This window comes from Enterobacter cloacae complex sp. HYC080_NIDB, assembly GCF_056673325.1.
In genome coordinates this window covers 2985455-3216140 of sequence record NZ_CP114212.1, presented here as the reverse complement: position 1 = coordinate 3216140, position 230686 = coordinate 2985455, and the positions used below count along the sequence as shown (strand labels likewise).

Here is a 230686-nt window from a genome sequence, read left to right as displayed (position 1 = left end):
TCCGGGCCGCGATGGCGCATCAGGCGGGACAGTTCGAGTGCTTTTTTACGCAGTTCGCCCGCGTCAGTTTTAATATCCAGTACGCCAAAAATTGAACACATAACCTTCTCCGTTAACCCTGTTGCTTTGTAATGTTGCTTGCTTATGAAAATGCCGCAAAGGGCGAAGGGGCGCAAGAGATTTACGGGCGAAAACGGAAATAGTGCAATGGTGATTGCGGAATAGTGAAAAAAGAGTACGCCATGAACACTTTTATTGATGATTATGCAATAAAGTGCGCTTTTTGTTAGATATGGTTTTATTTGTAAGGGCTAAAAATGAAAAACCACGCCCTGAGCGTGGTTTGGTATCAGATAATGTCAATTTCATCGACGGAGGGGTAAATCCAGCTTGGTCGGAACGGCATCGAATCAATGTCATCAAGCTGCGAGACGCCGGACAGCACCAGAATGGTTTCCAGACCCGCCTGGAAGCCGGCCAGAATATCCGTACGCAGGTTATCGCCGACAATAACCGTTTCTTCTGAGTGGGCCTGCATTTTATTGAGCGCGGCGCGGATGATCCACGGGCTTGGTTTGCCGACATAGAATGGCTTGCGCCCGGAGATTTTTTCAATACCGGCACACAGCGCGCCACAGGCCGGATAAAAACCTCGACCGTGGGTATCCGGGTTTGTGGCAATGAAGCGCGCGCCGTTGGCAACGAAGAACGAGGCTTTATGCATCATCTCCCAGTTATAGGAGCGCGTTTCACCCACAATCACGAAGTCCGGATTGACATCGGTAATCGTAAAGCCCGCTTTATACAGCTCGTGGATCAGCGCGCCTTCGCCGACCACGTACGCTTTTTTGCCTTCCTGACGTTTCAGAAAATCCGCCGTTGCCATCGCCGAGGTATAAAACACACTGTCCGGGACGTCGACGCCCGCCGTCGCAAAGCGGTTTGCCAGATCCTGACCGGTCTGAGAAGGGTAGTTCGTGAGAAGAACCAGAGGCATTCCTTTGTCGATGATGCGGTGAAGAAACTCCGCAGCACCTGGTACGGCAACGTTGTCGTGCATCAGCACGCCGTCGATATCACAAATTACATTCTTAATGGTCATGGACGTTCCGACATCAAAAAAAGAAGGCGTTACTATAAGGTCCGATCAACTTTCCAGCAAATGCTGCAGCAGAATACCGTTGAGCATGGCGCGTTTCACCAGCGCAAAAGCGCCAATTGCCGAGCGATGGTCAAGTTTTGAACGAACCACAGGGAGATTCTGGCGGAATGCTTTCAGCGCCTGGGTGTTAATACAGCCTTCAATCGCGGGGAGCAGCACCTTTTCTGCTTCAACAATTTCTCCGGCTATCACCACTTTCTGTGGGTTAAACAGGTTAATGGCGATGGCGATAGTTTTCCCCAGATGGCGCCCAACCTGCTCGATCACCTCACAGGCCAGTGCATCGCCTTTATTGGCGGCTTTGCAGATGGTGCCTATCTTGCAATCAGCCAGCGTGACGCGACTCTGGTAACCTTGTTCAAGCAGATGGCGAACGCGCTGCTCAATGGCCGTGTTGGCGGCAATGGTTTCAAGGCAGCCGAAGTTACCGCAGTGGCAGCGTTCGCCCAGCGGCTCGACCTGAATGTGGCCGATCTCGCCGACGTTACCGTTGCGACCAATAAAAATCCGACCGTTAGAAATAATACCTGCGCCTGTCCCGCGGTGGACACGCACCAGAATAGAGTCTTCGCAGTCCTGACTCGCACCAAAGTAGTGCTCTGCCAGTGCCAGAGAACGAATATCGTGGCCGACAAAACAGGTCACTTTGAAGCGTTTTTCCAGCGCATCGACCAGCGCCCAGTTTTCCACCTGAATGTGCGGCATGTAGCGAATCACGCCGCTTTCCGGGTCGACCAGTCCGGGTAAAATCACTGAAATTGCAATGAGCTCGCGGATCTTACGCTGACAGCTCTTAATAAAGTGCGCGATGGTATTCAGCAGCGCGTGCTCCAGCGTCTCCTGGGTGCGCTCGGGAAGGGGATAGTGCTCTTCCGCAATTGCTTTGCTGCTCAGATCGTAGAGCGTGAGCGTGGTGTCATGACGGCCGAGCCGAACGCCAATCGCCTGAAAATTGCGGGTTTCGGTAATAATGGAGATAGCGCGGCGGCCCCCGGTAGAGGCCTGCTGATCGACTTCTTTGATCAAACCGCGCTCAATAAGCTGGCGGGTAATTTTTGTCACGCTGGCGGGAGCAAGCTGGCTTTGTTCGGCTATCTGAATTCGAGAGATTGGCCCGTGTTGGTCAATCAGGCGATATACCGCCGCACTGTTAAGTTGTTTAACGAGATCGACATTACCGATTTGAGCTTGTCCGCCTGGTGTCATACTTTTACTTACTCAGTGACGACCTCGTTACCATTAACGATGGTCTTAATAATTTTATAATCGTGTGTGAATGCCGTCAGGTTTGCAACCATACCCGGTGCAATTCCGCCAAGCTGTTTATCCACGCCGATTGCGCGAGCCGGATAAAGGGTAGCCATACGCAGGACTTCATCAAGCGCAATCCCACAGTGCTCAACCAGGTTACGCACCCCTTCAATCATGGTTAAAGAGGAACCGCTCAGCGTACCGTTTTCATCCACACACAGTCCATTGCGGTAGTATATTGTTTTACCGGCAAAAATGAACTGCTCAATATTTGCACCTGCTGGTGCAGTGGCATCGGTAACCAGGCAAAGCTTGTCACCTTTCAGGCGCTTGGCATTACGAATGTTGGTGTAATCCACGTGCATACCATCAGCAATAATGCCGCAGTAGACGTCTGGCTCGTCCAGAATCGCCCCGACCAGACCCGGTTCGCGACCGGTGATATAAGGCATGGCGTTGTAAAGGTGCGTGGCGAAGGTAATGCCCGCGCGGAAGCCCGCTTTGGCTTCTTTCAGCGTGGCGTTTGAGTGTCCTGCTGAAACCACAATCCCGGCGGCAGCCAGTTTGCTGATCACGTCAGTGCCGGTCATCTCTGGTGCCAGCGTCACTTTAGCGATCACATCGGCGTTCGCACACATGTAGTCGACCAGTTCAGCGTCAGGCTTGCGCACGTAATCCGGGTTATGGGTGCCTTTTTTCACGATATTCAGCCATGGCCCTTCCAGGTGCAGACCGAGCGCCTGATTAGGGTGTTTGGCGAGGTATTCGCGCATCACGCGGATACCCTGTTTCATCAGGTCATCACTGCTGGTGATGAGCGTTGGCAGATAGCTGGTGCAGCCCGATTTCTCGTTGGCTTTCTGCATGATTTCCAGCGTTTCAACCGTCACCGCGTCGGCAGTGTCATTGAATTGCACACCGCCGCAGCCGTTCAGCTGTACGTCGATGAAACCGGGGGAGATTACTGCTCCATTGAGTGAGCGCTGTTCAATCCCTGGCGGCAGTTCTGCCTGCGGACAAACACGTTCAATCAGGCCATTGGCGATAACAATCGCATGGTCATCCAGAATTTCGTGGCCGGTATAAATCCGACCGTGGGTTAAAGCGTACATAACGACCCCCGGTTAAAAAAAGCGGCCGCCTCTTAGAGGAGAGGCGGTTAATCAATTACAGACCTTTGATGTTCTCGGCTTCTAACTCGTTGAAGTATTTCAGCGTTTTCACTTTCAGCTCCATCGTGGACGGTTCGTCGCAGACGATGACTGATTTTGGATGCAGCTGCAGGCAGCTGATGGTCCACATGTGGTTAACGTTGCCTTCAACGGCAGCCTGGAGTGCCTGCGCTTTCACGCCACCCAGCACCAGAATCATCACTTCTTCGGCATCCAGCAGGGTGCCTACGCCAACGGTCAGGGCGTATTTTGGAACCTGGTTCACATCACCGTCAAAGAAGCGGGAGTTTGCCACGCGGGTGTCATGGGTCAGCGTTTTAATACGCGTGCGGGAAGCCAGGGACGATGCCGGCTCGTTAAACGCGATATGACCATCGTTGCCCACGCCGCCCATAAACAGGTGGATTTTACCGTAAGAACGGATTTTTTCTTCGTACTGACGGCATTCTGCGTCAATATCAGGCGCATTTCCATTCAGCAGGTTAATATTTTCCGCTGGGATATCAACGTGATCAAAGAAATTCCGGTGCATAAAGCTATGGTAGCTTTCCGGGTGGTCTTTTGGCAGGCCGACATATTCATCCATATTGAAGGTCACAACATGTTTGAAGCTAACCTGGCCCGCTTTGTGCATTTCAACCAGGGCTTTATACGCCGTCAGCGGAGTACCGCCGGTTGGCAGGCCAAGAACGAAAGGACGATCGGCGGTAGGCTTGAAGGCATTAATGCGGTTAACGATATGGCGAGCGGCCCATTTACCGACTTGTTCAGCAGTTGCCAGGGGAATCAGTCTCATTGTTCACCTCAAGAGTTAAAGTAGAAGAGTGGGCGGATGGCTACCGGAACCTGATACTTAAGCGTAACCTGGAACCTTTCAGGCTGGATCAATCCGTCTTGATTTTTTGAATGATAAAATAAGTTTTCGCTGTTAGCCAGTGAAAGGGAGGGCTTAATACGATATTTGGTGACAAAAATCACAAAAAATGGGTGTTTAATTTGCGATACGAATTAATTTTTCACACACTCACACTGCCAGTGAATTATCGACGGTACTTATCGTTAGCAACACAATAAAAACATAGTTAATGCGCGAGCCTGGAAAGGGTCTCGTAGGGGGAATAGGATGAATATTTTAGGTTTTTTCCAGCGCCTCGGTAGGGCTTTGCAGCTCCCTATCGCCGTGCTACCGGTTGCAGCGCTGCTGCTGCGATTCGGGCAACCCGATCTTCTCAACGTGCCGTTTATCGCCCAGGCTGGCGGCGCAATCTTTGACAACCTGGCGCTGATTTTCGCCATCGGCGTTGCTTCCAGCTGGTCTAAAGACAGTGCGGGGGCCGCAGCGCTGGCAGGGGCGGTCGGTTACTTCATCCTGACGAAAGCGATGGTAACGATTAACCCGGAAATCAACATGGGCGTACTGGCGGGTATCATTACCGGTCTGGTCGGCGGTGCGGTATATAACCGCTGGGCAAACATCAAGCTGCCAGACTTCCTCAGCTTCTTTGGTGGCAAACGCTTCGTGCCAATCGCGACCGGCTTCTTCTGTCTGGTTCTGGCCGCGATCTTTGGCTACGTTTGGCCGCCAGTGCAGCATGCTATCCATGCGGGCGGCGAGTGGATCGTCTCTGCGGGTGCGATGGGTGCGGGCATCTTCGGCTTCATTAACCGTCTGTTGATCCCAACCGGTCTGCATCAGGTTCTGAACACCATCGCCTGGTTCCAGATTGGTGAGTTTACCAATGCGGCGGGTACCGTTTTCCACGGCGACATTAACCGCTTCTACGCGGGTGATGGCACCGCGGGCATGTTTATGTCCGGCTTCTTCCCAATCATGATGTTTGGTCTGCCGGGCGCTGCGCTGGCCATGTACCTGGCTGCGCCGAAAGCGCGTCGTCCAATGGTCGGCGGTATGCTGCTGTCAGTCGCCATTACTGCATTCCTGACCGGTGTGACCGAGCCTCTGGAATTCCTGTTCATGTTCCTGGCTCCGCTGCTGTACCTGATGCACGCGGTGTTAACCGGTATCAGCCTGTTCGTGGCGACTCTGCTGGGCATCCATGCGGGCTTCTCCTTCTCTGCAGGCGCGATCGACTACGTGCTGATGTACAACCTGCCAGCGGCAAGCAAGAACGTCTGGATGCTGGTGGTGATGGGGGCGGCCTTCTTCGTTATCTACTTCGTTCTGTTCAGCGCGGTTATTCGTATGTTTAACCTCAAAACGCCGGGCCGCGAAGATACCACTGATGACGTCGTGACCAGTGAAGCCAACAGCAATACCGAAGAAGGTTTAACTCAGCTGGCAACCAGCTACATTGCCGCAGTCGGCGGTACCGACAACCTGAAAGCCATTGATGCCTGTATTACCCGTCTGCGTCTGACCGTGGGTGACTCCGCTCGCGTAAGCGATGCAATGTGTAAACGCCTTGGCGCATCTGGCGTCGTTAAACTAAACAAACAAACTATCCAGGTTATCGTGGGCGCCAAAGCGGAATCCATCGGTGACGAAATGAAGAAAGTGGTTGCGCGTGGCCCGGTCGCAGCGGCAGCAGCTGACAGCGCACCTGCGGCAACGGCGACTCCGGCCGCGAAGCCACAGGCCGTGCCTAACGCCGTGACGGTGGCGGCTCTGGTCTCTCCGGTAACGGGTGAGGTCGTTGACCTTGAACAAGTGCCTGACGAAGCGTTCGCCAGTAAAGCGGTAGGCGACGGCGTGGCGGTGAAACCAACGGACAAAACCGTCGTCTCTCCTGCTGCGGGTACTATCGTGAAGATTTTCAACACCAACCACGCGTTCTGCCTCGAAACCGAAAATGGCGCGGAGATTGTTGTCCACATGGGCATCGATACCGTTGCGCTGGAAGGTAAAGGCTTTACTCGTCTGGTGGAAGAGGGCGCTGAAGTGGTGGCCGGGCAGCCGATTCTGGAGATGGATCTGGACTTCCTGAACGCCAATGCACGCTCCATGATCAGTCCGGTTGTTTGCAGCAACATCGACGACTTCAGTGGCCTGGTTATTCAGGCAAAAGGTCAGGTGGTTGCAGGTCAAACGCCGCTGTATGAGATTAAAGGCAAGTAATCGCTCCTGAGTAGAGTCATGCCTTAAGCGGCGGGGGATATCCTCCGCCGCTTTTTTTTGCAGCAAATGCCCCCATTATTTTCATCTGATACGTATTTTCCGTAACTAAGGGTTGTCACTACGTCCGGCTTATAAGATCATATGCCGTTATACGTTGTTTACGCTTTGAGGAATCCACGATGAGTGAGGCTGAAGCCCGCCCGAGTAACTTTATTCGTCAGATCATCGATGAAGATCTGGCCAGTGGTAAGCACACCACGGTGCATACCCGCTTCCCGCCGGAGCCGAACGGCTACCTGCATATTGGTCATGCGAAATCCATCTGCCTGAACTTTGGCATTGCGCAAGACTATCAGGGGCAGTGCAACCTGCGTTTCGATGACACCAACCCAGTAAAAGAAGACATCGAATACGTTGAGTCCATCAAGAACGACGTGCAATGGCTGGGCTTCAACTGGTCTGGCGATATCTGCTACTCCTCTGACTATTTTGATCAGCTGTACGCTTACGCGGTTGAGCTGATCAACAAAGGTCTGGCGTACGTCGATGAACTGTCCGCGGATGAAATCCGTGAATACCGCGGTACGCTGACGCAACCTGGCAAAAACAGTCCGTTCCGCGATCGCAGCGTGGAAGAGAACCTGGCGCTGTTTGAAAAAATGCGTGCGGGTGGTTTTGAAGAAGGCAAAGCCTGTCTGCGTGCCAAAATCGACATGGCTTCTCCGTTCATCGTGATGCGCGATCCGGTGCTGTACCGCATTAAGTTTGCTGAACACCACCAGACCGGTAACAAGTGGTGCATCTACCCGATGTACGACTTCACCCACTGCATCAGCGATGCGCTGGAAGGCATTACCCACTCGCTGTGTACGCTTGAGTTCCAGGACAACCGTCGCCTGTACGACTGGGTGCTGGATAACATCACCATCCCTGTGCATCCGCGTCAGTACGAGTTCTCTCGTCTGAATCTGGAATACACCGTGATGTCCAAGCGTAAGCTGAACCTGCTGGTGACTGACAAGCACGTTGAGGGCTGGGACGACCCGCGTATGCCGACCATTTCTGGTCTGCGTCGTCGTGGCTACACCGCTGCATCTATTCGTGAGTTCTGCAAGCGCATCGGCGTGACCAAGCAGGACAACACCATTGAAATGGCGTCGCTGGAGTCCTGCATTCGTGAAGACCTCAACGAAAATGCCCCGCGCGCGATGGCAGTTATCGACCCGGTAAAACTGGTTATCGAAAACTATCCTCAGGGTGCGAGTGAACTGGTTGCCATGCCTAACCATCCGAACAAACCGGAAATGGGAAGCCGTGACGTACCGTTCAGCGGTGAAATCTGGATCGACCGCGCTGACTTCCGTGAAGAAGCCAACAAGCAGTACAAGCGTCTGGTGCTGGGTAAAGAAGTCCGTCTGCGTAACGCCTACGTGATCAAAGCCGAGCGCGTAGAGAAAGATGCAGAAGGGAATATCACCACCATCTTCTGTTCATACGATGCCGAAACGCTGAGCAAAGATCCTGCCGATGGTCGCAAGGTGAAAGGCGTTATCCACTGGGTAAGCGCTTCTCACGCGCTGCCGGTAGAAATCCGTCTGTACGATCGTCTTTTCAGCGTGCCTAACCCGGGTGCGGCGGAAGACTTCCTGGCGACGATCAACCCGGAATCTCTGGTGATCAAACAGGGTTATGCTGAGCCATCGCTGAAAACAGCTGAAGCAGGTAAAGCGTTCCAGTTCGAGCGTGAAGGTTACTTCTGCCTGGACAGCCGTTACAGCACTGCGGAAAAACCGGTATTTAACCGTACCGTCGGTCTGCGTGACACCTGGACCAAGAGCGGCGAATAATAACGCCGCTCTGGTCAATGAGAAACAAACGCCGCTTATTGCGGCGTTTTTTTTATTAATGATCATATCGTTAAAGTGGCGTTGTAAAAATGTCCGCCGTTATTTTTGGTCAATGTGGTGCTACTTATTTTTTTTAAAAAAGTTTGTCTGTTTTTGAAAATGGCAAATTTCGCAAAATACGCGATTTCTAATGTTCTAATACCCTGAAATACGCTGCTATACCCCCGCCAAATCACGCTTCCGGCCAAATGTTACAAAGCACTACCAATTATGTGCACTTCGTCATAATCCTGACTTTTGCCTGATGAAAAGCATTGATAATTCGCGTCGCGAAAAATAACCTAAAGACGGTAGTTAATTCGAGGGTATTTATAACTACCCCTGACCGCCTGGTCTTTTTTATTTTCGCCGTTTTAGGCGCTTTAATTCGTCAAAGAGGAATAATCTATGCGTACGTTCAGTGGCAAACGTAGTGCGCTGGCGCTGGCTATTGCCGGTGTGACAGCAATGTCTGGCCTGGTTGTTACACCTGAGGCGAAAGCTGCGGGTTTCATCGACGATTCTACCCTCACGGGCGGCATCTATTACTGGCAGCGTGAACGTGACCGTAAAGACGTCGCCGAAGACAAATATAAAACCAACCTTTCTCACTCCACCTGGAACGCCAACCTGGACTTCCAGTCAGGCTATGCCGCAGATATGTTCGGCCTGGATATCGCTGCATTCACCGCGATCGAAATGGCGGAAAACGGCGACAGCGGCCACCCTAACGAAATTGCCTTCTCCTCCAGCAACAAAGCTTACGATGAAGACTGGTCCGGTGATAAGAGTGGTATCAGCCTGTACAAGGCCGCAGCGAAATTTAAATACGGCCCGGTCTGGGCGCGTGGAGGGTATATTCAGCCAACCGGCCAGACGCTGTTAGCACCACACTGGAGCTTCATGCCAGGTACCTATCAGGGTGCAGAAGCCGGGGCGAACTTTGACTATGGTGATGCGGGTGCGTTGAGCTTCTCCTATATGTGGACCAACGAGTATAAGGCTCCATGGCACATTGAAATGGACAAGTTCTACCAGAACGATAAGAAAACCAAAGTCGATTATCTCCACTCGCTGGGCGCGAAATACGACTTTAAAAACGATCTGGTACTGGAAGCCGCATTTGGTCAGGCGGAAGGCTATATCGATCAGTATTTTGCTAAAGCCAGCTACAAATTTGATATCGCAGGAAGTCCGCTGAGCACCAGCTACCAGTTCTATGGTACGCGTGACAAGGTCAGCGATGGCGGCGTCAACGACATTTATGACGGCACCGCGTGGCTGCAGGCGCTGACTTTCGGCTATAAAGTGGGCCAGGTTGATTTACGCCTGGAAGGGACATGGGTGAAGGCGGAAGGGCAGCAGGGCTACTTCCTGCAACGTATGACGCCAACTTACGCGTCATCTAACGGTCGTCTGGATATCTGGTGGGATAACCGCTCAGACTTCAACGCCGATGGTGAAAAAGCGGTCTTCTTCGGCGCAATGTATGATCTGAAAAACTGGAACCTGCCGGGTTGGGCAGTGGGCGCTTCTTACGCTTACGCCTGGGACGCAAAACCTGGCGACATGGCCACGCCGGATGCGTACTACGATCCAAACTATCGCCTGAAAGAGTCCTCCTACAGCCTGGATGCTATCTATACCCTGCAGGATGGGCGCGCGAAGGGCACGATGTTCAAACTGCACTTCACTCAGTATGACAACCACTCCGATATCCCGAGCTATGCGGGCGGTTACGGCAACATCTTCCAGGATGAACGTGACGTGAAATTCATGGTTATTGCCCCATTCACCATCTTCTGATGAATCTTCCGGCGGGTTAAGGCCCGCCGGACCGGAGACTGCACATGATGAAAAAAATCGTAATTGTCGCGATGCTTGCATCGGGGCTGGTGGCCTGCGCTCAGCCTCAGGCACCGAAGGAAGATTCCAGGCTGAAGGAGGCTTACAGCGCCTGTATTAATACCGCACAAGGCTCGCCGGAGAAAATTGAAGCCTGTCAGAGCGTACTGAATGTGCTGAAGAAAGAGAAGGCGCATGAGCAATTCGCGACGCAGGAGAATATTCGTGTGATGGATTATCAGGCCTGTATCCAGGCGCGTAAAACGGGTAACGATCAGGAAGTCGCGAAGCGTTGCGATAAGATCTGGAACGAGATACGCAATAACAATAATTAAGTTGCTTTACGCCCGGTGGCGCTGCGCTTACCGGGCCTACAAAGGCGTCATAGTCCGTAGGCCCAGGCGCAGCGCCACCGGGCTTTTTAAGGCAAAAAAAAGCCAGCCTTACGGCTGGCTCAGAGTATGAACGTGACTTATTTTGCGTCGTGCGCGTGTTCATTTTCGCGGCAATCACCTTCAGCGCAGTGACCATACAGGTACAGGCTGTGGTTGGTCAGGCGGATGCCATGACGAGCGGCGATTTCACGCTGACGCGATTCGATGGAATCATCGCTGAATTCAATGACCTTGCCGCAATCGAGGCAGATCAGGTGATCGTGGTGATGCTGCTGGGTCAGTTCGAATACAGATTTACCGCCTTCGAAATTATGACGGGTAACAATGCCCGCGTCATCAAACTGGTTCAGCACGCGATAAACGGTGGCCAGACCAATCTCTTCACCCATGTCGATAAGACGTTTATAGAGGTCTTCCGCACTGACATGGTGGTTGTCTGGACCCTGAAGCACTTCGAGGATTTTTAACCGAGGAAGCGTTACTTTCAGGCCAGCCTTCTTTAATGCGGTATTGTTGTCAGTCATGCGGAATCTGTCCTGTTGCTAAACGATTCACTTCTGAAAGAAGTGACAGAAAATGCACCTTGGATATTGCGTCTCATTATAGAACTGCCACGGCTAAATGAAAACTGCAAGTCTCAGGCAAAGTATGCTTATAAAAATGGGGTATCACCGACAAACTTGTGAAATGAAAACCACATTTTACCAGGGAAACATTGTACAGGTCTGAGCGAAAAAGTTAAAAGTTTGTAGCAATTAATTTAATCGGTTTTACCTGGAAAACGGGCGCAACCGCCGTTGCGCCGCGAAAATCAGGCGTTGAGAATATCGTCCAGGTGCAGTTCTTCACGGATCTGCTTAACCCACTTCTCTACGCGCTCAGCGGTCAGCTCAGGCTGACGGTCTTCGTCGATGGCCAGACCCACGAAGTGATCGTCATCGGCAAGACCTTTGGAGGCTTCAAAGTGGTAACCGGCAGTGGGCCAGTGACCGACAATAACGGCGCCGTTCGGCTCAATGATGTCGCGGATGGTGCCCAGCGCGTCGCAGAAGTACTCGGCATAGTCTTCCTGATCGCCACAGCCAAACAGGGCAACCAGCTTGCCGTTGAAGTCCACCTCTTCCAGCGTTGGGAAGAAATCATCCCAGTCGCACTGTGCTTCACCGTAGTACCAGGTTGGAATACCCAGCAGCAGAATGTCGTAGCCCTCGAGATCTTCTTTGCTGCTCTTGGCGATGTCATGCACATCAGCAACGTCTTTACCGAGCTGTTTCTGAATGTTTTTTGCGATATTTTCGGTATTGCCGGTATCACTGCCGAAGAAAATGCCGATGATTGCCATGAGTAAAATAACCTCTTGAAACTTAATGGTATGGTGGCGCAATTCGGCCACGGATAAGGGCAATAATAGCAGAACAGGCAACCCTGCGGAAACCGCTATCGCGCAGGACTGCACTCTGTGCTACATGAAAAGGGTAAAAAAGGGGTTTTTCAGACTTATGCCTGGCTGCGCAATGTCTCAAGCTGGGCGATCAGCATCTCTTCAATGAGCTCGCTGCGGCTGATATTACGCGCTTCCGCCAGCTCGTTAAGCGCATCGACAGCGTCAGCGTTGAGCTTCAATTCGACACGCTTAAGCCCACGATTTTTATCGCGTTTAAGCTGGTTGCGTTTATTAATACGCAGCTGTTCGTCGCGCGAAAGCGGATTCGTTTTCGGTCGTCCCGGTCGACGCTCATTCGCGAACAGATCTAGTGTCGTACGGTCCGTTTGTTCTTTGGCCATGATTCTGAGACTTCGGGGGAAACACGCCGCCCTGCTAATGCCCGGGCGATAAGCGCGCCATCATACATCAGCAAAAACGGCACGCCAACGACTGGAAGCCCGTCGTCTTCCAGTCGCTCTCTTTTTAATCAATTTGCCGTATCAGTGAGATAGCGACGAATGGCGCGCAGGACTGCTTCAGGTTTTTCCGCATGTACCCAATGCCCGGCACCGGCAATTACATGGGCGCGCGCCTGCGGGAATTGTGCCAGCAGCGTGTCGCGGTAAGCATCAGTAACGTAAGGCGAGTTACCGCCACGAATGAAGAGGGTAGGATGCGGCCAGGCGGGGACGGCCTCCCAGCCAACGATGTTATTATACTGGTCCCACAGCACCGGGACGTTAAAACGCCATTGCCCCTCAACAAACGACTTCAGCAGGAATTGCACCACGCCTTCTTCATCAAGATGCTCACGCATCACGGCTGCTGCCTGCTGACGGGTGGAAACGCCGGCCTCCGTCACCGCATTAATTGCCGCGAAGATCTCATCGTGACGGCGAACGTCGTAATCCACTGGGGCGACATCAATCACCACCAGCCCGGAAATTCGCTCAGGTGCCAGTGCTGTGAGCGCCATGACCGCTTTACCACCCATCGAATGCCCGATGAGGGTCACTTTCTGCAGGTTGTGGGCGTCGAGCGTATCCAGGAGATCCTGCGCCATTGCCGCGTAGGTCATCTCGTCTGCGCGCCCGGAAAGTCCGTGGTTGCGCATATCGACCTGTAAAATATCGTGATCGGTAACCAGATCGCGCGCCAGCACGCCCAGGTTATCCAGGCTGCCAAAAAGTCCATGAACCAGTACGATGGGAGAATTATTGTTCGGCGATTGTGCAGTTTGCGCTCGGGTATTCAATTTCATGGCAAAGTTCTTTTTTTACGTTTGTCAGGTTAGGGTATCATGTTGACCATTCTGCCGCCCGGCCGCAAGGTTCCAGTTTAATCTGACTTTTGCCGCCAACCTGGTTTGACGCTATCCGCTGTTGGGATTTGACCTTATAATCCCAATGACTTGTATTCAGATAAGATATCGCACTGGATTAAGATGAAAACAATCGAAGTTGATGACGAACTCTATCAGTATATTGCCAGCCAAACGCGGCATATCGGGGAGAGCGCGTCCGACATTTTACGGCGCATGCTTAAAATTTCCGCCGCTTCACAGCCTGCTACCCCAGTCACCAAAGATGTCGTGTCTCAGCCGAGCGTTGTTGCACAAGCAAAGCCTGCCGTGACGCCGGTAAAAGATAAAGTACGCGCGATGCGCGAGCTGCTGCTGTCCGACGAGTATGCGGAGCAGAAAAAGGCGGTTAACCGCTTTATGCTGGTGCTGTCTACACTTTACTCCCTGGATAACAAAGCGTTTGCTGAAGCGACCGAGTCGCTGCACGGTCGTACTCGCGTCTATTTCGCGGGTGACGAGCAAACGCTGCTGCAAAATGGCAACCAAACCAAACCTAAACATGTCCCTGGCACCCCATACTGGGTGATCACCAATACCAATACGGGCCGCAAGTGCAGCATGATTGAACACATCATGCAGTCCATGCAGTTCCCGGCGGAATTGATTGAAAAGGTTTGCGGTACAATTTAACCCTTGCATCAGAAGGACCCGGTAATGGCAAATCACAGCCGTGCAGGCCAACCTGCACAACAAAGCGATTTGATTAACGTCGCTCAGCTGACCGCGCAGTATTACGTGCTGAAACCGGTCGTGGGCAACGCAGAACACGCAGTGAAGTTTGGTACATCTGGTCACCGCGGTAGCGCGGCACGCCATAGCTTTAACGAACCGCACATTCTGGCCATTGCTCAGGCCATTGCGGAAGAGCGCGCTAAAAACGGCGTTACCGGTCCGTGCTACGTGGGGAAAGATACCCATGCGCTGTCTGAACCGGCGTTCATCTCTGTGCTGGAAGTGCTGGCGGCAAACGGCGTCGACGTGATTGTGCAGGAGAATAACGGCTTCACGCCAACGCCGGCGGTGTCTAACGCTATCCTGGTGCACAACAAAAAAGGTGGTGCGCTGGCTGACGGGATTGTTATCACGCCATCCCACAACCCGCCGGAAGACGGGGGCATTAAATACAACCCGCCTAACGGTGGCCCGGCAGATACTAACGTCACCAAAGTGGTAGAAGACCGCGCAAACGCGCTGTTGGCTGACGGTCTGAAAGGCGTGAAACGCATCTCTCTGGATGCGGCAATGGCGTCCGGTCACGTAAAAGAGCAGGATCTGGTTCAGCCGTTCGTGGAAGGGCTGGCGGATATCGTCGATATGGCGGCGATTCAGAAAGCAGGCCTGAAGCTAGGCGTGGACCCGCTGGGCGGCTCCGGTATCGAGTACTGGAAACGCATTGCCGAGCATTACAAGCTGGATCTGACCATCGTGAACGATCACGTCGATCAGACCTTCCGCTTTATGCACCTGGATAAAGACGGCGCGATCCGTATGGACTGCTCCTCCGAGTGTGCGATGGCGGGCCTGCTGGCGCTGCGCGACAAATTCGATCTGGCGTTTGCGAACGACCCGGATTATGACCGTCACGGTATCGTCACCCCTGCCGGGCTGATGAACCCGAACCACTATCTGGCTGTGGCGATCAACTACCTGTTCCAGCATCGTCCGCAGTGGGGCAAAGAGGTGGCTGTTGGTAAAACGCTGGTCTCTTCCGCGATGATCGACCGCGTGGTCGACGCGCTGGGCCGCAAGCTGGTGGAAGTGCCGGTGGGCTTCAAATGGTTTGTTGACGGTCTGCACGACGGCAGCTTCGGCTTCGGTGGTGAAGAGAGCGCCGGGGCATCCTTCCTGCGTTTCGACGGCACGCCATGGTCAACCGATAAAGACGGTATCATCATGTGCCTGCTGGCGGCGGAGATCACCGCGGTCACCGGTAAGAACCCGCAGGAACATTACAACGACCTGGCGGCACGTTTTGGTGCGCCAAGCTACAACCGTATTCAGGCGAGCGCGACCTCAGCCCAGAAAGCGGCGCTGTCTAAACTCTCTCCGGAGATGGTCAGTGCTAACACCTTGGCAGGTGATCCGATCACCGCGCGTCTGACGGCTGCACCGGGTAACGGCGCGTCTATCGGGGGGCTGAAAGTAATGACCGACAACGGCTGGTTCGCTGCACGTCCATCCGGTACGGAAGACGCGTATAAAATCTATTGCGAAAGCTTCCTCGGCGCTGAGCACCGTCAGCAGATTGAGAAAGAAGCCGTAGAGATTGTCAGCGAAGTGCTGAAGAACGCGTAAGTGCGTTATCGGTGCGGGCTGATGCCCTCACCCCGGCCCTCTCCCACGGGGAGAGGGAGAAAACAATAAAAACGGCAACCCTCGGGCTGCCGTTTTGTTTTTACCTAACTATGCTTATTCTTCAATTCAAACCGTGGTGACACCAGACCGTACAGCGTCCAGCCCATAAAGGTCACCATTGCCCCATAGAGCATCGCTTCCTGACCGGAAGAGTAGAGCGCATAGAAGCTGTAAATCGCCCCAATGAGCGCCACGATATTCGCCGCTCGTGCTTTACGCGGATCCACCCTCGCGACCTTCTGAATAATCACCAGCGCGGCCATCGATAGAATGTACGGAATGATGTTCGTCACCACCGCCAGGTTGACCAGCACGTTGAACTGGCTGTTCAGCGACGGGCTAATGGTCATCAGCGACAATCCACTCTGGAAAATCACGATGGCCAGCATGCCCTGCACCGGTGCGTCCGCTTTGGTGACGCGGGAGAAGATTTTGGGGAAATAACCTTCGTCAGCCGAGGATTTAAACACCTGCGCGATGGTGAACTGCCAGCCGAGAAGCGAACCGCAGCAGGACATCACCATCAGACCCATAATCACCTTCCCGACTTCCGGGGTGAACATCTGGGCGAAAGCCAGCCCGAACGGTGCCGTGGAGTTAGCCAGATCCATATTCGGCACAATCCCGGCAATCACGTTGGTTGAGACGATATAGATCACCGCCGCCCCCAGCGTTCCGCCAAGTACCGCAATTGGCACGTTCTTTTCCGGGTTCTCAACCACTTCCGCATTCGCGCAGGCCGATTCCAGTCCGAGGAAAGCCCACAGCGTCATGGCGATAGAAGAGCCCACGGCGGTAAAGAACGGCACATGATGTGGGTTCCAGGAGTTGGCGTAGAGCGTAGGACTAAACCAGAACCAGCCGATGATGCATAAACCGACGACCGGGATAATCACGCCCCAGACGGTGATGCTGCTCAGTTGTCCGGTGATACGCGCGCCGCCGAAGTTCGCCACGGTGCAGATCCACAGCACCCCGATGGTCGCCAGCCCAATTTGTACCGGGGTGAGCGTGGCGCCAAACAGTTCCGTCCCGTAACCCACGGCGGAAATGGCAATCGCCACGTTGGCGATCAGCAGCGATACACCATAGGTATAGTTGGCCATAAAGTTGCCGGACTTACCAAAAGCGTATTCCGCATAGCCGCCCATCCCGCCGGACTTGCGGCTGAACATCCCGCATTTGGCGAATGCCCACGCCAGCGCCATTGACCCCACCGCCGTCACCAGCCAGGAGATAATCGAAATGGTGCCCACTTCGGCAAGCTTGGTGGGCAGCATGATGATCCCGGACCCCATCATGTTGACCATGGTGAGGATGGTCAGCTGCACCACGCCCATCTTATTGGATTTACTCATAATGTCTCTCCTTTCAGCAGCGCGGGCTGAGCAGCGGGTTGTTTGATGACGTTACAGCGAACCTGTTTGCGACCCTCACACTCTTCAACGTATACGCCCTGCAGCTCAGGCGCGAAGCCTGGTAGCAGGTTGATACCGTCTTCCAGCGCGGCAAAGTAGCGCAGCACGGAGCCGCCCCAGACTTCGCCCGGGACAACGCACAGCACCCCAGGCGGATAAGGCAGGGCGCCTTCAGCGGCAATGCGGCCTTCCGCGTCGCGCAGGGAGACCAGTTCGACTTCACCCCGCAGATACGCATAGTTCGCCTCCTGCGGGTTCATCATCACGCGCGGGAAGTGAGACTTGCGGAACATCTCTTTTTGCAGTTGCTTCACGTTATGGCGGGCATAGAGATCGTGCATTTCCTGGCAAATCTGGCGCAGCGTGTAATCCGCGTAACGTTCCGGATGTTGTTTGTAGAGAGAAGGCAGGACCTCTTTCAGCGGAACATCGCTCTCGAGCAGTTTTTCGAAGCGCACCAGCTGCGCCACCAGCTGCTGCAGTTTGCCCATATCTTCCGCAGGGGTGAGCAGGAACAGGAGCGAGTTGAGATCGCATTTCTCCGGCACGATGCCGTTTTCACGCAGGAAGTTGGCGAGGATGGTGGCGGGCACGCCGAAATCCTCATACTCGCCGGTGCGGGCGTTAATACCTGGCGTGGTCAGCAGGAGCTTGCACGGGTCGATAAAGTACTGGTGCTCGGCATAGCCCTCAAAAGCGTGCCAGTTTTCACCCGGTACGAAGTGGAAGAAGCGCAGATCGGTGGCAATTTCCGCTGTGTCGAAGCTTTCCCACGGACGGCCATCCACCGTCTCCGGCACAAACGGACGAAGGTACTGGCAGTTCTCCAGGATCAGTTTGCGCGCTTCAATACCGTTAACCACGCAGTCCATCCACATGTTGCGACCGCTCTGACCTTCATGCATACGGGCGTTAATATCCAGCGCAGCAAACAGAGGGTAGAACGGGCTGGTTGAGGCGTGCATCATAAAAGCATTATTCAGCCGCTTGTGGGGTACATAGCGCTGCTGGCCTTTGATATGGCTGTCCTTTTTGTGGATCTGCGAGGTCTGCGAGAAGCCTGCCTGCTGTTTATGTACCGACTGGGTGACCAGAATTCCCGGGTCGTTTTCGTTCAGCTCCAGCAGCAGCGGCGAGCAATCTGCCATCATCGGGATAAACTGCTCGTAACCTACCCAGGCCGAGTCGAACAGGATGTAATCACACAGATGCCCAATCTTATCCACCACCTGACGGGCGTTATAGATGGTGCCATCGTAGGTACCCAGCTGGATCACCGCCAGACGGAACGGGCGTGCATCGCGTGCACGACCTGGCGCCACCTCGGCTACCAACTCGCGCAGGTAGCTTTCCTCAAAGCAGTGCGCGTCAATACCACCAATAAAGCCGTACGGGTTGCGCGCGGTTTCCAGATAGACCGGTGTCGCGCCAGCCTGAAGAAGAGCGCCGTGATGGTTCGATTTGTGGTTATTACGGTCAAACAGCACCAGGTCGCCAGGGGTGAGCAGGGCGTTAAGGACCACTTTGTTGGATGAGGAGGTCCCATTCAGCACAAAGTAGGTCTTATCGGCATTAAAGACCTTTGCGGCATGTTGCTGCGCAATGCACGGCGCGCCTTCGTGGATCAGCAGATCGCCCATTGCCACGTCGGCGTTACACAGGTCGGAACGGAAAAGCGTTTCACCAAAGAAATCGACAAACTGATTGCCCGCAGGATGACGGCGGAAGAATTGCCCCCCCTGATGCCCCGGGCAGTCAAATGCGCTGTTACCCTGTTTCACGTAGTCTACAAGGGCACGGAAAAACGGCGGTCGCAGCTGGGTTTCGTACTTCTGGGCCGCCGCTTCCAGCTGGCGGCCATAAAAATCGTTGCTGGTGTCTGAATGCTCAAATACGCCGTGAATGCGCGATAAATAATCTGCCGGAATGATCTCTTCTTTATGCGTTGCGACAAAGACGGGAATGCCAAATCCGGTGGCTTCTATTTCTTCCAGTATGCCGCTGGAAATATCGCTAACGGCCAAAACAATGGCCGCGACGTCGATATAATCAGAAGCGCGGACATCCACAAGCTCACGCTGGGTGGTAAAGCAGTCCGGACATGCACGGCTGGCCGCGATTTTTAAACTTTTCATCTTTCTCTCTTTATTTTAGGTAATAAGCGTCCTTCGATTTCTTGTCAGAAAGAAATCGATAATTTTCCGGAAAAAAAGCAAGGTGTGGCCGCTGATTAAAATCAGTAAATTGCTTTTTGATGATTGAAATTCAGTCCGCCCGGTTGCAGATGAGTCTGAATTAAGTGGAATGAGCGCACGACTTCACAGGCAATGGCCTGTAAAATAAGGTATTTCAGGATAACCTGTAAGCGAGTGCGCCAGAAGTCGAAGGACTACCGGGCATTAAAGAGGTGAAAGTCAAAGCAGTTTCGGTGGGCAAACATCATGATATGTGTTGTCCGCCTTATATGGGGCATTAAGCGATTGTTGTTTTCCATGTTTCATTTTCCTTTCAGTAATTGAAAGCATGGTCATTTTATCCAGGAAAAAGGGATTAACTGTGAATCAGATCACCCTTAACCGATTATTTCAGAAATAATTAGTCGTTTTTGATGAATAACGCAGATCAAAATGCTGATTTGTTGTTGAAGTGTTAATGATTGGTTTTGTTAATGTTTTAAACGAGAAAAAATAATCCATGGAATAATGTATTGATTATTTTTTTAATATTGATCGGGAGGGTTTTTGATTATTTAGAAAATAATATGAATAGTTATTCAAAGCATAAATCGATAACCGATACCGGTTTCAGTTAATAAATGGCGAGGGCGAGCGGGATCGACTTCCAGTTTCTGACGAAGGTGACCCATATATATGCGCAAATAGTGACTATGTTCCACCGCGTTGGGTCCCCACACCTGACTCAACAGCTGGCGCTGTGTGAGAACCTTGCCGTGGTTATTAAGCAGCACGGCGAGCAGGCGGAATTCGATGGGGGTAAGATGGATTTCCTCTTCACCGCGCACAATGCGCCGTGCGGCGAGGTCAACCCGAATATCACCAAACGTGTAGGTTGTGTCGGCAGGCGTGGTGGCGCTATGACGACGCAGCGCCACACGCAGGCGAGCCTGCAATTCGCCAATGCCAAAGGGTTTAATCAGATAGTCATCGGCGCCGGCATCCAGCGCGGCGATTTTATCCGTCTCTTCAGTACGGGCAGAGAGCACGAGAATCGGCATCTGGCTCCACTGACGAACCTCACGAATAAAATCGATGCCGTCGCCATCCGGCAGCCCAAGATCGAGGATCACCAGGTCCGGCTTGCGGGTGGCGGCTTCAATTAAACCCCGTTGAAGCGTACCCGCATCGTGAACGCGCAGACCGTCTCCTTCCAGCGCAGCGCGCAGAAAACGGCTAATGGCGATCTCATCTTCGACAATCAGAACGTTAATCACAAATCCTCGGGTAATTCATTCAGTTCTGGCGGGGTTTCCAGAGGAAGTGTAACACAAAAACGCGCGCCGCCTTCCGGACGATTCTCTGCGGAAATGGTTCCGCCATGGACGTCAACGATCGCCTGACAAATCGCCAGCCCGAGCCCAACGCCCGGAATGGCCGACTCCTTGTTCCCGCGCGCGAATTTTTCGAAAATAGCCAGCTCCTGCCCGGCAGGAATGCCCGGTCCGGTATCCCAGACGTCAAGGTGAAGCGTGCCATCCTCTACCATCGCATCCACGCCAATCCGGGCACTTGAGCCGGCATATTTACCGGCATTTTCCAGCAGATTGATCAGCACCCGTTCAAACAAGGGGCCATCGACGTGAATTAAGGTCAGGGGTTCAGGCATGTTCAGCGCGATATGCCGCCCACCGAGGCCGGGCTCCAGCATTTTCAGCGCGCTGCCTACCACTTCTTCCAGCGTGAGCCACTCTTTTTTGAGGTTAAATCCGCCCGACTGAATGCGCGCCATATCGAGCAGGTTATTCACCAGACGGGTGGTATTCAGCACGTGCTGGCGGATTTCGCTGGCCTGAAGGGCGTGTTTAGACCCTTCCGCGGCCAGGTCCAGCGTCAGGATTTCTGACTGACCAAACAGAACGGTCAGCGGGGTCCGCAGGTCGTGAGACAGCGCCGCCAGCAGCGAGTTACGAATGCTTTCACGCTCGCTGGCCAGTCGGGCCTGTTCTTCACTGGCGGTAAGCGCCAGCCGTTCCAGCGCGCTGGCAACCAGCAGCGTAAAAGTCTCCAGCAGCCGCTGCTGCTCGGGGATCATCAGCTGACGCAAGTTTGAGGGCTCAACAATCACCAGCCCCTGATTTTTATCGGCGCTGCGTAGCGGCAGAATTTGATAGGGCACGCCGGGCAGGGTGTCGGTCCCTGCGCCCGCAGGTAACCCTTTATCAAAGCTCCAGCGCGCGATGGCTTCGTCCCAGGGCGTCATGCCGGAGGCCGAGGTTAGCGGGCGCAGCTTACCGTGTTCGTCCGGGAGTAAAATCAGGTTGCTGGCATGAAACGTCGAGCGAATAAACTGCTCGCTGGTCTGCACAATATCCAGCGGGGTCCGACCCACCGCCAGCGATTTCGACATTTCATACAGATGCCGCGTGCGCTGTTCGCGGTAGCGGGCGATGCGCGCCTGGTAGCGCACGCCCGCCGTCAGATTGCCGATCACCAGCCCGACGGTGAGCATCACGGCAAAGGTCAGGATGTACTGTACGTCCGACACAGCGAGCGTCCCGCGAGGGGCAATAAAGAACAGATCAAAGCTGATGACGTTAATCACCGTTGCCAGCACCGACGGCCAGCGTCCGTAAAAGAGCGCCACCACCACCACGCCAAGGAGGTAGATCATCACCAGGTTGGCCGCGTCGAAGGCAATCAGCCATTTGCTGGCAATGATCGTGATCAGGGCGCAGAGCACGACGGCCACCAGGCAGCCGCGAAGCTGAATGCGCCATTTATCACTGAAAGTACGGCTGTCCGGGGCGCGGCTGGGAAGGGGGGTGGGTTTATCATCCAGCGCCACGATCACCAGGTCCAGATCCGGCGCGCGGCGGGCCAGTTTGTCGGCAAAGGATTCACGGCTAAACCAGCGACGATGCTGGCGACGGCCAATGACGATTTTCCCCAGGTTATGCTCCCGGGCGTAGCGCAGAATGGCTTTATCTTCCTGAGGATCGGAAAGGGTCGCGGTTTCGGCACCCAGCTCCTGCGCCAGGCGCAGCGAACTCAGAATCGCGCGGCGCTGGTTTTCGGGCAGGGCATGAAGCTGCGGCGTTTCGACATACACCGCATGCCAGACGCTGCCAAATTTGGCGGCCAGACGCGCGGCGGTGCGGACAAGTTTTTCGTTACCGCTGCCGTGCCCCACGCACAGCAGGATGGCATCCCGCGTATGCCAGACGCGTTCCTGGCCCTGCAAATCGCGCCAGGCACGCATCTGATCGTCAACGCGATCGGCAGTACGGCGCAGAGCCAGTTCGCGCAGGGCAATCAGGTTGCCTTTGCGGAAGAAATGTTCGATGGCACGCTCGGCCTGTCCGGCAATATAGACTTTGCCTTCGTGCAGGCGCTGGCGCAAATCATCCGGCGGCAGGTCGACCAGCACCACTTCGTCAGCGGAATCGAAGAAAGGGTCGGGCACCGTCTCGCGCACCTGAATGCCGGTCACGCCGCTGACCACGTCGTTCAGGCTTTCCAGATGCTGCACGTTAACCGTCGTGAAAACATCAATTCCAGCTTCAAGTAATTCTTCCACATCCTGCCAGCGCTTGGGGTGACGCGAGCCTGGCGCATTGCTGTGCGCCAGTTCGTCCATCAGGATAAGCGCCGGACGGCGGGCGAGGGCGGCATCAATATCAAACTCTGTGACTAAACGACCCCGATGGCTGATGCGGCGGGGCGGCTGGGTGGCAAGCCCCTTCAGCAGCGATGCCGTCTCTTTACGTCCGTGGGTTTCAACCACGCCGATGAGTATATCGAGCCCCTGCGCCCGAAGCCGCTGGGCTTCCGTCAGCATGGCGAAGGTTTTCCCGACACCCGCGCAGGCGCCAAAGAAAATTTTCAGTTTGCCGCGATGGGCTTCAGCCGTCTGTTCAAGCAGCCTGTCCGGATCCGGGCGCATGGGCTCGTCGGTCATTTAGTTTTTCCTTAGCGCGTCCAGCGCCAGATTCAGCTCAACAATATTCACTACCGGCATGCCGATATAGCTGACCAGCGGCTTTTGTGTGTGTTCTGCCACCAGCTTGCTCACCTGTTCAACACTCAATTGACGGGCGGCGGCAACGCGCGGGATCTGCCACGCCACCGCTGCCGGCGTCAGGCTATAGTCCAGCCCGCTGGCTGAGGCGGTGACCAGCTCCACGGGAACCTCGCGGCTGGCCTGTGGATTGGCGGCGCGCAGGGCGGCCACGCGCTCGGCGACGGCTTTGTCCAGCGCCGGGTTGCTGCCCGCCAGGTTACTGCCGCCGGATGCCATTGGATTATACGGGCTTTCGGCAGTGGCGGAAGGGCGTCCCTGGAAGTAGCGAGCGTCCGTAAAGCTCTGGCCAATCAGGCGCGAACCGCGGTTTTCACCGTTTTGCATAATCAGCGAGCCGTTAGCCTGATCCTTAAACCACCACTGGCCCAGGGCGGTGGTGACCAGCGGGTAGAGCCCCCCGGTAATCAGCGACAGCAGAATAAACAGAAGTATAGCGGGGCGTAACATCGTCATTTGATTCACCTTTTAAACCAGCCCGAACAGGGTCAACAGCAGATCGATAGCCTTGATACCGATGAAGGGCACCACCAGCCCACCCAGGCCGTAAATCCACAGGTTGCGGCGCAGCATGGCGGCCGCCGTGAGCGGCTTGTAGCTCACGCCTTTCAGCGCCAGCGGGATCAGGAAGACAATAATCAGGGCGTTAAAGATTACCGCGCTCAGAATGGCCGATGCCGGGGAGTGCAGGTGCATTACGTTCAGGGCGTTTAATTGCGGATAGGTCGCAGCAAACGCGGCCGGAATGATGGCGAAATATTTCGCCACATCGTTAGCGATGCTGAACGTGGTCAGCGAGCCGCGCGTCATCAGCATCTGCTTACCAATGTGCACGACTTCAATCAGCTTGGTCGGGTTAGAGTCGAGATCGACCATGTTGCCCGCCTCTTTTGCCGCCTGGGTACCGGAGTTCATTGCCACCGCCACGTCGGCCTGCGCCAGAGCAGGGGCATCGTTGGTCCCGTCACCGGTCATCGCGACCAGACGCCCTTCCGCCTGATACTGACGAATCAAGGCCAGTTTGGCTTCCGGTGTGGCTTCGGAAAGAAAATCATCCACGCCCGCTTCGGCAGCAATCGCCGCGGCGGTCAGACGGTTATCCCCGGTGATCATCACCGTTTTGATCCCCATTTTACGCAGCTGGGCAAAGCGTTCTTTGATGCCGCCTTTGACGATATCCTTCAGGGCAATCACCCCCAGCACGTTTGCGCCTTCAGCCACCACCAGCGGCGTTGCCCCCTGACGGGCCACGCTTTCCACCAGGCTATCCACTTCGGATGGGAAGTGACCGTTATTAGCCTCAATGTGGCGACGGATGGCGTCAACCGAGCCTTTACGGATCATCCGGTCCTGAATATTAATGCCGCTCATCCGGGTCTGTGCCGTGAAGGGCACGAAAGTGGCATGCAGGCTCTGAACGTCGCGCTGGCGCAGGTTAAAGCGCTGTTTGGCAAGAATCACAATGCTGCGACCTTCCGGAGTTTCGTCGGCAAGCGATGAGAGCTGTGCGGCATCTGCCAGCGTTTTTTCATCCACGCCAGGTGCGGGTAAGAAGTCTGATGCCTGACGGTTACCGAGGGTGATGGTCCCGGTTTTATCAAGCAGCAGAACGTCTACATCGCCCGCCGCTTCAACGGCACGTCCGCTGGTGGCAATAACGTTGGCACCGAGCATACGGCTCATACCGGCCACGCCGATGGCCGACAGCAGGCCGCCGATAGTGGTGGGGATCAGACAGACCAGCAGCGCCACCAGCACCGTGATGGTGACCGCCGTACCGCCATAGGCGGAGAACGGCCACAGGGTCGCGGTTGCCAGCAGGAAGACGAGGGTCAACGCGACCAGCAGGATGGTCAGGGCAATCTCGTTGGGGGTTTTACGACGCTGGGCGCCTTCCACCATGGCGATCATCCGGTCAAGGAAGGTTTCACCTGGGTTAACGCTACACTGGATCACCAGCCAGTCGGAGAGTATGCGCGTCCCCCCCGTTACGGAGGCGAAATCGCCGCCGGATTCACGGATAACCGGGGCGGATTCCCCGGTGATGGCGCTTTCGTCCACCGACGCGCCACCTTCAATCACTTCCCCGTCGCACGGGATAATATCGCCAGCTTCGACCAGCACCACATCGCCTTTACGCAGTTCATCCGCCGGAACGTGGTCCATCTGCGCACCGTATTTTGGTTCACGTAACTTGCGTGCGAAGGCGGTCTTTTTTACCCCTTTCAGGCTGTTGGCCTGGGCTTTACTCCGGCCTTCCGCCAGCGCTTCCGCAAAGTTGGCAAACAGCACGGTAAACCACAGCCACAGGCTAATGGCGCTGGTAAACATCGAATTTCCCGGCATGTGGCCCGTTCCCATGGCAATCGCCAGTGCGGTGGTCAGGACGCTTCCCGCCCAGACAATAAACATCACCGGGTTGTGCCACTGCACGCGCGGGCTCAGTTTTTTCACCGCATCCATGAGTGACTGACGAACTAATGACGGTTCGAACAGGGCCAGTTGTTTACGACTCATGACAAATTCTCCGCAAAATCAGCGTAAAGAGAGGTATTCCGCGACCGGGCCTAACGCGAGGGCGGGGATAAAGGTCAGGGCACCAACCAGTAACACGGTGCCTGTGAGCAGGCCGATAAACAGCGCGCCGTGGGTCGGTAATGTTCCGGTGGTGGTCGGTTGAATTTTTTTATTCACCAGCGATCCGGCAATCGCCATGACCGGCACAATGATCCCGAAACGACCCACGAACATGCAGAACGCCAGCAGACAGTTCCAGAACGGTGAGTTGGCACTTAAGCCTGCAAAGGCACTTCCGTTGTTGTTGGCGGCAGAGGAGACGGCATACAGCACTTCGCTAAAGCCGTGAATACCCGGGTTAAAGATGCCGCTGCGTCCGGCCTCGGTCATCAGCGCCAGTGCGGAGCCGAGCAGTACGAGGGCAGGGGTTACCAGAATCGCCAGCGCGGTTAATTTCATCTCGCGAACGTCGATTTTTTTACCGAGGTATTCCGGCGTACGACCAATCATCAGACCGGCAATAAACACCGCCAGCATCACGAACAACAGCATGCCGTAAAGACCTGAACCCACGCCGCCAAATACCACCTCGCCAATCTGCATCAGCCACATTGGGATCATGCCGCCCAGTGCGGTGAAGGAGTCATGCATGGCATTCACCGCCCCGCACGAGGCCGCCGTGGTGACCACCGCATAGAGGCTGCTGGCGAGAATGCCAAAGCGGCTCTCTTTACCTTCCATATTGATATTGCTGTTAGCCCCAAGCTGCATGAAATGGCTATTGCCGTTCCATTCAGCCCACATCACCAGCGCAACGCAGACCACGAAGATTAACGACATGGTCCAGAGCAGGGTGCGCCCCTGACGGCGATCGTTGACGACATCACCAAAGGCAAAGCAGAGTGCGGTGGGGATCAGGAAAATCGCCAGCATCTGCACAAAATTGGTCAGGGCAGTCGGGTTTTCAAACGGATGCGATGAGTTGGCGTTGAAGAAGCCGCCGCCGTTGGTGCCGAGCATCTTGATGGCTTCCTGCGACGCCACGGGCCCCATCGGCAGGAGCTGTTTTGCCCCTTCCAGCGAGGTATAAGGGGTGTATGGCAGCAGGTTTTGCAGGCTACCTTGCTGAATAAAGAACAGCGCGATCAGCAGTGCAATTGGCAGCAATATCCACAACGTGATGCGCGTCAGATCCACCCACGCGTTACCCAGGGTACTGATTTTCTGACGAGCAAACGCGCGCGTCAGCGCGAAGATCACAGTGATACCGCTGGCGGCAGAGAGGAAGTTCTGGACGGTTAACCCAACCATCTGGCTGAAATAGCTGAGCGTGGTTTCACCCGCATAGGACTGCCAGTTGGTGTTGGTGACAAAGCTGACTGCCGTATTCAGCGCAAGATGCCAGGACAGACCCGGTAATTGTTGCGGATTCAGCGGCAGACTCCCCTGCAGCATCAGCAGGGTAAAAAGTGCAATCAGCCCAACAATATTCAGCAGCAGAATGGCAAAAAGATATTCACGCCAGCTCATCTCGCGATCGTCTATTCCCAGTACACGCCAGATCCCTTTTTCAACGCTTCCCGTACCAGGCAGGGGGACGTTGTTGATAAGCCTTGCCAGCCCCATTCCCAGTGGCCTTGCCAGAACGAACAACGCCAGTAAGAAGCTGGCAATAAGCAAAAACGCCTGAGCAGCCATCAGAATGCCTCCGCATTAATCAGGGCATAAACCAGATAACCCAATAACAGGAACACCAGCACGATGCCGGCAATAAGACCTGCACTCACAATCCACCTCCGGGTGACTTTTGTTGTTGGGTTAACGGTAGGATTTATGGCGCAAAGATTTCGCAAAAATGAGGAGAGAGGGTGTAAAAAAAGTATAAAAATGGCAAAGCCCACAATTTAACTATTGGTAAGTAAATTGTTAACTTTTTTGTAACTAAATTACGGCGCGAGTGTAAATATTCACTAAATGAATGAAAATAAGTGGTCGGATGAGTAGTAAAATTACACGCAAAGCGATATTATTTTATCCAGGTCACAGATTTTGAATTTTCCGGATGACGTTTCCGGCCAACTATAGGGGAGAAAATATGGATCTGTATAAAGCGTATCCAGCTCATATTGTGTTCATGCGTCGTACTTTCGCCGTAGTGGCTGGCGTGCTGGCCCTGCCGGTGATGCTGTTCTGGAAAGATCGCGCTCGTTTTTACAGCTATCTGCACCGCGTCTGGGCGAAAACCAGCGAGAAGCCGGTGTGGATGGATCAGGCCGAGAAAGCGACCTGCGACTTCTACTAAAAAAAGAAAGACTACACATAGCAATAAAAAAACCGCCTACAGCAATGTGGCGGTTTTTTTATCCCTCGGGATTCGCGGTCCGTGGGGATGGTCTTGCAGCCCCTACCCGGGATTTTCATCATACCATCCTGTAAGCAGATGACAATCCCTCTAAGTCTTTATAAATTCCTAATTTTATTTGAGTATCTTACCTTAGCAGCGAATGTTAATTATGATGCTACGTCCCTTTCCGCCATCTCGCAAATGGGCATCGGTCCCGGGAAAGGTGTATTTACAGCCGTAAAGCAGCCCGCCTACCCGGGCTTGTGTCCACCGATTTATCACCGGTGGTGAACGGTGGAGCGGTTAGTAGCAGGGACCGCATAATGAAACGCTATTTTTGCATCGCGTTCATTGTCACCAGCTTACTCGTTGTTAAGAGCGATGAACCGAACCAATTTGTCGCTTTTACCACGATAGTGCAGGACAAGTAGCGTTAAGGCCGCCCCGGGCGGCCTTTTTTATTTCATCCCGTCTACACTTCATGGCAAAGTACAGTAAAAGCTCGCCACTTTTTCCTTTGGTGGCGTGCCCTTACGGACATAATGGATATTTGCCTGGAGTTTTATGCCCACCCATCTGGTTTGGTTTCGCGCAGATCTGCGCGTACATGACAACATCGCTCTCGCGGCAGCCTGTCGTTCTGAGGATGCCAGCGTGCTGGCACTGTTCATCGCTACGCCCGAACAGTGGCAGCAGCATGATATGGCACCGCGCCAGGCGGCTTACCTCAAATCACATCTGAACGTTCTGCAACACTCGCTTGCTGAAAAAGGTATTCCGCTGATCTACAAAGAGGTCAGTGATTTTGCCGCGCAGCTTCAGATGCTGCAGGCGATCTGTCAGCAAAACGGCGTCACACACCTTTTTTATAACTATCAGTACGAGCTGAACGAACAGCGGCGGGATCGCCAGCTGGAAAACATGCTGGACGGGGTAGTTTGTGAAGGATTTGATGACAGCGTCATGCTGGCGCCGGGCAGCGTCATGACCGGCAGTCACGAAATGTACAAAGTGTTTACGCCGTTTAAAAATGCGTTTGTTAAACGCCTGAAAGAGGCGCTGCCTGAGTGCGTGGCCGCGCCCGCTGTTCGGGGCGATGCCATAACCGATCTGCCTGAATTAACGTTTAACTATCCCCAACAGACGTTCGACGATCTTCTGTTCCCTGCCAGTGAGAAATCGACGATTGCGAAGCTGCGCCAGTTTTGCAAGCAGGGCGCGGGAGAGTACGACGCGCGCAGGGATTTTCCGGCGGTTGAAGGGACAAGCCGATTATCGGCCTGCCTGGCATTGGGCGTGCTCTCTCCTCGCCAGTGTCTGCATCGTCTCCTGGCCGAGCAGCCGCAGGCGCTGGACGGCGGGACGGGGTCGGTGTGGCTGAACGAACTGATCTGGCGTGAGTTCTATCGCCATCTGATGACTTATCATCCCGATCTCTGCAAGCATCGCCCGTTCATTCCCTGGACCGATAACGTAAAATGGCAGCACGACGAGGCGCGTTTACTGGCCTGGAAAAAGGGGGAGACGGGCTATCCGATTGTTGATGCCGCGATGCGCCAGTTGAATGAAACCGGGTGGATGCACAACCGTCTGCGAATGATTACCGCCAGCTTCCTGGTGAAAGATCTGCTTATCGACTGGCGTGTCGGGGAGCGTTATTTTATTTCTCAGCTGATCGATGGCGATCTGGCAGCGAATAATGGCGGATGGCAGTGGGCGGCCTCTACCGGTACCGATGCGGCTCCCTATTTCCGGATTTTCAATCCGACCACTCAGGGACAAAAATTTGATGCTAACGGCGACTTTATTCGTCGCTGGTTGCCCGCGCTCAGGCATGTTCCTGCGAAAGCGATCCACGACCCGTGGGCATGGGCGGATAAACAGGGCGTAAAGCTCGATTATCCCCGCCCGATTGTTGACCATAAACAGGCGCGCGTCGCCACGCTGGCGGCCTATGAAGCCGCCCGTAAAGCTTAAGAGAGTGATGATGAAAAACAGCGAACTGGAAAGCCTGATTAACGAAAAACTCAATACCGCCGCCTTCAGCGATTACGGCCCGAATGGGCTGCAGGTGGAAGGCCGAGAGACAGTGCAAAAAATCATCACCGGTGTGACGGCAAGCCAGGCATTGCTGGATGAAGCGGTGCGTCAGGAGGCCGATGCGATCATTGTTCACCACGGTTATTTCTGGAAAAACGAATCACCGATTATTCGCGGTATGAAGCGCAACCGCCTGAAAACGCTGTTGGCCAATGACATCAACCTGTACGGCTACCACCTGCCGCTGGATGCACACCCGGAACTGGGGAATAACGTCCAGCTGGCGCAGCTGTTGGGGATCACTGTGATGGGCGAAATCGAGCCGCTGGTTCCGTGGGGAGAGCTGTCGATGCCGGTTCCGGGTCTGGAGCTGGCCTCGTGGATCGAAGCACGTCTCGGGCGTCGTCCGCTGTGGTGTGGCGACACGGGGCCGGATACCGTTAAGCGCGTTGCCTGGTGTACCGGCGGCGGTCAGGGCTTTATCGACAGCGCCGCGCGTTTTGGTGTTGATGCGTTTATTACCGGTGAAGTCTCTGAGCAGACGGTTCACTCAGCCCGTGAACAGGGGCTGCATTTTTACGCGGCAGGCCACCATGCTACCGAGCGTGGCGGTATCCGCGCCCTCAGTGAATGGCTGACGGAAAATACCGATCTGGATGTGACCTTTATTGATATCCCTAATCCCGCCTGATGAGAGGTGCCCGAGTGCAGAGAGCGCGTTGTTATCTTCTGGGTGAAAGCGCAGTTGTACTGGAACTTGAACCGCCGGTCACGCTTGCCACGCAAAAGCGTATCTGGCGGCTGACACAGCGTCTGGTTGACATCCCGGAAGTGGTAGAAACCATTCCTGGCATGAATAACATTACCGTCGTGCTGCGCAACCCGCAGACAAAGGCGCTGGATGCTATTGAACGTCTTCAGCGCTGGTGGGAAGAGAGCGAAGCGCTGGAGCCGGAATCGAGAATGATTGAAATCCCGGTCGTCTATGGCGGCACGGGTGGGCCGGATCTTGGCGTGGTGGCGGATCACTGCGGATTAACGGAGAAGCAGGTTGTTGAGCTGCACAGTTCGGTGGATTACGTGGTCTGGTTTCTCGGGTTTCAACCCGGCTTCCCGTATCTTGGCGGATTATCCCCTCAGCTGCATACGCCGCGCCGGGCCGAGCCACGCCTGAGCGTTCCCGCGGGAACGGTGGCAATTGGCGGCGAACAAACCGGAATTTATCCGCTCACCTCACCGGGCGGCTGGCAGCTTATTGGGCACACCGCCATGCCATTATTTGAACCGGGGCAGGAGGCACCCATTCTCCTTCGTCCTGGCGATACCCTTCGCTTTATCCCGCAGAAGGAGGGGGTATGTTAACGTTACTTCGCGCAGGGCTTTATACCTCGGTACAGGATGCCGGCCGCTTTGGCCTGCGCCAGTCTGGCGTGAGCTACTGCGGTGCGCTTGATCGTCCTTCGCTGGAGATTGCCAACCTGCTGGTGGGTAACGCAGGCAGCACGGCGGCGTTAGAAATTACGCTGGGTCAGTGCGTGATTGAGTTCGGTCAGGAAACCTGGTTTGCGTTGACCGGCGCAGGTTGTGACGCCACGCTGGACGGCAAAGCGGTGTGGACCGGCTGGCGGTTGCGGGCGAAAGCCGGGCAACGTCTGACGCTGAAACGGCCTTTGCACGGGGTGCGCAGTTACCTTGCGGTAGCGGGGGGCATTGACGTGCCGGAGGTGCTGGGATCAGCCAGTACCGATCAGAAAGCGGGCATAGGGGGGCATGAGGGACGTTCGCTGCGCGATGGCGATCGTCTGGCGATTAAGCCGTCAACACGCGATTTCTCGACGACGCAGGGCGTAAAACAGTTGCTGTGGGGGAACGTGATCCGCGCCTTACCGGGGCCGGAATATCAGGAGTTCGATGACGCTTCTAAAGAGTCTTTCTGGCGTTCGCCGTGGAAGATTAGCCCGCAGAGTAACCGCATGGGCTACCGCCTGCAGGGGCAGCCGCTGACCCGCACAACCGACCGGGAGTTGCTCTCCCACGGCTTATTGCCTGGCGTCATTCAGGTTCCGGGCAATGGTCAACCCATTGTGCTGATGAACGATGCGCAGACGACGGGCGGCTATCCGCGCATTGCCTGCATTATTGACGCGGATCGCTACCATCTGGCGCAAATTCCCCTCGGTCAGCCGATCCATTTCGTGCAATGTTCGCTGGAGGAGGCGCTGAAAGCGCGGCAGGATCAGCAGCGTTATCTCGAACAGCTGGCGTGGAGGCTTGATGGTAAAGATTGATTTAAATGCCGATCTGGGGGAGGGGAGCCGCGCCGACGCAGAGCTGATGACGCTGGTCTCTTCGGTTAATATCGCCTGCGGCTTTCACGCGGGTGATGCGCAAACCATGCTGGAGAGCGTGCGCAATGCCATTAAAAACGGCGTGGCGATAGGCGCTCACCCGAGCTTTCCCGACCGGGAGAACTTTGGCCGTACGGCGATGGACCTGCCGCCGGAGACGGTCTACGCTCAAATGCTTTACCAGATTGGCGCGCTGGAGGCGATAGTGCGCGCTGAGAAGGGCGTACTGCGCCACGTGAAGCCGCACGGCATGCTTTACAATCAGGCGGCGAAAGATCCTGCTCTGGCGGACGCCATTGCCCGCGCGGTGCGGGATTGTGACTCTCAGCTGATTCTGGTGGGCCTGGCGGGCAGCGAGCTGATCCGCGCCGGGCAGCGCCTGGGGTTAACCACCCGCCAGGAAGTGTTTGCCGACCGGGGATATCAGCCTGATGGCAGCCTGGTGCCGCGAACGCAGGCCAGGGCGCTCATTACCGACGAAGGTAAAGCGCTGGCGCAGACGCTGGAGATGGTGCGCGCCGGGCGTGTCTTCGCTGTGGATGGTACATCGGCAAACGTTCAGGCCGATACGGTATGCTTACATGGCGACGGCGAGCATGCGCTCCAGTTTGCGCGACGCCTGCGGGCAGCGTTCTCTGATGAGGGTATTCTTGTCAGCGCAGAATAATCATTTAAGGACAATAACATGCCAGAAGGTCCGGAGATCCGCCGCGCGGCGGATAGCCTGGAAGCGGCGATAAAGGGCAAACCGCTGACGGATGTCTGGTTTGCCTTTCCGCAACTCAAACCGTTTGAATCACAGCTGCTGGGGCAGACGGTGACCCATATTGAAACGCGCGGGAAAGCCTTACTCACGCACTTTTCCCATAACCTGACGTTATATAGCCATAACCAGCTTTACGGCGTCTGGCGCGTGGTAAACGCGGATGAACAGCCGCAAACCACCCGTGTGCTGCGGGTCAGGCTGCAAACGGCGGATAAAGCCATCCTGCTTTACAGCGCGTCGGATATCGAAATGTTAACGCCTGAGCAGTTGCTCGTTCATCCGTTCTTGCTGCGCGTCGGGCCGGATGTGCTGGATATGCGCCTGACGGCTGGCGATGTGAAAGCCCGTTTGCTGTCACCCAAATTTCGCAATCGGCAGTTTTCCGGTCTGTTTCTCGACCAGGCCTTTCTGGCCGGGCTCGGCAACTACCTGCGGGTGGAAATCCTTTGGGAAGCCGGGCTGGCGCCGCAGCATAAAGCCTCGCAGCTCAGCGATGAACAGCTGGAAGCGCTGTCCCATGCGCTGCTGGACATACCGCGTTTATCCTACACGACGCGCGGCGTGGTAGATGAGAACAGGCATCACGGGGCGCTGTTCCGGTTTAAGGTGTTTCATCGGGCGGGGAAAAAGTGCGAGCGATGTGGCGCGATTATAGAGAGGACAATGCTTTCCTCAAGACCGTTTTACTGGTGTCCCGGGTGCCAGATGTAAAAAAGCCGGGTGGCGGCTACGCCTTACCCGGCCTACATTTCGCACTTGTAGGCCCGGTAAGCGTGAGCGCCACCGGGCTTGTTTTTAGCGCTTAATATCAGACTTAAAATCACGCTGCTCGTAGCCGGTATACAGCTGACGAGGACGGGCGATTTTCATGCCTTCGCTGTGCATTTCGTTCCAGTGCGCAATCCAGCCTACGGTACGGGCCATGGCGAAGATTACGGTGAACATGGAAGACGGAATACCCATCGCTTTCAGAATGATACCGGAGTAGAAGTCGACGTTCGGGTAGAGTTTCTTCTCGATGAAGTACGGGTCGTTCAGCGCGATGTGTTCCAGCTCCATCGCCACTTCCAGCAGATCATCTTTGGTACCCAGCTCTTTCAGCACTTCGTGGCAGGTTTCACGCATCACGGTGGCGCGTGGGTCATAGTTTTTGTAAACACGGTGACCGAAGCCCATCAGGCGGAAGGAGTCATTCTTGTCTTTCGCGCGACGCACGAATTCAGGAATGTGCTCAACGGTGCTGATCTCTTCCAGCATCTTCAGTGCCGCTTCGTTCGCACCGCCGTGCGCCGGTCCCCACAGGGAGGCGATGCCCGCAGCGATACAGGCGAACGGGTTCGCGCCTGAAGAGCCCGCGGTACGGACGGTAGAGGTGGAAGCGTTCTGTTCGTGGTCAGCGTGCAGGATCAGGATACGGTCCATTGCGCGTTCCAGCACCGGGTTCACTTCGTACTCTTCGCACGGCGTGGAGAACATCATGCGCAGGAAGTTACCGGCGTAGGAGAGGTCGTTACGTGGATACACAAACGGCTGGCCGATGGAGTATTTGTAACACATCGCCGCCATGGTAGGCATTTTGGACAGCAGACGGAACGCCGCGATATCACGGTGACGCGGGTTATTCACGTCAAGGGAGTCGTGGTAGAACGCCGCCAGCGCACCGGTAATCCCGCACATCACTGCCATCGGGTGAGAGTCACGACGGAACGCATGGAACAGACGGGTAATCTGCTCATGGATCATGGTGTGACGGGTGACGGTGGTTTTGAATTCATCGTACTGCGCCTGCGTTGGCTTTTCGCCGTTCAGCAGGATGTAGCACACTTCCAGATAGTTGGATTCGGTGGCTAACTGATCGATGGGGAAGCCGCGATGGAGCAGGATACCTTCGTCACCGTCAATGTAGGTGATTTTGGATTCGCAAGATGCGGTAGAGGTAAATCCAGGGTCAAAGGTAAATACTCCTTTGGAACCCAGCGTACGGATATCAATAACATCCTGACCGAGCGTGCCTTTTAGCACATCCAGTTCAATAGCATCACCACCGTTGAGGGTGAGTTTTGCCTTTGTATCAGCCATTTACGGTCTCCTTAGCGCCTTATGCTTAAGACTGCGCTTTACCGGATTTGCTTTCAGCTGTTAATCACCGTTACCAGATTGTTATTTGGCTTACCGCTCAGCTCACGAGGACAAACCAGGGTACAGAGCTATGGCGCCTTGCAGGTAAACGAATGAAATATCAGTGAAACAACAGCAAATCAGCGTTTTTGCAGTCCGAATTATTCAAACCTGTATATCACTAATAACTGTCCTGATAACTTCGGTCAATACCATCACACTGTTACATAACTATTTGTCAGGTGAAAGAGAGACCTCATAACTTTTGCGCATTATATGCCTTTTCTGATGACGTTTGTAACAATATTGTTTAACATTTGTCAAATCAGATGATTAAAAATTAAAAAGATGTTGTTATCGTGACCCTGATCACTGTTCCAGAGAAAACCCGACAAACTGTATGTAGGTTAATTGTAATGATTTTGTGAACGGCCTATACTGCCGCCAGGTCTCCGGAACACCCTGCAATCCCGAGCCACCCAGCGTTGTAATGTGTCGTTGAAGCATCTGGAAGCATTGTTTTGCATGACGCGCAGTTATAGAAAAGGAACGCTGCTTGACCCGCATCGCAGTCCGGAGGAAGGAAACAATAAGAACAGCATGTGGGCGTTATTCATGATAAGAAATGTGAAAAAACAAAGACCTGTCAATCTGGATCTGAAAACGATCCGGTTCCCCGTAACAGCAATAGCGTCCATTCTGCACCGTGTTTCAGGTGTAATTACGTTTGTGGCGGTCGGCATTCTGCTGTGGTTACTGGGTACCAGCCTCTCCTCCCCTGAAGGATTCCTCCAGGCCTCTGCCATCATGAACAGCTTCTTCGTGAAATTCATCATGTGGGGCATTCTGACCGCGCTGGCGTACCACGTCGTCGTGGGTGTTCGTCATATGCTGATGGACTTTGGCTACCTGGAAGAGACGTTCGAAGCCGGGAAACGCTCCGCTAACATTTCATTTGTGATTACTGTCGTGCTTTCACTTCTCGCAGGAGTTCTCGTATGGTAAGCAACGCCTCCGCATTAGGACGCAACGGCGTACATGACTTCATTCTTGTCCGTGCTACCGCCATCGTTCTCACCCTTTACATCATCTATATGATTGGTTTCTTCGCGACCAGCGGTACGCTGACGTGGGAAATCTGGAGTGGGTTCTTCGGATCCGCCTTCACCAAAGTGTTCACCCTGCTGGCGCTGTTCTCCATCCTTATTCATGCGTGGATTGGTATGTGGCAGGTGTTGACCGATTACGTTAAACCGCTGGCGATTCGCCTTCCTCTGCAGCTGGCCATTGTCGTTGCACTGGTGGTTTACGTTATTTATGGATTCGTTGTGGTGTGGGGTGTGTAATGAAACTGCCAGTCAGAGAATTTGATGCTGTTGTGATTGGTGCCGGTGGCGCAGGTATGCGTGCCGCACTGCAAATTTCCCAGAGCGGCCAGACCTGTGCGCTGCTCTCTAAAGTATTCCCGACCCGTTCCCACACAGTATCCGCGCAGGGCGGTATTACCGTTGCGCTGGGTAACTCCCATGAAGATAACTGGGAATGGCACATGTACGACACGGTAAAAGGTTCCGACTACATCGGCGACCAGGATGCCATCGAATATATGTGTAAGACCGGCCCGGAAGCGATTCTGGAGCTGGACCACATGGGGCTGCCGTTCTCCCGTCTGGAAAACGGCACCATCTATCAGCGTCCGTTTGGCGGCCAGTCGAAAAACTTCGGCGGCGAGCAGGCGGCACGTACCGCAGCGGCGGCTGACCGTACCGGCCACGCACTGCTGCACACCCTGTATCAGCAGAACCTGAAAAACCACACCACCATCTTCTCCGAGTGGTATGCGCTGGATCTGGTGAAAAATGCCGATGGCGCAGTGGTCGGTTGTACCGCGCTGTGTATCGAAACCGGTGAAGTCGTTTACTTCAAAGCCCGCGCAACCGTGCTGGCCACCGGCGGTGCAGGCCGTATTTACCAGTCCACCACCAACGCCCACATCAACACCGGTGACGGTGTCGGCATGGCAATCCGCGCAGGCGTGCCGGTTCAGGATATGGAAATGTGGCAGTTCCACCCAACCGGTATCGCCGGTGCCGGCGTTCTGGTAACAGAAGGCTGCCGTGGTGAAGGCGGCTACCTGCTGAACAAACACGGCGAACGCTTCATGGAGCGTTATGCCCCGAATGCGAAAGACCTGGCGGGTCGTGACGTGGTGGCGCGTTCCATCATGATCGAAATCCGTGAAGGCCGCGGCTGTGATGGCCCATGGGGTCCACACGCGAAGCTGAAACTCGACCATCTGGGTAAAGAGGTGCTGGAATCCCGTCTGCCGGGCATTCTGGAGCTGTCTCGTACCTTCGCACACGTCGACCCGGTGAAAGAGCCAATTCCTGTTATCCCAACCTGCCACTACATGATGGGCGGTATTCCGACCAAAGTGACCGGTCAGGCGTTGACCGTGAACGAGCAGGGCGAAGATGTTGTTATTCCTGGCCTGTTCGCCGTAGGTGAAATTGCCTGCGTATCCGTTCACGGCGCAAACCGTCTCGGCGGCAACTCGCTGCTGGACCTGGTGGTATTCGGCCGTGCAGTCGGTCTGCATCTGCAGGAATCCATTGCCGAGCAGGGCGCGCTGCGTGACGCGACCGACGACGAAATTGATGCCTCTCTTGAGCGCCTCAACCGCTGGAACGGCAACCGTAACGGCGAAGATCCGGTGGAAATCCGTAAAGCACTACAGGAATGCATGCAGCATAACTTCTCGGTATTCCGCGAAGGTGACGCAATGGCCAAAGGTCTTGAGCAGCTGAAAGCGATCCGCGAGCGTCTGAAAAATGCCCGTCTGGATGACACCTCCAGCGAGTTCAACACCCAGCGCGTTGAATGCCTGGAGCTGGATAACCTGATGGAAACCGCATTCGCGACCGCGATGTCGGCAAACTTCCGTACCGAGAGCCGTGGCGCGCATAGCCGCTTCGACTTCCCGGATCGTGATGACGAAAACTGGCTGTGCCATTCCCTGTATCTGCCAGAGTCGGAATCCATGACGCGTCGTAGCGTCAACATGGAACCGAAACTGCGTCCGGCGTTCCCGCCGAAGATTCGTACTTACTAATGCGGAGACAGGATAATGAAACTCGAATTCTCAGTTTATCGTTATAACCCGGATGTTGATGATGCTCCGCGTATGCAGGACTACACCCTGGAAGCGGAAGAAGGTCGCGACATGATGCTGCTGGATGCGTTAATCCAGCTGAAAGAAAAAGATCCGACACTGTCGTTCCGTCGCTCCTGCCGTGAAGGGGTCTGCGGCTCTGATGGCGTGAACATGAACGGCAAAAATGGCCTGGCCTGCATCACGCCAATTTCCGCGTTGCAGCGTCCTGGTCAGAAAATTGTTATCCGTCCTCTGCCAGGCCTGCCGGTCGTGCGTGATTTGGTGGTAGACATGGGGCAATTCTATGCACAATATGAGAAGATTAAGCCTTACTTATTGAATAATGGGCAAAATCCACCCGCTCGCGAGCACTTACAGTCTCCTGAGCAGCGTGAAAAACTCGATGGGTTGTACGAGTGTATTCTCTGCGCATGTTGTTCAACGTCCTGTCCGTCGTTCTGGTGGAACCCGGACAAGTTTATCGGCCCGGCCGGTCTGCTGGCTGCCTATCGCTTCCTGATCGATAGCCGCGACACCGAAACCGAGAGTCGTCTGGAAGGACTGAGTGATGCTTTCAGCGTATTCCGCTGCCATAGCATCATGAACTGCGTCAGTGTATGTCCGAAGGGACTGAACCCGACGCGCGCCATCGGCCATATTAAGTCGATGCTGCTGCAGCGCAGTGCGTAAGTAAAAACGCCGGATGGCGCTGCGCTTATCCTGCCTATGTAACAGTAGGCCCTGTAAGCGTAGCGCCACCGGGCAAATTGCAGAAACCTTTAAAAACTGCCCTGAAGTTTAGACAGTTTCTAAAGGTTCCTTCGCGGGCCAAATGAAAAGAGCTCGCAGGTGAACCCCGGCACGTACACGTGGTGTGCGTGGTAGTTTCTACGGCGAAAGTAAGCATAAAAATGCTTAAGGGATCACGATGCAGAACGGCGCAATGAAAGCCTGGCTGGACTCTTCTTTCCTTTCTGGTGCGAACCAGAGCTGGATTGAACAGCTCTATGAAGACTTCTTAACCGATCCTGACTCAGTGGACGCAAACTGGCGTTCCATGTTCCAGCAGTTGCCTGGCACAGGGGTCAAACCGGATCAATTCCATTCCAAAACACGTGATTATTTCCGTCGTCTGGCGAAGGATGCCTCACGTTACTCTTCTGCGATTTCCGACCCTGACACCAATGCGAAGCAGGTTAAAGTCCTGCAGCTTATCAACGCTTATCGCTTCCGTGGTCACCAGCATGCGAATCTCGATCCGCTGGGACTGTGGCAGCAAGAACGTGTGGCCGATCTCGATCCGGCGTATCACGATCTGACCGAGGCCGATTTCCAGGAAAGCTTTAACGTAGGTTCTTTTGCCATCGGCAAAGACACGATGAAGCTGGGCGAACTCATTGATGCGCTCAAGCAAACCTACTGCGGCTCCATCGGCGCGGAATACATGCACATTACCTCTACCGAAGAGAAACGCTGGATCCAGCAGCGTATCGAATCCGTAGCGGGCCATGCGAATTTCTCAGCAGACGAGAAAAAACGTTTCCTTGGCGAACTGACTGCAGCAGAGGGCCTTGAGCGCTATCTGGGCGCGAAATTCCCGGGCGCAAAACGCTTCTCGCTGGAAGGCGGCGACGCGCTGGTGCCGATGCTGAAAGAGCTGATTCGTCATGCAGGCAAGAGCGGTACCCGTGAAGTGGTACTGGGCATGGCGCACCGTGGTCGTCTGAACGTCCTGGTCAACGTGCTGGGTAAAAAACCGCAGGACCTGTTCGACGAATTCGCGGGCAAACATAAAGAGCACCTCGGCACCGGCGACGTGAAGTACCACATGGGCTTCTCGTCTGATATCGAAACCGAAGGCGGTCTGGTTCACCTGGCGCTGGCGTTTAACCCGTCACACCTGGAGATTGTCAGCCCGGTGGTTATCGGTTCCGTGCGTGCGCGTCTGGATCGTCTGGACGAGCCAAGCAGCAACAAAGTGCTGCCAATCACCATTCACGGTGATGCGGCGGTAACCGGGCAGGGCGTGGTTCAGGAAACCCTGAACATGTCGAAAGCGCGTGGTTATGAAGTGGGCGGTACCGTTCGCATCGTGATCAACAACCAGGTGGGCTTCACCACCTCTAACCCGCTGGATGCCCGCTCTACACCATATTGCACCGACATCGGTAAAATGGTTCAGGCGCCGATCTTCCACGTGAACGCGGACGATCCGGAAGCTGTCGCTTTCGTTACCCGTCTGGCGCTGGACTTCCGTAATACCTTCAAACGCGATGTGTTCATTGACCTCTTCTGCTACCGCCGTCACGGCCACAACGAAGCGGATGAGCCAAGTGCAACCCAGCCGCTGATGTATCAGAAAATCAAAAAACACCCGACGCCACGCAAAATCTATGCTGACAAGCTGGAAAGCGAAAAAGTGGCGACGCTGGAAGATGCGACCGAACTGGTCAACCTCTACCGCGATGCGCTGGATGCGGGTGAATGCGTAGTGAAAGAGCTGCGTCCGATGAACATGCACTCCTTTACCTGGTCGCCGTACCTCAACCACGAGTGGGATGAGAGCTACCCGAACAAGGTTGAGATGAAGCGTCTGCAGGAGCTGGCTAAACGCATCAGCACCGTACCAGACGCTATCGAGATGCAGTCTCGCGTGGCGAAAATCTATGCTGACCGTCAGTCCATGGCAGCAGGTGAGAAGCTGTTTGACTGGGGTGGCGCGGAAACGCTGGCTTATGCAACGCTGGTTGACGAAGGCATTCCTGTGCGTCTGTCCGGCGAAGATGCGGGCCGTGGTACCTTCTTCCACCGTCACGCTGTGGTTCACAATCAGTCTAACGGTTCAACCTATACCCCACTGCAGCACGTCCACAACGGTCAGGGTCAGTTCAAAGTCTGGGACTCCGTACTGTCTGAAGAAGCGGTACTGGCCTTCGAATACGGCTACGCCACCGCTGAACCACGCACCCTGACCATCTGGGAAGCGCAGTTCGGTGACTTCGCCAACGGTGCGCAGGTCGTTATCGACCAGTTCATCTCCTCCGGCGAGCAGAAGTGGGGCCGCATGTGTGGTCTGGTCATGCTGCTGCCGCACGGTTATGAAGGTCAGGGTCCGGAGCACTCCTCCGCGCGTCTGGAACGCTATCTGCAACTTTGCGCTGAGCAGAACATGCAGGTTTGCGTGCCGTCCACTCCGGCTCAGGTCTACCACATGCTGCGTCGTCAGGCACTGCGCGGTATGCGCCGTCCGCTGGTGGTCATGTCTCCGAAATCCCTGCTGCGCCATCCGCTGGCGGTATCCAGCCTGGATGAGCTGGCAAACGGCACCTTCCTGCCAGCCATCGGTGAGATTGACGAGCTGGATCCGCAGGCCGTGAAGCGTGTGGTGATGTGTTCTGGTAAGGTTTATTACGACCTGCTGGAACAGCGCCGTAAGAACGATCAGAAAGATGTCGCCATCGTGCGTATCGAACAGCTTTATCCGTTCCCGCATCAGGCGATGCAGGAAGTGCTGAAACCTTACGCTCACGTTCATGATTTTGTCTGGTGCCAGGAAGAGCCGCTTAACCAGGGCGCATGGTACTGCAGCCAGCATCATTTCCGTGAAGTGATTCCATTTGGGTCCGCCCTGCGTTACGCAGGTCGCCCGGCCTCCGCCTCTCCGGCGGTAGGGTATATGTCCGTTCACCAGAAGCAGCAACAAGATCTGGTCAATGACGCGCTGAACGTCGATTAATTAAAGGATACATAATGAGTAGCGTAGATATTCTTGTTCCCGACCTGCCTGAATCTGTAGCAGATGCGACCGTCGCTACCTGGCACAAAAAACCAGGCGATGCCGTTAAGCGCGATGAAGTGCTGGTAGAAATCGAAACTGACAAAGTGGTACTGGAAGTACCGGCTTCGGCGGATGGCGTACTGGACGCGGTGCTGGAAGATGAAGGTACGACCGTCACCTCTCGTCAGATCCTGGGTCGCCTGCGTGAAGGCAACAGCGCGGGTAAAGAGTCCAGCGCCAAGTCTGAAGAGAAAGCCTCTACGCCGGCTCAGCGCCAGCAGGCTTCTCTGGAAGAACAGTCTAACGACGCCCTCAGCCCGGCGATCCGTCGCCTGCTGGCTGAACATAGCCTTGACCCGGCTGCCATCAAAGGCACCGGTGTGGGTGGCCGTCTGACGCGTGAAGACATCGACAAGCACCTGGCGAAAGCACCTGCTCAGGCAGAAGCGAAAGCCCCTGCGGCAGCGCCAGCAGCAGCTCAGCCTGCTCTGGGTGCCCGCAGCGAAAAACGCGTCCCAATGACGCGCCTGCGTAAGCGTGTAGCCGAGCGTCTGCTGGAAGCGAAAAACTCCACCGCGATGCTGACCACCTTCAACGAAGTGAACATGAAGCCAATCATGGACCTGCGTAAGCAGTACGGTGACGCGTTTGAAAAACGTCACGGTATCCGTCTGGGCTTTATGTCCTTCTACGTGAAGGCTGTCGTTGAAGCGCTGAAACGCTACCCGGAAGTGAACGCGTCCATCGATGGCGATGACGTGGTTTACCACAACTATTTCGACGTCAGCATGGCGGTTTCTACTCCACGTGGTCTGGTCACCCCGGTTCTGCGTGATGTGGATACCCTGGGTATGGCTGACATCGAGAAAAATATCAAAGAGCTGGCTGTTAAAGGCCGCGACGGCAAGCTGACCGTAGACGACCTGACCGGCGGTAACTTCACCATTACCAACGGCGGCGTATTCGGCTCGCTGATGTCTACCCCGATCATTAACCCGCCGCAGAGCGCGATCCTGGGTATGCATGCCATTAAAGATCGTCCGATGGCGGTAGACGGTAAAGTTGAGATCCTGCCAATGATGTACCTGGCGCTCTCTTACGATCACCGCCTGATCGACGGCCGCGAGTCCGTGGGCTTCCTGGTTGCCATTAAAGAGCTGCTGGAAGATCCAACGCGTCTGCTGCTGGACGTCTAGTGACTATTTAGCATCACCTGCCCTGTAGGCCGGATAAGCGTAGCGCCATCCGGCACACAGACCGCGCCGGTCTACAGGTTTGAAGATAACGATTACCCTGAAGGATGGATAGAACACATGAACTTACATGAATATCAGGCCAAACAGCTGTTTGCCCGGTATGGCTTACCGGCTCCGGTGGGTTATGCCTGTACTACCCCGCGTGAAGCAGAAGAAGCCGCATCTAAAATCGGTTCCGGCCCGTGGGTAGTTAAATGTCAGGTTCACGCTGGTGGCCGTGGTAAAGCGGGCGGTGTGAAGGTTGTTAAGAGCAAAGAAGAGATTCGTGCGTTTGCTGAACATTGGCTCGGCAAACGTCTGGTGACCTACCAGACAGATGCAAACGGCCAGCCGGTTAACCAGATCCTGGTTGAAGCAGCGACCGATATCGCTAAAGAGCTGTACCTGGGCGCGGTTGTTGACCGTAGCTCCCGTCGCGTGGTGTTCATGGCGTCTACCGAAGGCGGCGTGGAAATCGAAAAAGTGGCGGAAGAAACCCCACATTTGATCCACAAAGTGGCGATCGATCCGCTGGCAGGCCCAATGCCTTACCAGGGTCGCGAGCTGGCGTTCAAACTGGGTCTGGAAGGCAAGCTGGTTCAGCAGTTCACCAAGATCTTCATGGGTCTGGCGACTATCTTCCTGGAGCGCGACCTGGCGCTGATCGAGATTAACCCGCTGGTGATCACCACCCAGGGCGATCTGATCTGCCTCGACGGCAAACTGGGTGCTGACGGCAACGCGCTGTTCCGCCAGCCGGATCTGCGCGAAATGCGCGACCAGTCTCAGGAAGACCCGCGTGAAGCACAGGCTGCACAGTGGGAGCTGAACTACGTGGCGCTGGACGGCAACATCGGCTGTATGGTCAACGGTGCGGGCCTGGCAATGGGCACCATGGACATCGTTAAGCTGCACGGTGGTGAGCCAGCGAACTTCCTCGACGTGGGCGGTGGCGCAACCAAAGAGCGCGTGACCGAAGCGTTCAAAATCATCCTCTCTGACGACAATGTTAAAGCGGTTCTGGTTAACATCTTCGGCGGCATCGTTCGTTGCGACCTGATCGCCGACGGTATCATTGGTGCGGTAGAAGAAGTGGGTGTTAACGTTCCGGTGGTTGTACGTCTGGAAGGTAACAACGCTGAACTCGGCGCGAAAAAACTGGCTGACAGCGGCCTGAATATTATTGCAGCGAAAAGTCTGACGGATGCAGCTCAGCAGGTTGTTGCCGCAGTGGAGGGGAAATAATGTCAGTTTTAATTAATAAAGATACCAAGGTTATCTGCCAGGGCTTCACCGGTAGCCAGGGGACTTTCCACTCCGAACAGGCGATTGCCTACGGCACGCAGATGGTTGGCGGCGTCACGCCAGGTAAAGGTGGCACCACGCACCTGGGCCTGCCGGTGTTCAACACCGTGCGTGAAGCCGTAGAAGCGACGGGCGCAACCGCGACCGTTATCTACGTTCCGGCACCGTTCTGCAAAGACTCCATTCTGGAAGCGATCGACGCGGGCATCAAACTGATCATCACCATCACTGAAGGTATCCCGACGCTGGATATGCTGACCGTGAAAGTGAAGCTGGATGAAGCCGGCGTGCGCATGATCGGCCCGAACTGCCCAGGCGTCATCACGCCAGGCGAATGCAAAATCGGCATCATGCCGGGTCACATCCACAAGCCGGGCAAAGTGGGCATCGTGTCCCGTTCCGGTACCCTGACCTATGAAGCCGTTAAGCAGACCACCGATTACGGCTTCGGCCAGTCCACCTGTGTGGGCATCGGCGGTGACCCGATCCCGGGCTCTAACTTCATCGACATCCTGAAACTGTTCCAGGAAGATCCACAGACCGAAGCGATCGTGATGATTGGTGAGATCGGTGGTAGCGCGGAAGAAGAAGCGGCTGCTTACATCAAAGAACACGTGACCAAGCCGGTTGTCGGTTACATCGCGGGTGTGACCGCGCCGAAAGGCAAGCGTATGGGTCACGCAGGGGCGATCATCGCCGGTGGTAAAGGTACGGCTGACGAGAAATTCGCAGCGCTCGAAGCCGCAGGCGTGAAAACCGTTCGCAGCCTGGCGGATATCGGCGAAGCACTGAAATCCATCATTAAGTAAGTCCTCTCTGCTCCCCGACAGGGGAGCGTTGAAGTAAAAAAATGTCCGTTTCGACATGGTTGGCCGCTGAAAAGCGGCCTTTTTTATTGCCTGCGTTTGGCAACGAGCGTGAACTTGTAATCGTCGGTATTGAAGAAGTTGCGACTGTATTCAAATACCCGTCCGTCCTTCAGGAAACCGCGGGAGGCTTTTTCCAGGATCGGTTTGGCCGGATCGAGCGCCAGCGCGGCGATCGCCTCCTCTGATGGCATGATCGGCACAAGCTCCTGCTCGCTGCGATCGATAACCATCTTTTTGATCTGCTCGACGTAGTGGTATTTCGAATTTTCCATCACGTCCCAGGTGAGGTCGGGGAACATTGCCAGCGGCATCCATGTCTCTTCCAGGTTAACCGGCTTCTGCTTGATAAAGCGTACGCGCTTCACGTGCCAGACTTTATCCTCCGGATTGATGGCCAGCGTTGCCGCAAGCCGCTCATCGGCTTTCACCACTTCAAAAATTTTAACATCACTGTGCGTATCGACGTTTCGGTCCGCCAGCTTTTCGTAAAAGCCGTTGAGCTGGTAGATATCGTAATTTACGCGTTCCTCTTTTACATAAGAGCCGCTGCCCTGAATGCTTTCGATAATCTGCTCATCAGCCAGCAGTTTCAGGGCCTGCCGGACGGTGACACGGCTAACGCTGAACGTCTCCTGAAGGCTGGACTCCGTCGGGAGCGCGTCACCGGGTTTTAACTCCCCGGCGTTAATTTTCTCGCGAAACGCATCGGCTATCTGCCGGTACATCGGTTTATTACCCATTTGATTGCGCCTGCTTAATACCTTTTCAGGGAATTATGCATTCAACTGATGATTTGTAAATAATACAAATAAAATACAAATTTGCTTATTAGTGAAAGTGATCACATACATGTATTATAAGATCTGCCAGAATCCATCCCAGACAATAACGATCTAAATGTGAGGATCACTATGAACCTGACGACCCTGACCGATCCGCGTGCAGTTTGCGTTCAGGCGCGGTTTTCCTGCCGGGATGAGGCAATCCGTCAGCTTGCGACACGTCTGGTGGCGCTGGGCAAAATTGCTGATGCCGATGCTTTTCTTAAAGAAGTTTTCCATCGGGAATCGCTTGGCCCCACCGCCCTGGGCGAAGGGCTGGCGGTGCCCCACGGTAAATCAGCCGTCGTGAAAGAAGCGGCCTTCGCCGTGGCAACGCTACGCGAACCGCTGGAGTGGGAAGGCGTGGACGGACCGGAAGAGGTTGAGCTGATTTTTCTTCTCGCCATTCCTCCTGCCGAAGCGGGGTCGACACATATTCAGGTACTGACGGAACTGACGTCTCGCCTGGCGGATGACGATCTCCGGGCGCGCGTGATGGCAGCCACCACGGCGGAAGATGTGCTTGCTGCCCTGGAAGCGACCCCTGAAGCGCAAGAGGCCGCCGTTGCGGTGAATGCCCCGACGATCGTTTGCGTTAGCGCCTGTCCGGCTGGAATTGCGCATACCTATATGGCTGCGGAATACCTGGAAAAAGCGGGACGCAGGCTGGGCGTCAACGTGGTGGTCGAAAAGCAGGGGGCGAACGGCATTGAGGGGCGCATCACTGCGCAGCAGTTGAAGGAGGCGAAAGCATGCATTTTTGCCGCAGACGTGGCGATCAAAGAGCGTGAGCGTTTTCAGGGGATCCCCGCGATTTCCGTCCCCGTTGCGGAGCCCCTGCGCCATGCTGAAGCGCTAATTGAGCGCGCGCTGGCGCTACGGCCTTCATCCGATGCGGGTCATGAGTACGTCGATACCGAAACGAAAACGGGCGTAAAAAGTGAGCTCAAACAGGCGCTCCTCAGCGGGATCTCCTTTGCGGTGCCGCTGATCGTCGCTGGCGGTACGGTGCTGGCTGTGTCGGTACTGCTGGCGCAAATCCTGGGCTTGCAGCACTTGTTCGACCAGGAAAACTCGTGGCTGTGGATGTACCGCAAGCTTGGCGGCGGCATGCTCGGAATTTTGATGGTTCCCGTTCTGGCCGCGTATACCGCTTACTCGCTGGCGGATAAACCCGCGCTGACACCGGGATTTGCTGCCGGTCTTGCTGCCAATATGATCGGCTCCGGTTTTCTGGGGGCTATCGTGGGCGGCCTGATCGCGGGTTACCTGATGCGCTGGGTGAAAAATCACATTCGCCTGAGTAGCCGCTATAACGGCTTTTTAACCTTTTATCTCTATCCGGTCATTGGCGTGCTGGGGGCGGGTAGCCTGATGCTGTTTGTGATCGGCGAACCGGTGGCCTGGCTTAATAACACGCTCACCGTCTGGCTTAATGGTCTGTCCGGTGCGAATGCGCTGCTCCTGGGGGCGATCCTCGGCTTTATGTGTTCATTTGATTTGGGCGGGCCGGTCAACAAAGCCTCTTACGCGTTTTGCCTGGGCGCGATGGCGAACGGCGTATACGGTCCCTATGCCATCTTTGCCTCCGTCAAAATGGTCTCGGCCTTTACCGTGACGGCGTCAACGATGCTGGCTCCGGGACTGTTTAAACCGTTTGAAATTGAAACCGGTAAATCAACGTGGCTGCTCGGACTCGCGGGCATTACCGAAGGGGCGATTCCGATGGCGATAGAAGATCCCCTTCGCGTCATTGGCTCCTTTGTGCTCGGCTCCATGGTAACCGGCGCGATTGTTGGGGCGATGGGGATCGGGCTGTCTACCCCGGGGGCGGGTATTTTCTCTCTCTTTTTACTTCACGACGCAGGGCTGACCGGTGTGGTTGCCGCGGCGGGCTGGTTTGGCGCGGCGGTGCTGGGGGCCGCTATCTCCACGTTTGTTCTGCTGCTCTGGCGACGCCAGGCGGTAAAAAAGGGCAACTACGTCACTGAAGACGCCATACGGTAAAAACTCACACACAGGAAACGAAGATGAAAGCTGTATCTCGCGTTCATATCACACCGCATATGCACTGGGACCGTGAGTGGTATTTCACCACCGAAGAGTCACGTATTCTTCTGGTCAATAATATGGAAGAGATCCTGACCCGCCTGGAGCAGGATGACGAGTATAAATATTACGTCCTTGATGGGCAGACGGCGGTGCTGGAGGATTATTTTGCCGTCGTGCCTGAAAACCGCGCGCGCGTGAAGGCCCTGGTCGAGCGCGGAAAACTGATTATCGGCCCCTGGTATACCCAGACTGATACCACCCTCGTCAGCGGCGAGTCGATCGTCCGCAACCTTATGTATGGCATTCGCGACTGTATGGCGTTCGGCGAGCCGATGAAAATCGGCTATCTGCCCGATTCATTTGGTATGTCCGGTCAGCTTCCGCATATTTATAACGGGTTTGGCATAACGCGGACCATGTTCTGGCGCGGCTGCTCGGAACGACACGGAACCGATAAAACGGAATTTCTCTGGCAGAGCCAGGACGGCAGCGAAGTGACGGCACAGGTGCTGCCGCTGGGCTACGCGATTGGTAAGTACTTACCGGAGGACGAAGCGGGGCTGCGAAAGCGGCTCGACAGCTATCTCGAGGTGCTGGAAAGCGCCTCCGTCACCAAAGAGATTTTGCTGCCCAACGGTCACGATCAGATGCCGCTGCAGCAGAATATTTTTGCAGTAATGGACAAGCTGCGAGAAATCTATCCCCAGCGTCAGTTTGTGATGAGCCGGTTCGAAGAGGTATTTGACCACATCGATGCGCACCGCGATGAACTGGCGACGGTAAAAGGGGAGTTTATCGACGGGAAATACATGCGCGTTCACCGGACAATCGGCTCTACGCGCATGGACATCAAAATCGCCCATGCGCGTATTGAGAACAAAATTGTCAATATCCTCGAGCCACTGGCGACCCTTGCCTGGACGCTGGGCTTCGATTACCACCACGGTCTGCTGGAGAAAATGTGGAAAGAGATCCTCAAAAACCACGCTCACGACAGCATCGGTTGCTGCTGCAGCGACAAAGTGCATCGTGAGATTGTCTCCCGCTTCGAACTGGCTGAAGACATGGCAGACAACCTGGTGCGTTTCTATATGCGCAAGATTGTCGACAACATGCCGCAAAGCGATGCCGATAAGCTGGTGATGTTCAACCTGATGCCCTGGCCGCGTGAAGAGGTGATGAACACCACCATCCGACTGCGTGCCAGCCAGTTCCGTTTGCGGGATGATAAAGGTAACGAGATCCCGTATTTCATTCGCAGCGCACGCGAACTCGACCCCGGTCTCATCGACCGACAGATTGTCCATTACGGCAATTACGAACCGTTTATGGAGTTTGATATTCAGCTCAGCCAGATACTGCCGTCGATGGGGTACCGTACGTTGTTTATCGAACCGAACGTGGCCGGGAAGCAGCGCGCAGCGGTGAAAAACACAGAATCCTTCCTTGAAAATGCGTTCTGGCAGGTTGATTTCAATGAAGACGGCACGTTGCGCCTGCGTGACAAAGAAACCGGGCTGATTTATGACCGCGTACTGGAAATCGAAGAGAGTTCGGATGATGGCGATGAGTACGACTACTCGCCTGCCCGGGAAGAGTGGAGGCTCACTTCAGCACAGGGTGAGCATCAGGTTGAGGTGACGCATGAAGGCTGGCAGAGCAGGGCGGTGATCCGTCATCGGATCGCTGTTCCGGCTAATCTGGCCGAACGCACGGCGCGTCAGAGGAACGGTTCTCTCAGCGCTGAGTGTGAAATCACGCTTAGTCACAACAGCAGACGCATTGATGTGGCGGTTCGTCTGGACAATCAGGCTGACGACCACCGCGTTCGCGTGCTGATCCCAACGCCGTTTACAGCCCAGGAGGTGTTAGCGGATACGCAGTTTGGTACGGTCACGCGTGCTGCGCAGGATCCCGCCATGCAAAACTGGCAGGAGGAGGGCTGGAAAGAAGCGCCGGTTCCCGTCTGGAACTTACTCAATTACGCCGTCCTGCAGGAGAAACGAAACGGGCTGGCGCTGTTCACCGAGGGACTGCGCGAATTTGAAGTGGTGGGCGAGGATAAAAAAGCCTTTGCCGTAACCTTGTTGCGTGGCGTGGGGCTACTCGGCAAAGAAGATTTGCTGTTGCGTCCCGGCAGACCATCAGGGATCAAACTGCCCGTTCCTGACTCCCAGGTTCGGGGCGCGTTAAGCTGTCGCTTTAGTCTCTTCAGTTTCAGCGGTACGCCGGAAAATGCGGGTGTCGCGCAGCAGGCTAAATCGTGGTTAACGCCCGTACAGTGCTACAACAAAATTCCCTGGGATGCCATGAAACTGAACCGCGCACCGTTTACCACGCCGGAAAGTTACAGTTTATTAGCGCTTTCGCCAACGGGATGTGTGCTCAGTGCTCTCAAAAAGGCGGAAGATCGTGATGAGCTTATTCTTCGTCTGTTTAACCCGTCAGCGTCCAGCGCATGTGATGCGACGTTATCTGTGAATCCGACGGTGAAACGGTGCTGCGAAACGGACATGAATGAACAGGTGTTAGCGCAGCATGAAGGCGAGGGCATTGCCGGGGTATTCAGGCCTGGACAGTCACGCACCTTTAGCGTGCTTGTCGGCTGAAAACAGTGATAAAAGGCTGCAGCGTTAGCGGCCTTTTTTCATTGAATAATCACACCGTGGTGTTAACTTATGGGGTGATAAAGGTAAATTAAATGTAATTTCTAAGGGTTGCAGAAAAGCAATGGAAAAATAATCTGGCTCGACTACGCTTTATTGTTGGTCGCGCTTGAAAAGGACAATTTCTCTCGCGTTAATAAAAATCACTTCTGTTTATATTTTTTCCTTCTTCGATAACCTATCACATCCTTGTATGTACATATCGTTAACATGGTTTTTACCATTCTCACCGCGATTAAACATGATTAACATTGCTGCTGGTTTTTGATTTAAATCAATGTTTAATCCTTGGAAAAAGGCGTTGAAAAGCGCTAAATTGTTCCCGATCAAAATGGCCGAAAAGTGGTAATTTTGCTATAAATTGATCGCCGTCGAAAAACGTAAATGTGATTCAATAAAAACCTGTTTATTGTAAGGGTTTTGCAGCGTATTATATTTGCGGGATCAATTTGAGTTTTTTATTAACCTATTTGTAACCTGACGTCATCGTTTTTATCCTTCTTCAGGGTAATAACGACGACCAGGATGCGAATAATTTGTATTGGGGCATGCGTGTGGATCTCTTCTGACGGGGTTCACTCTCGGAGTCTTCATGCGATGAGCAAGGAGTCATAATGTTAGACGTAGTCGAACTGTCGCGCTTACAGTTTGCCTTGACCGCGATGTACCACTTCCTGTTTGTGCCGCTGACGCTCGGTATGGCGTTCCTGCTGGCCATTATGGAAACGGTTTACGTCCTCTCCGGCAAACAGATTTATAAAGATATGACCAAGTTCTGGGGCAAGTTGTTTGGTATCAACTTCGCACTGGGCGTGGCCACCGGTCTGACCATGGAGTTCCAGTTCGGGACTAACTGGTCATATTATTCCCACTATGTAGGGGACATCTTCGGTGCGCCGCTGGCCATTGAAGGTCTGATGGCCTTCTTCCTCGAATCCACCTTTGTAGGTCTGTTCTTCTTCGGCTGGGACCGTCTGGGTAAAGTTCAGCATATGGCCGTCACCTGGCTGGTGGCATTAGGTTCGAACCTGTCCGCGCTGTGGATCCTGGTGGCGAACGGCTGGATGCAGAACCCCATCGCGTCTGATTTCAACTTCGAGACCATGCGTATGGAGATGGTCAGCTTTGCCGAGCTGGTCCTGAACCCGGTTGCACAGGTGAAATTCGTTCACACCGTGGCTTCTGGTTACGTGTGCGGCGCGATGTTCATTCTGGGCATCAGCTCTTACTACATGCTGCGCGGTCGTGACTTCGCCTTTGCTAAGCGCTCCTTTGCTATCGCTGCAAGCTTCGGTATGGCTGCCATCCTCTCTGTTATCGTTCTGGGTGATGAATCCGGTTACGAAATGGGTGACGTGCAGAAAACCAAACTGGCTGCAATCGAAGCTGAATGGGAAACTCAACCCGCGCCTGCTGCCTTTACGCTGTTCGGTATTCCCGATCAGGACGCGCAGGAAAACCGCTTCGCGATTCAGATCCCTTACGCGCTGGGTATCATCGCCACCCGTTCTGTTGATAAGCAGGTCACTGGTCTGAAAGAGCTGATGGTTCAGCACGAAGAGCGTATCCGTAACGGTATGAAAGCCTACTCGCTGCTGGAACAGCTGCGTGCCGGTTCGACCGATCAGGCGGTACGTGACCAGTTCAACGACGTGAAGAAAGATCTGGGTTACGGTCTACTGCTGAAACGCTATACCCCGAACGTTTCTGATGCGACGGAAGCGCAGATCCAGATGGCGACCAAAGACTCCATTCCGCGTGTTGCGCCACTGTACTTCGCATTCCGTATCATGGTGGGCTGCGGCATCATCATGCTGCTGATCATTGCGGCTTCCTTCTGGTCCGTCATTCGTAACCGCATCGGCGAGAAAAAATGGCTGCTGCGCACGGCGCTGTACGGTATTCCACTACCGTGGATCGCTATCGAATCCGGCTGGTTTGTTGCGGAGTATGGCCGTCAGCCATGGGCCATTGGTGAGGTACTGCCAACGGCGGTAGCGAACTCTTCCCTGACTGCAGGCGACCTGATCTTCTCCATGCTGCTGATTTGCGGTCTGTACACCCTGTTCCTGGTGGCTGAACTGTTCCTGATGTTCAAGTTCGCGCGCCTTGGCCCAAGCAGCCTGAAAACCGGTCGCTATCACTACGAGCAGTCCACTGCGACTACTCAGCCGGCACGCTAAGACAGGAGTCATCAAATGATCGATTATGAAGTATTGCGTTTTATCTGGTGGCTGCTGATTGGCGTTCTGCTGATCGGTTTCGCTGTCACCGATGGTTTCGACATGGGGGTGGGGATGCTCACTCGTTTCCTCGGTCGTAATGACACCGAGCGTCGAATCATGATCAACTCCATCGCCCCGCACTGGGACGGTAACCAGGTGTGGCTGATCACCGCAGGCGGCGCGCTGTTTGCTGCCTGGCCGATGGTCTACGCGGCTGCGTTCTCCGGCTTCTATGTGGCGATGATTCTGGTGCTGGCCTCTTTATTCTTCCGTCCGGTCGGTTTCGACTACCGTTCCAAGATTGAAGACACCCGCTGGCGCAACATGTGGGACTGGGGCATCTTCATTGGTAGCTTCGTTCCACCGCTAGTGATCGGCGTGGCGTTCGGTAACCTGTTGCAGGGTGTACCGTTCCACCTGGACGAATACATGCGTCTTTACTACACCGGTAACTTCTTCCAGTTGCTGAATCCATTTGGTCTGCTGGCGGGTGTGGTGAGCGTAGCGATGATCATCACGCAGGGCGCAACATACCTGCAGATGCGTACTGTGGGTGAACTGCACCTGCGTTCCCGTGCGACGGCTCAGGTTGCTGCACTGGTGACGCTGGTTTGCTTCGCACTGGCAGGCGTATGGGTGGTGTACGGTATTGATGGTTATGTCGTGACGTCTGCGATCAACCATACGGCACCGTCTAACCCGCTGACCAAAGAAGTGACGCGTCAGGCTGGCGCATGGCTGGTGAACTTTAATAACATGCCTGCGCTGTGGGCGATCCCGGCTCTGGGGGTACTGCTGCCGCTGCTGACCATGCTGACGTCTCGTCTGGAGAAAGGCGCGCTGGCGTTCCTGTTCTCCTCGCTGACCCTGGCGTGCATCATCCTGACGGCGGGTATTGCCATGTTCCCATTCGTCATGCCATCCAGCACCATGCTGAATGCTAGCCTGACCATGTGGGATGCAACCTCCAGCCATATGACGCTGAACTTAATGACTTACGTTGCTTGCGTGTTCGTTCCGATTGTTCTGGCTTACACCATCTGGTGTTACTGGAAAATGTTCGGTCGTATCACCAAAGAACATATCGAAAGCAACACCCACTCTATGTACTAAGTAAGGAGCTGAATATGTGGTATTCGCATGGATTTTAGGGACGCTTCTTGCCTGTGCTTTTGGTGTCATCACCGCCCTGGCGCTTGAGCATGTTGAAGCGACGAAAGCGGGTGAAGAAAAACACTGATGAATATTATCGCGACGCTTTACGCGGTAATGGATAAGCGCCCGTTACGGGCGCTTTCTTTAGTGATGGCATTACTGCTGGCAGGCTGCATCTTCTGGGACCCGTCGCGTTTCGCGGCAAAAACCAGCGAACTGGAAATCTGGCATGGCTTCCTCATTATGTGGGCAGTGTGTGCTGGGGTGATCCACGGCGTGGGCTTTCGTCCGAAAGCGGTACACTGGCAGGGCATTTTCTGCCCGCTGATTGCCGATCTGGTTCTCCTCGCCGGTTTGATTTTCTTCTTCTTCTGAATAAGAAATGTCCTATAACGATATGGGCTTACCCGAGCCCATAAAAATTTACTCTCCGTTTACTTTCTCCCATTCCAAACCATCTTTCCCGCGCGTATAGTAGCGAAGTTTGAAAGCTCCAACTTTTCTTGTATTACTGGGATGTAAAGTGAATACAACGCTGTTTCGATGGCCGGTTCGTGTCTATTACGAAGATACCGATGCCGGTGGTGTGGTTTACCACGCCAGCTACGTTGCTTTTTATGAACGGGCACGCACAGAGATGCTGCGCCATCATCACTTTAGTCAACAGGTGCTGTTGGCTGAGCGAGTTGCCTTCGTGGTACGCAAGATGACGCTTGAGTATTTTGCGCCTGCCAGACTCGACGACATGCTCGAAGTCCAAACTGAAATTACATCAATGCGCGGGACCTCACTGGTTTTCACGCAGCGGATAGTCAACGCAGAGAACACCGTACTGAACTCAGCTGAAGTACTGATTGTTTGTGTTGATCCAACCATAATGAAGCCTCGTGCGCTTCCTAAGTCTATTGTCGCGGAGTTTAAGCAGTGACTGACATGAATATCCTTGATTTGTTCCTGAAGGCAAGCCTTCTGGTTAAACTTATCATGTTGATTTTGATTGGTTTTTCAATCGCATCCTGGGCCATCATCATCCAGAGAACGCGTATCCTCAATGCTGCTGGCCGTGAAGCGGAAGCGTTTGAAGATAAGTTCTGGTCGGGTATTGAGCTTTCTCGCCTGTATCAGGAGAGCCAGGGGCGCCGTGAAAACCTGACCGGCTCCGAACAAATTTTCTATAGCGGCTTCAAAGAGTTTGCTCGCCTGCATCGCGCAAATAACCATGCGCCGGAAGCGGTTGTGGAAGGCGCTTCTCGTGCGATGCGTATCTCCATGAACCGTGAGCTGGAAAATCTTGAAACGCACATTCCTTTCCTCGGTACTGTCGGCTCCATCAGCCCGTATATCGGCCTGTTTGGTACAGTATGGGGGATCATGCACGCCTTTATCGCGCTGGGTGCGGTGAAGCAGGCGACGTTGCAGATGGTTGCACCGGGTATCGCTGAAGCACTGATTGCGACCGCTATCGGTCTGTTTGCGGCAATCCCGGCGGTAATGGCTTACAACCGCCTGAACCAGCGCGTGAACAAACTGGAACTGAACTACGACAACTTTATGGAAGAGTTCACTGCGATTCTGCACCGTCAGGCGTTTACCAGCACCGAGAGCAACAAGGGGTAAACCATGGCCAGATCGCGTGGACGAGGTCGTCGCGAGCTCAAGTCCGAAATCAATATCGTTCCACTGCTGGACGTCCTGTTGGTATTGCTGCTGATCTTCATGGCAACAGCGCCAATCATAACCCAGAGCGTGGAGGTGGATCTGCCGGATGCGACAGAATCACAGGCGGTGAGCACCAATGACGATCCTCCGGTCATCATTGAAGTTTCCGGCGTAGGGCAGTACAGCGTGGTGGTAGAAAAAGATCGTATGGATCAGCTTCCACCGGAGCAGGTGATAGCTGAGGCGCAGCGTCGCCTGGAGTCAAATCCGAAAACGGTCTTCTTAATCGGTGGCGCGAAAGACGTACCCTACGATGAAATTATTAAAGCGCTGAACTTGCTACATAGTGCGGGTGTTAAGTCAGTTGGCTTAATGACTCAACCTATTTGATCATCCGCGTAGTTTTTGGGAACCGATAGTGTCAAAGGCAACCGAACAGAACGACAAGCTTAAGCGAGCGATAATCGTCTCCGCAGTGCTGCACGTGATTCTTTTTGCAGCGCTGATCTGGAGTTCGTTCGATGAGCATATTGATGCATCAGGCGGCGGTGGAGGGTCTTCCATCGATGCCGTTATGGTGGATCCCGGTGCGGTAGTGCAAAACTATAATCGCCAACAGCAGCAGAAGGCGAGTGCAAAACGGGCTGAAGAACAGCGTGAAAAACAGGCGCAACAGCAAGCGGAAGAGCTGCGTGAAAAGCAGGCCGCGGAGCAGGAACGTCTGAAGCAGCTTGAGAAAGAACGTTTGCAGGCGCAGGAAGCGGCGAAAGAGCAGGCGGAACAGCAGAAGCAAGCTGAAGAGGCCGCGAAAAAAGCGCAGGAGCAGCAAAAGCAGGCGGAAGAAGCGGCCGCTAAAGCCGCAGCGGATGCCAAAGCGAAGGCTGATGCCCAGGCAAAATTAGCGGCTGAAGCAGCGAAGAAAGCGGCTGCCGATGCCCAGAAAAAAGCTGAAGCCGAAGCCGCGAAGAAAGCCGCTGCTGATGCTCAGAAGAAAGCCGAAGCCGAAGCGGCGAAGAAAGCGGCTGCTGACGCTCAGAAGAAAGCTGAAGCCGAAGCGGCGAAGAAAGCCGCTCAGGAAGCAGAGAAGAAAGCAGCGGCTGACGCTGCGAAGAAAGCGGCTGCTGCCGAGAAGGCCGCGGCTGAAAAAGCGGCTGCGGCTGAAAAAGCTGCAGCAGATAAAAAAGCGGCTGCCGAGAAAGCTGCAGCAGATAAAAAAGCGGCTGCCGATAAGAAAGCTGCGGCTGAAAAAGCCGCTGCCAAAAAGGCCGCTGCTGATAAAGCGGCTGCGGCTGCCGGCGTCGACGATTTACTGGGCGACCTGAGTTCAGGTAAGAACGCACCAAAAGCGGGTGGCGGGGCGAAAGGGAACGGTCAGCCGTCTAAAGACAGCGGGACCTCCGGCGCCAACGGCGGGGCAACGGGTGCAGATATCAGCGCTTATGCGAAGCAGATTCAGGTGGCGATCCAAAGCCGTCTGTTTGATGCGGGCCTGTATCAGGGCAAACAGTGCGTGCTGCATATCAATCTTGCCCCAGATGGACGGTTGAAAAGCGTCACTTCTGAAGGGGGCGATCCTGCGCTTTGCCAGGCAGCGTTAGCTGCAGCAAGATCGGCGAACATTCCTAAACCGCCGAGTGAGGCTGTTTACGATAAGATAAAAGATGCCAAACTAGACTTTAAGCTGTGATCGTCTTTCCTTTGTGAAGTATAGAAAACCGACTATTGTCATAGCCAGGATCGTGTAGTTTTGTCTATTTGAGTTTGTTAACATTCTGCTAAATTATCGTGGGTAAGGTTACCCGGATAAGGGAGATATGATGAAGCAGGCATTACGTGTAGCATTTAGTTTTTTAATGCTGTGGGCAGCTGTGCTGCACGCAGAAGTACGTATCGAGATCACCCAGGGGGTGGACTCGGCACGCCCAATCGGTGTTGTTCCGTTCCAGTGGGCCGGTCCTGGCGCTGCACCTGAAGATGCCGGTGGCATCGTGGCGGCTGACCTGCGTAACAGCGGTAAATTCAACCCGTTAGATCGTTCTCGTCTGCCTCAGCAGCCGGGCAGTGCACAGGAAGTACAGCCTGCTGCATGGTCTGCGCTGGGTATTGATGCGGTCGTTGTGGGTCAGGTTACCCCTAACCCGGACGGCTCTTACAACGTGGCCTGGCAGCTGGTAGATACCGGCGGTGCACCGGGTACCGTTCTGGCACAGAACTCCTACAAGGTCACTAAACAGTACCTGCGCTACGCGGCTCACGCGGCCAGCGATGCGGTATTCGAAAAACTGACCGGCATTAAAGGTGCGTTCCGTACCCGTATTGCTTATGTGGTGCAGACCAACGGCGGTCAGTTCCCGTATGAGCTGCGCGTCTCTGACTACGACGGCTACAACCAGTTCCTGGTGAAACGTTCTTCCCAGCCGCTGATGTCTCCAGCCTGGTCTCCGGACGGTTCTAAACTGGCATACGTGACTTTCGAGAGCGGTCGTTCTGCGCTGGTTATCCAGACGCTGGCTAACGGTGCTGTGCGTCAGGTAGCGTCGTTCCCACGTCACAACGGTGCGCCTTCCTTCTCTCCGGACGGCTCTAAACTGGCCTTTGCGCTGTCTAAAACCGGTAGCCTGAACCTGTATGTGATGGATATTGGCTCTGGCCAGATCCGCCAGGTGACCGATGGTCGCAGCAACAACACCGAACCTTCATGGTTCCCGGACAGTCAAAACCTGGCGTTTACCTCTGACCAGGCTGGCCGTCCACAAATCTATAAAGTAAACATCAACGGCGGTGCTCCGCAGCGTATTACCTGGGAAGGTTCGCAGAACCAGAACGCAGACGTGAGCAGCGACGGTAAATTCATGGTAATGGTCAGCTCCAACGGTGGGCAGCAGCACATTGCCAAACAAGATCTGGTAGCGGGTGGCGTTCAAGTTCTGTCGTCAACGTTCCTGGATGAAACGCCAAGTCTGGCACCTAACGGCACTATGGTAATCTACAGCTCTTCTCAGGGGATGGGATCTGTGCTGAATCTGGTTTCTACAGATGGGCGTTTCAAAGCGCGTATTCCGGCCACTGATGGACAGGTAAAATCACCTGCCTGGTCGCCGTATCTGTAAATAATAATTAATTGATTACTAAAGGAATCATAGAAATGCAACTGAACAAAGTGCTGAAGGGGCTGATGATCGCTCTGCCTGTAATGGCAATCGCAGCGTGTTCTTCTAACAAGAACGCAAGCAATGACCAGAGCGGCGAAGGCATGATGGGTGCCGGTACCGGTATGGACGCGAACGGCAATGGCAACATGTCTTCTGAAGAGCAGGCGCGTCTTCAGATGCAGCAGCTGCAGCAGAACAACATCGTTTACTTCGATCTGGATAAATACGACATCCGTTCTGACTTCGCTGCGATGCTGGATGCTCACGCTAACTTCCTGCGTAGCAACCCATCTTACAAAGTCACCGTAGAAGGTCATGCGGACGAACGTGGTACCCCAGAGTACAACATCTCCCTGGGTGAACGTCGTGCTAACGCTGTTAAAATGTACCTGCAGGGTAAAGGCGTTTCTGCTGATCAGATCTCCATCGTTTCTTACGGTAAAGAAAAACCTGCAGTACTGGGTCACGACGAAGCGGCTTACTCCAAAAACCGTCGTGCCGTACTGGTTTACTAAGAGAATGGCATGAGCAGTAACTTCAGACATCATCTGTTGAGTCTGTCGTTACTGGTTGGAATAGCGGCCCCCTGGGCCGCTTTTGCTCAGGCACCAATCAGTAGTGTCGGCTCAGGCTCGGTAGAAGACCGGGTCACTCAACTCGAGCGTATTTCTAACGCTCACAGTCAGCTTTTAACCCAACTCCAGCAACAACTTTCCGATAACCAAAACGATATTGACTCACTCCGCGGTCAGATTCAGGAAAGTCAGTATCAGCTTAACCAGGTTGTGGAACGTCAGAAGCAAATCTTGTTGCAGATAGATAGCCTGAGCAGCGGTGGTGGTGCAGCAGCACAACCCGCAGCAGGCGATCAGAGCGGAGCGGCGACATCCGCGCCCGCGCCGTCTGCGGATGCTTCCGCCTCCACAGGCGCGCCTGTACAGAGCGGTGACGCGAATACGGATTACAATGCGGCCATTGCCCTCGTGCAGGATCAATCTCGTCAGGACGACGCGATTGCTGCGTTTCAGAACTTTGTTAAGAAATACCCTGATTCAACCTACCAGCCAAATGCCAATTACTGGCTTGGTCAGTTGAATTACAACAAGGGTAAAAAGGATGATGCGGCGTTTTATTTTGCCTCCGTGGTGAAAAATTACCCGAAATCGCCGAAAGCGCCAGATGCGATGTATAAGGTTGGCGTGATCATGCAGGACAAAGGAGACACTGCGAAAGCCAAAGCGGTTTATCAGCAGGTGGTCGCCAAATTCCCTGGTACCGAAGGTGCCAAACAGGCGCAAAAACGTCTGAATTCGATGGGATGATTATCGCATGACCAGAAATCGCGTTATTTCTGGTCGTGCAGCATGATTCGTAAGCAGTTAAGTGATCTTCATCGAAATTTTTGTTGCGCAGAATTCTTAAATCAGTAATATATGCCGCCGTTGCCACGGGATATCAAACAACGTGAAAACAGCGTAAAAGTGGGTCGTTAGCTCAGTTGGTAGAGCAGTTGACTTTTAATCAATTGGTCGCAGGTTCGAATCCTGCACGACCCACCACTTAAGCAGTTCCGGTAGTACAGAGTGGGTGATTAGCTCAGTTGGTAGAGCATCTCCTTTACACGGAGGGGGTCGGCGGTTCGAGCCCGTCATCACCCACCACTCGGGTCGTTAGCTCAGTTGGTAGAGCAGTTGACTTTTAATCAATTGGTCGCAGGTTCGAATCCTGCACGACCCACCAATTTTAATGTCTTACTCAGATATTAAACGTGAAGGATAACGTTGCTTTCGCAACGGCCCGAAGGGCGAGGCGAAGCCGAGTCATCCTGCACGACCCACCACTTAAACGTGGTACCGAGTAAAAATCTTCGAAGTCAGCACCCGAATGGGTCGTTAGCTCAGTTGGTAGAGCAGTTGACTTTTAATCAATTGGTCGCAGGTTCGAATCCTGCACGACCCACCACTTCGAAGAAAAAATCCCGCAAGGGGTCGTTAGCTCAGTTGGTAGAGCAGTTGACTTTTAATCAATTGGTCGCAGGTTCGAATCCTGCACGACCCACCAATGTAGAAAGGCGCCCTAAAGGCGCCTTTTTGCTATCTGCAATTCTATAAATGCTCCACACCTCTATTCCCGGTGACTTTTCACTCCAGATTCGCTATCTTGTTTAGTATACAAAACACAATTGCCATGCGTTTTGCTATGTCAGGCAAAAGAAAGGCAATATTGTTAAGCCCGTAAAACGAGAAGCCATAATGAGTGTGATGTTTGATCCCGAAGCCGCCATCTATCCGTTTCCGCCAAAACCTGTTCCGCTAAGCCAGGACGAAAAACAGTTCTACCGCGAGAAGATCAAACGTCTTCTGAAAGAGCGAGACGCGGTGATGGTGGCGCATTACTACACCGACCCGGAAATCCAGCAACTGGCGGAAGAGACCGGAGGCTGCATCTCTGACTCTCTGGAGATGGCGCGCTTTGGCGCAAAACATCCTGCTTCCACGCTGCTTGTTGCTGGCGTGCGTTTTATGGGCGAAACGGCGAAAATTCTCAGCCCGGAAAAAAACATTTTGATGCCGACGCTGAATGCCGAGTGTTCGCTCGATCTTGGCTGCCCGATTGACGCGTTCACCGCCTTCTGCGACGCCCATCCTGACCGTACCGTGGTGGTTTATGCCAACACCTCCGCGGCGGTAAAAGCGCGGGCAGACTGGGTCGTGACCTCCAGCATCGCCGTTGAGCTGATTGAGCATCTGGACAGCCTGGGTGAGAAAATTATCTGGGCACCTGACCGACATCTCGGCAATTATGTTCAGAAGCAGACAGGCGCTGACGTCCTCTGCTGGCAGGGGGCCTGTATTGTGCACGACGAATTCAAAACCCAGGCGCTGGCACGCATGAAGGCGCTTTATCCTGACGCCGCCATTCTTGTTCACCCTGAATCCCCCCAGTCCATTGTCGACATGGCGGATGCCGTGGGTTCAACCAGCCAGCTTATCAATGCGGCCAGAACGCTGCCGCACAAGCAGCTCATCGTGGCGACCGATCGCGGTATCTTTTATAAGATGCAGCAGGCCGTGCCGGAGAAAGAGCTCCTTGAAGCCCCAACGGCAGGCGAGGGCGCGACGTGTCGCAGCTGCGCGCATTGCCCGTGGATGGCGATGAACGGTCTGAAAGCGATTGCCGAAGGGCTAGAGACGGGCGGCGCCGCGCATGAAATTCATGTCGATGCTGTGCTGCGCGAAGGTGCGTTAATTCCGCTTAACCGCATGCTGGATTTTGCGGCTACACTACGTACTTAATTCAAAACGTTCCGGGGAAAAGATGGATTTTTTTAGCACGCAGAACATTCTGGTTCATATACCGATTGGTGCAGGTGGCTATGACCTGTCATGGATTGAGGCCGTCGGCACGCTGGCGGGTTTACTCTGCATCTGGCTGGCAAGCCTGGAGAAAATCAGCAATTACGCGTTCGGGCTGATTAACGTTACGCTGTTTGCGATTATCTTCTTCCAGATCCAGCTGTACGCCAGCCTGCTTTTGCAGTTGTTCTTCTTCGCCGCCAATATTTACGGCTGGTACGCATGGTCGCGGCAGAACAGCCAGCAGGAGGCTGAGCTACAGATCCGCTGGCTACCCCTGCCGAAAGCCATTGCCTGGTTTGTCGCTTGCGTGGTTGCTATTGGTTTCATGACCGTTTATATCAACCCGGTGTTTGCCTTCCTGACCCGCGTGGCCGTTTCGGCTATGTCCGGTATCGGCCTGAGCGTAACGATGCCAGAACTTCAGCCGGATGCTTTCCCGTTCTGGGATTCCTGCATGATGGTGCTGTCAATTGCGGCGATGATCCTGATGACCCGTAAATACGTTGAGAACTGGCTGCTGTGGGTCATCATCAACGTTATCAGCGTGGTCATTTTCGCGCTGCAGGGCGTCTATGCGATGTCGCTGGAATATCTGCTGCTGACCTTCATTGCCCTGAATGGCAGCCGTATGTGGATTAAGAGCGCGCGTGAGCGAGGCTCTCACGCGCTTTCCCGCTAATGGTGATGATGATGTGAATGGTCGGGCTGCGCCTCGTTAAGGTGGCAGTCCGGCCCGTTACAGGCCTGATACTCCATCTGGACGGTGGCGTGGCCAATCTCGTAATGATGTTCCAGGAAATGATGAATGCGTTCCAGTAATGCATCGTGATCGTGAGGTGGGATCACCTGAACGTGTAGCGTCATCACCGGTTTTTCACCTACCTGCCAGACATGCACATGATGAACATTGCGCACTTCCGGGACAGAACGGCGCAGGTTACGCTTCAGCTCGTCAATGTCCATGGATGCGGGTGCCCCTTCAAGCAGTTCATTGACGCTCTCCTTCAGCAGATTCCAGGCGCTACGTAAAACCAGACACGATACCAGCACGGAGAGAATCGGGTCGACTGGCGTCCAGCCGGTATAGAGGATCACCAGCGCGGCGACTATCGCCCCGACTGAGCCGAGCAAATCCCCCAGCACATGCAGGGCAGCAGCGCGCACGTTGAGGTTCTTTTCCCCGCTGCCGCGATGCAAAATCCAGAATGCCAGAATATTCGCCAGCAGCCCCGCGACGGCAATCACCATCATTGTCGTTCCGGCTATTGGCTGTGGGTGCGTGAAGCGTTGGATGGCTTCCCAGACGATAAGAATAGTAATGACCACCAGCGCGATGGCGTTAACAAACGCGGCAAGCGTAGTCAGTCTCAACCAGCCGAAGGTATGGCGTGCGTTCGGAGGACGACGAGCAAATTGCACTGCCAGCAGAGCGAAGAGTAGCGCTGCGGCATCGGTCAGCATGTGCCCGGCATCAGCAAGCAACGCCAGCGAGCCGGAGACCAGACCGCCAATGACCTCGATAACCATAAACGTGGCCGTAACGCCGAAGGCCAGCATGAGTCGTTTTACGTTGTCATTTCCGGGAGAAGATGCGTGTGAGTGGGTGTGCGCCATGTCTGCTTTCCTGTTTCGTTATTTTTTAGTGTAGCGTTTTTAACAGGTTACTCCAAAAAGAAAGGAGAGCCTGGGCTCTCCTTTCGCATTTAAAGCACTGACGACTTACTGGGTTGTGCCATCGGTTTTGGTATTGGCATCGTTACCCACTTTGTCGTTAGGGTCGGGACATTTGCCGTCCTTACACATTGAGTTCTTATGAACTTCATCTGAACTCATATTGTCGTGATTCATGGTGCCGGAATCACTGCTGTTCGGATGCAGCATGGTGCCGCCGGTATTGGTGTTGCCGGTATTGATCTGGCTGTTATCGACATAATTTGGGGCGATATTCTGTTTCGCATCAGGGGCGACCTGGCCTGCTTCTGCTGCCGCATTGGCATCACCGTTGCTGTCTGAGGTGCCCGTTTCAGCAGCCAGGACGCTGCCGCTTGCCAGGGTGAGAGTGGCGGTCAGGAAGAGGGTTGCCAGTTTTGTCATTTTCATCATGGTGCTCCTGTTCTTGTCGTTACGCTGGATAACTTTCTCCAACAGTGCATCTTTTTAGAGGCGAAAGATTCGGCCTTACGGACTTACGTCAGTAGGGAATCGCGTTTAGGCGTATAAAATTGGTTGTTACAGTTAAAAAGCTTAGGTTAGATCTCATTTTTCGCTATTTTGTGGCGATTTTTAGGCGAATTCCAGGAATTATCTGCGTGAAGTGTAAAACCGTGTTTACACTTCCTGGTCGACAAGATAGATTGAAAGGATTGCTTTCATTACTAAAGATATGGCAGAGCTGGAAAGAAAATGAATTATCAGAACGACGATTTACGCATTAAAGAGATCAATGAGTTATTACCTCCTGTAGCGCTCCTTGAGAAATTCCCCGCAACTGAAAATGCCGCAAACACGGTTTCTCATGCTCGCAAAGCGATCCATAAGATCCTGAAAGGTAATGACGATCGTCTTCTGGTGGTGATTGGTCCATGCTCTATCCACGATCCTGCTGCGGCAAAAGAGTATGCGGCAAGGCTGCTTCAGCTGCGCGAAGAGCTGAAGGATGAGCTGGAAATCGTCATGCGCGTCTATTTTGAAAAACCGCGTACGACCGTTGGCTGGAAAGGGCTCATTAACGATCCGCACATGGATAACAGCTTCCAGATCAACGACGGTCTGCGTATTGCGCGCAAGCTGCTGCTGGAGATCAACGACAGTGGCCTGCCTGCTGCCGGTGAGTTCCTGGACATGATCACGCCACAATACCTGGCTGATTTGATGAGCTGGGGCGCAATTGGTGCCCGTACCACGGAATCTCAGGTTCACCGCGAACTGGCATCCGGTCTCTCTTGTCCGGTTGGTTTTAAAAACGGCACTGACGGCACCATTAAGGTGGCTATCGACGCCATTAACGCAGCGGGTGCGCCGCACTGCTTCCTGTCCGTGACCAAATGGGGTCATTCCGCCATCGTGAACACCAGCGGTAACGGGGATTGCCATATCATTCTGCGTGGCGGCAAAGAGCCAAACTACAGTGCAAAACATGTGGCCGACGTGAAGGTCGGGCTGGAAAAAGCCGGGCTGCCACCGCAGGTGATGATCGATTTCAGCCATGCCAACTCCAGCAAGCAGTTTAAAAAGCAGATGGACGTCGGGGCTGATGTCTGTCAGCAGATTGCCGGCGGTGAGAAGGCGGTGATTGGCGTGATGATTGAAAGCCATCTGGTCGAAGGTAACCAGAACCTGGAAGGCAGCGAGCCGCTGGTGTACGGCAAGAGCGTCACGGATGCCTGCATCGGCTGGGACGATACCGACACCCTCCTGCGTCAGCTGGCGAACGCGGTGAAAGCACGTCGCGGTTAAGTTCTGAGGCAGAAATAAAAAAGCGCGGAAGGCTCCGCGCTTTTTTTATGTCTGGCGAAAATTACTTCGCTTTACCCTGGTTCGCGACAGCCGCGGCTTTCGCTGCGATTTCATCCGCGTTACCCAGATAGTAGTGTTTGATTGGTTTGAAGTTTTCGTCGAACTCATACACCAGCGGTACGCCAGTTGGGATGTTCAGTTCAAGAATTTCGTCTTCACCCATGTTGTCCAGGTATTTCACCAGCGCACGCAGGGAGTTACCGTGAGCGGCGATGATCACGCGCTCACCGCTTTTCAGGCGTGGCAGAATGGTTTCGTTCCAGTAAGGCACAACGCGGTCGATGGTCAGCGCCAGGCTTTCGGTGGTTGGCAGCTCAGCGTCAGTCAGTTTCGCGTAACGCGGGTCGTGGCCCGGGTAGCGCTCGTCATCTTTGGTCAACTCTGGTGGGGTTACCGCGAAGCCGCGACGCCACTGTTTAACCTGCTCGTCACCGTATTTCTCAGCGGTTTCGGCTTTGTTCAGACCCTGCAGCGCACCGTAGTGGCGCTCGTTCAGTTTCCAGGATTTCTCAACCGGCAGCCAGGCCTGATCCAGTTCGTCGAGCACGTTCCACAGCGTGTGGATGGCACGTTTCAGCACAGAGGTGTAAGCAAAATCAAAGCTGAAGCCTTCTTCCTTCAGCAGTTTACCTGCTGCTTTTGCTTCGCTTACGCCTTTCTCAGACAGATCAACGTCGTACCAACCGGTAAAGCGGTTTTCGTTGTTCCACTGGCTTTCGCCGTGACGCACCAGGACCAGCTTAGTAATAGCCATCTCTTACTCCTCAAGCATTTTTAGAATGATAACAATTCTCATTATATTGCTGTGGCCAGGCCAGCAGCAACGCTTAACCCTAACCATAGCGAAAATAGTCTCCGAGTGTAAGATGCTTGTGAATCCAGGGTTATGATTTTGTCTGCGATCGGCGCTATTTTCAGCAAGGGGAGCAGAAAAAAGCCCTCGATGTGAGGGCCTGTCGTTAAGCGCGCGGAATGAAATGATACTCGGTGACGCTCACGTACTCTTCACCCGGGCGCAGAACGCAATCTGGCTGCGGCCATTCCGGATGATTCGGGCTGTCAGGCAGGAACTCGCTCTCCAGTGCCAGACCCTGCCAGTCGCTGTATTCATTGTGTTCGCGTGCCGTTGTGCCGCCTAGATAGTTACCTGAGTAGAACTGCAGGGCAGGGGCGGTGGTATAAACGGTCATCTGCAGCTTCTCGTCAGCAGACCAGACCTGCGCGGCGGGCTGGCTGAGATCGCCTTTGGCCTGCAACAGGAAAGCGTGGTCGTAGCCTTTCACCTTGCGCTGATCGTCATCACTCAGGAAATCCTGTGCGATAGCTTTCGCATTGCGGAAGTCGAAGCTGGTGTCGTTCACCTGCTTCAGGCCCTGATACGGTATGCCCATTTCGTCAACCGGCAGGTACGCGTCCGCAAGGATTTGCAGCTTGTGGTTGCGCACGTCGCACTGGTTGCCGTCCAGATTAAAGTAGACATGGTTAGTCAGGTTAACCGGACACGGCTTGTCGACCGTGGCACGGTATTCGATGGCGATTCGGTTGTCGTCGGTCAGCGTGAAGCGTGCGGAGGCGATAAGGTTGCCCGGGAAGCCCTGATCGCCATCAGGTGAATCCAGCGAGAACAGCACTTCGCTGTCATTTTGACGGACAATTTTCCAGCGGCGTTTATCAAACCCTTCCGGTCCGCCGTGAAGCTGGTTCTCACCCTGGCTTGGAAGGAGAGGGTACGCCACGCCGTCGAGTTCGAAACGGCTTTTAGCGATGCGGTTGGCATAGCGGCCGACGGACGCTCCCAGAAAAGCCGATTGGTTAACATACTGCTCAGGCGATGCACAGCCGAGCAGCGTTTCACGCACGCTGCCGTCCGGCATCGGTACGCGGGCGGAGAGCAGGGTTGCACCCCAGTCCATCAGCGTAACCACCATCCCCGCGTGGTTGCGCAGGGTTAACAGGCGATACGGCAGACCATCCGGTGCGAGGGTAGGTGTTTCGTTTAGCACTGTCCGGCTCCTTGTGATGCTTTACATACATAGAAGGTTTCTTTAATACCTGTTTTTGCTTCGTACTGTTTCGTCACGGCATCCTGTACGGCAGGGACCAGCTCTTCCGGTACCAGCGCAACGATGCAGCCCCCGAAGCCGCCGCCGGTCATGCGCACGCCGCCTTTATCGCCGATGGTCGCTTTGACGATCTCAACCAGGGTATCAATTTGCGGGACGGTGATTTCAAAGTCATCGCGCATGGAGGCATGCGATTCAGCCATCAGTTCTCCCATGCGTTTCAGGTCGCCTTTCGCCAGCGCGGACGCGGCTTCAACGGTACGGGCGTTCTCCGTCAGCACGTGACGAACGCGTCTGGCGACAACCGGATCCAGCTCATGTGCAACCTTATTGAATTCATCAAGCGTCACGTCGCGCAGGGCGGGCTGCTGGAAGAAGCGTGCACCGGTTTCACACTGCTCGCGGCGGGTGTTGTACTCGCTGCCCACCAACGTGCGCTTAAAATTACTGTTGATAATCACAACAGCCGCGCCTTTGGGCAGCGGAACGGCTTTGGTGCCAAGCGAGCGGCAGTCGATCAGCAGCGCGTGCTCTTTTTTGCCCAGCGCGGAGATCAGCTGGTCCATAATGCCGCAGTTACAGCCCACGAACTGGTTTTCTGCTTCCTGACCGTTAAGGGCGATTTGCGCCCCGTCCAGCGGCAGATGATAAAGCTGCTGGAACACGGTCCCCACGGCGACTTCCAGAGAGGCAGAGGAGCTTAAGCCCGCACCCTGTGGCACGTTGCCGCTGATCACTAAATCCGCACCGCCAAAGTTCTTGTTACGCTTCTGCAGATGCTTCACCACGCCGCGCACATAGTTAGACCACTGCTGGCTGTCGTGCGTCACAATGGGGGCATCAAGGGAAAACTCGTCGGTTTCGTTACCGTAATCCGCCGCTATTACGCGGACGTTACGGTCGTCGCGCTTTGCGCAACTAATAACCGTCTGGTAATCAATGGCACACGGCAGCACAAAACCGTCGTTGTAGTCAGTATGTTCACCGATCAGATTGACGCGGCCAGGCGCCTGAATAACATGGGTGGCAGGGTAGCCAAATTTCTCAGCAAACAGGGATTGTGTTTTATCTTTCAGACTCATTTTTTAGACTCCTGATTCGCGATAGTGGACGTCACTCACGGCACGCAGACGTTCGGCTGCCTGTTCCGCCGTCAGGTCACGCTGGGTTTCCGCCAGCATTTCATAGCCCACCATGAACTTACGTACCGTCGCAGAGCGAAGCAGTGGCGGATAGAAATGGGCATGCAGCTGCCAGTGTTGGTTCTCTTCACCGTTAAACGGTGCGCCGTGCCAGCCCATGGAATACGGGAAAGAGCACTGGAACAGGTTGTCGTAACGGCTGGTCAGTTTCTTCAGCGCCAGCGCAAGGTCGTCGCGCTGTGCGTCGCTGAGATCGGTCATGCGCTGTATGTGCGCTTTCGGCAACAGCAGCGTTTCAAACGGCCAGGCGGCCCAGTAAGGTACGACGGCGAGCCAGTGTTCGGTTTCCACCACGGTACGGCTGCCATCGGCCAGCTCGCGCTGGGTGTAATCAACCAGCATGGGTGAGCCGTTTTCCTCGAAATAGGCTTTTTGCAGGCGGTCTTCGCGTTCGGCTTCGTTAGGCAGGAAGCTGTTCGCCCAGATCTGGCCGTGCGGATGCGGGTTGGAGCAGCCCATCGCCGCACCTTTGTTTTCAAATACCTGCACCCACGGGTAAGTCTGCCCCAGCTCAGCGGTTTGTGCCTGCCAGGTGCCGATCACCTCTTTCAGTGCCTCAGCGCTCAGCTCCGGCAGCGTTTTGCTGTGATCGGGCGAGAAGCAGATCACGCGGCTGGTACCCCGCGCGCTTTCACAGCGCATCAGCGGGTCATGGCTCGCAGGCGCGTCCGGCGTGTCGGTCATTAGCGCAGCAAAATCGTTGGTGAAGACGAAGGTGCCTTTGTAGTCCGGGTTTTTATCTCCGGTGACGCGCGTGTTGCCCGGACACAGGAAGCAATCCGGGTCATGCTGCGGTAGCGTTTGTTTCGCAGGCGTCTCTTGCGCCCCCTGCCAGGGGCGCTTGGCGCGATGCGGAGACACCAAAATCCATTGTCCGCTTAACGGGTTAAAACGACGATGCGGATGATCGACGGGATTAAACGAAGTCATGAAGGATCCTTAGTCCGGATAGCCTTGCGGGTGGCGTGACTGCCAGTGCCAGGTATCCTGTGCCATTTCATCAAGCGTGCGGGTAACACGCCAGTTAAGCTCTTTGTCGGCTTTAGTGGCATCCGCCCAGTAAGCGGGCAGGTCACCATCACGACGCGGTGCGAAGTGGTAGTTCACTGGCTTACCGCAGGCTTTGCTGAAGGCGTTAACCACGTCCAGCACGCTGCTGCCGACCCCGGCGCCGAGGTTGTAAATATGCACGCCCGGTTTATCTGCCAGCAGTTGCATGGCCGCTACGTGACCGTCGGCCAGATCCATCACGTGGATATAGTCGCGCACGCCGGTGCCGTCCTGGGTTGGGTAGTCGTTACCAAAAATCGCCAGCGACTCACGACGGCCTACCGCCACCTGGGCGATATACGGCATCAGGTTGTTCGGGATGCCCTGCGGATCTTCACCCATATCGCCAGACGGATGGGCGCCGACCGGGTTGAAGTAGCGCAGCAAGGCGATGCTCCATTCCGGCTGCGCTTTTTGCAGATCGGTCAGGATCTGTTCCACCATCAGCTTGCTTTTGCCGTACGGGCTTTGTGGCGTGCCTGTCGGGAAACTTTCAACGTAGGGGATTTTTGGCTGATCGCCATAGACGGTGGCGGAGGAGCTGAAGATAAAGTTTTTAACGTTCGCCGCACGCATGGCGGAGATGAGACGCAGGGTACCGTTGACGTTGTTGTCGTAATACTCAAGCGGCTTCGCAACGGATTCACCGACGGCTTTCAGACCGGCGAAGTGGATCACCGCTTCAATGGCGTGGTCGTGAAGGATTTCGGTCATCAGCGCTTCGTTGCGGATGTCGCCTTCCACGAAAGTGGGTTGTTTCCCGCCAAGACGTTCAATCACCGGCAGCACGCTGCGCTTACTATTGCACAGGTTGTCGAGGATGATCACATCGTGACCATTTTGCAGCAGTTGCACACAGGTATGACTTCCGATGTAACCGCTACCACCTGTTACCAGAACTCGCATGATTCGCTCCATTAGGCTTATGGTATGTAATAACCATAGCATAACAGAGACGCTAAAAGTGTGACATGGGATAAAATAGTGGAATCGTTTACACTCGTTTTCAAACTCGCTTTTTCAATCACTCAGACCATTCTAGATCAAAGAGATAGTGTTGTATTGATGCAAGTTATCTGAAAAGAGGAGGGCGGGGCCCTCCACGGTTAGTCGATGTGGCTGAGAAGATAGCGATAGCGCTCGCCGTCCGGAATGAACTCAAGACGATGGGTGATACAGGAAGGGGCATCCTCGGCATGGTGTGAAACAAACAGCAGTTGGGTTTCACCCTCGGCAATGAGAATATCCACAAAGCGACGAATCAGCTGGCGGTTTAGCGGATCCAGACCCTGCAGGGGCTCATCCAGAATTAACAGTGTCGGGTGTTTTACCAGCGCGCGAACGATCAATGCCAGGCGCTGCTGCCCCCATGACAAACTGTGAAACGGCGCGTCGGCCACCCGGCTATCCATCCCCAGAATATCCAGCCACTGCTGGGCCAGCTTGTGCTGCTTGTCCGACACCGCCTGATAAATTCCGATGGAGTCAAAATACCCGGAGAGGATCACGTTACGTACCGTGGTACTGACCCGGTAATCCAGATGCAGGCTGCTGCTGACGTAGCCGATATGTTTTTTAATATCCCAGATGGTTTCACCGCTGCCGCGACGACGGCCAAACAACGTGAGATCGTTGCTATAGCCCTGCGGATGGTCGCCGGTGATGAGGCTCAGCAGCGTGGATTTTCCCGCGCCATTTGGGCCGACAATCTGCCAGTGCTCGCCCGGATTCACCGTCCAGCTAAGATGGTTAAGGATCGGGCGGTCGTCATAAGAGACGATACCATCACGCAGCACGATGCGTGGCTGGTGAGGATCGAGCGCGTGGCGGGCTGACGGGGCATCGGGTTCCGGAAGGGTGATGCCGTCGAGCTGTTCACTGTGCGCGAGCTGGGCGATCAGCGCCTGCTTAAGCAGCGCCGACTTTTCGCCCGTCTCGGTCAGATGGCAGTCGGCCAGCACACCGGCATGCTGGACAAAATCCGGAATCTCATCAAAGCGGTTAAGTACCAGCACAAGGGTATATCCCTGCTGATTAAGCGAGCCCAGCAGATGCGCCAGCTGCGCCCGGGACTGGACGTCAAGGCCGTCGAACGGTTCGTCGAGGATCAGCAGTTCAGGCTCGCTCATCAGCGCCTGGCAAAGCAGGGTTTTCCGCGTTTCGCCGGTAGAAAGATATTTGAAGCGTCGGTTGAGCAGGGCGGTAATGCCGAACTGTTCAGCCAGGCGCTGACAGCGGGCAGGATCTTTCACCTCATCCTGGATAATTTCCGCCGTTGTACGGCCGGTATCTTCTTCTCCAGGACTGAGTAAATCGGTATTGTTGCGCTGCCATTCGTCGCTCACCAGCTTTTGCAGTTGTTCAAAAGAGAGGCGCGTCAGGCGCGTAACCTCGCTCTGGTATTCCCCTTTGAGGAGGGTGAGCTCCCCCGCCAGCGCACGGGCCAGCGCGGATTTACCGCTGCCGTTAGTGCCAACAAACGCCCAGCTTTCACCCGCGCGTATTGTCAAATCAGCAATCGCCAGCGTCCGGGTATCGCTAAGACGAAACGTACCTTGCGAAATATGCAATAATGCCATGATTTATCCCATTTTTTGCAGCAACAGATGTCAGGGATACTCACTGTCAGCGCGGTTGTCAATGCGCTCAGCACAATGTGGCGATAATCACCCGGTCTGCGTTGAAATATGCGGTGACGACAGCACCTTCTTCTAAGCCGTCCGCCTCGCTGCAAGGTACCGTCGCGCAGAGTGATTGTCCGTCCGCCAGCGTCATAAGCACTTCGCATTGCGCCTTGCCCCGTTCAATATGGCTGATTGCGCCCGGTAGCTGGTTATCCGCTGCCTGTGCTGTGTCGGGATTACGCGTGATATTGACCCATGGCGCTTTCAGTAACACCAGCACCTCTTTACCTTCATCCAGGCCAAGGCGCTCTGCACTCTGCGCGGTGATTGCGGCTTTCAGACGCGTTGTTCCATCGGCAAGCAGGATCTCAACATGCTGTTGTATCTGAAGATTATTGCGCGCCGTCACCGTACCAAACCACTGGTTGCGGGCGCTGGTTTGTAACGAGAAGCGGGAAATGGCGGCCAGCAAACTGTCCAGTGGAACGCTATCGTCATCACTCAGAACATCAAACGCTTTTTGCTGGATCTGGCCCAGAAGATCGTAAAGCTGAATCAGGCGCTGACCGTAGCGCGTCACCCTGGCGCCGCCACCGCCCTTACCGCCCGTGGCTCTGTCCACCAGCGGGTGTTCGCTCAGGGTGTTCATTTCATTGATGGCATCCCAGGCGCTTTTATAGCTGATCCCGGCATTCTTTGCCCCCTGGCTAATCGAGCCCGTTTGTTCTATTTGTTTAAGCAGGGCTATACGTCTGGAGTCGGCAAAAAGCTTTTGCTGTAGTCGGAGAGTAAGAAGAATTTCGGCCTGCATAACAGTGTCCTGGCAAAAAGGATATTGTGACCCAAATGGTGCGGGGCGCAAAGGCTACCGCACAAAAGGGGATGTTTTTCTTACTTTTCAGGGTAGAATAAGCCCTTCACAATATCTGGAGAAAACCATGTTAGAGTTGTTGAAAAGTCTGGTATTCGCCGTGATCATGGTGCCAGTAGTGATGGCCATCATCCTCGGTGCCATCTACGGCCTGGGTGAAGTGTTCAACCTCTTTTCGAACATTGGTCACAAAGACCAGGCTAAAAAGCAGCATTGATTCCCTTCAAAACGCCCGGCTAGCCCGGGCGTTTTGCTCTCAAGCTTTTCTCATTTTCTCCGATAGTATTAAGAATCAGTCCAGCTTACCCCTTGAGCGGTACGATATAGCGCTGGGATCTCCATGAAGATATCGTTATATTGTCATCTATATAACGCTATATACAGGAGCTACAAATGGCACGTTCATGGGTACGTCTTTTCGCTGGGGCAACGCTGACGCTTTCACTTGCCGGGCAGGCGCTGGCGGACGACGGAAAAATTACGGTTTTTGCGGCGGCGTCGCTGACCAACGCGCTGCAGGATATTGCGGCGGCGTATAAAAAAGAGAAAAACGTCGATGTTGTCTCCTCTTTCGCCTCTTCATCTACGCTTGCGCGCCAGATAGAAGCGGGGGCACCGGCGGATCTGTTCATTTCAGCCGATCAGAAATGGATGGATTACGCGGCGGAGAAGAAATCAATTGATCCGGCAACCCGCGAAACGCTGCTGGGGAATAGCCTGGTTGTCGTGGCACCAAAAGCCAGCGCGCAGGCGGATATTACCATTAACAAAGAGACCAACTGGATGAGCCTGCTTAACGGTGGCCGTCTGGCGGTGGGCGATCCGGAGCATGTTCCGGCGGGGATCTACGCCAAAGAAGCGCTGCAAAAACTGGGCGCGTGGGAGACATTGTCGCCGAAACTGGCGCCGGCGGAAGATGTACGCGGTGCGCTGGCGCTGGTGGAACGCAACGAAGCCCCGCTGGGGATTGTATATGGCTCTGATGCCGTTGCCAGCAAGGGTGTGAAAGTGGTTGCAACGTTCCCGGAAGACTCCCACAAGAAAGTGGAATATCCTGTCGCGATTGTTGATGGACATATAAACGCGACCGTGACGGCCTTTCGCGATTACCTGAAGGGGCCAGAAGCGTCCGCAATCTTTAAACGTTATGGATTTACGACTCACTGATGATATTGACCGATCCTGAATGGCAGGCTGTTATGCTGAGCCTTAAAGTCTCTTCCCTGGCGGTTGCGCTGAGTTTGCCCTTTGGGATCTTCTTTGCCTGGTTACTGGTGCGCTGCCGGTTTCCCGGCAAGGCGCTGCTCGACAGCGTACTTCATCTCCCGCTCGTTTTACCCCCCGTGGTGGTCGGCTATCTGTTGCTGATTTCGATGGGGCGACGCGGTTTTATCGGCGAGAAGCTCTACGACTGGTTTGGTCTGACGTTCGCCTTTAGCTGGCGCGGTGCGGTACTGGCCGCGGCGGTGATGTCATTTCCGTTGATGGTGAGGGCGATCCGCCTCGCGCTGGAAGGGGTGGACATGAAGCTCGAACAGGCGGCCCGCACGCTGGGTGCCGGGCGCTGGCGCGTCTTTTTCACCATCACGCTCCCGCTTACGCTGCCGGGGATTATAGTTGGCACGGTACTGGCGTTTGCCCGTTCGCTGGGCGAGTTCGGCGCGACCATCACGTTTGTATCGAACATTCCCGGCGAGACGCGAACGATTCCGTCAGCCATGTACACCCTGATTCAAACACCCGGCGGAGAAGGCGCGGCGGCGCGACTGTGCATCATTTCAATCGTCCTGGCCCTGGCTTCGCTGCTGGTGTCTGAATGGCTGGCGCGGCTGAGTCGCGAACGGATGGGGAAATAAGGATGCTGGAACTGAATTTCACCCAGACGCTGGGGAACCACACGCTGACGCTTAACGAGACGCTGCCTGCAAGCGGCATCACCGCCATTTTTGGCGTCTCCGGTGGGGGAAAAACCTCTCTGATTAATGCGATTAGCGGCCTGACACGCCCGCAGTCAGGGCGAATTGTTCTGAATGACCGCGTTCTGAATGACGTGGAGAACAAAATATACCTCTCGCCGGATAAACGTCGCATCGGCTATGTTTTCCAGGACGCGCGCTTGTTCCCGCACTACAGCGTGCGCGGCAACCTGCGCTACGGTATGGCCAAAAGTATGGCCGGGCAGTTTGATAAGCTGGTGACGCTGTTAGGTATTGAGCCTCTGCTCGACAGGCTGCCTTCCTCGCTTTCCGGTGGAGAAAAACAGCGTGTGGCGATTGGCCGTGCCTTGCTGACCGCACCCGAGCTGCTGTTGCTCGACGAACCGCTGGCTTCGCTGGATATTCCGCGTAAACGTGAACTGCTGCCCTACCTGCAGCGCCTGACCCGCGAGATTAACATTCCCATGCTCTACGTCAGCCACTCGCTGGATGAGATCCTCCATCTGGCCGACAAAGTGCTGGTACTGGAAGAGGGCAGCGTAAAGGCCTTTGGCAACCTGGAAGAGGTATGGGGAAGCAGCGTGATGCATCCCTGGCTTCCAAAGGAGCAGCAGAGCAGTATCCTGAAAGTGAGCGTGCTGGAACACCACCCGCATTATGCGATGACCGCGCTGGCGCTGGGCGACCAGCATCTGTGGGTGAGCAAGGTCGACAAGCCGTTACAGTCCGCGCTGCGTATTCGCATTCAGGCATCGGACGTCTCGCTGGTGCTGCAACCGCCGCTGCAAACCAGCATTCGTAATATTCTGCGCGCCAAAGTGGCGGAGTGTTTTGATGATAACGGTCAGGTGGAAGTGAAGCTTGAGGTGGGAAGCAGGACGCTCTGGGCGCGCATCAGCCCGTGGGCCAGGGACGAGTTAGGTATCAAGCCCGGCCTGTGGCTTTACGCGCAAATCAAGAGCGTCTCGATCACTGCCTGATTACAGCAGGTGGGTATAAATATACTGCGCGATGCTATCGGTGGTGTTATCGCCAATCACCACGTTAGCGCGCGCTTTCACCGCGTCATCGGCGTTGCCCATCGCCACGCCGGTACCGGCAGCCTCCAGCATACTGATGTCGTTATAGTTATCGCCAAAGGCAATCACGTTACGCATCGACCCTCCCTGAGATTCTACGTACTGCGTCAGGCGCTTGCCCTTGCTGTTGCCTTTACGGGCAATATCTACCTGATCGTGCCAGGACCATTCACATTCCAGACCCAGGGTCTGTTCAACCTGTTTCGCGAAGGTATTCAGTTTGGTGGTGTCTTCATCCGTCAGGGCGAATTTCCAGATAGCGTCAACATCCTGAGCGGCCTGGCGCAGGGAGGACACCTGGGTAAAGACCGGACGCTGCGCTTCCGGCAGCGAAAGTGCCCAGTTACTGGTGCGCACCACATGGCCGGTAGGGCGCTCGTACAGCATCGCGTTGTCCACATACATCAGGCCATGAATGGCATGCTCATCCAGCAGATCAATCAGTTGCAGCGCCTGAGGAACCGGTAGCGGGTCGGAGGCTAAAACCTTTTTTGCCTGATAATCATACAAATAAGTGCCATTACAACAAATTGCAGGTGTATCTAACGCCAGTGCCTGATAAAAAGGATGAATGGCAACGTGATGTCGACCCGTTACGATAAGGAGTTGATACCCGGCTTCCTGGGCTCGTTTAAGCGCTTCAAGGGAGGAGGGGAGCAGGGTTTTCTGAGGGGTCAGTAATGTTCCGTCTAAATCCAGGGCAATCACACGCGAGGTCATTTGTTCTTCCGGGTTAATGTTGAATTTTAGGTCTCAGGCGATGTTACACCGAGAGTAAATCGCTGCAAAATTCCTGGCTAAAATTCAGCATTCACCGTTAAAAATAATCACTTTCACGCGCAGTGAGGAAAGGAGTATTCATGAAACAAACCGTTTATACCGCCAGTCCTGAAAGTCAGCAGATCCACGTCTGGCGTTTGAATGCAGAAGGTTCGCTCACGCTGGTTCAGGTTGTTGATGTTCCGGGGCAAGTACAGCCAATGGTCGTCAGCCCGGATAAACGTTTTCTCTATGTTGGCGTACGTCCTGAGTTCCGGGTGCTGGCCTACCGCATCTCGCCGGACGACGGTGCGCTGACCTACACTGCCGAAGCGCCGCTGCCAGGCAGCCCGACCCACATCTCGACCGATCGTAAAGGGCGTTTCATCTTTAGCGGCTCTTACAATGCGGGCTGCGTCAGCGTGACCCGCCTTGACGACGGCATTCCGGTCGACACAGTCGACGTGGTGGAAGGACTGGAAGGGTGTCACTCGGCGAATATCTCTCCGGACAACCGCACGCTGTGGGTGCCTGCACTGAAGCAGGATCGCATCTGCCTGTTTACCCTGAGCGACGATGGTCACCTGGTGGCGCAAAACCCGGCTGAAGTGACTACCGTTGAGGGCGCAGGCCCACGCCATATGGTCTTCCACCCGAACCAGCAGTATGCCTATGTGGTAAACGAACTGAACAGTTCGGTAGACGTGTGGGAGCTGAAAGATCCAAACGGTCAGATCGAATGCGTGCAGACGCTGGATATGATGCCGTCTGACTTCTCTGACACCCGCTGGGCGGCGGATATCCACATTACGCCTGACGGCCGTCATCTGTATGCCTGCGACCGTACCTCCAGCCTGATTACCGTCTTCAGCGTCTCCGAAGATGGCAGCGTGCTGGCCATTGAAGGTTTCCAGCCAACGGAAACTCAGCCGCGCGGCTTTAATATCGATCACAGCGGTAAATACCTGATTGCGGCAGGGCAGAAATCCCACCATATCGCGCTGTATGAAATCAAAGGCGTACAGGGTCTGCTGGAAGAAAAAGGACGCTACGCCGTAGGCCAGGGTCCGATGTGGGTCCTGGTCAACGCTCACTAAGTGGCCTGAAACAAAAAACCTCGCGAATGCGAGGTTTTTTTATGCCCGGTGGTAGCCGGGTAGAGCACATCAAAACGTAACCAACCTGATTATCATAATGTTGACTTAAGACGATGTAAAATCATCACCAATGAAGAAAAGACGTTCTCAAGCGGTGGTGCGCAAAAATAATTAATATAATCAATGTGATATTTGGTTTTTCTTTATGGATTCCTAAACTCTTCATAACTGTTTTTATATACAGTAATGGTTTGATATCATTCTGTTCGTTGGTTTGATGTGCTGCAGTTCCGCAATTCAGGATCCTTTTTAAGTCCTGGCTGTCGGGTGGTGCCGACAGTGCCTAAACTGCGGAGCACATCAAAACATAGCCAACACACCTCTGGTGACAGGCAGCGGAAAGGTAAGGCAGAGGAGAAGTGCTCTATACCAAAGGAGTGGCGTATGAGCGGTGTGGAATGGGCAATTCTTTTCCTGCAACTCATGGTTGCGATTATGCAACTATTGGATGCGTATCTTAAGTTTGGTGCCTGACGCATTCAGTCGCAGTAAAAAGGGGGATTAAAATCCCCCTTTTACTCTCATCTTACTGCTTCGGCTCTGCAACCACCTTGCTACCCAGACCGCGGTTGTTGTATTCCCACATGCGGTTGAAGTTCGCGTCGTTCAGATTGCGCTGGACGTTCCCTTTATCATCCACCGCACCGGTATTGCCGGAGAACGGACGTTTGGAGATCGCGGCATCAGCCCACGGCTTCGCCATGTTAAAGCCTTCGTTGATCACGCTGTCGCGGATCACGACCTGACCGTTAGTGGCAGAGTCCACATCCAGGGAGCGACCCAGCTGTGCCACGCCGTCGCCGGCAGCGTTAAAGCGGCTGTTAACGGCCAGGAAGCCGTAGAACAGGTTAGACTGTGTTGCTGGCGCAAACACGTAACCTTCCTGCTGAATGCGCGAGTTCACCACGCGGAAATCGGTGTTTTCAAATACCACCGCGCCGCGACCGGACACCAGATCCACGTCACCTTCAATGTAGCTGTTGGTCACCAGCGTACGGGTCAGGCGGTTGTTCTGCAGCGTGTTCTTAACATCGCTGTTGGTCACAAAGAAGGTATTCTGACGGCCCAGAATGTTGACGTTGTTAATCTGCACCTTATCGCCATCACTACGCAGCGCGACGGCCTGGTGAGTACCGGCATCGACGCTGTCGCCGAGGGTATTTTGAATGGTCAGGTTTTGCAGCTGCAGACCATTATTTTGGGACCAGAATACCGCCGAGCACATCAGGCCAACGGTAGCGGAACGCTTGCTCTGGCAGTTATCAAACATGTACCACGCCGGTTTACCTGGCATATATTTACCGGCCGGGTTCACCAGGCGACGCCAGCTGGTGCTGTCGATTTCGGAATCAATCGCCAGGCCAATTTTCACGTCGATTGCTTTTTCGCCCAGACCGTAAAGGGTTATGCTGCCTGGCGCGGCCGGAACATACACGGTGCCTTCGTATTCGCCCGGCAGGATCGCGATGTACTGGCGAGAGGCGCTGTGTTTGGTAATGGCCGCGTCAACCGCTGCCTGAATGGACGTGTGCGTTACGCCCTGGGCGCCAGCCGGGCCAACCACGAAGTCAGGCTGTTTCGGCAGGTTAATAGAAGACGGTGTCCACGGCGCAGCGTTAGGATCCATCGCTGAGAAGTAGTGGGCACGGTCGAAGTTCTTCGCTTCATCAGCGGACAAAATCGGGCGGGACGCGGTGCCCGGTGCTACCTGCTCAGAAGGCAGCTGATCCGGTGGTGTTGAACTGCATGCGGATAAGGTCACGCCAAAGGCGAGCGCTAACGCCAGACGGGAAATCCTGGAAATGTTCAAGGTGGAGCTCCTGGGTATGCAAGTCTTAAACGGGATAGACGAAATAGCCTGCTTTTTTATACTAAGTTGAGCGAAACGGGAAGATAAAAAGGGTAAAAGTTGCATTTTTTACCCCCGGGAGGCGGGAAAGTCATCACAAATAAATAACATTTTCTACCAGAACGGTTGACAGCAGACGACGGATGAAAATAAATGTCTATACAACCTATGACAAGTGGAATGCCCATGCAGCTTCATCCTGACGATGTAATATGGCGAAATGCGCGACTGGCAACGATGGTTCCCGATGCCTCCGCACCCTATGGTCTGAAAGCGCAACACGCCCTGGTCGTGCGCGGTCAAACCATCCTGGCCGTGATCCCTGAATCTGACATTCCTTCCGGACACCGTCACTGCATTGATCTACAGGGACGTCTGGTGACGCCGGGGCTGATTGATTGCCATACCCATCTGGTGTTTGGCGGCGACCGCGCGGCAGAGTGGGAGCAGCGCCTGAACGGTGTCTCTTATCAAACCATCAGCGCGCAGGGCGGCGGGATTAACGCCACCGTGACGGCGACACGCAACAGTTCGCCGGAAACCCTGTTGAAGCTGGCGCAGCAGCGGCTAGAGCGTCTGATGAATGAAGGCGTGACGACCATAGAAATTAAATCGGGATACGGACTTAACGCGGATGCCGAAGAGAAAATGTTGCTGGTTGCTCGCCAGCTTAGTCTGAGTAATCTGGTCGAGATTAGCCCGACGCTTCTGGCGGCACATGCCGTCCCTGCGGAATACCGACAGGATCCGGATGCCTATCTCACGCTGGTCTGCGAGCAGATCATGCCCGCACTGTGGCAAAAAGCGTTATTTGAAGCGGTAGACGTGTTTTGTGAAAACGTCGGCTTTACCCCGTCGCAAACCGAGCGTCTTTTCCAGGCCGCCACCGCGCTGGGTATTCCGGTGAAAGGGCATGTAGAGCAGCTGTCTAATCAGGGCGGTGCGGCGCTGGTCAGCCAGTATAAAGGGCTGTCAGCGGATCATATCGAATATCTCGACGACGCTGGCATTCAGGCGATGGCGCAAAGCGGTACGGTGGCGGTATTGCTCCCCGGCGCGTTCTATTTCCTTCAGGAGCGCCAGCGTCCGCCGGTTGAACAGCTCAGAAAACAGGGAGTGCCGATGGCGGTGGCCACCGACTATAACCCCGGCACCAGCCCGTTTGCGAGCCTGCACCTGGCGATGAATATGGCCTGCGTCCAGTTTGGCCTGACCCCTGAAGAGGCCTGGGCTGGCGTCACGCGACACGCCGCGCAGGCGCTGGGTCGCGGCGCAACCCACGGGCAATTGCAGGCGGGGTATGTGGCCGATTTTATCGTCTGGGATGCTGACCATCCGGTTGAGATGGTCTATGAACCGGGTCGCAATCCGTTGTATCAGCGTATTTTCCGTGGGGAGGCAGTATGAGGTTATGGCGGCCCGTAGCCGAAACGGTCTGGCAGGGGCGTGACGACAGCGCCGAGGCCAGCAATGCAAAGCGTATTTTTCAGACGATACAGCAGCAGGCGCAGTTTACGCCGCTTTCCTCTGGCATCGCGCTGATCGGGTTTGAATGCGATGCAGGGGTTAAACGCAATCAGGGCAGGCATGGCGCCGTGCAGGCCCCTGATATCCTGCGCAACGCGCTGGCGAATATGGCCAGCCATCAGGGACACGAACGGCTTGCGGATATGGGGTCCGTGTATGTCGAAGGTGATGAACTTGAAGCGGCACAGCGGGTTTTAAGCGATGCGGTGACGGCCTGCCAGCAGTCCGGGATGCGCACGCTGATCTTTGGCGGCGGGCACGAGACCGCCTGGGCGCATGGTCGGGGCATTCTCGATGCCTTCCCGAACGAGCGCGTGACAGTGATTAATCTTGATGCCCATCTCGATCTGCGCAAGGCCGAGCGTGCAACATCCGGTACCCCGTTTCGTCAACTGGCCCATTACTGCGAGGACCACGGTCGGGCGTTTCGCTACGCCTGCTTTGGCGTCAGCCGGGCAGCCAACACGCAGGCACTCTGGGATGAAGCGGAACGCCTGAACGTCACGCTGGTGGAAGACTGGCATTTCAGACGCGATGCGTTATCTGCGCTGGAAAAGGTGCTGGTGCAGGCCGATCGGGTCTACCTGACTATTGACCTCGACGTTCTGCCGGCGAGCGAAATGCCTGCCGTATCCGCCCCTGCGGCGTTAGGGGTACCGGCGCTGGATCTTCTGCCGGTTATCGAACAAATCTGTCGCAGCGGTAAGCTGCAGGCCGCCGATCTGGTAGAGTTTAACCCGCAGTACGACAGGGACGGACAGGGCGCGAAGCTTGCCGCTCGTCTGGCCTGGCAAATTGCTCACTGGTGGGCATAACCCTATTTAAGGAGTCATGATGTTTTCACGCTCGCCCCTGGCGCAGTCGAGCCCTCCTGCGCCTTTCTACGAAAAGGTGAAGCAGGCTATCAGCGAAAAAATTGCTACCGGTGTCTGGCGCCCTCACGATCGTATTCCGTCCGAGGCCGAACTGGTGGCGCAATTTGGATTTAGCCGGATGACCATCAACCGGGCGCTGCGCGAACTGACCGATGAAGGTCTTCTGGTGCGCCTGCAGGGGGTCGGCACCTTCGTGGCGGAGCCCAAAGGTCAGTCGGCGCTGTTTGAAATCCGCAGTATTGCCGATGAGATACACTCGCGAAATCATCAGCACCGCTGCGAGGTGCTGGTGCTCGAAGAGACCGAGGCGAGCGCCGAGCAGGCCGCCGAGCTGAATGTTAAAGAAGGGAGCCGCATCTTCCACTCCGTGATGGTGCATTTTGAGAACGACATTCCGGTACAGATTGAAGATCGCTGCGTTAACGCAGAGCGGATACCGGAGTATCTGAGCCAGGATTACACCCAAACCACGCCGCATGCGTACCTCTCGCTGGTCGCACCGCTGACGGAAGGGGAACACATTGTGGAGGCTGTGCGCGCCACGCCGCAGGAATGTGAACGGTTGCGCATTAAAGAGCACGATCCGTGCCTGCTGATCCGCCGTCGAACCTGGTCATCATCGCAGATTGTCTCCCATGCCAGGCTGCTTTTCCCGGGTAACCGTTACCGGCTGCAGGGCCACTTTATGTCATAAGTTTTATAAGCGTGATCGCTAACGCAATATAACAAAATTGTATCTTTTTTGTTAAATCTGACCTTGTGTGTGCTTGTCTATACAAGTATATCTAAATGCATCATCTGTCCTTTATGAGGAGCACACAATGTCGTCAGGTAAATACCGCCAGCAGGATGTCCGCGCCGCGCGCGGCACCACGCTTACTGCCAAAAGCTGGCTCACCGAAGCCCCGCTGCGCATGTTGATGAATAACCTCGACCCTGAGGTGGCGGAGAACCCCCACGAGCTGGTGGTCTACGGCGGCATAGGCCGCGCCGCGCGTAACTGGGAATGCTATGACGCAATTGTAAAATCCCTGACTCATCTCGAACACGACGAAACCCTGCTGGTGCAGTCCGGCAAGCCGGTCGGCGTATTCAAAACCCATAAAAATGCGCCACGCGTGCTGATCGCCAACTCTAACCTGGTGCCGCACTGGGCGACGTGGGAACACTTCAACGAGCTGGATGCCAAAGGGCTGGCGATGTATGGTCAGATGACCGCCGGGAGCTGGATCTACATTGGCAGCCAGGGGATTGTGCAAGGCACTTACGAAACCTTCGTGGAAGCCGGCCGCCAGCACTATAACGGCTCGCTGAAAGGCCGCTGGGTATTGACTGCCGGTCTCGGCGGTATGGGCGGCGCGCAGCCACTGGCTGCCACGCTTGCTGGCGCCTGCTCGCTTAACATTGAGTGCCAGCAGAGCCGCATTGATTTCCGTCTGCGTACCCGCTACGTCGACGAGCAGGCTGATAACCTCGACGATGCGCTGGCGCGCATCAAAAAATACACCTCGGAAGGCAAAGCGGTGTCGATCGCCCTGTGCGGCAACGCGGCAGAGATTCTGCCTGAACTTGTCGCCCGCGGCGTTCGCCCGGATCTCGTCACCGACCAGACCAGCGCCCATGACCCGCTGCACGGTTACCTGCCAAACGGCTGGACGTGGGAAGAATATCAGCAAAAAGCGGAAACCGACCCGGAAGGCACGGTACTTGCTGCGAAACGTTCGATGGCTGAACACGTCTCCGCGATGCTGGCCTTCAGCAAGATGGGCATTCCGACCTTCGATTACGGCAATAACATCCGTCAGATGGCGAAAGAGATGGGCGTGACGAACGCTTTCGACTTCCCGGGCTTCGTGCCTGCCTATATTCGCCCGCTGTTCTGTCGCGGCATTGGGCCGTTCCGCTGGGTTGCCCTGTCCGGTGACCCGGAGGATATCTACAAAACCGATGCCAAAGTGAAAGAGATCGTCGCGGATGACGAACATCTCCACCACTGGCTGGACATGGCGCGCGAGCGCATTAACTTCCAGGGCCTGCCTGCGCGTATCTGCTGGGTCGGTCTGGAGTGGCGGCAAAAACTGGGTCTGGCCTTCAATGAAATGGTGCGCAGCGGCGAAGTCTCCGCACCGATTGTCATTGGTCGCGACCACCTTGATTCCGGCTCCGTTGCCAGCCCTAACCGTGAAACGGAAGCCATGCGCGACGGCTCGGATGCCGTTTCAGACTGGCCGCTGCTGAATGCCCTGCTCAATACCGCCAGCGGCGCGACCTGGGTCTCGCTGCACCACGGCGGTGGCGTGGGAATGGGCTTCTCACAGCACTCGGGGATGGTTATCGTTTGTGACGGTACCGATGAAGCCGCCGCGCGTATCGCTCGCGTGCTGCACAACGACCCGGCCACCGGCGTGATGCGTCACGCGGACGCGGGTTACGAGATTGCTATTGACTGTGCCAAAGAGCAGGGGCTAAACCTGCCGATGATCCCTGCCACACAAGGAAATCATGAATGAACGCCTTAACACTTACGCCCGGTTCCCTGACGCTTAAACAGCTGCGAAACGTCTGGCGTCAGCCGGTTACGCTCTCGCTTGATGAAAGTGCCCACGCCGCCATTAACGACAGCGTTGCCTGCGTGGAGGCCATTGTTGCCGAAGGGCGCACGGCTTACGGGATCAACACCGGGTTTGGTCTGCTGGCACAAACGCGCATTGCAACGCACGATCTGGAAAACTTACAGCGTTCACTGGTGCTGTCTCACGCGGCGGGGGTCGGCCAGCCGCTCGATGACGAGATTGTCCGTCTGATGATGGTGCTTAAAATCAACAGCCTGGCGCGCGGTTTCTCCGGCATTCGCCTGAGCGTGATCCAGGCGCTGATGGCGCTGGTTAATGCCGACGTCTATCCGTGGATCCCGGCGAAAGGTTCCGTCGGCGCCTCCGGCGATCTTGCGCCGCTGGCGCATATGTCGCTGCTTCTGTTGGGGGAAGGGCAGGCACGCTGGCAGGGCGAATGGCTTCCTGCCAAAGAGGCGCTGAAAAAAGCCGGTTTAGCCCCGATCACCCTGGCGGCGAAGGAGGGGCTGGCGCTGCTGAACGGCACGCAGGCGTCGACCGCCTTCGCGCTGCGCGGCCTGTTTGAAGCGGAGGATCTGTTTGCCTCGGCGGTGGTGTGCGGCGCGCTCACCACCGAAGCCGTGCTGGGTTCGCGTCGTCCATTCGACGCCCGCATCCACGAGGTGCGCGGTCAGCGCGGCCAGATTGACGCCGCCGCCATGTATCGCCACGTGCTCACCGACACCAGCGAAATTGCGGATTCACACCACAACTGTGAAAAAGTGCAGGATCCGTACTCTCTGCGCTGCCAGCCGCAGGTAATGGGCGCGTGCCTGACGCAGCTGCGCCAGGCCGCAGAGGTACTGCTGATAGAGGCCAACGCGGTATCCGATAACCCGCTGGTCTTCGCCCAGGAAAACGAGGTGGTCTCCGGCGGTAACTTCCACGCCGAGCCGGTGGCGATGGCGGCGGATAATATCGCCCTGGCCATTGCCGAAATTGGCGCGTTGTCAGAACGCCGTATCGCGCTGATGATGGATAAACATATGTCGCAGCTGCCACCGTTCCTGGTGCGTAACGGCGGGGTCAACTCGGGCTTTATGATTGCCCAGGTGACGGCTGCCGCGCTGGCGAGTGAAAACAAAGCGCTGTCGCACCCGCACAGCGTCGACAGCCTGCCAACCTCGGCGAACCAGGAGGACCACGTCTCGATGGCCCCGGCTGCCGGACGTCGTCTCTGGGAGATGGCCGCCAACACCCGCGGCGTGCTGGCGGTGGAATGGCTGGCGGCAAGTCAGGGTATTGATTTGCGTGAAGGGCTGAAATCCAGCCCGCTGCTGGAGCAGGCGCGTCAGGCGCTGCGTGAGCATGTATCGCATTACGATGACGACCGCTTCTTTGCGCCGGACATTGATAAAGCGATACAGCTTCTGGAAGAGGGACGGCTGGTAGGGCTGCTACCTTCCGTGCTGTGATTCGTGCCCGGTGGCGCTGCGCTTACCGGGCCTACGAGTGCAAAATGTAGGCTGGGTAAGGCGTAGCCGCCACCCGGCTTTTTTTACGAATACATCGCCGTAATCGACGCGCTACCAAGCGAATGGAAATGCACGTTAAAGCCTACCATCGCGCCACTCGCGCCTTCATCGACCTCAATCTTGTCCACATCCAGCGCATGCACCGTGAAGATATAGCGGTGGGTTTCCCCTTTTGGTGGCGCCGCGCCGCCGTAGCCCGCTTTACCAAAGTCAGTGCGCGTCTGAATAGCGCCTTCCGGCAGGGCGACCAGGCCGGAGCCGGAACCCTGCGGCAGCACGCGCGTGTCGGCAGGCAGGTTTGCTACGATCCAGTGCCACCAACCGGAGCCGGTTGGTGCATCCGGGTCGTAACAGGTCACGACAAAGCTTTTCGTGCCAGCCGGAACCTCATCCCACGCCAGGTGCGGGGAGATATTATCGCCCTGATACCCCATGCCGTTGAAAACGTGGCGTTCCGGCAGCTTTTCGCCGTCGCGCAGATCTTTGCTGATGATTTTCATACGGTTTACCCTCGTTAATCACTCGTTCTCGAAGTGTAACGCATAGGGCTAAATCGTGAAATGCGCGGGTATGTTGACCGCGTCGACTACCGCGGCGGTGAGCTTACGCAGCTGCTCAGCAGTGATGATATACGGCGGCATCAGGTAGATCAGCTTGCCGAAAGGCCGCACCCAGACGCCCTGCTCAACGAAGAAGCGCTGCAGCGCCGCCATATTCACCGGATGCGTGGTTTCAATTACCCCGATGGCACCCAGCACGCGCACGTCCGCCACAAAATGGGCTCCCGAGGCGGCGCTCAGCTCGTCTTTCAGCTGCGCTTCAATCGCCGCGACCTGCGTCTGCCACTCGCCGCTCTCCAGTATGGCGAGGCTTTCACTTGCGACGGCGCAGGCCAGAGGGTTGCCCATAAACGTCGGACCGTGCATAAAGCAGCCCGCGTCGCCGTCGCTGATGGTGTCGGCAACATGACGGGTCGTGAGGGTGGCCGAGAGTGTCATGGTGCCGCCAGTCAGCGCTTTGCCCAGGCATAAAATATCCGGGGCGATACCCGCATGCTCGCAGGCAAACAGCTTCCCGGTGCGGCCAAAGCCGGTGGCGATTTCATCGGCAATCAGCAGAATGCCCTCGCGGTCGCACATCTTGCGAATACGCTTCAGCCATTCCGGATGATACATCCGCATTCCGCCTGCGCCCTGCACAATCGGCTCCAGGATCACGGCGGCGATATCATGACGATGTGCCGCCATGAGTCGCGCGAAGCCAACCATGTCCATCTCGTTCCACTCGCCGTCGAAGCGGCTTTGCGGGGCAGGCGCGAACAGGTTTTCCGGCAGATAACCTTTCCACAGGCTGTGCATGGAGTTATCCGGGTCGCAGACCGACATCGCCCCGAAGGTATCACCATGATAGCCGTTGCGGAACGTGAGGAAGCGCTGGCGCGTTTCGCCTCTGGCGTGCCAGTACTGCAGCGCCATTTTCATCGCCACTTCCACCGCCACGGAGCCGGAATCGGCCAGGAAGACACACTCCAGCGATTCAGGGGTCATTGCCACCAGGCGACGGCACAAATCCACCGCAGGTTGATGGGTGATCCCGCCAAACATGACGTGCGACATCTGGTTAATCTGGGCCTTCATCGCCGTATTCAGGCGCGGGTGGTTATACCCGTGAATGGCCGCCCACCAGGAGGACATCCCGTCGACGAGCTGTTCACCGCTGGCAAGGTGCAGCTCGCAGCCGTGGGCCGAGGCCATCGGATAGACGGGAAGAGGGCGGGTGGTGGAGGTGTAAGGGTGCCAGATATGCTGCTTGTCGAAGGCGAGATCGTCCTGGGTCATAATCGACTTGTAAACCATTTTGAAAAGTTTTAGGTTTACGAGTATAAACCGAACCGAAAATTAACAAAACCCTTTGGAGAAGCCCGATGGCTCACCACGCACGCTGGACGATGTCGCAAGTTACTGAATTATTCAATAAACCTTTCCTTGAGCTGATGTTTGAAGCCCAACAGGTGCATCGTCAGCACTTCGATCCGCGCCATGTTCAGGTCAGCACGCTGCTGTCGATCAAGACCGGCGCCTGTCCTGAAGACTGCAAATATTGCCCACAGAGCGCACGCTATAAAACCGGTCTTGAATCCGAACGCCTGATGGAAGTAGAGCAGGTGCTCGATTCCGCGCGTAAGGCGAAAAACGCCGGCTCGACCCGCTTCTGCATGGGGGCGGCGTGGAAGAACCCGCACGATCGCGATATGCCGTATCTGGAGCAGATGGTGAAAGGGGTGAAGGAGATGGGCCTCGAAGCCTGTATGACGCTCGGAACGCTGAACGAAGAACAGGCGCAGCGCCTCTCGGCGGCAGGACTGGATTACTACAACCATAACCTCGATACCTCGCCGGAGTTTTACGGCAACATCATCACCACGCGCACCTATCAGGAGCGTCTGGATACGCTGGACAAAGTGCGTGACGCGGGGATCAAAGTCTGTTCCGGCGGTATTGTGGGCTTAGGTGAAACGGTGAAAGATCGTGCGGGTCTGCTGCTGCAGCTGGCGAACCTGCCAACGCCGCCGGAAAGCGTCCCGATTAACATGCTGGTGAAGGTCAAAGGCACGCCGCTGGCGGATAACGAGGACGTGGACGCGTTTGATTTTATTCGCACTATCGCGGTGGCGCGCATCATGATGCCGACCTCTTATGTACGCCTTTCTGCGGGCCGTGAGCAGATGAACGAGCAGACCCAGGCAATGTGCTTTATGGCCGGGGCCAACTCCATCTTCTACGGCTGCAAGCTGCTGACCACGCCGAACCCGGAGGAAGACAAAGATGTTCAGCTGTTCCGCAAGCTGGGGCTGAACCCGCATCAGACCGAGGTGCTGACGGGCGATAACGAGCAACAGCAGCAGCTGGAGCAGCAGATTTTCAATGCCGACACCGACCAGTTCTACAACGCGGCAGCAGTATGACCTGGCAGGCACGTATCCAGTCGGCGCTCGACGAGCGTCGGGCGACTGATGCGTTTCGCGTACGCAAGGTGGTCGAAAACGGCGCAGGCCGTTTTCTGACCCGCGACAGTCGGCGTTACCGTAACTTCTCCAGTAACGATTATCTCGGTCTTAGCCAGCATCCGGCTATCGTTCGCGCCTGGCAGCAGGGGGCAGAGCGGTTTGGCGTGGGCAGCGGTGGATCGGGGCACGTTAGCGGCTACACCCCGGCACATCAGGCGCTGGAGGAGGCGCTTGCCGACTGGCTGGGCTACCCGCGCGCGCTGTTGTTTATTTCGGGTTTTGCCGCCAATCAGGCGGTGATTACCGCCCTGATGGGGAAGGACGACCGCATTGTCGCCGACCGCTTAAGCCATGCCTCGCTGCTGGAAGCGGCAAGTTTGAGTCCGGCTCAGCTGCGCCGCTTTGCCCATAACGATGCGGGGCAACTCGCTGCGCTGCTGGATAAACCGTGCGAGGGGCAACAGCTGGTGGTCACAGAAGGGGTATTCAGCATGGACGGCGACAGCGCACCGCTTGCCGTACTGCACGAGGCTGCCAGACAGCAACATGCCTGGCTGCTGGTCGACGATGCCCACGGTATCGGCGTGACGGGTGATGAAGGGCGGGGAAGTGTTCACCAGCAAGGCGTCAGGCCGGAGCTGCTGATAGTCACTTTCGGCAAAGGTTTTGGCGTGAGTGGCGCCGCCGTACTGTGCAGCGAGTCCGTTGCAGACTATCTGCTGCAGTTTGCCCGGCACCTGATCTACAGCACCAGCATGCCACCGGCGCAGGCCGTGGCGTTGTCTGCGTCCCTGGCCGTCATTCGTAGCGCAGAAGGGGAGGAACGTCGCCAGCGGCTGGCAGAGCATATCTGCCGCTTCCGTCAGGGACTGGCGGCGCTTCCTTTCCGCAGTACTGATTCACAAAGTGCCATCCAGCCGGTGATCGTAGGGGAAAACGCGCAGGCGCTCTCCCTGGCACAAACGCTGCGCGATCGGGAGATGTGGGTCACGGCTATTCGTCCACCCACCGTACCGCCGGGCACGGCGCGTCTGCGGCTCACGCTGACGGCGGCGCACGAGACCGAGGATATTGCGGCACTGCTGGAGGCGCTGCATGTTGCCAGTCAATAAGCAGGCCATTGCGGCGGCGTTCGGCCGGGCCGCGCGCAGCTATTCACAGCACGATGAACTGCAGCGCCAGAGCGCACAGGGGCTGATGACGTTGCTCGGCGAGAGGCGCTTTACCCAGGTGCTTGACGCCGGGTGCGGCCCCGGCGGGAATAGCCGACTCTGGCGCGAGGCGGGAAGTCACGTGACGGCCATCGACCTGTCTCCCGCTATGCTGGATGAGGCGCGCCAGCAGCAGGCTGCGCATCGTTATCTGGTGGCGGACATCGAGGCGATTCCGCTGGCGGACGCGCAATTCGATCTGGTCTGGAGCCATCTGGCGGTGCAGTGGTGCAGCAGCCTGCCGCAGGCGTTGAGCGAGCTTTATCGCGTCGCCTGCCCGGGCGGCAAGGTGGCGTTTACCACGCTACTGGAAAGCTCGTTACCTGAGCTCAATCAGGCATGGCAGGCGGTGGATGAACAGCCGCACGCCAACCGCTTTTTGTCATATGAGCAGGTTATGCAGGCCCTGGCAGGCTGGCGCTATCGCAGTACGGTGCAGACCATCACTCTCGATTTTACCGATGCTTTAAGCGCGATGCGCTCGCTGAAGGGCATTGGCGCCACGCATCTGCATGCCGGGCGCGAGAAAAAACCGCTGACCCGGGGCCAGCTGCAGCGCCTTGAGCTGGCCTGGCCGCAGCAGCGGGGCCAGTTCCCGCTCTCTTATCAACTTTTTCATGGGATTATTGAACGTGACTGAACGTTATTTTGTCACCGGGACGGATACGGAAGTGGGCAAGACGGTTGCCAGCGCTGCCCTTTTGCAGGCGGCGCGAAAGCTTGGGAAAAACACCGCCGGGTATAAGCCTGTGGCTTCCGGCAGCGAGATGACGGCGGAGGGGTTACGTAACACCGACGCGCTGGCGCTTCAGCGTAACAGCACGCTCGAACTCGCCTATTCAGCGGTGAACCCGTATACCTTTGCCGAGCCGACCTCGCCGCACATTATCAGCGCCGATGAAGGCCGTCCGATTGATTTTGCCGTGCTCTCTGCCGGGTTACGAACCCTGGAAAGCCAGGCCGACTGGGTGCTGGTGGAAGGTGCAGGCGGGTGGTTTACGCCGCTCTCTCAGAACCAGACGTTTGCTGACTGGGTGCAGGCCGAGCAACTGCCGGTCATACTCGTTGTCGGCGTCAAGCTCGGGTGTATTAACCACGCCATGTTGACGGCGCAGGCCGTTCAGCAGGCAGGGCTGCGTCTCGCGGGCTGGATAGCCAACGACGTGGTCACGCCGGGCAAGCGACACCATGAGTATCTGACGACCCTCAAACGGGTGCTCCCCGCACCATTCCTGGGGGAGATCCCCTGGCTTGCAGACGATGCCGAACAGGCCGAAACCGGTCAGTATCTTGACCTCAGCGTCTTGCTTCCAGCGACATCCAGTGGGCAATAAGCTCATCGTTGAGTTCGTTAACGTGGCCCTGTGCCACGTTACGTCCGCGATAGAGCATGCAAAACCGATCCGCTACCCGGCGGATAAACGACAGCTGCTGTTCTGCTAGCAGCACCGTCATCCCAAGCTCCCGGTTTAGCCGTACCAGCAGTTGTGCAAGCTTATGGGCAAAGCCCTGGCCGGCACCGTGCATAGGTTCATCAAGAATCAACATACGCGGGCGATTGACCAGCGCATTTGCCAGAGCAAGCTGATACTGCGCCTCTGGCGAAAGGGCGTTGCCTCGCGTCTGACGCAGCGCGTAAAGTTCGGGAAAGAGCTTGTACACTTCACTTTTCGCTGCCGGGTCGGATTTATCCATCGCCCGCATGGCAATGTGCAAATTTTCCTCAATCGTCAGCTGAGAAAAAATCCGCCTGTCCTGCGGGACATAGCCAATCCCCGGTCCGGAACGTTGTTCGGCCGTCTGGCTGAGTAAATCACGCGGCGGCGCACCCGCTTCATGCCAGATGATGGTGCCGCTATCCACGGGTACTTTCCCGGTGATGCAATTCATTAGGGTGGTTTTTCCCATCCCTGGCAGGCCAACAACGCCGGTACACATCCCTTGCGGAAAATCTAAATCCACGTTCCATAGCGTATGTTGGCTTCCGTAAAACTGATTCACTGCACGCAGACTCAACATCTTTCTCTCCTTAAAAATGTGTCGGTGACGCTCGGTTTTTGATTGTGCAAAACCCCTGCCAGAAACCGTGAAGTGATTAAAAAAGCGGCTTTTTTAAGAATGTTCCACCACTAAGTGGGGTAAGGAAACCCGGAATTGCACATCGACGGTGCTGGCGGTGTTGAGTCGTGGTGCAGGGGAAAATGGCGGAAATGTGAGCAAGATCCCATCAGGTGGTTATGAATGACGCAACTGTTTATCGACAAAAAATAGCGATAAAAATTTTTTGTTGCCGTCTCGTGGGAAAATCCGGGAATTTGCCGAGCGGCACTCTGCACGGGCTGGAAGCAGTTATCCACTATTCCTGTGGATAACCATGTGCATTAGAGTTAGAAAACACGCGATAAGCGAGAGAAGACGCGGCTTTCGCCCAAATTGACGCGAAACGCGGCTTTAGAAAATATCGTTTAAAATTTAATTGCTTAGATAAAAGCAATTACCGTAATGAAAGTGTCACGCGCTGCCATAAAACTCTCATAACCTGGCTTGACAAATGTTAAAAAAGAAAAAGTTCTGGGGATAACCCACGTTGACTGGTTTTTTATCTCGTCAGAGTCGAAATTTTATCCATTAACGCGCTAATCCTTAAGCCGCTATGCTAAATATCCTGACATGCTACTGGTTTTTCATCCAGTGTTTTTTACTGGCATTCCTGGCAACAACGAGTAAAATTACTCACCTGCCGCTTATAACGTCATCAGGTCGTCGCCCATGAGTAAACCGTTCAAACTGAATTCTGCTTTCCGTCCATCTGGCGATCAGCCTGAGGCGATCCGTCGTCTGGAAGAGGGGCTGGAAGATGGGCTTGCGCACCAGACGCTGCTGGGGGTAACCGGTTCCGGTAAAACGTTCACCATCGCCAACGTGATCGCGGATCTGCAGCGCCCTACGATGGTGCTTGCCCCCAACAAAACCCTCGCGGCACAGCTTTACGGCGAGATGAAAGAGTTCTTCCCGGAGAACGCCGTTGAGTATTTCGTCTCCTACTACGATTACTACCAGCCGGAAGCCTATGTGCCGAGCTCTGACACCTTCATTGAGAAAGATGCCTCAGTGAACGAACACATCGAGCAGATGCGACTGTCGGCGACCAAGGCGCTGCTGGAGCGTCGCGATGTGGTTGTGGTGGCGTCGGTTTCGGCGATTTACGGCCTGGGCGACCCGGACCTCTATCTGAAGATGATGCTCCACCTGACGCAGGGGATGATCATCGATCAGCGTGCGATTTTGCGCCGTCTGGCGGAGTTGCAGTACACCCGTAACGACCAGGCATTTCAGCGCGGAACGTTCCGCGTGCGCGGGGAGGTGATCGACATCTTCCCGGCGGAATCGGACGATATGGCGCTGCGCGTTGAGCTGTTTGATGAAGAGGTTGAACGTTTATCGTTGTTTGACCCGCTAACCGGTCACGTTGAGTCGGTGATCCAGCGTTTTACCATCTACCCTAAAACGCACTACGTGACGCCGCGCGAGCGTATCGTGCAGGCGATGGAAGAGATCAAAGTGGAGCTGGCTGAACGCCGTAAGGTGCTTCTGGCGAACAATAAGCTGCTGGAAGAGCAGCGCCTGAGCCAGCGAACCCAGTTCGATCTGGAGATGATGAACGAGCTCGGCTACTGCTCCGGCATTGAAAACTACTCCCGTTTCCTCTCCGGTCGTGGGCCGGGTGAGCCGCCGCCGACGCTGTTTGACTACCTTCCGGCCGACGGCTTGCTGGTGATAGACGAATCCCACGTCACCATTCCGCAGATTGGCGGGATGTACCGCGGTGACCGCGCGCGTAAAGAGACGCTGGTGGAGTACGGGTTCCGTCTGCCGTCGGCACTGGATAACCGTCCGATGAAGTTTGAAGAGTTTGAGGCGCTGGCGCCACAAACTATTTATGTGTCGGCCACGCCGGGCAACTACGAGCTGGAGAAATCGGGCGATGAGGTGATTGATCAGGTGGTTCGTCCGACCGGGCTGCTGGATCCGATTATCGAAGTGCGTCCGGTGGCGACCCAGGTGGACGATCTGCTTTCTGAGATCCGCAAGCGTGCCGCCATCAACGAGCGTGTGCTGGTGACCACGCTCACTAAGCGTATGGCGGAAGACCTGACCGAGTATCTGGAAGAGCACGGTGAGAAGGTGCGTTATCTGCACTCGGATATCGATACCGTAGAGCGTATGGAGATCATCCGCGATTTGCGTCTGGGTGAGTTTGACGTGCTGGTAGGGATCAACCTGTTGCGAGAGGGGCTGGATATGCCGGAAGTCTCGCTGGTGGCGATTCTGGACGCGGATAAAGAGGGCTTCCTGCGTTCCGAGCGCTCGCTGATCCAGACCATTGGCCGCGCCGCGCGTAACGTCAATGGCAAAGCGATTCTCTACGGCGATAAAATTACCCCGTCAATGGCGAAAGCGATTGGCGAAACCGAACGCCGCCGTGAGAAACAGCAGCGCTATAACGAAGAGCACGGCATTACTCCGCAGGGGCTGAACAAGAAAGTGGTGGATATTCTGGCGCTCGGTCAGAACATTGCGAAGACCAAAGCGAAAGGCCGCGGCAAAGCGCGTTCCGTGGTGGAAGAAGATACCGTCGTACTGACGCCGAAAGCGCTGCAGCAGAAGATCCACGAGCTGGAGGCGCAGATGATGCAGCACGCCCAGAACCTGGAGTTCGAAGAGGCGGCACAGATCCGCGATCAGCTTCATCAGCTGCGGGATTTGTTTATTGCGGCATCGTGAGTCGGTGATGTGTTTTCTCCCTCTCCCTGTGGGAGAGGGCCGGGGTGAGGGCAACAGGCCGCATAAAACGAACCTAACCCAGCGCCTGAATCGCCTTCTCCAGCGCTTCGCGCAGCAGATGGCGGTCGTGGCGGTATTTAATATCGCTGGCCTCCAGCGGCTCCTGAATCACCACCCGCTCGCCGATACCGGAGACATCCACCTTCGGCCCAACCACCACGCCGTCGATGATTTTCTTGCCGACGTACTGCTCCATCAGGCTCAGTTTATCTGCCAGCGACAGGCTTGCCGCCGCCGGGCTCAGTTCACGCCCCAGATTACCGATGTAAACCATCGGAGCAGGGGTGCGACGCAGCGCCTGCGCCAGCTCTTTGACCAGCAGGATCGGCATCAGGCTGGTATAAAAACTGCCCGGGCCAATCAGGATTAAATCCGCTTCGCCAATCGCTTCGACGGCTTCACGCGTCGCCGGTACGCTCGGGTAGGTCATCAGCTCTTTTGGCGGCAGCAGAAGCTGGTCGATATTCACTTCGCCGTACACTTCGTGATCGTCAGCATCAATGGCCATTAAATCCACCGGCTGTTCTGACATCGGGATCAGGAACGCATCCACCTTCAGCAGATTTCGTATCAAATTGATGGCTTCAAGCGGACGCACGCTCAGGTGATCCAGCGCCTTAAGCATTAAATTTCCAAGGTTATGCCCGGAAAGTTCCCCGTTGCCGCCAAAACGGTACTCAAACATCGCTGATGCGACGCTCGGTTCGGTAATCAGCTGGTTGAGACAGTTGCGCATATCCCCCCAGGCGATGCCGCCTTCGGCACGTCTGATCCGCCCGGTTGAGCCGCCATTATCGGTGGTTGTCACTATCCCTGTCAGCCTTGAGCCCAGTGACGACAAAGAGGACATCACCCGGCCCAGACCGTGGCCTCCGCCAAGAGCGACCACTCGGTCAAGATCCGCAAAAGTGCGATTGCGCATACCAATTCCTTATCACGTTTGATCTGCGTAACACTACCTGAACTACCCCTAAAAGACGATGCCTCATACGAAGCAAAATGACGTATATCAATGCGAAAAGAGGGTTTTTAGGTATTCTGTAGCGAAAATGCACGATTGGGTCGTTATATACATAATTATATAGCGAAAGGCGATGATGGCGAAGTGAGAATTTCCGCGCTACTATCGCCATAACCACGTTTTCGAATTTGAAAACATACACTCTAGCCTTTGTGCCTGTGTCGAAAGATATGGCGCTCTGGCCGTGGCGGATCTGCCACCAGGGTACAGAAAGAAATGACTGTGCCTCCCGTATCTGGAAAGGTGTACATGGCTTCACAACTGACTGATGCTTTCGCGCGTAAGTTTTATTACTTACGTCTGTCGATTACCGATGTGTGCAACTTCCGTTGCACCTACTGCCTGCCCGACGGTTACAAACCGGGCAGCGTCACCAATAACGGCTTTCTCTCCGTGGATGAGGTGCGCCGCGTTACGCGCGCGTTCTCCGGGCTTGGCACCGAAAAGGTCAGGCTGACCGGAGGCGAACCTTCTCTGCGCCGTGATTTCCCCGACATCATTGCCGCCGTGCGTGAAAACGAACATATCCGCCAGATTGCGGTGACCACCAACGGTTACCGGATGGCGCGTGATGTGGCGACCTGGCGCGACGCGGGCTTAACCGCCATCAACGTCAGCGTGGACAGCCTCGATGCCCGCCAGTTTCACGCCATTACCGGCCAGGACAAGTTCCGCCAGGTGATGGACGGCATCGACGCGGCATTCGCGGCCGGGTTCGAGAAAGTCAAAGTCAATACGGTGCTGATGCGTGATGTGAACCATCATCAGCTCGATACCTTCCTGGCGTGGATCAAATCCCGTCCCATCCAGCTGCGTTTTATCGAGCTGATGGAAACCGGTGAGGGCAGTGACCTGTTCCGCCGCCATCACATTTCCGGCATGGTGTTGCGCGACGAGCTGCTCAAACGCGGCTGGATCCACCAGATCCGCCAGCGCAGCGACGGCCCGGCGCAGGTCTTCTGCCACCCGGATTACGAGGGTGAGATTGGCCTTATCATGCCCTATGAGAAAGACTTCTGCGCCAGCTGTAACCGTCTGCGCGTCTCCTCCGTGGGCAAGCTCCATCTCTGCCTGTTCGGCGACGGCGGCGTAGATCTGCGCGATCTGCTGGAAGACGATGCTCAACAGGCCGTGCTTGAAGCGCGCATTTCTGAAGCGCTGACGCACAAAAAACAGACCCACTTCTTGCATCAGGGCAACACCGGCATTACTCAGAACCTGTCTTATATTGGCGGGTGATCAGGCTTAAGAAGGAATCAGAAGATGAGTCAGGTAAGCGCAGAATTTATCCCGACACGCATTGCTATTCTTACCGTTTCCGACCGCCGTGGCGAAGAGGATGATACGTCCGGCCACTGGCTGCGCGAGGCGGCCCATGATGCGGGGCATCACATCGTCGATAAAGCGATTGTGAAAGAGAACCGCTACGCCATTCGCGCGCAGGTTTCGCAGTGGATTGCCAGCGATGAAGTGCAGGTGGTATTGATCACCGGCGGCACCGGTTTTACCGCAGGCGATCAGGCGCCTGAAGCGCTGATCCCGCTGTTTGACCGCGAAGTGGAAGGCTTCGGCGAAGTATTCCGCATGCTCTCCTTTGAGGAGATTGGTACCTCCACGCTGCAGTCGCGCGCCGTCGCCGGGGTGGCCAACAACACCCTGATTTTCGCCATGCCGGGCTCGACCAAAGCCTGCCGTACCGCATGGGAAAACATCATCGCCCCGCAGCTGGATGCCCGTACCCGTCCATGTAATTTTCATCCCCATTTAAAGAAATAAGCTATGTCACAACTGACCCACATTAACGCCGCCGGCGAAGCGCATATGGTGGATGTCTCCGCCAAAGCGGAAACGGTGCGCGAGGCGCGCGCGGAAGCGTTCGTTACCATGCAGCCGGCAACGCTGGCGATGATTATCGACGGCAGCCACCACAAGGGTGACGTCTTTGCCACCGCCCGCATCGCCGGTATTCAGGCCGCCAAGCGCACCTGGGACCTCATTCCCCTTTGCCATCCGCTGATGCTTAGCAAGGTGGAAGTGAACCTGCAGGCGCAGCCGGAGCATAATCGGGTGCGCATTGAGTCCCTGTGCCGCTTAACCGGGAAGACCGGCGTTGAGATGGAAGCCCTGACGGCAGCCTCCGTTGCCGCGCTGACCATCTACGACATGTGTAAAGCGGTGCAGAAAGATATGGTGATTGGCCCGGTTCGCCTGCTGGCAAAAAGCGGCGGCAAATCCGGTGATTTTAAGGTGGACAGCCATGATTAAGGTGCTCTTTTTTGCCCAGGTGCGCGAGCTGGTGAATACCGACAGCCTGACGCTGGAGGGCTCTTTTGAAAACGTCGCCGCCCTGCGTGCGCATCTGGCCGCACAGGGCGAACGCTGGGCGCTGGCGCTGGACGAAAGTAAGCTGCTGGCCGCCGTGAACCAGACGCTGGTTGAGTTCAGCCATCCACTAACCGCAGGGGATGAAGTGGCCTTCTTTCCGCCGGTCACAGGGGGTTAAGATGGCTGAGACCCGAATTCTGGTGAGCCCGGCGCGTTTTAACGTGGGGACAGAATATGACTGGCTGGCCGAGCGTGACGAAGACGGCGCGGTCGTGACGTTCACCGGCAAGGTACGCAATCACAACCTCGGTGACAGCGTGAAGGCGCTGACGCTGGAGCACTACCCGGGCATGACGGAGAAATCGCTGGTGGCCATTGTGGAAGAAGCGCGTGGCCGCTGGCCGCTCGGGCGCGTCACGGTGATCCACCGCATCGGCGAGATGTGGCCAGGCGAAGAGATTGTTTTCGTGGGCGTGACCAGCGCGCACCGCGGTAGCGCGTTTGCGGCAGGGGAGTTCATGATGGATTACCTCAAAACTAAAGCGCCGTTCTGGAAGCGGGAAGCGACGCCGGAAGGGGAGCGCTGGGTGGAATCCCGCGATAGTGATAAACAAGCCGCCAGCCGTTGGTAGTCGGTTGACGTGGATGTGTTAATCTTAACGTGTGTGTCTACTTAATCTTAATCAGGAGTGAATCATGGACCGATTTCCGCGTTCCGATTCAATAGTACAGCAGACCCGTAGCGGCCTGCAGACGTATATGGCTCAGGTGTACGGCTGGATGACAGTTGGCCTGCTGCTTACCGCGTTTATCGCGTGGTATGCGGCGAACACGCCTGAACTGATGATGTTTATCTTCTCCAGCAAAATCACCTTCTTTGGGCTGATTATCGCGCAGCTGGCGCTGGTGTTTGTCCTCTCCGGGCTGGTGCAAAAGCTCAGTGCGGGGATGGCGACCACGCTGTTTATGCTCTATTCGGCGCTAACGGGGCTGACGCTTTCCAGTATTTTCATCGTCTACACCTATTCCTCCATTGCCAGCACGTTTGTGGTGACCGGCGGGATGTTCGGCGCGATGAGCCTTTACGGCTACACCACCAAACGTGACCTGAGCGGTTTCGGCAGCATGCTGTTTATGGGGCTGATCGGGATTGTGCTGGCGTCGCTGGTGAACCTGTGGCTGAAGAGTGAAGCGCTGATGTGGGCCGTGACCTACATCGGTGTGGTGGTCTTCGTTGGGCTGACGGCGTATGACACCCAGAAGCTGAAAAACATCGGCGAGCAGATCGACGTGCGCGACAGTTCAAACCTGCGCAAATACTCGATTCTGGGCGCGCTGACGCTCTATCTGGACTTCATCAACCTGTTCCTGATGTTGCTGCGTATTTTCGGCAACCGTCGTTAAGGTTGTTTTGCCGGGTGGCGGCTTCGCCTTACCCGGCCTACGAAACGCGAACCGTAGGTCGGGTAAGGCGAAGCCGCCACCCGACTTATTCACTTCGCTAACATCCTCTCATTCTTCGCCCGTAGTTTCTTCGCCCGACTCTCCAGCACCAGATAACAGACCGTGGCCAGCGCCAGCGGCAGGAAGTAATAGAGCATGCGGTAGGCGAGCAGGGCGGCAATAATCGCTCCCTGAGAAACATGCTCTCCGGCCAGAAGCGCAATGAACACCGCCTCCAGCACCCCAATCCCCGCCGGGATATGCACAATAACCCCGGCGATACTGCTCACCAGCAGCACGCCCAACACGAAGAAGTAATTCACGTCCTCGCCAATCAACAGCCAGATAATTGCTCCCATCGCCATCCAGTTAGCGCTGGATACCGCCATCTGCAGCATGGCAAACTTCCACGACGGCAATACCAGTTTCTGCCCTCTGAGGGTCATATGACGGCGTTTAGCAAACGCGCAGGCCCACAGATAAAAAGCGATAATCAGCAGCAGCACGATGCCGAGAATACGCAGCGTGGCTTCATCGATGTACCAGTGCGCGGGCAGCTGGACCACGCCGATGGTGAAAATCACCCCGCCGAGCAGAATATAGCCCAGCCAGTTAGTGGTGATGCTCAGGGAAAAAATGCGGGTTATAGTCCCGCCCGGCAGCCCGAGACGCGAGTAGAGGCGATAGCGCATGCCAATCCCCCCGACCCAGGTACTCAGCGTCAGGTTGAAGGCGTAGCAAATAAACGACACCAGCATCACCTGGCGTTTAGCCAGCTTGTGGCCGCAGTATGCCCGGCCCAGCAGGTCGTAGCAGCCGTACATCAGGTAGCTCACGATCACCAGCCCTGTCGCGCCCAGCAGCACCATCCGGTTGTAGTTGCGGATAACTTTCCACACCTCCTCCCAGTCAACTTTTTGGGCGTAAACCACCAGCAGCACGGCGACCGCAATAAAGAACACCCAGGTGAGAATTTTTTTCGCCAGCCGCCAGCGCGGATGTGATTTCGACATCAGGGTTTGCCTCCATCTTCCGCTTCAACGCGGTCCTGGGTTTCCATTTCGGGTTGTACCGGCGGGTCCACCTGCGCCAGCTTCGGCGTATGCGCTGGCAGCCAGCCGACCATCGCCGGGAAATGGCGAAGGAAGTGGAACACCACTACGCTGATGCCCAGGTTCCACCAGGTGCGTTTCGGCACCATAGACTCATCCACGCGCACGCAGTCGTTAACAATTAGGGCCTGCAAATTATCCCGCAGGGTCTGATTAAACTGGCGATCGTGGATGATCAGGTTAGCTTCGAGATTTAGCGATAAGCTCAGCGGATCCAGGTTGCTGGAGCCGACGGTGGCCCAGTGATCGTCCATCAGCGCGACTTTGCCATGTAGCGGCCGACGGCGATATTCGTAGATCTGAACGCCGCCTTTGACCAGATAGTTATACAGCAGCCGCGCGCCAACTTTGACTATCGGCATATCCGGCTCGCCCTGCACAATCAGCTTCACCCGTACGCCGCGCCGGGCCGCATTACGCATGGCATGCAGCAGGCGATAGCCCGGGAAAAAGTAGGCGTTAGCAATGATCACTTCGCGCTTCGCGTTGGCGAGCATCTTCAGGTAATGGCGTTCAATATCGTCCCGGTGCTCGCCGTTATCGCGCCAGACGAAAAGGGCCTGCGCTTCGCCGGGCTTGCGGTTCTCCTCCGGGCGATGGCGGCGTTTCCACCAGCGGCGAACGGCCTCTTTCCCCGGCAGGTTCTCCAGTTCGAATAATACGATGTCCTGTACTACCGGGCCCTCAATGCGAATGGCGTAATCCTGTTTTGCTTCCGGGCCGTAGTCGGACATATGTTCAGCTGAGTAGTTAATGCCGCCGACAAACGCCACCGCCTCATCCACCACCACAATTTTGCGGTGCATCCGCCGGAAAAGGTTGGTACGCATGCCAAACAGGCGCGGGCCGGGATCGTAGTAGCGGAACACCACGCCCGCAGCGGTCAGTTCATTCACGAACCCGTCGCTGAGGTCCGGTGAGCCATAGCCGTCCAGCAGCGCTTCAATTTTGACGCCGCGCCGGGCGGCACGCAGCAGTACGCTGTGTAACTGTTTGCCCACGTCGTCCTCGAACCAGATAAAGGTTTCGAGGATCACTCTCTGCTTAGCGTTATCAATCGCCTTAAAGACGGCCGGGTAATACTCGTCGCCGTTGACCAGCAGCGAGATCCGGTTGCCTTCCTGCCAGGAACATTTCATAAGTGGATCTCCGCGCTGAGCGGGGCATGGTCGGACAGATGTCGCCAGTTAAGTAAGGCCAGCGCCGTCGGGCTGCTGGCATGGGCATTTTTCACGTAGATACGGTCCAGGCGCAGCAGGGGAAAGCGCACCGGGAACGTCCGTGCCGGGCGACCATGGGCCCGGGTAAAAATCTCCTCCAGCCCTGCATTGACCTTCAGAGGATGGTTCGCGCGCTGCCGCCAGTCGTTAAAATCACCGGCCACGACCACGGGTTCACCGTCGGGAAGCGCATTGGTCCAGTCAGCCAGCATCTGTAGCTGCGCCTGACGGTGGGCTTCGCGCAGGCCAAGATGCACGCAACCGACATGAATGGGCACCGTGAGTGCCGGTGGCGCGATGCGGCAGTATAGCAGCCCGCGCTTTTCGCTCTCACCCACGGAAACGTCCCGGTTCTCATAATGTTCGATAGGAAAACGTGACAGCACCGCGTTCCCGTGATGGCCTTCCGGATAGACCGCGTTGCGCCCGTAGGCGTAATCACTCCACATCGTGTCGGCCAGAAATTCATAGTGCGGCGTATCGGGCCAGTTCTCGAAATGCATGGGATGCACCTCGTGCGCGCCCATCACCTCCTGCAGGCAGACAATGTCCGCGCTGACGGTGCGAACCGCGTCGCGCAGCTCCGGTAAAATGAAGCGGCGATTAAATGCTGTGAAGCCTTTATGAATGTTTATCGTCAGCACTTTAAGCGAGAAATGCTGCATTTTTTGAGTCATAAGCCCCTTCCTGAGTGACTATCCCAATGAAAATAAAGTGTAGTCGGCGTCACAAAAAGATGCGGCGTTACGGAATTTTCCGTAAAGTGCGGTAGTCTGATTAAGCAGATAAAAATCCTTCAGGAGATAAGCCATGAAGTGGCAACAACGTGTTCGTGTCGCAACGGGGTTAAGTTGCTGGCAGATAATGTTGCATTTACTGGTCGTGGCCGTACTGGTGATGGGCTGGATGAGCGGCACGCTGGTGCGTGTTGGCCTGGGGCTATGCGTCCTCTATGGCGTCACCGTGCTGTCGATGTTGTTCTTACAGCGCCACCATGAAGCGCGCTGGCGCGAGGTGGGTGATGTGCTCGAAGAGCTCACCACCACCTGGTACTTTGGTGCCGCGATGATTGTGCTTTGGCTGCTGTCACGCGTGCTGCAAAACAACCTGCTGCTGGCCCTGGCGGGTCTCGCAATCCTTGCAGGGCCTGCGGTGGTCTCATTGCTCACCAAAGAGAAAAAGCTACGCAATGTTGCGTCTAAACATCGCGTACGCCACTGACCCCGTCGTGGCCGCTATGACCAGTAGCGGCCACAAACTCCCCCAGACAATATCCAGACTCGCATCCTTCAGATAGATCTGCTTGGTAATGTCCGTGAAGTGGCGTATCGGGTTTATCCATGTGATGTCCTGCAGCCACACCGGCATGTTCTCGACAGGGGAAACGTACCCGGAGAGCAAAATCGCTGGCATCATAAAGACAAACACGCCGATAAACGCCTGCTGCTGCGTCGAGCACAGCGCCGAAATTAACAGCCCAAACCCCACCAGCGACAGCCCGTAAATCACCATCGTGAAGTAAAACAGCGCCAGCGAACCGGCAAACGGGATTTGATAGGCCCAAATTCCCACGCCCAGCACGATAGTGGCCTGAAATGTCGCGACAATCAGCGCCGGCACCGCTTTGCCAACAAAGATTTGCCAGGTCGCGAGCGGGGAAACCAGCAGCTGATCCAGCGTACCTTGCTCCCGCTCGCGGGCGACGGACAGGGAGGTGACGATCATCACCCCGATGGTGGTGATCATGGCGATCAGCGACGGCACCACAAACCATTTGTAGTCCAGATTCGGGTTGTACCAGTTACGCACCACCAGCTCGCTGTTGTTGGGCTTCGGTTTGCCGTCCATCAGCTCCTGCTGATAATTCTTCACCACCTGCTGCAGATAGTTGGCCGCAATCTGGGCGCTGTTAGAGTTGCGCCCGTCGAGGATAAGCTGCATCGGCGCGGTCTGGAAGGTATCCAGGTTACGGGAAAAATCTGCCGGGAAGCGCACCAGCAGCAGGGCTTTTTGCGTATCGATGGTCGGCTGGATTTCCTGCGGGCTTTTCAGCAGCAGGATATGGGTAAACGCTTTTGCACGGGCAAAGCGCTGCGTCAGCTCGACGGAATGTTTACCGTTGTCTTCGTTGTAAATGGCGATGGTGGCGTTGGTCACCTCAAGCGTCGCGGCAAAGGGGAACAGCAAAACCTGGATCAGCACCGGCAAAACCAGAATGGCGCGGGTTTGCGGCTCGCGCAGCAGGGATTGCAGCTCTTTTCGTATTAACGTCCATAGTCGGTGAAACATGTTCGCTCCTTAATCCAGACGCCGTTTGGTTTTCAACCACGTCAATCCGATAAACATCACCGCTGACGCCATTAAAAACAGCGTGTTGATAATCAGCACCACCGGAATATTCCCCGCCAGGAACAGGCTTTGCAGCGTGCTCACGAAATAACGCGCCGGAATGATGTAGGTCACGGCGCGGATCACCGCTGGCATACTGTCTATCTGGAAAATAAACCCGGACAGCATGATCGACGGTAAAAAGGCGGCGTTGAGCGCCACCTGCGCGGCGTTAAACTGGTTGCGGGTGATGGTGGAGATGAGCAGCCCCATCCCCAGCGTGCTAAGTAAAAACAGGCTGGTGATAAAGAACAGCACCACCAGCGAGCCGCGGTACGGCACGCCGAGGATAAAGACGGCGACAAGCATGCAGAGCAGCATCGCCAGCATCCCGAGGAAGTAGTAGGGGATGAGCTTGCACAGCAGCAGCTCGACGCGCGTCACTTCTGTGGACAGTAGCGCCTCCATGGTGCCACGCTCCCACTCGCGGGCGATCACCAGCGAGGTCAGGATCGCGCCAATCACCGTCATGATAATCGTCACCGCGCCCGGAATGATAAAGTGCTGGCTGATGGCGGCAGGGTTAAACCAGTAGCGTGTTTGCACGTCGATGAGCGGTTCAAACGTCTCCCCCCGGTCTTCGGCACGCTGCATCTGCCATAGCTGCCAGATCCCCTCCACGTAGCCCTGCACGAAGTTGGCGGTGTTCGGCTCGCTGCCGTCGGTAATCACCTGGATCGGCGCGTCGGCATTCGCCCGCGCCATATTGGCGGCGAAATCCACCGGGATGACCACCAGCCCGCGAATTTTCCCGGCCTGCATCTTCTGGATCAGCGCCTGCCGGCTATCGCTGATGGTGGCGTCAATGTACGGCGAGCCGGTCATTGCGTGGGTGAAGTCCAGCGCCTCTTCGCTCTGCTGTTCCAGCAAAATGCCGACCCGCAGCTTGCTGGAGTCGAGGTTGATGCCGTAGCCAAAGATAAACAGCAGCAGCAGGGGGATCACCACCGCAATCAGCCAGCTACTCGGGTCACGCACGATCTGCCGCGTCTCTTTTATGCATAACGCGCGCACCCGGCGCCAGGAAAGGGCGTTACTGCGCATGGGCATTCTCCTTATCCCAGTCGTGGATGAGGGTGATAAACGCCTGCTCCATGGTCGGGTCTGGCACGGCATCGTCGGCGGCCTGGTTTTTCAGGTCGTCCGGGGTGCCGTGGGCAATCAGCTTGCCGCGATAGACCAGCCCGATGCGGTCGCAGTATTCCGCCTCATCCATAAAGTGGGTGGTCACCATCACCGTCACCCCTTTCTCCACCATGCTGTTGATATGCAGCCAGAACTCGCGGCGGGTGAGGGGATCCACCCCGGAGGTCGGCTCATCGAGGAAAAGAATATCGGGCTCGTGCATCAGCGAGCAGGCCAGCGCGAGGCGTTGCTTAAAGCCGAGGGGCAGTTCGTCGGTGGCGTGGGAGGCAATATTCGTTAACCCGAAGGCATCGCTCATGCGGCGGATTTTCTCGTTCTGCGCGCGCCCGCGCAGGCCGTACACGCCGGAGAAAAAGCGCAGATTCTGCTCGACGGTCAGGTTGCCATACAACGAGAATTTCTGTGCCATATAGCCCAGATGCTGGCGCGCCTTGCCGGAGCTGACTTTGAGATCCATATCCAGCACCAGCGCCTTGCCGGACGTCGGCACCAGCAGGCCACACATCATTTTAAAGGTGGTGGATTTCCCCGCGCCGTTCGGCCCGAGCAGGCCAAAAATCTCGCCGCGTTTTACCGCAAAGTTGACGTTATCGGTGGCGGCGAAATCGCCGAACTTTTTGGTCAGGGATTTGGCTTCAATCACCGTCTCGCCCGGCGTACCTTCAACCGTGTGGAGGATCGCGCCGAGAGGCGATTCCGATGTCCCCGCGCCGCCCAGCAGGTCGATAAACGCATCTTCAAAGCGCGGCGCCGTCTCTGCCATTTCAATTTCAGGCATGCCAGGCGCGCGGCGAATATCCTCGACGGTGGCCTCCTTTTTGAGGATTACGCGCACGGACCGACCCTGAATCATCCCGTCGCTCACCTGCGGCAGTTTCAGCACTCTCTGCAGCAGCCTGCGGTTGGACTCCTGCGGGCTGTGGAGGAGGAAACTGCGTCCGGCCATGCTCTGCGTCAACGTCGTTGGCTCGCCCTGATAAAGCAGCTCGCCTTCGTTCATCAGCAGCACGTCCCGGCACTGTTCCGCTTCGTCGAGGTAGGAGGTGCTCCAGAGGATCAGCATCCCGTCGCCTGCCAGCTCGTGCACCATCTGCCACAGCTCACGGCGGGAGATGGGGTCCACGCCGACGCCGGGCTCGTCCAGCAGCAGGACCTTTGGTTCGCCGACGAGCGTACAGGCCAGCCCCAGCTTTTGCTTCATCCCGCCGGAGAGCTTGCCCGCCAGCCGGTCGGTGAACGGGCCGAGGGAGGTGAACTCAAGCAGGCGGGCGAAGGTTTTCTGCCGGGTTTCGCCGGTCACGCTGCGCAGGTCGGCATACAGGTTCAGGTTTTCCATCACCGTCAGATCTTCATACAGACCAAACTTCTGCGGCATATAGCCGAGCATGGCGTGGAGCGCGCCGTCGTCTTTGATAGGGTCAAGGCCAAGCACGCTGGCTGTGCCTTCATCCGGCTTTAGCAAACCGGCCAGCATCCGCATCAGCGTGGTTTTGCCTGCGCCGTCCGGGCCGACCAGGCCGGTCACATAGCCTTTCTGAATGGTGCAGTTCAGCGGGGCGACCGCCGGTTTGTCCATCCCTGCGAAGCGTTTGACCAAATTGTTGAGCTGGATAACCGCGTCATTCATGTCGTTCCCCGTTGTTCACTTTTACGGTAACAGGCATGCCCTGACGCAGCGCGTCGTCCGCATCGGTGACGATGATGCGCAGACGGTACACCAGGTCGGTACGCAGGTCCGGCGTTTCAACGGTTTTCGGGGTGAATTCGGCGGTGGGGGAGACAAAGCCGACTTTGCCGTGATACGGCTTATCCGGACGACCATCGGTATAGAGCAGCAGCTCGCGGCCCGGCTGCATCTGGCCGAGATTTGGCTCGTCAATGTAGGCGCGCACCCAGACCGGGCGGGTCAGGGAGAGCGTTAATACGGTGCTGCCCGCGCTGAGCATGCTGCCCGGCTCCACGGCACGGGTCATCAGCGTACCGTCAGACGGGGCGATGAGGGTTGTATCATGCAGATCCAGCTCTGCCTGGGCCAGCTGCGCCTGCGCCTGTTCAAGGCTGGCTTTGGCCTGGGCAATGTCCTGCGGGCGGTTACCGGTGGTGTACTGGCTTAATTTATCCTGCGCGGATTTCAGCGTCGCCTGCGCCTGGTCGCGGGATGAACGCGCATTCTCCAGATCGTTGGCTGAAATGGTGCGGCTTTTCCACAGCCCCTGCTGACGGTTATAGAAATTCTGCGCGTAGTCGTAGGCAGCTTTCGCCTGCTTAACGGCAGCGGCGGCCTGGGCGATCTCTTCGTCACGATAACCCGCCAGCATCAGGTCATATTGCGCCTGGGCAACGGAAACGCCGGCTTTGGCCTGCATCAGGGCGTTCTCGTAGGGGGCTTTATCCAGCATGCCCAGCGTTTGCCCGCGTTTAATGGCATCACCTTCGTCAACGCTCAGCGAGGCGAGACGGCCACCCACGCGGAAGCTCATATTCACGGTACGAATATCCACATTACCATACAGCGTCAGGCCCCGGTCCTGATGGCTCTGATACCACAGCCAGCCACCGACGCCCGCGGCAAGCAAAACAACAACCACCAGAATGATGGCGACAGGTTTTTTCATGACTTCAGGCTCCTTTGCGTTAAGCCTTGCAGGATCAGATCGAGATGACAGGTGATGACCTGGCTAATCTGCGCGGCTTTATCCTCATCGAATTGTGTCCAGCCGGTGCGTAACAGGATGGTTTCCCGCCCCAGACGAAAGGCAAGGATTTCACCCAGCAGGGCATGGGTATGCAAAATGGTCACGGTATCGCTGGCGTCCCGCCCGGTATAGGCGGCGATCAGGTGGGTCAGGTGGGTATGCATCGGAGCAATGACCTGATCGTGTACCAGCTGATAGGCAGTTGTAGGGGAGAGCTGCTCGCGGGAGATAAACTTACTCAGGTTGAGCGTATCGTCGTGGGTCAGCAGGCGGATCATATTATGGCAGGCATTCAGGATAAGCCGCCGGATAGCGTCACGATCCGGCGTCGGCTGGCTCAACAGCTCGCTGGCTTCTTCAACGTGCGGACGAAAATGTGTGCCGATAAAATCGGCAATCCACTGGGCGCAGGCGAGGTACAAATCCTCTTTTGAGCCAAAATAGTAGGTGATCGCCGCAATGTTTTGCCCGGCCTGGGCGGCGATATCTCGCGTGGTCGCGTGCAGGCCATACTCGCCAAACTGCGCCAACGCGGCAGCAATCAGCTGGCTTTTGGCCTGTTCACCTTTGGTTGTCGTTGGGGTCGTATTCATGGCGGCATTAAAAATTAATCAATCGATTGATTAAAAATAGCCCCGAATTGCTGAACCGTCGAGCGTTCGTGCTGGGATATTTTATGCGCCACGTCACAAAAGCTGCTACACTCCGCACCTTCACGACATTGTGGTTTTTGTCCTTCCCCTTTTCGTTATATCTCCCTGAAAACTACACCTGTGATGGTCGGGGCGGTTCGGAGTTTTTATGTCTTTTGATTCCCTTGGCCTGAACCCGGAAATTCTGCGTGCCATCGCAGAGCAGGGCTACGTTGAGCCAACCCCCATCCAGCAGCAGGCGATCCCCGCCGTTCTTCAGGGGCGTGACCTGATGGCCAGCGCTCAGACCGGTACCGGTAAAACCGCGGGCTTTACGCTGCCGCTGTTAGAGCTGCTGGTAAAAAACCAGCCGCACGCCAAAGGCCGTCGTCCGGTTCGTGCGCTGATCCTGACCCCAACCCGTGAGCTGGCGGCGCAGATTGGTGAGAACGTGCGTGACTACAGCCGCTATCTCAACATTCGCTCGCTGGTCGTTTTCGGTGGCGTCAGCATTAACCCGCAGATGATGAAGCTGCGCGGCGGCGTGGACGTGCTGGTGGCAACGCCGGGCCGTCTGCTGGATCTCGAACACCAGAACGCGGTGAAGCTCGATCAGATTGAAATTCTGGTGCTGGATGAAGCTGACCGCATGCTGGATATGGGCTTTATCCACGACATCCGTCGCGTGCTGGCCAAGCTGCCTGCGCGTCGTCAGAACCTGCTGTTCTCTGCCACCTTCTCCGACGAGATCAAGGCGCTGGCAGAAAAGCTGCTGCATAATCCGCTGGAAGTGGAAGTGGCGCGTCGCAACACCGCCTCTGAGCAGGTGACGCAGCACGTTCACTTTGTCGATAAAAAGCGTAAGCGGGAGCTGCTCTCCCAGATGATCGGCCAGGGTAACTGGCAGCAGGTGCTGGTCTTTACCCGCACCAAGCACGGTGCGAACCACCTGGCGGAACAGCTCAATAAAGACGGTATCCGCAGTGCCGCCATCCACGGTAACAAGAGCCAGGGTGCGCGTACCCGTGCGCTGGCGGACTTCAAATCTGGCGACATCCGCGTGCTGGTGGCAACCGACATCGCCGCGCGTGGTCTGGACATTGAAGAGCTGCCGCACGTAGTAAACTACGAGCTGCCAAACGTCCCGGAAGATTACGTTCACCGTATCGGTCGTACCGGCCGCGCGGCGGCAACCGGTGAAGCGCTGTCACTGGTCTGCGTCGATGAACACAAGCTGCTGCGCGACATCGAACGTCTGCTGAAGAAAGAGATCCCACGCATCGAAACCCCGGGCTACGAAGTGGATCCGTCCATCAAGGCGGAGCCGATTCAGAACGGTCGCCAGGGCGGCGGTCGTGGTCAGGGCGGCGGTGGTCGCGGTCAGCAGCCGCGTCGTGCTGAAGGCGGCGCGCCGAAATCATCCGGCAAACCCCCGCGTCGCAACAACGACAGCAAACCGGCCGGCGAAAGTCCGTGGCGCAGCGGTGAAGGGAAACCGGCAGGGGAAGGGCAGCGTCGACGCCGCCCGCGTAAACCTGCTAACCCGCAGTAATCTGGAAGCCCGGTCGTAAAGCCGGGCTTTTCTTTTTGCGGCAGCGAAGAGAAAGTGCCACAATAGTGGCTGTTTATACAGTATTTCAGGTTTTTCGATGGCTTTAACCGCGGCGCTGAAAGCGCAAATTGGCGCATGGTACAAGGCGCTACAACAGCAGATCCCCGACTTTATCCCCCGAGCGCCGCAGCGGCAGATGATTGCTGACGTGGCAAAAACGCTTGCCGGGGACGACGGGCGACATCTGGCGATTGAAGCGCCGACCGGCGTCGGGAAAACCCTGTCATATCTCATTCCCGGTATTGCCATCGCGCGGGAAGAGGACAAAACGCTGGTGGTCAGCACCGCCAACGTGGCCCTGCAGGATCAGATTTTCAGCAAAGATTTGCCGCTGCTGCGCAAAATCATCCCCGACCTGCGCTTTACCGCCGCCTTTGGGCGCGGGCGCTACGTGTGCCCACGTAACCTGGCGGCGCTCGCCAGCAGCGAGCCGAATCAACAGGATCTGCTCGCGTTTCTTGATGACGAGCTGACGCCGAACAATAAGGCCGAGCAGGAGCAGTGTGCAAAACTCAAAGCCGAACTCGACGGCTATAAGTGGGACGGCCTTCGGGATCACACCAGCCAGGCCATCAGCGACGACTTATGGCGCAGGCTCAGCACCGACAAAGCAAGCTGTCTGAACCGCAACTGCCACTACTACCGCGAGTGCCCGTTCTTTGTCGCCCGGCGCGAAATTCAGGAGGCGGAGGTGGTTGTCGCCAACCACGCGCTGGTGATGGCCGCGCTGGAGAGTGAGGCGGTGCTACCGGAGCCCAAAAATCTGCTGCTGGTGCTCGACGAAGGCCACCATCTGCCCGACGTGGCTCGGGACGCGCTGGAGATGAGCGCCGAGATCACCGCGCCCTGGTTCCGCCTGCAGCTGGATCTATTCTGCAAGCTGGTGGCAACCTGCATGGAGCAGTTCCGCCCGAAAACCACGCCGCCGCTGGCGGTGCCGGAACGGCTAAGCGAGCATTGTGAAGAGGTTTACGGCCTGATCTCCTCGCTCAATAACATCCTCAACCTTTATCTTCCCGCAGCCCAGGAGGCGGAACATCGCTTTGCGATGGGCGAACTGCCGGAAGAGGTGATGGAAATTTGTCAGCAGCTGGCAAAGCACCTTGAAAAGCTGCGCGGGCTGGCGGAGATGTTCTTAAACGATCTGAGCGAGAAAACCGGCACGCATGACGTGGTGCGTCTGCACCGTATTCTGCTACAGATGAACCGCGCGCTGGGCATGTTCGAAGCGCAGAGCAAACTCTGGCGGCTGGCCTCAATGGCGCAGGCATCAGGCGCGCCGGTCACCAAATGGGCCACCCGCGACGTGCGGGACGGGCAGGTGCATCTCTTCTTCCACTGCGTGGGCATCCGCGTGGCCGATCAGCTGGAAAAACTGATCTGGCGCAGCGTGCCGCACGTGGTGGTGACCTCTGCCACGCTGCGTTCTCTGAACAGTTTTTCTCGTTTGCAGGAGATGAGCGGGCTTAAAGAAAAAGCGGGTGACCGCTTTGTGGCGCTGGACTCGCCGTTTAACCACTGCGAGCAGGGCAAGCTGGTCATTCCGCGCATGACGTTTGAGCCGCTGATCGACAACGAAGAACAGCACATTGCGGAAATGGCGGCCTATTTCCGCGAACAGGTCGAGAGTAAAAAATACCCTGGCATGCTGGTGTTATTCGCCAGTGGACGCGCCATGCAGCGTTTTCTGGAGCACGTCACCGATCTGCGTTTACTCCTGCTGGTGCAGGGTGACCAGCCGCGTTACAGGCTGGTGGAAACCCACCGTAAACGCATTGATAACGGCGAGCGTAGCGTGCTGGTGGGATTGCAGTCTTTCGCGGAAGGTCTTGACCTGAAAGGCGACTACCTGACGCAGGTCCACATTCATAAAATTGCCTTCCCCCCCATCGACAGCCCGGTGGTGATCACCGAGGGCGAATGGCTGAAAAGCCTTAACCGCTATCCGTTTGAGGTGCAGAGTCTGCCTGCGGCATCGTTTAACCTGATTCAGCAGGTGGGGCGTTTGATTCGAAGCCACGGCTGCTGGGGCGAAGTGGTGATCTACGATAAACGTCTGCTGACCAAAAATTATGGACAGCGGCTGCTCAACGCGCTTCCGGTCTTCCCGATTGAACAGCCGTCGGTACCGGAGATAAAAAAACGCCCGGCAAAACAGGCTGCCGGGCGTCGAAAAAGCATCCGTGCTAAGGGGCGCGGTCCTACTGGTAAGTGAAGGTCACCTGAACGACGCTGCTGAACGTGCCTGCGGTAACAGGCATAGCGGTGGCGTAATAGCGTGCGGCCAGCGGGAAGGTAGCGGTATGGTCGTTCTGGTCAATCAGCGCGTTAAAGCTGGCCTGCGGTGCGATGAGGATATGGTCCTGGCTGTCCGCCAGCTCCAGCGCCAGCCCCTTCGCGCTGCCCGTGTTGGCAAACTTGGTTGGGTGGGTAGCATCCGCCTGACCGTAAAAGAAGGCGGTCGCCAGGGCGAGGGATTTAGGACAATGCGTCACCTTCAGGCTGAAGGTTTTCCACGCGCCGGTATCCCCCACGTCGTGGAATTCACTGGAAGCCGCCTGGCCTAAATCAACGGTTAAATCCTTGCTGGCGCTGTCCACGAGGCAGGTGTTGGCATAAATGTTACCGACCATTTGCAGCTGAATATCGTCAGCCCGGGCCAGACAGGTGAGCGTGCTGGCCAGCGCGGCCAGCACAAAAAGACGTTTCTTCATTTTCATCACTTATAGGCCAGAGTAATGGTGGCGACGGCGTTCGCCGGGCCAGGGGTGACTTCATCTGCCACCTGCAAATAGTTCAGCTTGACCGGGATATCCATCGTCTGGTTGGCATAGGCCAGGGTTTCAGTTTGGGTGTAGGTATCGAACGTTGCCAGCTCGTTGTCGATCGCCATTTCAATCCCGACACCCGTTGCCATGCCATCCTCCGGCGTGAGCTTAAGCACCCCCTGATAACCGGGTACGTAGCCGTCGCTGCTGGTGACCTTAAATTCAGGCTGAACGGTGGAGTTACAGTTCACCGTGATGTTGAACTCCTTCGCGGGCATCGCCAGCGTGCCGACCATGTTGAAATCGCTGACCGGGAAATCGCCCATGTTGACGGTCAGGCTTTTTGGCAGTACGGAGCAGGTGACGTTTTCAAGGTTTACGTTACCGGCATAGCTAACATTGTTGGGTGAACCGATGCCTTCGTGACCAAAAACGCCAATGCCAAAAACGGTCTGGCTTTGATTTAGCGTACCGGATTCTACCGCGGTATCCGTTTTTACCAGCTCCAGCGTGACGTTAAAATCGAACGTCTGGTTGCCGTCAGTTGAGACATAGCCAATAGGCGTGCCGCGGGAGTCGCAGGTGACCCCGCCCGCACCGCTGATGCGCTGACCTTTGTCATTCATCAGCGCAATACCAACCCCCTTCACGCCGGATTCATAGACCCCGGAAAGGCCGGGAATTTCCGTGCCGTAGCCGTAGTAGCAGGAGACGATCTCCAGACCCTTATCTGCAGCATTATCACAGTGGCCCGCGACGTGTACCGTCTGTTCGGTGCCGGGGATGGTCGCGCCGACGGGAAGCGTGGTGGAGACGGAAACCGTGGACAGGTTAATGGTCTTTGGCATATCCGGCGACGTACAGGTGGCTTTTGCATGCGGCATAAACAGCGATGCGGTTGCCAGTATGAGTAAGAAAAAGCATTGTTTTACAAGCTGCATAGGTGAACCTGCTCGGTTGATTACTGACACTGCGCGGCAGCGTTAATAATGTCTGTTTTCTCTTTTTCATCCGTGAGCGTGTATTCCGCAACGCAGTGGTCGCTGGCTTCCTGTCCCCATGAGACGGAGAGCTTGCCGCGATCGGGCATTCCGGAAAGATAGGTTTGGCCATCAGTGCCGACGATAAATTCGCTGTCCTTATCCTCGGTGGTGACCGTTGCGCCGAAGGGCAGCGGCTTCCCGTTGTGCGTCAGCGTCATCAGGACGCGATGACCCACGCGGGTATTGAAGCTTGCCCGCACCACCGCACCGCGGGTTGGCGTGACGATCTGCGAAGCGTGCGTCACGTCAGCCTCGTCAGGCAGCGTTTCGGTATCCAGCGAAATCGTGTTGTGGCGATAGGCGGTAACAAACGGCACCACGGTATAGCCGCGGAAGTCAGTTTCCACGCCCGTCTGGTTGGCGATGTGCGTGCCGCTGGCTCCGGGCGCTTTCACCAGCGCGATGGTCTCGCCCAGCGGCTGGCTCAGCGTCAGGCCGTTAGCGTGGGCTATCATGCCCCCCTGCAGACCGACGTTGGTGGTCCGCTGGTATTTGTCCTGGCTGAAACCGCCACTCACTTCCCCGTAGGTGGCTTTATAATCGGCGTTCAGACTGGTAGAGGTACCGTTCTCTGATGAGTCATAGCCTTCCTGCACGTTCCAGTTAAGGTTGTTCTCCTCCAGCGCCGTCCCGTTCAGGCCCAGCGTGTGCGTGGTGCCGTCTTTATTGTTATTCATGTTGTAGGAGGCCCAGGTGTTGCTCATCCAGCGATCCAGCGGTACCGACACGCTCAGCGCGAACAGGTTATCGTTACTGACCGAATCGCCTTCGTCATCACGGCTGTTGGTGTTTTTGTTGAGGCTATAGCTCATGCTGTAGGTGATTCCCTTCCAGCTGTTGTTATAGCTGACGCTCATCGAGGTCATATCCTGACCCTGGTTCCAGTAGGTCTCTTTGACCAGGCTCAGCGTAAACGATCCCCAGCCTTCGCCGAGGGTTTGATCGATGGTGGCCTCGGTACGCGCGCGGCGCTGCTGCGGTGCTGACCAGTCATCGGCGCGGGTATAGGACTCCATGGTGTCTTCGAGGGTGTAAAACCCTTTACTGTTGTAGCGATAGCCAGCCAGAGCGAAGTTTGTGCCCGTACCCGCGAAATCTTTGCTGTAGCGCAGACGCCAGGATTGCCCCTTGCTGGCCTGCTGTTTTTTGAGCAGCGCTTTGGCGCGCGTCACGTCGACAGAAAACGCGCCAAGATCGCCAAAGTTTTTACCGGTGCCCAGCGCCTGTGACTGATAATGGCTGCTTTGCTGCACGCCACCGTAGGCGGTGAATCCGTACGGCAGGCCATAAATGACACTCCCCTGAGCGAAGGGCGTTTTTTCCACGTCTTTGTCATAAGAGCGGTAGCGCCCGGCAGTGACGCTGTATTTCAGATGCTTTTCGCGCTGGAGGACCGGTACGGAGGCGTAGGGCACCACAAAGTGACGTTCGCTGCCGTCCGTCTCTTTCACGGTGACCTGGAGATCGCCGCTGCTGCCGGTGGGATACAGGTCATTAATTTCAAATGCACCCGGCGCAACGGTATTTTGATAAATCACGTAGCCGTTCTGACGTACCACCACCAGCGCATTACTGTGGGCCGTGCCGCGGATGATCGGGGCATAGCCTTTTTCGCTGTCCGGCAGCATATCGTTGTCGGAGTTCAGCTGCGCGCCGGTATATGGAACGCTGTCAAATACGTCTGCCGGGGAGCTGCTTTGGCCTACGGTCAGGTCGCTTTTTAACGCCACGATATCGCGCTGGGCATAGGTGTAGACCGAGTTAAAGGATTGCTCTTCTTCGTGACCGCTGGTGCTGCGACTCCAGGTGGAGTAGTTGCGCAGGCGCCACGCGCCGACGTTCAGGCCCGGACGCAGGTTAACGTACTGGCTGCTGTTGTCCTGCATGCCCTGCTGACGGGCGTGGCTCTGGCTGGCGCTGGCGCTGTAGTTGAGGATGCCCGCCGTGATCCCCTCATCAAATTCTGTTGGGTCAATATAGCCACGGGGAACCTGACCGAGCGCGGACTGCGGAATGCTCAACAGAAGCTGCTGGTTGCTGACGCGAAATGTCGCCGTCGCCGCCGGTATGGCGTGCAAATCCGCGCATGAGCCTTTCACGGCAAGCTGAGGATAGTCGTCAGTTTTAATACCCAGGCTTTTTAAATCGGACAGAGTAAAGCAGGGCTGAAGGGAATTTTCTCCATTATCCTGCTTTTGCAATATAAAGGTCACGTCGCGGGTATCAATTTTATTATTATTGATAAAGATCGTGACCTGATATTTCCCTGGCGCCTGTCCCGGACCTTTTTCATAAATGGAGAGATCGGTTTTTCCCTGCTGTGGATTATCCACATCCAACAACGCTGGATTAAAATAATCATCCGCCCGCGTTTGCTGCGAAAAACCCACGGCCGCTAACCCGCATAGCAGGGTCAGCAGCGTAAGCATCCGATAAACGGAAGGCAATTGCCTTCTTGGGGTTGAAGAATAGGTAATCATAAGGTGCGTTATTGGGTACGGTATTAATGCACGGATGCAGAGAGCGTTTTGCTGATGCTGCCGTAATCAGTAATAATTGACCAGGACACGGTTGAACCGCCGGTATGTGCAGGCAACGCAAAATGGGTTTCGGTTTTTGGTACGGCCCAGGTCGCTTTATCGACCTTATGACCGTTAAGGGTGACCGACTGGAAATTCATATAAAACGGCGTCGGGTTGTTAACCACTAAATCATTGCCCTCGCGGTGCCACTCAAGCTGATCCGCTACCGCTTCCGGTTTACCCTTGACGGAGGCCGGGCGGTACATCAGCTTAATGCGCGTGTTAACCGCAATTTGCAGGGTATTGACCCCAGCCACCTTTTTTGAGGAGGGGATGGCTTTTATATTCAGCCAGAACATCGACTCGCGATCTTCAGGCAAATTTCCGCCGGTACGTACGACGCGCAGAACGTTTTCCTGCTTCGCATCAAGACGAAACAGTGGCGGCGTAATCAGAAAAGGGGCTTTGGCCAGGTCTTTACCGCCAGAATCCGCCCAGGATTGCACCAGATAATCCGTTGCATCTGGGTTTGAAATACCGATAGAGGATTCCTTTTTGCCTCCCTGGTAGACCAGGCGCGTGCCGTTAATAATAACGCCTGCATGTGCCGTTGCAGCTACCAGTAAAAGGGTGCTGAGTAAATAACCGTGACGCATAGTTTTTTCTCAAAATAAGGCGGGACTATCTCTTTTTTGCAAAAGGAAATAGTCCCTGGTGAGCAATATCAGTTATAAATAACCGTGAATGTTGAAACAGAGTTTGCCGGACCCGCGGTAATAGTCGCACCGGTTTGAATATATCGCGCGGCAAACTGCAGATCGTTTACTGCGGTGCCGGAGGCCAGCGGATACTCTTTTGACGGAGTATATAAACTGACGGGCTGTTCAGAAGAGTCGATCAGCTGAATGGCTACGCCGGTTGCGGCATCTGCATCGGGGGTTAACGCCAGGGTGCTGTTGTTATTGGCATCCGGGGTTCCACCGAAGTTGATTGCCGCCGCCGTAACGGTTTCCGGGCAGTTTTTTAACTCAATATCAAACTTCGTGGCGGTGCTGGTGGAGCCGGCACCGGTAAAGACCGTCTTGGAGACTTTGCCTAATGTCACGTTCAACGGGTTACTTAAACCATTCACAACCTGACAGGCGGAATCGATGATTTCGCCCGTAAAGTTGATCTGTCCTTCACCGTCTGTTGCTGCAAAAGCGGATGCCGAGCAGCCAATCACCGACGCGATAAAAAGACCTAACGCAATCTTGTTCATAATAGTTCCTGGTGTGTGGGTAAAAACGTGCCTAAGGTTTTTGCCCGTTGTCCTCAATGATTTCCGTTCGTTATTTAATCAAAGAATGGATGGATAAGAATCTTCTATAGGCATCACAAATAATTGAATCAGTGCTTGCATAATTTTTTTCTTCGGTAAAACAGATGGCTCTGGCGGTGGGGATAAAAAGCTACCGGGCAGGTTTCATCGGGGATATAGTGTTAACAAGGTGACGTTTTCAGGAGAGATACCGTGGATTATCGTAAAATTATCAAAGAGGTAGGGCGTGGAAAAAACCATGCCCGCGACCTGGATCATGAGACAGCGCGTGCGCTTTACACCCGTATGCTCAACGGTGAGGTTCCCGATCTCGAACTCGGCGGCATTCTTATCGCCCTGCGCATTAAGGGAGAAGGTGAAGCGGAGATGCGCGGCTTTTATGAGGCGATGCAGGCGCAAACGCTGCGTCTGACGCCACCGGTGGCAAAACCGATGCCGATCGTCATTCCCAGCTATAACGGCGCGCGCAAGCAGGCCAACCTGACGCCGCTGTTGGCTATTCTGTTACATAAGCTGGGTTTTCCGGTGGTGGTGCACGGGGTGAGTGAAGATCCGACCCGCGTGCTGACAGAAACGATTTTTGAACTGCTGGGGATCGAACCCACTCTCCACGCCGGGCAGGCGCAGGCGAAGCTCGATAGCCATCAGCCGGTCTATATTCCCGTAAAGGCTCTCTGCCCGCCGCTGGAAAAGCAGCTCGCAATGCGCTGGAGAATGGGCGTGCGTAACAGCGCGCATACGCTGGCGAAGCTGGCCACGCCGTTTGCCGAAAATGCCGCGCTGCGCCTTTCCAGCGTTTCGCACCCGGAATACGTGGGGCGCGTGGGGAAATTCTTTGAAGAGATTGGCGGCAACGCGTTGCTGATGCATGGGACGGAAGGCGAGGTCTACGCTAATCCGCAGCGCTGCCCGCAAATAATGCTGATCGACGCGGCTGGGACGCGTATCGCGCTTGAACGTGGGGAAGAGAACAGCGGCGTTATTCTGCCGGAGGCGAAAGATCCCTACATCACCGCGAAGTGGATTGAACAGTGCCTTGCCGGAAATGTACCGGTGCCGCAGTCCATCAAGTTACAGATGGCCTGCTGCCTGCTGGCGACCGGGGAAGTTGACACGGTCGAGGCTGGCATGAAACGGGTTGAGGCGGCATTTTAGGCAAAAAAAAGCCCGTCCAGTGGCGGACGGGCAAGCAAGGGTAACAAACAACAGGGTCAATGAGGGTTGGAGCAGCTCACCAGAGGGTTTGGTGAGGGTACAGCATTCATTCAGGCGATTATTTGTAGATAACCGCAGTACCGCTCAGCTTGTTGTTGGTGTTAGCGGAGGTGATGGTGTATCCGCTTGCACCGGCAGCAGCCGCTTTCTCAGCCAGTTTGGCTTCCAGACCGTCCAGCGTGGTCGCGCCTTCTGCACTCACCACACCGATTTTATTCATGTTCTGCGCCTGAGTAGATGAAACAGGCTCTACAGCGAATGCGCCGAAAGACAGAGCGGACAGGGCAACAGCAGCAACAGCATATTTGATGGTTTTCATAATTAATCTCTCGCAGGTTATTCTGTTAAGGGGACGATGTTCCGTCGATGTGATAAGTATCACGTTTTTTCTGCAGAGATAAAATCGAAGAGAATTGACGTGGTCAATCAAAAAAATTGAATGACAAATAACTTATTGATTATTAATAAATTCAAATTACGGCTTTACACTTCTTGTTGATACGCTTTACAGAAGAAAGATGAATGGCACATTTTGCTACGCGGTTCGCTAAAAAGCGTGAGCGTAAAGGTAATCATTCGGGCGGTTAACTTAGGTAAAGGAAAGTCAGCGTAACTGGCTGTCTTTCGATCCTCTGCGATTATATCCCGAATGTGAAGCGTTCTTTGAATCTTTATCCTGCTGACAGGTTATACATAACCTTACCCCGGGAATGGCTTTTTGCCGCGCCTCAGGAATGGGCTCTCCGCACTCTTCGCATTCCGTTAAACTTTCGCCGCGCGGAATTTCGCCGCGAGCGCGCGCAACCGCATCTTCAATCGTACTGTTGATCTGTTCGTTCACGGCATCATCATTTGCCCAACCGGAAGCCATCTTGCCCTCCTGATATCGGTTTAAGCCATAGCGTTAATATGGGGTTAAAAAATGCACAATCAAGGTGAGAGGGGAGACAAACTGCATCTGGCAGGCAGATGCAGTCGGGTGAAAGGAAACACGTTATTTATAGATAGTCGCTGTGCCGTACATATGGTTATCTCCACCTGCGGAGTTCACCACGAAGCCTTTAGCGCCTTCCTGGCGAGCTTTTTCAGCCAGTTTATCCTGAAGATCGTCAAGGTTGCTTGCGCGGCTTACCGAGACGGTACCTGCCGGGCGCAGCTGGCTGGTGTCCGTGCTTTGGGTCAAGGACTGAACGGCCATAGCGGAGAAAGAGGCGCTCGCCAGGGTACCGGCGAGAAGAGCAAGGGTCAGATACTTTTTCATAATCACATCCTCATGAGGAAACAACAGGTGATTCCCTTTAAGTTTAGAAGCCTGACGAGTGTGATTTAGCGCAAATATTTGATGATGATCTGCTTATTTTTTGAACGATAAAAGCTGACAATCCGCTGACAGATCATAGACATAAAGGTGTTTGATTTATGGCGGTTTTTTAAGGGTTGCAGAGAAAGATTTACCGTAGAGCCAGCACAAGGTATCTTACGCCGCTGTTTAAAGGAGAATGCCATGACTTCCCAAAAGCCGGGATTGCACCCACGAAATCGCCATCGCAGCCGCTACGACATGAACGCACTGTGCCAGAGTTGTCCGGCGCTGCAGGACTATATTGTCGAGACCCCCGCGGGTGAACCGTCGGTTAACTTTGCCGATCCGCTGGCGGTGAAAACCCTGAACAAGGCGCTGCTGGCGCATTTTTACGGTGTGGCGCACTGGGATATCCCGGAAGGCTTTCTCTGTCCTCCTGTTCCGGGCCGTGCTGATTACGTTCATCACCTTGCCGATCTTCTCGCCGACGATCGTGACGGCGCGCTCCCCCAGCAGGCTTCCGTCCTGGATATTGGTACCGGGGCAAACCTGATTTACCCCCTGATTGGCGTGCATGAGTACCACTGGCGCTTTACCGGGAGCGAAATCGGTGCCGAGGCGTTTGCCAGCGCGCAGGCGATAATCAGCGCTAACGCTGGCCTGAGTCGTTCCATTCGTCTGCGTCGCCAGAAGGAGGCGACGTCAATCTTCAACGGCATCATTCACAAAAACGAAAGCTATGACGCCACGATGTGTAATCCGCCATTCCATGATTCGGCGGCAGCGGCCCGTGCAGGCAGCGAGCGCAAACGCCGCAACCTGGGTCAGGCCGAAGATGCCGCGCTGAACTTTGGTGGACAGCAGCAGGAGCTGTGGTGCGAGGGCGGTGAAGTCGCCTTCATCCTGCGGATGATTGCCGAAAGCAAACAGTTTGGTCGCCAGGTGAAATGGTTCACCACGCTGGTTTCCCGCGGAGATAACCTGCCGCCACTCTACCGGGCCCTCACCGAAGCAGGCGCGGTGAAAGTGGTGAAAAAAGAGATGGCGCAGGGCCAGAAGCAGAGCCGCTTTATTGCCTGGTCGTTTATGGATGACAACAAACGCCGCAAATAAGGTGTCCCGCAGGCCGGGTCAGGCGAAGCCGCCACCCGGCAACACGGCTACAATGTCGGCTCCTGCGGAGGTGGCATCGATGCCGGTGAAGGCAACACCTGATACGTCTGCACCGGCATCCGCACGTTTGCCAGATCAAAGTGTTTTTTCACCATGCTGTCGAGCGCAAAGCGCACCGTCCACTGCTTCAGCGGCTGGGTGGTGAACGACACGCGAAGCGTAAATGCCGTATTCGTCAGCCCGACGATCCCGGCAAATGACGGCTCGCCAATTACCAGGCCGCGAATATCCTCCATCTGCATTAACTCTTCAACGGCGTCCCGCAGCGCCTGCTTCGCTTTGTCCGCATCCTCATGACGATCCACATCGTAGTTCGCCACAACGGAGCCAATGCCGCGCACAAAGTTGGCGAAGGTGGTGATCGATGACCACGGAATAATGTGGTATGCCCCGGTATCCTGACGCACGCCCACCGAACGAATCGACATCCGCTCGACCGTGCCGGTCAGCGGCCCGATGGTTACCAGATCGCCGGTGTTCATTCCGTTCTCAAACTGGATAAAAATGCCGGTAATAATATCCTTCACCAGCGTTTGTGACCCGAAGGAGATCGCCAGTCCCAGCGCACCGGCACCTGCCAGCAGCGGAGCGATGTTTACGCCGATTTCCGACAGCACAATCATGATGGTGATGGTACTGATGATCACCGCCAGCGCATTGCGGAAGAGGGTCAACAGCGTGCGCGCACGGGCGCTGGGGAGCGGTCTACCGTGAATATCGGACACCAGACGGTTCTCGATAAGGCTCGCCAGCAGCGTCCAGCCAACGGCGGAGAAAAACAGAATCAGTGCGATACGAATTAAAATATCAACGGTCTTCTCACCTGCGCCGTTATGCAGCCAGTTCCAGAAATCAAACAGGTTCCACGCATTCAGCAGCAGCATAATCGCCACGCAGACGGTCAGAATGCGCGCCACCTTGAGGGAGACTGACATCCAGCCGTTCACGCGTTTTTGCAGTTCCGGATAATTACGCTGTACGTGCGGGGACAGGGTGATGGTTTTCGAAATCCAGCGTGACAACAGCCCCGACACAAATGCCGCGATGCCGATAATCGCCAGGCTTTTGAACGTCGCCCCCATCATAAATTTCAGGCTATTACCCGGGTCGAACAGCGAGAAGAAGCACAGCACTATGAAGTAAGCGCTTGCCAGCCAGTGCCACACCAGCGCGAAGGCGCGAATGAAGAGGCTAAAGAACGACAAAGAACGATCGGCCAGATGCAGCAGACTCTCCGTGATCGCCTTTTTATTGTGGAAGATAAGGTACAGCGACCAGACGGTAATACAGAGCATGATCAACACGTTCGCCAGCGCGCCAAACTGCACGTTCACCTGGTTGGAGATGATCGGCACCGCAACCAGCAGGCCGTAGCCAATCAGGCCGCTGAGCACGCTGAGCCGCACGGCCCAGTATTTCGCGCTGTCATCACTGATATTAAACGGGCGGAGTTCAGGCACGCGCGGGCAAAAGATGACGCGCAGTACCGCTTTAAAAAATTCGATGAGCGCAAACGCGTTCAGAAAGAGCGCCTGCTGGAAGGCAATGGTTTTGTTGCCCGTATTGAGACGGTCCGCCAGCACCTGACCCACAAACAGCGTCAACGCCAGCAGCAGTAAATCAATAATAAAGGCTCCGGCGATCATGGCGGGGAGGTGCAGCCAGCTGTTTTTATGCTGGTTCTTTTTTCGGCCCCAGTAGCCGATCTTGCGGTAAAGCGGCCAGGCACAGAGGCGTACCAGCCAGTAAAAAAGAAATACCGCGCCCGCCAGCATCAAAAACTGGGTGGCGGCGGCGCTAAAGGTTTGCGGGTTAAATGCCTTATGGGGCGATCCCATCAGGTTGCGAAAGAGCTGGGCAAAGCGTGTGGAGAGCGCTTCACCAAAGCGTCGGCTCACGTCGGTGACGTTTTCCAGCACGGTTTTTTGTTCCTCTACCTGCGGCGGGGTGAGGGTGGGAACGGTCTCCTTTGGCGGCGTGGCGGCGGCTTTACGCAGCTGATCGATTAACTCTTTTCGGGAGGCATCGTTTTCAAGCACGTCGGCAAGTGCGCCGTAAGCCGCTTTTTTTTGTTCAACATCCGGTTCCGGGGGCGGCGTACTTTGCTGGGACGCGGTCGTTCCGGTGGTCACGCCGGGGATCGCCACGGCGAGGGATGGCGCACTAAACAGGCTTATCAACAGCAGCAGGAACCACGGCACAGCGTCCTCCGACAAAATATCGTGCAAAATGATAAGTATAGAGGGCGCGGGGAGGAGGGGAGTTTTTGGGAACAATCTGGCGTAAAAAAGCCGGGCAAGCCCGGCTCAGCGTGAAGCGTAAGATCAGGAGACGTGCTGCAGGAACTCCTGCAAACGCTGGCTCGGCGGATTAGCAATCAGTTCCTGCGGGTTACCGTCTTCCGCGATACGACCTTTATCGATAAAGATCAGGCGGGACGCGACTTTCTCCGCAAAGCCGATTTCGTGGGTCACGATAACCATCGTCATCCCTTCCTCTGCCAGGTCCTGCATGACTTTCAGCACTTCGTGGCGCAGCTCCGGGTCGAGTGCGGACGTTGGCTCATCAAACAGCATCATCTTCGGCTTCACTGCCAGCGCGCGGGCAATCGCGACGCGCTGCTGTTGACCACCGGAGAGCTCTGAAGGGTAGTGGTGCGCACGTTCTGCCAGACCCACTTTTGCCAGCAGATCTTTTGCCAGCGCTTCCGCCGCCGCTTTGCTGGCACCGCGCACGCGCAGCGGGCCGAACATCACGTTTTCCAGCGCCGTCAGGTGCGGGAACAGGTAGAACTGCTGGAACACCATGCCCGCTTCCTGACGAATCAGGCGCTCGTCCACTTTCGGGTCATTGACCTTCAGACCGTCGACAATCAGATCGCCGCTGGTGACCTCTTCCAGTTTGTTAATGCAGCGCAGCAAAGTGGATTTACCGGAACCGGACGGCCCGATAATGACCACCACTTCACCCTGGGTAATGTTCAGATCAATATTGTGCAGCACCTGGGTTGGGCCAAAGTGCTTGGAAACGTTTTTAAATTCAATCACAGGATTTTCATCCTTCTTTCAAGACGACGCAGAACGAAGCTCAGAACCAGAGTAATGATCAGGTAGACAACGGCTACCGCACTCCAGATTTCCAGCGCGCGGAAGTTGCCAGCAATGATCTCCTGCCCCTGACGGGTCAGCTCAGCCACGCCGATAACGATGAACAGCGACGTATCTTTAATACTGATGATCCACTGGTTACCCAGCGGTGGCAGCATGCGACGCAGCGCCAGCGGAAGAATGACGTGGCGGATCGTTTCGCGACGCGAAAGGCCCAGCGCCAGACCCGCTTCACTGAAACCTTTATGAATCGACAGCACCGCACCGCGGGTGATTTCCGCAATGTAGGCGCCCGAGTTGATCATAATGGTCACGACGGCTGCGCTGAACGGATCGATACGCAGGTCGGTGAAGGCCATTGGCAGGGCGAAGTAGATGAACATGACCTGCACGACAATCGGGGTGCCGCGGATCACTTCGATGAAAACCAGTGCGATGTGGTTTGCAATCCAGCCGCCGTAGGTGCGGGCGAAACCGGCGACAAGACCGATAATCAACCCGCCCACCAGACCCAGGACCGAAATCCACAGGGTCATTTTAGCGCCTTCAAGCAAGAGTGGAATGGCAGGCCAGATGGCGCTCCAGTCAAACTGCATGATGTATTCCTGTATACCGTGGTGAAAAACGAAAAATGTAGGCCCGGTAAACGTCAGCGCCACCGGGCGTTACAAACCTGATTTCAGGTGAAATTATTTAGGCTCAGTACCGAACCATTTTTTGTAGATTTCGTTATACGTGCCGTTCTCTTTCAGCGTTTTCAGCGCGCCGTTCACTTTCGTGCGCAGATCGTCGCTGCCTTTCGGGAATGCGATACCGTACTGCTGTGCTTCCAGAGAGTCGCCTACCGCTTTGAACTTGCCGTTACCTGCGGTTTTGATGAAGTACAGGATGTTCGGTGTGTCGTGCAGAACAGCGTCAGCACGGTTGGTGCCGAGTTCCATGTACGCGTTGTCGATGTTCGGGAACTGACGCAGGTCTTTGGTTTTAATGTTCGCTTTTGCGTAATCCACGGAACCGGTACCGCCCTTCACGGCGACAACTTTACCGTCGAGGTCTTTCACGCTTTTGACGTCATTGTTATCGGCTTTGACCATGACCAGCAGACCACTTTTGTAGTAACCGTCAGAGAAGTCGATCGCTTTTTTACGCTCTTCGGTGATGGTGATACCCGCCAGGGCCAGATCAACGTTTTTGGTTTGCAGTGCCGGGATGATGCCGCTGAAGTCCATTGGCTTCAGGGTGTAATCCAGTTTGAGTTCTTTTGCGATAGCGGCCCACAAATCAACATCGAAACCAACGTATTTATCACCCTGTTTGAATTCAAACGGAACGAACGCCGTGTCGGTCGCCACAACCAGTTTGTCGGCAGCCTGAGAGGACACCGCAAAAGCCAGGGTAAGTGCAGCCAGTGAAACTTTTAATACAGACTTCATAGCATTTCCTTTTATATCCACGGGGCGATCCCCTGAGAGAACGACAGGCACAATGAAAAAATCGTGCCAACTTTACAAGCTGTTGTTTTGCAAAGGGGATGGAGTCATGCATTGCACAAAAAACGGGGCAATGATGTTGTGTTGCACCATGATGGAGCACCATTTTGGTGCGCGTCGTTTGGCTCAACTGACGGGGAGATATTTAGCGTAAATTCTGACGAAAAAACAATCTTCCATTAACGGTTGTGTGAGGTGATTATTACAATTTATTCACTTTTGCACCGTATCAGGCCAAAAGTGTGCACCATAGATGTGCAAAACCCTCACCGGAAGGCGAGGGTTCGATAGAAAAATCGTATGGATTACTCGATGTTAGATTCGATAAACCACAGGAACTGATCCAGATCGCGGGAGGCGGCGGTGAAGATATCTGCCGTATCCTCATCTTTGGCTTCGCTAATCGCTTTGCGCACGTCATTGGCCACAATCGCGTAACGGTCTGCCAGCTCTTTCAGGTGATCCTGAACGGTATGGATATCCAGCGGGTAGCTTTTCAGTGGCGTTTTACTGTTGATCACCTGCGTGGTACCCAGCGCAACACCACCCAACTGTACGGCACGTTCAGCCATCGTATCGAGGTGTGTCACCAGTGCTGTGCGGAAGCCATCCAGCATTTCATGAATGGCAATAAAGTTTGCACCGCGCATATTCCAGTGGGCCTGTTTGGTGATCAGCGAAAGATCGATGAACTGGATCACCTGGCGATTCAGCAACTCAATGGTCGCTTTTTTGTCGCTATCCGATACATCGTTACGGGTATAAAGCAGATTAGACGCTTTCGTTTTCACCAGTTTAGCGGTACTCATAATCTCATATCCTCTTGATGTTAATGTCCCAGGTAATTACGGAACTAAGTATAGCACCGGATTTTTTCTCTGCGGTCTGGCTGTGCCTATCGGTTTAATAGCAAGAAGGAGTTTGATAATATAATTTATTGATATAAATAGATTATTTTAGAAATGATACAGATCAATCTTAATTGAGGACAGAGAAAACAGGCCTCGCAGGATATTTCGATAATATGACAAAGTATGTAAGAAATTATAACGCCTGACGATCTGGCCTTTATTCTGCATGGCCAGAAAGCCATGCAGAATATATGGCATCAGTTGATGTCGAGTTTCTCAACTTTGGGTTCCGGGCGCATGGTGAGCGTTGACCCCATTGAGGCTGCAATAATAGAGCAGAGTGCCAGCGTCTGGGTAAGCGTCAGCGTTTCGCCAAGGAATACCATTCCGGAGATTGCCGCCAGGGCAGGCTCCATGCTCATCAGGGTGCCAAAAATGCGTGTCGGCAGACGCGTCAGGGCGATCATCTCCAGAGAATAGGGGAGCGCCGTTGAGAGCACTGCGACCGCCAGCCCAATGGGCATAACTGACCATTGCCAGATAGACGCCGTGGCCTGCGCCATACCGATCGGCACAAAAACGATAGCCGCAATCACGGAACCCAGGGCGACCGTTGCCGGGCCATGTTCTTCGCCTGCGCGCTGCCCGGTGAGGATATAAACGGCCCAGCAGGCACCGGCTCCGAGAGCCAGCGCGGCACCCGTAAGATCAATCTCAGTGACATTCTGGCCGAGCGGCAACAGGAACCATAAGCCCAGCACCGCCAATACGACCCAGATAAAATCCACCGGACGACGGGAAGAGAAAAGTGCCACCGCAAGCGGACCGGTAAACTCCAGCGCGACGGCGATCCCGAGGGGGATGGTCTGGATGGAGAGGTAGAACATATAGTTCATCGCCCCAAGGGACAGACCATAAAACAGCAGGGGGAGACGCTGCTCTTTTTTGAAGCGCAGACGCCAGGGTTTGAAAATAGCAACCAGTATCGCCGTGCCCAGCACGATACGCAGGGCCGTCACCCCGGGTGCCCCTACCAGTGGAAAGAGCGATTTTGCCAGCGAGGCACCGCTTTGAATGGACAACATGGCAATGAGTATGACTGCTACCGGCAACCAGACCGACGACGTGCGGGATAACCCAGGCATCCTTTCTCCTGTCAGCTTCTGTCAAATGAAGTAAAGGTTGCAGTGTAAAGGAAATATACAGCGACGGTTGAGACTCTGTTGAAAAAAAAGCCCCATGAAATCCGTAAAATGGTTAACTACTGCTGGATTAATCGTCTTAAAGATTAGGAATAATCTGGATGAATGTAACAGCACAGACGCGCAATATGGGCGTTTTGTAGGAAAAATCGCATGTGATTTGAAAGAGTTAGCTGAGGTTGGAAACGTTCTGTTACAGGAAAGACCTCGTTAGACATCACGAATCACAAAGAGTTTCGCAAAATTTTTTGATATATTTAAAACTTACGGACTTACTTGAAGCACATTTGAGGTGGTTATGAAAAAAATTGCATGTCTTTCAGCACTGGCCGCTGTACTGGCTGTTTCCGCAGGTACCGCTGTAGCGGCTACTTCTACTGTAACCGGTGGTTACGCTCAGAGCGATATGCAGGGCGTAATGAACAAAACTAACGGTTTCAACCTGAAGTATCGTTACGAGCAGGATAACAACCCGCTGGGCGTGATCGGTTCTTTCACCTACACCGAGAAAGATCGTACTGAAAACGGCGCGTACAACAAAGGCCAGTACTACGGTATCACTGCTGGTCCAGCTTACCGTCTGAATGACTGGGCAAGCATCTACGGTGTTGTAGGTGTTGGCTACGGTAAATTCCAGCAGACCGAAAACCAGGGTCTGAACCGCACTGCAAGCACCAGCGACTACGGCTTCTCCTATGGCGCAGGCCTGCAGTTCAACCCAATCCAGGACGTTGCTCTGGACTTCTCCTATGAGCAGAGCCGTATCCGCAACGTTGACGTTGGCACCTGGATCGCGGGCGTAGGTTACCGCTTCTAATCACTCCGGTGATCGAATAAAAAATCCGCCCAATGTGGCGGATTTTTTTTTGTTTGTTCCCTCTCCACGTGGGAGAGGATCAGGGTGATAGCATCAGTCTGACGGCAGAAATCACTTACTCTTAATATCAAAAATATCCGTACCCAGATGGTTATAGTCAACTTTCTGTAACTTGAAGTTGGTAACGTACACTGGGGGCGCTTTCTTGTTGGAGATAAACGGATACGCATTTTTTATCTCTTCGGCTTTAATCCCCGTCCACTGAGAGAAGAACTGCAGGAAATCATTCGCCGAACGGCGCGCTTTAATCACGCGATGCGTTTTATCATCACTCGACAGCACCATAAACGGTACCTGGAAGTTCTGCTGGAACTTGTCGTCATGGGCCAGGTATTGCACTTCTTTGCCACGCTCTTTAAACGCCAGCCCGTGATCCGAGAAATAGACCACAGAGAAACTGTCACCCGTGTTGCGCAGCTGATCGTACAGCTTGCTGAGCAGGTCGTCGGTTTGCGTCATGGTGTAGAGATAACAAGAGGTCTCTTTGGACTGCACGAAATCCGCGTATTTCCCGTCAGTGCGATCGCAGGCCTGCGGGTGTGAGCCCATCAGGTGAAGGACAATCAGCTGAGGCTGGGTGCGTGGTGTGGCAAACACCTGCGCCGTCATTTTCAGCAACGCTTCGTCTTTCGTATTTTTGTCGGCCTCAAAGTCACCGCTCTTCAGGAACTGCACTTCGTCAGCACGCTTCGCAATACTGGCGATGGCCGTATCGTATTCGCCAATTTGCCCCTGATTAGAGAACCACCATGTCTGGAAACCTGCGCGGTTTGCCAGGGTAACAAAATTATCCTGGTACTGGGGTTTGCCCTCTACCACACGGTTCAGCGTCAGGCCCAGCGATTTCTGCGTCGAGCCACTGGCCGCGACATAATCAGTAAACAGGGTGCCATTGACCGAGCTGGCAAACGGCGTGTTATTCCAGTGTCCGCCGAATGCGCCCATTGCGTCGCGACGGGCACTCTCGCCGATCACTACCACGTAGGTATGGTATTTCGGCTTCACCGCCAGCACGTTCCAGGTGTCTTTCTTATTGGAAAGTTCAGCCATGCGGGCCTGCTCGTCGAGCACTTCTCTGTTATTCACGACAACGTCTTTCACGAAGCGGAAAACCGGATAGCCTACGTTAATGAGCCTTAACTTACCGTCCCAGGGAATATTCTGGATGGGGGCGACGAACGCCACGGCAATACTGAATACCAGACAAAGAATTTCGATCTTGCCCCAGGACTTTTTCTCAACTGACTGACGGCGGAGGGCAATAACCCCCAGCGCGAAGATAAAGAGCCCTACCACGTAGCTATACCACGGGAAGATGGTCAGGATCTCCGTCGACTCTTCCATATTGGTCGAGTGCAGCGCGAGCAGGGTATTAAAGTTTGGCGAGCCATAAGCCTGGCCAAACGGGAAATAGAGGGCAGCGACCAGCGAACAGATTCCAATCAGCGTTTTTTGCACGCGCGGAGCGGCCCGCCACAGCACATGCAGAATGCAGGTGAACGCCACCGCATACAGCAGACTGAAGGGATAGCCGAGTGCAAAGTTAATCAGCAATGACTGCAAAAAGTAAAACGCCGTCCACGGGCTTAAGGCCCGGCTACGGGTAACGACAGAATCTATCAGGGTTAAATTCATAGGTCACTATCATGGATAAAAACGCCATGTGCTCACCCTGGCGTCAAGGGTCATAACCTGCCTGACAGTGCGTAGAAAGGGAATGAGGGTCCGCTTCAGCGAGCCGCAAATAGTGCAGGGCTGCAAGAAGATAGTGCGAGCGCAAAATAATAGCAACAGTTGCCCAACAGATGTTTTGCGAAGAGGATTGCAAATCCGTAAAAAAGATCGGGAATAGGGCGGCCGGGAGCCAGTTTACAGCGGGAATGTGACGCAGAGATGAAGCGGCGTACCGCAACGCCGCTTAGTGGGAAGGTTTGTCGTCCTGATGCGGTTTGTTGTTAAACATATCGCACAGCATGTTCAACAGCATCAAGCGCACTTTAAAGGGAGAGTGGGTAAACACGGTCATACACCTCTTGAATTCGTTCATAAGACCTCCTGATTTTTGATCCCTTCGATCCGTGAAGGGTGACTGCATTACATACAGATATAGCACAGGCTATATTGTATAGCTATGGCTATTTCGTTAATTTTTTGTGCTTGCAGAGGGATGGTTTACAATGTGCGCTCTCGATACCGGGCGCTGGAAGCGTCACCCCACTGAGGAAGTACAATGAACCGTCGCGCAGGTAAGCCAACAATCAGAAAAACGACGCAGCTGGTGAATGTTGAAGAACATGTCGAAGGGTTTCGCCAGGTCCGTGAAGCGCACCGTCGTGAACTGATTGATGACTATGTTGAGCTGATTTCCGATCTGATCCGTGAAGTCGGGGAAGCGCGGCAGGTCGATATGGCCGCCAGACTGGGGGTATCACAGCCGACAGTGGCTAAAATGTTAAAACGTCTGGCTTCGGTGGGCTTAATTGAAATGATCCCCTGGCGCGGTGTATTTCTGACGCCGGAAGGGGAGAAGCTTGCACAGGAGAGCCGCGAGCGTCACCAGTTGGTCGAGAACTTTTTACTGGTGCTGGGCGTTAGCCCGGAGATTGCCCGCCGGGATGCGGAAGGAATGGAGCACCACGTAAGTGAAGAGACGCTGGTGAAGTTTCGTGAATTTACCCTTAAATACGGTCCCTCCGCTGAATGAAAATCCCCGGACTGCATGCCCTGGCACGCGATCGTTTCTTCCATCTCTTATTAATCATTGGCGCAGGGTTAAGCCTCTTTGTGCCGTTTGCGCCCCGCGCCTGGGTTGCCGCCATTGACTGGCGCACCATCATTACCCTGAGTGGGTTAATGATGCTGACCAAAGGGGTTGAGCTGAGCGGCTATTTTGACGTGCTGGGCCGTAAAATGGTGCGCCGTTTTGCCACCGAGCGCAGGCTGGCGCTGTTTATGGTCTTCTCCGCTGCGGTGCTGTCGACGTTTCTGACTAACGATGTGGCACTGTTTATCATCGTGCCCCTCACGCTGACGCTACGCAGGCTTTGCGAGATCCCGGTCAGCCGGCTGATCATCTTTGAAGCGCTGGCCGTGAACGCCGGTTCTCTGTTGACCCCTATCGGCAACCCGCAAAATATCCTGCTCTGGGGGCGGTCCGGCCTGTCGTTTGCCGCCTTTACCTGGCAGATGGCCCCGCTGGCACTGGTGATGATGCTGTCGCTACTGGCGGTATGCTGGTTTGCTTTTCCGGATAAAAAACTGCAGTACCATAGCGGAACCGCGGGCCCGCAGTGGCAGCCGCGTCTGGTCTGGAGCTGCCTCGGGTTGTACATCGTCTTTCTCATCGCGCTGGAACTGAAGGTTGAGCTGGCGGGTGTGCTGCTGGTCGCCGCAGGCTTTGTCGTGCTGGCACGCCGGGTGCTGGTGAGCGTGGACTGGACGCTGCTGCTGGTCTTTATGGCGATGTTTATTGATGTGCATCTTCTTATCCAGCTTCCGGTGCTGCAAAACGTGTTGCACAGCGTCAGCACGCTGTCTCAGCCGGGTCTGTGGCTGACGGCCATTGGCCTGTCGCAGTTTATCAGCAACGTGCCTTCCACCATTCTGCTGCTCAACTATGTTCCGCCTGACACCCTTCTGGCCTGGGCGGTGAACATTGGCGGGTTTGGGCTGCTGCCCGGCTCGCTGGCAAACCTCATAGCCCTGCGAATGGCCAGCGATCGTCGTATCTGGTGGCGCTTCCATCTCTGGTCCCTCCCCATGCTGGTGTGGGCTGCGGCGATCGGTTTCGGATTATTCCTTCTCATATAGTGCGCAATTTGTCAGTTTTTCCTGGCAAACGTATAGCAACGTCCTAGCTTTAGTGAACGGCATAGTGTGATGCCGCTCACTGACAGGACCGTTGCTGAACTATGGCTGAAGATCAAAAAACGCCTGCTGACGAGCAGGAAAACAATAATAATGAACGTAAGCGACCGGGCAAAAAACCGTTAATTATCCTCGGCATTGTCGTGGTAGTGATGGTTGTCGTGGCGCTGGTCTGGTGGTTTTTAACCCGTAACGAAGAGACAACTGACGACGCCTTTACCGATGGCGATGTGGTGACGATTGCCCCCAAAACGGCGGGCTATGTCACCGGGCTGCACGTGCGCGATAACCAGCGCGTGAAAAAAGGCGATCTGCTGGTGGTTATCGATCCACGCGATACCACCGCCCAGCGCGATCAGGCTCAGGCTCAGCTTGGACTGGCTATCGCGCAGCTCCATCAGGCCCAGGCGCAGCTGGCGCTCTCAAAAGTGCAGTATCCTGCCCAGCGTGACGAAGCGAAAGCGCAGGTACTGAAAGCGCAGGCCGATCTGGCGAACGCGCAGGCGGAGTACCGTCGTCAACGCGGCGTCGACCCGCGGGCGACCACGCAACAAAGTATTGATTCTGCGAACGCACAGCTGCGCAGCGCGCAGGCTGCACTGGCCAGCGCCCAGGCGCAGCTGGAAGTGGCGGAGCAGGTTCAACTGCAAATTCGCCAGCAGGAAACCAACGTTGAAGCGCGTGAGCGTCAGGTCGAGCAGGCGAAAGCGCAGCTCGAAACGGCCAATCTGAATCTCTCCTACACTGAAGTCCGCGCCCCGTTCGACGGCTTTGTCACCAAACGCAACGTGCAGCCCGGGACGCTGGTGCAGGCGGGCACCGCGCTGTTCTCACTGGTTTCCCCTAACGTATGGGTGGTGGCGAATTTTAAAGAGTCCCAGCTTGAACGCATGAAGCCCGGCGATAAGGTCACCGTCTCCGTGGATGCGTGGCCGGATATGGAACTTGAGGGCCACGTCGACAGTATTCAGCAGGGCAGTGGCTCACGCTTCTCCGCTTTCCCGGCAGAAAATGCCACCGGCAACTTCGTCAAAATTGTGCAGCGCGTGCCGGTGAAAATCGTGATTGATAAGGGACTCGACCCGAATAAACCGCTGCCGCTGGGGCTGTCGGTGGCGCCGAAGGTGACAGTGGAATGACGGATCATAGCCACGACAGCTGGAAACCCGCCAGTAACCCGTGGGCGGTGGCGATTGTTGTCACCCTGGCGGTGTTTATGGAAATTCTGGACACCACCATCGTTAACGTGGCGCTGCCGCACGTCGCGGGTTCGCTCTCCTCCAGCTATGACGAATCGACCTGGGTTTTAACCAGCTATCTGGTGGCGAACGGCATCGTGCTGCCCATCTCGGCGTTTCTAAGTCGGGTGTTTGGCCGCAAGCAGTTCTTCTTAATCTGCATTGTGATGTTCACCGTCTGCTCGTTCCTGTGCGGGATCGCCACCGAGCTGTGGCAGATCATCCTGTTCCGCGTGATGCAGGGCTTCTTTGGCGGCGGGTTGCAGCCTACCCAGCAGTCGGTGCTGCTCGACTACTTCAAGCCGGAGGACCGGGGCAAAGCGTTTGGTCTCTCCTCTATTGCGATTATCGTTGCGCCGGTGCTCGGCCCCACGCTCGGCGGCTGGATCACCGACAACTACTCCTGGCGCTGGGTGTTCTTTATCAACATCCCGGTGGGGATCGTCACGGTACTGGCGATCTATCAGCTGCTGGAAGATCCGCCGTGGGAGAGTAAATCGAAAGAGAAGCTAACCATCGACTGGACGGGGATCGGGCTGATCGCCTTAGGGCTCGGTTGTTTGCAGGTGATGCTGGACCGGGGAGAGGATGAAGACTGGTTCTACTCAAACTTTATCCGCACTTTCGCCGTGCTGACGCTGATCGGTATCATCGGCGCGATCTACTGGCTGGTGTATGCCAGAAAGCCGGTGGTGGATCTCTACTGCCTGAAAGACCGCAACTTCGCGATCTCCAGCCTGTTAATGGCTGGGATGGCGATGATTTTATACGGCAGCTCGGTGGTGATCCCGCAGCTGGCGCAGCAGGATCTGGGCTATACCGCCACCTGGTCCGGGCTGGTGCTGTCGCCCGGCGCGGTGCTGATTGTACTCACCATCCCGCTGGTGCTGAAGCTCATGCCGGTGGTGCAGACGCGCTGGATTATCGCCTTTGGCTTTACCTGCCTGGCGGTGTCGTTCTTCTGGTCGCGCACGCTGACGCCGGATATCGACTTCGAGACCCTGGTGCTGTTCCGCAGCGCTCAGTCGATTGGGCTGGGGTTCCTGTTTGTGCCGCTCACCACGATTGCCTTCATCTCGATACCGAGACGGCTCAACGCCGACGCGGCGGCGCTGTTTACCATGTTCCGCAACGTGGCGGGCTCGATTGGGATTTCGCTCTCGACGGCGGCCATTACCGAGCGCTCGCAGGCCCATAGCGCGCATCTGGCGTATCACGCTTCACCGTTTAACGAGCAGTTTCAGCAGGCGATACGCGAAAGCGCCCAGGCGATCCAGAACTTCACGACTCAGGTGGGTGACCCAACCGGCATTGCCACCGGGCGGATGTACCAGACCATGATCGAGCAGTCGCGCTTCCTGGCCTACATCGACGTCTTCACCCTGCTGAGCGTGATGGCCTTGTTACTGATTCCGTTTTGTTTGTTGCTCTCGCCGGTTAAGAGCGAGGGGAGTGCAGGAGCACATTGATGATACACAGACGTTTATACCCTCTGATGATAATGCTGCTGCTGGCTGGCTGTGCCGTGGGACCGGATTACCAGCCACCCGCGCCGCCGGCCGTCACGCACTGGAACGATAAGGGCGACAGCGGCGTGAAATCGCAAACCATCTCCGCTGCGACCAACCCGCGCTGGTGGAAAACCTTCGGCTCGCCGCAGCTCGATAGCCTCGTTGAACGGGCTATTGCCGGAAACCTGACCCTGCAGCAAACGGTGCTACGCATCGCCGGGGCGCGTGAACAGATTAATCAGGCAGGCGGAGCATTTTTCCCGTCGGTTAACGGCAATCTACAGGCGACGCGCCAACAGCTCGGGCTGGAAGGCGAGCTGAAATCCCACGGCGTGTATGACCAGCTGGATAATGTCGATCCAGCCCTGCGGGGCGCGTTAGGCCCGCTGACGCAGCCGATCAACCTCTACCAGGGCAGTTTCGACGCCCAGTGGGAAATTGACCTGTGGGGCAAGGTGCGCCGTCAGGTGGAAGCCGCGGAAGCCCAGCAGAAGGCGGCTATCGAGCAGCGTAACGACGCGCTGGTGTCGCTGGAAGCGGAAGTGGCGCGGGCGTGGCTACAGCTGCGCGGCGCGCAGAGCATTATCGCCACCCTGAATACCCAGATTGAGAGCGCGCAGCAGACGCTGGATCTCACCGAAAGCCGCCAGCGCGGCGGGCTCTCGCCACAGATGGACGTAGAAAATGCCCGGGCGCAGCTGGGAAATCTGGAAGCGCAACTGCCGCAATATCAGGCGCAGGCGCGGCAGGCGATGAACGGCCTGGCAATCCTCCTCGGCAAGCCGCCGGGCGCTTTGGATGCCGAACTCCAGTCAGCGCAGCCAATGCCTGCGCTGCCGGATATCGTGCAAACGGGCATTCCGTCCACGCTGGCGCGCCGTCGTCCGGACGTGCGTGAGGCGGAGGCGAATCTTCATGCCGCCACGGCGCAAATCGGCGTCTCGGTGGCCGAGCTGTTCCCGAGTTTTACCCTCTCCGGGCAGTTTGGCCTGCGTAACAGCGAAACCAACTGGCTGACCGACTGGAGCAGCCATTTCTACAGCTTCGGTCCGCAGGTTTCTATTCCGATCTTCCAGGGCGGACGACTGGTCTCCAGCGTGAAGGTGGCGCGCGCGCAGCAGGGGGCAGCGGTGCTGGACTATCGGCAGACGGTGCTCACCGCGCTCGGCGATGTTGAAAACGCGCTGGTCAGCTACCGCACCGACCAGCAGCGTGAAGCGGGCCTCGCAAAAACGATCGACGCCCTGCAAAACGCCTTTGACTTAGCCAGCGACAGCTACCGACAGGGCATCGCCAGCTTTATCGACGTACTGGATGCCCAGCGTCAGCTCGCCCAGGCTCAGCAGCAGCGCGCTCAGGCGCAGGTGCAAAGCGCGCTCGATCTGGTGGCGCTCTACAAGGCGCTTGGCGGCGGCTGGGAGCCGTATCAGCAGGTGCAGCTCCCGGATTACAGCGTCTTTGGCGACGCCCCGCGCGGATAAATTCAGAGGATTGGGCAAGAAACGGACAGGAACGCCACATTCGCGATGACAGAGGGGCGGGTATAACTAACTGGCACCCATTCGACATGTGAGGAATGACTTATGCGTTATCAAAAACTGGGCAACACCGGTCTGTTTGTTTCTGAACTCTGCCTCGGGACCATGACCTTCGGCGGGGAAGGCGGCATGTGGGGCAAGATTGGCCAGCTGCAGCAGAGCGAAGCCGAACAGCTGGTGGGCCGCGCGCTGGATGCCGGGATCAACTTTATCGACACCGCCGACGTTTACTCGGAAGGGCGCTCGGAGGAGATCACCGGCCAGGCGCTGAAGAACCTGAAAGTTCCGCGGGAGAACGTGGTGGTCGCGACGAAAGTGTTCGGTGAAACCGGCACCGCGGGCGTGAACTCGCGCGGCAGCTCGCGATATCACATCATCGACAGCGTGAAGGAGAGTCTGCGCCGCCTGCAGCTGGATCATATCGATCTCTACCAACTGCACGGCTTTGACCCTGCCACCCCCATTGAAGAGACGCTCCGTGCGCTGGATACCCTGGTACAGCACGGCCACGTGCGCTATATCGGCGTCTCGAACTGGGCAGCGTGGCAGATTGCCAAAGCGCTTGGCATCTCCGAGCGTCTGGGGCTGGCACGCTTCGCGTCGTTGCAGGCGTATTACACCATCGCCGGGCGCGATCTTGAGCGCGAGCTGGTGCCGATGATGCAGAGCGAAGGCGTCGGGCTGATGGTCTGGAGCCCGCTGGCGGGCGGTCTGCTGAGCGGGAAATACGATCGCAACGGGCAGAGCGAATCGGGCGGGCGCCGTCTGGAGTTTGACTTCCCGCCGGTCAATAAAGATCGCGCCTTCGACTGCGTGGATGTAATGCGCACGATTGCCGAAAGCAAAGGCGTCTCCGTCGCGCAGATCGCGCTGGCGTGGCTGCTTCACCAGAAAGCGGTAACCAGCGTGATCGTGGGCGCGAAACGCGTCGATCAGTTGAATGACAATATCGCCGCAACCGGGATCCGCTTAAGCGAAGACGAGCTTAAACAGCTTGATGCCGTCAGCGCGTTGCCGGGGGAATACCCGGGCTGGATGCTTGAGCGCCAGGGGGAATATCGTCGTAACCAGCTTGCACAGCAATAACCGTCCTCTCCCCGGTGGCGCTTCGCTTACCGGGGCTACTTTCCGTAGTGTGGAGTCATATTAGAGTTATGTCGCTATTCATTTTTGGACAATTAAAGTTATGTCACTAAATATATTAAATATTTGATATATATAGATGTTATATCGAAGATCTTCTTTGAGAATCTTTTTGAACACTATTTTTTAAGAGCGTAAGATCTGGTTGGCAAAAAACGATGTGGATTGTATCTTTCGAGGACTACACTGTTGACCCTTGAAAATGTATCTCTTTATTGGTAAAGGGCATGAAATGTTGTTAAAAGACATAAAACGTCATAAGTCGCCAAAACTGCAGATAAAACCTGTGTAAGTATTTTGCACTTCTAAGCGAGTAAGGTTTAACAGTTTATAATCTGTTATATAAATAAACAGCTTATAGGCTGTTTATTTTTAAGCTGTATGTTTATATATATCAATACAATTGGTTATCACGAATACACAATACAACTTGAAAATTTAGAATCACTTACGCACCGATATGGTCGGTTTTTGCAAAGTCAAAGGACTTTTCAAAAGAGCGCATACAGGACGATTGGGGGTAACACAGCAAACTTGGAGACAAACCCCGAAATTGCAAGCTTTGAGTGTTTGTTTGGATTGTTTGACTTGATTATACACTTCATATTGTCCCCTACCTCGGAAAGCCCAGTAGCTTTCACTTCTCACCACGAAAAACGCCCTTGAATTCATGCGCCAGTTGAAGTACAAATCCGAATTGGTGGGGACGGCTCCTGGTTGCAATTGACCCGTTTATCCCGTCAACGAAACTTTGTGGCGGTTGCGTCTATACGCTGCCGAAACTGGTGCTTAACGTTCGTTCGTGGAATTGCCAGGAATGCGCAGAAACCCATGATCGTGACGTAAATGCCGCGAAAAATAATAAAGCTGCCGAGTTGGCAGTGTTAGTCCACTGAGCGGCTGTAAGCCCTGAAGTAGCTTAGTGGGGATTAGGTTGGTTGCCTTGATATGGGGCTCCTTGCCCTGAAAGGGCTAGGAGCAGTCAAAGTACGGTCGCTCGCTTAACATAACGGGTCATGGTAAATGGATATTAGCCCTGCGGAATATTGTGAAATTATAAATTGTTTTAATCACTTGCTAAGTTATAGAAAACCAGCTGAATATCTTAGACATCAGAGTAAAGCTGTTATCAAAGATGATGATATTTTCGCTGTACAGAAATTTTTACCTGCCAACTATGCAAATTGTTCATTGATGATGGGCGAAACAGTTATAATGAATAGCCTGTTTGCAACGAGCGTAAAGGGCGCGGAAAAAGTCAGAGATATTCAAATGCTCTCGGATCGGCACGGATATACTTTACCCACTACGGTAGCCAGTTTAGCCTTACGGCAGAGTAGGGCAAATCAGGAATGGTATTCACAGTCAGATCCTATCTGGGTCGCTGCACCGTATCCTGCATCAACTTTTGCGCTTTATGAAATTGAATATAAAGGTGAATACGACCGAGTTCATGACTCTGAAAGGATCCTGCTAAATGTTATTCATAGTCTAATCGTGAACAAAGACTTCATCTTTGACCGCGTGATTTTACTAACTGAACGTATCCCATGCGTCAGTTGTACAAAGGTTATTATCGATTTTCTGACCCAACATGATGTTAAGTTGATTCTGGCGTACTGTTACTCCTCGGGGCGGGCATGGTCTGGCCGCGGTTATGAGAGCTTTAGCGAGCAACTAAAAACCGCACCCGATATTTTGGGACGTCTGTCGGTAAAACATATTATCGAGCTTCGGGGCGGAGTAATTGACGTTATAGACAGGACGGTAAATTGACTGCAACTCGCGGTGAATGAATAGACCTGCGAGATCGCGGGCAACAATGCGGGATTCACCGTGGCTAGTGCCTGATGAAGCGTGCCGGGATAAAGGCAAAGGTCGGGGAGCGAAGCCCACGAGCTCGTAAAGATGGAGCCAGTATCGTGACACCAACTGGCTCCAGCGGCGGTTCAACCGGAAGTACCGGATAAATGTTGGGTAACGGACATAGCTTATATCCGAACCCACGAAGGCTAGCCGTAGTTGTTGGACTGTTTTCACGCAAGGTAATCGGCTGGTAAATGCAACCCCAGATGACAAAAGAAATTGACCTATATGCGCTTCTGATGGCCGCGTGGCGACGTAAACCCCTAAAGTACCTACGTTCATTGATGAAAAGCAGGTAACTTTGTAAAATGTTTCAAGATGCCTAAATGGCCTTCAAACCCTGTTTCCGTTGCCCTGCAAAACTTGGTTAATAAGGGTTAACAGCTTGTAGACTGTTATGTGCATTAACAGCTTATAGACTGTTAATGCATTAAGTTTTGTATTCATATTAATCAGTACGGATTGTCATCATGAGCACTCAATACTATTTGAAAACGTTGAATCAGTTACGCCCCGTTCTGGTTGGTTTCCGCAAAGCTAGGGGACTTACTCAAAAAGAGCTTTCTGGACGATTGGGTGTAACACAGCAAACTTATGCTCGTTTGGAAGCAAACCCAGCAACTGCAAGTTTTGAGCGCTTGTATAAAGTGTTTAGTCTGCTGGGGGTTGAGCTCGTCCTTTCCTCAAGGGAACCATTAGCGGATTCAAAGCCTCAACTCATTTCAAAGCAGCAAGATACAGCGCTTCCTGCAAGGCGGGAGTCATGGTGAAATCCTCAATTACTCCTGTAATTCCAGTGCACATTCAGCTTCTAGAGTTTCGGATTTTAATTATACCCAGACAATCCGACCATTTTTAACCCAGAAATGGGATTGACAGCCATCTTTTAACCATACCGAGGGATGTAGTGATAGTAACCGGTTACTGTTCAGACAGTAATCCCATCTGGGCTTGGCTTCATCTATAATAAGTAACTCAATGGTACGTCCACATCCACATGGACATCTCAATCCAATGGACCAATCATCATCACCATCTTTGGCAAGAATTATTGAGCGCAGAGGCATATTTTCGGGTAAGGAATCACCATTGATGATAATTAGCTTTCGTGCTGGGAGTATATATTCTAACTTTCGTATAAAATAATAAATGACTTTATTACATATAGACATTACTTATCCTCCAGTTGTGGAATGCCCAAAAGAGGCCTGACCTGCTCCCCGTTGATTAATACACCGTGATGTTAGTAATGTCTTCATAAGCCACATGAGGACATCCCCATGAAGAAGCGTTTTTCCGACGAACAGATCATATGTATTCTCCGCGAGGCCGAAGCCGGCGTTTCTGCCCGTGAGCTCTGCCGTAAGCACGCCATTTCCGACGCCACCTTTTACACATGGCGTAAGAAGTATGGCGGTATGGAGGTGCCTGAGGTTAAGCGCCTGAAGTCGCTTGAGGAAGAGAACGCCAGACTCAAGAAGCTGCTTGCTGAAGCCATGCTGGATAAGGAGGCGCTTCAGGTGGCTCTTGGGCGAAAGTACTGACGACAGACCAGAAGCGGGAAGCCGTGGAAGTCATGTGCGAGGCTAAGGGTCTGTCGCAACGTCGTGCCTGCGGGCTGGCAGGTCTGTCCCTGTCAACCTGCCGATATTCGGCTCAGCGTCCGGCTGCTGACGCGCAGCTGTCTCTACGCATCACAGAGCTGGCACTTGAACGCCGCCGTTTTGGTTACCGGCGTATCTGGCAGCTTCTGCGACGTGAAGGTCTTTGCGTTAACCACAAGCGGGTTTACCGCATCTATCAACTTAATGGCCTGAGTGTAAAACGCAGACGACGTCGTAAAGGGCTGGCAACAGAACGTCTGCCGCTGCTCCGCCCGATGGCGCCCAATCTGACCTGGTCAATGGATTTCGTCATGGACGCACTGGCCACAGGTCGCAGGATCAAGTGCCTGACCTGCGTGGATGATTTCACAAAGGAATGCCTGACGGTCACTGTTGCCTTCGGGATTTCAGGCGTGCAGGTCACGCGTATTCTGGACAGCATTGCGCTGTTTCGCGGCTATCCGGCTACGATAAGAACCGATCAGGGCCCGGAGTTTACCTGCCGCGCACTCGATCAGTGGGCTTTTGAGCATGGTGTGGAGCTGCGACTTATCCAGCCCGGCAAGCCAACGCAGAACGGATTTATTGAGAGTTTTAACGGACGCTTTCGTGATGAATGCCTGAATGAGCACTGGTTCAGCGATATTGTTCACGCCAGGAAGATCATTAATGACTGGCGACTGGATTATAACGAGTGTCGACCACATTCATCACTGAATTACCTGACGCCGGCTGAATTTGCAGCGGGCTGGCGAAACGGGAAATATGAAGAAAAACCAACCGACATTACTAACTGAAGGTTGTATCTAACTCTGGGGGCAGGTCATGACCGGGAGGGAACTCCCTTAATAAGGACACATCAAGATGATAATCGGGCAGTCCGTTCATCCTGAAAGGAGCAGTAAACCAGCTAATATTGCCACTTTTTATTCTGGTAACCTCTGACCCTGTATATATCTGAAAACATACATTAATGCCCTCCCAGAACACTCTCTCAATTTCTTGTTTTTCGGCATCACGTTTGGAAATGATTTCATCAGGTTTCACTGAATAAGACTTATATTTGATGGTTCCGTCCTGGTTTCTGAATGTCAGAACGAAATCTGTTGTCATGACGGCGGGCACTGCTGGCTTATCTGTGTCGCAGACTTTCCTGCGTAATGCCGGATGGGGGACATTGAGAATGTTGGCTATGTTTTGCGTTAGCGTGACGGGGAGAAGCGGAAACTGTTCGCGAATGTCAATTACTGAATCATTGAATTCTGCAAGGTAATAAAACTCGCTTTCAATCCCGGACAGCGTGTTGTGCTGTCTGAACGTTTTCAAACCGCGTATGGCTGAGCGGATACCCGTTGAGTTTGTAAAATCTTGTGGCCGTATCCAGGGCTGATAGTTTTCCCCGGCTCCAAGGCCAATCCCGTCCCTGAGTGCTTTTTCATAGCTCTCAAACGATGTAAACCGTCTTCCTCTAGTCATACCGATCTCGATAAAATCTAAGGCGAATTAGTTACGACTTTCATCTTTTTTAAGTTTAGTTGCATACGCACAGTTTACAAAGTGAACATGGCAAAGAAAGAGATGAAAAATAATTGATGAATCATACTTATAGTAAAAATAATGACATAACTTATTTATGATAAGATTGATTAGTGACATAACTTCTGCATTAGTGACATAACTTTAATATGACACGACACGTAGGCATTATTTCAATCCATCTCACAAAAAACGATCCTCCCCTTTGATCTCCTTTTCATCTTCGCCTATATGACTAGTCATTAAATTTAAAATGACTAGTCATATAGGGAGAGAGCATGAATACATCGCTGCCAGCCAATTTTTTATGGGGCAACTCGGTCTCCAGCATGCAGACGGAAGGGGCATGGAACGAGGGCGGAAAGGGCATGTCGGTCTACGACATTCGTGAAGCCGGAGAAAATATCTCCGACTGGAAAGTGGCGACCGACTCCTACCACCGCTACAGGGAAGATTTCGACCTGATGCAGGATCTGGGCATGAACTGCTACCGCTTTCAGATCTCATGGAGCCGTGTCTGCCCGCAGGGCGATGGCGCGTTCAACGACGAGGGGATCGCCTTTTACGACCGCTTTATTGACGATCTTATCGCGCGCGGCATCGAGCCGATGATCTGCCTCTATCACTTTGATATGCCGTTGGCGCTGGCGCAGGAGTACAACGGATTTAACGACCGCCGCGTGATGGAGGCCTTTATCCGCTACGGCAAGAAGATGATCGACTGCTTTGGCGACCGGGTGAAGTACTGGCTGACCTTCAACGAGCAGAACATTTTCCATATGCCGGAAGCCTTCCGCATTTCCGGTTACCTGAAAGGGGAGCAAACCCTTCGCGAGCTCTATGAGTTACAGCACCATGCGATGGTGGCGCATATGTCGCTGACCGAGTATCTGCACCAGACCAAACCGGGCCAGCTGATGGGCGGCATGCTGGCGCACCAGCTGATTTACCCGGCCACCTGCAAACCGCGCGATATCTTCTGCGCCCAGCAGTACGATGAATTCCTCAACCAGAACCTGCTGCGCGTTTTTGCGGGTCAGGGTTACAGCCCGGCGGTGATGGCGGTGGTGGAGCAGGAAGGCTTTGGCGATATCTACCGCGACGAAGATTTAGCGCTGCTGGCGCGCACCAAAAACGACTTTATGGCCTTCAGCTATTACGCCAGCAAAACGCTGGACAGCGATGCCATCCCGGAAGGCACGCCGGTCAACTATTACCTGCTACACGGTGAGAAAAATAACCCGTACCTGAAAGCCACCGAGTGGAACTGGCAGATCGACCCTATGGGCTTTCGCACCATCATCACCCGCTACGCCAACGACTGGCGGATGCCGGTCTTCCCGATTGAAAACGGTATTGGCGTGATTGAGTCCTGGGACGGCGTCAACCCGATTGAGGACACCTACCGCATCGATTACCACCGGGCGCATATCGACGCAATGAAAGCGGCGATGTTCGAAGATGGCGCAGAGGTCATCGGCTACCTCGGCTGGGGGTTAATCGACATTCTCAGCTCCCAGGGCGACATGCGTAAGCGCTACGGCGTGGTCTACGTCAACCGAGAAAACCACGACCTGAAAGACCTGAAGCGCGTGCCGAAGAAAAGCTACGCCTGGCTGAAACAGGTCATTCATACCAACGGACGCGAGATGTAAGCCGTACGCTGCCGGGCCGTTTTTGTGACTGATTGATGGGAACTATCCGCTATGTCTGAAACAAAAATCACACCGCATATGCAGTCCTTTGTCGATAAATTTGTTGAGTTCTCGGCGCGCCTGGCAAACCAGGTGCACCTGCGCTCCCTGCGCGATGCCTTCGCCACGGTGATGCCGATTTTCATCCTCGCCGGTCTGGCGGTGCTGGTGAACAACGTGGTGTTCCCGTGGATTTTTGACGGCGACACGCTCACGCAGTTTAAGGTCTGGGGGGAGGCGATAATCAACGGCACGCTGAATATCGCCGCGCTGCTGCTGGCCCCGATGATTGCCTGGTCGCTGGCGCGCAATAAAGATTTCGACAATCCGGTCTCGGCAGTGGTTATCGCCGTCAGCAGTTTTATCATCATGATGCCGATGCGCCTGCAGTTGACGCCCGTCGGCAGTGAGACCACGGTGAACGTCACTCAGGTACTGACGTTCGCCAATATCGGCTCTACCGGGATTTTTGCTGGAGTGCTGATCGGGCTACTCTCAACGGAGCTGTTTATTGCCATTTCGCGGCTCAAGGCGCTGCACATTTCGCTGGGGGAAAATGTGCCTCCGGCGGTGAGTAAATCCTTTACCGCGCTGATCCCAACCATTCTGACATTGTCAGTATTTGCCGTGCTGGCAGCACTGCTGGCAAACGTGCTGCACACGGACCTGATCCATCTCATCACGACCTTTATCCAGCAGCCGCTGCGGCTGATCAACACCAGCCTGCCGGGAACGATTTTTATCTACAGCTTCGGTAACTTCCTGTTCACGCTCGGGATTCATCAGTCGGTGGTCAACAGCGTGGTACTGGAACCGTTCCTGCTGATCAACACCAACGAGAACATGCTGGCCTTTGCCAATGGCCAGCCCATCCCGCATATCATCAACAACATCTTCGTGCCGACGTTTGGCATGGTGGGCGGGACGGGCAGCACCATTTCGCTGCTGATCGCCATCTTTATCTTCTCCCGGCAGAAGTCGGCGAAGCAGGTGGCGCGCCTGTCGCTGGCGCCCGGTTTATTCAACATCAACGAGCCGGTGATTTTTGGCCTGCCGATTGTCTTTAACCTGCCGCTGATGATCCCGTTTGTGCTGTTGCCCGCGATTGGCATTTACGTTGCCTGGCTCTGCACTACGCTGGGGTTAATGTCGCGCTGCGTGGTGATGATCCCGTGGACCACGCCGCCGATTCTGAGCGCCTGGCTGGCCACGGCAGGGGACTGGCGGGCGGTGGTGGTGCAGTTGGCAATCATTGTTTTTGGTGTATTCTTCTACCTGCCTTTCCTCAAGATTGCCGAGCGAGTGGCGTTGAAAAACAGCGGGATAGAAAACTAACTGAAAGGAAGGACGATGGCGGCGAAGTACATCACCATAGCGCGGGAAATTAAAAAACGCATTATCAGCCAGCAGTACGCCGCCAATGAACCACTTCCGGACCAGTTTGCGCTGGCGGCGGAGTTCAGCACCAGCCGGATGACCATCCAGCAGGCGATGCGCCAGCTGATTGTCGAAGGTCTGGTTTATACCCGTCAGGGGCAGGGCACCTTTATCCGCAAAAACTTCCTTCAGCTTTCCCAGTGGGATCTCTCCGGCAGCGACTATTTTGGTGCCACCAAAACCTGGGAACATCTGGGTACGGTCACGAGCCAGGTGGTGCATTTTGAACTGCGCTTCCCGAACGAGAAAGAGCAGGCGTCGCTGATGATTAATGCCGATGCGCCGGTCTATGATTTTATTCGCCTGCGTTTATTAAACGGTGAACCGATGTCGCTGGATTCAACGGTAATGCCGATGACCCTGGTGCCCGGCCTGACGAAAAGCCATCTTGACGGTTCGGTGTTTCAGTATGTTCAGGAGACGCTGGGGCTGAAAATTATGGGGTCATACAGGGTGGTGCGGGCGCTAAAACCCAATGCGCTGGACAGGCAACATCTGGTCTGCGAGGAAACCGATCCGGTGCTGGAGGTGGAGCAGGTCATTTATCTGGAAGATGGCACGCCGCTGGAATATGCCCACTGCCACTATCGGTACGACCACGGCGGGATAGTTATCGTGAATAACGGGTAAAAAAAAGCGGGCATCGAAGCCCGCTTTTTTAATGCTCGTTATTAGTTCAAACGCACCGGCATACCGGAGCGGTTCTGCACGGCCTGGTCAACGATGGTCGTTTCCACGTCAGGCTGAGAGGTCACCGCCTGCACCGCGCTGTTCAGCGTAACAGGGACGACTTCGTTGTTGTTGATCTGGTCTTCGCTGGTAGACAGCGGGTTGTGCACTTCAATGTAACGGCTACCGTCTGGCTCAGTGGTGGCTTTTACCGGTTCGTTAATGAACTGCACGCGCGTACCGACCGGCACGTTTTCGAACAGGAACTTGATGTCGTCGTTACGCAGACGCACGCAGCCGTGGCTTACGCGCAGGCCGATACCGAAGTTGGCGTTGGTGCCGTGAATGGCGTACAGACGGCCAATGTACAGCGCGTACAGACCCATCGGGTTATCCGGGCCGGCTGGCACAACGGCTGGCAGCGGTTCGCCGGCAGCGATGTATTCTGCGTGCATTTTGGCGGTAGGGGTCCAGGTTGGGCCCGCTTTCTTACGCTCAACTTTGGTGGTCCAGTTCATTGGGGTATCTTTACCCAGCTGGCCGATACCGATTGGCAGCACGATAACGGTGTTGGTGCCTTTCGGGTAGTAATACAGACGCATTTCGGCGCTGTTAATGACGATACCTTCATGAACGGTGTCCGGCAGGATCAGCTGCTGAGGAATATTCAGTACGGTACCCGCTTTTGGCAGATACGGGTCAACGCCCGGGTTTGCTTCCAGCATGTTGGACAGGCCCAGCTGGTACTGTGCGGCGAAATACTCCAGCGGCTGAGAGTTACCTTCTGGTACCGTCACCACCTGGTTTTCGCCCACCAGACGGCTTCCGTCTGTCGGCAGGGGATACGTCACCGCAGACGCGGTCTTACAAAAACCTACTACGGCTAACGCCGCCGCAAAAAGCGTTGTTAATTTCATGTTCATGTTGTGCGAGGTATCTAAGCCATTCAGGCGATGAGTTGATAAGTCTGAATCTATGATGGGAGCGCATTATATGTGCATTCCCGCTCGCAGGGAATTCAGATGTGTACGAAATCACATTTTTTTCGATTTTGTTAAAGTTTAGTGGATTGTCGCAACACGGGATCTCAATTCGGAATTGTGGCATAATGCCGTGTTTATCACACTTTTCGCAGGAATCTCCCCGTGTTAGTTACCAGCAACGTCACTATGCAGTTTGGCAGTAAGCCGCTGTTCGAAAACATTTCCGTCAAATTTGGCGGCGGCAACCGTTACGGCCTGATTGGTGCCAACGGTAGCGGAAAATCCACCTTTATGAAGATCCTCGGCGGCGACCTGGAGCCGACGCTTGGCAACGTGTCGCTCGATCCGAACGAGCGCATCGGTAAGCTGCGTCAGGATCAGTTCGCCTTCGAAGAGTTCACCGTGCTGGACACCGTGATCATGGGGCACGCGGAGCTGTGGGAAGTGAAGCAGGAGCGCGATCGCATTTACGCCCTGGCTGAAATGAGCGAAGAGGACGGCTACAAAGTGGCCGAACTGGAAACGCATTACGGCGAGATGGATGGCTATTCAGCTGAAGCGCGTGCGGGCGAGCTACTGCTGGGTGTGGGCATTCCTGTTGAACAGCATTACGGCCCGATGAGTGAAGTCGCGCCAGGCTGGAAGCTGCGTGTCCTGCTGGCGCAGGCGCTGTTCTCTAACCCGGACATCCTGCTTCTCGACGAACCAACGAACAACCTGGACATCGACACCATCCGCTGGCTGGAGCAGACGCTGAACGACCGCGACAGCACCATGATCATCATTTCGCACGACCGTCACTTCCTGAACATGGTCTGTACGCACATGGCGGATCTGGACTACGGCGAGCTGCGCGTGTACCCGGGCAACTACGACGAATACATGACGGCTGCGACCCAGGCGCGTGAACGCCTGCTGGCCGACAACGCCAAGAAGAAAGCGCAGATTGCGGACCTGCAATCCTTCGTCAGCCGCTTCAGCGCGAACGCCTCTAAGTCTCGTCAGGCGACGTCCCGCGCCCGTCAGATCGACAAAATCAAGCTGGAAGAAGTCAAAGCTTCCAGCCGTCAGAACCCGTTCATCCGCTTCGAGCAGGACAAGAAACTGTTCCGTAACGCGCTGGAAGTGGAAGCCCTTACCAAAGGCTTCGATGAAGGTCCGCTGTTTAAAAACTTCAACCTGCTGCTGGAAGTGGGCGAGAAGATTGCCATTCTGGGTGCCAACGGCGTGGGTAAATCCACCATGCTGAAAACCCTGGTTGGTGAACTGCAGCCGGACAACGGCACCGTGAAGTGGTCAGAAAATGCGCAGATTGGTTACTACGCGCAGGACCATGAATATGAGTTCGAAAACGACCTGACCGTGTTTGACTGGATGAGCCAGTGGAAGCAGGAAGGCGACGACGAGCAGGCGGTGCGTAGCATTCTGGGTCGTCTGCTGTTCAGTCAGGACGACATCAAAAAGCCGGCGAAAGTGCTGTCCGGTGGTGAAAAGGGTCGCATGCTGTTCGGCAAGCTGATGATGGAAAAACCCAATATCCTGGTAATGGACGAACCGACTAACCACCTGGATATGGAATCTATCGAATCGCTGAACATGGCGCTGGAGATGTATCAGGGCACGCTGATCTTCGTTTCTCACGACCGTGAATTCGTCAGCTCGCTGGCGACCCGCGTGATCGAAATTACGCCAGAGCGCGTGGTGGACTTCACCGGTAACTACGAAGATTACCTGCGCAGCAAAGGTATCGAGAGTTAAAAAAAGCCGGGTGGCGGCTTCGCCTTACCCGGCCTACGTTCCATTCCCTCTCCCTGTGGGAGAGGGTCAGGGTGAGGGCATCAGGCCGCACTACACCACCCAATCACACCTTTCTTCACCATTCACCAGCAGCTTACGTTTTTCCCCCGCCGGTAACGACACCTTCAGCGCGTTCCACGCCGGACGATAATCACCGCGTGCACTGATGTTCAGGTTGACGGTTGCCCCGTCGCACACCATTTCCCATGCCACCCACAGCGCATTGCCGTTCTGGTAGCCCCAGGACTCGCCGTCATCTTCAAACAGCAGGCCGGACGTGGTGCCGACGCCTTTCACCGGGAACAGCTTCAGCTCGCGGGTATCGTCTTTTTCGGCGCTCACGTGACGGATGCGCTCGCTGAGCGGCAGACCGGCACCGGCGCGCACCAGCAGCGGCAGTTTCTCCAGCGGCGCGTCGAGGACGATCGCTTGTCCGCCAGCGAACCATTCGTGAGTGTAGAAATCGTACCAGCCGGTTTCGTTATCCGGCAGCCAGACGTGGCGTTTACGCTGCCCGGCCTCGACGACGCTGGCGACAAGGAGGTCGCGGCCCAGCAGGAAGTCATCGCACTCTTCGAAGGTCCGCGCGTCGTGCTCGTGGTCGAGGAAGGTCGCGCGCAGCATCGGTTCGTCGTCGGCGTGCGCCTGCCAGAGCAGGGTGTAGAGATAGGGCAGCAGACGGTAGCGCAGCTCAATCGCACCGCGAATAGCGGGGGTCACGCCCGGGTACATCCACGGCTCGTTGACCGTGTGGTCATCGTTCCACGAGTGAATGGTAAAGCGCGGATGCATCACGCCGTTTTGCACCCAGCGCACGAACAGCTCGGCGTCTGGCTTGTCGCCGGAGAAACCGCCGACGTCGTGGCCGACGTTGAACAGCCCGGAGAGGCTCATGCCCAGCCCCATGCGGATGTTATAGCGCAGGGTATCCCAGTGAGTGCGGTTATCGCCGCTCCAGGTCTGGACGTAGCGCTGCATCCCGGCGCAGCCGGAGCGGGAAATGAGATACGGACGTTTTTCCGGCGCGAAACGCTGCTGCGCTTCCAGCGAGGCGCGCATCATCAGCAGCGGCATCACCGGGCGAATGTGTTTGATGGCAATCTCTTTGCCGAAGCCAAAACAGCGTGCTTCCCCGTCCCATACTTCGTATTCGTTGTTATCGTTCCAGGTCGAGTCGATCCCCATCTCCAGCAGCTGCGTGGTCACGCCGTTCTGCCACCACTGCACCGTTTGCGGGTTGGTGAAATCGAGATGTGATCCTTCGTCATCCCAGAAGCTGGAACGTTCAGGTGCATCAGTTTCTGAGTCGGGAATGAACAGGCCACGTTCCGCCACTTCGTTATAGCGGGGATGATCCTGCAGCAGACAAGGCTTGATGTTGGCTGCCAGCTTTAACCCGGCATCGTGGAACGCCTGGCTCATCACCTTCGGCTGCGGCACTTTGTCATGGTTCCAGTTAAAGACGTAGCGCTTGCCGTTAATGGAGGTATAGCCTGAGGAGAGCTGGAACGAGTCGCATGGAATCGCGTGTTCTTCACACAGGCGGATAAAGTTCATCAGCTGGTTTTGCGCGTCCGGCGCGTCGGTATAGTGCATGGTCGAGCCGCTGTAGCCCAGGCTCCATTTCGGTCCGAACAGCGTTTTCCCGGTCAGACGCACGAAGGCTTTGGTGACGTCCAGTACGCGCTTGCCGGTAAAGATGTAGTAATCGATATCGCCCGCTTCTGCCTGCCAGCGCCGATAGGCGGTGTGGTAGTTGTCGATCTCGTTGCCCAGATCCAGCCAGCAGCTGCTCAGGTTATCGTAGAACAGGCCGTAGCTCACGTCGTCGCGACGGGTAAGGGTGAATGGAATGTGCTTGTACAGCGGGTCGGTGCTGGCGGCGTTGTAGCCCATCGCATCCAGGTTGCGCATCTCGTAGCGTTTACCGTTGCGCTGTAGATCGCCCGCTTTCTCGCCCAGCCCGTAGAAACGTTCGTCCTTGCGACGGCTCAGATAGTGCGCCACGCCGTCACCGTGGGCGTTCAGCAGGTACGCACTGGTCGGACGGTCATTGACCAGCGGCTGCCACTCGCCCGCGTCATTGCGGTAGTGCCACTCCAGCCACAGGGGCTGGTGGACGGTCACCCGAAGCTGCTCCGTCGCCACCGTCACGGTATTTTCCTGCCGCGTCAGCGTCCAGGCCGGGCAGGTAAAGCCACTGACATCGTCACGACGGCGACCTTCCCACGGCACGTCTTGCGCCGGGGCGATGCTCCAGGTGCGGTCCAGCGCCAGTTCACCTTTGCGTTTGATCAGCACGCGGAACAGGTTCTCTTCCAGCACATACAGGCACAGGCGGTGCTGGTTATCCACCAGCAGTTCCAGATGGTTTGCCGACTGCGTATCAACGGTCCAGTTTTTCAGGGTTTTCATATGCAATACATCCACTATCAGGCGCGCTTGGCGCGACGTTCAGCAATAAATGCTACCAGGAAGACAGCGCCAATCAGGTCAAAGAAGCCCATGGCAATAAAGAGCGGGTTAAAGCCGATTTTGTCGGCGGTCACACCGATTAACAGCGAGAACAGGAAGCTGGCGATCCACGCCGCCGAGCCGCGCATGCCGTTGACGGTCGCCATCTGGCCCTTATCAAACGACTCCACGACCAGGGCGCTGAGCATGCAGGAGATAATCTGGTGCCCAAAGCCGCCGATGGAGATCAGCACGATGGTGATATACGGGTCGCGGGTAATGGCGACAATGCCCAGAGAAATCATCAGAAACGCGCCGGTGACGGAGCTGGCGACGACGGAGTTAACGCGGGAGCAGCCGAACAGGCGGGTGTACAATCGCGTCAGGTAGCCACTTGCCACGCTGCCGAGGTCAGCAGCGAGGAATGGCAGCCAGGCGAACATCGCAATCTGCTTCAGGTCCATGCCGTGTTCTTTGGCGAGATACAGCGGCACCCAGAAGCTCAACACCGCCCAGGCCGGTTCCGCCATAAAGGCCGGGATGGCGATACCGTAGAAACGTTTGTTTTTCGAGACGGTTTTCAGCGCGGTCAGGAACGGCAGTTTGACCGCAGGCGGTTCGTTATCCTGCTTGATAAATGCCAGCTCATCCTTGCTCAGGTTCGGGTGCTGCTCCGGGTTGTGGTAGAACGCCCACCAGAGGATCACCCACAGCAGCGCCAGCACGCCGGTAAACATAAACGCACCCTGCCAGCCAAACGACGCGTGAGCAAAGTAGATAATAGGCGGGGCCAGCATCGCACCGATGGAGAAGCCCACGCCCGCCCAACCGGCGGCAACAGGACGTTCCGATTTCGGGAACCATTCACCGATGGTTTTGGCGTTCGCCGGGGTTGCGGCGGCCTCAGAGGCCCCCATAAAGAAGCGCAGGATAGCCAGGTGCAGCCAGCTTCCGGCCCCCGCGTGGAAGATACACATCAGCGCCCAGATCCCGGCGCAGACCATAAAGCCAATCTTCAGGCCGATGACGTCAATCAGCCAGCCGCACAGGGGCTGGAAAATGGTGTAGGCGATCTGGAATGCGCCGACGATCCAGGAGTATTGCTCGGTGGTGATCCCGAGGCTCTCTTTCAGTTCCGGCGCGAGGATCCCCAATGAGTTTCGGGTGATGTAGTTAACGGTGACGCCCAGTAAAAACAGCACCAGCACGTACCAGCGCAGGTTCTTGATGACGCGACGGGTTTTGCTTGTCGCAACGGTGTTATTGATGTCCTGACTCATTTTACTCTCCACAAGACGGACGCTAAGGGGACGGAGGTTCAGGTGTCACACAGATTGTTATGCCTTTGATTTCTATCCGTTTAGAATGCTTAAGTTGCTATACAACTAGTATGGAAGTTGTGTGACAAGTTCACCTTAAGGGAGAAAATGAGTGGGCAATAGTGGATTTTGTGCAAAGTTTCTCATAACGGGCGCAAACCCTCTGGCATGATGGTCGTTATGCCCGTTATTACCTGACAGATACGCTATGAAAATTTTTTCATTTCGCAAATGGAGCCAGATCACAAAATGGACAAAAGGCTAAAAATCACCGAAATCGCGGCCCGTACGCAGCTCTCTATCAGTACCGTTTCCCGCGTGCTGGCGGGCAAAGCGAACACCAGCGAAAAAGCGCGTGCAAAGGTGCTGGCGTGCGCACGGGAGCTGGGGGTGATGGATGGCATGGCGGCGGGGCGTCTGCTGCTTAACAGCCTGGTGGTTTTTGCTCCCCAGCGAGCCTTTGACGAGCGGTCCGACATCTTTTACTACCGCGTGATCCAGAGCGTCAGCAAAGGGCTGGCTTCGCACGAGGTTCGGCTACGCTACTGTGCGCTGGAGGAGAACGACAGCGACGCACAGCTTTTTCTGGCACGCATGAACGAGCCGGATACCCAGGCAGCCATTCTGCTCGGTATTGACGATCCGCATATCCACGATCTGGCGGTGGACGTGGGAAAACCCTGCATGCTAATTAACTGCCGTGACCGCCACATGCGTCTGCCTGCCGTAGCGCCGGACCATCGCGCCATTGGCGAGCGGGCGGCGGAATACCTGTTCGAAATGGGACACCGCGACGTGATGAACGTGCTGTGCCTGCGCCGTTACACCATGGAGCTGCGCCTGGCAGGGATCCGCGACGCGTGGCACGCCCATAACCTGACGTTCAGCGACAAGGGCGATCTGCTGGTGGTGCCGAGCTTTAGCGCGCGCGAAACGGAACAGCTGGTTAGCGAGTGGCTTAACCAGCAGAAGGGAAAAGATCTGCCCACCGCGTTTTTGGTCGGCGGCGACTTTATGGCGGCGGGCACCATCAGCGCTTTGCAGAAACAGGGATTGCGGGTACCGCAGGACGTTTCCGTCATGAGCATCGACGGCTTTAATCTGGCGGCGATTCAGGATGTGCCCCTGACGGCAGTGCATGTCCCGCGTGATGAACTGGGAACGGAAGCGGTACATATGCTCCAGCAGCGGCTGATGCGCCCTGACGCGCCGGTGGGAACCTTGCTGCTGAACGGCACGCTGACCGTGCGGGAATCAGTACGGCGGATACGTCAGGGGAAACGACGCACCGCCGTTGAGCGGGAAGGGCTGTACGACAGTTAAACCATACCCAGCGCGCGCTTGCCGTGGATGTTGAGATCGTTCACGGTAAAGCGGTCCAGCCAGCTTTTTTCATAATCTTCACGCGGGAAATCTCCCGGTGACGCACCGGTTTCCAGCGCTTCCTTCACCTTTTTCGCGTAGGCGAGGTTCTTCTCGCACATCGGCGCGGCAGGGATGTACATCACGTTGCCCCAGCCCTGCTGATTTTCCACCGGAGCGACGGAGTGGATCACATCGCAGTGCCACCACACGGAATCCCCTGCGTCCAGCGCCGGTATGCTGGTTAATGCTTCGATGAGCAGCGGGTGCCATTTTTCCGAAATCGGCAGCACGCGGCCCGGCGCGACGCCGCAGAGTTCGTCTTCCGGCACGTCGTCCAGCAGCGGACGCAGCAGAATGTACGCCATCGCTTCCGGGATGGGCACCACGTGCAGCAGTCCCTGGCCGGGGATCATGTCCGACAGCGCCGTCCAGCCCTGGAAAGTACGGAACACCGAACACTTGGTGGTGTTATCCACGGTGTACTCTTCCACTTCGGTGCGGTGCGCGGCGTTCCACGGATCGTACTTATCAATATTGCCGTCAAACACGCGGGCAAACACCTGCTGATAGGCAGGCAGCAGCCAGCGCTCCAGCGCGCCGGAATCGGTGTGCGCGCCCAGCCCTTTAGAGGTGGTGCCCGGTGGGCGGCGGCGAATACGATCCGGATAAATCACGCTGACATCCGGGTCGAACCACTGCTTGCCGTTGCTCTCGAATGTCCATAAACGGTTCAGGAACGACTGCACCTGCGCCATCTCTTCGCTCTGACGCGCCTGCATTTGCGCCTGCGACCAGTAGATCGGGTAAATCTCCGGACGAGAGGCGGTTAAGGTGCCGAAGAAGTTATCGCCCGGCCCTTTATACACCTCGTCAAACTTATTGAGATCGAGATAGTCGAGCATCGACTGATCCCACGCCAGCGCCTGTTCGCGCGGAAAATGACCTTTGATCACCGCGCAGCCCCGACGCTTAACCGCCTCGCGCTGTTCAGCGGTGATTGTGCCGTTTTTCACATCCGCGAACGGGATCGTCGGCCAGACGGGTTGGCCTTTATTCTTGAGGGCGTTGATCTCTGCCACGCGGGTGGCAATGTTGTCGCTGAGCTTGTCGAACACCGCCTGAACATCACCGATCTGGGTGCGTAGCTCGCGCTTCATCTGACGAATTGCCGCTTTGTGGTCCGCTGGCAAAGTTTCACTGGTAAAGGTCATAACTGCCTCGCATCTTTCATTCGAAAGTAAAAATATCTACAAGTGATACTTTAAGTTAAAAATAAGTTAATGCAAGTTTAAAAACTTGACGCAAGCCACAGGTCGGAAAAAGAGTGATAGGCCGGAGCGGGGCTCCGGCGGGAGAGAGATTAGGCGTCGAACGGGGAATGGTTATCGAGCACGGCCTGAATGACGTTCAGCGCGCCCTGGTGGTTGTTGTCGTCGGTGCTGTAGCGGGCGATCTGTTTGATGCTTTCTGCCGCGTTGTTCATCGCAAATGAGTATTTCACCAGCTTCAGCATCTCCGCGTCATTGCCGCTGTCGCCAATGGCCACGCACTGCTGTGGGGAGAGCTCCCAGCGCTTCAGCAGGCGGCTGATGCCGTTGGCTTTATGCAGGCCAGGAATGATCAAGTCCACAAACCCAAAGCCGCTGGTGACCGGTTTCATAATGCCGTCGAGAGAAACATGCAGCGCGTCGATCAGGTTCGGGATATCGCTGTCGGGCAGGTTCAGTGAGAACTTGAACAGCACATCGTCAATCTCGTGATAATCGCTGACGCGCGTTAAGCGATGGTAGTGCTTAGACATCAGCGCCACAAATTCGTCCGGGGCTTTATCGCTGACGTAAGCGCTCTGCAGCCCGCAGGCCACGAAGTTCAGCGCGTTATCTTTCAGCAGTTCGCCAATGACGATCTGCGACTCATGGCGAGTCAGTTCGCCGTGGAAAACGTGTTCCCCGTGATCGAACACCAGCGCGCCGTTTTCCGCCACGAAGGAGATTCGATCTTTTAGCTCAGGGAAGAAGGAGATGAGCTGATAATACTGATTGCCGCTGGCGACAACGAATTCAATACCGCGGGCGTTAAGCTGCTCAAACTGTGCCTGGAAGCGGTCACGATCGTACTGCTTGGCATCATCAAGGAAAGTTCCGTCCATATCGGTGACGATAACTTTTACGGTCATACTGTGCTCCTGGGTCACTGCGTTTTGAAACATTCTAATAACAAGGTGACGGGGAGCACAAATTTAATTTCGAATGAAAGTCAGAAAGCCGGGTGGCGGCTTCGCCTTACCCGGCCTGCGGGGGAGACAATGTAGGCCCGGTAAGCGCAGCGCCACCGGGCGTTTTTTTACAGCGTATGCTCGGTACGCGCAATAATATCGTCCTGTGCATCCGGCGACAGGGCGGTGAAGAACGCCGAGTAGCCCGCTACGCGTACCACTAAATCGCGGTACTGGTCAGGGTGTTTCTTCGCTTCCAGCAGCGTTTCGCGCGAGACGATGTTGTACTGAATATGCCAGCCTTTATGCACCTCGAAGAAAGTGCGCAGCAGCACCATCAGCTTCTGGCGATCGCTGTCGTTTTCCAGCGTCGACGGGTTCAGCTTCTGGTTCAGCAGCACGCCGCCCAGAATCGCCTCGGTAGGGAGTTTACCCACGGAGCCGATGACCGCCGTCGGGCCGAGGTGGTCGGTACCGGACGCCGGGCTTGCCCCTTCCGCCAGCGGGGTATGCGCCTTACGTCCGTCCGGAGTCGCCATCGTTGCCGCGCCAAACGGCACGTTTGCGGAAATGGAGGAGGTGCCCGCGTAGTAGTTACCGCCAATCGGACCACGACCATAGCGCGGGTTGTGGTACTGCTTCAGCTCTTCAATGTAGGTCTGGTAAGCACGCGTCAGCAGCATATCCACGCTGTCGTTGTCGTTACCGTACTTCGGCGCGCCGTTGATCAGACGCTGACGCAGCTGCTCGTGGGTCAACCCGTCGAAATCATCCGCCAGCGCGGCCGCCAGCTGCTGTTGACCGATGACGCCCTGTTCAAACACCAGCTTCTTCACCGCCGCCAGACTGTTGCCGAGGTTGGCGATACCCACCTGCAGGCCGGAAACCCAGTCATACTTCGCGCCGCCCTGCTTGATGCTTTTCGCGCGTTCGATGCAGTCGTCCACCAGCGCCGAGCAGAGAATATCGTGCACGTTCTCTTCCAGCATGGTGTCCACCACGTACTCAATTTCGATGGATTTGCGGGTGTAGTAGCGAATCTGCGTATCCCACGCCGCCATCACCTCCTCGAAGTTATCGAAGTTACCGGCAGAGAGCGCTTTTTCCTGCGGCAAGAATACCTTACCGCTGGTGGCGTCGCGGCCGCCTTCCAGCGCGGCGAGCATCACGCGGGCAAAGTTGATAAAGCTCATGCCGGTGCAGCGATAGCCCCACTTGCCGCCCACGGCGGTTTCGATACAGCCGATGGCCGCGTAGTCATAGGCGTCATCACGTTCAACGCCGAGCTTGATAAATTCCGGGATAACGATTTCATCGTTGTTGAACGCCGGCATCCCGAAGCCGCAGCGGATCACCTGTACGCAGGCGTCAAGGAAGTCGTTGCTCATGCCTGCGTGGTAACGCACGCTCAGGTTCGGCTGAGTGGAGCGCAGGCGACCGCAGGATTCCAGAATCGCGTAGGAGAGCGGGTTGACCGCGTCCATTGGCTCACCGTTGACCAGCTTCTGGCCGCCGATGGTGACGTTCTGGTACAGCGGGCTACCGGCAGAGGCCTTAGAGTGCGAGCCGGAGCGGATCTTGTTCACTTCCAGCAGCTTCAGCCAGCAGCTGTGCAGCAGCTCAATCGCGTGTTCGCGGTCGAGACTCTGGTTCAGCTCCACGTCGCGGCGGTAGAACGGATAGAGATACTGGTCCATACGGGCGAACGACACGGAGTGACCGTTAGACTCAATCTGCAGGATCAGCTGAATGAAATAGCACAGCTGCAGCGCCTGCCAGAAGGTTTTTGGCGGCTCGTGGGCAATCACGTCGCAGTTTTCCGCCATCGCCAGCAGCTCGTCGCGGCGGCTTTCGCGGGTTTCCGTGGCCGCCATTTCGCGTGCCAGAGCGGCAAAACGTTTGATGTGCAGGCTCACCGCGTCCAGCACGATATCGATCGCTTTCAGGAACTGGTCGCCGTGCAGATCGTCCAGCACCGTCAGGTTGATACGCGAGCGGCGCTCGGCGACTTTAGCGCGCAGGCCGTCGAGACCTTTCTCCAGCACCAGCGGGAAGTTCACCGCCAGGTGCGCGTCGCCGGAGGTCATGTTGCCTTCGGCTTTGATAATACCGGTTTCCAGCAGGCCTTTTTGCTCGTCGGTGAACATGCCGTAGCAGCGATCCTGCACCGTCTGGCCGCGCCACCACGGGCAGATCGCATGCAGGACGCGCTTGTTCTCTTCGCTCACCGCAAAGCCCGCGCCCGGACGGTCCGCCAGATCGTCGATCTCTTTTTCAATCCAGGAGACGGTGTATTCCGGGAAGATGGGTGCGGCGCGAACTTCGCTTGCCTGGTTACCGATAATCAGCTCGTCGTGTTTGATCCAGATGGTACGCTCAGCCAGATGATGCGCCAGCGCCAGGGCGCGACGCACCGGGATCGGCTTGTCCATGTGCTGCTGGTACATTTCGGTGTAATGCTGCGCGCGCTCGGTACAGACCGGCGGCTTAACGATATGGACCAGCGCGGTTTTGTGCGCCTTGATGCGCTCGCTGAGGGTGTTGAGATTTAACGTCGTCATAGGTTTATCCTCGTAAGGTCGCGGTTAACCCTTTCTGGCAGGCGTACTGCTGCGCGAAGTCCAGCAGGGCAGGGTTATCCAGCGGTTTGTCAGGGGCAGAGTAGGGTTGGCCAAGCAGGGTGTATTTGTTCATGCCCAGCGTGTGATACGGCAGAAAATGAATATCATCGACGCCAAGTTCATCGGCGGCGAAGTTGGTAATGGCGGTCACGGACGCTTCATCGGCATTGAAGCCCTGAATCAGCGGTACGCGAATGGTGATTTTTTTCCCGGCAGCGGCAAGGCGCTTCAGGTTATCGAGGATCCGTTTGGCCGAGCCGTCCGTCCACTGTTTGAACACCTCAGGATCGACGTGTTTCAGGTCGGCGAGGAACAGATCGACGTACGGTAATGAAGGCTCGATATAGTGCCACGGCACGTGAAGACAGGTTTCAACGGCGGTGTGGATCCCCTGTTCGTGGCTGGCTTTAAACAGCGCGTGCGCCAGCTCCGGTTTCATAAACGGCTCGCCGCCGGAAAGCGTAATACCGCCGCCGCTGCGGTCGTAAAAGGGCTTATCGCGCAGCACGGTCGCCATGATCTCGCCCACCTGCTGTTCTTCACCGCATACGGTCAGCGCCTGCGTCGGGCAGCAGTCGGTAAGGGCGTTGAGCGTCTCTTCACACATTTTTTCACGGTGGATGACGAGACCATTCAGCGCGCGTTCGATACAGCCCGGCGCCGCCTGCTGACACAGGTCGCAGCCGTCAAGGCACAGGCGCGCATCAAACAGCACGTCCCGGCTACGGGAACGGCATTCCGGGTTCTGGCACCAGCGACAGCCCAGCGAGCAGCCTTTCAGGAACACCACGGTACGAATACCGGGGCCATCGTGGGTGGAGTAACGCTGAATATTGAAGATCATGTTTTTACCCTCAAGTTGCATATGAAGATTAAATGACTTTCGAATGAAAGTTATCTTGATGCAGGTCAACTCCTGAGCAGGTTTTCCTGTGATAGGTTAAGCGCAGGCTAATTTTGAGGGTGACATCATGGAACTTTATCTCGACACATCAGACGTTGCGGCAGTCAAAAAGCTGGCGCGTATCTTCCCGCTGGCGGGCGTGACCACCAACCCAAGCATTGTGGCGGCAGGTAAAACGCCGCTGGATGAGCTTCTGCCCGCGCTGCACGACGCGATGGGCGGTAAAGGCCGTCTGTTCGCGCAGGTGATGGCGACGACCGCTGAAGGTATGGTGGAAGACGCGCGTAAGCTGCGCGCGATGATTAACGACCTGGTGGTGAAAGTGCCGGTAACTGCCGAAGGGCTGGCAGCCATCAAGATGCTGAAAGCGGAAGGCATTCCGACGCTGGGTACGGCGGTGTACGGCGCGGCCCAGGGTATGCTCTCTGCGCTGGCAGGAGCAGAGTATGTCGCGCCATACGTGAACCGCGTGGACGCGCAGGGCGGGGACGGTATCCAGACCGTGGTTGAGCTGCAACAGCTGCTGACGCTGCACGCCCCGCAATCAAAAGTGCTGGCCGCGAGCTTTAAAACCCCACGTCAGGCGCTGGACTGCCTGCTGGCAGGATGCGAGTCCATCACGCTGCCGCTGGACGTGGCGCAGCAGTTTATTACCTCTCCTGCGGTAGACGCAGCGATTGTGAAGTTTGAGCAGGACTGGCAGGGGGCGTTTGGTCGGACGTCGATCTGACGGGTGCGGCCTGATGCCCTCACCCCAACCCTCTCCCACAGGGAGAGGGAGCAAACACTTAAACGGCAACCTGAAGGTTGCCGTTTGCTTTAACCTCCACAAACCTCACACCCCGGATTACGCATCAGCTTCATCTCGCGGAACTGGCAGGTCATCGCGTCATATATCACGATTTTTCCTGCGGCAGGCGTACCGTAATGTGCCAGCACTTTAATCGCTTCCATCGCCTGCAGCGACCCAATCACGCCGACGAGCGGCGCCATCACGCCCGCCTCAACGCATGTTAGCGCATTCTCACCAAACAGACGGCTCAGGCAGCGGTAGCAGGGGGCCCCCTCCGCATAGGTGAAGACGCTGATCTGCCCCTCCATGCGGATCGCCGCACCGGAGACCAGCGGGGTTTTGTGGGCAAAACAGCCTGCATTAAGCTGGTTACGAACGGCGACGTTATCGGTGCAGTCGAGCACCAGATCGTGCTGCGCAATCTGCGCAAATAACGCCTCGTCATCCAGCATCGCGTCAAGCAGGGTGAACTGAACGTTGGGGTTGATGCGCGCCAGCGTAGCCCGGGCGGATTCCACTTTTGGCTCGCCAATGGTCGCGTCGCTGTGCAGCGTCTGGCGCTGGAGATTAGACACCGATACGGTATCAAAATCCAGCAGCGTCATCCTGCCCACGCCCGCCGCGGCCAGGTATTGCGCGGCGGCGCAGCCGAGCCCGCCGAGGCCAACAACCAGCACGCTGGCCGCCTTGAGTGCTTCCTGTCCCTCGAAATCAAATCCACGCAGGACAATCTGGCGGTTGTAGCGCATCATCTCCTGGTCGCTCAGTTCCAACGTCATGTCAGCCTCCGAACAGGTGGTTGAAGCGCTCTACCTCAACCCATTCACCCGCTTCCACGTTGCCGCGCTCGCGCTCCAGCACGATAAAGCAGTTGCCCAGGCTGAAGGAGCTGAAAATGTGCGAACCCTGGTGCCCGGTCGTGCTGACTTCCAGCTCACCGTGCGCGTTATGCGCCAGAATGCCGCGCTGGAAATCAAGCCGACCCGGCGATTTTTTCAGGCGCGTCGCGGCGCGCACGCGCAGGCGTTCCGGCAGCGGGCTGGCGGTGTTGCCGGAAAGCTTCGCCAGCAGCGGGATCACCAGCTGGTAAAAGGTGAGTGCCGCTGAGACCGGGTTACCCGGCAGACCGCAGAACCAGCTGTGCGGAAGCTTGCCAAACGCGAACGGTTTGCCCGGTTTGATTGCCAGCTTCCAGAAGGCGATTTCGCCCAGCTCTTCAAGAAGGGTTTTGGTGTAATCCGCTTCTCCCACGGAGACGCCGCCGGAGCTGATGACCACATCGGCGGATTTATCCGCCTCAATAAATGCCGCGCGCAGTTTTTCCGGATCGTCAGGAATGATGCCGAGATTAATCACTTCGCAGCCCAGCTGCTCCAGCATCAGTTGGACTGCCAGCCGGTTGGTGTCGTAAATCTGACCGTCCTGCAGCGGCTGGCCCGGAAGCTGCAGCTCGTCACCGGTGGAGAACACCGCGACGCGCACTTTCCGGATAACGTCAATGTCCGCGATGCCGAGCGAGGCCAGCACCGGCAGCTCCGCCACCGTCAGCTTCTGCCCGGCGGCAAAGACCGTTGCGCCAAGGGTAATGTCCTCGCCGGTACGGCGGATGTTCTGGCCCGCTTTGACGCTGGCGGTAAAACGCACACCGTCGTCCGTCTGTTCAGTTTCTTCCTGCATCACCACGGCATCGCAGCCTGGCGGAACCGGCGCGCCGGTCATGATGCGCACGCAGGTGCCCACAGGCCATTCACCGCTAAACGGCTGACCGGCAAAGGCTTTACCCGCCACCGGCAGGGCGTTGCCCGTCTGGAGGTCCGCCAGGCGTACCGCATAACCGTCCATCGCGGAATTATCGAACCCCGGCACGTTAAGCGGAGAGACGATATCGCGCGCGGCGATTCGGCCAAAACAGCGCACGAGGGGCAGCGTTTCGACGTCTTGCAGCGGCGAAAGTCGGTCAAGCATCTGCGTGAGTGCCGTCTCAAGCGGCATCAGTCCGGCGGTAAAATCCATGGTGGGCTCCTGAGGAGTAACAACGAAAGCGTCCATTATGGCAGAAAAGTGCGGCTAACTGTATGACCCGATGGGTGTACGCTTTACATCACAGTTGCGTCTTTCTATATTCAAAAATCATCTGAAGTTTCATCGACGATAATGATATTTATAGAAAAAGCCGCGAATCAGGCTAACGGGTGATGTGAATGGTTAATGCGGTAATCGCAATTCATGGTGGCGCAGGGGCAATCACCCGTGCACAGCTCAGTCCTGAGCAGGAAAAGCGTTATATTGACGCGCTGTACGCCATTGTTGAAACAGGTCAAAAAATGCTGGAAGCGGGCGAGAGCGCGCTTGATGTGGTCACCGAGGCGGTGCGTCTGCTGGAGGAGTGTCCGCTCTTTAATGCAGGCATCGGTTCAGTCTTTACCCGGGATGAAACCCACGAGCTTGATGCTTGCGTGATGGACGGCGTCACCCTTAAGGCAGGCGCCGTGGCGGGAGTGAGTCGTCTGCGCAATCCGGTGCTGGCAGCGCGTCTGGTAATGGAAGAGAGCCCACACGTGCTGCTGACGGGCTCCGGGGCGGAGGCGTTTGCCTTCGGTCATGGAATGGAACCGGTCTCTCCCGATCTGTTTTCCACGGACGCGCGTTTTCAACAGCTGCTGGAAGCCCGTTCGGCGGGCATGACGCAGCTTGACCATACTGCGCCGCTGGATGAAACCACCAAAATGGGCACGGTTGGCGCGGTGGCGCTTGATAAAGCCGGTAACCTCGCGGCGGCGACCTCCACGGGCGGCATGACCAACAAGCTGCCCGGACGCGTCGGCGACAGCCCGTTGCCGGGCGCTGGCTGCTATGCCAACAACGCCACGGCCGCCGTCTCCTGTACGGGCACCGGCGAAGTCTTTATTCGCGCACTCGCGGCCTACGACATCACCGCTCTGATGGACTACGGCGGTTTAAGCCTGAGCGAGGCCTGCGAGCGTGTGGTAATGGAAAAATTGCCTGCTCTGGGCGGCGTTGGCGGCCTAATTGCCGTGGACCGTGAGGGCAATGTGGCCCTGCCGTTTAACAGCGAAGGGATGTATCGCGCCTGGGGTTACGCCGGTGATGAACCGAGCACGGGCATCTATCGTGAATAAGGGGGCCGCGCGTGCCGCACAGTGAAGAGCTGGACAACGGCGAAGTACTGGCTGTCCATCAGCTGAATATTGCGTTTCAGGAAGAGCGGCAGTTCATCCCCGCAGTAGAAAATTTATCGTTCTCGCTCAGACGCGGCGAGACGCTGGCGATTGTTGGCGAATCCGGTTCCGGTAAATCGGTCACCGCGCTGGCGCTGATGCGTCTGCTGGAACAGACGGGCGGGCAAATCAGCAGCGAGAAGATGCTCCTGCGCCGCCGTAATCGTCAGGTCATTGATTTAAACGAGCTGAGCGGCGCGCAGATGCAGGGCGTGCGCGGGGCAGATATTGCGATGATCTTTCAGGAGCCGATGACTTCGCTTAACCCGGTTTTCCCGGTAGGGGAACAGATTGCCGAGTCCATCCGGCTGCACCAGGGGCTAAGCGGCGATGAGGCGCTCAACGAAGCCAGAAGGATGCTGGAGCTGGTGCGCATTCCCGAGGCGCAGGCCATTCTGGGACGTTACCCGCATCAGCTTTCCGGCGGTATGCGCCAGCGGGTGATGATTGCCATGGCGCTCTCCTGCCGTCCGGCGGTACTGATTGCGGATGAACCGACAACGGCGCTGGACGTGACGATTCAGGCGCAGATCCTGCAGCTTATCAAAGTGCTGCAGCAAGAGATGGAGATGGGGGTAATATTTATCACCCACGATATGGGCGTGGTGGCTGACATCGCCGACCGGGTGCTGGTGATGCACAAGGGCAATGCGGTGGAAACCGGCACGGTCGAACAGATTTTTCATGCCCCTGTGCATCCTTATACTAAAGCGCTGCTGGCGGCGGTGCCGCGTCTTGGCGCGATGAACGGCAGCGACCTGCCGCGTCGTTTTCCGCTGATTTCCCTTGAAGCGACAGGGCAGCAGGAGGATGAACGCGAGCAGGATACCGTGGTGCCGGGCAAACCCATTCTTGAAGTGCGCGACCTGGTGACCCGTTTTCCGCTGCGCAGCGGGATTTTCAATCGCCTGAAGCGCGAAGTCCACGCGGTCGAAAACGTCAGTTTCGATTTATGGCCGGGCGAAACGCTGGCGCTGGTGGGGGAGTCCGGCTGCGGGAAATCCACCACCGGACGCGCACTGCTTCGGCTGGTGGAGACGCAGGAGGGGACAATCACCTTTAACGGCGAACGAATCGACACCCTGCCAGACAACAAATTACAGGCGGTACGCCGGGATATTCAGTTTATTTTCCAGGATCCGTATGCCTCCCTCGACCCGCGCCATACGGTGGGATACTCCATTATGGAGCCGCTGCGGGTGCATAATCTGCTCGACGGCGAAGCAGCGCAGCGTCGCGTGGCCTGGCTGCTGGAGCGCGTCGGCCTCAAGCCGGAACATGCCTGGCGTTATCCGCACGAGTTTTCCGGCGGGCAGCGGCAGCGTATCTGCATTGCCCGTGCGCTGGCGCTTAACCCGAAAGTGGTGATTGCGGATGAATCCGTTTCGGCGCTGGATGTCTCAATTCGGGCGCAAATCATCAACTTATTGCTCGATTTACAGCGGGATATGGGCATCGCTTTCCTGTTTATCTCGCACGATATGGCAGTGGTCGAGCGCATCAGCCATCGCGTGGCGGTGATGTTCATGGGGCAAATCGTGGAGATAGGTCCGCGAAGGGCTGTGTTTGAGAACCCGCAACATCCTTATACTCGCAAGCTTATCGCGGCGGTACCGGTTGCTGACCCCGCGCATCGTCACGGCCAGCGCGTGCTGCTGCAGGATGAAATGCCGAGCAATATTCGCAAACGCGGCGAGGCCGTGGAGCGCGTGACGCTGCGCGAAGTCGGGCCGGGACATTTCGTCGCTCCCCCGCGTCAGGATAATGCGTTTTCGCGGTTATAACTTACAACAGGCAGGAGAACACAATGGTTACTTTTGTAGCGCGTAGATGGTTGTTAGCCGCGAGCGTGACGGCAGCCCTGGCCGCTGCCCCCGCGTTCGCCGCCAAGGACGTGGTGGTTGCCGTCGGCTCCAACTTCACCACGCTGGATCCGTATGACGCCAACGACACGCTCTCCCAGGCGGTGGCGAAATCGTTCTATCAGGGGCTGTTTGGTCTCGACAGAGAGATGAAGCTGAAAAATGTGCTGGCGGAGGGGTACACCGTATCCGACGACGGGCTGGTCTATACCATCAAGCTCCGTTCCGGCGTGAAGTTCCAGGACGGTACCGATTTCAATGCGGAGGCGGTAAAGGTCAACCTCGACCGTGCCAGCAATCCTGAAAACAGCCTCAAGCGCTATAACCTGTATAAAAATATCGCCAGCACCGAGGTAGTTGACCCGGCAACGGTAAAAATCACTCTGAAAGAGCCATTCTCCGCGTTTATCAATATTCTGGCGCATCCGGCGACGGCGATGATCTCGCCCGCCGCGCTGAAAAAGTACGGTAAAGAGATCGGCTTCCACCCGGTGGGAACCGGTCCGTACGAGCTGCTCACCTGGAACCAGACCGATTTTGTGAAGGTGAAGAAATTCCCAGGGTACTGGCAGAAAGGGCTGCCGAAGCTGGACACCATCACCTGGCGTCCGGTGGTGGATAACAATACCCGCGCAGCAATGCTGCAAACGGGTGAGGCGCAGTTTGCTTTCCCCATCCCGTATGAGCAGGCCGCCATTCTGCAGAAAAACAGCAAGCTGGAGCTGGTGGCCAGTCCGTCGATCATGCAGCGCTATATCAGCATGAACGTAACGCAGAAGCCGTTTGATAACCCAAAGGTACGTGAAGCCATCAACTATGCGATTAACCGTCAGGCGCTGGTGAAGGTCGCTTTTGCGGGCTATGCCACCCCGGCGACCGGCGTGCTGCCTCCGGCCATTGCCTATGCGCAAAGCTATCAGCCGTGGCCGTACGATCCGGCTAAAGCGCGCGAGCTGCTCAAAGAGGCGGGCTTCCCGAACGGTTTCAGCACCACGCTGTGGTCGTCGCATAATCACAGTACCGCCCAGAAGGTGCTGCAGTTCACCCAGCAGCAGCTGGCGCAGGTGGGCATCAAGGTGCAGGTCACCGCGATGGATGCCGGTCAGCGGGCCGCCGAGGTCGAGGGGAAAGGGCAGAAAGAGAGCGGCGTGCGGATGTTCTATACCGGTTGGTCGGCGTCGACCGGTGAAGCCGACTGGGCGCTTGCACCGCTGTTTGCTTCGCAAAACTGGCCGCCAAACCTGTTTAACACCGCGTTTTACAGCAATCCGCAGGTGGACAACGATCTGGCCGATGCCCTGAAAACCACTAAACCGGAAGAGAAAGCGCGCCTCTACAAAGACGCCCAGGACCTTATCTGGAAAGAGTCGCCGTGGGTACCGCTGGTGGTGGAGAAACTGGTTTCAGCCCATAACAGAGCGCTGACCGGATTCTACATCATGCCGGATACGGGCTTTAGCTTTGACGATGCGGATTTAAAATAACACTCATGCTGAATTATGTTTGTAAACGCTTGCTTGGGCTTATCCCGACGCTGCTGATTGTGGCGATACTGGTATTTTTGTTTGTGCATATGCTGCCGGGCGATCCGGCGCGTCTGGTTGCCGGGCCGGAAGCAGATGCCGCCGTCATTGAGCTGGTGCGCAAGCAGCTGGGCCTCGATCAGCCACTGTATATGCAGTTTCTTCATTACATTTGCAACGTTCTGCAGGGCGATTTTGGCATCTCGATGGTGTCGCGTCGTCCGGTAGCGGAGGAAATCGCCAGCCGCTTTATGCCCACGTTCTGGCTAACGATTGCCAGTATGAGCTGGGCAGTGGTGTTTGGGCTGGGGGCCGGGATTGTTGCGGCGGTCTGGCGCAACCGCTGGCCTGATAAGCTCGGTATGGCGCTGGCGGTCACCGGTATCTCTTTTCCGGCGTTCGCGCTGGGGATGCTGCTGATGCAAATCTTCTCCGTTGAGCTGGGCTGGCTGCCGACCGTTGGGGCCGATACCTGGAAGCATTACATTCTGCCCTCTATGACGCTGGGGGCTGCCGTCTCGGCGGTAATGGCCCGCTTTACCCGCGCCTCCTTCGTTGACGTGCTGAGTGAAGATTATATTCGCACCGCGCGGGCGAAAGGGGTCAGCGAGAAGTGGGTCATTCTTAAGCACGGGTTTCGTAATGCGATGATCCCGGTGGTGACGATGATGGGGCTGCAGTTTGGCTTTCTGCTGGGCGGCTCTATCGTCGTGGAAAAGGTTTTCAACTGGCCGGGGCTGGGGCGTCTGCTGGTCGATTCGGTCGAGATGCGCGACTACCCGGTAATTCAGGCGGAAGTCCTGCTTTTCTCCCTGGAGTTTATTCTTATCAACTTAGTGGTGGATGTGCTCTACGCCGCCATTAACCCGGCCATCAGGTATAAGTAAAATGCGATTGTTGAACTGGCGACGTCAGGCCGTTTTAAACGCTATGCCGGGGCTGAAACCGGAGCATATCCGCACGCCGTGGTCGGAATTCTGGCGGCGTTTTCGCCGTCAGCCGGTCGCCATGACGGCGGGGCTGTTTGTGCTGCTGCTGATTGCGGTGGCGATCGTTGCGCCCTGGGTGGCGCCGTTTGATGCGGAAAACTATTTTGACTACGACCGCCTGAACGATGGGCCGTCCATGCTCCACTGGTTCGGCGTGGATTCCCTTGGGCGCGATATCTTCAGCCGCGTGCTGGTGGGGGCGCAAATCTCGCTTGCCGCCGGGGTGTTTGCGGTACTGATCGGCGCGGCAATCGGTACCGTGCTGGGTCTCGTCGCCGGATATTACGAAGGCTGGTGGGACCGCATCATCATGCGAATCTGCGACGTGCTGTTTGCCTTTCCGGGTATTCTGTTGGCCATTGCCGTGGTGGCCATTATGGGCAGCGGCATGGCGAACGTGATTATTGCCGTTGCGGTATTTTCGATTCCCGCCTTTGCCCGCCTTGTGCGCGGCAACACGCTGGTGCTTAAACAGCAGACGTTTATCGAGTCCGCCCGCAGCATGGGGGCCAGCGATGCCACCATTCTGTTCAGTCATATTCTGCCGGGAACGGTGTCGTCTATTGTGGTCTATTTCACCATGCGCATCGGCGTGTCGATTATTTCTGCGGCCAGCCTGTCGTTTCTGGGGTTAGGCGCACAGCCACCGACGCCGGAGTGGGGCGCGATGCTGAACGAGGCGAGGGCAGATATGGTGATTGCGCCGCACGTGGCGATCTTCCCGAGTCTGGCGATTTTCCTGACCGTGCTGGCATTTAACCTGCTGGGGGACGGGCTGCGCGACGCGCTGGATCCGAGGATTAAGGGGTAGGGAAGTGGAATGTGCCGGGTGGCGGCTACGCCTTACCCGGCCTGGAAATGAGGTGCAGTACGATTAAACCCGGCTACCCCACAGGTCATATTCGTCCGCGTTTTCAACCTTCACGCGAATAATATCACCCGGCTTAACGCGAGTTTCGCCGTTCAGGTACACCGCGCCGTCGATTTCAGGGGCATCTGCCATGCTGCGGCCAATTGCGCCTTCTTCGTCCACTTCGTCAATGATAACCATGATCTCTCGGCCCACTTTCTCCTGCAGACGTTCAGCAGAGATCTGCTGTTGCAGCTGCATAAAGCGGTTCCAGCGCTCTTCTTTCACCTCTTCCGGCACCTGATCCGCCAGTTCGTTGGCGGTTGCGCCTTCAACCGGGCTGTACTTGAAGCAGCCTACGCGGTCCAGACGCGCTTCTTTCAGGAAATCGAGCAGCATCTGGAAATCTTCTTCGGTTTCACCCGGGAAGCCGACGATGAAGGTTGAGCGCAGGGTCAGATCCGGGCAGATTTCGCGCCACTGTTTAATGCGTGCCAGCTGACGGTCAACGGAGCCAGGACGCTTCATCAGCTTCAGGATACGCGGACTGGCGTGCTGCAGCGGGATGTCGAGATACGGCAGGATTTTGCCTTCCGCCATCAGCGGAATGACGTCGTCAACGTGCGGATATGGGTAGACGTAATGCAGACGCGTCCAGATCCCCAGCTTCGTGAGCTGCTCGCACAGGCCCACCATGCTGGTTTTCACCGGCTCGCCGTTGTGGAAACCGGAACGGTGCTTCACGTCTACGCCGTAAGCAGAGGTATCCTGGGAAATCACCAGCAGTTCTTTCACGCCAGCATCGGCCAGACGTTTAGCTTCCGCCAGCACGTCGCCAATCGGACGGCTCACCAGATCGCCACGCATGGACGGGATGATGCAGAAGGTGCAGCGATGGTTGCAGCCTTCGGAAATTTTCAGGTAAGCGTAGTGACGCGGCGTCAGCTTCACGCCCTGTTCCGGCACCAGGCTCAGGAACGGATTGTGCTTTGGTTTTGGCACGTAGTGATGAACATGTTCCAGCACCTGCTCGTAACTGTGCGGGCCGGTGATCTCCAGTACCTTCGGATGCACTTCACGGATCTGGTCCTCTTTCGCGCCCAGACAGCCGGTCACAATGACTTTGCCGTTTTCCGTCAGGGCTTCACCGATGGCTTCCAGGGACTCCTGAACCGCGCTGTCAATAAACCCGCAGGTGTTCACAATCACCATATCGGCGTTGTCGTAGCTTGGCACCACGTCATAGCCTTCGGTACGAAGTTCGGTAAGGATGCGTTCGGAATCCACCAGGTTTTTCGGGCAGCCGAGGGAGACGAAGCCGATTTTCGGCGGGTGCGTAACATTGCTCATAGGTTAAAAATTGTTCGATTTTTGGAATGGTCAGGCAGGGATTCTACAGAGGTTGGGGGGAAATTTGTACTGAAGAATTGCGCTCGATGCAGGTTTTCGGTGCCAATCGATTTTTCTGGTTAAGAAACGATGTTTTGCTTAGAACAAATACTTGTTGAACGTATGGTTATTGCTTGTAAAATGACCGAGAGGAGTGTTTTTTATAATAAGTAGAGTGACTTATGACAAAACGGCTGGCCAAAATGGGGGATAAGACTTCATACGGGAAGATAGTGTCAGCAACATCTGGGTGTATTGATGGTGTAGACCATCTGGTACTGGATGGGGATAAAGCATTTTGCAACCAATGCAAAGGGAGTTTTCCGATACAGGGGAGTGCAAGTGGCTGGCTGAATCCTGGCGCAAAATGTCATGTTGCGCACTGCGATAAGGTTCTATGCAAGTGTCCTGATAATTATGTATTTGCCTCTTCCAACTTTTTCACTGGTGGAGCAGGGTCCCAATCTGCTTCAAACGTCCATTCAGGCTTAACCAGTGTCTTGCAGGAACTAGCTAAGTCTTCTGTTTCCACGATTACTCCTGTTTACGCTAAATCTCGTCAGCGAGGCGAAGGTTGTACCGACGCAGGAACAGATCAGGAATCCGTTGATAATTTCGGTTATGCAGGCTATTTCCGGGCGAGTCCTCAACCGGAACAAACAGAATCGGAACCCGTCCAACACGCGCAGGCTGCAAAGAAACTCAAACCAGCCGAACCGACTCCACCACCAGAAGATAACCGCGCGTGGTATAAGCGCCTTTTCAGTTCCTCGGATGCCCCCAAAGCGTCTGCGACTGCAGGTATGGCAACAGCAAGGGCCGCGACTACAGCAGGGATCGCCACTGATGCAGCAATTGAGGCCGGATACGCAGCAGTGCAGAAAATTGGAGGAAATCTTTCGACGGCTGGTCGCTGGATAGCCCCGAGTCCTCCAACCGTTTTTCTGTTTGGCATGTTCTACTCGCCAAAGCTCAACAGTGGCGAACAGGACTACATTAATAAAATGCGCCTTGAGCAGGCCGCACGGAATAAAGAAGATGTTCCGACCCGTGTTCGCTTTCGCTGGGAGGCTGACCAGTTCGGCATTATGAGGCCGAAAGGCTTCCATGTAAGCGCCGGAGGCGGACAGGACCGAGTGCCAGTGCGCATGCTTCATAAGAACACCACCACCGGGAACTATGAGTTCTGGGAGGATGGCGCAGATAAGCCGATAGTCGTTTGGACTCCTGACGATCCGGGATATTCTTCCCCGACCAATACCGGCAGCCAGGACAACGTCTATATTCCTCCGAATGTACTGGTTTACCCGGAAAGTGAAATCAACAGCCCGTGGTCAACAGTTACCCCAGCACCGGGAGAACGTTCATTCCGGGATTATATTCTGGTGCATCCAGCAGGGACCTTTGATCCGATTTATGTCTATCTGAATGCGGATCACAAATACCACACTGCACCAAAAGGGACCCCACCATTACCAGCATTCCCTGATGCGAAAAGAGCACCACGTAAGACAGCTATTCAAGGTGGCGGACAACTTCGGGCAAGATGGAAAGATGCCAAAGGTAAAATTTATGAATGGGATTCTCAACATGGCACAGTCGAAGTTTATGACCGTTCGGGCCGCAACCATTTAGGAGAGTTCAATCACATAACAGGTGAGCAAACCAAGCCAGCAGATCCAACCAGAAAGGTAGAAAAGTGATGGTAATCTATTCTGTGGAAGTCTTTGATAAACAAAGCGAAGAATTGGTTTTAGAGGTTGAGATCCCTAAGAGCAAACTGAAAGGAGTTGCTGCTATTATGGGGTGGGGGTCGGATGACGAAGAGGCATTTGTCAAAGGCATCGCAGGGTTCAATGTTAGCCAAAAACAGGCATTGGATTTAGAAAATTTACTCGGCGAAAAATTCTATTCTAAAGACGTTATCGTGCAAATCGCTGGCGGAGAAATATCTTGAAGCGGTCATTTCGTGGCTACACAGAAAGTGAATTCTTGGAGTTTGTTCGTTCAGTCTAAAATGTTGCGGATACTTCAAAATGTGAAGATATCAAAAACATACTGGAGTTTAAGCGCCTGACCCAACATCCTGACGGCTCTGACATCATTTTTTATCCCCGAGATGACCGCGAAGATAGTCCTAAAGGAGTTGTTCAAGAGGTCTAAGGATGACGCAAAGCCAATGTTAAACCGGGCTTTCTTGAGAAATGAGCCTTTGACACTAAGCATTAAATGTTGATTAAAAGCGCCGGGTTTTTATCCCGGCGTTTTTGCGTCAGGGTCAGAACTACCGGGATTTAGAGCCAAGGCAGCAACGTATTATTTTCGCCCTTTAGGCAGCCGAGGGAGACGAAGCCGATTTTCGGCGGGTGCGTAACATTGCTCATAGGTTAAAAATTCATCAATTATGGAGTTATCAGGGCGGGATTTTACAGCGTATCGCGTGGGATTTATACACTCTTTGCAAGCGGGATGTGTCGGGCAGAGGTTGTAACATTGTAAATAATGTTAATCAGTTAAGAATAATTGATCTCAGGCATTAAACTGTACAAAAAATGAACTTATTCTGACTGTGCAACATGGCTGACAGAGGAGGAAATAGCATATCCGTTGACAGACTGAAACGCGATCTGCTTAACAAGCTGATCAACGCCCGAATCGACCTGGCCGCTTATCTGCAGCTCAGGAAGGCCAAAGGCTATATGTCAGTCAGCGAAAGCGAACATCTGCGTGATAATCTGTTTGAACTTTGCAATTTCATGCGTGAAAAAGCACCGATCCTGAGGGCGGAATACGATGAATGCGAGTTAATGGCGCTGCGTCGTGCCGCTGAGGTGCTCTCCATTGCTGGGGTATGTTTGATGAACGGACGCCACGACTGCCCGAATTTTATCGCTGTAAACGCGGAGAAGCTTGAAAACTGCCTGACAACGCTCTCTCTATGCATCATGTGTCTGTCCGAGCATGAGAAGCTTGAACAACACTGAGCCCGGGGGAGGCAACTCCCCCTTCTGATTAAGCTTTTGTAAAAGTGGTAACGCGCCCGGAGGTACTGGCTAATCTTTATGCCATATGCCGAAAAAGGAGCGCGTCATGCCACGGTCCTCGTTGATTTTCCTTCCTGCGTTGTGCTTTTCCTTTTCACTTCTTGCGGCGCCAGAGGCGGTGAAGGTCGAGGTGCTGCAAAACCGACTCGATCACCCCTGGTCGATGGCGTTCCTGCCGGACAATAAAGGGCTTCTGGTCACACTCAAGGGCGGGCAGCTCAAACACTGGCAGGCCGGAAAAGGGCTTTCCGATCCCATTGTTGGCGTTCCGAAGGTCTGGGCGAACGGTCAGGGAGGACTGCTGGACGTGGTGCTGGCGCCGGATTTTGCAACGTCGCGCCGCGTCTGGCTGAGTTACGCCGAAGCAGGGCATGACGGCAAAGCCGGAACGACGGTGGGTTATGGCCGCTTAAGCGACGATCTTTCCCGCATCGAGGCATTCCAGGTCGTGTTCCGCCAGATGCCGAAACTCTCTACCGGTAACCATTTTGGCGGACGGCTGGTGTTTGACGGCAAAGGCTACCTCTTTATCGGACTCGGCGAGAACAACCAGCGCCCGACGGCGCAGGACCTGGACAAGCTGCAGGGGAAAGTGGTGCGCCTGACCGAGGACGGTAAAGTCCCTGCGGATAACCCCTTTGTGAACACCGCCGGCGCACGGCCGGAAATCTGGTCTTATGGCATTCGCAACCCGCAGGGAATGGCGATGAATCCGTGGAGCGACACGCTCTGGCTGAACGAACATGGCCCGCGCGGCGGGGATGAAATCAACATCCCGGAGAAAGGCAAAAATTACGGCTGGCCGCTGGCGACACACGGCATTAATTACAGTGGCCTGAAAATCCCCGAAGCCAAAGGTGAACACGTCGAGGGAACCGAGAAGCCGCTGTTTGTCTGGAAAGTCTCGCCCGCGGTCAGCGGCATGGCGTTCTACAACAGCGACGTTTTTCCGCAGTGGAAAAACAAACTGTTTATTGGGGCGCTAAAGGAGAAAGACGTTATCGTCCTGAGCGTGGAGGGCAACAAGGTCACGGAGGACGGGCGCATCCTGGGCGATCGGGATCAACGTATTCGCGATGTGCGGGTGGGGCCGGACGGGTATCTGTATGTGCTCACCGATGAAACGGACGGGCAACTGCTAAAAGTCAGCCCGTCCGGTGCGTAATCAGGTGACCGGGGTCATCACGACGTTACGGTACGCCGGACGCTCGCTCAGTTGCTTGAGCCAGCGTTCAAGGTGAGGGCGCGGCGTCCAGTTCAGCCCCATATTGGTCAGGTTCCAGACAAACGGCGCCACGGCAATATCCCCCACGCCGAACGTCTCGCCGGAGAACCAGGCGTGCTTCGCCAGTTCGTCATCCATCATGGCAAACAGGTTTTCACAGGCATCCTGAGCGGCATGAATAGCGGGATAGTCGCGCTCGGCCTCGGGGGTTCTCACCAGCCCCATCAGGATCACCCGGTGAACAGGAGAGAACGTCTGGTTTGCCCAGTCCATCCACTTTTCACCCTGGGCGCGCTGCGCCGGGTTTTCAACCCACAGACGGCCAAGACCGTACTGGGCGGCGAGGTAGCGCACAATGGTGTTAGATTCCCAAAGCGTTGCGTCTGTTTCGTCATCGCGCAGCAGCGGCACCAGGCCGTTCGGGTTCATCGCCAGATAGTCGGCCTCTCTGTTTACCCCGTATGCCATGCCAGCCATGATTTGATTAAACGGTAAATCCAGCTCTTCCAGCGTCCAGAGCACTTTCTTCACGTTGGTCGAATTGTTCCTGCCCCACAGCGTAATCATATTTACTCCTGATGAGTTGTGAATCCGGGTCACCTTTTTCGCCATGGTGAGATAAACCTAACAATTACGCAACAGAAGACAAAAAAATCGCCTGAATCAAAGCGTAAATGAATGTTATTGCATAAACTTTAATAACTTTACCCTCGCTGGGTTTCTTTCACCGTTTTAGTGCGCTATTACTCATCGCTTCTTGCGACACGGTGATGTGACGTAATTTTTGAATGGACACTCGGGTGGCATTTATGACGCGAAAAATGACTTCTCTGCGCAGCCTGGCGGCAGGCTCTGCGCTCCTTTTCCTGTTTGCACCAACTCTCTACGCAGCAGAACAGGCTGCGCCCGAAGCGCCACCGGTGGATGCGCGCGCCTGGATCCTGATGGACTATGCCAGCGGGAAAGTGCTGGCGGAAGGCAATGCCGATGAGAAACTCGATCCGGCCAGCCTGACCAAAATCATGACCAGCTATGTGGTCGGCCAGGCCTTGAAAGCCGGTAAGATCAAGCTGGACGATATGGTCACCATCGGAAAGGACGCCTGGGCGACCGGCAACCCCGCGCTGCGCGGGTCATCGGTGATGTTCCTGAAGCCAGGGGATCAGGTGTCCGTTTCCGATCTGAATAAAGGGGTAATTATTCAGTCGGGAAATGACGCGTGTATCGCGCTGGCCGATTATGTGGCCGGCAGTCAGGATTCTTTCATTGGTTTGATGAATGGCTATGCGCAGAAACTCGGCTTAACCAACACGACATTCAAAACGGTTCACGGCCTGGATGCGCCGGGACAGTTCAGTACCGCGCGCGACATGGCGCTGTTGGGGAAAGCGCTGATCCACGACGTACCGGATGAATACGCGATCCACAAAGAGAAAGAGTTTACCTTCAACAAAATTCGCCAGCCGAACCGTAACCGTCTCCTGTGGAGCAGCAACGTTAACGTGGACGGCATGAAGACCGGCACCACGGCGGGCGCGGGCTATAACCTGGTGGCCTCTGCGACGCAGGGCGACATGCGTTTGATCTCGGTTGTGCTGGGCACCAAAACCGACCGCATCCGGTTTAACGAATCAGAAAAACTGCTGACCTGGGGCTTCCGTTTCTATGAAACCGTGACGCCGATTAAACCGGATGCCACGTTCGTCAGCCAGCGCGTCTGGTTTGGGGATAAGAGTGAAGTGAATCTCGGGGCGGGGGAAGCCGGTTCCGTGACCATTCCACGCGGTCAGCTGAAAAACCTGAAGGCCAGCTTTACCCTGACCGACCCGCAGCTCACCGCGCCGTTGAAAAAAGGCCAGGTGGTCGGGACGATTGATTTCCAGTTAAACGGGAAGTCAATTGAACAGCGTCCGCTGATCGTGATGGAAGCGGTAGAAGAGGGTGGCTTCTTCAGCCGGATGTGGGATTTCGTATTGATGAAATTCCACAGCTGGTTTGGCAGCTGGTTCAGCTAATCCATCATACTTTTCTCCCTCTCCCTGTGGGAGAGGGGCGGGGTGAGGGCATCAGACCGCACCCCTCTCAATACATCAACTTCACCTGCTGCGCCTTCGCATGGGCCACAATTTCCTCATCCGGGCGGCAATCGCTGACGATGGCGTCAAACTGCGCCAGCTCGCCCATTCTTGCCGACCGCACCTTACCAAACTTACTGTGATCGACCACCAGCACATGGTATTGCGCGGCGCTTAATGCCCAGTGCTTTACCGGCAGCTCCTCCAGGTTAAAGCAGGTCGCCCCCTGACGCACATTCACGCCCGCGGCGGAATAGAACGCGATGTCCGGACATAAGTTGCTGAGCGTGTCCTGCAGGTTGAGCGGCTTAAAGATAGCGTTGCTGGCGTGAAACTCACCTCCGCAGAGGATCACCCGGCACTCGGGTTTCTCCTGCAGCGCCAGAAAGGTGTTCAGGGAGTAACACACGGCGGTAAAGGGAATACTGCTGTCGATGGCTTCGATAATCCACGGCGTGGTGGTGCCGCAGTCAAAAAACAGCGTCTGGTGCGGCTGTACCAGCGTGGCGGCCAGGCGCGCGGCTTTGCGTTTCTCTTCCACCAGACGCGTTTTCTGATCGCTTATCAGATAATGGCTGGCGCTACGCGGCTCAAGCACAATGTACCCGCCCAGCAGCACCACGGGAGCGCTGTCGCTGTTCAGATCACGACGAATGGTCATCTCTGAGACGCCGAGGAGGTTGGCGGCTTCCTTAAGATGCAGCTTATCACTACGCTTCAGCGCCTGAAGCAGCTGAGCTATGCGGTCATCGCGTCGTGTTTCCATAGTTCCTCAGGATAAAAAAAATGAGCCCCCGCAGGGCGGGGGCTCAGTGTAACCTGTCCGGTTGGGGTTAGTCACGTATCCAGCCTTTGCGGATCGGGAGGGCAAAAATGGCGCGATAAAGGGAAGAGAGCCCCCGGTAGAGCGCTTCACCGAAGAGATACCACAGGATTGCCGCGCTCACGCAGCCAATCAGTCCTACCAGGAAACCGCCGACCATATCCAGCGGCCAGTGGACGCCAAGATACACGCGGGACCAGGCAATCGCCGCGGCTGCCACCATCAGCACCGCACCAGACCACAGGCGATGCCAGAACAGGAAAGCCAGCGCGAAGGTGAAGATAACCGTACCGTGATCGCTCGGGAAGGAGTCATCCGGCGCGTGGTGCAGGAAGGTATAACCGACATGGTCGACAAAAGGACGATCGTGCGGGAACGCATGGCCGAGAATATAACTAACCAGTACGCTGACCCCGAGCGCCATCGCGACTTTGATCACCAGCTGGCGCTGTGCCTTCACCTGGCTGCGAGGGCCCCAGAGCCAGAGGACAGCGGCCAGCACAGGCACGATACTAATCAGATCTTTTGCCAGGAAGGTGGCGAAATCAATCATCCACTCTGGCGAGGCCGGTGTGGCGTTGATCAGATAAAACAGCTGATAATTCAGATTCTCTAGCATAGCGTTATTACTCTTTTGCAAACCGGGTGGAAACCAGCCCGTAGACGGCCACCTGGGAAAACCAAACCCACCACCCGGCCCACAGGTTGTGAGAGAAAAAATGTGCCCCGCGCATCACCTGACCGAAGCCCATCGCCAGACCCAGCAGCACGCCGAGGGCAACAAAGCTCCAGGCGAGACGTGGACGCTCGCGCCAGAAGGCAAAAAACAGCCCCATCACCATAAAACCGCTGGAGGCATGGCCGCCGGGGAAACAGCGCCCCGGCCCGCTGTCTGTCGGGACGGCGCTAAACAGTGGGTAAGACATCGCCTTCCCGCCATACTCCACCAGATCCCACGGGCAGCTGTGGTGGCTAATGCTTTTCAGTACGCCCACTACCAGCGCGCCAAGCCCCATCAGCAGCGCCGCCGTAACCAGCCTGGCGTTACGTTTGTAAGCGCCGTAAAGCAGCGCCACGGCACCTAAGGCGATGGCGATGTACTTCGCCAGACGATGGTTGAGCAAATCCAGCAGGTGGTCTTTCTGCAGCGGGAAGCTCTGCTTCGCCGCGTCATACCAAAAACCGGTGATCCATCTGTCGAGCGCTTCATCGCGCGAAAGCCACGTAAACACCACGGCAAGGACTAACAGCACGAAAAGCTGATAACCATAAAAGCGGGAGGGTAAGCGGTAAAGTCGTTTTGTCTTATTTGTCTGTAAGTTAGACAATTCTGAACGGCTGGAAGTGAGTGCCATAATTTGGGATCGTTGACGAGTAATCGGGCTATCATAAATCTGTCAACTTAAGGAAACCTTAAACGAAGACGATATGTGCTTTATTTCTGTTTATCCTCGATAAATCACTATCTCGGGCTGCGGCATTTCATTACACTCGTCGCGATTTTGTCATTTTAAAGAGATTGCATGTTAAACCGTTCTTCTTCTGGTTCACGTCTGGGTCGTCAGGCGTTGCTTTTCCCCCTGTGTCTGGTGCTCTACGAATTCTCCACCTATATCGGCAACGATATGATCCAGCCCGGCATGCTGGCCGTTGTGGAGCAGTACAACGCGGGAATTGAATGGGTGCCGACCTCCATGACCGCCTATCTGGCTGGCGGCATGTTTTTACAGTGGCTGTTAGGGCCGCTGTCGGATCGTATTGGCCGCCGTCCGGTGATGCTGACCGGCGTGGTGTGGTTTATCGTCACCTGTCTCGCTACGCTGCTGGCGCAAAACATTGAGCAATTTACCCTGCTGCGTTTCCTGCAGGGGGTGAGCCTGTGCTTTATCGGTGCCGTAGGGTATGCCGCCATTCAGGAGTCGTTTGAAGAGGCGGTGTGTATCAAAATTACCGCGCTCATGGCAAACGTGGCGCTGATTGCCCCTTTACTCGGGCCGCTGGTGGGCGCCGCGTGGGTACATGTTGCGCCCTGGGAAGGGATGTTTATCCTCTTTGCGGTTCTCGCTGCTATCGCGTTCTTTGGCCTGCACCGCGCAATGCCGGAAACGGCGACCCGTCTGGGTGAAAAACTCTCGCTCAAGGAGCTGGGCCGGGATTACAAAGAAGTGCTGAAGAATGGCCGCTTTCTGGCGGGGGCGCTGGCGACCGGGTTTGTGAGCCTGCCGCTGCTGGCGTGGATTGCGCAGTCTCCGGTCATTATCATCAGCGGTGAAAAGCTCAGCAGCTACGAGTACGGTCTGCTGCAGGTGCCGATTTTTGGCGCGCTGATTATCGGTAACCTGGTGCTGGCACGTCTGACGTCACGCCGCACCGTGCGTTCACTGATTATTATGGGTGGCTGGCCGATTGCAGCAGGGCTGATTCTTGCCGCGGTGGCGACCGTTGCGTCATCCCACGCTTATCTGTGGATGACGGCGGGGCTCAGCCTTTATGCATTCGGGATTGGCGTGGCGAACGCCGGGCTGGTGCGCCTGACGCTGTTTGCCAGCGAGATGAGTAAAGGCACGGTGTCCGCGGCGATGGGTATGCTGCAGATGCTGATTTTTACCGTCGGTATCGAGGTGAGCAAGCACGCTTACGCGATGGGTGGCAACGGTCTGTTCAGTCTGTTTAACCTCGCCAACGGCGTGCTGTGGGTTGGCCTGATGATGGTGTTCCTGAAGGACAAACGCGTCGGCAACGCCCTGCAACCGTAATCTGTTTATTCCCTCTCCCACAGGGAGAGGGTTAGGGTGAAGGCACCAGACCGCACGATATCAATTAAACGGTGCCTCCCCGTTCAACACCTTCTCAATCACATCCAGCACACCTTCCTCGTTATTATGCGGCGCTTCAAACCGCGCCACTGCTTTAATATGCGGTCTGGCATTCGCCATCGCGAAGCTGAACCCGGACTGACGCAACATCTCCACGTCGTTGCCGCTGTCACCGAAGGCAACCACTTCACTGTCCTCTATGCCCCAGCGCTGTTGCAGGATCCGCAGACCGTTGGCTTTGTGCACGCCGGGGATAATCAGGTCGATACTGCCGTGGCCGGTTGTCACGGGCACCATAATGTCGTTAAGCTTTTCATGCAGCATCGCCTGGATGCGCGGAATTTCATGGTCTGACACGTTCAGCCCAAACTTGAAGAAAATGTCGTTCAGGTTGTCGAAATCACTCACCATTTCGAGCCGGTGATAGTACTTCGCGGCGATATCCTTAAAGTTATCGTCATAGCATTTCAGCGTATAGGCGCTGTTTTTTCCGCAGGCGATAATCTCAATGCCCGGAACGTCGTTTAATACATTCGCGACGGTCTCGAAATGGGCTTTCGACAATTCACCGTTAAAGACATCCTCTCCGGCGCTCACGACCCAGCCGCCGTTCTCAGCGACGAACGCAATTTCATGCGCAATCTCCGGGAAAAAGGAGATCAGCTGGTAGTACTGGTTGCCGCTGGCGACCACGAAGCGAATGCCTTGCGCCTTCATGCGGGCGTACTGCGCCAGAAAGCGCGGGCGGTTATAGGTCTTGGCATCGCTCAGGAATGTGCCATCCATGTCGACGGCGATCAGTTTAACGCTCATATCCCTTCTCCAGTGTCGTTTGTTTCGTTTCCGGCTTTGCCACCGCGCGCGCCACCAGCGCGGCGATGATCACCAACCCTAACACCACCAGCATGGCGCTGCGCAGCCCGTAGTGTTCACCCAGGAAGCCGAGCAGCGGCGGCCCCACCAGGAAGGCGAGGTAGCCCGTTGTCGCCACCACGCTGACGCGCGTCGGGGCATCCGGCCCGGTGTCGCTGGCGGCGGAAATGGTCAGCGGGAAGCCGAGTGACGCCCCCAGTCCCCAGAGGATCACCGAGACGCCGGCAATCCAGTCCACGTCCACAAAGATAATCATCGCAATCCCCAGGCCGCCCAGCAGGGCGCTGGCGCGCACCACCGCCACGCGGCTGTAGCGGTCGATAAACCAGCCGCCGGTGAAGCGCCCGACGGTCATCCCCAGCGTAAACCCGGCGTAAATCAGCGAGCCGGAGGTCGGGCTAAAGCCGTGACCGTCCACCATCAGCAGCGGCAGCCAGTCGTTGGCGGAGCCTTCTGCAAACGCCATCGCCAGTACCACCACGCCGATCAGCATCAGCTGGAAATCGCGGTAGAAGGGGAGTCCTTTTTCGGCTGACGAGCGTTCGTCAGCGGAGTTTTTACCGGTGCCGTCCGGGATGGCCCGGATGCCGGTGAGGATCGGAATGATGCACACCAGCGCCGCCAGCAGGATATGCAGATTGGCGGTCACACCCGTGGCCGTCAGCGCCATTCCCACGCCCGCACCGGCCAGCGTACCGAGGCTATAGAAGCCATGCATCATGGGCAGCACGGTTTTGTTCATCTCACGTTCGACCGCCGCCCCTTCAACGTTGATGGCTACCTCCGCAGAACCGAAGCTGCCGCCAAATACCGTCAGCCCCAGCGCGAACAACACCGGCGAGGCAAACCACAGCGCGATGCTCAATACCACCATCCCGAACACCGCGCAGCACATGGTGGTGCGGATCACAGCTCGCGTACCAAAGCGCTTCACCAGCCATGCGGAACAGAGAATGCCGCTCATGGAACCGATCGACAGGCCGAACAGCACGATGCCCATCTCAGCCGTAGAGACAGACAAAATATCGCGAATGGCGGGCGTGCGCGTGGCCCAGGAGGCCATCAGCAGACCGGGAATAAAGAAGAACATAAACAGCGCCCACATGCGGAGCTGCAGGGTTTTACGGGGAGAGGTCAACGTCATTGGGGTAGCACCAGAAGTACAACAATAGCGACAACACTAGCAAGTTTGTGTACATTTGTACACAAACCACGTGAGGAATTTATGAGCAGACCACCGAACGATCCGCATCGCCGGGAGAAGATCCTGCAGGCAACACTCGATACCATTGCCGAGCACGGTATTCACGCCGTCACGCACCGTAAAATCGCCGCCTGTGCGGGCGTGCCGCTGGGGTCGATGACCTACTATTTCGACGGTATGGAGCCACTGCTGGAGGAAGCGTTCACATGGTTTACGCAACAGATGTCGCAGCAGTATCGGGATTTCTTTGCGGGCGTCACCGGCCCTGAAATGGCGTGCGAGTCCATCACCACCCTGATCCACAGTTCGCAGGTGACGACGCCGCACAACATGGCGCTGATGTACCAGCTTTACGCCTTTATGCACCGCAGCGCGGCGCTCAAAACGGTGATGCAGGACTGGATGAAGATGAGCCAGACTACGCTGGAGCAGTGGTTCGATCCGGTTACCACCCGCGCGCTGGATGCGTTTATCGAAGGGATGACGCTGCACTATGTGACCGACCGGGCGCCGTTAACCCGGGACGAGATTCGGGCGATGGTGGGGAGGATTGCGGGTGAGGGAAACGCTTAGACATCGCTCGTTAAGCCTGGCATTACGTATGCCCACGTTTAGAAAAGCTGGATAACGGGCTTTGGTTATTCTTTGTTGGGGTTTATTTAAGGCAACAAAAAACCCATCAACCTTGAACCAAAACGGCGGGGTTGATGGGCTCCACAAATTGGGGACATCAAAGAAAAGCAGTGGCACTAGTTATGACTGCCCCCTGATAAAAAAGTTCTGCGCGTAACAAAAATTTTTTCATTACGCGCAAACTTCAGAGTTATCCGAGTCCTGGCCAGATGATGATGATCAGCGTACCTGCCAGCGTCAGCAGTACGTTGGCGATAGCGTAGGTGCCTGCATAGCCCAGCGCCGGGATGTTGCTGCGCGCGGTGTCGCTGATAATTTCCATGGCCGGCGCACAGGTACGCGCCCCCATCATTGCTCCGAAGAGCAGGGCGCGGTTCATGCGCAGCACGTAGGCACCAAACAGGAAGCAGATCACCACCGGCACCAGGCTGACGATAAGGCCGGAAACCAGCATCTGCCAGCCCACGGCACCCAGGCTGTGTCCAATGCCGCTGCCGGCGCTTAAGCCGACACCCGCCATAAACACCATCAGACCGAACTCTTTCACCATGTTCAATGCGCCCTGCGGAATGTAACCGAACGTCGGATGGTTCGCTCGCAGGAAGCCCAGCATGATCCCGGCAAACAGCAGACCGGCGGCGTTACCGATTCCGAAACTGAAGTTGCTGAACTGGAAGGTGATCATCCCGATCATCAGGCCCACAATAAAGAAGGCGCAGAAAGCCAGCAGGTCAGTGACCTGGCTGTGAATGGAGATAAAGCCGATGCGGTCGGCAACGGTTTTTACGCGTCGCGCGTCGCCGCTGACCTGCAAAACGTCGCCTTTGTTGAGCACGACGTTGTCGTCGATGGGCATCTCAATCTGGCTGCGGATTACTCGGTTAAGGAAGCAGCCGTGGTCGGTCAGCTTGAGCTGCGCCAGACGACGGCCAACGGCGTTATGGTTTTTCACCACGATCTCTTCGGTGACGATGCGCATGTCGAGCAGATCGCGGTCGAACACCTCTTTGCCGTTTCGGAAGCTTGGGTCGAGACGGGCGTGCGCGTCCGGGTAACCCACCAGCGCGATGTCGTCGCCCATCTGCAGCACCGCGTCACCGTCCGGGTTCGCCAGAATGCCGTTACGGCGGATACGTTCGATGTAGCACCCGGTCTGGCGGTAAATCCCCAGCTCGCGAAGATTTTTCCCATCTGCCCATGCCACCAGCTCAGGTCCGACGCGGTAGGCGCGGATCACCGGGAGGTAGACTTTACGTTTGCTGTCGGTATCAAGCCCGCGCTCACGGGCGATTTGCTGGGCACTGGTCTGCAGATCCTGATGCTGCAGTTTTGGCAGATAGCGCGCGCCGACAATCAGGCTCACCAGACCAATCAGATAGGTCAGGGCATAGCCCAGGCTCAGGTGGTCGAGCGCGGTCGAAAGCTGTGCGCCAGCCATGCCCGAATGGCGCAGGGTATCGCCTGCACCCACCAGCACTGGCGTAGAGGTCATGGAGCCTGCCAGCATACCGGCCGTTAACCCGATATCCCAGCCAAACAGCTTACCCAGTCCTAAGGCGATCAGCAGTGCGCTGCCGACCATCACCAGCGCCAGCATCAGATAATTTTTGCCGTCGCGGAAGAAAATCGAAAAAAAGTTCGGTCCTGCTTCCACGCCAACACAAAAAATAAACAACATAAAACCTAAGTTGAGCGCGTCCGTGTTAATGCTGAAGTGCTGCTGGCCTAATAATAAGGAGACGACTAAAACACCAATGGAATTACCAAGTTGAACCGATCCCAGGCGCAATTTACCCAGGCAAAGACCCAGCGCCAGTACCACAAATAATAACAGGATGTAATTCCCATTTAACAAGTCTGCGACGTTTATATTCACGGAGGCTAACTTCTTGTTTACCAGTAAGTTGTTGAATGAAAGGACTTTTTGGGCTACTGTTTTCTGGGTCAGGGAAAGGCGTTAACGCTCCCTGTTTCCTGCTTTATTCCCTAAAACATTAGCTGGCGTGTAGTTTAATCGCATTAGCTACTGACAGCTACTGATTATCGCATCACCCTGTGCGTACTTTGGCAAGGATTGCCGCATTGCTTTATCTGACTGGGCGTCTACCCGACGAAAGTGTATTTGATAGAGATAAGTCAGGAGGATTGTTTGAATATGAAACGAAACTGGGCGGGGGTGATCAGCTGCTTTTTGCTGTTCACGGTCGTATGCATGTCGCTCGCATTTAATGTGAAGGGCGCATTCAGGGCGTCCGGGCATCCGGAGCTGGGGTTGCTCTTCTTCACGCTACCGGGAGCCGCCGCCAGTTTTCTCTCCCGTAAAGGGGAAGTGGTGAAACCGTTACTGGGGGCGATACTTGCAGCGCCATTATGTCTGCTGCTAATGCGCCTGCTGTATGTTTCAACGCGGAGTTTCTGGCAGGAGCTGGCGTGGTTGCTAAGTGCCATATTCTGGTGTGCCCTTGGCGCGCTCTGCTACTTATTTGTGCGCAGCCTGATTCAGCACCGACGGCACCACAAATAAAAACGCCCTCAGGGTGAGGGCGTCCTTTCATTACTGCTCGGCAAACAGGCCAAGATGTTCTTTGGCGTAGGCTTCAAAGTCGGTGCAACCGCCGATGTGTTTCTGATCGAGGAAGATCTGTGGGACGGTTTCAACCGGCTTACCGACTGTTTTTTCCAGATCGGCTTTGGTGATGCCTTCCGCGTGGATGTCCACATAGCGGAAATTGAAGTCATCGCGTTCTGCGGTCAGTTTCTCAGCCAGCTCTTTTGCGCGCACACAGTAAGGGCACCCTGGACGACCAAAAATTACTGCAAACATTTCTCTCTCCTCAAAAAACAAGCCTGACGGCGAATGACACGTATAGTGCCCCATAACCTGTCGTCATTAAAGAAGGTTTCGCCTGTCGTTATAATACCTATGAGCTATGTTTCGCCAATTACACCGCGCAGATCATTGCCTATACTGGCTGCCATACGTTTTAAGCAAGCAAAGAGAGAGAAGATGACACCCACGATTGACCTGCTCCTTTCCCACCGTTCCATTCGCCACTTCACCGATGAGCCGATCACCGAGGCGCAGCGTACCGCCATTATTAACAGCGCAAGGGCGACCTCCAGCTCCAGTTTCCTGCAGTGCAGCTCCATTATTCGCATTACCGACCCGGCGATGCGTGAACAGCTGGTGACGCTGACCGGCGGGCAGAAGCATGTGGCCCAGGCCGCCGAGTTCTGGGTATTTTGTGCCGACTTTAACCGCCATCTGCAGATTTGCCCTGAAGCGCAACTGGGGCTCGCCGAACAGCTGCTGCTGGGCGTCGTGGATACCGCGCTGATGGCGCAAAACGCCTTTACGGCGGCGGAATCGTTGGGACTAGGCGGGGTCTATATCGGCGGGTTGCGTAACAACATTGAAAGCGTCACCGAACTGCTGAAGCTGCCAAAACATGTACTGCCGCTGTTTGGCCTCTGCCTCGGCTGGCCGGCGGATAATCCGGACCTGAAACGGCGTATTCCTGCGGCAATGCTGGTGCACGAGAACCACTACCAGCCGGTCGATCGTGATGTCCTGAATCACTATGATGAAGAGCTGGCGAATTACTATCTGACGCGTGACAGCAATAACCGCCGCGATACCTGGAGCGACCACATTCGCCGCACCATCATTAAAGAAAATCGCCCGTTTATTCTCGATTATCTGCATAAACAGGGCTGGGCGACGCGATAGTCCATTCTGTATGATATGAAGGCTTTTTCCATGTCTTCAGAGAGGTGCAGGGTGAAAATTGCCATATTGTCCCGGGATGGAACGCTCTATTCATGTAAACGCCTGCGAGAAGCGGCGGCAAAACGCGGACATCAGGTTGAGATCCTTGACCCGATGTCCTGCTATATGAACATCGACCCCGCCGCTTCATCTATACACTACAAAGGCCGCAAGCTGCCGCATTTTGATGCGGTGATCCCGCGTATCGGCTCCCAGATCACCTATTACGGCACCGCCGCGCTGCGCCAGTTTGAGATGCTGGGCAGCTATCCGCTCAATGAATCCGTGGCCATTTCCCGCGCCCGCGACAAGTTGCGCTCGCTGCAGCTGCTCGCCCGTCAGGGGATCGATCTCCCCGTTACCGGAATAGCCCATTCGCCGGACGACACCAGCGATCTGATCGACATGGTGGGCGGCGCGCCTTTAGTGATCAAGCTGGTAGAAGGCACGCAGGGTATCGGCGTGGTGCTGGCGGAGACGCGGCAGGCTGCAGAAAGTGTGGTCGACGCCTTTCGGGGACTGAATGCGCACATTCTGGTGCAGGAGTATATCGAAGAGGCGAAAGGGCGTGATATTCGCTGTTTCGTGGTCGGAAATGAAGTGGTGGCGGCCATTGAGCGTCAGGCCAAAGAGGGCGATTTCCGCTCTAACCTTCACCGCGGCGGCATAGCGAGAGTCGCTGATATTAGCGATCGCGAGCGGGACATTGCCGTAAAAGCCGCGCAAACGTTGGGGCTGGACGTGGCGGGCGTTGATCTCCTGCGGGCGACGCGCGGGCCGCTGGTCATGGAGGTGAATGCCTCACCGGGGCTGGAAGGCGTGGAAAAAACCACGGGGGTCGATATTGCAGATAAAATGATCACATGGATCGAGCGTCATGCCACGCCGGGCTACTGTCTGAAAACGGGCGGTTAAATGGCATTGAACGCACTTTTTGCGTAATCTATGCGAAGTTTTTATTAGAGAGGCTGCACCGCGATGGATTTACAGGTCGTACCAACACTGGATACGTTACGTCAATGGCTCGATGATGCCGGTATTACGTTCTTTGAATGTGATTCCTGCCAGGCGCTGCATCTGCCTCATATGCAAAATTTCGACGGTATTTTTGATGCCAAAATCGATCTGATTAACGACGTGATCCTTTTCTCCGCGCTGGCCGAAGTGAAGCCGTCTGCGCTACTGGCGCTGGCCTCCGACCTGTCGGCCATCAATGCCAGTTCTTTGACGGTGAAAGCATTTCTCGATATACAGGATGATAATCTGCCAAAACTGGTCGTTTGCCAGTCTTTATTCTCCGGGGCAGGGCTCTCCTTTAAGCAGTTCGCCTGGTTTATGCGCTTGAGTGAAGAGCAAATTTCCATGGTCATGATGGAAGCCAATGCACACCATCTGCTGTATAGCGCGGAAGATGATGCAGAGAATAATGATGCATCTCCCAATTTTCTTCACTAAGGCTGCCTGACTTTTGCGCAGTCGCTGCCATGGCGGCTGCATAAGGCCATTTTTTCTGCTGCTTTTAACCTTTCTTTAAAGAATTTTTCACCTTCCCAAAGGCCGTTTCGGCTTATCACGTAGACTAAACCTGCATAAAAAATTGATAAAAGGCGTTTTTTCGTCTGGGCTATAGCCGGAGACACGGGCTACAGTTATTCTTGCGATGCTTCAAAAAGCGAGCGGATCCTGCCGGGTAAAGAGGTTTCTTTTTATTTTGAGCAGAGCGACAAACTATGCATGATTTTTGCATATATCCAGATTGCACAGTTTTAGTTCGTTTGTTAACGAGCTTTCAGAAGGAATAACACTATGATCGCCTTGAATAAAAAATGGTTATCGGGTCTGGTTGCGGGTGCTCTGATGGCCGTCTCTGCCGGCACGCTCGCTGCGGAACAAAAAACGCTGCACGTTTATAACTGGTCTGACTATATTGCGCCGGACACCGTGGCCAATTTTGAGAAAGAGACCGGCATTAAAGTAGTCTACGACGTTTTCGATTCCAACGAAGTGCTGGAAGGAAAACTGATGGCAGGCAGCACCGGGTTTGACCTGGTCGTGCCTTCCGCGAGCTTCCTGGAGCGTCAGCTGACGGCGGGTGTCTTCCAGCCACTGGACAAAAGCAAATTACCGAACTGGAAAAACCTCGATCCAGAAGTCCTGAAGCTGGTGGCTAAGCATGACCCGGATAACAAATACGCCATGCCTTACCTGTGGGCGACCACCGGTATCGGCTACAACGTGGATAAAGTCAAAGCGGCGCTGGGCCCGGACGTCAAGCTGGACAGCTGGGACGTGGTGCTGAAGCCGGAAAACCTTGAGAAGCTGAAAAGCTGTGGCGTCTCTTTCCTGGACGCGCCAGAAGAGATCTTTGCCACCGTGCTGAACTACCTGGGCAAAGATCCGAACAGCAACAAGGCGGATGACTACACCGGTCCGGCGACCGATCTGCTGCTGAAGCTGCGTCCAAACATTCGCTATTTCCACTCTTCCCAGTACATCAACGACCTGGCGAACGGTGACATCTGCGTTGCGATTGGCTGGGCCGGGGACGTGTGGCAGGCGGCGAACCGCGCGAAAGAGGCGAAAAACGGCGTGAATGTGTCCTACTTCATCCCGAAAGAGGGGGCGCTGGCCTTCTTCGACGTCTTCGCGATGCCAGCTGATGCGAAAAACAAAGACGAAGCGTATCAGTTCCTTAACTACCTGATGCGTCCGGACGTGATCGCCCACATCAGCGACCACGTTTATTACGCCAACGGTAACAAGGCTTCCGTGCCGCTGGTGAGTGAAGCGATCCGCAGTAATCCGGCAATTTATCCGCCAGCGGACGTGTTCGCCAAGCTCTTCACCCTGAAAGTACAGGATCCAAAAATTGATCGCGTACGTACCCGTGCGTGGACCAAGGTGAAAAGCGGTAAGTAACCCTTTGTCACAGGCCGGGCAAGCGAAGCGCCCCCGGCAACAGGCGCACCGTTCTGGTGCGCCTGCACCATGATTTGATTTCTGCCGGAGAGCACCCCGTGAATGACGCGATCCCCCGCCCGCAGGCGAAAGTCCGTAAAGCGCTGACCCCGCTTCTTGAAATTCGTAACCTCACCAAATCTTTCGATGGCCAGCATGCCGTGGACGACGTCAGCCTGACTATCTATAAAGGCGAAATATTCGCGCTACTGGGCGCATCGGGCTGTGGCAAATCAACCCTGCTGCGTATGTTAGCCGGTTTTGAACAACCCACGGCCGGGCAAATCATGCTTGATGGCGTGGATCTCTCCAGCGTGCCGCCGTACCAGCGCCCGATTAACATGATGTTCCAGTCCTACGCACTGTTCCCGCACATGACGGTGGAGCAGAACATCGCCTTTGGCCTGAAGCAGGATAAATTGCCAAAAGCCGAAATCACCGCGCGCGTGGCCGAGATGCTGAGTCTGGTCCACATGCAGGAGTTCGCGAAGCGTAAACCGCACCAGCTTTCAGGCGGCCAGCGCCAGCGCGTGGCGCTCGCCAGAAGCCTGGCAAAACGCCCGAAACTGCTGCTGCTCGACGAGCCGATGGGGGCCCTGGATAAAAAACTGCGTGATCGTATGCAGCTGGAAGTGGTGGATATTCTTGAGCGCGTCGGCGTGACCTGCGTGATGGTGACCCACGACCAGGAAGAAGCCATGACCATGGCCGGACGTATTGCGATCATGAACCGCGGGAAGTTTGTGCAAATTGGCGAGCCGGAGGAGATTTATGAGCATCCGACCACCCGCTACAGCGCCGAGTTCATTGGCTCGGTCAACGTCTTCGAAGGGCTACTGAAAGAGCGTCAGGAGGATGGCCTGGTCATTGAATCGCCGGGTCTGCAGCATCCGCTCAAGGTCGATCCTGACAGCGCCGTGGTGGACAACGTGCCGGTCTACGTCGCGCTGCGTCCGGAGAAGATCATGCTCTGTGACGATCCGCCAGCCGATGGCTATAACTTCGCCGTGGGTGAAGTGGTGCACATTGCTTACCTGGGCGATTTGTCTATCTATCACGTGCGTCTGAAAAGCGGTCAGATGCTGAGCGCCCAGCTGCAAAACGAACATCGCTACCGCAAAGGTCAGCCGACCTGGGGCGACGAAGTGCGCCTGTGCTGGGATGCTGACAGTTGTGTCGTGCTGACGGTATAAGGAGCGGCCAATGAGTACACTTGAACCTCCAGCCCGCGCAGCCAGCTGGCTGACGCGCCTTAAGATGAAGCACGGCCGCAAGCTGGTGATTGCCATGCCTTACGTGTGGCTGATCCTGCTGTTCCTGCTGCCATTCCTGATCGTTTTCAAGATCAGCCTGGCGGAGATGGCGCGGGCGATCCCGCCGTATACCGACCTGTGGGAGTGGGCAGACGGGCAGCTGACGCTCACCTTAAACCTCGGTAACTACCTGCAGCTCACCGAGGACCCGCTCTATATTGAAGCCTATCTGCAGTCGCTGCAGGTGGCGGCGATCTCGACGCTCTGCTGTCTGGTGATGGGCTACCCGCTGGCGTGGGCCGTGGCGCACAGTAAACCCTCGACGCGTAATATCCTCCTGCTGCTGGTGATTTTGCCGTCGTGGACCTCATTCCTGATCCGCGTTTACGCCTGGATGGGGATCCTGAAAAACAACGGCGTGTTGAATAACGTCCTGATGTGGCTTGGGGTTATCGATCAGCCGCTGACGATCCTGCACACCAACCTCGCGGTTTATATTGGCATTGTGTATGCCTATCTGCCGTTTATGGTTCTGCCGATCTATACGGCGCTGACGCGGATAGATTACTCGCTGGTGGAAGCCTCGCTTGACCTCGGTGCGCGTCCGCTGAAAACCTTCTTCAGCGTCATTGTCCCGTTGACCAAAGGCGGGATTATCGCCGGGTCGATGCTGGTCTTTATTCCGGCGGTAGGGGAGTTTGTGATCCCGGAGCTGCTCGGCGGGCCGGACAGCATCATGATTGGCCGCGTGCTGTGGCAGGAGTTCTTCAATAACCGCGACTGGCCGGTGGCGTCTGCGGTGGCGATTATCATGTTGCTGCTGTTGATCGTGCCGATCATGTGGTTCCACAAACATCAGCAGAAACAGATGGGAGACCACGGATGAATAACTTACCGGTAGTGCGCTCCCCGTGGCGAATTGCGATCCTGGCGATCGGCTTTACCTTCCTGTATGCGCCAATGCTGATGCTGGTGATCTACTCGTTCAACAGTTCCAAACTGGTGACGGTCTGGGCGGGCTGGTCGACGCGCTGGTACAGTGAGCTGTTCCACGACGATGCAATGATGAGCGCGGTAGGGCTGAGCCTGACCATCGCCGCACTGGCGGCAACGATGGCCTCTGTTCTGGGCACCATCGCCGCGCTGGTGATGGTGCGTTTCGGCCGTTTTCGCGGTTCGAACGGCTTCGCCTTTATGATCACCGCGCCGTTGGTCATGCCGGACGTGATTACCGGCCTTGCGCTGCTGCTGCTGTTCGTGGCGCTGGCGCATGCCATTGGCTGGCCGGCGGATCGCGGCATGCTCACCATCTGGCTGGCGCACGTCACGTTCTGTACCGCCTATGTCGCCGTGGTGATCTCCTCGCGTCTGCGCGAGCTGGATCGCTCGATAGAAGAGGCGGCGATGGATCTCGGCGCGACCCCGCTGAAGGTCTTTTTCATCATTACCCTGCCGATGATCATGCCGGCGGTGATCTCCGGCTGGCTGCTGGCATTTACCCTCTCGCTCGACGATCTGGTGATCGCCAGCTTTGTCTCCGGCCCGGGGGCGACAACGCTACCGATGCTGGTCTTCTCCAGCGTGCGCATGGGGGTTAACCCGGAGATCAACGCCCTGGCCTCTATCATCCTCGGCGTGGTCGGAATTGTCGGATTTATCGCCTGGTATTTGATGGCGCGCGCGGAAAAACAGCGCGTGCGTGATATCCAGCGTGCAAGACGCGGCTGAAGCATTTAAAATTTCCAGTGATGTGCCGCGTATCACGCGGCACTGTTTTTCAGGGAAGTAAAACATTGGGATTATTAAAAAAATCAAGGCTTACGCACGCTCGTCCTAACGTTCCTGCGCTGGTACAGGTGGCGGCGCTCGCCATTATTATGATCCGCTGCCTGGACGTACTGATGATTCTGAATACCCTGGGCGTGCGCGGTATCGGTGAATTCATTCACCGCAGCGTGCAGACGTGGAATCTGACGCTGGTTTTTCTGAGCAGCCTGGTGCTGGTGTTCATTGAGATCTACTGTGCGTTTTCGCTGGTCAAAGGTCGCAACTGGGCGCGCTGGGTCTATCTGCTGACGCAGGTGACCGCCTCCAGCTACCTGTGGGCCGCCTCGCTGGGGTATGGCTATCCCGAACTGTTCAGCATTGCGGGCGGATCAAAACGCGAGATTTTGCACGCGCTGTTTTTGCAAAAACTGCCGGATATGCTGGTGCTGTTCTTCCTGTTCGTGCCTGCGTCCAGTCGACGGTTCTTCCAGTTGCAATAATGTGTATAATCGCAGCCCCCGTTATTCTTAAGGTTTTCATATGCAGTGCGCACTCTATGACGCCGGACGCTGCCGCTCCTGTCAGTGGATAGAACAGCCGGTCTCTCAACAACTCACCGCCAAAATGGCCGACCTGCAACAGCTGCTGGCTGAACACGCGGTGGGGGAGTGGTGCGCACCCATCAGCGGACCGGAGCAGGGCTTTCGCAACAAAGCCAAAATGGTGGTCAGCGGCAGCGTCGAAAAACCGCTGCTGGGGATGCTGCACCGCGACGGCACGCCGGAAGATTTAACCGACTGCCCGCTGTATCCCGCGTCGTTTGAACCCGTCTTTGCCGCACTCAAACCGTTTATTGCGCGGGCAGGGTTAACGCCCTACCACGTCGCCCGAAAGCGCGGCGAGCTGAAATATCTCCTGCTGACGGAAAGCCAGCTAGACGGCGGCATGATGTTGCGTTTTGTGCTGCGCTCGGAAGCGAAGCTGGCGCAGCTTCGTGCGGCGCTGCCGTGGCTGCAGGCGCAACTGCCGCAGCTTAAGGTCATTACGGCAAACATACAGCCGGTGCACATGGCGATTATGGAAGGGGAGAAAGAGATCTTCTTCACTGAACAGCCTGCGCTGGCCGAAAATTTCAACGGCGTACCGCTGTGGATCCGCCCGCAAAGCTTCTTCCAGACCAACCCGACCGTGGCGAGTGCGTTGTATGCCACCGCCCGTGACTGGGTTCGGGCGTTAAACATTCATCATATGTGGGATCTGTTCTGCGGCGTGGGCGGTTTCGGCCTGCACTGCGCCACGCCTGAAATGCAGCTGACCGGGATTGAGATCTCGGCCGAAGCGATTGCCTGCGCGAAACAGTCCGCCGCCGGGCTGGGGTTAACGAATCTCCACTTCCAGGCGCTTGACTCTACCCAGTTCGCCACCGGCCAGGGCAATGTGCCGGAACTGGTGCTGGTCAACCCGCCGCGACGGGGCATCGGAAACGCACTCTGCGATTACCTGAGCCAGATGGCACCGGATTACATCGTCTACTCCAGCTGCAATGCGCAGACCATGGCAAAAGATATCGCCAGCCTGCCGGGCTACCGCATTGAACGCGTTCAGCTTTTCGATATGTTCCCGCATACCGCGCATTACGAAGTGCTGACGTTGTTAACCCGTAGGCCGGGTAAGGCGTAGCCGCCACCCGGCATGAACCCCGCACAATGTTCAACAAAATGTGAACTCTTCCCCCGCTCGAAATCAGGTAAGCTTACGTCATAAGAAATGATTGAAGGCTGACCCATGAAGCACATCCTGCTGGTGGAAGACGACCACGATATCGCGGCGCTTCTGCGACTCAATTTAGAAGACGAAGGCTACGCCATCACCCACGAGCCCGACGGGGGCAACGCCCTGCAGCGCCTGGAAAAACAGCCGTGGGATGCGGTGATCCTCGACCTGATGCTCCCGAACGTTGACGGGCTGGAGATTTGCCGACGCATCCGTCAGATGACGCGCTACCTGCCGGTCATCATCATCAGCGCCCGCAGCAGCGAAACCGACCGTATTACCGGGCTGGAAACCGGTGCCGATGACTATCTGGCTAAGCCGTTTTCGGTGCAGGAGCTGATTGCCCGCATCAAAGCGCTGTTCCGCCGTCAGCAGGCGATGGGGCAGGCACAAACGGACGGGCAAATTCAGGCGCACGGTTTGACGATCGACCCGCTGGCGCGCAGCGTCCTGCTCCACGGACAGGTGGTGGATCTCACCCCGCGCGAATTCGAACTGCTTTACTTCTTTGCCCGCCATCCTGGCGAGGTGTTTTCCCGTCTGGCGCTGCTGGAGCAGGTCTGGGGTTATCAGCACGAAGGCTATGAGCATACCGTCAACACCCATATCAACCGCCTGCGCATCAAGATTGAGAAGGACGCTGCCGAGCCGGAAATCGTTCGCACCGTCTGGGGTAAGGGATACAAATTTGCGGAGCCAACGCCTGATGCGTCGCTTTAGCCTCAGCCAGCGCCTGACGCTGCTGTTCATTCTGCTGATGATGCTCTGCGCCACCGTCGCCTGCGCGGTACAGCTCTACACCAGTACGCAATACGGCAACGCGATGGTGCAGCGGTTGTCGGGCGGACTGGCGCAGCAGATCGTCCAGCGGGAACCGATTCTCGACGCGCAGGGCAGGGTTGACCGCAGTTCGCTGAAACCGCTCTTTGACCGTCTGATGACCTTTAATCCGAGCGTGGAGCTCTATGTTGTCTCACCCGACGGCGATATCCTGGCCGATGCCGCCCCGCCGGGCCATATTCAGCGGCAAAAAATCGATCTGGCACCGGTTCAGACCTTCCTGAGCGGCACCGCCATCCCGGTACTGGGCGACGATCCGCGCAGCCAGAACAAAAAAGTCTTCAGCGCCACGCCGCTGCGTCAGGACGGCGAGCTTAAGGGCTACCTGTACATTATTTTGCAGGGCGAGGAGTCGAATGCGCTGGCGGACATGGCCTGGCATAAGGCGCTGTGGAGCACGGTGCTCTGGTCATTGCTGTGGGTTGCACTGTTCGGCCTGCTGGCGGGATTACTGGTCTGGTACTGGGTGACGCGTCCGGTTAAACGCCTGACGGAAGAGGTCACCGGGCTTGAGCAGGACAGCATTAGCGCAATCAGGCTGCTGGCAGCAGAGCCGCCGGACGTCGCGGCCAATGACGAAGTGGCACGCCTGCGCAACAGTTTTATCGAGCTGGCGCGCAAAATCACCCGCCAGTGGGATCAGCTGGCCGACAGCGATCGCCAGCGCCGGGAGTTTATCGCCAATATTTCGCACGATCTCCGCACGCCGCTGACCTCTCTGCTGGGTTATCTGGAAACGCTGTCGCTGAAATCCACCACGCTGACGCCTCAGGAGCATCAGCAATATCTCGCCACCGCCCTGCGTCAGGGGCAAAAGGTACGCCATCTTTCCCAGCAGTTGTTTGAGCTGGCGCGTCTTGAGCACGGCGGCATTAAACCGCAGCGCGAGCGTTTCGCGATGGGGGAGCTGATTTCCGACGTGGCGCAGAAGTTTGAGCTCACTGCCCGCACGCGAGAGGTCAATCTGCATATTGACGTGCCGGGGCCGTTGCCGCTGGTCAATGCCGATGTATCAATGATCGAGCGCGTGGTGACCAATTTGCTGGATAACGCAATGCGTCATACGCCGACCGGCGGGGACATTCGTCTGGCGGTCTGGCAGGAGAATGAACAGCTTCAGGTCGAAGTGGCTGACAGCGGTACGGGCGTGGATGCGTCGCTGCGCGACGATCTGTTCCAGCGGCCTTCGGCGTTGAACACTCAGGCCTCGCGGGAGAACCGCGGCGGGTTAGGGCTGTTAATCGTCAAACGGATGCTGGAGCTGCACGGCGGTGGAATACGGCTGATGGAGTCGGTGAGTGGGGCGCGGTTCAGGTTCTTTGTGCCGTTGTGAGAATGGCCGGGTGGCGCTGCGCTTATCCGGCCTACAAAACCCCCCTCGTAGGCCGGGTAAAGCGAAGCCGTCACCCGGCAAAACACCTTACTGCGGGAACCACTGCTCGCTGATTTTCTGGTACGTACCGTCAGCTTTAATCGCTTTCAGCGCGCCGTTCAGTTTTGCAAGCAAGGCTTTGTTATCCGGACGTACCGCGATGCCGAGGCCGGTACCGAAGTACTGTGGATCGGTCACTTTCTCGGTCGCCGTGCCCAGCTGCGGGTTGGTTTTCAGCCACTCGTTGACCACGGCGGTATCGCCGAAGACGCCATCAATACGGCCATTTTTCAGGTCGATAATCGCATTCTGATAGCTGTCATAGGCCACGGTTTTCACTTCAGGATGTTTGTCCTGCAGGTATTTCTGGTGCGTGGTGCCGTTTTCCATCCCGATGCGTTTGCCTTTCAGCTCGTCGAAGGACTTATACGCCCCTTTCTTCGCAATCACTACCGCCGAGTTGGCGTAGTACGGGTCGGTGAACGCTACCTGCTTGCTGCGCTCTGGGGTGATGTCCATTCCGGAGATTACCGCATCGTATTTTTTGAACTTCAGCGACGGGATCAGGCTGTCAAAGGCGTGGTTGGTAAAGGTGCAGTCGGCCTGCATCTGTTTGCACAGCGCTTTCGCCAGGTCGATATCGAAACCGACGATCTGGTTGCTGGCATCCAGCGATTCAAACGGCGGATAGGTGGCGGACACGCCAAAATTGATTTTATCCGCTGCGGATGCGCCTGCGGCGAACGTTGCCAGTAATGCGGCCAGAACTAACTTTTTCATGGTAATGCTCCCGTCTGTCTTATTGATGCGCCGTGTCTGCGGCCTGGATGTACAATGCCAGTTAATGAATTTATATGCAATAAAAATGATTAAATATTATTTTTATGGCAAAAAAAAGCGGATAACCAGAAAGTTACCCGCATTGATTAATCACATTTATGCACTTCTTGCCGGGTGGCGCTGCGCTTACCTGGCCTACGATCTGCGCTCAAACGCTAAAGCTTTACGCTCAATCAGGCGCATCATCAGCGTCAACAGGCCGTTCACGACCAGATACACCACGCCCGCCGCGCCGAAGACCATCACGTCATAGGTGCGTCCATACAGCAGCTGTCCGTGGCCCATCACTTCCATCAGGGTGATGGTATAGGCCAGAGAGGTACTCTTGAACACCAGCACCACTTCGTTGGAGTAAGAGGAGAGCGCACGCTTAAAGGCGTACGGCAGCAGGATCGCCAGCGTGTCTTTCTTGCTCATGCCGAGCGCCCCACAGGACTGCCATTGCCCTTCCGGGATGGCACGAATCGCGCCGTAGAACAGCTGGGTGGTATAGGCCGCACTGTTCAGGGAAAGGGCGATTAAGGCGCACAGCCACGGCTCAGAGAGCAGATGCCAGATAACCGGATATTCCTGCAGCGACGGGAACTGTCCCGGGCCGTAGTAAATCAGGAAGATCTGCACCAGCAGCGGCGTACCGGTAAACAGGGTGATGTAGCCGCGCACAATCCATACCAGTACCGGCGTTTTCAACGTCAGGACGATGGTGAAGATGAGCGCCAGGATCAGCGCCACGATAATGGACGCCACGGTCAGCGTCAGGCTGGTGTGCAGCCCTTTCATGAGCTCCGGGAAATATTCAAGCATCAGCCTGGTCTCCGTTCAAAGCGCGTCGCCCGCAGGTCAATACGCTTGAGGATGTACTGACTGAGCAACGTGATCACCAGGTAGATCGCCGCCGCCACAATGTACCAGGTAAAAGGCTCCTGGGTACGGGTGGCGATGCTTTTGGTTTGCAGCATCAAATCGTTAACGCTGATCAGGCTCACCAGCGCGGTATCTTTCAGCAGCACCAGCCACTGGTTACCAAGGCCCGGCAGGGCATGGCGCCACATCTGCGGCATGACCAGACGGAAGAAGATCGCTGATTTCGACATACCCAACGCCTGACCCGACTCCCACTGCCCCTGCGGCACGGCTTTCAGCGCACCGCGCAGGGTTTGCGACGCGTACGCCGAGTAGAGCAGGGAGAGGGCAATCACGCCGCACAGGAACGGGCTGACGTCGAAGTTTTCAATCTGCATCTGCACCGGGATCTGCGCAAAGCCAAGATTGACAGTGAAGCCATCCGACAGCGTAAGCAGCAGCTGCGAGGAGCCGAAATAGATAAACAGGACCACCAGAATTTCCGGTAGTCCACGCAGCACAGTGACCAGCGCGGAGCCTGTCCAGGCGACGGGGAACCATTTCGCGGACTCCCACACCGCAAAGAACATCGCCAGCACCAGGCCGATAATCAGTGCGCAAACGGCAAGGCCGACGGTCATCCCGGCGGCGCTTGCTAAAGGAAAAATTTCATTCATCAGGAATTACTTCTGGAACCATTTTTTGTAGATGGTTTCGTAGGTGCCGTCTTTCTTCACTTTTTCCAGCGCAGCGTTGAACTTCTGCTGCAGCTCAGTGTTGCCCTGACGAACGGCAATCCCCAGACCGGTACCGAAGTAGTCCTTATCGGTCACTTTGTCGCCTACTGGCGCCAGTTTATCGTTCGCTTTCAGCCACTCGGTCACGACCGCGGTGTCGCCAAAGACGCCGTCAATACGACCATTTTGCAGATCCAGCTTCGCATTCTGGTAGCTGTCATACGGAACGGTGGTGATTTCCGGATGCTTATCCATGATGAATTTCTGGTGCGTGGTGCCGTTCTGCACGCCCACTTTTTTGCCTTTCAGCTGATCAACAGAGGTGAATTTCCCTTTCTGACCAATGAACAGCGCCGAGTTGTCGTAGTAAGGGGTCGTAAACAGCACCTGCTTTTCACGCTCAGGGGTGATGTCCATACCGGCCATGACGGCGTCGATACGGCGGAACTTCAGGCTTGGGATCAGGCTGTCAAACGCCTGGTTGCTGAAAGTGCAGGTCGCATCGATCTCTTTACACAGGGCGTTTGCCAGGTCTACGTCGAAGCCAACAATTTTGTTGTTTGCATCAATGGACTCAAACGGAGGGTAAGACGCTTCCGTGGCAAAACGAATGGTCTGGGCTGCGGTAGCGGAAAGGGTAACGCCAGCAAGCAGCACGGCAAGTAATACTTTTTTCATTATATTTCCCCTGACACAATCAATGAGATAAATAGTTTTTGAAGGCATCGGTTTGCGGGTTAGCGAAGCAGCTCGCGTCACCTTGCTCAACGATATACCCATTTTCCATGTAGACCACACGGCTGGCGGTTTTACGCGCCACTTCCACTTCGTGGGTGACGATGACTTGCGTGATATTGGTTTCCGCCAGCTCACGAATAATGCTGACGATCTGAGCGGTGATTTCCGGGTCCAGCGCCGCGGTCGGTTCATCAAACAGCAGAACCGCCGGTTCCATCATCAACGCACGGGCAATCGCCACACGCTGCTGCTGACCACCCGAAAGATGCAGCGGATAACGGTCACTGTAAGGCTTAAGGCGCAGACGCTCCAGCAGCTTTTCGGCACGGCCGATGGCCTGATCCTTACTTAACCCCAGCACGCGGCACGGGGCTTCAATCAGGTTTTGCAGCACCGTCAGATGCGGCCAGAGATTGTATTGCTGGAAGACCATGCCGACGTTTTGACGCAGCTCGCGAATCGCTTTATCAGATGGCGTTTTCGCGAAATCAAAATGGTTACCGGCAATCGCCAGCGTACCTGAACGGGGCATTTCAAGCAGATTAAGGACACGCAAAAGGGAGCTTTTACCTGCACCGCTTGGGCCAAGTAAAACCAGCGTTTCGCCTTCCGGGCAGTTCAGCGTGATGTCAAACAGCGCCTGGTGTGCGCCGTAGAAGCAGTTAATGCCGTTTAGTTTAATACTCATCGGGGCAGTCTTTACTCATCCAGGCAATCTATAGCAATTGAGGCCGCAGATAGTACCGTTGACAGAATAGTTATGCAATATTTCTGCGTTAAAAGTTAAATATAACCCGTATTTCCTCTTAAACATAGCACAAAATAGCGAAGGGCAAAGGCGGCGAGTATAAATGTCGGCATTCCGCGAGAAATGCCGGACATTTTACGGGGGTAACATTTTTATAACTGATGATTTAGCGGTTCTCAATCGACTGGCGCAGCGTGCCTGCCGGGGCATGAACGCTGCCGCCAATGTAGCGTACGTCGTCGACAGCCCAGCACTGACCTTCACGGATCATCAGTACCTCATCCTGCCAGGACTGGGTCCCCTGGGTCAGCTTGACGCGCAGCGGAATGTTTCGCGCATCGGTGTTGGGAATGGTAGAAGCGCTGGCCACTTCCGCACTGTCCGGCAGCGTGGTACGGCTGGAGAACGGATCGGATTTAAGCAGGGTATTATGCTGCGGATCGCGGGTGGCGTCGTTGAGCAGTTTTGCCAGACCGTCGCTCAGGTAAGGGCGCAGGCCGGTGAGATCGTTGCTGCGGTGCTGAATGCGGTAATCATAGAACTGCTGCGCCACGGTGTCCGGGCCGCCGTCGATGCAGGGGCCGCTGCGGGTACCAATATCCTTAAAGGCTGGCGTGACCGTGGTGGTACAGGCGCTGAGCACCAGCGCGCAGGGCACCAAAAGTGTTAAAGCAGAGTAGCGCATGTTGATTTCCTTATTTATTAACTATCCTTTCAATCATAGCGTAACGAACCGATAATGCTGTGCCTAAGGCATTGAACGCTAAAGAAGGAGAGAAACTATGCAGTTTTCAACAACGCCAACCCTGGAAGGGCAAACAATAACCGAGTATTGCGGCGTGGTGACCGGGGAAGCAATTCTCGGTGCCAATATCTTCCGCGACTTTTTTGCTGGCATCCGTGACATCGTGGGTGGACGATCCGGTGCCTACGAAAAAGAGCTGCGTAAAGCGCGAGAAATTGCCTTTAAGGAGCTGGGCGAGCAGGCCAAGGTGCTGGGTGCGGATGCGGTAGTCGGCATTGATATCGACTACGAAACGGTCGGGAAAGATGCCAGCATGCTGATGGTGAGCGTCAGTGGAACGGCGGTGAAAACCCGTCAATGAAGCGTTCGCTCTCCACTCTCCTGCTGGCGCTGTTGCTGGCAGGATGTACATCGGAAAAGGGCATTGTTGATAAAGGCGCGTACGCGCTGGATACCCGCCATCAGGCGCAGGCGGCCTACCCGCGAATAAAGGTGCTGGTGATCCACTACACCGCCGATGATTTTGACACGTCGCTGGCGACCCTAACCGATAAAAACGTCAGCTCTCATTATTTGATCCCCGCAAAGCCGCCAGCACCGGACGGCAAGCCGCGTATCTGGCAACTGGTACCCGAGAGCGAACTGGCCTGGCATGCAGGTATCAGCTTCTGGCGCGGTACCAACCGAATTAATGATACGTCTGTGGGCATTGAACTTGAAAATCGTGGCTGGCAAAAGTCTGCTGGCGTAAAGCATTTTACACCTTTCGAACCCGCGCAGATTGCGGCGCTGGTGCCACTCGCCAAAGACATCATTGCCCGCTACAACATCAGACCTGAGAACGTGGTGGCCCATTCGGACATTGCGCCGCAGCGCAAAGACGATCCCGGTCCGTTGTTCCCGTGGCGACAGCTGGCTCAGCAGGGGATAGGCGCATGGCCCGATCCCGCGCGCGTCGCATTTTATATCAACGGACGACCACGCTTTCAGGCGGTGGATACCGCAGCGTTACTCGATTTGCTTGCGCGCTACGGCTATGACGTACCGGCCAACAGCACCCCAGCGCAGCAAAAACGTATCATCATGGTATTCCAGATGCACTTCAGGCCTGACCTGTGGAACGGCGTCGCAGATGTCGAAACGATGGCCATTGCTGAAGCGCTTTTAGAGAAATACGGGCAGGGGTAATCCTTCGGATACCCCCGAAAGCGCCAATTACTCCTGATTTACTTGAGATTAATCTTAGGTACAAACTCAATTCATTTTTAGTTAATTGACTTAAAATTATCCGCATTTAAGATAGACACATAGCTTGCTAATTAATGCAGCAGATAAATATATCGCATCCATTTTTTTATTTTTCTCCTTGAGCGCATCATCAGGAAAAATATTCTAAGGCTAAGGTTTTTATGCTTTGGTCTGCATTCTAAAAATTAACATCTTAAATCGGGTATAACAATGTTAAGTATTTACGGTAAAAAGTTACGTCCACAGGACGAAATGAATAGTATTATTTCTGCAACCTCAGGTTTTGAAGAGAAAACCTTAAAGAAATGGCAGAAAATATCCACCTCTGATTCACAATATATTCATATTATCGTCAGCGGCGAAGTTGAATTCCGACGTGAATCCGACGAACTGTGTATGTTCACGGTTACCGGCCAGTGCATTTTCGGTCTCTCTTCGATGTACTACGACGCGACCCATATGTACGGCCTCGTTCGGGCCAATACCGTGGTGCGCTCAATTAAAAAAGAGACCTTCGCACAGCTTATGACGGATAACAATTTGTGGCCTCAACTGACCAAAGTTCTCTCCTGGTATATTTGTATGTTGAGCAAACGTGACGATGTTCTGGTTGCCCGCAGTGCGTATTCAGTCGTACGTGAGTTTTTATACGAGATCAATGACCTGATTGTTCATCAGCAACGCGATATTAACGTTTATGATTATATTCAGGAGTACACCAACCTGGCTCGTAGCACCATCATTAAAATTCTTTCCGATCTGAAAAAAGGTCAATATATTGTTGTGGAAAAGGGAAGACTCCTTAACCTGACAGCCTTGCCTGAAAAATATTAACTACTCCAGCCGGTCTCCTTTCTCACTCAAAGGGGACCGGGCATCCACTTTATGATTCACATCCCTCTGCGAATTATCCTGCGTTTCGTCAACCGGCGGCGCGGGAATTTTGCCTTGCGAATAATCTTGCTCTTGTTCTTTTAACGCCTGCTTAAGTAACTCGCTTATAGAAGCGTCATCACTGCCTGTGCTGGCGGAGGCGGCTTCGTGTGCTTCGGTTCCGGGTAACGTATCCCGGGAAGTATCATGGGGCACGTCACCATCAGGTGCCTGCTGCCAGTCGGCATCACCGCTGTTGATGGGCAGATCCTGCATGGCAGGAACATCCGCCTGCACCGGAGCCGGTTTTGGCTGCGGATGCGGATGGGGATGCGGGAACGGCTTGCTCACATACACATAGTGCATATCTGAAAGCTGCGTTTCCGGTTTCGCGGCGCTTGCTTTGACCGGTTCCGGCGCCGGATGGCGCAGGTTCCAGTAAACATGCGCGTACAGCCCTGCCATGATCATGGCGCACAGAGCCACCATTCCTAAAAAGGCATGGCTAACGATGTTTCTCAGACGGGGGAGGCGGTATGAAAACCAGACCGCCTCGCCGGTGGTGTAACTGCGCTGAGCCGCAAGACAGATGGTAGACATTAGGAATGCTTCTCCTGCGTGTTGGCGTCGGGGGTGGCATGCGTGGTCTGGAGCAGTACGCTCGGCGCGGTATGGGTTTCACGCATCAACTGCATCAACGTATCTTCGCCAGGAATGCCATCCACATGCAGATGCATTTTTTGCTGGAATTCGCGGGTGCGTTTCATCATCTCCGCCGTCCAGGTCTGCGAATGGGTTTCTGGCTGGCCAAGCGCCAGGCTCAACTGCTGGTCAAGCCAGCCCATGTCTTTCGTGTCGCTGGCGGCACTGATAGCGTCTTTACCTTCCGGCGTCAGGCGATGCAACTGGGTAAAGTTGCCGGTCGCATGCTGGTTAAACCAGCGGCGACTTACCTGCCAGGTACGGTTATTCATCAGCAGGTCGAGTGACGTATCTCCGACGCGGGCGACCACGGCATAGTTAAGATGATCGCCGGTTTTCAGCTCGCTCACCCACGGATACCCCTCCTGGGCCAGCGCATCGGGTGAGGCATTCCCCTGTTTACACATCAGGTTCACCTTCGCGGCGTTCTGGCACAGGGCATCATCCGCCGAGGCGTCATACCCCCACATCAGGTAGAGCTGGTGCATGGCATCCGGCTGATTAACCATTTCGTTGTCGATGACCGGCACCACCGGTGCCTCAACTTTTGGCGCCTGCTGTTTCCAGCTGACGGGTACCGGGAGTTGAACCGGAAGTTTTCCGGCGATCGACGACGTTAAATACCAGCCGCAGGCGGCGAACAGCACTGAGGCAAAAAGCCCCACGGTTGCCAGGCGCTTACCGTGTTTTTTCGCCGGGAGGATCTCACCTGCCGCCAGCCGTAAATGACGCGGGCTGACCTGGGCTGCACGTTCGGTCCAGGCAGCCAGCATCGACAGATGCGACAGTTCATTCAGTTTGCTGATATTCCCTTTGGTCAGCGCATGCATTTTACGCACGCGTGCCGGGGATAACGGTGCGCTCTCGCACCCGTGTTCTTCACACTGCGCCTGTACATAGCTGAGATATTCCCGGCAGGTAAGGGGACGCAAAGTGTGGCGGGTATGCACATATTCACGCAGTTCAGATTGCTGCATCAGAACAACGTCCCGATCCGCCGCGCCCGTCAGCACCACCGACAGGCGAAACGCCAGCTCCTGGGCACGGGTGAGTAGCATCGCCAGCACCTCGTGACAGCTCTCTTTCATCGCCTCGCAATGGCTAACGATCAGTACCTTCGCCCGGTTTTTATCCGCCTGCCACTGGTGCAGTACGGCATCCACCGCCTGAATCCGGTTCTTGTTCTCTTTGGTTCCCGGGCTGAGCTTGTACAGCAGGCTACTGGCACTCAGTTTTGGAAACGCATTAATAGCAAGCACGTCGGGGTGGGCAGATTTGAGGGCGTCACTGAACTGCCCCAGCAGAGGGGCATCGTCGGAAAAGAGCCCGATAATTCCCGCCTGTTGGGTTTTCTCCTTCAGCAGGTGAAAACATCCTGATGATAAGGCACCAGAAAATCGCCGTTTGAGCGGACGATCTTCCGAAAGGGCGGATTTTTAAAATTAAAGTGCTTCTGATACATAACGACTTACCGTCTCTGATTGGGAATAGCAACAGGACGAGAAAGTAAAGCAACGCCAGGGTGTGGTCAATTTACACACAGGGTAAAAATATCCACTGGACGATGCCTAACATCTGGATTTTATACGGTCAATAGTTTTCTGTATGAAAGTTAGTGGCAAAGTCAGTGGTCGAATTTACAGCAGCTCATTACTATTTCCTCACATGTTAGCGCAGCACGACGCTGCTTATTTTCGCTTTGCTATAGGCCAGATGAAAAATGAGGTTCTCATTTCTGTCACGGTGGATAACCCCCTGTATTATGTTTGCGCTGTTGCTATTTTGCGGCCAACAAGGGTATCTGACGTTTAAAGATTATAAAAAAGTTACAAATAAGTTGGCTAATTCTGATGTGCAGCCGCTGAAAAACGTCGCGAAGAAAAATCCTTCACGCTTTTCACGGCTGCTGTTCGCCAGGATAACGTCGAGATAGCGGCAAAAGCGCCGCTGGCAGCGGAGATCGAAGGTATCGTGCGCAGTGATGATGCCTGGCTCTCCTTCGCCGTCATTAAAACCCCCGGAGGGGCGAGAAGCTACCGGGAGGGCGAGCCGTTGACCGGTTTTACCGACGCGTTTGTTCAGGAAATTAATAAAGATAATGTGGTGGTTAATTATGAAGGTGCTACGCAGGTACTCGCATTAAATAAGCCGGATTATTTTAAGGGCGGCGTTGACAGCGGCCCGGTGACGAAATCGACGAAGGATGCAGGCGCGGAAAGCGTGCATCTGGATGATTATCTGGTGTTAAAACCTCTGATCGAAAAAGGCCAGCTGGAAGGCTACAACATTAATCCAAGGAACGCCTCCGCCTTCTTCAGTCATTCAGGACTGGAAAAGGGGGATGTGGCGGTAAAAGTAAACTCTGTCGATATGACCGATGAAGCAAAGGCAAAAAATATTATTGCCAACTGGTCGAAAATGAAAGAAGCGGAGGTCGTCGTCAGACGTCACGCTCACCTTGAAAATATTCGGATTAATGTTCTAAACAATTAACAAGTGTACAGCCATGAAGAAATTTCCTTGGGCGTGCGTGGCGCTGACCGCATTGTCGTTATATTCAGGTTCGCTGTTCGCGGCGAACTTTAGCGCGAGCTTTAAAAATACCGATATTCGGGAGTTTATCGATACGGTAGGCCGCAATCTTAATAAAACCATTCTTGTCGATCCGTCCGTTCAGGGCACGGTATCCGTAAGAACCTATAACGTGCTGACGGAAGATGAGTATTACCAGTTCTTCCTGAGCGTGCTGGACCTGTACGGCCTGTCGGTGATCCCGATGGACAACGGCATGGTCAAAGTGGTGCGTTCAAGCGTCGCCCGCACCGCCGGGGCGCCGCTGGCGGACAGCAGCAACCCGGGCAAAGGGGATGAAATCATCACCCGCGTCGTGCGCATGGAAAATGTGCCAGTACGCGAGCTTGCTCCGCTGTTGCGCCAGCTCAACGACGCAACCGGCATCGGTAACGTGGTTCACTTTGAGCCGTCCAACGTACTGCTGTTAACCGGTAAAGCCTCGGTGGTGAACCGCCTGGTGGATCTGGTGCAGCGCGTGGATAAAGACGGTGTTCAGCGCCGTGAAATTGTGCCGCTGCGCTTTGCCTCTGCCAAAGAGCTCTCAGACATGTTGAACAACCTCAACAACGAAGAGCAGAAAGGGCAGAACGCCCCGCAGCTGGCCACGAAAGTGGTTGCGGATGACGAGACCAACAGCCTGGTGATCAGCGGCTCGGAAGCGGCGCGCACCCGCACCCGCTCTCTGATTCATGAGCTGGATCGCGAGCAGAACAACGAAGGGAATACCCGCGTGTTCTATCTCAAATACGCCAGCGCCACCAAGGTGGTGCCGGTGCTGACCGGGATTGGCGAACAGCTGAAAGACAAAGCGGGCGCGCCAAAGGCGAAAACCGCCGCCGCGTCCAGCGATCTGAATATTACCGCCGACGAGTCAACCAACTCTCTGGTGATCACCGCGCAGCCTAACGTGATGAACTCCCTGGAGAAGGTGATCGATAAGCTGGATATTCGCCGTCCGCAGGTGCTGGTGGAAGCCATCATTGCGGAAGTACAGGACGGTAACGGCATGGATCTGGGCGTGCAGTGGACCAGCAAGCACGGCGGCGTCCAGTTCGGATCCACCGGCCTGACAATCGGGCAGGTCAAAAATGGCACGATGAAAGGGTTGTCGTATACCGGTCTGGCGACCGGCTTCTTTAACGGTGATTTTGGTGCGCTGATGACTGCGCTCTCCACCGGGTCCAAGAACGACATTCTTTCTACGCCAAGCGTGGTCACGCTGGACGCTGGACAACGCCCAGGTTGAACTGATTGAACCTGGTCGTGCGGCGAACCCGGAGAACGTGAAACGCGTGGAAGGGATCGTGAAAGCCAGCGACTGGGAATATCTCTTCCCGCTGCGCGCGCAGGCGTACACCTACAGCAACTTCCTGAAAGCGGTTGGTAAATTCCCGGCGCTGTGTAAGACCTACAATGACGGTCGCGACAGTGACGCTATCTGCCGTAAAGAGCTGGCAACCATGTTTGCCCACTTTGCTCAGGAAACGGGCGGTCACGAAAGCTGGCGTCCGGAAGCCGAATGGCGTCAGGCCCTGGTTCACGTGCGTGAGATGGGCTGGAGCGAAGGCCAGAAGGGCGGCTATAACGGCGAATGTAACCCGGACGTCTGGCAGGGTCAGACCTGGCCGTGCGGTAAAGATAAAGACGGCGACTTCCTGAGCTACTTCGGTCGCGGTGCGAAGCAGTTGTCCTACAACTACAACTACGGCCCGTTCTCTGAAGCGATGTACGGTGACGTGCGTACGCTGCTCGACAAACCTGAGCTGGTGGCGGATACCTGGCTGAACCTGGCGAGTGCGATCTTCTTCTTCGCCTATCCGCAGCCGCCTAAACCAAGCATGCTGCAGGTTATCGACGGTACATGGCAGCCGAACGATCACGATAAAGCCAACGGTCTGGTCCCTGGCTTCGGCGTGACCACCCAGATCATCAACGGTGGCGTTGAGTGCGGCGGTCCAACTGAAATTGCACAGTCTGAAAACCGTATCAAGTACTACAAAGAGTTCGCGAACTACCTGAAGGTCCCTGTTCCGGCGAACGAAGTGCTGGGCTGCGCGAACATGAAGCAGTTCGACGAAGGCGGTGCTGGCGCGCTGAAGATTTACTGGGAGCAGGACTGGGGATGGAGCGCGGATACGCCAAGCGGCGAAACCTACTCTTGCCAGCTCGTTGGTTACCAGACGCCGTTCAGCGCGTTCAAAGAGGGTGATTACAGCAAGTGCGTGCAGAAGTTCTTTAACGTGAACATCGTTAACGACGACGGTTCCGTTACGCCGGATGAAACCCCGGTAACGCCAACGCCTACGCCGTCAGAAGACGAAACGCCGGCGCCAGCGCCAGTTCCGGATGAAACCCCGGCTGAACCTGCTGTGGTGAATCACGCGCCGGTGGCGCATATCGCGGGTCCAATCGGCGCCGTTGAGGCGGGTGCACATGTCTCTCTGAGCGCGGAAGGTTCTACCGATGCAGACGGCAACGCGCTGACCTACACCTGGCGTTCCCAGGACGGTCAGACCGTAACCGGTCAGGATAAAGCGGTTGTCACCTTTACTGCTCCAGAGTCTGCAACGGCTCAGCAGATTGAAATCAGCCTGACCGTGAGCGACGGTGAGTTGAGCAGCACGACCTCTTATCTGCTGAACGTGAAAGCCAAAGCAGCACCGTCTCAGGACGAAGGCACGTCTGGCGATTACGCGGCGTGGAGCGCGAACAGCAAGTACAAGGCCGGTGATATCGTGAACAACCACGGTAAACTGTTCCAGTGCAAACCGTTCCCGTACAGCGGCTGGTGTAACAACGCCCCGGCATACTATGAACCGGGCGCTGGTCTGGCATGGTCTGATGCCTGGACAGCTCTGTAAAAGCAAACGGCAACCGAAAGGTTGCCGTTTTAGTTTTTGCACCCTTTCCAGCGGTACGGTGCAGTTGTAGGCCCGGTAAGGCGAAGCCGCCACCAGGCAACAGGCTAGCGGTGCAGTTTGCCGTGATCCCGTAACCACGCCGCCGTGCGCACAATCCCTTCATCCAGCGTCACCACCGGCCGATACCCCAGTTCGTTCTCTGCCCGCGAAATATCCAGCGTGAAATCAAAATTGAGTTTAGAGACGCCGTAATGCGTCAGCGCAGGTTCTTTGGCCGCTTTACTGCCAAATCGCTCCATGCTGCGGGCAATCATGTCAAGCATGGGGTAGGGGACAGAACGGATGCGGCAGTCGATCTGCAGTTCATCAATCAGCCGCTGCACAATGCTGCGTAGCGTACAGGGTTCGCCGTTGGTGATGTTATAGGCGCGGCCAGAGATCAGCTTATCGCAGTCCGACTGGCTGGCCAGCCACATGGCGTGGACGGCGTTTTCGTAATAGGTCATATCCACCAGCGCATCGCCACCGCGCGGCAGCAGCACGCTGCCGTAGTGATGCATCATCTGAGCCAGGCGCGGAATAAACACTTTGTCGTGCGGTCCGAACAGGCTCTGCGGACGCAGTACCGTAAAGCGGGTGTGCGGGTTCGACTGCGCCAGCAGGTCGATCACCTCTTCACTGGCCGCCTTGCTGCGCGCAAATTCACAGGCAAAGCGTGCCGGACGGAAATCTTCCTGCACATCGCGATGGTGGTGATAGTCGAAATAGAGCGACGGGGAGGAGATATGAATAAAGTTACGTACCCCCCAGGCAACGGCCCATTCGCCCAGACGGCGGGTGGCCCGCACGTTGGCGAGATCGAAGGCTTCCTGGGTCCCCCACGGAGAGGTAAAACTGGAGCAGTGCCACAGCGTATCGATTCCGGCGAGCATCACCTTCGCCTGCGAGGAGACCAGCTCCGTCAGGTCGGCATGGACGAACTCTGCGCCCATTTTTTGCAGCAGTTTTCCCATCGCCTCGTTGCGACCGGTAGCCCTGACGCTAATGCCCTTGTTGCGCAGAAATTCGACCGCATTTCGGCCTAAGCCGCTGGTCGCCCCGGTAACCAGTACCTTCATATCAATCCACTGTGTTGAAAAAGAATTTCGTGCGCATTCTTTCGTGAATTACGGCGCTATGCAATGGGAAAGGTGAAAGAAAAAGCGTTTTAATGAGTTATTTTCGTTTTTTGTTCTGCCAGTTGCGCAATTCGTTTCGCCATTCCCCGGAAGATAAAAAGATGGGCGGGGATCATGAACAGCCAGTAAAAAAGGCCCGGCATCCCGTGCGGGTGCCACCAGGCGCGGACGTCCAGTTCCCGGCGATCGCCTTTATCCTTGAGGGTGAAGCAGAGTCGCCCCAGCCCCGGCGCTTTCATACCGAACAACAACGCCAGCTGCTTTTCCGGCTCGACGATGATCACTTTCCAGCTGTCGACCGCGTCGCCCACCTCAAGATACGGGCGCGCCGGGCGACCTTTCGCCAGCCTGTGCCCCACCAGCAGATCCATTGTCCCCCGCGTTTGCCAGAGGAGATTGCCGAAGAAATAACGTTCTTTGCCACCAATTTGGTTCACCACTTCCCACAGCGCCTCAAGGCTGGCAGAGGTTTTTACCGTGCAGCCCGCCTGTTTCGGGTAATAACCGTACTCCGGCCGCCAGCGGGCAAAGGCCTGCGCGTCATAACCCCAGTCGCTGGAGTTCACCAGCTGCTCTTCTTCTTTCAGCGTATTGCGTACCGCGTCGTCAAACCGGATCAGATCCTGAGGGATTAAGGCGCGCAGCTCGCGATCGTCCGCCAGCAGATCGTGTTTCAGCCCCTGAATTAGCGCTTTGGCGGTGGTCGGCGGCACGGAGGTGATCACATTTAAAAACCAGACTGAGATCCAGCGGGTCGGGAAGGGGATGGGGATCAGCCAGCGGCGGCGTCCGCTGACGCGCATGAAATGTTCGAACTGCTGCTGATAGCTCAGCACCTCAGGGCCTGCTGCTTCAAGCACACGGTGTTGCTCCGCCGGGTGATCGAGCAATGCCACCAGATAGTGGAGCAAATTCTCCAGCGCAATCGGCGTGGTGCGCGAGCGGACCCAGCGCGGCGGCGTCAGTACCGGCAGGTTGTAGACCATATCGCGCATCACTTCAAAAGCGGCTGAGCCCGCGCCGACGATGATCCCTGCGCGCAGTTCGGTGACGGGGATATTCGCCCCGCGCAGGGTGTCCGCCGTCAGCTGGCGGGCGCGCAGGTGATCGGACTGCTCGCTCTCAGGCGCCTGAAGCGAGCTTAAAAAAATCACCTGCTTCACCGGCGTTTGCAGCAGGGCATCGCGGACGTTCAACGCCACCTGTCGCTCGTGGGCGATAAAATCGCCGCCTTCGCCCATGCTATGGACCAGGTAGTAAAACGTGTCGACCCCTTCCAGCAGCGCGGGAAGCGCCTTCGGCCAGTTGAGGTCAACGTTGTGGCAGGTGACGCCCGGCAGCGCCAGCTTTTGCAGGCGGTCGGTGTTGCGTGCCGCTGCCAGCACCTGATGTCCCCGCTGGCTTAACGCCGTGGTGAGATGCTGACCGATATACCCGCTGGCGCCCAGCACCAGAATGCGTTGCGGCACGTGAGGCTCCTTAGCGCTGTAAAAACGCCTGCCAGTGTTTCACCACCTCTGCCAGCTGTTCGCGGTTCACGTCGAGGTGCATGACCAGACGCATCACCGGAGAGGCGTTGATCAGCACGCCGCGCGCTTTCATAAATTCACCCAGCGCAGCGGCGTGGTCATCGCCCACGCGAATGAACAGCATGTTGGTGTCGTGGCGCATCACGTCCGCTCCGATCTCGCGCAGCTGTGTGGCCATCCATGCGGCGTTATCATGATCGTCTTTCAGGCGCGCCACGTTATTTTTGAGAGCATACAGACCCGCCGCCGCCAGAATACCCGCCTGGCGCATGCCGCCGCCGGTCATCTTACGCCAGCGGTTGGCGCGCTTGATGTAATCCGCATTGCCGACCAGCAGAGAACCCACCGGCGTACCCAGCCCTTTGGAGAGGCAAATGCTGAACGAGTCGCAATATTGCGTAATCTCTTTCAGCTCGCAGCCGTACGCCACTACGGCGTTAAAAATGCGCGCACCGTCAACGTGCAGGCCGAGCTTGCGCTCGCGGGTGAAGTCCCACGCCGCTTTCAGGTACTCGCGGGGCAGCACTTTACCGTTGTGGGTATTTTCCAGACTGAGCAGTTTTGTGCGGGCGAAATGAATATCGTCGGCTTTGATTTTTGCCGCGACCTTATCGAGCGGGAGTGTACCGTCCGGCGCGGCGTCAATCGGCTGCGGCTGGATGCTGCCGAGCACCGCCGCACCGCCGGCTTCGTAGAGATAGTTATGCGCGCCCTGGCCGACAATATACTCTTCGCCGCGCTCGCAGTGGCTGAGCAGCGCCACGAGGTTCGCCTGCGTGCCGGTCGGCAGGAACAGCGCGGCCTCCTTGCCACTCAGCTCTGCCGCATAGCGCTGTAACGCGTTGACCGTCGGGTCATCGCCGTAGACGTCGTCCCCGACCGGGGCGGCCATCATCTCTTCGAGCATGGCACGGCTCGGGCGGGTAACGGTATCACTACGCAAATCAATCATTTCACATCCCTTTATTTTAAGAGGTCACGTGAAATGTTTTACCTGAGCCAGTTGGTTTTTGCCAGTTCGATCACTTCATCACCGCGGCCGCTGATGATGGCGCGCAGCATATAGAGGCTAAAACCTTTCGCCTGTTCTAGCTTGATTTGCGGTGGAATAGCCAGCTCTTCTTTGGCGACTACCACATCCACCAGCACTGGGCCGTCGATAGAGAAGGCGCGCTGCAGGGCTTCATCCACGTCAGACGCTTTTTCCACGCGAATACCGGTGATGCCGCACGCCTCGGCAATGCGCGCGAAGTTGGTGTCATGCAGTTCGGTACCGTCCGTCAGATAGCCACCGGCCTTCATCTCCATCGCCACAAAGCCCAGTACGCTGTTGTTGAAGACTACGATTTTGAGCGGCAGCTTCATCTGTACCACGGAGAGAAAATCACCCATGAGCATGCTAAACCCGCCGTCGCCGCACATGGCCACCACCTGACGTTCCGGTGCCGTCGCTTTTGCGCCCAGCGCCTGCGGCATGGCGTTGGCCATCGAGCCGTGGTTGAACGAACCCAGCAGGCGTCGTTTGCCGTTCATCTTCAGGTAGCGTGCTGCCCAGACGGTTGGCGTGCCGACGTCGCAGGTAAAAATGGCGTCGTCGTCTGCGAAATGGCTGATCTGCTGTGCCAGGTACTGCGGGTGGATGGCTTTGTCGCTCGGTTTGGCGAGATCGTCCAGTCCCTTACGGGCATCGCGGTAGTCACTGAGGGCTTTATCAAGAAACGCGCGATCCGTTTTCTCCTCGAGAAGCGGCAGCAGGGCGGCCAGGGTGGATTTGATATCGCCCACCAGCGCCATATCTACCTTGCTGTGCGCGCCGATGCTGGCCGGATTGATATCAATCTGAATGATTTTGGCATCCGTCGGGTAAAACGCGCGGTAAGGGAACTGGGTACCGAGTAAAATCAGCGTGTCGGCGTTCATCATGGTGTGGAACCCGCTGGAGAAACCGATCAGCCCGGTCATTCCCACATCGTAGGGGTTGTCGTACTCGACGTGCTCTTTGCCGCGCAGGGCGTGAACAATGGGGGCTTTTAGCTTACCCGCGAATTCAAGTAGCTCCTTGTGCGCGCCCGCGCAGCCGCTACCGCACATCAGGGCAATATTGCTGGAGTAACGCAGCAGCTGCGCCAGCTTTTTCAGCTCTTCTTCCGCAGGCGTCACCACAGGCTGCGGGGCGTGATACCAGTGGGTGCTGGCCCCTTCTGGTGCGGCCTTAAGGGCCACATCACCCGGGATAACGACCACCGACACGCCGCGGTTCAGCACCGCCTTGCGCATGGCGATTGCCAGGACCTGCGGGATCTGCTCCGGGGATGAAACCAGTTCGCAATAGTGGCTGCATTCACGGAACAGCTCCTGCGGATGCGTCTCCTGAAAATAGCCGCTACCGATTTCGGAAGAGGGGATATGGGCGGCAATCGCCAGCACCGGCACGTGGTTACGGTGGCAGTCAAACAGACCGTTGATCAGATGCAGGTTACCTGGCCCGCACGAGCCTGCACACACGGCCAGTTCACCGGTGAGCTGCGCTTCGGCTCCCGCGGCAAATGCGGCGACCTCTTCATGGCGGGTCGGCATCCATTCAATGGTTTTCATTTTGTTAAGGCTGTCGCTCAGTCCGTTCAGGGAATCGCCGGTTACGCCCCAGATACGTTTCACGTCAGCCTGTTCCAGGGTTTTCGCTATATATGCAGCCACGGTTAGTTTCATGGGTGTCCTTCTCCTTTTTGTGATATCGCTTACAAGCTTAGAAGAAAGTCGCTGTATTGCCTGCTCAATACCCCTCAATTAACAGGGTTTCCTTGCGCGATAATTCGGCATAATCTGGTGCTGACTCAGGTGAAAACAGGAATCATTTCAAATGGTTAAATCATTGTTAATTGCTGTTAATGAAAAGCTATCGTGCGTCGATCTTGGCAAACTCTTGTTACGACTTGCCGTCGGTGGGTTGATGCTCTTTCACGGTTTGCACAAGTTATTCGGCGGCGTGGGCTTTATCAGCGGCATGCTGGTGGAAAAAGGGTTGCCGGGGTTTATCGCTTATGGCGTGTTGATTGGCGAAGTGGTGGCACCGATGTTGATTATTGTCGGCCTCTTTACGCGACCGGCCGCGCTGATGCTGGCGTTTACGATGATTGTGGCATGGCTGATGGTAGGAATGGGTGAAACGTTCGCCCTCGATAAGGTTGGGGCATGGGCGATTGAAAGCCTGGTGTACTTCTTTATTGGCTCGCTGGCGGTGGCATTTTTAGGGGCAGGGCGGTTTGCGCTGGGGAAAGCACCGGCGTGGCGTTGAGGTTTGGGCTCTGGTATGAAGGAAAGGGTCTATGGACCCTTTTTTATTGGCTGTTTGTAACTTATTGATTTTATTGTGCTGAAATGTATGTGAAGAAAAAAGGGATCGAGACGATTTTTTAGGTTATTTCTTTATCTGACAAAGTGATAGGTGTAGATTGTTCCAGTTCACTGCCGTACAGGCAGCTTAGAAACACTCGCGAGAATGAGCAAGGCGGCAGTCTATGTTCACTGCCGTACAGGCAGCTTAGAAAGAACCACGGATGGATAAGCTCGCCCGGGCCGGGTTCACTGCCGTACAGGCAGCTTAGAAAGGAATACTTTCAGGATTCGAGCCGGGGATCCTGTTCACTGCCGTACAGGCAGCTTAGAAAGTCTTTTGCCCGCATATGCGCGTTTTTATAATGTTCACTGCCGTACACGCAGCAACCATATGTAGTTCGGCACAAACAATGTGCCGCCTGATTATAAGCCCGGTGGCGCTAGCGCTTACCGAGCCTACGACGATCCAGCCCCTACAAGGTAGGCCGGGTAAACGCAGTGCCACCCGGCAAAAACGGGGGCACCGCGTCAGATTATGCGAGGACCAGATCCCCCTGCGGATGGCATGAGCACGCCAGCACGTAACCTTCGGCAATTTCCGCGTCGGAGAGCGTCATGGTACTGGTGACAGTGTACTCACCTGAAACCACTTTCGTCTTACAGCAACCGCATACGCCCGCACGGCAGGCGGCCACTACCGGTACCTTATTGCTTTCGAGTGCCTCCAGCAAAGTCGTTCCCACGCGGCCAAAGAAGGTCTGCGCAGGCTGTAGCTTAGTAAACTGAATCCCGCTGGTTGCCGCCTCTGCTACCGGCGTGAAGAATTGCTCCTTGAAGAAGCGGGTCACGCCAAGCGCCTTCACTTCTTTCTCGACGATATCCATGTAAGGCGCCGGGCCGCAGGTCATCACGGTACGGTGCGCAATATCCGGCACGCTTTGCAGCAGCTCGCGGCTCAGACGGCCGGGCACAAAACCGTGGACCGCATTGTGTTCTGCCACCAGTGTTACCGGATAATTACGCCACTCCTCGGCAAAAATAACATCTTCCGGAGAGCGAACGCTAAAGATCACCTGCACGTCGGCCTGCGGACGGTTTTTCGCCAGCCAGCGGCGCATGGACATAATCGGCGTGACGCCACAGCCCGCCGCCAGCAGCAGGAATTTATCTTCCGCCTTGTCGTCACAGGTGAAATCGCCCTGGGCGTCTGACAGCCAGATATAGTCTCCGCGCTTCACGTCACGGGTCAGCCACTGCGAGCCAGCACCGTCATCAATACGGCGAATGGTAAGCGTGATGTATTCGCTCACGCCCGGCGTTGAGGAGATCGTGTAGGCACGCAGGGTGTCCGCCGAATGGCGGACACTGACCAGCGCATACTGACCGGCACGGTACGGATAGTAATCGTGGCAAATCAGTGAGAGCGTCCACACATCCGGCGTCTCCTGGTGGATGTGATGAACCTGCATCCGCCACGGACATTGTGAGGTTGGCATGGTCATGAATAACTCCTTACGCGCTCAGCAGCTGCTTCATATCATCTTCAACGTTGGTGACGGAGCGCAGGCCGAATTTTTCGTTCAGCACGGCCAGCAGGTCCGGCGTCAGGAAACCTGGCGCGGTCGGGCCGGTCACGATGTTGGTCACGCCCAGAGAGAGCAGGGTCAGCAGGATGACGATCGCTTTCTGCTCAAACCACGAAAGCACCAGCGACAGCGGCAGGTCGTTCACGCCACAGCCCAGTTTTTCCGCCAGGGTAACCGCCAGAATGATGGACGAGTAAGCATCGTTACACTGGCCCGCATCGATCAGGCGCGGCAGACCTTCGATATTGCCGAAGTCCAGCTTGTTGAAACGGTATTTACCGCACGCCAGGGTCAGGATCAGGCAATCGTCCGGTACGCTGGTGGCGAAATCGGTGAAGTAGTTACGCTCACCGCGCGCGCCGTCGCAGCCGCCGACGAGGAAGATGTGGCGCAGCTTTTCACGGCTGACGAGATCGATCAGCGAATCTGCGGCGCCGAGCAGGGTTTCTCGGCCGAAGCCGACGGTGATCAGATGCGGAATTTCGCTGTACGGGAAGCCCGCCATTTGCTGCGCCTGGGCAATAACCGGACCGAAATTGTCGCCTTCGAGGTGGCTCACGCCCGGCCAGCCGACGATGCTGCGGGTCCAGATGCGGTCGTCATACGCGCCCACGGTAGGGTCGATGATGCAGTTAGAGGTCATCACGATAGGGCCAGGGAAGCGGGCGAACTCCACCTGCTGGTTCTGCCAGCCGCTGCCGTAGTTACCGATCAGATGTTTGAATTTACGCAGCTCCGGGTAGCCGTGCGCAGGCAGCATTTCGCCATGGGTATAAACGTTGACGCCAGTGCCTTCAGTCTGCTTCAGCAGGTTGTAAAGATCTTTCAGGTCATGACCGGAGATCAGGATACATTTACCCTCGGTCGCCTTCACGTTGACCTGCGTTGGCGTCGGGTGGCCGTAGGTGCTGGTTTCACCGGCATCCAGAATGCTCATCACGCGGAAGTTCATCTGGCCGATTTCCATTGAGCACTCAAGCAGGGCGTTCATATCGGCAGGCCAGGTACCCAGCCACGCCATGATTTTGTGGTACTGCGCGTAGATATCGTTGTCGTACTGACCGAGAACGTGCGCGTGCTCCATATACGCCGCTGCGCCTTTCAGACCGTACAGGCACAGCAGGCGCAGGCCGAGAATGTTCTCGCCAATCGCTGCTTTGTCTTTATTCGGGGTAAAGTCTGCCGCCTGACGCTGGAGGTCGCCCAGGTCATCACTCGCCAGCTGGAGTTCTGACATCGGGTTGTCCACGCGAGCGTTAGCATCAGCGTTCAGGCACTGCGCTTTCAGCGCTTCACGCAGGGCGATAGCTTCACGGGCATAGCCGACGATGCGAGGGGAATCAAAGTTAACGTTGGTCAGCGTAGAGAAGAATGCGCGCGGCGCGAAGCTGTCGACGTAGTGGTCGACGATGCCGTATTCGCGGGCTTTGAATGCCCATGCGGAAAGGCCTTGCAGGGCAGCAATCAGCAGGTCCTGCAGGTCTGATGTTTCTGCGGTTTTGCCGCACATACCCTGCGCGTAAGAGCAGCCATTGCCTGCCGGGGTACGGATGGTTTGTTCACATTGCACACAAAACATAATCACACCTGTTAAAGTTATATTTGATATACATGTTTAAGGTTATGCCTGTGCCAGAACGGTGAAAAGCGCTTTCTGCTATAAAATAGAGGGAGATTGATTTAGCGCAATTTTGGCGGCAGGCACCCTACCGCCAAAGAAGTATCAGGCAGAGAAGAACGCCATCAGAATGGGAACCAGCAAACTCAAAATAAAGCCGTGCACGATGGCCGCGGGTACCATTTCCAGCCCGCCTGAGCGCTGAAGTACCGGTAGCGTAAAGTCCATCGACGTCGCGCCGCACAGACCCAGTGCGGTAGAGCGACTGCGGCGAACCAGCCCCGGGATCAGCATAATGGCAATCAGCTCACGCGCCAGATCGTTAAAGAAGGCGGCGCTGCCGATCACCGGACCGAATGATTCGGTCAGCAGAATACCGGAAAGGGAGTACCAGCCAAATCCGGAGGCCATTGCCAGGCCGGTTTTCAGCGGCAGATCGAGAATAAAAGCATTCATCACACCCGCCACCATTGAGCTGGCGACAACCATTACGGCAATAATCATTCCCCGACGGTTGAGGACAATCTGTTTCAGGGTCATGCCGTTATTTCGCAGCTGGATACCAATCAGGAACAGCAGGAAGATCAGGGTATATTCACTGGCTTCTGTCGCGTGCTGTAAAAATGCCCATCCGGTGAGACCCAGAAGAAAACCGAGCACCACGACGCCGCAGAGTTTTAATGACTCAAGTGCCATCGCAATACGGGAGGGCAGCTTTTCCTGGTGGTGATGATTTTTCCAGGGAATGGTGCGTTCCAGCCACAGCAGTGCGGCAATATTGCACAGCAAAATAACCGTAACCGTGACGGCTGAATAATGCAAAATGGAGAGTAAATTCGCGGACAGGTTATCCAGGAAGGCCAGGCTGATCCCCATAAAGAAAAGAATGAGGTAAACAATCCCGCTGAGAAAACGGTTGATAAGCCGTAATGCGGATTCCTGACGCAGCGAAATAAGGTAGCCCGCAATCAGGGGCAGCAGAATAATGAGGAGTCCTGAAAACATGAACAGCCGGTCCTTTTGAGTGTCTGTTGAGCGCCAGAGACACTACCCAATAAAGGCTATTCAGTAAAGCGGCAAAAGAAAGCCGGGTGGCGGCTACGCCTTACCCGGCTTGTATGTGCGGCCTGTTGCCCTCACCCCGGCCCTCTCCCACAGGGAGAGGGAGGGAAAGATTAATCGCGTTTTTCCAGCAGGGTGCGATACAGCACGCCGCCCAGAATACCGCCGATAATTGGCATCACCCAGAACAGCCACAGCTGCTCAAGCGCCCAGCCGCCCTGGAAGATGGCGACGGCGGTACTGCGTGCCGGGTTAACGGAGGTGTTGGTGACCGGAATTGAAATCAGGTGGATAAGCGTCAGCGCCAGACCAATAGCAATAGGGGCAAAGCCAGCAGGCACGTGTTTGTCGGTGGCGCCGTGGATCACCAGAAGGAAGCCCGCGGTCAGCACAATTTCAATCACGATGGCAGACAGCATGGAGTAACCGCCCGGCGAGTGCTCGCCAAAGCCGTTTGAGGCGAAGCCGCTGGCGGCCGCGTCAAAGCCGGCCTTACCGCTGGCAATAGCGTACAGAACGCCAGCCGCAATAATACCGCCCACCACCTGCGCCACGATGTAGCCAATGACGTCTTTAGCGGGGAAACGACCGCCCGCCCATAAACCTAACGTCACAGCCGGGTTAAAATGACCACCCGAAATATGCCCCACGGCGAAGGCCATGGTTAATACGGTTAAGCCAAACGCCAGCGCGACGCCGACAAAACCAATGCCTAATTCCGGGAACGCTGCTGCCAGAACGGCGCTACCGCAGCCACCAAATACCAGCCAGAATGTATCAAAACATTCTGCAGCCAATTTTCTAAACATAACCACCTCAAATAATTTCCGCGCGCTTTCCCGCGGGCGGGATATATCGCCATAAAGGGATGACGACTCAAAGAGCCCGTATTTTAGAAACCAACAACATCCCTTCGCCACTTAAATAAATTCGATAAATTTGATTTAAGGCAATGTGATGTCATTCCTTGTTCAAATGAGCGGTAAATAGAGCATAGACCAATTCTTCTCAGGGTGAATGTTATGCTGTCGTGACAAGATTCCTCCCGCTATACTGCTGATAACTTAAAGGAAAAAGTGTTCATTTCGCGGGGGATTTATGCTTCTCGAACGTGTGGAAATTGTCGGGTTTCGCGGTATTAACCGCCTGTCGCTGCAGCTTGAGCAGAACAACGTCCTGATCGGCGAGAACGCGTGGGGTAAGTCCAGCCTGCTCGATGCGCTGACGTTACTGCTTTCCCCCGAAGACGATCTGTATCACTTTGTCCACGACGATTTCTGGTTCCCGCCCGGGGACGTGACGGGACGCGAGAAGCACCTGCATATTATCCTGACGTTCCGTGAATCCGAGCCAGGCCGTCACCGCGTGCGTCGCTTCCGACCGCTGTCACCCTGTTGGGTGCCCTGTGACGATGATTTCCACCGGATTTTCTATCGCCTGGAAGGCGAGATGGCGGAAAACGAAGGGGTCCTGACCCTGCGCGAGTTTCTTGATGAAAAAGCCAACCCGATCCCACTGGACAACATCGACGATTTGGCTCGCCACCTGACCCGCCTGACGCCGGTATTACGGTTGCGTGATGCGCGCTTTATGCGGCGTATCCGTAACGGCACGGTACCGAACATGCCGGAGGTGGAAGTCACCGCCCGCGAGCTGGATTTTCTGGCGCGTGAGCTGGTGTCGCGTCCGCAAAACCTGACCGATGGTCAGATTCGCCAGGGGTTGTCCGCGATGGTACAACTGCTGGAGCACTATTTTTCCGAGCAGGGGACATCGGAGTCGCGCCACCGGCTGATGCGCCGTCGCTCTCATGATGAACAACGCAGCTGGCGCTATCTCGACATCATCAACCGGATGATCGACCGGCCCGGCGGTCGTACCCATCGGGTGATTCTGCTGGGGCTGTTTTCAACACTTTTGCAGGCTAAAGGCACCGTGCGTCTTGACCGGGATGCCCGCCCGTTGCTGCTGGTGGAAGACCCTGAAACGCGGCTTCACCCCATCATGCTCTCGGTGGCCTGGCATCTGCTGAATTTGCTGCCGCTCCAGCGTATTACGACCACCAATTCTGGTGAGCTATTATCCATGACGCCGGTTGAGCATATCTGCCGTCTGGTGCGCGAGTCTTCGCGGGTCTCCGCGTACCGTCTCGGGCCTGGCGGTTTAAATGCCGAAGACGGGCGGCGCATCGCGTTTCATATTCGTTTTAATCGCGCGTCGTCACTTTTTGCCCGCTGTTGGCTGCTGGTGGAAGGGGAAACGGAGACCTGGGTCATCAACGAACTGGCGCGCCAGTGTGGGCACCATTTTGATGCGGAAGGCATTAAGGTGATCGAATTTGCCCAGTCGGGATTAAAACCGCTGATAAAATTTGCCCGCCGGATGGGTATTGAATGGCATGTGCTGGTGGACGGTGACGAGGCGGGTAAAAAGTATGCCTCGACCGTGCGTAGCCTGCTGAATAATGAACGGGAAGAAGAGCGCGACCATTTAACCATGCTCCCCGCGATGGACATGGAGCACTTTATGTATCGTCAGGGGTTTGACGATGTGTTCCACCGCATTGCGATGGTGCCGGTCGATGTTCCGATGAACATGCGCCGCGTGATCGCCAAAGCGATACACCGTTCGTCAAAACCGGATCTCGCGATTGAAGTGGCGACGGAAGCGGGAAGGCGGGGCGTGGAGGCGGTGCCCACTCTGCTGAGGAAGATGTTCTCCCGCGTGCTGTGGCTGGCACGCGGGAGGGCGGATTAACCCCGGGTCGCCTGATTCACCTGCTGAATCAGGCTGTCCAGCAGTTCGTAGCGACGGCGATATTCGGAACGTTTTTTGCTCGCAATCTCTTCCATCGGTTTACGCGGCATGACAAGCGGCAGCATAAAGTTACCGCTATCCTGCTTTTCACCGCCGAGGGAGAGCCAGAAGCTGTCATAATCAGCCAGCAGTTTTCCCTCTTTTTTCTTGCGGTAGCGCCAGCTGCGATAAATATGGGTGTCGTTACTGACGGCAACAATCTGTTCGACCGGGAAAGCGGCGCCGAGCGTCATGGCGGTTTCAACCAGCAGACGTTTCGGGAACAGCCCATGGCAGGCCTTCGTCGCTTTCTGGATCCGCTCATGGGGAACATGCGCTTTTGCGCCCTGCAAACCGCCAATGAACAGCGTCGATTTTCCGGCAAGCGGGCAGAGCGTGAAGGTTATCTCCGCCAGGACTGTATTTTGATCGTCACAGAAGACGAGGGTGGCTTCTCCCTCTTTATCCATAAACGCATCAGCACACAGGCGAACGGCAAAGTGCTGTTCATCTTTACCGGTTAAGGTCAGCAGCGTGGCACCCTGCTTCGAAAGATAGCCCTGCAGTAGCGTCGCCGGAAGCTGGCGGCTCATGGTCTGATAGTGCCAGCTTAGAGACTCCAGCGCGTGCTGACGTTCCATATTCACCGTCAGCCACGGGCGGTGCATCCGGCAGGGCAGCCCCGGCTGAGCTTGTAATATCTGCATCAGACGCGGCTGCTTTGCCAGGCGCGTCAACAGGCGAGAGGTGGTGACGGGAGCCGCAAGCGACCGTAATACGAACTTGCGCCGATAAGCTGGATTCTGCCATGCCAGTCCTGGGGTAAGCTTACCCAAAGCCAGGTTTTTGAAAAGCTGCCAGCCGGAGGCAGGCTGCGTCAGGGGGGAATAAGGCGTATCGACGATGGAAGACATGATAAATCCTGAATCTTTTGGAATATCGCTATTTCAACAAGAGGAATATCAACATCTCGTCAACAAATTAGGACGATTTCGGAGAACAGGGGTTTCGTTAAGGAGTCGTTTAGATAGAATCAACATTTATTATTGCCAGAACATTTATTTGGAATATTTATGAACCTCAAGGGAAAACGCAGAACGCTATTTCTGCTGCTGGCGGTCGTGATTTTAGTCGGTGGATTCTGGTTATGGCAGGTGCTTAACGCACCGGTGCCGCAGTACCGGACACTGATCGTTCGCCCCGGCGAACTGCAGCAAAACGTCCTGGCGACGGGCAAGCTTGATGCATTGCGCAAGGTTGACGTCGGCGCTCAGGTCAGCGGCCAGCTGAAAACGCTGTCGGTAGAGATCGGTGATAAGGTAAAAAAAGGCCAGCTGCTGGGTGTTATCGATCCTGAACAGGCCGAGAACCAGATCCGCGAGGTGGAAGCCACGCTGATGGAGCTGCGCGCCCAGCGTGCTCAGGCGCTGGCTGAACGTAATCTGGCCCAGGTCACGCTGACCCGTCAGCAGGCGCTGGCAAAAACCCAGGCTATCTCGAAGCAGGATTTAGATACTGCCACGACGGAGCTGGCGGTCAAGCAGGCGCAGATTGGCACCATCGACGCACAAATCAAACGCAATCAGGCCTCGCTGGACACGGCGAAAACCAACCTCGACTACACGCAAATCGTTGCGCCGATGGCCGGTGAAGTCACCCAGATCACTACGCTGCAGGGGCAGACGGTAATTGCCGCCCAGCAGGCGCCTAACATTCTGACGCTGGCGGATATGAGCACTATGCTGGTCAAAGCGCAGGTTTCCGAGGCGGATGTGATCCATCTGAAACCGGGGCAGAACGCCTGGTTTACCGTGCTTGGCGACCCGCAGACGCGCTATGAAGGCGTGCTGAAAGACATTCTGCCGACGCCGGAAAAGGTTAACGACGCTATCTTTTACTACGCCCGTTTTGAGGTGCCAAACCCACAGGGCGTGCTGCGTCTGGATATGACTGCCCAGGTGCATATCCAGCTGACCGGCGTGAAGAACGTGCTCACCATTCCGCTCTCCGCGCTGGGCGAATCCGCCGGGGACAATCGCTATAAAGTGAAAGTGCTGCGCAACGGCGAGACGCGCGATCGCGAAGTGGTGATTGGCGCGCGTAATGATACCGATGTGGTGGTGATGAAAGGGCTGGAAGAGGGTGAGGAGGTGGTTGTCAGTGAAAGCCTGCCCGGAGCCGCGAAATGACCGCGCTGCTTGAGCTGAAGGATATCCGTCGCAGCTATCCGTCGGGCGACGGTCCGGTGGAGGTGCTGAAAGGCATCTCCCTGCGCGTGGAAGCGGGCGAGATGGTGGCGATTGTCGGCGCGTCAGGCTCCGGTAAATCGACGCTGATGAACATTCTCGGCTGCCTGGATAAACCCACCAGCGGGACCTATCGCGTGGCCGGGACGGATGTCTCCACGCTCGACGGCGACGCCCTGGCGAAGCTGCGCCGGGAACATTTTGGTTTTATCTTCCAGCGTTACCACCTGCTCTCACACCTGAACGCGGCGCAAAACGTCGAAGTGCCCGCCGTCTATGCAGGCGTGGAGCGGAAGAAACGTCTTGAGCGTGCGAAGACGCTGTTAACGCGTCTCGGGCTGGCTGAACGCGTGGAGTACCAGCCGTCGCAGCTGTCCGGTGGCCAGCAGCAGCGCGTGAGTATTGCCCGCGCGCTGATGAATGGCGGGCAGGTGATCCTCGCGGATGAACCCACCGGGGCGCTCGACAGCCATTCCGGTGAAGAGGTGATGGCGATCCTCCACCAGCTTCGCGATCAGGGGCACACGGTGATCATCGTTACCCACGATCCGCAGGTGGCGGCGCAGGCGGAACGCATTATTGAGATCCACGACGGCGAGCTGGTCAGCAACCCGCCGCCGCGTGCGTCCAGAGCGGCAGCCCCGAAAGAAGCGCTGCCAGCCTCAACCGGCTGGGGACAATTTTCCAGCGGCTTTCGTGAAGCGCTGAACATGGCCTGGCTGGCGATGGCGGCCAACAAAATGCGCACCCTGCTGACCATGCTCGGGATTATCATCGGTATTGCTTCCGTGGTCTCGATTGTGGTGGTGGGCGACGCCGCCAAGCAGCTGGTGCTGGCCGATATTCGCGCCATCGGTACCAATACCATTGATGTCTATCCCGGCAAGGACTTTGGCGACGACGAACCGCAGTATCAGCAGGCGCTAAAGTATGACGATCTGGCAGCGATTCAGAAGCAGCCGTGGGTAAACTCCGCCACGCCAGCCGTTTCGCAAAACCTGCGTCTGCGGGTAGGGAATGTTGACGTTGCCGCCAGCGCCAACGGCGTCAGCGGTGACTACTTCAACGTCTACGGCATGACCTTCAGCGAAGGGGCGACCTTTAATGCCGAACAGCTGGCGGGCAGGGCGCAGGTGGTGGTGCTGGACGCGAACTCACGCAGGCAACTCTTCCCTAATAAAGCCAGTGTGGTCGGTGAAGTGATCCTGGTCGGCAACATGCCTGCTACGGTCATTGGTGTGGCGGAAGAGAAACAGTCGATGTTTGGCAGCAGCAAGATCCTGCGCGTCTGGTTGCCCTACACAACGATTTCCGGGCGGATCATGGGGCAGTCATGGCTCAACTCCATCACCGTGCGCGTGAAGGAGGGCTACGACAGCGCGCTGGCCGAACAGCAGCTTGAGCGTTTGCTCACGTTGCGCCACGGGAAGAAGGATTTCTTCACCTGGAACATGGACGGCCTCTTGAAAACGGCGGAAAAGACCACACGTACTCTTCAGCTGTTCCTCACGCTGGTGGCGGTGATCTCGCTGGTCGTCGGCGGCATCGGGGTGATGAATATCATGCTGGTGTCGGTCACGGAACGTACCCGGGAGATTGGCATCCGCATGGCGGTCGGGGCCAGAGCCAGTGATGTACTGCAACAGTTTCTGATTGAGGCTGTGCTGGTGTGCCTGGTCGGCGGGGCGATGGGGATTGCGCTCTCGATGATGATTGCGTTCGCGCTCCAGCTCTTTTTACCCGGGTGGGAGATTGGTTTCTCGCCGGTCGCCATTATTACCGCATTTTTATGTTCGACCTTTACCGGCATTTTGTTTGGCTGGCTCCCCGCCCGCAACGCGGCGCGGCTGGATCCGGTGGATGCGCTGGCTCGGGAATAACCCGAAAATAAAAATGCCAGCCGATCGGGCTGGCATTTTGACTGCGGGATGTACACAATAAAACAGAGCGCTATGCAACCGTCTCTGCTTCAATGGGTACGATAAGGCTTGCATGATTGCCTTTTGGTCCCTGGTGTACATCGAACCGGACGGACTGCCCGGCTTTGAGCGTTCTGTAACCATCCATCTGAATGGTGGAATAGTGAGCGAAGATATCCTCGCCGCCGCCTTCGGGGCAGATGAAGCCAAACCCTTTGGCGTTGTTGAACCACTTAACAGTACCCATTTCCATGCTTCGACATCCTTCGTAAATCTTATAAGTTAAGATGGAATGAACCGGTGGTGGAGTGGGGGCTGTTCAAAACCTCGCCATCTCACGCTTGTACAATTTAGAGAAACGAAAGACGTCGTCAAGCGTTTGG

General features: G+C 55.7%; 210 protein-coding genes, 5 tRNA genes, 4 pseudogenes and 1 riboswitch (1 of these 220 only partly in view). Of the genes and pseudogenes, 122 read left to right on the top strand and 97 right to left on the bottom strand.

Translation table 11 applies throughout. The annotated features are described in order from the left end of the window. From asnB to nagB, 5 genes are all read right to left on the bottom strand, one after another. On the bottom strand, positions 1-101 hold the 5' end (the start) of the coding sequence (gene asnB / locus O1723_RS15295) for an asparagine synthase B (RefSeq protein ID WP_014883010.1). 1564 nt of this gene lie to the left of the window's left edge; only the first 101 of its 1665 coding nucleotides appear in the window; the start codon lies at positions 99-101; its stop codon lies off the left edge, out of view. Between the two features lie 248 nt (positions 102-349). Further along, on the bottom strand, positions 350-1102 hold the full coding sequence (gene nagD / locus O1723_RS15290) for a ribonucleotide monophosphatase NagD (RefSeq protein WP_008501057.1): 753 nt from the start codon (positions 1100-1102) through the stop codon (positions 350-352). Positions 1103-1147: 45 nt separating this feature from the next. Then, the gene (gene nagC / locus O1723_RS15285; RefSeq protein ID WP_248190742.1) at positions 1148-2368 is read right to left on the bottom strand and encodes a DNA-binding transcriptional regulator NagC; all 1221 of its coding nucleotides are present in this window, start codon (positions 2366-2368) and stop codon (positions 1148-1150) included. Between the two features lie 8 nt (positions 2369-2376). After that, on the bottom strand, positions 2377-3525 hold the full coding sequence (gene nagA / locus O1723_RS15280) for an N-acetylglucosamine-6-phosphate deacetylase (protein ID WP_014883012.1): 1149 nt from the start codon (positions 3523-3525) through the stop codon (positions 2377-2379). A 55-nt stretch (positions 3526-3580) separates the two neighbouring features. Further along, complete coding sequence (gene nagB, locus O1723_RS15275; protein ID WP_008501061.1) at positions 3581-4381, bottom strand: glucosamine-6-phosphate deaminase; 801 nt, start codon at positions 4379-4381, stop codon at positions 3581-3583. Positions 4382-4708: 327 nt separating this feature from the next. On the opposite strand from nagB, the gene nagE reads away from it, so the two are divergent. From nagE to chiQ, 4 genes are all read left to right on the top strand, one after another. Further along, positions 4709-6661 carry a PTS N-acetyl glucosamine transporter subunit IIABC gene (gene nagE / locus O1723_RS15270; RefSeq protein ID WP_014883013.1) on the top strand — a complete coding sequence of 651 codons (1953 nt, stop codon included), beginning with the start codon at positions 4709-4711 and terminating at the stop codon, positions 6659-6661. A gap of 179 nt (positions 6662-6840) precedes the next feature. Continuing rightward, entirely contained in the window at positions 6841-8508 is a 1668-nt protein-coding gene (gene glnS / locus O1723_RS15265) for a glutamine--tRNA ligase (RefSeq protein WP_014883014.1), read from the top strand. A gap of 447 nt (positions 8509-8955) precedes the next feature. Continuing rightward, positions 8956-10353, top strand: coding sequence for a chitoporin ChiP (chiP, locus tag O1723_RS15260; protein ID WP_014883015.1), 1398 nt, complete (start codon positions 8956-8958; stop codon positions 10351-10353). Between the two features lie 47 nt (positions 10354-10400). Then, a complete protein-coding gene (gene chiQ / locus O1723_RS15255) occupies positions 10401-10727 on the top strand; it encodes a ChiQ/YbfN family lipoprotein (RefSeq protein ID WP_014883016.1) in 327 nt (108 codons plus the stop codon). Positions 10728-10864: 137 nt separating this feature from the next. On the opposite strand, the gene fur is transcribed toward chiQ, so the two are convergent. From fur to ybfF, 4 genes are all read right to left on the bottom strand, one after another. After that, on the bottom strand, positions 10865-11311 hold the full coding sequence (gene fur / locus O1723_RS15250; RefSeq protein ID WP_003858655.1) for a ferric iron uptake transcriptional regulator: 447 nt from the start codon (positions 11309-11311) through the stop codon (positions 10865-10867). Positions 11312-11598: 287 nt separating this feature from the next. Beyond that, the gene (fldA, locus tag O1723_RS15245) at positions 11599-12129 is read right to left on the bottom strand and encodes a flavodoxin FldA (RefSeq protein WP_008501067.1); all 531 of its coding nucleotides are present in this window, start codon (positions 12127-12129) and stop codon (positions 11599-11601) included. 155 nt (positions 12130-12284) lie between these two features. Next, positions 12285-12572 carry a LexA regulated protein gene (gene ybfE / locus O1723_RS15240; protein WP_014883017.1) on the bottom strand — a complete coding sequence of 96 codons (288 nt, stop codon included), beginning with the start codon at positions 12570-12572 and terminating at the stop codon, positions 12285-12287. A gap of 128 nt (positions 12573-12700) precedes the next feature. Further along, on the bottom strand, positions 12701-13474 hold the full coding sequence (ybfF, locus tag O1723_RS15235) for an esterase (RefSeq protein WP_014883018.1): 774 nt from the start codon (positions 13472-13474) through the stop codon (positions 12701-12703). 183 nt (positions 13475-13657) lie between these two features. Here ybfF and seqA point away from each other — a divergent pair, with 183 nt between their 5' ends. Both seqA and pgm read left to right on the top strand, forming a co-directional pair. Further along, a complete protein-coding gene (gene seqA / locus O1723_RS15230; protein ID WP_014883019.1) occupies positions 13658-14206 on the top strand; it encodes a replication initiation negative regulator SeqA in 549 nt (182 codons plus the stop codon). Between the two features lie 24 nt (positions 14207-14230). Next, the gene (gene pgm, locus O1723_RS15225; RefSeq protein ID WP_014883020.1) at positions 14231-15871 is read left to right on the top strand and encodes a phosphoglucomutase (alpha-D-glucose-1,6-bisphosphate-dependent); all 1641 of its coding nucleotides are present in this window, start codon (positions 14231-14233) and stop codon (positions 15869-15871) included. A gap of 104 nt (positions 15872-15975) precedes the next feature. Here the strand turns inward: pgm and potE are convergent, their stop codons facing one another. The 9 genes from potE to kdpF form a co-directional block, all read right to left on the bottom strand. Further along, entirely contained in the window at positions 15976-17289 is a 1314-nt protein-coding gene (gene potE, locus O1723_RS15220; protein WP_014883021.1) for a putrescine-ornithine antiporter, read from the bottom strand. Beyond that, the gene (speF, locus tag O1723_RS15215; RefSeq protein ID WP_248190740.1) at positions 17286-19484 is read right to left on the bottom strand and encodes an ornithine decarboxylase SpeF; all 2199 of its coding nucleotides are present in this window, start codon (positions 19482-19484) and stop codon (positions 17286-17288) included. The genes potE and speF overlap by 4 nt, the downstream gene beginning before the upstream one ends. 254 nt (positions 19485-19738) lie before the next feature. After that, positions 19739-19843 carry a leader peptide SpeFL gene (gene speFL / locus O1723_RS15210; RefSeq protein WP_003858645.1) on the bottom strand — a complete coding sequence of 35 codons (105 nt, stop codon included), beginning with the start codon at positions 19841-19843 and terminating at the stop codon, positions 19739-19741. Positions 19844-20122: 279 nt separating this feature from the next. Then, on the bottom strand, positions 20123-20800 hold the full coding sequence (kdpE, locus tag O1723_RS15205) for a two-component system response regulator KdpE (RefSeq protein WP_023336920.1): 678 nt from the start codon (positions 20798-20800) through the stop codon (positions 20123-20125). After that, positions 20797-23484 (bottom strand): two-component system sensor histidine kinase KdpD, encoded by a 2688-nt coding sequence (gene kdpD / locus O1723_RS15200; protein ID WP_023336921.1) that lies wholly within the window; start codon positions 23482-23484, stop codon positions 20797-20799. The genes kdpE and kdpD overlap by 4 nt, the downstream gene beginning before the upstream one ends. Further along, a complete protein-coding gene (gene kdpC, locus O1723_RS15195) occupies positions 23485-24060 on the bottom strand; it encodes a potassium-transporting ATPase subunit KdpC (protein ID WP_023336922.1) in 576 nt (191 codons plus the stop codon). Between the two features lie 12 nt (positions 24061-24072). Next, positions 24073-26121 (bottom strand): potassium-transporting ATPase subunit KdpB, encoded by a 2049-nt coding sequence (gene kdpB / locus O1723_RS15190; RefSeq protein ID WP_248190737.1) that lies wholly within the window; start codon positions 26119-26121, stop codon positions 24073-24075. A gap of 18 nt (positions 26122-26139) precedes the next feature. Then, positions 26140-27819: a potassium-transporting ATPase subunit KdpA gene (gene kdpA / locus O1723_RS15185; protein WP_023336924.1), complete on the bottom strand. Its 1680-nt coding sequence runs from the start codon at positions 27817-27819 to the stop codon at positions 26140-26142. After that, entirely contained in the window at positions 27819-27908 is a 90-nt protein-coding gene (gene kdpF, locus O1723_RS15180) for a K(+)-transporting ATPase subunit F (RefSeq protein WP_014069365.1), read from the bottom strand. The genes kdpA and kdpF overlap by 1 nt, the downstream gene beginning before the upstream one ends. 308 nt (positions 27909-28216) lie before the next feature. Between kdpF and O1723_RS15175 the strand changes: the two genes are divergently transcribed. From O1723_RS15175 to nei, 7 genes are all read left to right on the top strand, one after another. Further along, the gene (locus O1723_RS15175) at positions 28217-28423 is read left to right on the top strand and encodes a YbfA family protein (RefSeq protein ID WP_014883027.1); all 207 of its coding nucleotides are present in this window, start codon (positions 28217-28219) and stop codon (positions 28421-28423) included. 606 nt (positions 28424-29029) lie between these two features. Further along, positions 29030-30442 carry a deoxyribodipyrimidine photo-lyase gene (gene phrB / locus O1723_RS15170; RefSeq protein WP_023336925.1) on the top strand — a complete coding sequence of 471 codons (1413 nt, stop codon included), beginning with the start codon at positions 29030-29032 and terminating at the stop codon, positions 30440-30442. Between the two features lie 10 nt (positions 30443-30452). Then, positions 30453-31196 (top strand): type 2 GTP cyclohydrolase I, encoded by a 744-nt coding sequence (locus O1723_RS15165; protein WP_014883030.1) that lies wholly within the window; start codon positions 30453-30455, stop codon positions 31194-31196. A gap of 14 nt (positions 31197-31210) precedes the next feature. Further along, complete coding sequence (pxpB, locus tag O1723_RS15160) at positions 31211-31867, top strand: 5-oxoprolinase subunit PxpB (RefSeq protein ID WP_023336926.1); 657 nt, start codon at positions 31211-31213, stop codon at positions 31865-31867. Continuing rightward, a complete protein-coding gene (gene pxpC / locus O1723_RS15155) occupies positions 31861-32793 on the top strand; it encodes a 5-oxoprolinase subunit PxpC (RefSeq protein WP_023336927.1) in 933 nt (310 codons plus the stop codon). Before pxpB ends, pxpC begins: the two co-directional genes overlap by 7 nt. Beyond that, the gene (gene pxpA, locus O1723_RS15150) at positions 32780-33520 is read left to right on the top strand and encodes a 5-oxoprolinase subunit PxpA (protein WP_023336928.1); all 741 of its coding nucleotides are present in this window, start codon (positions 32780-32782) and stop codon (positions 33518-33520) included. Before pxpC ends, pxpA begins: the two co-directional genes overlap by 14 nt. 18 nt (positions 33521-33538) lie before the next feature. Continuing rightward, positions 33539-34330, top strand: coding sequence for an endonuclease VIII (gene nei / locus O1723_RS15145; RefSeq protein WP_023336929.1), 792 nt, complete (start codon positions 33539-33541; stop codon positions 34328-34330). An 84-nt stretch (positions 34331-34414) separates the two neighbouring features. Here the strand turns inward: nei and O1723_RS15140 are convergent, their stop codons facing one another. Further along, positions 34415-35698 carry a citrate synthase gene (locus O1723_RS15140; RefSeq protein ID WP_014883035.1) on the bottom strand — a complete coding sequence of 428 codons (1284 nt, stop codon included), beginning with the start codon at positions 35696-35698 and terminating at the stop codon, positions 34415-34417. A gap of 639 nt (positions 35699-36337) precedes the next feature. Here O1723_RS15140 and sdhC point away from each other — a divergent pair. The 8 genes from sdhC to sucD all read left to right on the top strand — a co-directional run bounded on the left by sdhC (position 36338) and on the right by sucD (position 46018). Beyond that, a complete protein-coding gene (gene sdhC / locus O1723_RS15135) occupies positions 36338-36742 on the top strand; it encodes a succinate dehydrogenase cytochrome b556 subunit (RefSeq protein ID WP_020684965.1) in 405 nt (134 codons plus the stop codon). Then, positions 36736-37083: a succinate dehydrogenase membrane anchor subunit gene (sdhD, locus tag O1723_RS15130; protein ID WP_008501088.1), complete on the top strand. Its 348-nt coding sequence runs from the start codon at positions 36736-36738 to the stop codon at positions 37081-37083. Before sdhC ends, sdhD begins: the two co-directional genes overlap by 7 nt. Beyond that, entirely contained in the window at positions 37083-38849 is a 1767-nt protein-coding gene (gene sdhA, locus O1723_RS15125) for a succinate dehydrogenase flavoprotein subunit (RefSeq protein WP_014883036.1), read from the top strand. The genes sdhD and sdhA overlap by 1 nt, the downstream gene beginning before the upstream one ends. Before the next feature lie 15 nt (positions 38850-38864). Further along, positions 38865-39581, top strand: coding sequence for a succinate dehydrogenase iron-sulfur subunit SdhB (sdhB, locus tag O1723_RS15120; protein ID WP_014883037.1), 717 nt, complete (start codon positions 38865-38867; stop codon positions 39579-39581). A gap of 238 nt (positions 39582-39819) precedes the next feature. After that, positions 39820-42627, top strand: a complete 2808-nt coding sequence (sucA, locus tag O1723_RS15115; protein WP_014883038.1) for a 2-oxoglutarate dehydrogenase E1 component — start codon at positions 39820-39822, stop codon at positions 42625-42627. A 14-nt stretch (positions 42628-42641) separates the two neighbouring features. Continuing rightward, positions 42642-43865 (top strand): 2-oxoglutarate dehydrogenase complex dihydrolipoyllysine-residue succinyltransferase, encoded by a 1224-nt coding sequence (gene odhB, locus O1723_RS15110; RefSeq protein ID WP_014883039.1) that lies wholly within the window; start codon positions 42642-42644, stop codon positions 43863-43865. Between the two features lie 117 nt (positions 43866-43982). Continuing rightward, positions 43983-45149 carry an ADP-forming succinate--CoA ligase subunit beta gene (sucC, locus tag O1723_RS15105; protein ID WP_006809579.1) on the top strand — a complete coding sequence of 389 codons (1167 nt, stop codon included), beginning with the start codon at positions 43983-43985 and terminating at the stop codon, positions 45147-45149. After that, positions 45149-46018, top strand: coding sequence for a succinate--CoA ligase subunit alpha (sucD, locus tag O1723_RS15100; RefSeq protein WP_008501094.1), 870 nt, complete (start codon positions 45149-45151; stop codon positions 46016-46018). The genes sucC and sucD overlap by 1 nt, the downstream gene beginning before the upstream one ends. A gap of 83 nt (positions 46019-46101) precedes the next feature. On the opposite strand, the gene O1723_RS15095 is transcribed toward sucD, so the two are convergent. After that, positions 46102-46818, bottom strand: coding sequence for a GntR family transcriptional regulator (locus O1723_RS15095; protein ID WP_248190734.1), 717 nt, complete (start codon positions 46816-46818; stop codon positions 46102-46104). A gap of 171 nt (positions 46819-46989) precedes the next feature. Between O1723_RS15095 and mngA the strand changes: the two genes are divergently transcribed. The 20 genes from mngA (at position 46990) to pnuC (ending at position 63846) form a co-directional block, all read left to right on the top strand. Continuing rightward, positions 46990-48906 carry a PTS 2-O-a-mannosyl-D-glycerate transporter subunit IIABC gene (gene mngA / locus O1723_RS15090; RefSeq protein WP_032665325.1) on the top strand — a complete coding sequence of 639 codons (1917 nt, stop codon included), beginning with the start codon at positions 46990-46992 and terminating at the stop codon, positions 48904-48906. 23 nt (positions 48907-48929) lie between these two features. Next, positions 48930-51560 carry a mannosylglycerate hydrolase gene (gene mngB, locus O1723_RS15085; protein ID WP_023336932.1) on the top strand — a complete coding sequence of 877 codons (2631 nt, stop codon included), beginning with the start codon at positions 48930-48932 and terminating at the stop codon, positions 51558-51560. Between the two features lie 671 nt (positions 51561-52231). Next, the gene (gene cydA, locus O1723_RS15080; RefSeq protein WP_014883043.1) at positions 52232-53800 is read left to right on the top strand and encodes a cytochrome ubiquinol oxidase subunit I; all 1569 of its coding nucleotides are present in this window, start codon (positions 52232-52234) and stop codon (positions 53798-53800) included. 15 nt (positions 53801-53815) lie between these two features. Next, positions 53816-54955: a cytochrome d ubiquinol oxidase subunit II gene (gene cydB / locus O1723_RS15075; protein ID WP_023332425.1), complete on the top strand. Its 1140-nt coding sequence runs from the start codon at positions 53816-53818 to the stop codon at positions 54953-54955. Between the two features lie 16 nt (positions 54956-54971). Continuing rightward, entirely contained in the window at positions 54972-55082 is a 111-nt protein-coding gene (cydX, locus tag O1723_RS15070) for a cytochrome bd-I oxidase subunit CydX (protein WP_479983838.1), read from the top strand. Continuing rightward, positions 55082-55372: a cyd operon protein YbgE gene (ybgE, locus tag O1723_RS15065; RefSeq protein ID WP_010428735.1), complete on the top strand. Its 291-nt coding sequence runs from the start codon at positions 55082-55084 to the stop codon at positions 55370-55372. Before cydX ends, ybgE begins: the two co-directional genes overlap by 1 nt. Before the next feature lie 148 nt (positions 55373-55520). Next, positions 55521-55925 (top strand): tol-pal system-associated acyl-CoA thioesterase, encoded by a 405-nt coding sequence (gene ybgC, locus O1723_RS15060; protein WP_003858593.1) that lies wholly within the window; start codon positions 55521-55523, stop codon positions 55923-55925. Then, positions 55922-56614 carry a Tol-Pal system protein TolQ gene (gene tolQ, locus O1723_RS15055; protein WP_008501101.1) on the top strand — a complete coding sequence of 231 codons (693 nt, stop codon included), beginning with the start codon at positions 55922-55924 and terminating at the stop codon, positions 56612-56614. Before ybgC ends, tolQ begins: the two co-directional genes overlap by 4 nt. 3 nt (positions 56615-56617) lie before the next feature. Continuing rightward, positions 56618-57046 (top strand): colicin uptake protein TolR, encoded by a 429-nt coding sequence (tolR, locus tag O1723_RS15050; protein WP_003858589.1) that lies wholly within the window; start codon positions 56618-56620, stop codon positions 57044-57046. Positions 57047-57074: 28 nt separating this feature from the next. Continuing rightward, positions 57075-58343 (top strand): cell envelope integrity protein TolA, encoded by a 1269-nt coding sequence (tolA, locus tag O1723_RS15045; protein ID WP_014883046.1) that lies wholly within the window; start codon positions 57075-57077, stop codon positions 58341-58343. Positions 58344-58473: 130 nt separating this feature from the next. Then, complete coding sequence (gene tolB, locus O1723_RS15040; protein WP_013097529.1) at positions 58474-59766, top strand: Tol-Pal system beta propeller repeat protein TolB; 1293 nt, start codon at positions 58474-58476, stop codon at positions 59764-59766. Positions 59767-59801: 35 nt separating this feature from the next. Beyond that, on the top strand, positions 59802-60323 hold the full coding sequence (pal, locus tag O1723_RS15035) for a peptidoglycan-associated lipoprotein Pal (RefSeq protein WP_003858578.1): 522 nt from the start codon (positions 59802-59804) through the stop codon (positions 60321-60323). 9 nt (positions 60324-60332) lie between these two features. Continuing rightward, complete coding sequence (gene cpoB / locus O1723_RS15030; RefSeq protein WP_023332428.1) at positions 60333-61130, top strand: cell division protein CpoB; 798 nt, start codon at positions 60333-60335, stop codon at positions 61128-61130. A 161-nt stretch (positions 61131-61291) separates the two neighbouring features. Beyond that, positions 61292-61367, top strand: a tRNA-Lys gene (locus O1723_RS15025). Between the two features lie 26 nt (positions 61368-61393). After that, positions 61394-61469 (top strand) — tRNA-Val (locus O1723_RS15020). A 3-nt stretch (positions 61470-61472) separates the two neighbouring features. Further along, positions 61473-61548, top strand: a tRNA-Lys gene (locus O1723_RS15015). Between the two features lie 146 nt (positions 61549-61694). After that, positions 61695-61770: transfer RNA gene (locus tag O1723_RS15010), tRNA-Lys, on the top strand. 23 nt (positions 61771-61793) lie between these two features. Further along, a tRNA-Lys gene (locus O1723_RS15005) sits at positions 61794-61869 on the top strand. A 191-nt stretch (positions 61870-62060) separates the two neighbouring features. Then, the gene (gene nadA, locus O1723_RS15000) at positions 62061-63104 is read left to right on the top strand and encodes a quinolinate synthase NadA (RefSeq protein WP_248190732.1); all 1044 of its coding nucleotides are present in this window, start codon (positions 62061-62063) and stop codon (positions 63102-63104) included. Between the two features lie 22 nt (positions 63105-63126). Then, complete coding sequence (pnuC, locus tag O1723_RS14995) at positions 63127-63846, top strand: nicotinamide riboside transporter PnuC (protein ID WP_014883049.1); 720 nt, start codon at positions 63127-63129, stop codon at positions 63844-63846. On the opposite strand, the gene zitB is transcribed toward pnuC, so the two are convergent. Together zitB and O1723_RS14985 are read right to left on the bottom strand one after the other, a co-directional pair. Next, entirely contained in the window at positions 63843-64781 is a 939-nt protein-coding gene (zitB, locus tag O1723_RS14990) for a CDF family zinc transporter ZitB (RefSeq protein ID WP_248190730.1), read from the bottom strand. The two genes, pnuC and zitB, sit on opposite strands and share 4 nt — an antisense overlap. A 105-nt stretch (positions 64782-64886) precedes the next feature. Continuing rightward, positions 64887-65267: a YbgS-like family protein gene (locus O1723_RS14985; protein WP_248190757.1), complete on the bottom strand. Its 381-nt coding sequence runs from the start codon at positions 65265-65267 to the stop codon at positions 64887-64889. Positions 65268-65570: 303 nt separating this feature from the next. Here O1723_RS14985 and aroG point away from each other — a divergent pair, with 303 nt between their 5' ends. Continuing rightward, complete coding sequence (gene aroG, locus O1723_RS14980; protein WP_014883052.1) at positions 65571-66623, top strand: 3-deoxy-7-phosphoheptulonate synthase AroG; 1053 nt, start codon at positions 65571-65573, stop codon at positions 66621-66623. Between the two features lie 61 nt (positions 66624-66684). Here the strand turns inward: aroG and gpmA are convergent, their stop codons facing one another. The 7 genes from gpmA to modE form a co-directional block, all read right to left on the bottom strand. Continuing rightward, the gene (gpmA, locus tag O1723_RS14975) at positions 66685-67437 is read right to left on the bottom strand and encodes a 2,3-diphosphoglycerate-dependent phosphoglycerate mutase (RefSeq protein WP_008501111.1); all 753 of its coding nucleotides are present in this window, start codon (positions 67435-67437) and stop codon (positions 66685-66687) included. A 205-nt stretch (positions 67438-67642) separates the two neighbouring features. Continuing rightward, on the bottom strand, positions 67643-68686 hold the full coding sequence (galM, locus tag O1723_RS14970; RefSeq protein ID WP_023336937.1) for a galactose-1-epimerase: 1044 nt from the start codon (positions 68684-68686) through the stop codon (positions 67643-67645). Continuing rightward, positions 68680-69828: a galactokinase gene (gene galK / locus O1723_RS14965; RefSeq protein ID WP_014883054.1), complete on the bottom strand. Its 1149-nt coding sequence runs from the start codon at positions 69826-69828 to the stop codon at positions 68680-68682. Before galK ends, galM begins: the two co-directional genes overlap by 7 nt. Before the next feature lie 3 nt (positions 69829-69831). After that, positions 69832-70878, bottom strand: coding sequence for a galactose-1-phosphate uridylyltransferase (galT, locus tag O1723_RS14960; protein WP_014883055.1), 1047 nt, complete (start codon positions 70876-70878; stop codon positions 69832-69834). A gap of 9 nt (positions 70879-70887) precedes the next feature. Next, positions 70888-71904, bottom strand: coding sequence for a UDP-glucose 4-epimerase GalE (gene galE, locus O1723_RS14955; RefSeq protein WP_014883056.1), 1017 nt, complete (start codon positions 71902-71904; stop codon positions 70888-70890). Between the two features lie 200 nt (positions 71905-72104). Beyond that, positions 72105-73577: a molybdate ABC transporter ATP-binding protein ModF gene (modF, locus tag O1723_RS14950; protein WP_014883057.1), complete on the bottom strand. Its 1473-nt coding sequence runs from the start codon at positions 73575-73577 to the stop codon at positions 72105-72107. A 67-nt stretch (positions 73578-73644) separates the two neighbouring features. Next, positions 73645-74433, bottom strand: coding sequence for a molybdenum-dependent transcriptional regulator (gene modE, locus O1723_RS14945; RefSeq protein ID WP_023336938.1), 789 nt, complete (start codon positions 74431-74433; stop codon positions 73645-73647). 127 nt (positions 74434-74560) lie between these two features. Between modE and O1723_RS14940 the strand changes: the two genes are divergently transcribed. The 4 genes from O1723_RS14940 (at position 74561) to modC (ending at position 77410) form a co-directional block, all read left to right on the top strand. Then, positions 74561-74710, top strand: coding sequence for an AcrZ family multidrug efflux pump-associated protein (locus O1723_RS14940; protein WP_014883059.1), 150 nt, complete (start codon positions 74561-74563; stop codon positions 74708-74710). A gap of 176 nt (positions 74711-74886) precedes the next feature. Then, complete coding sequence (gene modA / locus O1723_RS14935) at positions 74887-75660, top strand: molybdate ABC transporter substrate-binding protein (protein WP_248190728.1); 774 nt, start codon at positions 74887-74889, stop codon at positions 75658-75660. Then, positions 75660-76349 (top strand): molybdate ABC transporter permease subunit, encoded by a 690-nt coding sequence (modB, locus tag O1723_RS14930; RefSeq protein ID WP_014883061.1) that lies wholly within the window; start codon positions 75660-75662, stop codon positions 76347-76349. Before modA ends, modB begins: the two co-directional genes overlap by 1 nt. Positions 76350-76351: 2 nt before the next feature. Further along, positions 76352-77410: a molybdenum ABC transporter ATP-binding protein ModC gene (gene modC / locus O1723_RS14925; protein ID WP_248190727.1), complete on the top strand. Its 1059-nt coding sequence runs from the start codon at positions 76352-76354 to the stop codon at positions 77408-77410. On the opposite strand, the gene O1723_RS14920 is transcribed toward modC, so the two are convergent. Continuing rightward, positions 77411-78229, bottom strand: coding sequence for a pyridoxal phosphatase (locus tag O1723_RS14920; RefSeq protein ID WP_023332438.1), 819 nt, complete (start codon positions 78227-78229; stop codon positions 77411-77413). A gap of 140 nt (positions 78230-78369) precedes the next feature. Between O1723_RS14920 and pgl the strand changes: the two genes are divergently transcribed. Further along, positions 78370-79365 (top strand): 6-phosphogluconolactonase, encoded by a 996-nt coding sequence (pgl, locus tag O1723_RS14915; RefSeq protein WP_023338174.1) that lies wholly within the window; start codon positions 78370-78372, stop codon positions 79363-79365. Between the two features lie 444 nt (positions 79366-79809). Further along, positions 79810-79899 carry a type I toxin-antitoxin system toxin TisB gene (gene tisB / locus O1723_RS14910; protein WP_023332440.1) on the top strand — a complete coding sequence of 30 codons (90 nt, stop codon included), beginning with the start codon at positions 79810-79812 and terminating at the stop codon, positions 79897-79899. A 52-nt stretch (positions 79900-79951) separates the two neighbouring features. Here the strand turns inward: tisB and O1723_RS14905 are convergent, their stop codons facing one another. Then, positions 79952-81235 (bottom strand): putative acyl-CoA thioester hydrolase, encoded by a 1284-nt coding sequence (locus O1723_RS14905; RefSeq protein WP_248190725.1) that lies wholly within the window; start codon positions 81233-81235, stop codon positions 79952-79954. Between the two features lie 225 nt (positions 81236-81460). Here O1723_RS14905 and hutI point away from each other — a divergent pair, with 225 nt between their 5' ends. The 5 genes from hutI (at position 81461) to hutH (ending at position 87703) form a co-directional block, all read left to right on the top strand. Next, positions 81461-82681 (top strand): imidazolonepropionase, encoded by a 1221-nt coding sequence (gene hutI, locus O1723_RS14900; RefSeq protein WP_023336942.1) that lies wholly within the window; start codon positions 81461-81463, stop codon positions 82679-82681. Next, positions 82678-83616 (top strand): formimidoylglutamase, encoded by a 939-nt coding sequence (hutG, locus tag O1723_RS14895; RefSeq protein WP_248190724.1) that lies wholly within the window; start codon positions 82678-82680, stop codon positions 83614-83616. The genes hutI and hutG overlap by 4 nt, the downstream gene beginning before the upstream one ends. A gap of 19 nt (positions 83617-83635) precedes the next feature. After that, on the top strand, positions 83636-84370 hold the full coding sequence (locus O1723_RS14890; protein WP_014883068.1) for a histidine utilization repressor: 735 nt from the start codon (positions 83636-83638) through the stop codon (positions 84368-84370). A gap of 127 nt (positions 84371-84497) precedes the next feature. Beyond that, complete coding sequence (gene hutU / locus O1723_RS14885; RefSeq protein ID WP_014883069.1) at positions 84498-86186, top strand: urocanate hydratase; 1689 nt, start codon at positions 84498-84500, stop codon at positions 86184-86186. Further along, a complete protein-coding gene (gene hutH / locus O1723_RS14880; protein ID WP_014883070.1) occupies positions 86183-87703 on the top strand; it encodes a histidine ammonia-lyase in 1521 nt (506 codons plus the stop codon). Before hutU ends, hutH begins: the two co-directional genes overlap by 4 nt. A gap of 83 nt (positions 87704-87786) precedes the next feature. Here hutH and O1723_RS14875 read toward each other — a convergent pair whose 3' ends face one another. Together O1723_RS14875 and bioA are read right to left on the bottom strand one after the other, a co-directional pair. Then, a complete protein-coding gene (locus tag O1723_RS14875) occupies positions 87787-88263 on the bottom strand; it encodes a kinase inhibitor (protein WP_014883071.1) in 477 nt (158 codons plus the stop codon). Between the two features lie 48 nt (positions 88264-88311). After that, positions 88312-89601: an adenosylmethionine--8-amino-7-oxononanoate transaminase gene (gene bioA, locus O1723_RS14870; RefSeq protein ID WP_014883072.1), complete on the bottom strand. Its 1290-nt coding sequence runs from the start codon at positions 89599-89601 to the stop codon at positions 88312-88314. 86 nt (positions 89602-89687) lie between these two features. On the opposite strand from bioA, the gene bioB reads away from it, so the two are divergent. From bioB to bioD, 4 genes are read left to right on the top strand one after another with little or no spacing between them, the layout of a single operon-like run. Continuing rightward, positions 89688-90728 carry a biotin synthase BioB gene (bioB, locus tag O1723_RS14865; protein ID WP_008501133.1) on the top strand — a complete coding sequence of 347 codons (1041 nt, stop codon included), beginning with the start codon at positions 89688-89690 and terminating at the stop codon, positions 90726-90728. Further along, entirely contained in the window at positions 90725-91882 is a 1158-nt protein-coding gene (bioF, locus tag O1723_RS14860) for an 8-amino-7-oxononanoate synthase (protein ID WP_014883073.1), read from the top strand. The genes bioB and bioF overlap by 4 nt, the downstream gene beginning before the upstream one ends. Then, positions 91866-92621, top strand: coding sequence for a malonyl-ACP O-methyltransferase BioC (bioC, locus tag O1723_RS14855; RefSeq protein WP_014883074.1), 756 nt, complete (start codon positions 91866-91868; stop codon positions 92619-92621). The genes bioF and bioC overlap by 17 nt, the downstream gene beginning before the upstream one ends. Continuing rightward, positions 92614-93315, top strand: a complete 702-nt coding sequence (gene bioD / locus O1723_RS14850; protein WP_032645221.1) for a dethiobiotin synthase — start codon at positions 92614-92616, stop codon at positions 93313-93315. Before bioC ends, bioD begins: the two co-directional genes overlap by 8 nt. Here bioD and O1723_RS14845 read toward each other — a convergent pair. Continuing rightward, complete coding sequence (locus tag O1723_RS14845; protein ID WP_014883076.1) at positions 93278-94000, bottom strand: ABC transporter ATP-binding protein; 723 nt, start codon at positions 93998-94000, stop codon at positions 93278-93280. The genes bioD and O1723_RS14845 overlap by 38 nt on opposite strands. Before the next feature lie 750 nt (positions 94001-94750). Between O1723_RS14845 and uvrB the strand changes: the two genes are divergently transcribed. Then, positions 94751-96766, top strand: a complete 2016-nt coding sequence (gene uvrB, locus O1723_RS14840) for an excinuclease ABC subunit UvrB (RefSeq protein WP_014883077.1) — start codon at positions 94751-94753, stop codon at positions 96764-96766. A 73-nt stretch (positions 96767-96839) separates the two neighbouring features. On the opposite strand, the gene yvcK is transcribed toward uvrB, so the two are convergent. Beyond that, on the bottom strand, positions 96840-97748 hold the full coding sequence (yvcK, locus tag O1723_RS14835) for a uridine diphosphate-N-acetylglucosamine-binding protein YvcK (protein WP_014883078.1): 909 nt from the start codon (positions 97746-97748) through the stop codon (positions 96840-96842). A gap of 226 nt (positions 97749-97974) precedes the next feature. Next, positions 97975-98109, top strand: a riboswitch (molybdenum cofactor riboswitch). On the opposite strand from yvcK, the gene moaA reads away from it, so the two are divergent. From moaA to O1723_RS14805, 6 genes are all read left to right on the top strand, one after another. Then, on the top strand, positions 98097-99086 hold the full coding sequence (gene moaA, locus O1723_RS14830; protein ID WP_023336947.1) for a GTP 3',8-cyclase MoaA: 990 nt from the start codon (positions 98097-98099) through the stop codon (positions 99084-99086). (Overlaps the previous riboswitch by 13 nt.) A gap of 24 nt (positions 99087-99110) precedes the next feature. Next, positions 99111-99623: a molybdenum cofactor biosynthesis protein B gene (gene moaB, locus O1723_RS14825; RefSeq protein WP_023292963.1), complete on the top strand. Its 513-nt coding sequence runs from the start codon at positions 99111-99113 to the stop codon at positions 99621-99623. A 3-nt stretch (positions 99624-99626) separates the two neighbouring features. Next, positions 99627-100112: a cyclic pyranopterin monophosphate synthase MoaC gene (gene moaC, locus O1723_RS14820; RefSeq protein ID WP_023336948.1), complete on the top strand. Its 486-nt coding sequence runs from the start codon at positions 99627-99629 to the stop codon at positions 100110-100112. Beyond that, positions 100105-100350, top strand: coding sequence for a molybdopterin synthase sulfur carrier subunit (moaD, locus tag O1723_RS14815; RefSeq protein WP_014883082.1), 246 nt, complete (start codon positions 100105-100107; stop codon positions 100348-100350). The genes moaC and moaD overlap by 8 nt, the downstream gene beginning before the upstream one ends. Before the next feature lies 1 nt (position 100351). Continuing rightward, positions 100352-100804 (top strand): molybdopterin synthase catalytic subunit MoaE, encoded by a 453-nt coding sequence (gene moaE / locus O1723_RS14810; RefSeq protein WP_023336949.1) that lies wholly within the window; start codon positions 100352-100354, stop codon positions 100802-100804. Positions 100805-100868: 64 nt separating this feature from the next. Further along, positions 100869-101576, top strand: a complete 708-nt coding sequence (locus tag O1723_RS14805; protein WP_014883084.1) for a Bax inhibitor-1/YccA family protein — start codon at positions 100869-100871, stop codon at positions 101574-101576. An 89-nt stretch (positions 101577-101665) separates the two neighbouring features. Here O1723_RS14805 and O1723_RS14800 read toward each other — a convergent pair whose 3' ends face one another. Genes O1723_RS14800 through O1723_RS14790 form a run of 3 tightly spaced genes read right to left on the bottom strand, consistent with a single transcriptional unit; the run spans position 101666 to position 104624 of the window. Continuing rightward, positions 101666-102628 (bottom strand): lysylphosphatidylglycerol synthase transmembrane domain-containing protein, encoded by a 963-nt coding sequence (locus O1723_RS14800; protein ID WP_014883085.1) that lies wholly within the window; start codon positions 102626-102628, stop codon positions 101666-101668. Further along, a complete protein-coding gene (gene clsB, locus O1723_RS14795) occupies positions 102628-103866 on the bottom strand; it encodes a cardiolipin synthase ClsB (RefSeq protein WP_023332453.1) in 1239 nt (412 codons plus the stop codon). Before clsB ends, O1723_RS14800 begins: the two co-directional genes overlap by 1 nt. After that, positions 103863-104624 (bottom strand): endonuclease/exonuclease/phosphatase family protein, encoded by a 762-nt coding sequence (locus tag O1723_RS14790; RefSeq protein ID WP_023332454.1) that lies wholly within the window; start codon positions 104622-104624, stop codon positions 103863-103865. Before O1723_RS14790 ends, clsB begins: the two co-directional genes overlap by 4 nt. 133 nt (positions 104625-104757) lie before the next feature. On the opposite strand from O1723_RS14790, the gene O1723_RS14785 reads away from it, so the two are divergent. Further along, positions 104758-105168, top strand: coding sequence for a YbhQ family protein (locus tag O1723_RS14785; RefSeq protein WP_014883088.1), 411 nt, complete (start codon positions 104758-104760; stop codon positions 105166-105168). Here O1723_RS14785 and O1723_RS14780 read toward each other — a convergent pair. Genes O1723_RS14780 through cecR form a run of 5 tightly spaced genes read right to left on the bottom strand, consistent with a single transcriptional unit; the run spans position 105130 to position 110770 of the window. Beyond that, a complete protein-coding gene (locus O1723_RS14780) occupies positions 105130-106236 on the bottom strand; it encodes an ABC transporter permease (RefSeq protein WP_023332455.1) in 1107 nt (368 codons plus the stop codon). The two genes, O1723_RS14785 and O1723_RS14780, sit on opposite strands and share 39 nt — an antisense overlap. 9 nt (positions 106237-106245) lie before the next feature. Further along, complete coding sequence (locus tag O1723_RS14775; protein WP_014883090.1) at positions 106246-107379, bottom strand: ABC transporter permease; 1134 nt, start codon at positions 107377-107379, stop codon at positions 106246-106248. Then, positions 107369-109108 carry an ATP-binding cassette domain-containing protein gene (locus tag O1723_RS14770; RefSeq protein ID WP_023336950.1) on the bottom strand — a complete coding sequence of 580 codons (1740 nt, stop codon included), beginning with the start codon at positions 109106-109108 and terminating at the stop codon, positions 107369-107371. Before O1723_RS14770 ends, O1723_RS14775 begins: the two co-directional genes overlap by 11 nt. After that, complete coding sequence (hlyD, locus tag O1723_RS14765; RefSeq protein ID WP_023332458.1) at positions 109101-110096, bottom strand: secretion protein HlyD; 996 nt, start codon at positions 110094-110096, stop codon at positions 109101-109103. The genes O1723_RS14770 and hlyD overlap by 8 nt, the downstream gene beginning before the upstream one ends. Beyond that, the gene (gene cecR, locus O1723_RS14760; protein WP_014883093.1) at positions 110093-110770 is read right to left on the bottom strand and encodes a transcriptional regulator CecR; all 678 of its coding nucleotides are present in this window, start codon (positions 110768-110770) and stop codon (positions 110093-110095) included. Before cecR ends, hlyD begins: the two co-directional genes overlap by 4 nt. Before the next feature lie 208 nt (positions 110771-110978). Here cecR and rhlE point away from each other — a divergent pair, with 208 nt between their 5' ends. Next, complete coding sequence (rhlE, locus tag O1723_RS14755; protein ID WP_023332460.1) at positions 110979-112361, top strand: ATP-dependent RNA helicase RhlE; 1383 nt, start codon at positions 110979-110981, stop codon at positions 112359-112361. A 97-nt stretch (positions 112362-112458) separates the two neighbouring features. After that, entirely contained in the window at positions 112459-114636 is a 2178-nt protein-coding gene (gene dinG, locus O1723_RS14750; protein WP_014883095.1) for an ATP-dependent DNA helicase DinG, read from the top strand. On the opposite strand, the gene O1723_RS14745 is transcribed toward dinG, so the two are convergent. The 5 genes from O1723_RS14745 to O1723_RS14725 form a co-directional block, all read right to left on the bottom strand. Further along, a complete protein-coding gene (locus tag O1723_RS14745) occupies positions 114623-115135 on the bottom strand; it encodes a fimbrial protein (RefSeq protein WP_032629171.1) in 513 nt (170 codons plus the stop codon). The two genes, dinG and O1723_RS14745, sit on opposite strands and share 14 nt — an antisense overlap. Before the next feature lie 5 nt (positions 115136-115140). After that, positions 115141-116130 carry a fimbrial protein gene (locus O1723_RS14740; RefSeq protein ID WP_023332463.1) on the bottom strand — a complete coding sequence of 330 codons (990 nt, stop codon included), beginning with the start codon at positions 116128-116130 and terminating at the stop codon, positions 115141-115143. Between the two features lie 20 nt (positions 116131-116150). After that, positions 116151-118661, bottom strand: coding sequence for a fimbria/pilus outer membrane usher protein (locus tag O1723_RS14735; RefSeq protein ID WP_045307504.1), 2511 nt, complete (start codon positions 118659-118661; stop codon positions 116151-116153). A 74-nt stretch (positions 118662-118735) separates the two neighbouring features. Next, complete coding sequence (locus O1723_RS14730; RefSeq protein WP_023332465.1) at positions 118736-119410, bottom strand: fimbrial biogenesis chaperone; 675 nt, start codon at positions 119408-119410, stop codon at positions 118736-118738. Between the two features lie 68 nt (positions 119411-119478). Then, a complete protein-coding gene (locus O1723_RS14725) occupies positions 119479-120015 on the bottom strand; it encodes a fimbrial protein (protein ID WP_023338176.1) in 537 nt (178 codons plus the stop codon). A gap of 252 nt (positions 120016-120267) precedes the next feature. Between O1723_RS14725 and ybiB the strand changes: the two genes are divergently transcribed. Then, positions 120268-121230: a DNA-binding protein YbiB gene (gene ybiB, locus O1723_RS14720; RefSeq protein WP_023332467.1), complete on the top strand. Its 963-nt coding sequence runs from the start codon at positions 120268-120270 to the stop codon at positions 121228-121230. A gap of 118 nt (positions 121231-121348) precedes the next feature. On the opposite strand, the gene ybiJ is transcribed toward ybiB, so the two are convergent. The 3 genes from ybiJ to mcbA all read right to left on the bottom strand — a co-directional run bounded on the left by ybiJ (position 121349) and on the right by mcbA (position 122551). Beyond that, positions 121349-121609: a DUF1471 family protein YbiJ gene (ybiJ, locus tag O1723_RS14715; RefSeq protein WP_023336954.1), complete on the bottom strand. Its 261-nt coding sequence runs from the start codon at positions 121607-121609 to the stop codon at positions 121349-121351. Between the two features lie 285 nt (positions 121610-121894). Continuing rightward, positions 121895-122161, bottom strand: coding sequence for a DksA/TraR family C4-type zinc finger protein (locus tag O1723_RS14710; RefSeq protein ID WP_014883103.1), 267 nt, complete (start codon positions 122159-122161; stop codon positions 121895-121897). 123 nt (positions 122162-122284) lie between these two features. Next, on the bottom strand, positions 122285-122551 hold the full coding sequence (gene mcbA, locus O1723_RS14705; protein WP_014883104.1) for a DUF1471 family periplasmic protein McbA: 267 nt from the start codon (positions 122549-122551) through the stop codon (positions 122285-122287). A gap of 243 nt (positions 122552-122794) precedes the next feature. Here mcbA and rlmF point away from each other — a divergent pair, with 243 nt between their 5' ends. After that, the gene (gene rlmF / locus O1723_RS14700; protein WP_023336955.1) at positions 122795-123706 is read left to right on the top strand and encodes a 23S rRNA (adenine(1618)-N(6))-methyltransferase RlmF; all 912 of its coding nucleotides are present in this window, start codon (positions 122795-122797) and stop codon (positions 123704-123706) included. A 47-nt stretch (positions 123707-123753) separates the two neighbouring features. On the opposite strand, the gene ybiO is transcribed toward rlmF, so the two are convergent. The 6 genes from ybiO to rhtA form a co-directional block, all read right to left on the bottom strand. Next, positions 123754-125967 carry a mechanosensitive channel protein gene (gene ybiO / locus O1723_RS14695; protein ID WP_248190755.1) on the bottom strand — a complete coding sequence of 738 codons (2214 nt, stop codon included), beginning with the start codon at positions 125965-125967 and terminating at the stop codon, positions 123754-123756. A 123-nt stretch (positions 125968-126090) separates the two neighbouring features. Continuing rightward, positions 126091-126813 (bottom strand): glutamine ABC transporter ATP-binding protein GlnQ, encoded by a 723-nt coding sequence (glnQ, locus tag O1723_RS14690; protein ID WP_014883107.1) that lies wholly within the window; start codon positions 126811-126813, stop codon positions 126091-126093. After that, the gene (glnP, locus tag O1723_RS14685; RefSeq protein WP_003858462.1) at positions 126810-127469 is read right to left on the bottom strand and encodes a glutamine ABC transporter permease GlnP; all 660 of its coding nucleotides are present in this window, start codon (positions 127467-127469) and stop codon (positions 126810-126812) included. Before glnP ends, glnQ begins: the two co-directional genes overlap by 4 nt. A 93-nt stretch (positions 127470-127562) precedes the next feature. Beyond that, entirely contained in the window at positions 127563-128306 is a 744-nt protein-coding gene (gene glnH, locus O1723_RS14680; RefSeq protein ID WP_014883108.1) for a glutamine ABC transporter substrate-binding protein GlnH, read from the bottom strand. 362 nt (positions 128307-128668) lie between these two features. Then, positions 128669-129172 (bottom strand): DNA starvation/stationary phase protection protein Dps, encoded by a 504-nt coding sequence (gene dps / locus O1723_RS14675; protein ID WP_023336957.1) that lies wholly within the window; start codon positions 129170-129172, stop codon positions 128669-128671. A gap of 299 nt (positions 129173-129471) precedes the next feature. Then, positions 129472-130359, bottom strand: coding sequence for a threonine/homoserine exporter RhtA (gene rhtA, locus O1723_RS14670; RefSeq protein ID WP_248190719.1), 888 nt, complete (start codon positions 130357-130359; stop codon positions 129472-129474). A 355-nt stretch (positions 130360-130714) separates the two neighbouring features. Here rhtA and ompX point away from each other — a divergent pair, with 355 nt between their 5' ends. Further along, the gene (gene ompX, locus O1723_RS14665; protein WP_014883110.1) at positions 130715-131233 is read left to right on the top strand and encodes an outer membrane protein OmpX; all 519 of its coding nucleotides are present in this window, start codon (positions 130715-130717) and stop codon (positions 131231-131233) included. Positions 131234-131344: 111 nt separating this feature from the next. Here the strand turns inward: ompX and O1723_RS14660 are convergent, their stop codons facing one another. Together O1723_RS14660 and mntS are read right to left on the bottom strand one after the other, a co-directional pair. Next, a complete protein-coding gene (locus O1723_RS14660) occupies positions 131345-132928 on the bottom strand; it encodes a phosphoethanolamine transferase (protein WP_014883111.1) in 1584 nt (527 codons plus the stop codon). A gap of 283 nt (positions 132929-133211) precedes the next feature. After that, complete coding sequence (mntS, locus tag O1723_RS14655) at positions 133212-133340, bottom strand: manganase accumulation protein MntS (RefSeq protein ID WP_014831181.1); 129 nt, start codon at positions 133338-133340, stop codon at positions 133212-133214. A 183-nt stretch (positions 133341-133523) separates the two neighbouring features. Between mntS and mntR the strand changes: the two genes are divergently transcribed. The 10 genes and pseudogenes from mntR to O1723_RS14605 all read left to right on the top strand — a co-directional run bounded on the left by mntR (position 133524) and on the right by O1723_RS14605 (position 143226). Further along, positions 133524-133997: a manganese-binding transcriptional regulator MntR gene (gene mntR / locus O1723_RS14650; RefSeq protein ID WP_014169260.1), complete on the top strand. Its 474-nt coding sequence runs from the start codon at positions 133524-133526 to the stop codon at positions 133995-133997. Then, a complete protein-coding gene (locus tag O1723_RS14645) occupies positions 133994-135103 on the top strand; it encodes an anion transporter (protein ID WP_023332471.1) in 1110 nt (369 codons plus the stop codon). Before mntR ends, O1723_RS14645 begins: the two co-directional genes overlap by 4 nt. A 101-nt stretch (positions 135104-135204) precedes the next feature. After that, entirely contained in the window at positions 135205-136299 is a 1095-nt protein-coding gene (locus tag O1723_RS14640) for an HlyD family secretion protein (RefSeq protein ID WP_014883112.1), read from the top strand. Continuing rightward, positions 136296-137867 carry a DHA2 family efflux MFS transporter permease subunit gene (locus O1723_RS14635; protein ID WP_023336960.1) on the top strand — a complete coding sequence of 524 codons (1572 nt, stop codon included), beginning with the start codon at positions 136296-136298 and terminating at the stop codon, positions 137865-137867. Before O1723_RS14640 ends, O1723_RS14635 begins: the two co-directional genes overlap by 4 nt. Continuing rightward, complete coding sequence (locus O1723_RS14630; RefSeq protein WP_248190717.1) at positions 137867-139390, top strand: efflux transporter outer membrane subunit; 1524 nt, start codon at positions 137867-137869, stop codon at positions 139388-139390. Before O1723_RS14635 ends, O1723_RS14630 begins: the two co-directional genes overlap by 1 nt. A 102-nt stretch (positions 139391-139492) precedes the next feature. Beyond that, complete coding sequence (locus O1723_RS14625; protein ID WP_023336962.1) at positions 139493-140533, top strand: aldo/keto reductase; 1041 nt, start codon at positions 139493-139495, stop codon at positions 140531-140533. Positions 140534-141303: 770 nt separating this feature from the next. After that, positions 141304-141486 carry a zinc ribbon domain-containing protein gene (locus tag O1723_RS14620; RefSeq protein WP_077898079.1) on the top strand — a complete coding sequence of 61 codons (183 nt, stop codon included), beginning with the start codon at positions 141304-141306 and terminating at the stop codon, positions 141484-141486. Between the two features lie 127 nt (positions 141487-141613). Then, the gene (locus O1723_RS14615; protein ID WP_248190714.1) at positions 141614-142366 is read left to right on the top strand and encodes a deaminase domain-containing protein; all 753 of its coding nucleotides are present in this window, start codon (positions 141614-141616) and stop codon (positions 142364-142366) included. Between the two features lie 23 nt (positions 142367-142389). Then, positions 142390-142719: pseudogene (locus tag O1723_RS14610) on the top strand (IS3 family transposase); the annotation flags it as partial. Positions 142720-142926: 207 nt separating this feature from the next. Further along, positions 142927-143226, top strand: coding sequence for a helix-turn-helix transcriptional regulator (locus O1723_RS14605; RefSeq protein ID WP_073528381.1), 300 nt, complete (start codon positions 142927-142929; stop codon positions 143224-143226). Positions 143227-143286: 60 nt separating this feature from the next. Here the strand turns inward: O1723_RS14605 and O1723_RS14600 are convergent, their stop codons facing one another. Then, complete coding sequence (locus O1723_RS14600; protein WP_237765876.1) at positions 143287-143523, bottom strand: ubiquitination-like system serine protease family protein; 237 nt, start codon at positions 143521-143523, stop codon at positions 143287-143289. A 213-nt stretch (positions 143524-143736) separates the two neighbouring features. Between O1723_RS14600 and O1723_RS14595 the strand changes: the two genes are divergently transcribed. Continuing rightward, positions 143737-144857, top strand: a protein-coding gene (locus O1723_RS14595) for an IS3-like element ISKpn34 family transposase (protein WP_100245182.1) whose coding sequence is annotated in 2 segments (ribosomal slippage) — positions 143737-143995 and positions 143995-144857 — 1122 coding nt in all. Because the reading frame shifts where the segments join, the coding sequence is not laid out codon by codon here. On the opposite strand, the gene O1723_RS14590 is transcribed toward O1723_RS14595, so the two are convergent. Beyond that, positions 144850-145536 carry a TnsA endonuclease N-terminal domain-containing protein gene (locus O1723_RS14590; RefSeq protein ID WP_248190763.1) on the bottom strand — a complete coding sequence of 229 codons (687 nt, stop codon included), beginning with the start codon at positions 145534-145536 and terminating at the stop codon, positions 144850-144852. The genes O1723_RS14595 and O1723_RS14590 overlap by 8 nt on opposite strands. 338 nt (positions 145537-145874) lie before the next feature. Here O1723_RS14590 and O1723_RS14585 point away from each other — a divergent pair, with 338 nt between their 5' ends. From O1723_RS14585 to O1723_RS14575, 3 genes are read left to right on the top strand one after another with little or no spacing between them, the layout of a single operon-like run. Further along, on the top strand, positions 145875-147251 hold the full coding sequence (locus tag O1723_RS14585; protein WP_023336963.1) for a glycoside hydrolase family 1 protein: 1377 nt from the start codon (positions 145875-145877) through the stop codon (positions 147249-147251). 51 nt (positions 147252-147302) lie between these two features. After that, positions 147303-148625, top strand: a complete 1323-nt coding sequence (locus tag O1723_RS14580; protein WP_014883117.1) for a PTS sugar transporter subunit IIC — start codon at positions 147303-147305, stop codon at positions 148623-148625. Between the two features lie 15 nt (positions 148626-148640). After that, the gene (locus O1723_RS14575; protein ID WP_014883118.1) at positions 148641-149357 is read left to right on the top strand and encodes a GntR family transcriptional regulator; all 717 of its coding nucleotides are present in this window, start codon (positions 148641-148643) and stop codon (positions 149355-149357) included. 41 nt (positions 149358-149398) lie between these two features. On the opposite strand, the gene ldtB is transcribed toward O1723_RS14575, so the two are convergent. Further along, positions 149399-150319, bottom strand: a complete 921-nt coding sequence (gene ldtB / locus O1723_RS14570) for a L,D-transpeptidase (protein WP_014883119.1) — start codon at positions 150317-150319, stop codon at positions 149399-149401. 222 nt (positions 150320-150541) lie between these two features. Here ldtB and O1723_RS14565 point away from each other — a divergent pair, with 222 nt between their 5' ends. Further along, on the top strand, positions 150542-152137 hold the full coding sequence (locus O1723_RS14565) for an ABC-F family ATPase (RefSeq protein WP_014883120.1): 1596 nt from the start codon (positions 150542-150544) through the stop codon (positions 152135-152137). A gap of 90 nt (positions 152138-152227) precedes the next feature. Here O1723_RS14565 and O1723_RS14560 read toward each other — a convergent pair whose 3' ends face one another. Together O1723_RS14560 and O1723_RS14555 are read right to left on the bottom strand one after the other, a co-directional pair. Beyond that, the gene (locus tag O1723_RS14560; protein WP_248190764.1) at positions 152228-154591 is read right to left on the bottom strand and encodes a glycoside hydrolase family 31 protein; all 2364 of its coding nucleotides are present in this window, start codon (positions 154589-154591) and stop codon (positions 152228-152230) included. A gap of 17 nt (positions 154592-154608) precedes the next feature. Further along, a complete protein-coding gene (locus O1723_RS14555; RefSeq protein ID WP_014883122.1) occupies positions 154609-155910 on the bottom strand; it encodes an MFS transporter in 1302 nt (433 codons plus the stop codon). A gap of 288 nt (positions 155911-156198) precedes the next feature. On the opposite strand from O1723_RS14555, the gene O1723_RS14550 reads away from it, so the two are divergent. Next, on the top strand, positions 156199-157272 hold the full coding sequence (locus O1723_RS14550) for a LacI family DNA-binding transcriptional regulator (protein WP_023336965.1): 1074 nt from the start codon (positions 156199-156201) through the stop codon (positions 157270-157272). Here O1723_RS14550 and O1723_RS14545 read toward each other — a convergent pair. The 4 genes from O1723_RS14545 to O1723_RS14530 form a co-directional block, all read right to left on the bottom strand. Further along, the gene (locus O1723_RS14545; protein WP_023336966.1) at positions 157269-158525 is read right to left on the bottom strand and encodes a DUF1479 domain-containing protein; all 1257 of its coding nucleotides are present in this window, start codon (positions 158523-158525) and stop codon (positions 157269-157271) included. The genes O1723_RS14550 and O1723_RS14545 overlap by 4 nt on opposite strands. A 149-nt stretch (positions 158526-158674) precedes the next feature. Then, positions 158675-159490 (bottom strand): Cof-type HAD-IIB family hydrolase, encoded by an 816-nt coding sequence (locus O1723_RS14540; RefSeq protein ID WP_023336967.1) that lies wholly within the window; start codon positions 159488-159490, stop codon positions 158675-158677. 167 nt (positions 159491-159657) lie between these two features. Beyond that, a complete protein-coding gene (locus tag O1723_RS14535; RefSeq protein WP_023336968.1) occupies positions 159658-162090 on the bottom strand; it encodes a formate C-acetyltransferase/glycerol dehydratase family glycyl radical enzyme in 2433 nt (810 codons plus the stop codon). 4 nt (positions 162091-162094) lie between these two features. Next, positions 162095-162994, bottom strand: a complete 900-nt coding sequence (locus O1723_RS14530) for a glycyl-radical enzyme activating protein (RefSeq protein ID WP_248190767.1) — start codon at positions 162992-162994, stop codon at positions 162095-162097. Between the two features lie 127 nt (positions 162995-163121). On the opposite strand from O1723_RS14530, the gene fsa reads away from it, so the two are divergent. Beyond that, entirely contained in the window at positions 163122-163784 is a 663-nt protein-coding gene (fsa, locus tag O1723_RS14525; protein WP_023336970.1) for a fructose-6-phosphate aldolase, read from the top strand. An 89-nt stretch (positions 163785-163873) separates the two neighbouring features. Here the strand turns inward: fsa and moeB are convergent, their stop codons facing one another. Together moeB and moeA are read right to left on the bottom strand one after the other, a co-directional pair. Further along, positions 163874-164626, bottom strand: a complete 753-nt coding sequence (gene moeB, locus O1723_RS14520) for a molybdopterin-synthase adenylyltransferase MoeB (protein ID WP_248190769.1) — start codon at positions 164624-164626, stop codon at positions 163874-163876. Position 164627: 1 nt separating this feature from the next. After that, positions 164628-165860, bottom strand: a complete 1233-nt coding sequence (moeA, locus tag O1723_RS14515; protein ID WP_023336972.1) for a molybdopterin molybdotransferase MoeA — start codon at positions 165858-165860, stop codon at positions 164628-164630. Between the two features lie 188 nt (positions 165861-166048). Here moeA and iaaA point away from each other — a divergent pair, with 188 nt between their 5' ends. The 5 genes from iaaA to gsiD are packed head-to-tail and all read left to right on the top strand — an operon-like array spanning position 166049 to position 172271. Continuing rightward, positions 166049-166987 carry a beta-aspartyl-peptidase gene (iaaA, locus tag O1723_RS14510; protein ID WP_023336973.1) on the top strand — a complete coding sequence of 313 codons (939 nt, stop codon included), beginning with the start codon at positions 166049-166051 and terminating at the stop codon, positions 166985-166987. Positions 166988-166998: 11 nt separating this feature from the next. Continuing rightward, on the top strand, positions 166999-168870 hold the full coding sequence (gene gsiA / locus O1723_RS14505) for a glutathione ABC transporter ATP-binding protein GsiA (RefSeq protein WP_023338180.1): 1872 nt from the start codon (positions 166999-167001) through the stop codon (positions 168868-168870). Between the two features lie 23 nt (positions 168871-168893). Further along, positions 168894-170432, top strand: a complete 1539-nt coding sequence (gene gsiB, locus O1723_RS14500) for a glutathione ABC transporter substrate-binding protein GsiB (RefSeq protein WP_023336975.1) — start codon at positions 168894-168896, stop codon at positions 170430-170432. Between the two features lie 5 nt (positions 170433-170437). Further along, positions 170438-171358 carry a glutathione ABC transporter permease GsiC gene (gene gsiC, locus O1723_RS14495; RefSeq protein WP_014883134.1) on the top strand — a complete coding sequence of 307 codons (921 nt, stop codon included), beginning with the start codon at positions 170438-170440 and terminating at the stop codon, positions 171356-171358. Between the two features lies 1 nt (position 171359). Next, positions 171360-172271, top strand: a complete 912-nt coding sequence (gene gsiD, locus O1723_RS14490) for a glutathione ABC transporter permease GsiD (RefSeq protein ID WP_014883135.1) — start codon at positions 171360-171362, stop codon at positions 172269-172271. 63 nt (positions 172272-172334) lie between these two features. Here gsiD and rimO read toward each other — a convergent pair whose 3' ends face one another. After that, a complete protein-coding gene (gene rimO / locus O1723_RS14485) occupies positions 172335-173660 on the bottom strand; it encodes a 30S ribosomal protein S12 methylthiotransferase RimO (RefSeq protein WP_023336976.1) in 1326 nt (441 codons plus the stop codon). Positions 173661-173881: 221 nt separating this feature from the next. Between rimO and O1723_RS14480 the strand changes: the two genes are divergently transcribed. The 5 genes from O1723_RS14480 (at position 173882) to O1723_RS14460 (ending at position 177908) form a co-directional block, all read left to right on the top strand. Continuing rightward, positions 173882-175402 carry an S-type pyocin domain-containing protein gene (locus O1723_RS14480; RefSeq protein WP_023338181.1) on the top strand — a complete coding sequence of 507 codons (1521 nt, stop codon included), beginning with the start codon at positions 173882-173884 and terminating at the stop codon, positions 175400-175402. Beyond that, positions 175402-175656 carry a DUF7683 domain-containing protein gene (locus O1723_RS14475; RefSeq protein WP_023336978.1) on the top strand — a complete coding sequence of 85 codons (255 nt, stop codon included), beginning with the start codon at positions 175402-175404 and terminating at the stop codon, positions 175654-175656. Before O1723_RS14480 ends, O1723_RS14475 begins: the two co-directional genes overlap by 1 nt. Before the next feature lie 89 nt (positions 175657-175745). Then, positions 175746-175862, top strand: a complete 117-nt coding sequence (locus O1723_RS14470; RefSeq protein WP_369796275.1) for a bacteriocin immunity protein — start codon at positions 175746-175748, stop codon at positions 175860-175862. A 413-nt stretch (positions 175863-176275) separates the two neighbouring features. Continuing rightward, positions 176276-176683: a biofilm formation regulator BssR gene (bssR, locus tag O1723_RS14465; RefSeq protein WP_249427762.1), complete on the top strand. Its 408-nt coding sequence runs from the start codon at positions 176276-176278 to the stop codon at positions 176681-176683. A 106-nt stretch (positions 176684-176789) separates the two neighbouring features. Beyond that, positions 176790-177908, top strand: a complete 1119-nt coding sequence (locus tag O1723_RS14460) for a PQQ-dependent sugar dehydrogenase (protein WP_023336979.1) — start codon at positions 176790-176792, stop codon at positions 177906-177908. Here the strand turns inward: O1723_RS14460 and O1723_RS14455 are convergent, their stop codons facing one another. After that, positions 177909-178535 carry a glutathione S-transferase family protein gene (locus O1723_RS14455; RefSeq protein WP_023332495.1) on the bottom strand — a complete coding sequence of 209 codons (627 nt, stop codon included), beginning with the start codon at positions 178533-178535 and terminating at the stop codon, positions 177909-177911. A gap of 242 nt (positions 178536-178777) precedes the next feature. Here O1723_RS14455 and dacC point away from each other — a divergent pair, with 242 nt between their 5' ends. After that, positions 178778-179983 (top strand): serine-type D-Ala-D-Ala carboxypeptidase, encoded by a 1206-nt coding sequence (gene dacC / locus O1723_RS14450; RefSeq protein WP_014883140.1) that lies wholly within the window; start codon positions 178778-178780, stop codon positions 179981-179983. 67 nt (positions 179984-180050) lie between these two features. On the opposite strand, the gene deoR is transcribed toward dacC, so the two are convergent. The 3 genes from deoR to O1723_RS14435 form a co-directional block, all read right to left on the bottom strand. After that, positions 180051-180809 (bottom strand): DNA-binding transcriptional repressor DeoR, encoded by a 759-nt coding sequence (deoR, locus tag O1723_RS14445; protein WP_014883141.1) that lies wholly within the window; start codon positions 180807-180809, stop codon positions 180051-180053. Between the two features lie 67 nt (positions 180810-180876). Then, positions 180877-181485, bottom strand: a complete 609-nt coding sequence (gene ybjG, locus O1723_RS14440; protein ID WP_023336980.1) for an undecaprenyl-diphosphate phosphatase — start codon at positions 181483-181485, stop codon at positions 180877-180879. Positions 181486-181492: 7 nt separating this feature from the next. Further along, on the bottom strand, positions 181493-182221 hold the full coding sequence (locus tag O1723_RS14435; protein ID WP_014883143.1) for a phosphatase PAP2 family protein: 729 nt from the start codon (positions 182219-182221) through the stop codon (positions 181493-181495). A 168-nt stretch (positions 182222-182389) separates the two neighbouring features. On the opposite strand from O1723_RS14435, the gene O1723_RS14430 reads away from it, so the two are divergent. Next, positions 182390-183622, top strand: coding sequence for an MFS transporter (locus tag O1723_RS14430; protein ID WP_014883144.1), 1233 nt, complete (start codon positions 182390-182392; stop codon positions 183620-183622). Positions 183623-183682: 60 nt separating this feature from the next. Here O1723_RS14430 and O1723_RS14425 read toward each other — a convergent pair whose 3' ends face one another. Next, positions 183683-184495, bottom strand: a complete 813-nt coding sequence (locus tag O1723_RS14425; RefSeq protein WP_014883145.1) for a Cof-type HAD-IIB family hydrolase — start codon at positions 184493-184495, stop codon at positions 183683-183685. After that, positions 184485-185699: an MFS transporter gene (locus O1723_RS14420; RefSeq protein WP_014883146.1), complete on the bottom strand. Its 1215-nt coding sequence runs from the start codon at positions 185697-185699 to the stop codon at positions 184485-184487. Before O1723_RS14420 ends, O1723_RS14425 begins: the two co-directional genes overlap by 11 nt. An 81-nt stretch (positions 185700-185780) precedes the next feature. Here O1723_RS14420 and O1723_RS14415 point away from each other — a divergent pair, with 81 nt between their 5' ends. Beyond that, positions 185781-186332 carry a TetR/AcrR family transcriptional regulator gene (locus O1723_RS14415; protein WP_014883147.1) on the top strand — a complete coding sequence of 184 codons (552 nt, stop codon included), beginning with the start codon at positions 185781-185783 and terminating at the stop codon, positions 186330-186332. Positions 186333-186582: 250 nt separating this feature from the next. On the opposite strand, the gene O1723_RS14410 is transcribed toward O1723_RS14415, so the two are convergent. Beyond that, entirely contained in the window at positions 186583-188268 is a 1686-nt protein-coding gene (locus tag O1723_RS14410) for an aspartate:alanine antiporter (RefSeq protein ID WP_014169303.1), read from the bottom strand. A 279-nt stretch (positions 188269-188547) separates the two neighbouring features. On the opposite strand from O1723_RS14410, the gene O1723_RS14405 reads away from it, so the two are divergent. Continuing rightward, positions 188548-188916 carry an inner membrane protein YbjM gene (locus tag O1723_RS14405; protein ID WP_014883148.1) on the top strand — a complete coding sequence of 123 codons (369 nt, stop codon included), beginning with the start codon at positions 188548-188550 and terminating at the stop codon, positions 188914-188916. 30 nt (positions 188917-188946) lie between these two features. On the opposite strand, the gene O1723_RS14400 is transcribed toward O1723_RS14405, so the two are convergent. After that, positions 188947-189216, bottom strand: a complete 270-nt coding sequence (locus O1723_RS14400; RefSeq protein ID WP_014883149.1) for a GrxA family glutaredoxin — start codon at positions 189214-189216, stop codon at positions 188947-188949. A gap of 183 nt (positions 189217-189399) precedes the next feature. Here O1723_RS14400 and nfsA point away from each other — a divergent pair, with 183 nt between their 5' ends. The 11 genes from nfsA (at position 189400) to O1723_RS14345 (ending at position 200085) form a co-directional block, all read left to right on the top strand. Then, a complete protein-coding gene (nfsA, locus tag O1723_RS14395) occupies positions 189400-190122 on the top strand; it encodes an oxygen-insensitive NADPH nitroreductase (protein WP_248190771.1) in 723 nt (240 codons plus the stop codon). Positions 190123-190173: 51 nt separating this feature from the next. Then, positions 190174-191076: a 30S ribosomal protein S6--L-glutamate ligase gene (gene rimK, locus O1723_RS14390; protein WP_014883151.1), complete on the top strand. Its 903-nt coding sequence runs from the start codon at positions 190174-190176 to the stop codon at positions 191074-191076. Positions 191077-191139: 63 nt separating this feature from the next. Next, positions 191140-191616, top strand: a complete 477-nt coding sequence (locus O1723_RS14385; protein WP_003858385.1) for a YbjN domain-containing protein — start codon at positions 191140-191142, stop codon at positions 191614-191616. Positions 191617-191967: 351 nt separating this feature from the next. Continuing rightward, positions 191968-193080, top strand: a complete 1113-nt coding sequence (gene potF / locus O1723_RS14380) for a spermidine/putrescine ABC transporter substrate-binding protein PotF (RefSeq protein ID WP_014883152.1) — start codon at positions 191968-191970, stop codon at positions 193078-193080. A gap of 98 nt (positions 193081-193178) precedes the next feature. Further along, positions 193179-194312, top strand: coding sequence for a putrescine ABC transporter ATP-binding subunit PotG (gene potG, locus O1723_RS14375; RefSeq protein ID WP_023336982.1), 1134 nt, complete (start codon positions 193179-193181; stop codon positions 194310-194312). Positions 194313-194322: 10 nt separating this feature from the next. Continuing rightward, positions 194323-195258 carry a putrescine ABC transporter permease PotH gene (gene potH, locus O1723_RS14370; protein WP_014883154.1) on the top strand — a complete coding sequence of 312 codons (936 nt, stop codon included), beginning with the start codon at positions 194323-194325 and terminating at the stop codon, positions 195256-195258. After that, positions 195255-196100, top strand: a complete 846-nt coding sequence (gene potI, locus O1723_RS14365) for a putrescine ABC transporter permease PotI (RefSeq protein ID WP_014883155.1) — start codon at positions 195255-195257, stop codon at positions 196098-196100. The genes potH and potI overlap by 4 nt, the downstream gene beginning before the upstream one ends. Positions 196101-196120: 20 nt before the next feature. Next, entirely contained in the window at positions 196121-196639 is a 519-nt protein-coding gene (locus O1723_RS14360) for a YbjO family protein (protein ID WP_045307505.1), read from the top strand. 40 nt (positions 196640-196679) lie between these two features. Further along, positions 196680-197819, top strand: a complete 1140-nt coding sequence (gene rlmC, locus O1723_RS14355; RefSeq protein ID WP_023336984.1) for a 23S rRNA (uracil(747)-C(5))-methyltransferase RlmC — start codon at positions 196680-196682, stop codon at positions 197817-197819. Positions 197820-197924: 105 nt separating this feature from the next. Beyond that, positions 197925-198632: a response regulator transcription factor gene (locus O1723_RS14350; protein ID WP_023332505.1), complete on the top strand. Its 708-nt coding sequence runs from the start codon at positions 197925-197927 to the stop codon at positions 198630-198632. Then, entirely contained in the window at positions 198616-200085 is a 1470-nt protein-coding gene (locus O1723_RS14345; RefSeq protein WP_032645341.1) for a sensor histidine kinase, read from the top strand. Before O1723_RS14350 ends, O1723_RS14345 begins: the two co-directional genes overlap by 17 nt. A gap of 87 nt (positions 200086-200172) precedes the next feature. Here O1723_RS14345 and artJ read toward each other — a convergent pair whose 3' ends face one another. The 6 genes from artJ to O1723_RS14315 form a co-directional block, all read right to left on the bottom strand. Further along, positions 200173-200904, bottom strand: coding sequence for an arginine ABC transporter substrate-binding protein ArtJ (gene artJ, locus O1723_RS14340; RefSeq protein WP_014883160.1), 732 nt, complete (start codon positions 200902-200904; stop codon positions 200173-200175). A gap of 195 nt (positions 200905-201099) precedes the next feature. Continuing rightward, the gene (artM, locus tag O1723_RS14335; RefSeq protein ID WP_014883161.1) at positions 201100-201768 is read right to left on the bottom strand and encodes an arginine ABC transporter permease ArtM; all 669 of its coding nucleotides are present in this window, start codon (positions 201766-201768) and stop codon (positions 201100-201102) included. After that, complete coding sequence (gene artQ, locus O1723_RS14330) at positions 201768-202484, bottom strand: arginine ABC transporter permease ArtQ (protein ID WP_014883162.1); 717 nt, start codon at positions 202482-202484, stop codon at positions 201768-201770. Before artQ ends, artM begins: the two co-directional genes overlap by 1 nt. Before the next feature lie 6 nt (positions 202485-202490). Further along, complete coding sequence (artI, locus tag O1723_RS14325) at positions 202491-203222, bottom strand: arginine ABC transporter substrate-binding protein ArtI (RefSeq protein WP_008500032.1); 732 nt, start codon at positions 203220-203222, stop codon at positions 202491-202493. Between the two features lie 19 nt (positions 203223-203241). Next, positions 203242-203970, bottom strand: a complete 729-nt coding sequence (artP, locus tag O1723_RS14320; protein WP_014883163.1) for an arginine ABC transporter ATP-binding protein ArtP — start codon at positions 203968-203970, stop codon at positions 203242-203244. 226 nt (positions 203971-204196) lie between these two features. Continuing rightward, the gene (locus tag O1723_RS14315; protein ID WP_014883164.1) at positions 204197-204715 is read right to left on the bottom strand and encodes a lipoprotein; all 519 of its coding nucleotides are present in this window, start codon (positions 204713-204715) and stop codon (positions 204197-204199) included. Between the two features lie 97 nt (positions 204716-204812). Between O1723_RS14315 and O1723_RS14310 the strand changes: the two genes are divergently transcribed. The 3 genes from O1723_RS14310 to O1723_RS14300 all read left to right on the top strand — a co-directional run bounded on the left by O1723_RS14310 (position 204813) and on the right by O1723_RS14300 (position 206857). Then, entirely contained in the window at positions 204813-205136 is a 324-nt protein-coding gene (locus tag O1723_RS14310; protein WP_014883165.1) for a heavy metal-binding domain-containing protein, read from the top strand. Then, positions 205133-205963 carry an N-acetylmuramoyl-L-alanine amidase gene (locus tag O1723_RS14305; RefSeq protein ID WP_014883166.1) on the top strand — a complete coding sequence of 277 codons (831 nt, stop codon included), beginning with the start codon at positions 205133-205135 and terminating at the stop codon, positions 205961-205963. Before O1723_RS14310 ends, O1723_RS14305 begins: the two co-directional genes overlap by 4 nt. Positions 205964-206233: 270 nt before the next feature. After that, positions 206234-206857, top strand: a complete 624-nt coding sequence (locus O1723_RS14300; RefSeq protein WP_014883167.1) for a helix-turn-helix domain-containing protein — start codon at positions 206234-206236, stop codon at positions 206855-206857. Here O1723_RS14300 and O1723_RS14295 read toward each other — a convergent pair whose 3' ends face one another. Together O1723_RS14295 and O1723_RS14290 are read right to left on the bottom strand one after the other, a co-directional pair. Then, positions 206858-207496 (bottom strand): hypothetical protein, encoded by a 639-nt coding sequence (locus O1723_RS14295; protein WP_014883168.1) that lies wholly within the window; start codon positions 207494-207496, stop codon positions 206858-206860. It abuts the gene before it with no gap. Further along, positions 207496-209060, bottom strand: a pseudogene (locus O1723_RS14290) (ExeA family protein). Before O1723_RS14290 ends, O1723_RS14295 begins: the two are co-directional and overlap by 1 nt. Positions 209061-209360: 300 nt before the next feature. On the opposite strand from O1723_RS14290, the pseudogene gspC reads away from it, so the two are divergent. The 3 genes and pseudogenes from gspC to O1723_RS14275 all read left to right on the top strand — a co-directional run bounded on the left by gspC (position 209361) and on the right by O1723_RS14275 (position 213033). After that, a pseudogene (gene gspC / locus O1723_RS14285) lies at positions 209361-210091 on the top strand (type II secretion system protein GspC). Between the two features lie 13 nt (positions 210092-210104). Next, positions 210105-211397 (top strand): annotated as a pseudogene (locus O1723_RS14280) (secretin N-terminal domain-containing protein); the annotation flags it as partial. Continuing rightward, on the top strand, positions 211336-213033 hold the full coding sequence (locus tag O1723_RS14275; RefSeq protein WP_248190801.1) for a glycoside hydrolase family 19 protein: 1698 nt from the start codon (positions 211336-211338) through the stop codon (positions 213031-213033). The pseudogene O1723_RS14280 and the gene O1723_RS14275, both read left to right, overlap by 62 nt. A gap of 104 nt (positions 213034-213137) precedes the next feature. On the opposite strand, the gene O1723_RS14270 is transcribed toward O1723_RS14275, so the two are convergent. From O1723_RS14270 to poxB, 4 genes are all read right to left on the bottom strand, one after another. Continuing rightward, a complete protein-coding gene (locus tag O1723_RS14270) occupies positions 213138-214151 on the bottom strand; it encodes an NAD-dependent epimerase/dehydratase family protein (protein ID WP_023336997.1) in 1014 nt (337 codons plus the stop codon). Positions 214152-214240: 89 nt separating this feature from the next. Then, positions 214241-215680 carry an SDR family oxidoreductase gene (locus tag O1723_RS14265; RefSeq protein ID WP_023336998.1) on the bottom strand — a complete coding sequence of 480 codons (1440 nt, stop codon included), beginning with the start codon at positions 215678-215680 and terminating at the stop codon, positions 214241-214243. Between the two features lie 10 nt (positions 215681-215690). Beyond that, positions 215691-216692, bottom strand: a complete 1002-nt coding sequence (gene ltaE / locus O1723_RS14260; RefSeq protein WP_479983837.1) for a low-specificity L-threonine aldolase — start codon at positions 216690-216692, stop codon at positions 215691-215693. Positions 216693-216730: 38 nt separating this feature from the next. After that, a complete protein-coding gene (poxB, locus tag O1723_RS14255; RefSeq protein ID WP_023337000.1) occupies positions 216731-218449 on the bottom strand; it encodes a ubiquinone-dependent pyruvate dehydrogenase in 1719 nt (572 codons plus the stop codon). 151 nt (positions 218450-218600) lie between these two features. On the opposite strand from poxB, the gene O1723_RS14250 reads away from it, so the two are divergent. Next, entirely contained in the window at positions 218601-219035 is a 435-nt protein-coding gene (locus tag O1723_RS14250; RefSeq protein WP_023337001.1) for a DoxX family protein, read from the top strand. Between the two features lie 574 nt (positions 219036-219609). Here O1723_RS14250 and hcr read toward each other — a convergent pair. The 4 genes from hcr to aqpZ all read right to left on the bottom strand — a co-directional run bounded on the left by hcr (position 219610) and on the right by aqpZ (position 224151). Then, a complete protein-coding gene (gene hcr, locus O1723_RS14245; protein ID WP_023337002.1) occupies positions 219610-220578 on the bottom strand; it encodes an NADH oxidoreductase in 969 nt (322 codons plus the stop codon). 10 nt (positions 220579-220588) lie between these two features. Continuing rightward, complete coding sequence (gene hcp / locus O1723_RS14240; RefSeq protein WP_023337003.1) at positions 220589-222241, bottom strand: hydroxylamine reductase; 1653 nt, start codon at positions 222239-222241, stop codon at positions 220589-220591. A 144-nt stretch (positions 222242-222385) separates the two neighbouring features. Further along, complete coding sequence (locus O1723_RS14235) at positions 222386-223285, bottom strand: LysO family transporter (RefSeq protein WP_248190772.1); 900 nt, start codon at positions 223283-223285, stop codon at positions 222386-222388. A gap of 170 nt (positions 223286-223455) precedes the next feature. Continuing rightward, entirely contained in the window at positions 223456-224151 is a 696-nt protein-coding gene (gene aqpZ, locus O1723_RS14230) for an aquaporin Z (RefSeq protein WP_248190775.1), read from the bottom strand. A 289-nt stretch (positions 224152-224440) separates the two neighbouring features. On the opposite strand from aqpZ, the gene O1723_RS14225 reads away from it, so the two are divergent. Beyond that, entirely contained in the window at positions 224441-226099 is a 1659-nt protein-coding gene (locus O1723_RS14225) for an ATP-dependent endonuclease (protein ID WP_014883194.1), read from the top strand. Here the strand turns inward: O1723_RS14225 and O1723_RS14220 are convergent. Continuing rightward, positions 226096-227052 (bottom strand): VirK/YbjX family protein, encoded by a 957-nt coding sequence (locus O1723_RS14220; protein WP_023337007.1) that lies wholly within the window; start codon positions 227050-227052, stop codon positions 226096-226098. The two genes, O1723_RS14225 and O1723_RS14220, sit on opposite strands and share 4 nt — an antisense overlap. Positions 227053-227211: 159 nt before the next feature. Here O1723_RS14220 and macA point away from each other — a divergent pair, with 159 nt between their 5' ends. Together macA and macB are read left to right on the top strand one after the other, a co-directional pair. Beyond that, entirely contained in the window at positions 227212-228327 is a 1116-nt protein-coding gene (gene macA, locus O1723_RS14215) for a macrolide transporter subunit MacA (RefSeq protein ID WP_023337008.1), read from the top strand. Beyond that, on the top strand, positions 228324-230264 hold the full coding sequence (gene macB, locus O1723_RS14210) for a macrolide ABC transporter ATP-binding protein/permease MacB (RefSeq protein WP_023332529.1): 1941 nt from the start codon (positions 228324-228326) through the stop codon (positions 230262-230264). The genes macA and macB overlap by 4 nt, the downstream gene beginning before the upstream one ends. A gap of 70 nt (positions 230265-230334) precedes the next feature. Here the strand turns inward: macB and cspD are convergent, their stop codons facing one another. Beyond that, entirely contained in the window at positions 230335-230556 is a 222-nt protein-coding gene (cspD, locus tag O1723_RS14205; protein ID WP_008499993.1) for a cold shock-like protein CspD, read from the bottom strand. Positions 230557-230686 lie beyond the last annotated feature (130 nt).

Excerpts from the sequence above, each read along its gene's own strand:
- nagD (WP_008501057.1), bottom strand. The coding sequence starts at position 1,102 with ATGACCATTAAGAATGTAATTTGTGATATCGACGGCGTGCTGATGCAC.
- nagC (WP_248190742.1), bottom strand. The coding sequence starts at position 2,368 with ATGACACCAGGCGGACAAGCTCAAATCGGTAATGTCGATCTCGTTAAA.
- nagA (WP_014883012.1), bottom strand. The coding sequence starts at position 3,525 with ATGTACGCTTTAACCCACGGTCGGATTTATACCGGCCACGAAATTCTG.
- nagB (WP_008501061.1), bottom strand. The coding sequence starts at position 4,381 with ATGAGACTGATTCCCCTGGCAACTGCTGAACAAGTCGGTAAATGGGCC.
- nagE (WP_014883013.1), top strand. The coding sequence starts at position 4,709 with ATGAATATTTTAGGTTTTTTCCAGCGCCTCGGTAGGGCTTTGCAGCTC.
- glnS (WP_014883014.1), top strand. The coding sequence starts at position 6,841 with ATGAGTGAGGCTGAAGCCCGCCCGAGTAACTTTATTCGTCAGATCATC.
- chiP (WP_014883015.1), top strand. The coding sequence starts at position 8,956 with ATGCGTACGTTCAGTGGCAAACGTAGTGCGCTGGCGCTGGCTATTGCC.
- chiQ (WP_014883016.1), top strand. The coding sequence starts at position 10,401 with ATGAAAAAAATCGTAATTGTCGCGATGCTTGCATCGGGGCTGGTGGCC.
- fur (WP_003858655.1), bottom strand. The coding sequence starts at position 11,311 with ATGACTGACAACAATACCGCATTAAAGAAGGCTGGCCTGAAAGTAACG.
- fldA (WP_008501067.1), bottom strand. The coding sequence starts at position 12,129 with ATGGCAATCATCGGCATTTTCTTCGGCAGTGATACCGGCAATACCGAA.
- ybfE (WP_014883017.1), bottom strand. The coding sequence starts at position 12,572 with ATGGCCAAAGAACAAACGGACCGTACGACACTAGATCTGTTCGCGAAT.
- ybfF (WP_014883018.1), bottom strand. The coding sequence starts at position 13,474 with ATGAAATTGAATACCCGAGCGCAAACTGCACAATCGCCGAACAATAAT.
- seqA (WP_014883019.1), top strand. The coding sequence starts at position 13,658 with ATGAAAACAATCGAAGTTGATGACGAACTCTATCAGTATATTGCCAGC.
- pgm (WP_014883020.1), top strand. The coding sequence starts at position 14,231 with ATGGCAAATCACAGCCGTGCAGGCCAACCTGCACAACAAAGCGATTTG.
- potE (WP_014883021.1), bottom strand. The coding sequence starts at position 17,289 with ATGAGTAAATCCAATAAGATGGGCGTGGTGCAGCTGACCATCCTCACC.
- speF (WP_248190740.1), bottom strand. The coding sequence starts at position 19,484 with ATGAAAAGTTTAAAAATCGCGGCCAGCCGTGCATGTCCGGACTGCTTT.
- speFL (WP_003858645.1), bottom strand. The coding sequence starts at position 19,843 with ATGGAAAACAACAATCGCTTAATGCCCCATATAAGGCGGACAACACAT.
- kdpD (WP_023336921.1), bottom strand. The coding sequence starts at position 23,484 with ATGACCGACGAGCCCATGCGCCCGGATCCGGACAGGCTGCTTGAACAG.
- kdpC (WP_023336922.1), bottom strand. The coding sequence starts at position 24,060 with ATGACGATGTTACGCCCCGCTATACTTCTGTTTATTCTGCTGTCGCTG.
- kdpB (WP_248190737.1), bottom strand. The coding sequence starts at position 26,121 with ATGAGTCGTAAACAACTGGCCCTGTTCGAACCGTCATTAGTTCGTCAG.
- kdpA (WP_023336924.1), bottom strand. The coding sequence starts at position 27,819 with ATGGCTGCTCAGGCGTTTTTGCTTATTGCCAGCTTCTTACTGGCGTTG.
- O1723_RS15175 (WP_014883027.1), top strand. The coding sequence starts at position 28,217 with ATGGATCTGTATAAAGCGTATCCAGCTCATATTGTGTTCATGCGTCGT.
- phrB (WP_023336925.1), top strand. The coding sequence starts at position 29,030 with ATGCCCACCCATCTGGTTTGGTTTCGCGCAGATCTGCGCGTACATGAC.
- O1723_RS15165 (WP_014883030.1), top strand. The coding sequence starts at position 30,453 with ATGAAAAACAGCGAACTGGAAAGCCTGATTAACGAAAAACTCAATACC.
- pxpC (WP_023336927.1), top strand. The coding sequence starts at position 31,861 with ATGTTAACGTTACTTCGCGCAGGGCTTTATACCTCGGTACAGGATGCC.
- pxpA (WP_023336928.1), top strand. The coding sequence starts at position 32,780 with ATGGTAAAGATTGATTTAAATGCCGATCTGGGGGAGGGGAGCCGCGCC.
- nei (WP_023336929.1), top strand. The coding sequence starts at position 33,539 with ATGCCAGAAGGTCCGGAGATCCGCCGCGCGGCGGATAGCCTGGAAGCG.
- O1723_RS15140 (WP_014883035.1), bottom strand. The coding sequence starts at position 35,698 with ATGGCTGATACAAAGGCAAAACTCACCCTCAACGGTGGTGATGCTATT.
- sdhC (WP_020684965.1), top strand. The coding sequence starts at position 36,338 with ATGTGGGCGTTATTCATGATAAGAAATGTGAAAAAACAAAGACCTGTC.
- sdhD (WP_008501088.1), top strand. The coding sequence starts at position 36,736 with ATGGTAAGCAACGCCTCCGCATTAGGACGCAACGGCGTACATGACTTC.
- sdhA (WP_014883036.1), top strand. The coding sequence starts at position 37,083 with ATGAAACTGCCAGTCAGAGAATTTGATGCTGTTGTGATTGGTGCCGGT.
- sdhB (WP_014883037.1), top strand. The coding sequence starts at position 38,865 with ATGAAACTCGAATTCTCAGTTTATCGTTATAACCCGGATGTTGATGAT.
- sucA (WP_014883038.1), top strand. The coding sequence starts at position 39,820 with ATGCAGAACGGCGCAATGAAAGCCTGGCTGGACTCTTCTTTCCTTTCT.
- odhB (WP_014883039.1), top strand. The coding sequence starts at position 42,642 with ATGAGTAGCGTAGATATTCTTGTTCCCGACCTGCCTGAATCTGTAGCA.
- sucC (WP_006809579.1), top strand. The coding sequence starts at position 43,983 with ATGAACTTACATGAATATCAGGCCAAACAGCTGTTTGCCCGGTATGGC.
- sucD (WP_008501094.1), top strand. The coding sequence starts at position 45,149 with ATGTCAGTTTTAATTAATAAAGATACCAAGGTTATCTGCCAGGGCTTC.
- O1723_RS15095 (WP_248190734.1), bottom strand. The coding sequence starts at position 46,818 with ATGGGTAATAAACCGATGTACCGGCAGATAGCCGATGCGTTTCGCGAG.
- mngA (WP_032665325.1), top strand. The coding sequence starts at position 46,990 with ATGAACCTGACGACCCTGACCGATCCGCGTGCAGTTTGCGTTCAGGCG.
- mngB (WP_023336932.1), top strand. The coding sequence starts at position 48,930 with ATGAAAGCTGTATCTCGCGTTCATATCACACCGCATATGCACTGGGAC.
- cydA (WP_014883043.1), top strand. The coding sequence starts at position 52,232 with ATGTTAGACGTAGTCGAACTGTCGCGCTTACAGTTTGCCTTGACCGCG.
- cydB (WP_023332425.1), top strand. The coding sequence starts at position 53,816 with ATGATCGATTATGAAGTATTGCGTTTTATCTGGTGGCTGCTGATTGGC.
- ybgE (WP_010428735.1), top strand. The coding sequence starts at position 55,082 with ATGAATATTATCGCGACGCTTTACGCGGTAATGGATAAGCGCCCGTTA.
- tolR (WP_003858589.1), top strand. The coding sequence starts at position 56,618 with ATGGCCAGATCGCGTGGACGAGGTCGTCGCGAGCTCAAGTCCGAAATC.
- tolB (WP_013097529.1), top strand. The coding sequence starts at position 58,474 with ATGAAGCAGGCATTACGTGTAGCATTTAGTTTTTTAATGCTGTGGGCA.
- pal (WP_003858578.1), top strand. The coding sequence starts at position 59,802 with ATGCAACTGAACAAAGTGCTGAAGGGGCTGATGATCGCTCTGCCTGTA.
- cpoB (WP_023332428.1), top strand. The coding sequence starts at position 60,333 with ATGAGCAGTAACTTCAGACATCATCTGTTGAGTCTGTCGTTACTGGTT.
- nadA (WP_248190732.1), top strand. The coding sequence starts at position 62,061 with ATGAGTGTGATGTTTGATCCCGAAGCCGCCATCTATCCGTTTCCGCCA.
- pnuC (WP_014883049.1), top strand. The coding sequence starts at position 63,127 with ATGGATTTTTTTAGCACGCAGAACATTCTGGTTCATATACCGATTGGT.
- zitB (WP_248190730.1), bottom strand. The coding sequence starts at position 64,781 with ATGGCGCACACCCACTCACACGCATCTTCTCCCGGAAATGACAACGTA.
- O1723_RS14985 (WP_248190757.1), bottom strand. The coding sequence starts at position 65,267 with ATGAAAATGACAAAACTGGCAACCCTCTTCCTGACCGCCACTCTCACC.
- aroG (WP_014883052.1), top strand. The coding sequence starts at position 65,571 with ATGAATTATCAGAACGACGATTTACGCATTAAAGAGATCAATGAGTTA.
- gpmA (WP_008501111.1), bottom strand. The coding sequence starts at position 67,437 with ATGGCTATTACTAAGCTGGTCCTGGTGCGTCACGGCGAAAGCCAGTGG.
- galK (WP_014883054.1), bottom strand. The coding sequence starts at position 69,828 with ATGAGTCTGAAAGATAAAACACAATCCCTGTTTGCTGAGAAATTTGGC.
- galT (WP_014883055.1), bottom strand. The coding sequence starts at position 70,878 with ATGACTTCGTTTAATCCCGTCGATCATCCGCATCGTCGTTTTAACCCG.
- galE (WP_014883056.1), bottom strand. The coding sequence starts at position 71,904 with ATGCGAGTTCTGGTAACAGGTGGTAGCGGTTACATCGGAAGTCATACC.
- modF (WP_014883057.1), bottom strand. The coding sequence starts at position 73,577 with ATGGCATTATTGCATATTTCGCAAGGTACGTTTCGTCTTAGCGATACC.
- modE (WP_023336938.1), bottom strand. The coding sequence starts at position 74,433 with ATGCAGGCCGAAATTCTTCTTACTCTCCGACTACAGCAAAAGCTTTTT.
- O1723_RS14940 (WP_014883059.1), top strand. The coding sequence starts at position 74,561 with ATGTTAGAGTTGTTGAAAAGTCTGGTATTCGCCGTGATCATGGTGCCA.
- modA (WP_248190728.1), top strand. The coding sequence starts at position 74,887 with ATGGCACGTTCATGGGTACGTCTTTTCGCTGGGGCAACGCTGACGCTT.
- modB (WP_014883061.1), top strand. The coding sequence starts at position 75,660 with ATGATATTGACCGATCCTGAATGGCAGGCTGTTATGCTGAGCCTTAAA.
- modC (WP_248190727.1), top strand. The coding sequence starts at position 76,352 with ATGCTGGAACTGAATTTCACCCAGACGCTGGGGAACCACACGCTGACG.
- O1723_RS14920 (WP_023332438.1), bottom strand. The coding sequence starts at position 78,229 with ATGACCTCGCGTGTGATTGCCCTGGATTTAGACGGAACATTACTGACC.
- pgl (WP_023338174.1), top strand. The coding sequence starts at position 78,370 with ATGAAACAAACCGTTTATACCGCCAGTCCTGAAAGTCAGCAGATCCAC.
- tisB (WP_023332440.1), top strand. The coding sequence starts at position 79,810 with ATGAGCGGTGTGGAATGGGCAATTCTTTTCCTGCAACTCATGGTTGCG.
- hutI (WP_023336942.1), top strand. The coding sequence starts at position 81,461 with ATGCAGCTTCATCCTGACGATGTAATATGGCGAAATGCGCGACTGGCA.
- hutG (WP_248190724.1), top strand. The coding sequence starts at position 82,678 with ATGAGGTTATGGCGGCCCGTAGCCGAAACGGTCTGGCAGGGGCGTGAC.
- O1723_RS14890 (WP_014883068.1), top strand. The coding sequence starts at position 83,636 with ATGTTTTCACGCTCGCCCCTGGCGCAGTCGAGCCCTCCTGCGCCTTTC.
- hutU (WP_014883069.1), top strand. The coding sequence starts at position 84,498 with ATGTCGTCAGGTAAATACCGCCAGCAGGATGTCCGCGCCGCGCGCGGC.
- hutH (WP_014883070.1), top strand. The coding sequence starts at position 86,183 with ATGAACGCCTTAACACTTACGCCCGGTTCCCTGACGCTTAAACAGCTG.
- O1723_RS14875 (WP_014883071.1), bottom strand. The coding sequence starts at position 88,263 with ATGAAAATCATCAGCAAAGATCTGCGCGACGGCGAAAAGCTGCCGGAA.
- bioA (WP_014883072.1), bottom strand. The coding sequence starts at position 89,601 with ATGACCCAGGACGATCTCGCCTTCGACAAGCAGCATATCTGGCACCCT.
- bioB (WP_008501133.1), top strand. The coding sequence starts at position 89,688 with ATGGCTCACCACGCACGCTGGACGATGTCGCAAGTTACTGAATTATTC.
- bioF (WP_014883073.1), top strand. The coding sequence starts at position 90,725 with ATGACCTGGCAGGCACGTATCCAGTCGGCGCTCGACGAGCGTCGGGCG.
- bioC (WP_014883074.1), top strand. The coding sequence starts at position 91,866 with ATGTTGCCAGTCAATAAGCAGGCCATTGCGGCGGCGTTCGGCCGGGCC.
- O1723_RS14845 (WP_014883076.1), bottom strand. The coding sequence starts at position 94,000 with ATGTTGAGTCTGCGTGCAGTGAATCAGTTTTACGGAAGCCAACATACG.
- uvrB (WP_014883077.1), top strand. The coding sequence starts at position 94,751 with ATGAGTAAACCGTTCAAACTGAATTCTGCTTTCCGTCCATCTGGCGAT.
- yvcK (WP_014883078.1), bottom strand. The coding sequence starts at position 97,748 with ATGCGCAATCGCACTTTTGCGGATCTTGACCGAGTGGTCGCTCTTGGC.
- moaA (WP_023336947.1), top strand. The coding sequence starts at position 98,097 with ATGGCTTCACAACTGACTGATGCTTTCGCGCGTAAGTTTTATTACTTA.
- moaB (WP_023292963.1), top strand. The coding sequence starts at position 99,111 with ATGAGTCAGGTAAGCGCAGAATTTATCCCGACACGCATTGCTATTCTT.
- moaC (WP_023336948.1), top strand. The coding sequence starts at position 99,627 with ATGTCACAACTGACCCACATTAACGCCGCCGGCGAAGCGCATATGGTG.
- moaD (WP_014883082.1), top strand. The coding sequence starts at position 100,105 with ATGATTAAGGTGCTCTTTTTTGCCCAGGTGCGCGAGCTGGTGAATACC.
- moaE (WP_023336949.1), top strand. The coding sequence starts at position 100,352 with ATGGCTGAGACCCGAATTCTGGTGAGCCCGGCGCGTTTTAACGTGGGG.
- O1723_RS14805 (WP_014883084.1), top strand. The coding sequence starts at position 100,869 with ATGGACCGATTTCCGCGTTCCGATTCAATAGTACAGCAGACCCGTAGC.
- O1723_RS14800 (WP_014883085.1), bottom strand. The coding sequence starts at position 102,628 with ATGTCGAAATCACATCCGCGCTGGCGGCTGGCGAAAAAAATTCTCACC.
- clsB (WP_023332453.1), bottom strand. The coding sequence starts at position 103,866 with ATGAAATGTTCCTGGCAGGAAGGCAACCGGATCTCGCTGCTGGTCAAC.
- O1723_RS14790 (WP_023332454.1), bottom strand. The coding sequence starts at position 104,624 with ATGACTCAAAAAATGCAGCATTTCTCGCTTAAAGTGCTGACGATAAAC.
- O1723_RS14785 (WP_014883088.1), top strand. The coding sequence starts at position 104,758 with ATGAAGTGGCAACAACGTGTTCGTGTCGCAACGGGGTTAAGTTGCTGG.
- O1723_RS14780 (WP_023332455.1), bottom strand. The coding sequence starts at position 106,236 with ATGTTTCACCGACTATGGACGTTAATACGAAAAGAGCTGCAATCCCTG.
- O1723_RS14775 (WP_014883090.1), bottom strand. The coding sequence starts at position 107,379 with ATGCGCAGTAACGCCCTTTCCTGGCGCCGGGTGCGCGCGTTATGCATA.
- O1723_RS14770 (WP_023336950.1), bottom strand. The coding sequence starts at position 109,108 with ATGAATGACGCGGTTATCCAGCTCAACAATTTGGTCAAACGCTTCGCA.
- hlyD (WP_023332458.1), bottom strand. The coding sequence starts at position 110,096 with ATGAAAAAACCTGTCGCCATCATTCTGGTGGTTGTTGTTTTGCTTGCC.
- cecR (WP_014883093.1), bottom strand. The coding sequence starts at position 110,770 with ATGAATACGACCCCAACGACAACCAAAGGTGAACAGGCCAAAAGCCAG.
- rhlE (WP_023332460.1), top strand. The coding sequence starts at position 110,979 with ATGTCTTTTGATTCCCTTGGCCTGAACCCGGAAATTCTGCGTGCCATC.
- dinG (WP_014883095.1), top strand. The coding sequence starts at position 112,459 with ATGGCTTTAACCGCGGCGCTGAAAGCGCAAATTGGCGCATGGTACAAG.
- O1723_RS14745 (WP_032629171.1), bottom strand. The coding sequence starts at position 115,135 with ATGAAGAAACGTCTTTTTGTGCTGGCCGCGCTGGCCAGCACGCTCACC.
- O1723_RS14740 (WP_023332463.1), bottom strand. The coding sequence starts at position 116,130 with ATGCAGCTTGTAAAACAATGCTTTTTCTTACTCATACTGGCAACCGCA.
- O1723_RS14735 (WP_045307504.1), bottom strand. The coding sequence starts at position 118,661 with ATGCTTACGCTGCTGACCCTGCTATGCGGGTTAGCGGCCGTGGGTTTT.
- O1723_RS14730 (WP_023332465.1), bottom strand. The coding sequence starts at position 119,410 with ATGCGTCACGGTTATTTACTCAGCACCCTTTTACTGGTAGCTGCAACG.
- O1723_RS14725 (WP_023338176.1), bottom strand. The coding sequence starts at position 120,015 with ATGAACAAGATTGCGTTAGGTCTTTTTATCGCGTCGGTGATTGGCTGC.
- ybiJ (WP_023336954.1), bottom strand. The coding sequence starts at position 121,609 with ATGAAAACCATCAAATATGCTGTTGCTGCTGTTGCCCTGTCCGCTCTG.
- O1723_RS14710 (WP_014883103.1), bottom strand. The coding sequence starts at position 122,161 with ATGGCTTCCGGTTGGGCAAATGATGATGCCGTGAACGAACAGATCAAC.
- mcbA (WP_014883104.1), bottom strand. The coding sequence starts at position 122,551 with ATGAAAAAGTATCTGACCCTTGCTCTTCTCGCCGGTACCCTGGCGAGC.
- rlmF (WP_023336955.1), top strand. The coding sequence starts at position 122,795 with ATGACTTCCCAAAAGCCGGGATTGCACCCACGAAATCGCCATCGCAGC.
- glnP (WP_003858462.1), bottom strand. The coding sequence starts at position 127,469 with ATGCAGTTTGACTGGAGCGCCATCTGGCCTGCCATTCCACTCTTGCTT.
- glnH (WP_014883108.1), bottom strand. The coding sequence starts at position 128,306 with ATGAAGTCTGTATTAAAAGTTTCACTGGCTGCACTTACCCTGGCTTTT.
- dps (WP_023336957.1), bottom strand. The coding sequence starts at position 129,172 with ATGAGTACCGCTAAACTGGTGAAAACGAAAGCGTCTAATCTGCTTTAT.
- rhtA (WP_248190719.1), bottom strand. The coding sequence starts at position 130,359 with ATGCCTGGGTTATCCCGCACGTCGTCGGTCTGGTTGCCGGTAGCAGTC.
- ompX (WP_014883110.1), top strand. The coding sequence starts at position 130,715 with ATGAAAAAAATTGCATGTCTTTCAGCACTGGCCGCTGTACTGGCTGTT.
- O1723_RS14660 (WP_014883111.1), bottom strand. The coding sequence starts at position 132,928 with ATGAATTTAACCCTGATAGATTCTGTCGTTACCCGTAGCCGGGCCTTA.
- mntS (WP_014831181.1), bottom strand. The coding sequence starts at position 133,340 with ATGAACGAATTCAAGAGGTGTATGACCGTGTTTACCCACTCTCCCTTT.
- mntR (WP_014169260.1), top strand. The coding sequence starts at position 133,524 with ATGAACCGTCGCGCAGGTAAGCCAACAATCAGAAAAACGACGCAGCTG.
- O1723_RS14645 (WP_023332471.1), top strand. The coding sequence starts at position 133,994 with ATGAAAATCCCCGGACTGCATGCCCTGGCACGCGATCGTTTCTTCCAT.
- O1723_RS14640 (WP_014883112.1), top strand. The coding sequence starts at position 135,205 with ATGGCTGAAGATCAAAAAACGCCTGCTGACGAGCAGGAAAACAATAAT.
- O1723_RS14635 (WP_023336960.1), top strand. The coding sequence starts at position 136,296 with ATGACGGATCATAGCCACGACAGCTGGAAACCCGCCAGTAACCCGTGG.
- O1723_RS14630 (WP_248190717.1), top strand. The coding sequence starts at position 137,867 with ATGATACACAGACGTTTATACCCTCTGATGATAATGCTGCTGCTGGCT.
- O1723_RS14625 (WP_023336962.1), top strand. The coding sequence starts at position 139,493 with ATGCGTTATCAAAAACTGGGCAACACCGGTCTGTTTGTTTCTGAACTC.
- O1723_RS14615 (WP_248190714.1), top strand. The coding sequence starts at position 141,614 with ATGGATATTAGCCCTGCGGAATATTGTGAAATTATAAATTGTTTTAAT.
- O1723_RS14605 (WP_073528381.1), top strand. The coding sequence starts at position 142,927 with ATGAGCACTCAATACTATTTGAAAACGTTGAATCAGTTACGCCCCGTT.
- O1723_RS14600 (WP_237765876.1), bottom strand. The coding sequence starts at position 143,523 with ATGCCTCTGCGCTCAATAATTCTTGCCAAAGATGGTGATGATGATTGG.
- O1723_RS14590 (WP_248190763.1), bottom strand. The coding sequence starts at position 145,536 with ATGACTAGAGGAAGACGGTTTACATCGTTTGAGAGCTATGAAAAAGCA.
- O1723_RS14585 (WP_023336963.1), top strand. The coding sequence starts at position 145,875 with ATGAATACATCGCTGCCAGCCAATTTTTTATGGGGCAACTCGGTCTCC.
- O1723_RS14580 (WP_014883117.1), top strand. The coding sequence starts at position 147,303 with ATGTCTGAAACAAAAATCACACCGCATATGCAGTCCTTTGTCGATAAA.
- O1723_RS14575 (WP_014883118.1), top strand. The coding sequence starts at position 148,641 with ATGGCGGCGAAGTACATCACCATAGCGCGGGAAATTAAAAAACGCATT.
- ldtB (WP_014883119.1), bottom strand. The coding sequence starts at position 150,319 with ATGAACATGAAATTAACAACGCTTTTTGCGGCGGCGTTAGCCGTAGTA.
- O1723_RS14560 (WP_248190764.1), bottom strand. The coding sequence starts at position 154,591 with ATGAAAACCCTGAAAAACTGGACCGTTGATACGCAGTCGGCAAACCAT.
- O1723_RS14555 (WP_014883122.1), bottom strand. The coding sequence starts at position 155,910 with ATGAGTCAGGACATCAATAACACCGTTGCGACAAGCAAAACCCGTCGC.
- O1723_RS14550 (WP_023336965.1), top strand. The coding sequence starts at position 156,199 with ATGGACAAAAGGCTAAAAATCACCGAAATCGCGGCCCGTACGCAGCTC.
- O1723_RS14545 (WP_023336966.1), bottom strand. The coding sequence starts at position 158,525 with ATGACCTTTACCAGTGAAACTTTGCCAGCGGACCACAAAGCGGCAATT.
- O1723_RS14540 (WP_023336967.1), bottom strand. The coding sequence starts at position 159,490 with ATGACCGTAAAAGTTATCGTCACCGATATGGACGGAACTTTCCTTGAT.
- O1723_RS14535 (WP_023336968.1), bottom strand. The coding sequence starts at position 162,090 with ATGACGACGTTAAATCTCAACACCCTCAGCGAGCGCATCAAGGCGCAC.
- O1723_RS14530 (WP_248190767.1), bottom strand. The coding sequence starts at position 162,994 with ATGATCTTCAATATTCAGCGTTACTCCACCCACGATGGCCCCGGTATT.
- fsa (WP_023336970.1), top strand. The coding sequence starts at position 163,122 with ATGGAACTTTATCTCGACACATCAGACGTTGCGGCAGTCAAAAAGCTG.
- moeB (WP_248190769.1), bottom strand. The coding sequence starts at position 164,626 with ATGACGTTGGAACTGAGCGACCAGGAGATGATGCGCTACAACCGCCAG.
- moeA (WP_023336972.1), bottom strand. The coding sequence starts at position 165,860 with ATGGATTTTACCGCCGGACTGATGCCGCTTGAGACGGCACTCACGCAG.
- iaaA (WP_023336973.1), top strand. The coding sequence starts at position 166,049 with ATGGTTAATGCGGTAATCGCAATTCATGGTGGCGCAGGGGCAATCACC.
- gsiB (WP_023336975.1), top strand. The coding sequence starts at position 168,894 with ATGGTTACTTTTGTAGCGCGTAGATGGTTGTTAGCCGCGAGCGTGACG.
- gsiC (WP_014883134.1), top strand. The coding sequence starts at position 170,438 with ATGCTGAATTATGTTTGTAAACGCTTGCTTGGGCTTATCCCGACGCTG.
- gsiD (WP_014883135.1), top strand. The coding sequence starts at position 171,360 with ATGCGATTGTTGAACTGGCGACGTCAGGCCGTTTTAAACGCTATGCCG.
- rimO (WP_023336976.1), bottom strand. The coding sequence starts at position 173,660 with ATGAGCAATGTTACGCACCCGCCGAAAATCGGCTTCGTCTCCCTCGGC.
- O1723_RS14480 (WP_023338181.1), top strand. The coding sequence starts at position 173,882 with ATGACAAAACGGCTGGCCAAAATGGGGGATAAGACTTCATACGGGAAG.
- O1723_RS14475 (WP_023336978.1), top strand. The coding sequence starts at position 175,402 with ATGGTAATCTATTCTGTGGAAGTCTTTGATAAACAAAGCGAAGAATTG.
- bssR (WP_249427762.1), top strand. The coding sequence starts at position 176,276 with ATGGCTGACAGAGGAGGAAATAGCATATCCGTTGACAGACTGAAACGC.
- O1723_RS14460 (WP_023336979.1), top strand. The coding sequence starts at position 176,790 with ATGCCACGGTCCTCGTTGATTTTCCTTCCTGCGTTGTGCTTTTCCTTT.
- O1723_RS14455 (WP_023332495.1), bottom strand. The coding sequence starts at position 178,535 with ATGATTACGCTGTGGGGCAGGAACAATTCGACCAACGTGAAGAAAGTG.
- dacC (WP_014883140.1), top strand. The coding sequence starts at position 178,778 with ATGACGCGAAAAATGACTTCTCTGCGCAGCCTGGCGGCAGGCTCTGCG.
- deoR (WP_014883141.1), bottom strand. The coding sequence starts at position 180,809 with ATGGAAACACGACGCGATGACCGCATAGCTCAGCTGCTTCAGGCGCTG.
- ybjG (WP_023336980.1), bottom strand. The coding sequence starts at position 181,485 with ATGCTAGAGAATCTGAATTATCAGCTGTTTTATCTGATCAACGCCACA.
- O1723_RS14435 (WP_014883143.1), bottom strand. The coding sequence starts at position 182,221 with ATGGCACTCACTTCCAGCCGTTCAGAATTGTCTAACTTACAGACAAAT.
- O1723_RS14430 (WP_014883144.1), top strand. The coding sequence starts at position 182,390 with ATGTTAAACCGTTCTTCTTCTGGTTCACGTCTGGGTCGTCAGGCGTTG.
- O1723_RS14425 (WP_014883145.1), bottom strand. The coding sequence starts at position 184,495 with ATGAGCGTTAAACTGATCGCCGTCGACATGGATGGCACATTCCTGAGC.
- O1723_RS14420 (WP_014883146.1), bottom strand. The coding sequence starts at position 185,699 with ATGACGTTGACCTCTCCCCGTAAAACCCTGCAGCTCCGCATGTGGGCG.
- O1723_RS14415 (WP_014883147.1), top strand. The coding sequence starts at position 185,781 with ATGAGCAGACCACCGAACGATCCGCATCGCCGGGAGAAGATCCTGCAG.
- O1723_RS14405 (WP_014883148.1), top strand. The coding sequence starts at position 188,548 with ATGAAACGAAACTGGGCGGGGGTGATCAGCTGCTTTTTGCTGTTCACG.
- O1723_RS14400 (WP_014883149.1), bottom strand. The coding sequence starts at position 189,216 with ATGTTTGCAGTAATTTTTGGTCGTCCAGGGTGCCCTTACTGTGTGCGC.
- nfsA (WP_248190771.1), top strand. The coding sequence starts at position 189,400 with ATGACACCCACGATTGACCTGCTCCTTTCCCACCGTTCCATTCGCCAC.
- O1723_RS14385 (WP_003858385.1), top strand. The coding sequence starts at position 191,140 with ATGGATTTACAGGTCGTACCAACACTGGATACGTTACGTCAATGGCTC.
- potF (WP_014883152.1), top strand. The coding sequence starts at position 191,968 with ATGATCGCCTTGAATAAAAAATGGTTATCGGGTCTGGTTGCGGGTGCT.
- potH (WP_014883154.1), top strand. The coding sequence starts at position 194,323 with ATGAGTACACTTGAACCTCCAGCCCGCGCAGCCAGCTGGCTGACGCGC.
- potI (WP_014883155.1), top strand. The coding sequence starts at position 195,255 with ATGAATAACTTACCGGTAGTGCGCTCCCCGTGGCGAATTGCGATCCTG.
- O1723_RS14360 (WP_045307505.1), top strand. The coding sequence starts at position 196,121 with ATGTGCCGCGTATCACGCGGCACTGTTTTTCAGGGAAGTAAAACATTG.
- rlmC (WP_023336984.1), top strand. The coding sequence starts at position 196,680 with ATGCAGTGCGCACTCTATGACGCCGGACGCTGCCGCTCCTGTCAGTGG.
- O1723_RS14350 (WP_023332505.1), top strand. The coding sequence starts at position 197,925 with ATGAAGCACATCCTGCTGGTGGAAGACGACCACGATATCGCGGCGCTT.
- artJ (WP_014883160.1), bottom strand. The coding sequence starts at position 200,904 with ATGAAAAAGTTAGTTCTGGCCGCATTACTGGCAACGTTCGCCGCAGGC.
- artM (WP_014883161.1), bottom strand. The coding sequence starts at position 201,768 with ATGCTTGAATATTTCCCGGAGCTCATGAAAGGGCTGCACACCAGCCTG.
- artQ (WP_014883162.1), bottom strand. The coding sequence starts at position 202,484 with ATGAATGAAATTTTTCCTTTAGCAAGCGCCGCCGGGATGACCGTCGGC.
- artI (WP_008500032.1), bottom strand. The coding sequence starts at position 203,222 with ATGAAAAAAGTATTACTTGCCGTGCTGCTTGCTGGCGTTACCCTTTCC.
- artP (WP_014883163.1), bottom strand. The coding sequence starts at position 203,970 with ATGAGTATTAAACTAAACGGCATTAACTGCTTCTACGGCGCACACCAG.
- O1723_RS14315 (WP_014883164.1), bottom strand. The coding sequence starts at position 204,715 with ATGCGCTACTCTGCTTTAACACTTTTGGTGCCCTGCGCGCTGGTGCTC.
- O1723_RS14310 (WP_014883165.1), top strand. The coding sequence starts at position 204,813 with ATGCAGTTTTCAACAACGCCAACCCTGGAAGGGCAAACAATAACCGAG.
- O1723_RS14305 (WP_014883166.1), top strand. The coding sequence starts at position 205,133 with ATGAAGCGTTCGCTCTCCACTCTCCTGCTGGCGCTGTTGCTGGCAGGA.
- O1723_RS14300 (WP_014883167.1), top strand. The coding sequence starts at position 206,234 with ATGTTAAGTATTTACGGTAAAAAGTTACGTCCACAGGACGAAATGAAT.
- O1723_RS14295 (WP_014883168.1), bottom strand. The coding sequence starts at position 207,496 with ATGTCTACCATCTGTCTTGCGGCTCAGCGCAGTTACACCACCGGCGAG.
- O1723_RS14270 (WP_023336997.1), bottom strand. The coding sequence starts at position 214,151 with ATGAAGGTACTGGTTACCGGGGCGACCAGCGGCTTAGGCCGAAATGCG.
- ltaE (WP_479983837.1), bottom strand. The coding sequence starts at position 216,692 with ATGATTGATTTGCGTAGTGATACCGTTACCCGCCCGAGCCGTGCCATG.
- poxB (WP_023337000.1), bottom strand. The coding sequence starts at position 218,449 with ATGAAACTAACCGTGGCTGCATATATAGCGAAAACCCTGGAACAGGCT.
- O1723_RS14250 (WP_023337001.1), top strand. The coding sequence starts at position 218,601 with ATGGTTAAATCATTGTTAATTGCTGTTAATGAAAAGCTATCGTGCGTC.
- hcr (WP_023337002.1), bottom strand. The coding sequence starts at position 220,578 with ATGACCATGCCAACCTCACAATGTCCGTGGCGGATGCAGGTTCATCAC.
- hcp (WP_023337003.1), bottom strand. The coding sequence starts at position 222,241 with ATGTTTTGTGTGCAATGTGAACAAACCATCCGTACCCCGGCAGGCAAT.
- O1723_RS14235 (WP_248190772.1), bottom strand. The coding sequence starts at position 223,285 with ATGTTTTCAGGACTCCTCATTATTCTGCTGCCCCTGATTGCGGGCTAC.
- aqpZ (WP_248190775.1), bottom strand. The coding sequence starts at position 224,151 with ATGTTTAGAAAATTGGCTGCAGAATGTTTTGATACATTCTGGCTGGTA.
- O1723_RS14225 (WP_014883194.1), top strand. The coding sequence starts at position 224,441 with ATGCTTCTCGAACGTGTGGAAATTGTCGGGTTTCGCGGTATTAACCGC.
- O1723_RS14220 (WP_023337007.1), bottom strand. The coding sequence starts at position 227,052 with ATGTCTTCCATCGTCGATACGCCTTATTCCCCCCTGACGCAGCCTGCC.
- macA (WP_023337008.1), top strand. The coding sequence starts at position 227,212 with ATGAACCTCAAGGGAAAACGCAGAACGCTATTTCTGCTGCTGGCGGTC.
- macB (WP_023332529.1), top strand. The coding sequence starts at position 228,324 with ATGACCGCGCTGCTTGAGCTGAAGGATATCCGTCGCAGCTATCCGTCG.
- cspD (WP_008499993.1), bottom strand. The coding sequence starts at position 230,556 with ATGGAAATGGGTACTGTTAAGTGGTTCAACAACGCCAAAGGGTTTGGC.